The sequence below is a fragment of the Pseudomonas sp. FP818 genome (assembly GCF_030687335.1).
GTDB lineage: Bacteria > Pseudomonadota > Gammaproteobacteria > Pseudomonadales > Pseudomonadaceae > Aquipseudomonas > Aquipseudomonas shahriarae.
The window spans coordinates 4,897,988-5,124,216 of sequence record NZ_CP117427.1 but is presented as its reverse complement, the minus strand read 5'-3'; the positions used below and the strand labels follow the sequence as shown (position 1 = coordinate 5,124,216).

At 60.8% G+C, this 226,229-nt stretch carries 208 protein-coding genes, 5 tRNA genes and 7 pseudogenes (2 of these 220 running past the window's edge); 124 read left to right on the top strand and 96 right to left on the bottom strand.

What is annotated here, in order from left to right; genetic code table 11:
• The 3 genes from ybeY to miaB form a co-directional block, all read right to left on the bottom strand.
• Positions 1-215: the 5' end (the start) of an rRNA maturation RNase YbeY gene (gene ybeY, locus PSH80_RS23305; RefSeq protein ID WP_057960691.1), read on the bottom strand. It extends 244 nt beyond the left edge of the window; the window shows 215 of its 459 coding nt (coding positions 1-215); the start codon lies at positions 213-215; the stop codon falls past the left edge of the window.
• A complete protein-coding gene (locus tag PSH80_RS23300) occupies positions 208-1,212 on the bottom strand; it encodes a PhoH family protein (RefSeq protein ID WP_305418460.1) in 1,005 nt (334 codons plus the stop codon). The genes ybeY and PSH80_RS23300 overlap by 8 nt, the downstream gene beginning before the upstream one ends.
• A 225-nt stretch (positions 1,213-1,437) precedes the next feature.
• Positions 1,438-2,766 carry a tRNA (N6-isopentenyl adenosine(37)-C2)-methylthiotransferase MiaB gene (gene miaB, locus PSH80_RS23295; RefSeq protein WP_057439015.1) on the bottom strand — a complete coding sequence of 443 codons (1,329 nt, stop codon included), beginning with the start codon at positions 2,764-2,766 and terminating at the stop codon, positions 1,438-1,440.
• Positions 2,767-2,898: 132 nt separating this feature from the next.
• Between miaB and PSH80_RS23290 the strand changes: the two genes are divergently transcribed.
• The 8 genes from PSH80_RS23290 (at position 2,899) to PSH80_RS23255 (ending at position 9,733) form a co-directional block, all read left to right on the top strand.
• The gene (locus tag PSH80_RS23290; RefSeq protein WP_003236992.1) at positions 2,899-3,225 is read left to right on the top strand and encodes a DUF1820 family protein; all 327 of its coding nucleotides are present in this window, start codon (positions 2,899-2,901) and stop codon (positions 3,223-3,225) included.
• A 108-nt stretch (positions 3,226-3,333) separates the two neighbouring features.
• Positions 3,334-4,194 carry a MurR/RpiR family transcriptional regulator gene (locus PSH80_RS23285; protein WP_120734194.1) on the top strand — a complete coding sequence of 287 codons (861 nt, stop codon included), beginning with the start codon at positions 3,334-3,336 and terminating at the stop codon, positions 4,192-4,194.
• 93 nt (positions 4,195-4,287) lie between these two features.
• Positions 4,288-4,860, top strand: coding sequence for a hypothetical protein (locus PSH80_RS23280; protein WP_370693708.1), 573 nt, complete (start codon positions 4,288-4,290; stop codon positions 4,858-4,860).
• 25 nt (positions 4,861-4,885) lie between these two features.
• Entirely contained in the window at positions 4,886-6,346 is a 1,461-nt protein-coding gene (locus tag PSH80_RS23275) for an FAD-dependent oxidoreductase (RefSeq protein WP_305418454.1), read from the top strand.
• A 36-nt stretch (positions 6,347-6,382) separates the two neighbouring features.
• Positions 6,383-7,153 (top strand): transporter substrate-binding domain-containing protein, encoded by a 771-nt coding sequence (locus PSH80_RS23270; protein ID WP_057960688.1) that lies wholly within the window; start codon positions 6,383-6,385, stop codon positions 7,151-7,153.
• A 31-nt stretch (positions 7,154-7,184) separates the two neighbouring features.
• Entirely contained in the window at positions 7,185-7,904 is a 720-nt protein-coding gene (locus PSH80_RS23265; RefSeq protein ID WP_169989727.1) for an ABC transporter permease, read from the top strand.
• A complete protein-coding gene (locus tag PSH80_RS23260; RefSeq protein ID WP_057960686.1) occupies positions 7,901-8,611 on the top strand; it encodes an ABC transporter permease in 711 nt (236 codons plus the stop codon). The genes PSH80_RS23265 and PSH80_RS23260 overlap by 4 nt, the downstream gene beginning before the upstream one ends.
• A 9-nt stretch (positions 8,612-8,620) precedes the next feature.
• Positions 8,621-9,733 (top strand): succinylglutamate desuccinylase/aspartoacylase family protein, encoded by a 1,113-nt coding sequence (locus tag PSH80_RS23255; RefSeq protein ID WP_198817854.1) that lies wholly within the window; start codon positions 8,621-8,623, stop codon positions 9,731-9,733.
• A 4-nt stretch (positions 9,734-9,737) separates the two neighbouring features.
• Here the strand turns inward: PSH80_RS23255 and PSH80_RS23250 are convergent, their stop codons facing one another.
• The 4 genes from PSH80_RS23250 to PSH80_RS23235 all read right to left on the bottom strand — a co-directional run bounded on the left by PSH80_RS23250 (position 9,738) and on the right by PSH80_RS23235 (position 13,258).
• On the bottom strand, positions 9,738-10,292 hold the full coding sequence (locus tag PSH80_RS23250) for a tetratricopeptide repeat protein (RefSeq protein ID WP_198799916.1): 555 nt from the start codon (positions 10,290-10,292) through the stop codon (positions 9,738-9,740).
• A 225-nt stretch (positions 10,293-10,517) separates the two neighbouring features.
• Positions 10,518-11,801: a glutamate-1-semialdehyde 2,1-aminomutase gene (hemL, locus tag PSH80_RS23245; protein WP_120734191.1), complete on the bottom strand. Its 1,284-nt coding sequence runs from the start codon at positions 11,799-11,801 to the stop codon at positions 10,518-10,520.
• 17 nt (positions 11,802-11,818) lie between these two features.
• On the bottom strand, positions 11,819-12,442 hold the full coding sequence (gene thiE / locus PSH80_RS23240) for a thiamine phosphate synthase (protein WP_128592775.1): 624 nt from the start codon (positions 12,440-12,442) through the stop codon (positions 11,819-11,821).
• 18 nt (positions 12,443-12,460) lie between these two features.
• Complete coding sequence (locus PSH80_RS23235; protein ID WP_120734190.1) at positions 12,461-13,258, bottom strand: hydroxymethylpyrimidine/phosphomethylpyrimidine kinase; 798 nt, start codon at positions 13,256-13,258, stop codon at positions 12,461-12,463.
• A 287-nt stretch (positions 13,259-13,545) separates the two neighbouring features.
• Between PSH80_RS23235 and PSH80_RS23230 the strand changes: the two genes are divergently transcribed.
• The 4 genes from PSH80_RS23230 (at position 13,546) to PSH80_RS23215 (ending at position 20,031) form a co-directional block, all read left to right on the top strand.
• Positions 13,546-15,915: a 7TM diverse intracellular signaling domain-containing protein gene (locus PSH80_RS23230; RefSeq protein ID WP_305418446.1), complete on the top strand. Its 2,370-nt coding sequence runs from the start codon at positions 13,546-13,548 to the stop codon at positions 15,913-15,915.
• Between the two features lie 88 nt (positions 15,916-16,003).
• Entirely contained in the window at positions 16,004-17,653 is a 1,650-nt protein-coding gene (locus PSH80_RS23225) for an acyl-CoA dehydrogenase family protein (protein ID WP_120734188.1), read from the top strand.
• Positions 17,654-17,861: 208 nt separating this feature from the next.
• Positions 17,862-19,325 carry an AMP nucleosidase gene (gene amn / locus PSH80_RS23220; RefSeq protein WP_057960680.1) on the top strand — a complete coding sequence of 488 codons (1,464 nt, stop codon included), beginning with the start codon at positions 17,862-17,864 and terminating at the stop codon, positions 19,323-19,325.
• A gap of 70 nt (positions 19,326-19,395) precedes the next feature.
• The gene (locus PSH80_RS23215; RefSeq protein ID WP_057960679.1) at positions 19,396-20,031 is read left to right on the top strand and encodes a pseudouridine synthase; all 636 of its coding nucleotides are present in this window, start codon (positions 19,396-19,398) and stop codon (positions 20,029-20,031) included.
• Here PSH80_RS23215 and PSH80_RS23210 read toward each other — a convergent pair.
• Together PSH80_RS23210 and PSH80_RS23205 are read right to left on the bottom strand one after the other, a co-directional pair.
• Positions 20,026-20,235, bottom strand: a complete 210-nt coding sequence (locus tag PSH80_RS23210) for a DUF2788 domain-containing protein (protein WP_057439039.1) — start codon at positions 20,233-20,235, stop codon at positions 20,026-20,028. The genes PSH80_RS23215 and PSH80_RS23210 overlap by 6 nt on opposite strands.
• A 209-nt stretch (positions 20,236-20,444) precedes the next feature.
• Complete coding sequence (locus tag PSH80_RS23205; protein WP_003176264.1) at positions 20,445-20,924, bottom strand: Lrp/AsnC family transcriptional regulator; 480 nt, start codon at positions 20,922-20,924, stop codon at positions 20,445-20,447.
• A 417-nt stretch (positions 20,925-21,341) separates the two neighbouring features.
• Between PSH80_RS23205 and PSH80_RS23200 the strand changes: the two genes are divergently transcribed.
• On the top strand, positions 21,342-22,325 hold the full coding sequence (locus PSH80_RS23200; RefSeq protein WP_057960678.1) for a DUF6515 family protein: 984 nt from the start codon (positions 21,342-21,344) through the stop codon (positions 22,323-22,325).
• Here the strand turns inward: PSH80_RS23200 and PSH80_RS23195 are convergent.
• Positions 22,322-23,215 (bottom strand): cation diffusion facilitator family transporter, encoded by an 894-nt coding sequence (locus tag PSH80_RS23195; RefSeq protein WP_057439024.1) that lies wholly within the window; start codon positions 23,213-23,215, stop codon positions 22,322-22,324. The two genes, PSH80_RS23200 and PSH80_RS23195, sit on opposite strands and share 4 nt — an antisense overlap.
• 15 nt (positions 23,216-23,230) lie before the next feature.
• Positions 23,231-23,650: a hypothetical protein gene (locus tag PSH80_RS23190; protein ID WP_057439025.1), complete on the bottom strand. Its 420-nt coding sequence runs from the start codon at positions 23,648-23,650 to the stop codon at positions 23,231-23,233.
• Between the two features lie 160 nt (positions 23,651-23,810).
• Here PSH80_RS23190 and hrpB point away from each other — a divergent pair, with 160 nt between their 5' ends.
• Positions 23,811-26,318 carry an ATP-dependent helicase HrpB gene (gene hrpB / locus PSH80_RS23185; protein WP_305418440.1) on the top strand — a complete coding sequence of 836 codons (2,508 nt, stop codon included), beginning with the start codon at positions 23,811-23,813 and terminating at the stop codon, positions 26,316-26,318.
• 81 nt (positions 26,319-26,399) lie between these two features.
• Here hrpB and PSH80_RS23180 read toward each other — a convergent pair whose 3' ends face one another.
• Both PSH80_RS23180 and PSH80_RS23175 read right to left on the bottom strand, forming a co-directional pair.
• Positions 26,400-27,488 carry an endonuclease/exonuclease/phosphatase family protein gene (locus tag PSH80_RS23180; RefSeq protein WP_115129061.1) on the bottom strand — a complete coding sequence of 363 codons (1,089 nt, stop codon included), beginning with the start codon at positions 27,486-27,488 and terminating at the stop codon, positions 26,400-26,402.
• A 72-nt stretch (positions 27,489-27,560) separates the two neighbouring features.
• Positions 27,561-28,223 (bottom strand): YciC family protein, encoded by a 663-nt coding sequence (locus PSH80_RS23175; RefSeq protein ID WP_057441178.1) that lies wholly within the window; start codon positions 28,221-28,223, stop codon positions 27,561-27,563.
• A gap of 169 nt (positions 28,224-28,392) precedes the next feature.
• Here PSH80_RS23175 and PSH80_RS23170 point away from each other — a divergent pair.
• From PSH80_RS23170 to PSH80_RS23160, 3 genes and pseudogenes are all read left to right on the top strand, one after another.
• Positions 28,393-29,113 (top strand): annotated as a pseudogene (locus PSH80_RS23170) (DUF2076 domain-containing protein).
• A 121-nt stretch (positions 29,114-29,234) separates the two neighbouring features.
• Positions 29,235-29,711 (top strand): NYN domain-containing protein, encoded by a 477-nt coding sequence (locus PSH80_RS23165; protein ID WP_032861784.1) that lies wholly within the window; start codon positions 29,235-29,237, stop codon positions 29,709-29,711.
• 25 nt (positions 29,712-29,736) lie between these two features.
• Positions 29,737-30,348, top strand: coding sequence for a PolC-type DNA polymerase III (locus PSH80_RS23160; protein ID WP_305418436.1), 612 nt, complete (start codon positions 29,737-29,739; stop codon positions 30,346-30,348).
• 177 nt (positions 30,349-30,525) lie between these two features.
• On the opposite strand, the gene PSH80_RS23155 is transcribed toward PSH80_RS23160, so the two are convergent.
• Entirely contained in the window at positions 30,526-30,984 is a 459-nt protein-coding gene (locus PSH80_RS23155) for an Lrp/AsnC family transcriptional regulator (RefSeq protein WP_216311940.1), read from the bottom strand.
• A 160-nt stretch (positions 30,985-31,144) separates the two neighbouring features.
• Here PSH80_RS23155 and yedA point away from each other — a divergent pair, with 160 nt between their 5' ends.
• Together yedA and PSH80_RS23145 are read left to right on the top strand one after the other, a co-directional pair.
• Complete coding sequence (gene yedA / locus PSH80_RS23150) at positions 31,145-32,041, top strand: drug/metabolite exporter YedA (protein ID WP_057958360.1); 897 nt, start codon at positions 31,145-31,147, stop codon at positions 32,039-32,041.
• A 48-nt stretch (positions 32,042-32,089) separates the two neighbouring features.
• Complete coding sequence (locus PSH80_RS23145; protein ID WP_115129057.1) at positions 32,090-33,421, top strand: DEAD/DEAH box helicase; 1,332 nt, start codon at positions 32,090-32,092, stop codon at positions 33,419-33,421.
• Positions 33,422-33,539: 118 nt separating this feature from the next.
• On the opposite strand, the gene PSH80_RS23140 is transcribed toward PSH80_RS23145, so the two are convergent.
• Positions 33,540-34,775, bottom strand: coding sequence for a TIGR03862 family flavoprotein (locus PSH80_RS23140; RefSeq protein ID WP_216311939.1), 1,236 nt, complete (start codon positions 34,773-34,775; stop codon positions 33,540-33,542).
• Positions 34,776-34,947: 172 nt separating this feature from the next.
• Positions 34,948-35,868 carry a histone deacetylase gene (locus tag PSH80_RS23135; RefSeq protein ID WP_198817583.1) on the bottom strand — a complete coding sequence of 307 codons (921 nt, stop codon included), beginning with the start codon at positions 35,866-35,868 and terminating at the stop codon, positions 34,948-34,950.
• 75 nt (positions 35,869-35,943) lie between these two features.
• Between PSH80_RS23135 and PSH80_RS23130 the strand changes: the two genes are divergently transcribed.
• From PSH80_RS23130 to PSH80_RS23120, 3 genes are all read left to right on the top strand, one after another.
• Positions 35,944-36,513, top strand: coding sequence for a GNAT family N-acetyltransferase (locus PSH80_RS23130; protein WP_057958363.1), 570 nt, complete (start codon positions 35,944-35,946; stop codon positions 36,511-36,513).
• Positions 36,514-36,584: 71 nt separating this feature from the next.
• Complete coding sequence (tesB, locus tag PSH80_RS23125) at positions 36,585-37,454, top strand: acyl-CoA thioesterase II (RefSeq protein ID WP_057441166.1); 870 nt, start codon at positions 36,585-36,587, stop codon at positions 37,452-37,454.
• On the top strand, positions 37,451-38,038 hold the full coding sequence (locus tag PSH80_RS23120; protein WP_057958364.1) for an HAD family hydrolase: 588 nt from the start codon (positions 37,451-37,453) through the stop codon (positions 38,036-38,038). The genes tesB and PSH80_RS23120 overlap by 4 nt, the downstream gene beginning before the upstream one ends.
• Positions 38,039-38,090: 52 nt before the next feature.
• On the opposite strand, the gene PSH80_RS23115 is transcribed toward PSH80_RS23120, so the two are convergent.
• The 3 genes from PSH80_RS23115 to PSH80_RS23105 are packed head-to-tail and all read right to left on the bottom strand — an operon-like array spanning position 38,091 to position 40,425.
• On the bottom strand, positions 38,091-39,068 hold the full coding sequence (locus PSH80_RS23115; RefSeq protein WP_057958365.1) for an alpha/beta hydrolase: 978 nt from the start codon (positions 39,066-39,068) through the stop codon (positions 38,091-38,093).
• Positions 39,069-39,959 (bottom strand): neutral zinc metallopeptidase, encoded by an 891-nt coding sequence (locus PSH80_RS23110; protein WP_057441162.1) that lies wholly within the window; start codon positions 39,957-39,959, stop codon positions 39,069-39,071.
• A gap of 52 nt (positions 39,960-40,011) precedes the next feature.
• Entirely contained in the window at positions 40,012-40,425 is a 414-nt protein-coding gene (locus PSH80_RS23105; RefSeq protein WP_057958367.1) for a hypothetical protein, read from the bottom strand.
• Positions 40,426-40,620: 195 nt separating this feature from the next.
• Between PSH80_RS23105 and PSH80_RS23100 the strand changes: the two genes are divergently transcribed.
• The gene (locus PSH80_RS23100; RefSeq protein WP_057441158.1) at positions 40,621-41,499 is read left to right on the top strand and encodes a DMT family transporter; all 879 of its coding nucleotides are present in this window, start codon (positions 40,621-40,623) and stop codon (positions 41,497-41,499) included.
• Position 41,500: 1 nt separating this feature from the next.
• Here PSH80_RS23100 and PSH80_RS23095 read toward each other — a convergent pair whose 3' ends face one another.
• Entirely contained in the window at positions 41,501-42,835 is a 1,335-nt protein-coding gene (locus PSH80_RS23095; RefSeq protein WP_057441156.1) for an MFS transporter, read from the bottom strand.
• 255 nt (positions 42,836-43,090) lie between these two features.
• Here PSH80_RS23095 and quiC point away from each other — a divergent pair, with 255 nt between their 5' ends.
• The gene (quiC, locus tag PSH80_RS23090; protein ID WP_216311938.1) at positions 43,091-44,986 is read left to right on the top strand and encodes a 3-dehydroshikimate dehydratase QuiC; all 1,896 of its coding nucleotides are present in this window, start codon (positions 43,091-43,093) and stop codon (positions 44,984-44,986) included.
• Between the two features lie 71 nt (positions 44,987-45,057).
• Positions 45,058-45,723, top strand: coding sequence for a TetR/AcrR family transcriptional regulator (locus tag PSH80_RS23085; RefSeq protein WP_057958369.1), 666 nt, complete (start codon positions 45,058-45,060; stop codon positions 45,721-45,723).
• Between the two features lie 55 nt (positions 45,724-45,778).
• On the opposite strand, the gene PSH80_RS23080 is transcribed toward PSH80_RS23085, so the two are convergent.
• Entirely contained in the window at positions 45,779-46,633 is an 855-nt protein-coding gene (locus PSH80_RS23080) for a shikimate dehydrogenase (protein ID WP_169959801.1), read from the bottom strand.
• Positions 46,630-47,067: a type II 3-dehydroquinate dehydratase gene (aroQ, locus tag PSH80_RS23075; protein WP_032861827.1), complete on the bottom strand. Its 438-nt coding sequence runs from the start codon at positions 47,065-47,067 to the stop codon at positions 46,630-46,632. Before aroQ ends, PSH80_RS23080 begins: the two co-directional genes overlap by 4 nt.
• A 279-nt stretch (positions 47,068-47,346) precedes the next feature.
• Between aroQ and PSH80_RS23070 the strand changes: the two genes are divergently transcribed.
• The 3 genes from PSH80_RS23070 to PSH80_RS23060 all read left to right on the top strand — a co-directional run bounded on the left by PSH80_RS23070 (position 47,347) and on the right by PSH80_RS23060 (position 48,454).
• A complete protein-coding gene (locus PSH80_RS23070) occupies positions 47,347-47,502 on the top strand; it encodes a hypothetical protein (protein ID WP_164844804.1) in 156 nt (51 codons plus the stop codon).
• Positions 47,503-47,591: 89 nt separating this feature from the next.
• Positions 47,592-48,020, top strand: a complete 429-nt coding sequence (locus PSH80_RS23065) for a hypothetical protein (RefSeq protein ID WP_057958371.1) — start codon at positions 47,592-47,594, stop codon at positions 48,018-48,020.
• Positions 48,017-48,454 (top strand): DUF2442 domain-containing protein, encoded by a 438-nt coding sequence (locus tag PSH80_RS23060; RefSeq protein WP_057958372.1) that lies wholly within the window; start codon positions 48,017-48,019, stop codon positions 48,452-48,454. The genes PSH80_RS23065 and PSH80_RS23060 overlap by 4 nt, the downstream gene beginning before the upstream one ends.
• 79 nt (positions 48,455-48,533) lie before the next feature.
• Here PSH80_RS23060 and trmA read toward each other — a convergent pair whose 3' ends face one another.
• Both trmA and PSH80_RS23050 read right to left on the bottom strand, forming a co-directional pair.
• The gene (gene trmA, locus PSH80_RS23055; RefSeq protein WP_128592783.1) at positions 48,534-49,613 is read right to left on the bottom strand and encodes a tRNA (uridine(54)-C5)-methyltransferase TrmA; all 1,080 of its coding nucleotides are present in this window, start codon (positions 49,611-49,613) and stop codon (positions 48,534-48,536) included.
• Positions 49,610-50,905, bottom strand: coding sequence for an NCS2 family permease (locus PSH80_RS23050; RefSeq protein WP_305418420.1), 1,296 nt, complete (start codon positions 50,903-50,905; stop codon positions 49,610-49,612). Before PSH80_RS23050 ends, trmA begins: the two co-directional genes overlap by 4 nt.
• A 211-nt stretch (positions 50,906-51,116) precedes the next feature.
• Here PSH80_RS23050 and PSH80_RS23045 point away from each other — a divergent pair, with 211 nt between their 5' ends.
• Entirely contained in the window at positions 51,117-51,563 is a 447-nt protein-coding gene (locus PSH80_RS23045) for a DUF4879 domain-containing protein (protein ID WP_169990511.1), read from the top strand.
• Between the two features lie 14 nt (positions 51,564-51,577).
• Here the strand turns inward: PSH80_RS23045 and PSH80_RS23040 are convergent, their stop codons facing one another.
• A complete protein-coding gene (locus PSH80_RS23040) occupies positions 51,578-52,810 on the bottom strand; it encodes an MFS transporter (RefSeq protein WP_057958374.1) in 1,233 nt (410 codons plus the stop codon).
• A gap of 343 nt (positions 52,811-53,153) precedes the next feature.
• Here PSH80_RS23040 and PSH80_RS23035 point away from each other — a divergent pair, with 343 nt between their 5' ends.
• From PSH80_RS23035 to PSH80_RS23025, 3 genes are read left to right on the top strand one after another with little or no spacing between them, the layout of a single operon-like run.
• Positions 53,154-54,593: a cytochrome ubiquinol oxidase subunit I gene (locus tag PSH80_RS23035; protein WP_305418418.1), complete on the top strand. Its 1,440-nt coding sequence runs from the start codon at positions 53,154-53,156 to the stop codon at positions 54,591-54,593.
• A gap of 3 nt (positions 54,594-54,596) precedes the next feature.
• Positions 54,597-55,604, top strand: coding sequence for a cytochrome d ubiquinol oxidase subunit II (cydB, locus tag PSH80_RS23030; protein ID WP_057958376.1), 1,008 nt, complete (start codon positions 54,597-54,599; stop codon positions 55,602-55,604).
• Between the two features lie 12 nt (positions 55,605-55,616).
• Positions 55,617-55,784: a DUF2474 domain-containing protein gene (locus PSH80_RS23025; protein ID WP_081044180.1), complete on the top strand. Its 168-nt coding sequence runs from the start codon at positions 55,617-55,619 to the stop codon at positions 55,782-55,784.
• 49 nt (positions 55,785-55,833) lie between these two features.
• On the opposite strand, the gene PSH80_RS23020 is transcribed toward PSH80_RS23025, so the two are convergent.
• Both PSH80_RS23020 and PSH80_RS23015 read right to left on the bottom strand, forming a co-directional pair.
• The gene (locus PSH80_RS23020; RefSeq protein WP_057958377.1) at positions 55,834-56,958 is read right to left on the bottom strand and encodes a class I SAM-dependent methyltransferase; all 1,125 of its coding nucleotides are present in this window, start codon (positions 56,956-56,958) and stop codon (positions 55,834-55,836) included.
• 176 nt (positions 56,959-57,134) lie between these two features.
• Positions 57,135-57,845, bottom strand: a complete 711-nt coding sequence (locus tag PSH80_RS23015; protein WP_128592784.1) for a LuxR family transcriptional regulator — start codon at positions 57,843-57,845, stop codon at positions 57,135-57,137.
• A 460-nt stretch (positions 57,846-58,305) separates the two neighbouring features.
• On the opposite strand from PSH80_RS23015, the gene PSH80_RS23010 reads away from it, so the two are divergent.
• Positions 58,306-59,082, top strand: coding sequence for a ferredoxin--NADP reductase (locus PSH80_RS23010; protein ID WP_057441142.1), 777 nt, complete (start codon positions 58,306-58,308; stop codon positions 59,080-59,082).
• 56 nt (positions 59,083-59,138) lie between these two features.
• Here the strand turns inward: PSH80_RS23010 and mscL are convergent, their stop codons facing one another.
• The gene (mscL, locus tag PSH80_RS23005) at positions 59,139-59,555 is read right to left on the bottom strand and encodes a large-conductance mechanosensitive channel protein MscL (RefSeq protein ID WP_057441140.1); all 417 of its coding nucleotides are present in this window, start codon (positions 59,553-59,555) and stop codon (positions 59,139-59,141) included.
• A gap of 287 nt (positions 59,556-59,842) precedes the next feature.
• On the opposite strand from mscL, the gene PSH80_RS23000 reads away from it, so the two are divergent.
• From PSH80_RS23000 to radA, 3 genes are all read left to right on the top strand, one after another.
• A complete protein-coding gene (locus PSH80_RS23000) occupies positions 59,843-61,384 on the top strand; it encodes a catalase (RefSeq protein ID WP_120734177.1) in 1,542 nt (513 codons plus the stop codon).
• Between the two features lie 76 nt (positions 61,385-61,460).
• Positions 61,461-61,991: an ankyrin repeat domain-containing protein gene (locus PSH80_RS22995; protein ID WP_057958432.1), complete on the top strand. Its 531-nt coding sequence runs from the start codon at positions 61,461-61,463 to the stop codon at positions 61,989-61,991.
• A gap of 35 nt (positions 61,992-62,026) precedes the next feature.
• Positions 62,027-63,394: a DNA repair protein RadA gene (gene radA / locus PSH80_RS22990; RefSeq protein ID WP_057441136.1), complete on the top strand. Its 1,368-nt coding sequence runs from the start codon at positions 62,027-62,029 to the stop codon at positions 63,392-63,394.
• 126 nt (positions 63,395-63,520) lie between these two features.
• Here radA and PSH80_RS22985 read toward each other — a convergent pair whose 3' ends face one another.
• Positions 63,521-63,889 carry a PilZ domain-containing protein gene (locus PSH80_RS22985; RefSeq protein WP_057958379.1) on the bottom strand — a complete coding sequence of 123 codons (369 nt, stop codon included), beginning with the start codon at positions 63,887-63,889 and terminating at the stop codon, positions 63,521-63,523.
• 173 nt (positions 63,890-64,062) lie between these two features.
• On the opposite strand from PSH80_RS22985, the gene PSH80_RS22980 reads away from it, so the two are divergent.
• The 3 genes from PSH80_RS22980 (at position 64,063) to yjiA (ending at position 67,480) form a co-directional block, all read left to right on the top strand.
• Positions 64,063-66,129 (top strand): carbon starvation CstA family protein, encoded by a 2,067-nt coding sequence (locus PSH80_RS22980; protein ID WP_057958380.1) that lies wholly within the window; start codon positions 64,063-64,065, stop codon positions 66,127-66,129.
• A 15-nt stretch (positions 66,130-66,144) separates the two neighbouring features.
• Positions 66,145-66,342 carry a YbdD/YjiX family protein gene (locus PSH80_RS22975; RefSeq protein ID WP_057441132.1) on the top strand — a complete coding sequence of 66 codons (198 nt, stop codon included), beginning with the start codon at positions 66,145-66,147 and terminating at the stop codon, positions 66,340-66,342.
• A 178-nt stretch (positions 66,343-66,520) separates the two neighbouring features.
• Positions 66,521-67,480 carry a GTPase gene (yjiA, locus tag PSH80_RS22970; RefSeq protein WP_169990509.1) on the top strand — a complete coding sequence of 320 codons (960 nt, stop codon included), beginning with the start codon at positions 66,521-66,523 and terminating at the stop codon, positions 67,478-67,480.
• A gap of 70 nt (positions 67,481-67,550) precedes the next feature.
• On the opposite strand, the gene glyA is transcribed toward yjiA, so the two are convergent.
• The 3 genes from glyA to PSH80_RS22955 all read right to left on the bottom strand — a co-directional run bounded on the left by glyA (position 67,551) and on the right by PSH80_RS22955 (position 73,595).
• Complete coding sequence (glyA, locus tag PSH80_RS22965; RefSeq protein ID WP_057441128.1) at positions 67,551-68,804, bottom strand: serine hydroxymethyltransferase; 1,254 nt, start codon at positions 68,802-68,804, stop codon at positions 67,551-67,553.
• A gap of 212 nt (positions 68,805-69,016) precedes the next feature.
• Entirely contained in the window at positions 69,017-72,868 is a 3,852-nt protein-coding gene (locus PSH80_RS22960) for a bifunctional diguanylate cyclase/phosphodiesterase (protein WP_057958381.1), read from the bottom strand.
• 115 nt (positions 72,869-72,983) lie between these two features.
• Positions 72,984-73,595 (bottom strand): LysE family translocator, encoded by a 612-nt coding sequence (locus tag PSH80_RS22955; RefSeq protein ID WP_057958382.1) that lies wholly within the window; start codon positions 73,593-73,595, stop codon positions 72,984-72,986.
• Between the two features lie 253 nt (positions 73,596-73,848).
• Between PSH80_RS22955 and ettA the strand changes: the two genes are divergently transcribed.
• Both ettA and gdhA read left to right on the top strand, forming a co-directional pair.
• Complete coding sequence (ettA, locus tag PSH80_RS22950) at positions 73,849-75,513, top strand: energy-dependent translational throttle protein EttA (RefSeq protein WP_029292090.1); 1,665 nt, start codon at positions 73,849-73,851, stop codon at positions 75,511-75,513.
• Between the two features lie 268 nt (positions 75,514-75,781).
• Complete coding sequence (gene gdhA / locus PSH80_RS22945) at positions 75,782-77,119, top strand: NADP-specific glutamate dehydrogenase (protein WP_057441126.1); 1,338 nt, start codon at positions 75,782-75,784, stop codon at positions 77,117-77,119.
• 69 nt (positions 77,120-77,188) lie between these two features.
• Here the strand turns inward: gdhA and PSH80_RS22940 are convergent, their stop codons facing one another.
• The 5 genes and pseudogenes from PSH80_RS22940 to PSH80_RS22920 all read right to left on the bottom strand — a co-directional run.
• Positions 77,189-77,545: a hypothetical protein gene (locus tag PSH80_RS22940; protein ID WP_057441124.1), complete on the bottom strand. Its 357-nt coding sequence runs from the start codon at positions 77,543-77,545 to the stop codon at positions 77,189-77,191.
• Between the two features lie 265 nt (positions 77,546-77,810).
• A complete protein-coding gene (locus tag PSH80_RS22935) occupies positions 77,811-78,896 on the bottom strand; it encodes a type I restriction endonuclease (RefSeq protein ID WP_057958383.1) in 1,086 nt (361 codons plus the stop codon).
• 290 nt (positions 78,897-79,186) lie between these two features.
• On the bottom strand, positions 79,187-79,489 hold the full coding sequence (locus PSH80_RS22930; protein WP_305418407.1) for a chorismate mutase: 303 nt from the start codon (positions 79,487-79,489) through the stop codon (positions 79,187-79,189).
• A 159-nt stretch (positions 79,490-79,648) separates the two neighbouring features.
• Positions 79,649-81,502: a DUF4105 domain-containing protein gene (locus tag PSH80_RS22925; RefSeq protein ID WP_305418405.1), complete on the bottom strand. Its 1,854-nt coding sequence runs from the start codon at positions 81,500-81,502 to the stop codon at positions 79,649-79,651.
• Between the two features lie 107 nt (positions 81,503-81,609).
• Positions 81,610-82,086, bottom strand: a pseudogene (locus tag PSH80_RS22920) (DUF3015 domain-containing protein); the annotation flags it as partial.
• Positions 82,087-82,351: 265 nt separating this feature from the next.
• Between PSH80_RS22920 and PSH80_RS22915 the strand changes: the two are divergent.
• Positions 82,352-84,790, top strand: coding sequence for a Lon protease family protein (locus tag PSH80_RS22915; RefSeq protein ID WP_115129040.1), 2,439 nt, complete (start codon positions 82,352-82,354; stop codon positions 84,788-84,790).
• 215 nt (positions 84,791-85,005) lie between these two features.
• The gene (locus PSH80_RS22910) at positions 85,006-85,326 is read left to right on the top strand and encodes a hypothetical protein (RefSeq protein WP_057958387.1); all 321 of its coding nucleotides are present in this window, start codon (positions 85,006-85,008) and stop codon (positions 85,324-85,326) included.
• 8 nt (positions 85,327-85,334) lie between these two features.
• On the opposite strand, the gene PSH80_RS22905 is transcribed toward PSH80_RS22910, so the two are convergent.
• Entirely contained in the window at positions 85,335-87,155 is a 1,821-nt protein-coding gene (locus tag PSH80_RS22905) for a hypothetical protein (protein WP_305418401.1), read from the bottom strand.
• A 164-nt stretch (positions 87,156-87,319) separates the two neighbouring features.
• Here PSH80_RS22905 and PSH80_RS22900 point away from each other — a divergent pair, with 164 nt between their 5' ends.
• Together PSH80_RS22900 and PSH80_RS22895 are read left to right on the top strand one after the other, a co-directional pair.
• Positions 87,320-87,808, top strand: a complete 489-nt coding sequence (locus PSH80_RS22900) for a TIGR00645 family protein (protein WP_057441112.1) — start codon at positions 87,320-87,322, stop codon at positions 87,806-87,808.
• A 147-nt stretch (positions 87,809-87,955) separates the two neighbouring features.
• On the top strand, positions 87,956-88,573 hold the full coding sequence (locus tag PSH80_RS22895; RefSeq protein ID WP_038443496.1) for an FKBP-type peptidyl-prolyl cis-trans isomerase: 618 nt from the start codon (positions 87,956-87,958) through the stop codon (positions 88,571-88,573).
• A gap of 105 nt (positions 88,574-88,678) precedes the next feature.
• Here the strand turns inward: PSH80_RS22895 and PSH80_RS22890 are convergent, their stop codons facing one another.
• From PSH80_RS22890 to PSH80_RS22880, 3 genes are all read right to left on the bottom strand, one after another.
• Positions 88,679-88,936, bottom strand: coding sequence for a hypothetical protein (locus PSH80_RS22890; protein ID WP_038443494.1), 258 nt, complete (start codon positions 88,934-88,936; stop codon positions 88,679-88,681).
• 195 nt (positions 88,937-89,131) lie between these two features.
• Positions 89,132-89,473, bottom strand: coding sequence for a zinc ribbon domain-containing protein YjdM (locus PSH80_RS22885; RefSeq protein ID WP_115129038.1), 342 nt, complete (start codon positions 89,471-89,473; stop codon positions 89,132-89,134).
• Between the two features lie 173 nt (positions 89,474-89,646).
• Positions 89,647-90,615: a polyprenyl synthetase family protein gene (locus PSH80_RS22880; protein ID WP_032861875.1), complete on the bottom strand. Its 969-nt coding sequence runs from the start codon at positions 90,613-90,615 to the stop codon at positions 89,647-89,649.
• Positions 90,616-90,854: 239 nt separating this feature from the next.
• Here PSH80_RS22880 and rplU point away from each other — a divergent pair, with 239 nt between their 5' ends.
• The 5 genes and pseudogenes from rplU to PSH80_RS22855 all read left to right on the top strand — a co-directional run bounded on the left by rplU (position 90,855) and on the right by PSH80_RS22855 (position 94,602).
• On the top strand, positions 90,855-91,169 hold the full coding sequence (gene rplU, locus PSH80_RS22875; protein WP_003176051.1) for a 50S ribosomal protein L21: 315 nt from the start codon (positions 90,855-90,857) through the stop codon (positions 91,167-91,169).
• A 34-nt stretch (positions 91,170-91,203) separates the two neighbouring features.
• Positions 91,204-91,461, top strand: a complete 258-nt coding sequence (gene rpmA, locus PSH80_RS22870; protein ID WP_029292052.1) for a 50S ribosomal protein L27 — start codon at positions 91,204-91,206, stop codon at positions 91,459-91,461.
• Between the two features lie 194 nt (positions 91,462-91,655).
• Positions 91,656-92,879, top strand: a complete 1,224-nt coding sequence (gene cgtA, locus PSH80_RS22865) for an Obg family GTPase CgtA (RefSeq protein ID WP_057441108.1) — start codon at positions 91,656-91,658, stop codon at positions 92,877-92,879.
• A gap of 123 nt (positions 92,880-93,002) precedes the next feature.
• A pseudogene (gene proB / locus PSH80_RS22860) lies at positions 93,003-94,123 on the top strand (glutamate 5-kinase).
• Between the two features lie 47 nt (positions 94,124-94,170).
• A complete protein-coding gene (locus tag PSH80_RS22855; protein WP_305418395.1) occupies positions 94,171-94,602 on the top strand; it encodes a CreA family protein in 432 nt (143 codons plus the stop codon).
• A gap of 190 nt (positions 94,603-94,792) precedes the next feature.
• Here the strand turns inward: PSH80_RS22855 and rpsT are convergent, their stop codons facing one another.
• Positions 94,793-95,071, bottom strand: coding sequence for a 30S ribosomal protein S20 (rpsT, locus tag PSH80_RS22850; RefSeq protein WP_003215870.1), 279 nt, complete (start codon positions 95,069-95,071; stop codon positions 94,793-94,795).
• Between the two features lie 253 nt (positions 95,072-95,324).
• On the opposite strand from rpsT, the gene murJ reads away from it, so the two are divergent.
• The 6 genes from murJ (at position 95,325) to ispH (ending at position 102,781) form a co-directional block, all read left to right on the top strand.
• The gene (murJ, locus tag PSH80_RS22845) at positions 95,325-96,863 is read left to right on the top strand and encodes a murein biosynthesis integral membrane protein MurJ (protein WP_115129037.1); all 1,539 of its coding nucleotides are present in this window, start codon (positions 95,325-95,327) and stop codon (positions 96,861-96,863) included.
• 118 nt (positions 96,864-96,981) lie between these two features.
• A complete protein-coding gene (ribF, locus tag PSH80_RS22840) occupies positions 96,982-97,920 on the top strand; it encodes a bifunctional riboflavin kinase/FAD synthetase (RefSeq protein WP_169989537.1) in 939 nt (312 codons plus the stop codon).
• Between the two features lie 13 nt (positions 97,921-97,933).
• Positions 97,934-100,765 (top strand): isoleucine--tRNA ligase, encoded by a 2,832-nt coding sequence (gene ileS / locus PSH80_RS22835; protein WP_057441098.1) that lies wholly within the window; start codon positions 97,934-97,936, stop codon positions 100,763-100,765.
• The gene (gene lspA / locus PSH80_RS22830) at positions 100,758-101,267 is read left to right on the top strand and encodes a signal peptidase II (RefSeq protein ID WP_057958393.1); all 510 of its coding nucleotides are present in this window, start codon (positions 100,758-100,760) and stop codon (positions 101,265-101,267) included. Before ileS ends, lspA begins: the two co-directional genes overlap by 8 nt.
• Before the next feature lie 7 nt (positions 101,268-101,274).
• Positions 101,275-101,712 carry an FKBP-type peptidyl-prolyl cis-trans isomerase gene (fkpB, locus tag PSH80_RS22825; RefSeq protein WP_169959852.1) on the top strand — a complete coding sequence of 146 codons (438 nt, stop codon included), beginning with the start codon at positions 101,275-101,277 and terminating at the stop codon, positions 101,710-101,712.
• Between the two features lie 121 nt (positions 101,713-101,833).
• The gene (ispH, locus tag PSH80_RS22820) at positions 101,834-102,781 is read left to right on the top strand and encodes a 4-hydroxy-3-methylbut-2-enyl diphosphate reductase (protein WP_057441092.1); all 948 of its coding nucleotides are present in this window, start codon (positions 101,834-101,836) and stop codon (positions 102,779-102,781) included.
• Here ispH and PSH80_RS22815 read toward each other — a convergent pair.
• Positions 102,735-103,313, bottom strand: coding sequence for a GspH/FimT family pseudopilin (locus tag PSH80_RS22815; protein WP_057444403.1), 579 nt, complete (start codon positions 103,311-103,313; stop codon positions 102,735-102,737). The genes ispH and PSH80_RS22815 overlap by 47 nt on opposite strands.
• Positions 103,314-103,506: 193 nt before the next feature.
• Here PSH80_RS22815 and pilV point away from each other — a divergent pair, with 193 nt between their 5' ends.
• The 5 genes from pilV to thiO are packed head-to-tail and all read left to right on the top strand — an operon-like array spanning position 103,507 to position 106,799.
• Entirely contained in the window at positions 103,507-103,992 is a 486-nt protein-coding gene (gene pilV, locus PSH80_RS22810) for a type IV pilus modification protein PilV (protein ID WP_350338785.1), read from the top strand.
• Complete coding sequence (locus PSH80_RS22805; protein WP_169989535.1) at positions 103,989-104,696, top strand: PilW family protein; 708 nt, start codon at positions 103,989-103,991, stop codon at positions 104,694-104,696. The genes pilV and PSH80_RS22805 overlap by 4 nt, the downstream gene beginning before the upstream one ends.
• Positions 104,697-104,730: 34 nt before the next feature.
• Entirely contained in the window at positions 104,731-105,228 is a 498-nt protein-coding gene (locus tag PSH80_RS22800) for a PilX N-terminal domain-containing pilus assembly protein (RefSeq protein ID WP_057958396.1), read from the top strand.
• A 12-nt stretch (positions 105,229-105,240) separates the two neighbouring features.
• Complete coding sequence (locus tag PSH80_RS22795; RefSeq protein WP_057958397.1) at positions 105,241-105,639, top strand: type IV pilin protein; 399 nt, start codon at positions 105,241-105,243, stop codon at positions 105,637-105,639.
• Between the two features lie 59 nt (positions 105,640-105,698).
• Positions 105,699-106,799 (top strand): glycine oxidase ThiO, encoded by a 1,101-nt coding sequence (thiO, locus tag PSH80_RS22790; protein WP_057958398.1) that lies wholly within the window; start codon positions 105,699-105,701, stop codon positions 106,797-106,799.
• A 27-nt stretch (positions 106,800-106,826) separates the two neighbouring features.
• Here thiO and PSH80_RS22785 read toward each other — a convergent pair whose 3' ends face one another.
• Complete coding sequence (locus PSH80_RS22785; protein ID WP_057958399.1) at positions 106,827-107,060, bottom strand: PP0621 family protein; 234 nt, start codon at positions 107,058-107,060, stop codon at positions 106,827-106,829.
• Positions 107,061-107,187: 127 nt separating this feature from the next.
• Entirely contained in the window at positions 107,188-108,213 is a 1,026-nt protein-coding gene (locus PSH80_RS22780; protein WP_057441077.1) for an outer membrane protein assembly factor BamD, read from the bottom strand.
• Positions 108,214-108,362: 149 nt separating this feature from the next.
• Here PSH80_RS22780 and rluD point away from each other — a divergent pair, with 149 nt between their 5' ends.
• The 7 genes from rluD (at position 108,363) to PSH80_RS22745 (ending at position 113,482) form a co-directional block, all read left to right on the top strand.
• On the top strand, positions 108,363-109,325 hold the full coding sequence (gene rluD / locus PSH80_RS22775; RefSeq protein WP_029292014.1) for a 23S rRNA pseudouridine(1911/1915/1917) synthase RluD: 963 nt from the start codon (positions 108,363-108,365) through the stop codon (positions 109,323-109,325).
• Complete coding sequence (gene pgeF, locus PSH80_RS22770; protein WP_057958400.1) at positions 109,322-110,047, top strand: peptidoglycan editing factor PgeF; 726 nt, start codon at positions 109,322-109,324, stop codon at positions 110,045-110,047. The genes rluD and pgeF overlap by 4 nt, the downstream gene beginning before the upstream one ends.
• Before the next feature lie 154 nt (positions 110,048-110,201).
• Positions 110,202-112,766 (top strand): ATP-dependent chaperone ClpB, encoded by a 2,565-nt coding sequence (gene clpB / locus PSH80_RS22765; protein ID WP_057441075.1) that lies wholly within the window; start codon positions 110,202-110,204, stop codon positions 112,764-112,766.
• Between the two features lie 300 nt (positions 112,767-113,066).
• A tRNA-Asn gene (locus PSH80_RS22760) sits at positions 113,067-113,142 on the top strand.
• Between the two features lie 9 nt (positions 113,143-113,151).
• A tRNA-Pro gene (locus tag PSH80_RS22755) sits at positions 113,152-113,228 on the top strand.
• A 5-nt stretch (positions 113,229-113,233) separates the two neighbouring features.
• Positions 113,234-113,309 (top strand) — tRNA-Lys (locus tag PSH80_RS22750).
• A 96-nt stretch (positions 113,310-113,405) separates the two neighbouring features.
• A tRNA-Pro gene (locus tag PSH80_RS22745) sits at positions 113,406-113,482 on the top strand.
• A 241-nt stretch (positions 113,483-113,723) separates the two neighbouring features.
• Here PSH80_RS22745 and PSH80_RS22740 read toward each other — a convergent pair.
• Genes PSH80_RS22740 through PSH80_RS22730 form a run of 3 tightly spaced genes read right to left on the bottom strand, consistent with a single transcriptional unit; the run spans position 113,724 to position 115,925 of the window.
• The gene (locus PSH80_RS22740; protein ID WP_057441073.1) at positions 113,724-115,022 is read right to left on the bottom strand and encodes an NAD(P)/FAD-dependent oxidoreductase; all 1,299 of its coding nucleotides are present in this window, start codon (positions 115,020-115,022) and stop codon (positions 113,724-113,726) included.
• Positions 115,023-115,082: 60 nt separating this feature from the next.
• Positions 115,083-115,256: a DUF3094 family protein gene (locus PSH80_RS22735; protein ID WP_057441071.1), complete on the bottom strand. Its 174-nt coding sequence runs from the start codon at positions 115,254-115,256 to the stop codon at positions 115,083-115,085.
• 39 nt (positions 115,257-115,295) lie between these two features.
• On the bottom strand, positions 115,296-115,925 hold the full coding sequence (locus PSH80_RS22730) for a DUF1780 domain-containing protein (protein WP_057441069.1): 630 nt from the start codon (positions 115,923-115,925) through the stop codon (positions 115,296-115,298).
• Positions 115,926-116,027: 102 nt separating this feature from the next.
• Between PSH80_RS22730 and PSH80_RS22725 the strand changes: the two genes are divergently transcribed.
• The 3 genes from PSH80_RS22725 to PSH80_RS22715 all read left to right on the top strand — a co-directional run bounded on the left by PSH80_RS22725 (position 116,028) and on the right by PSH80_RS22715 (position 117,460).
• Complete coding sequence (locus tag PSH80_RS22725; protein WP_057441067.1) at positions 116,028-116,495, top strand: hypothetical protein; 468 nt, start codon at positions 116,028-116,030, stop codon at positions 116,493-116,495.
• Entirely contained in the window at positions 116,492-117,181 is a 690-nt protein-coding gene (locus PSH80_RS22720; RefSeq protein WP_057958401.1) for an energy-coupling factor ABC transporter permease, read from the top strand. The genes PSH80_RS22725 and PSH80_RS22720 overlap by 4 nt, the downstream gene beginning before the upstream one ends.
• 63 nt (positions 117,182-117,244) lie before the next feature.
• The gene (locus PSH80_RS22715) at positions 117,245-117,460 is read left to right on the top strand and encodes a hypothetical protein (protein ID WP_057441062.1); all 216 of its coding nucleotides are present in this window, start codon (positions 117,245-117,247) and stop codon (positions 117,458-117,460) included.
• Here the strand turns inward: PSH80_RS22715 and yacG are convergent.
• The 4 genes from yacG to PSH80_RS22695 are packed head-to-tail and all read right to left on the bottom strand — an operon-like array spanning position 117,457 to position 120,378.
• The gene (gene yacG / locus PSH80_RS22710; protein WP_032861907.1) at positions 117,457-117,660 is read right to left on the bottom strand and encodes a DNA gyrase inhibitor YacG; all 204 of its coding nucleotides are present in this window, start codon (positions 117,658-117,660) and stop codon (positions 117,457-117,459) included. The two genes, PSH80_RS22715 and yacG, sit on opposite strands and share 4 nt — an antisense overlap.
• Positions 117,657-118,280 (bottom strand): dephospho-CoA kinase, encoded by a 624-nt coding sequence (gene coaE / locus PSH80_RS22705; RefSeq protein WP_057958402.1) that lies wholly within the window; start codon positions 118,278-118,280, stop codon positions 117,657-117,659. The genes yacG and coaE overlap by 4 nt, the downstream gene beginning before the upstream one ends.
• Positions 118,277-119,149, bottom strand: coding sequence for an A24 family peptidase (locus tag PSH80_RS22700; RefSeq protein WP_120734166.1), 873 nt, complete (start codon positions 119,147-119,149; stop codon positions 118,277-118,279). Before PSH80_RS22700 ends, coaE begins: the two co-directional genes overlap by 4 nt.
• 2 nt (positions 119,150-119,151) lie before the next feature.
• A complete protein-coding gene (locus PSH80_RS22695; protein WP_305418381.1) occupies positions 119,152-120,378 on the bottom strand; it encodes a type II secretion system F family protein in 1,227 nt (408 codons plus the stop codon).
• A 202-nt stretch (positions 120,379-120,580) separates the two neighbouring features.
• On the opposite strand from PSH80_RS22695, the gene PSH80_RS22690 reads away from it, so the two are divergent.
• The 4 genes from PSH80_RS22690 (at position 120,581) to PSH80_RS22675 (ending at position 123,031) form a co-directional block, all read left to right on the top strand.
• Entirely contained in the window at positions 120,581-120,991 is a 411-nt protein-coding gene (locus PSH80_RS22690; protein WP_057958404.1) for a pilin, read from the top strand.
• A gap of 78 nt (positions 120,992-121,069) precedes the next feature.
• On the top strand, positions 121,070-122,476 hold the full coding sequence (locus PSH80_RS22685) for an O-antigen ligase (RefSeq protein ID WP_170044038.1): 1,407 nt from the start codon (positions 121,070-121,072) through the stop codon (positions 122,474-122,476).
• A gap of 39 nt (positions 122,477-122,515) precedes the next feature.
• Positions 122,516-122,588 (top strand) — tRNA-Thr (locus PSH80_RS22680).
• A 137-nt stretch (positions 122,589-122,725) separates the two neighbouring features.
• Positions 122,726-123,031 (top strand): DUF6388 family protein, encoded by a 306-nt coding sequence (locus tag PSH80_RS22675; protein ID WP_057444407.1) that lies wholly within the window; start codon positions 122,726-122,728, stop codon positions 123,029-123,031.
• A 66-nt stretch (positions 123,032-123,097) separates the two neighbouring features.
• On the opposite strand, the gene nadC is transcribed toward PSH80_RS22675, so the two are convergent.
• Positions 123,098-123,946: a carboxylating nicotinate-nucleotide diphosphorylase gene (nadC, locus tag PSH80_RS22670; protein WP_057958406.1), complete on the bottom strand. Its 849-nt coding sequence runs from the start codon at positions 123,944-123,946 to the stop codon at positions 123,098-123,100.
• Positions 123,947-124,214: 268 nt separating this feature from the next.
• Here nadC and PSH80_RS22665 point away from each other — a divergent pair, with 268 nt between their 5' ends.
• The 6 genes and pseudogenes from PSH80_RS22665 to PSH80_RS22645 all read left to right on the top strand — a co-directional run bounded on the left by PSH80_RS22665 (position 124,215) and on the right by PSH80_RS22645 (position 130,701).
• Complete coding sequence (locus tag PSH80_RS22665; RefSeq protein WP_305418375.1) at positions 124,215-126,374, top strand: DUF1631 domain-containing protein; 2,160 nt, start codon at positions 124,215-124,217, stop codon at positions 126,372-126,374.
• A gap of 62 nt (positions 126,375-126,436) precedes the next feature.
• Complete coding sequence (gene ampD / locus PSH80_RS22660) at positions 126,437-127,000, top strand: 1,6-anhydro-N-acetylmuramyl-L-alanine amidase AmpD (protein ID WP_057441053.1); 564 nt, start codon at positions 126,437-126,439, stop codon at positions 126,998-127,000.
• On the top strand, positions 126,997-127,833 hold the full coding sequence (gene ampE / locus PSH80_RS22655) for a regulatory signaling modulator protein AmpE (RefSeq protein ID WP_057441051.1): 837 nt from the start codon (positions 126,997-126,999) through the stop codon (positions 127,831-127,833). Before ampD ends, ampE begins: the two co-directional genes overlap by 4 nt.
• A 302-nt stretch (positions 127,834-128,135) precedes the next feature.
• Positions 128,136-129,227: pseudogene (locus tag PSH80_RS27495) on the top strand (methyl-accepting chemotaxis protein); the annotation flags it as partial.
• Positions 129,204-130,133, top strand: a complete 930-nt coding sequence (locus tag PSH80_RS27490) for a methyl-accepting chemotaxis protein (protein ID WP_370693753.1) — start codon at positions 129,204-129,206, stop codon at positions 130,131-130,133. The pseudogene PSH80_RS27495 and the gene PSH80_RS27490, both read left to right, overlap by 24 nt.
• Before the next feature lie 127 nt (positions 130,134-130,260).
• Positions 130,261-130,701, top strand: a complete 441-nt coding sequence (locus PSH80_RS22645; RefSeq protein WP_057958408.1) for a hypothetical protein — start codon at positions 130,261-130,263, stop codon at positions 130,699-130,701.
• Here PSH80_RS22645 and PSH80_RS22640 read toward each other — a convergent pair.
• Positions 130,621-131,424, bottom strand: a complete 804-nt coding sequence (locus PSH80_RS22640; RefSeq protein WP_057958409.1) for a TatD family hydrolase — start codon at positions 131,422-131,424, stop codon at positions 130,621-130,623. The genes PSH80_RS22645 and PSH80_RS22640 overlap by 81 nt on opposite strands.
• 2 nt (positions 131,425-131,426) lie before the next feature.
• Positions 131,427-132,422 carry a catabolite repressor/activator gene (gene cra, locus PSH80_RS22635; protein WP_120734161.1) on the bottom strand — a complete coding sequence of 332 codons (996 nt, stop codon included), beginning with the start codon at positions 132,420-132,422 and terminating at the stop codon, positions 131,427-131,429.
• Between the two features lie 283 nt (positions 132,423-132,705).
• On the opposite strand from cra, the gene ptsP reads away from it, so the two are divergent.
• The 4 genes from ptsP to PSH80_RS22615 all read left to right on the top strand — a co-directional run bounded on the left by ptsP (position 132,706) and on the right by PSH80_RS22615 (position 139,832).
• Positions 132,706-135,564 carry a phosphoenolpyruvate--protein phosphotransferase gene (gene ptsP, locus PSH80_RS22630; RefSeq protein ID WP_169959779.1) on the top strand — a complete coding sequence of 953 codons (2,859 nt, stop codon included), beginning with the start codon at positions 132,706-132,708 and terminating at the stop codon, positions 135,562-135,564.
• Positions 135,565-136,506, top strand: a complete 942-nt coding sequence (gene pfkB / locus PSH80_RS22625; protein ID WP_057958412.1) for a 1-phosphofructokinase — start codon at positions 135,565-135,567, stop codon at positions 136,504-136,506. It abuts the gene before it with no gap.
• Between the two features lie 11 nt (positions 136,507-136,517).
• Positions 136,518-138,212 (top strand): PTS fructose-like transporter subunit IIB, encoded by a 1,695-nt coding sequence (locus PSH80_RS22620; protein WP_057958413.1) that lies wholly within the window; start codon positions 136,518-136,520, stop codon positions 138,210-138,212.
• 78 nt (positions 138,213-138,290) lie between these two features.
• Positions 138,291-139,832, top strand: a complete 1,542-nt coding sequence (locus tag PSH80_RS22615) for an alkaline phosphatase (protein WP_115129017.1) — start codon at positions 138,291-138,293, stop codon at positions 139,830-139,832.
• A gap of 206 nt (positions 139,833-140,038) precedes the next feature.
• On the opposite strand, the pseudogene PSH80_RS22610 reads toward PSH80_RS22615, so the two are convergent.
• A pseudogene (locus tag PSH80_RS22610) lies at positions 140,039-142,562 on the bottom strand (PepSY domain-containing protein).
• A gap of 136 nt (positions 142,563-142,698) precedes the next feature.
• Positions 142,699-144,995, bottom strand: a pseudogene (locus PSH80_RS22605) (TonB-dependent receptor).
• A 216-nt stretch (positions 144,996-145,211) separates the two neighbouring features.
• Here PSH80_RS22605 and PSH80_RS22600 point away from each other — a divergent pair.
• Together PSH80_RS22600 and PSH80_RS22595 are read left to right on the top strand one after the other, a co-directional pair.
• Complete coding sequence (locus PSH80_RS22600) at positions 145,212-145,892, top strand: Fe2+-dependent dioxygenase (protein ID WP_057441033.1); 681 nt, start codon at positions 145,212-145,214, stop codon at positions 145,890-145,892.
• A 2-nt stretch (positions 145,893-145,894) separates the two neighbouring features.
• A pseudogene (locus tag PSH80_RS22595) lies at positions 145,895-146,677 on the top strand (tetratricopeptide repeat protein).
• On the opposite strand, the gene PSH80_RS22590 reads toward PSH80_RS22595, so the two are convergent.
• The 5 genes from PSH80_RS22590 to PSH80_RS22570 all read right to left on the bottom strand — a co-directional run bounded on the left by PSH80_RS22590 (position 146,668) and on the right by PSH80_RS22570 (position 151,786).
• On the bottom strand, positions 146,668-147,831 hold the full coding sequence (locus PSH80_RS22590; protein ID WP_032861941.1) for a type III PLP-dependent enzyme: 1,164 nt from the start codon (positions 147,829-147,831) through the stop codon (positions 146,668-146,670). The pseudogene PSH80_RS22595 and the gene PSH80_RS22590 sit on opposite strands and share 10 nt — an antisense overlap.
• Before the next feature lie 467 nt (positions 147,832-148,298).
• Positions 148,299-149,456 (bottom strand): betaine/proline/choline family ABC transporter ATP-binding protein, encoded by a 1,158-nt coding sequence (locus PSH80_RS22585; RefSeq protein WP_104910916.1) that lies wholly within the window; start codon positions 149,454-149,456, stop codon positions 148,299-148,301.
• A complete protein-coding gene (locus PSH80_RS22580; RefSeq protein WP_027604864.1) occupies positions 149,453-150,106 on the bottom strand; it encodes an ABC transporter permease in 654 nt (217 codons plus the stop codon). Before PSH80_RS22580 ends, PSH80_RS22585 begins: the two co-directional genes overlap by 4 nt.
• Before the next feature lie 13 nt (positions 150,107-150,119).
• A complete protein-coding gene (locus tag PSH80_RS22575) occupies positions 150,120-151,013 on the bottom strand; it encodes a glycine betaine ABC transporter substrate-binding protein (protein WP_305418365.1) in 894 nt (297 codons plus the stop codon).
• A gap of 20 nt (positions 151,014-151,033) precedes the next feature.
• Complete coding sequence (locus PSH80_RS22570; protein WP_233092015.1) at positions 151,034-151,786, bottom strand: ABC transporter permease; 753 nt, start codon at positions 151,784-151,786, stop codon at positions 151,034-151,036.
• A gap of 296 nt (positions 151,787-152,082) precedes the next feature.
• Between PSH80_RS22570 and PSH80_RS22565 the strand changes: the two genes are divergently transcribed.
• On the top strand, positions 152,083-153,666 hold the full coding sequence (locus PSH80_RS22565; protein WP_120734153.1) for a peptide chain release factor 3: 1,584 nt from the start codon (positions 152,083-152,085) through the stop codon (positions 153,664-153,666).
• 58 nt (positions 153,667-153,724) lie between these two features.
• Here the strand turns inward: PSH80_RS22565 and PSH80_RS22560 are convergent, their stop codons facing one another.
• The 12 genes from PSH80_RS22560 to PSH80_RS22505 form a co-directional block, all read right to left on the bottom strand.
• Positions 153,725-154,066 (bottom strand): hypothetical protein, encoded by a 342-nt coding sequence (locus tag PSH80_RS22560; protein WP_057958422.1) that lies wholly within the window; start codon positions 154,064-154,066, stop codon positions 153,725-153,727.
• Between the two features lie 288 nt (positions 154,067-154,354).
• A complete protein-coding gene (locus PSH80_RS22555) occupies positions 154,355-156,613 on the bottom strand; it encodes a TonB-dependent siderophore receptor (RefSeq protein ID WP_057438048.1) in 2,259 nt (752 codons plus the stop codon).
• Between the two features lie 322 nt (positions 156,614-156,935).
• Positions 156,936-157,907 (bottom strand): peptide ABC transporter ATP-binding protein, encoded by a 972-nt coding sequence (locus PSH80_RS22550; RefSeq protein ID WP_057958423.1) that lies wholly within the window; start codon positions 157,905-157,907, stop codon positions 156,936-156,938.
• Positions 157,907-158,875, bottom strand: coding sequence for an ABC transporter ATP-binding protein (locus PSH80_RS22545; protein ID WP_057438051.1), 969 nt, complete (start codon positions 158,873-158,875; stop codon positions 157,907-157,909). The genes PSH80_RS22550 and PSH80_RS22545 overlap by 1 nt, the downstream gene beginning before the upstream one ends.
• A 10-nt stretch (positions 158,876-158,885) precedes the next feature.
• Positions 158,886-159,797, bottom strand: a complete 912-nt coding sequence (locus PSH80_RS22540) for an ABC transporter permease subunit (protein WP_029291943.1) — start codon at positions 159,795-159,797, stop codon at positions 158,886-158,888.
• 10 nt (positions 159,798-159,807) lie between these two features.
• Positions 159,808-160,818 (bottom strand): ABC transporter permease subunit, encoded by a 1,011-nt coding sequence (locus tag PSH80_RS22535; RefSeq protein ID WP_057958424.1) that lies wholly within the window; start codon positions 160,816-160,818, stop codon positions 159,808-159,810.
• A 73-nt stretch (positions 160,819-160,891) separates the two neighbouring features.
• Positions 160,892-162,487, bottom strand: a complete 1,596-nt coding sequence (locus tag PSH80_RS22530; protein ID WP_057958425.1) for an ABC transporter substrate-binding protein — start codon at positions 162,485-162,487, stop codon at positions 160,892-160,894.
• An 81-nt stretch (positions 162,488-162,568) separates the two neighbouring features.
• A complete protein-coding gene (locus tag PSH80_RS22525) occupies positions 162,569-163,969 on the bottom strand; it encodes an OprD family outer membrane porin (protein WP_057958426.1) in 1,401 nt (466 codons plus the stop codon).
• A 160-nt stretch (positions 163,970-164,129) separates the two neighbouring features.
• On the bottom strand, positions 164,130-165,683 hold the full coding sequence (locus tag PSH80_RS22520) for an ABC transporter substrate-binding protein (RefSeq protein WP_370693752.1): 1,554 nt from the start codon (positions 165,681-165,683) through the stop codon (positions 164,130-164,132).
• A gap of 365 nt (positions 165,684-166,048) precedes the next feature.
• Positions 166,049-167,674 (bottom strand): ABC transporter substrate-binding protein, encoded by a 1,626-nt coding sequence (locus PSH80_RS22515; protein ID WP_057438055.1) that lies wholly within the window; start codon positions 167,672-167,674, stop codon positions 166,049-166,051.
• Positions 167,675-167,934: 260 nt separating this feature from the next.
• Positions 167,935-169,536, bottom strand: a complete 1,602-nt coding sequence (locus PSH80_RS22510) for an ABC transporter substrate-binding protein (protein WP_273866061.1) — start codon at positions 169,534-169,536, stop codon at positions 167,935-167,937.
• Positions 169,537-169,622: 86 nt separating this feature from the next.
• Positions 169,623-170,339 (bottom strand): SIMPL domain-containing protein, encoded by a 717-nt coding sequence (locus tag PSH80_RS22505; protein WP_186625292.1) that lies wholly within the window; start codon positions 170,337-170,339, stop codon positions 169,623-169,625.
• A gap of 207 nt (positions 170,340-170,546) precedes the next feature.
• Here PSH80_RS22505 and PSH80_RS22500 point away from each other — a divergent pair, with 207 nt between their 5' ends.
• Positions 170,547-171,809 (top strand): ATP-binding protein, encoded by a 1,263-nt coding sequence (locus PSH80_RS22500; protein WP_057958430.1) that lies wholly within the window; start codon positions 170,547-170,549, stop codon positions 171,807-171,809.
• Positions 171,802-172,362: a response regulator transcription factor gene (locus PSH80_RS22495; protein WP_057958431.1), complete on the top strand. Its 561-nt coding sequence runs from the start codon at positions 171,802-171,804 to the stop codon at positions 172,360-172,362. The genes PSH80_RS22500 and PSH80_RS22495 overlap by 8 nt, the downstream gene beginning before the upstream one ends.
• Before the next feature lie 198 nt (positions 172,363-172,560).
• Here PSH80_RS22495 and PSH80_RS22490 read toward each other — a convergent pair whose 3' ends face one another.
• Positions 172,561-172,998 (bottom strand): YhcB family protein, encoded by a 438-nt coding sequence (locus tag PSH80_RS22490; protein WP_120734150.1) that lies wholly within the window; start codon positions 172,996-172,998, stop codon positions 172,561-172,563.
• Positions 172,999-173,145: 147 nt separating this feature from the next.
• Here PSH80_RS22490 and PSH80_RS22485 point away from each other — a divergent pair, with 147 nt between their 5' ends.
• The 3 genes from PSH80_RS22485 (at position 173,146) to zapE (ending at position 176,329) form a co-directional block, all read left to right on the top strand.
• On the top strand, positions 173,146-173,775 hold the full coding sequence (locus PSH80_RS22485; protein WP_057438061.1) for an alpha/beta hydrolase: 630 nt from the start codon (positions 173,146-173,148) through the stop codon (positions 173,773-173,775).
• A 24-nt stretch (positions 173,776-173,799) separates the two neighbouring features.
• The gene (locus PSH80_RS22480; RefSeq protein WP_057438063.1) at positions 173,800-175,155 is read left to right on the top strand and encodes a tryptophan--tRNA ligase; all 1,356 of its coding nucleotides are present in this window, start codon (positions 173,800-173,802) and stop codon (positions 175,153-175,155) included.
• Positions 175,156-175,234: 79 nt separating this feature from the next.
• The gene (gene zapE, locus PSH80_RS22475; RefSeq protein ID WP_057438065.1) at positions 175,235-176,329 is read left to right on the top strand and encodes a cell division protein ZapE; all 1,095 of its coding nucleotides are present in this window, start codon (positions 175,235-175,237) and stop codon (positions 176,327-176,329) included.
• A gap of 129 nt (positions 176,330-176,458) precedes the next feature.
• Here zapE and PSH80_RS22470 read toward each other — a convergent pair whose 3' ends face one another.
• Positions 176,459-177,379 (bottom strand): GlxA family transcriptional regulator, encoded by a 921-nt coding sequence (locus PSH80_RS22470; protein WP_169866093.1) that lies wholly within the window; start codon positions 177,377-177,379, stop codon positions 176,459-176,461.
• Positions 177,380-177,599: 220 nt separating this feature from the next.
• Between PSH80_RS22470 and PSH80_RS22465 the strand changes: the two genes are divergently transcribed.
• A complete protein-coding gene (locus PSH80_RS22465; RefSeq protein ID WP_057958436.1) occupies positions 177,600-178,736 on the top strand; it encodes an acyl-CoA dehydrogenase family protein in 1,137 nt (378 codons plus the stop codon).
• A gap of 102 nt (positions 178,737-178,838) precedes the next feature.
• On the opposite strand, the gene PSH80_RS22460 is transcribed toward PSH80_RS22465, so the two are convergent.
• The gene (locus tag PSH80_RS22460) at positions 178,839-179,879 is read right to left on the bottom strand and encodes an NADP(H)-dependent aldo-keto reductase (RefSeq protein WP_305418350.1); all 1,041 of its coding nucleotides are present in this window, start codon (positions 179,877-179,879) and stop codon (positions 178,839-178,841) included.
• Between the two features lie 248 nt (positions 179,880-180,127).
• On the opposite strand from PSH80_RS22460, the gene rplM reads away from it, so the two are divergent.
• From rplM to PSH80_RS22420, 8 genes are all read left to right on the top strand, one after another.
• The gene (gene rplM / locus PSH80_RS22455) at positions 180,128-180,556 is read left to right on the top strand and encodes a 50S ribosomal protein L13 (RefSeq protein ID WP_029291908.1); all 429 of its coding nucleotides are present in this window, start codon (positions 180,128-180,130) and stop codon (positions 180,554-180,556) included.
• Between the two features lie 14 nt (positions 180,557-180,570).
• Entirely contained in the window at positions 180,571-180,963 is a 393-nt protein-coding gene (gene rpsI, locus PSH80_RS22450; protein WP_003171743.1) for a 30S ribosomal protein S9, read from the top strand.
• A 267-nt stretch (positions 180,964-181,230) separates the two neighbouring features.
• Positions 181,231-181,824 carry a ubiquinol-cytochrome c reductase iron-sulfur subunit gene (gene petA, locus PSH80_RS22445; protein WP_032860120.1) on the top strand — a complete coding sequence of 198 codons (594 nt, stop codon included), beginning with the start codon at positions 181,231-181,233 and terminating at the stop codon, positions 181,822-181,824.
• Positions 181,824-183,035 carry a cytochrome bc complex cytochrome b subunit gene (locus PSH80_RS22440; RefSeq protein WP_003188526.1) on the top strand — a complete coding sequence of 404 codons (1,212 nt, stop codon included), beginning with the start codon at positions 181,824-181,826 and terminating at the stop codon, positions 183,033-183,035. Before petA ends, PSH80_RS22440 begins: the two co-directional genes overlap by 1 nt.
• Positions 183,035-183,814 (top strand): cytochrome c1, encoded by a 780-nt coding sequence (locus PSH80_RS22435; RefSeq protein ID WP_120734147.1) that lies wholly within the window; start codon positions 183,035-183,037, stop codon positions 183,812-183,814. The genes PSH80_RS22440 and PSH80_RS22435 overlap by 1 nt, the downstream gene beginning before the upstream one ends.
• Positions 183,815-183,964: 150 nt before the next feature.
• The gene (locus tag PSH80_RS22430) at positions 183,965-184,582 is read left to right on the top strand and encodes a glutathione S-transferase N-terminal domain-containing protein (RefSeq protein ID WP_027604841.1); all 618 of its coding nucleotides are present in this window, start codon (positions 183,965-183,967) and stop codon (positions 184,580-184,582) included.
• Between the two features lie 17 nt (positions 184,583-184,599).
• Entirely contained in the window at positions 184,600-185,013 is a 414-nt protein-coding gene (locus PSH80_RS22425) for a ClpXP protease specificity-enhancing factor (RefSeq protein ID WP_057438071.1), read from the top strand.
• 158 nt (positions 185,014-185,171) lie between these two features.
• Positions 185,172-185,921 (top strand): FadR/GntR family transcriptional regulator, encoded by a 750-nt coding sequence (locus PSH80_RS22420; protein WP_057958438.1) that lies wholly within the window; start codon positions 185,172-185,174, stop codon positions 185,919-185,921.
• A gap of 23 nt (positions 185,922-185,944) precedes the next feature.
• On the opposite strand, the gene PSH80_RS22415 is transcribed toward PSH80_RS22420, so the two are convergent.
• Together PSH80_RS22415 and PSH80_RS22410 are read right to left on the bottom strand one after the other, a co-directional pair.
• Positions 185,945-186,139, bottom strand: coding sequence for a hypothetical protein (locus PSH80_RS22415; protein ID WP_198799643.1), 195 nt, complete (start codon positions 186,137-186,139; stop codon positions 185,945-185,947).
• A 188-nt stretch (positions 186,140-186,327) separates the two neighbouring features.
• Positions 186,328-187,485: a hypothetical protein gene (locus tag PSH80_RS22410; protein ID WP_057958439.1), complete on the bottom strand. Its 1,158-nt coding sequence runs from the start codon at positions 187,483-187,485 to the stop codon at positions 186,328-186,330.
• A 227-nt stretch (positions 187,486-187,712) separates the two neighbouring features.
• On the opposite strand from PSH80_RS22410, the gene kdgD reads away from it, so the two are divergent.
• From kdgD to PSH80_RS22385, 5 genes are all read left to right on the top strand, one after another.
• Positions 187,713-188,624 carry a 5-dehydro-4-deoxyglucarate dehydratase gene (kdgD, locus tag PSH80_RS22405; protein WP_057438078.1) on the top strand — a complete coding sequence of 304 codons (912 nt, stop codon included), beginning with the start codon at positions 187,713-187,715 and terminating at the stop codon, positions 188,622-188,624.
• A gap of 54 nt (positions 188,625-188,678) precedes the next feature.
• Positions 188,679-190,124 (top strand): aldehyde dehydrogenase family protein, encoded by a 1,446-nt coding sequence (locus tag PSH80_RS22400; RefSeq protein ID WP_057958440.1) that lies wholly within the window; start codon positions 188,679-188,681, stop codon positions 190,122-190,124.
• Between the two features lie 103 nt (positions 190,125-190,227).
• Complete coding sequence (locus PSH80_RS22395; RefSeq protein ID WP_029291889.1) at positions 190,228-191,592, top strand: MFS transporter; 1,365 nt, start codon at positions 190,228-190,230, stop codon at positions 191,590-191,592.
• A gap of 12 nt (positions 191,593-191,604) precedes the next feature.
• Positions 191,605-193,158 carry a galactarate dehydratase gene (gene garD, locus PSH80_RS22390; protein WP_169989520.1) on the top strand — a complete coding sequence of 518 codons (1,554 nt, stop codon included), beginning with the start codon at positions 191,605-191,607 and terminating at the stop codon, positions 193,156-193,158.
• Between the two features lie 111 nt (positions 193,159-193,269).
• The gene (locus PSH80_RS22385) at positions 193,270-194,211 is read left to right on the top strand and encodes an AEC family transporter (protein WP_057438376.1); all 942 of its coding nucleotides are present in this window, start codon (positions 193,270-193,272) and stop codon (positions 194,209-194,211) included.
• Positions 194,212-194,280: 69 nt separating this feature from the next.
• Here the strand turns inward: PSH80_RS22385 and PSH80_RS22380 are convergent, their stop codons facing one another.
• From PSH80_RS22380 to gatC, 6 genes are all read right to left on the bottom strand, one after another.
• The gene (locus PSH80_RS22380) at positions 194,281-194,664 is read right to left on the bottom strand and encodes a carboxymuconolactone decarboxylase family protein (RefSeq protein WP_057958446.1); all 384 of its coding nucleotides are present in this window, start codon (positions 194,662-194,664) and stop codon (positions 194,281-194,283) included.
• Complete coding sequence (locus PSH80_RS22375; protein WP_233093235.1) at positions 194,661-195,671, bottom strand: calcium/sodium antiporter; 1,011 nt, start codon at positions 195,669-195,671, stop codon at positions 194,661-194,663. Before PSH80_RS22375 ends, PSH80_RS22380 begins: the two co-directional genes overlap by 4 nt.
• Before the next feature lie 98 nt (positions 195,672-195,769).
• On the bottom strand, positions 195,770-196,141 hold the full coding sequence (locus PSH80_RS22370) for a septal ring lytic transglycosylase RlpA family protein (RefSeq protein ID WP_120734144.1): 372 nt from the start codon (positions 196,139-196,141) through the stop codon (positions 195,770-195,772).
• 120 nt (positions 196,142-196,261) lie between these two features.
• Positions 196,262-197,707 carry an Asp-tRNA(Asn)/Glu-tRNA(Gln) amidotransferase subunit GatB gene (gatB, locus tag PSH80_RS22365; protein ID WP_057438093.1) on the bottom strand — a complete coding sequence of 482 codons (1,446 nt, stop codon included), beginning with the start codon at positions 197,705-197,707 and terminating at the stop codon, positions 196,262-196,264.
• Positions 197,708-197,717: 10 nt separating this feature from the next.
• Positions 197,718-199,169, bottom strand: coding sequence for an Asp-tRNA(Asn)/Glu-tRNA(Gln) amidotransferase subunit GatA (gatA, locus tag PSH80_RS22360; protein ID WP_057958449.1), 1,452 nt, complete (start codon positions 199,167-199,169; stop codon positions 197,718-197,720).
• A 16-nt stretch (positions 199,170-199,185) separates the two neighbouring features.
• On the bottom strand, positions 199,186-199,473 hold the full coding sequence (gene gatC, locus PSH80_RS22355; protein ID WP_057958450.1) for an Asp-tRNA(Asn)/Glu-tRNA(Gln) amidotransferase subunit GatC: 288 nt from the start codon (positions 199,471-199,473) through the stop codon (positions 199,186-199,188).
• 210 nt (positions 199,474-199,683) lie between these two features.
• Between gatC and mreB the strand changes: the two genes are divergently transcribed.
• The 8 genes from mreB to tldD all read left to right on the top strand — a co-directional run bounded on the left by mreB (position 199,684) and on the right by tldD (position 210,815).
• Positions 199,684-200,721 (top strand): rod shape-determining protein MreB, encoded by a 1,038-nt coding sequence (gene mreB, locus PSH80_RS22350; RefSeq protein ID WP_002555108.1) that lies wholly within the window; start codon positions 199,684-199,686, stop codon positions 200,719-200,721.
• 186 nt (positions 200,722-200,907) lie between these two features.
• On the top strand, positions 200,908-201,906 hold the full coding sequence (gene mreC / locus PSH80_RS22345; RefSeq protein WP_370693751.1) for a rod shape-determining protein MreC: 999 nt from the start codon (positions 200,908-200,910) through the stop codon (positions 201,904-201,906).
• A complete protein-coding gene (gene mreD, locus PSH80_RS22340) occupies positions 201,906-202,394 on the top strand; it encodes a rod shape-determining protein MreD (RefSeq protein WP_057438103.1) in 489 nt (162 codons plus the stop codon). The genes mreC and mreD overlap by 1 nt, the downstream gene beginning before the upstream one ends.
• A 50-nt stretch (positions 202,395-202,444) precedes the next feature.
• Complete coding sequence (locus PSH80_RS22335) at positions 202,445-203,041, top strand: nucleoside triphosphate pyrophosphatase (RefSeq protein ID WP_115128996.1); 597 nt, start codon at positions 202,445-202,447, stop codon at positions 203,039-203,041.
• Positions 203,042-203,110: 69 nt separating this feature from the next.
• Positions 203,111-204,568, top strand: a complete 1,458-nt coding sequence (rng, locus tag PSH80_RS22330; RefSeq protein ID WP_115128995.1) for a ribonuclease G — start codon at positions 203,111-203,113, stop codon at positions 204,566-204,568.
• Between the two features lie 75 nt (positions 204,569-204,643).
• Positions 204,644-208,459, top strand: coding sequence for a YhdP family protein (locus PSH80_RS22325; protein ID WP_305418339.1), 3,816 nt, complete (start codon positions 204,644-204,646; stop codon positions 208,457-208,459).
• Between the two features lie 48 nt (positions 208,460-208,507).
• On the top strand, positions 208,508-209,356 hold the full coding sequence (locus PSH80_RS22320; protein WP_057958455.1) for a carbon-nitrogen hydrolase family protein: 849 nt from the start codon (positions 208,508-208,510) through the stop codon (positions 209,354-209,356).
• A gap of 16 nt (positions 209,357-209,372) precedes the next feature.
• A complete protein-coding gene (tldD, locus tag PSH80_RS22315; protein WP_057958456.1) occupies positions 209,373-210,815 on the top strand; it encodes a metalloprotease TldD in 1,443 nt (480 codons plus the stop codon).
• Positions 210,816-210,860: 45 nt separating this feature from the next.
• Here the strand turns inward: tldD and yjgA are convergent, their stop codons facing one another.
• Complete coding sequence (gene yjgA / locus PSH80_RS22310; RefSeq protein WP_029291815.1) at positions 210,861-211,382, bottom strand: ribosome biogenesis factor YjgA; 522 nt, start codon at positions 211,380-211,382, stop codon at positions 210,861-210,863.
• A 108-nt stretch (positions 211,383-211,490) separates the two neighbouring features.
• Between yjgA and pmbA the strand changes: the two genes are divergently transcribed.
• The 6 genes from pmbA (at position 211,491) to PSH80_RS22280 (ending at position 216,762) form a co-directional block, all read left to right on the top strand.
• Positions 211,491-212,837 carry a metalloprotease PmbA gene (gene pmbA, locus PSH80_RS22305; RefSeq protein WP_057958457.1) on the top strand — a complete coding sequence of 449 codons (1,347 nt, stop codon included), beginning with the start codon at positions 211,491-211,493 and terminating at the stop codon, positions 212,835-212,837.
• Positions 212,838-212,988: 151 nt separating this feature from the next.
• A complete protein-coding gene (locus tag PSH80_RS22300; protein ID WP_057438105.1) occupies positions 212,989-213,384 on the top strand; it encodes a hypothetical protein in 396 nt (131 codons plus the stop codon).
• Positions 213,377-214,753, top strand: coding sequence for a lyase family protein (locus tag PSH80_RS22295; protein WP_120734140.1), 1,377 nt, complete (start codon positions 213,377-213,379; stop codon positions 214,751-214,753). Before PSH80_RS22300 ends, PSH80_RS22295 begins: the two co-directional genes overlap by 8 nt.
• 27 nt (positions 214,754-214,780) lie before the next feature.
• Complete coding sequence (locus PSH80_RS22290; RefSeq protein ID WP_057958459.1) at positions 214,781-215,224, top strand: hypothetical protein; 444 nt, start codon at positions 214,781-214,783, stop codon at positions 215,222-215,224.
• A gap of 1 nt (position 215,225) precedes the next feature.
• A complete protein-coding gene (locus PSH80_RS22285; protein ID WP_057958460.1) occupies positions 215,226-215,837 on the top strand; it encodes a superoxide dismutase in 612 nt (203 codons plus the stop codon).
• A gap of 31 nt (positions 215,838-215,868) precedes the next feature.
• Entirely contained in the window at positions 215,869-216,762 is an 894-nt protein-coding gene (locus tag PSH80_RS22280; protein ID WP_200659094.1) for a ZIP family metal transporter, read from the top strand.
• Positions 216,763-216,963: 201 nt separating this feature from the next.
• Here the strand turns inward: PSH80_RS22280 and PSH80_RS22275 are convergent, their stop codons facing one another.
• The 10 genes from PSH80_RS22275 to PSH80_RS22230 all read right to left on the bottom strand — a co-directional run bounded on the left by PSH80_RS22275 (position 216,964) and on the right by PSH80_RS22230 (position 223,975).
• On the bottom strand, positions 216,964-217,257 hold the full coding sequence (locus tag PSH80_RS22275; RefSeq protein WP_305420646.1) for an HPr family phosphocarrier protein: 294 nt from the start codon (positions 217,255-217,257) through the stop codon (positions 216,964-216,966).
• A complete protein-coding gene (rapZ, locus tag PSH80_RS22270; protein WP_057958462.1) occupies positions 217,254-218,111 on the bottom strand; it encodes an RNase adapter RapZ in 858 nt (285 codons plus the stop codon). The genes PSH80_RS22275 and rapZ overlap by 4 nt, the downstream gene beginning before the upstream one ends.
• 2 nt (positions 218,112-218,113) lie before the next feature.
• Positions 218,114-218,578 (bottom strand): PTS IIA-like nitrogen regulatory protein PtsN, encoded by a 465-nt coding sequence (gene ptsN / locus PSH80_RS22265; protein ID WP_057958463.1) that lies wholly within the window; start codon positions 218,576-218,578, stop codon positions 218,114-218,116.
• A gap of 12 nt (positions 218,579-218,590) precedes the next feature.
• Positions 218,591-218,896, bottom strand: coding sequence for a ribosome hibernation-promoting factor, HPF/YfiA family (hpf, locus tag PSH80_RS22260; RefSeq protein WP_032860085.1), 306 nt, complete (start codon positions 218,894-218,896; stop codon positions 218,591-218,593).
• Between the two features lie 75 nt (positions 218,897-218,971).
• On the bottom strand, positions 218,972-220,465 hold the full coding sequence (locus PSH80_RS22255) for an RNA polymerase factor sigma-54 (protein ID WP_057445159.1): 1,494 nt from the start codon (positions 220,463-220,465) through the stop codon (positions 218,972-218,974).
• A 184-nt stretch (positions 220,466-220,649) separates the two neighbouring features.
• Positions 220,650-221,375 (bottom strand): LPS export ABC transporter ATP-binding protein, encoded by a 726-nt coding sequence (gene lptB / locus PSH80_RS22250; RefSeq protein ID WP_029291791.1) that lies wholly within the window; start codon positions 221,373-221,375, stop codon positions 220,650-220,652.
• Complete coding sequence (lptA, locus tag PSH80_RS22245; protein ID WP_057438111.1) at positions 221,375-221,908, bottom strand: lipopolysaccharide transport periplasmic protein LptA; 534 nt, start codon at positions 221,906-221,908, stop codon at positions 221,375-221,377. Before lptA ends, lptB begins: the two co-directional genes overlap by 1 nt.
• Positions 221,895-222,467, bottom strand: coding sequence for an LPS export ABC transporter periplasmic protein LptC (gene lptC, locus PSH80_RS22240; RefSeq protein WP_057438113.1), 573 nt, complete (start codon positions 222,465-222,467; stop codon positions 221,895-221,897). The genes lptA and lptC overlap by 14 nt, the downstream gene beginning before the upstream one ends.
• A gap of 8 nt (positions 222,468-222,475) precedes the next feature.
• On the bottom strand, positions 222,476-223,000 hold the full coding sequence (locus PSH80_RS22235) for an HAD family hydrolase (RefSeq protein WP_029291786.1): 525 nt from the start codon (positions 222,998-223,000) through the stop codon (positions 222,476-222,478).
• Positions 223,001-223,975 (bottom strand): KpsF/GutQ family sugar-phosphate isomerase, encoded by a 975-nt coding sequence (locus PSH80_RS22230; protein WP_115128986.1) that lies wholly within the window; start codon positions 223,973-223,975, stop codon positions 223,001-223,003.
• Between the two features lie 287 nt (positions 223,976-224,262).
• On the opposite strand from PSH80_RS22230, the gene PSH80_RS22225 reads away from it, so the two are divergent.
• The 3 genes in view from PSH80_RS22225 to mlaD are tightly spaced (each overlapping or abutting the next) and all read left to right on the top strand, a layout consistent with a single transcriptional unit that may run on beyond the window.
• Entirely contained in the window at positions 224,263-225,072 is an 810-nt protein-coding gene (locus PSH80_RS22225) for an ATP-binding cassette domain-containing protein (RefSeq protein WP_038443322.1), read from the top strand.
• The gene (gene mlaE, locus PSH80_RS22220; protein ID WP_029291779.1) at positions 225,072-225,869 is read left to right on the top strand and encodes a lipid asymmetry maintenance ABC transporter permease subunit MlaE; all 798 of its coding nucleotides are present in this window, start codon (positions 225,072-225,074) and stop codon (positions 225,867-225,869) included. The genes PSH80_RS22225 and mlaE overlap by 1 nt, the downstream gene beginning before the upstream one ends.
• Positions 225,869-226,229, top strand: the 5' portion of a protein-coding gene (mlaD, locus tag PSH80_RS22215) for an outer membrane lipid asymmetry maintenance protein MlaD (RefSeq protein ID WP_057438115.1). 107 nt of this gene lie beyond the right edge of the window; the window shows 361 of its 468 coding nt (coding positions 1-361); it begins with the start codon at positions 225,869-225,871; its stop codon lies beyond the right edge, outside the window. Before mlaE ends, mlaD begins: the two co-directional genes overlap by 1 nt.

Here is a 226,229-nt window from a genome sequence, read left to right as displayed (position 1 = left end):
TCCGGCACATCGGCGGGGAACGACAGCACATTGGTCGCGTAGTCTTTCTGGCGCCAGGTGTGATTCAGCTCGCGGCCTTCAGGTTCGTCCACCAGACGGATGGTCAGTTCCGAGTCGGCGCTGCGCTGGCGCAGGGCCAGTGTGCACCATTGGCGGAACTGTTCTTCGCTGGGGGCTGGCGCTTCAGTGGCCAGTTGCAGATCAAGCTCAAGCATCGCGGCGGTTGTCCTTCGACAGCCCGTCGTCGCGGTGTTCGAAGCGCTCGTAGGCCTCGACAATGCGCTGTACCAGCGGGTGACGCACCACATCCTTGGGCATGAAGTGGGTAAAGCTGATCCCCGGCACGTCCTTGAGCACCTCGATCACCTGGCCCAGGCCCGACTTGGTGCCCTTGGGCAGGTCGACCTGGGTGATATCGCCGGTGATCACGGCGGTGGAGCCGAAACCGATACGGGTCAGGAACATCTTCATCTGCTCGACCGTGGTGTTCTGGCTTTCGTCGAGGATGATGAAGCTGTTGTTCAACGTGCGACCGCGCATATAGGCCAGCGGGGCGATCTCGATCACCTGGCGCTCGATCAGCTTGGCCACGTATTCGAAGCCGAGCATTTCATACAGTGCGTCGTACAGCGGGCGCAGGTACGGGTCGATCTTCTGGGCCAGGTCGCCGGGCAGAAAGCCCAGTTTCTCACCGGCTTCCACCGCCGGGCGCACCAACAGGATGCGTCGCACGTGTTCGCGTTCCAGGGCGTCTACCGCACAGGCCACGGCCAGGTAGGTCTTGCCGGTACCGGCCGGGCCGATGCCGAAGTTGATGTCGTTGCCGAGGATTTCTTTGACATAGCGCTGCTGATTCAAGCCGCGCGGGCGAATCATGCCTTTTTTGGTACGCAGCGCCACGCTGGCTTCGGCCACCGGGTTGTTGGCCAGGTCTTCCACGGCGGATTCCTGCAGGTACAGGTGCACGGTTTCCGGCGACAGCTCGCTACCCTTGGTTTCGCGGTAGAGGCGACGCAGCAGGTTTTCTGCAGACGTGGTGTGCTGGGGTTCGCCAATCAGCTCGAATTGATTGCCGCGGTTGCGGATCTCGATGCTCAGGCGTTGTTCGATCAGGCGCAGGTGCTCGTCGAACTGTCCGCACAGATTGGCGAAACGACGAGCCTCAAACGGCTCGAGGAGGAAACGATGGGGTTCTGCTATGGGTGCGTTCAAGGTTGCTTTTAGCCGCCCTTTGGCTGTTTAGGTGAAATAGAGGATAACGCCAGCCGCCGGTGTGCGAAAGCACTTAAGTTATCGGAATGCTGCGCGGTTCCCATGTGGGGGCGGGCTTGCTCGCGAAGGCGGTGTGTCAGTCAATGCATCTGTCACTGATCCACTGCCTTCGCGAGCAAGCCCGCTCCCACATTTTGATCTCCACCAGTCAGGAGTATTGATGGGTTACTGGATCAGTGAGCCGCGCAGCGAGTGCGGTTGCGCCGCGTCGATGTGCACGTCGGCGAACTGGCCGATCAGCGTCGGGTTGTCGCAACGGAAATTGACGATCCGATTGTTCTCGGTACGTCCCTGCAACTCGCCCGGGTCTTTCTTCGAGTAATCGGTGACCAGGATGCGCTGGGTCGAGCCGACCATTTGTCGGCTGATCTCGAAACCTTGCTGGTTGAGGCGATGCTGCAAGGCGTTGAGGCGCTCCTTTTTCAGCTCCTCCGGGGTCTCGTCGACCAGGTCGGCAGCCGGAGTGCCGGGGCGCTGGCTGTAGACGAAGGAGTAGGAGAAGTCGAAACCGACGTCTTCAATCAGCTTCATGGTCTGCTGGAAGTCCTTCTCGGTCTCGCCAGGGAAACCAACGATAAAGTCCGAACTGATGCAGATGCCCGGCACGGCGGCGCGCAGTTTGCGCAGCTTGGACTTGTACTCCAGGGCCGTGTGGTTGCGCTTCATCGCCGAGAGGATGCGGTCCGAGCCCGATTGCACCGGCAAATGCAGGTGCTTGACCAGCTCCGGCACTTCGGCGTGGGCCTGGATCAGGCTGTCGGAGAACTCCAGCGGGTGCGAGGTGGTGTAGCGAATCCGCTCGATACCGTCTACCGCCGCGACCACGCGAATCAGCTCGGCCAGGTCCGCCAGGCGCCCATCGTGGGTCTGGCCGCGATAGCCGTTGACGTTCTGCCCCAGCAGGGTCACTTCACGCACGCCGTTTTCGGCCAGGTGGATGATTTCCGCCAGCACATCGTCGAACGGTCGGCTGACTTCTTCGCCCCGGGTATAAGGCACCACGCAGAAGGTGCAGTACTTGCTGCAACCTTCCATCACTGACACATAGGCGCTCGGGCCGTCGATGCGTGGCTCGGGCAGGTGGTCGAACTTTTCGATTTCCGGGAACGAGACGTCCACCTGCGGCAACTTGGTGATACGCGCAGCGTCGATCATTTCCGGCAGGCGGTGCAGGGTCTGCGGGCCGAAGACCACGTCGACATAGGGTGCGCGGTCGCGAATGGCCGCGCCTTCCTGGCTGGCCACGCAACCACCGACGGCGATCACCATGTCCGGGTTGGCCAGTTTCAGTTCACGCCAGCGGCCCAGCTGCGAGTAGACCCGATCCTGGGCCCGTTCGCGGATCGAGCAGGTATTGAGCAGGATCACGTCGGCATCTTCGGCGCGAGCCGTGACTTCCAGGGCCTGATGTTCACCCAGCAGATCGACCATGCGCGAGCTGTCGTACTCGTTCATCTGGCAACCGTGGGTTTCGATGTAAAGCTTCTTGGCCATGGGAATCGTCAACTGGTGGTAAAGAACCGCGCATTATAGGGGGCATGCCCATTGGTTCCTAGCACTGTGCATCGGGTGCCATGCTATAGTTCGCGCCCTCATTTATATCCGCCGATGTGCTGCCCGCCCCCCATGACCAAACGTGAAGCTCCAATCTACAAGGTGATTTTCCTTAACCAGGGCCAGGTGTTCGAAATGTACGCAAAACAGATCTATCAAAGTGATCTGTGGGGCTTCCTGGAAGTGGAAGAGTTCGTCTTTGGCGAGCGCACGCAGCTGGTCGTCGATCCGGGCGAGGAAAAGCTCAAGGCCCAGTTCGAAGGCGTGGTGCGCAGTTTTGTGCCGATGCATTCGATTGTGCGCATCGACGAAGTCGAGCGCCTGGGCACGCCCAAGATCAGCGAGGCGCGGGGTGTGAGCAATGTCATGCCGTTTCCGATGCCGATGCCGGAAAAGTAGAACGCTGGGCTCCAGACCCTGATTTGTAGGATTGTTCTGATAGTTATCTGTCACGTATTGACTGAGTGATAGAAAAATATCAGTTTGTGCTCATGCGCAGAGGACGCCATGAACACACCTATAAAAACACGCCTCCAACAGCAGCTGTCATCCAGATCGCCTTCCTATCGCGCGCTGGCGGCTTATATTTTGTCGAACTTGAGGGATCTGCCCTTCGAGAACTCGGCGATGGTGGCGCAGAAGCTTGCCATCAGTGAGTCCACCGTTGGCCGCTTCTGTCGCGCCGTGGGCTACAAGCATTTCAAAGACCTCAAGAACGAACTCAAGGATGACTTGGGCGATAGCCCCTGGTTGATCGGCGACCGGCTGCGCGCTTTCCAGCAGGAGGGTTCTGATAGCCAGCGTTCGTTGGCCCGCAGCCTGGAGTTGGAAATCGCGGCCCTGGTGCGGGTTTATGAATACACCCGTACCGTTCCCTGGCAGGCAGTGACCAGCAGGCTTGCGCAAACACCGCAGATTTTTGTCGCCGGTTTCGGGACTGAGCGCGGTACCGCCTGTTCCATGGCTCATATGCTGCAGTATCTGCGCCGTGGCGTGCATCTGCTGGATGGCGCCTCCGGTCATTTCGGCGAGGTATTGCTCGCTTCCCCGGCCGGTTCGATGCTGATTGTCTATGAAGCGCGACGTTATTCGCGCCAATCACTGCTGTTATGTCGCGAGGCTCGCAGCCGCAATATTCCCGTCACGCTGATTACCGATAACTTTTGCGAGTGGGCCGAGCAAAATGCCGACGAGGTATTCCGGGTGTCCACGGAGCTTGAGCTGCTATGGGACTCGACGTCGACCATGTTGTCCCTGACCCATTTGTTGATTAACGATATGTCGAAAAAGCTCGGTCCAGAGATGGAAGAGTATTTGCGTTCAATCGCACAGTTGCATCAAACATTTGTAGGTTATGTACAAAGTTGAACCTGCGTTGCAATTCGACTGTTAACGCACGACTGATTTTTATATAGCTCTTTGAGCCTTTATCAACGGACTTATTCGTTCGGGAGTAGCCCTGTGCGCGATCCTCGGTATGACATTCTTTTTGAATCAGTTCAAATAGGACCGGTTCGCACCCGTAACCGCTTTTATCAAGTGCCTCATTGCAACGGTATGGGGCATGTGCACCCCTCCGCCATGGCGAGTATGCGTGGCATCAAGGCCCAGGGAGGATGGGGCGTAGTTTGTACGGAGGAGTGCGAGATCAGCCCATACAGCGAGTTTTCTCCTTATATAGAAGCACGGTTGTGGGACGAGCGAGATATACCGGCGCTGGCGCGCATGTGTGAGGCGGTCCACCAGCACGGTTCACTGGCAGGCGTTGAACTGGCGTTCAATGGCTACTCCGCGCCGAATCGCTACAGCCGCGAAGTGCCGTGGGCCCCCTCTGACACTCCAGTGCGAGGGTATGACCCGGTCCAGGCGCGGGCCATGAGTCTTGCGGATATCAGGCAACTGCGTCAGATGCATCGGGCGGCCGCCTTGCGGGCGCGCTCGGCGGGTTTCGATATCGTCTATGTGTACGCCGGCCACGATCTGGGCTTGCCGTTTCATTTTCTGACCACCGCGCAACAACCGTCGTACCGATGAGTACGGAGGGGTGTTGGAGAATCGCGTGCGCTTGTTGCGCGAGTTGATTGAAGACACTCGGGACGCGGTGGGCGACCGGTGTGCGGTCGCTGTGCGGTTGGCGGTGGATGAGCAGATCGCCGCTGGCCTGTCCCACGAAGGGGAGGGGGCCGAAATCTTCACCATGCTGGCTGACTTGCCAGACCTGTGGGATATCAATGTGGCCGACTGGTCGAACGACAGCATGACCTCGCGTTTTGCCAGCGAAGGTTATCAAGAGACCTTTTTATCCGGGCTGAAGGCGTTGACCAGCAAACCGCTGGTGGGTGTGGGGCGTTTTACCTCGCCGGATACCATGGTTTCCCTGGTCAGACGTGGCGTGCTGGACCTGATCGGTGCTGCCCGCCCGTCGATTGCCGACCCGTTCCTGCCCAAGAAGATTGAAGAAGGGCGGATGGATGAGATCCGCGAATGCATTGGCTGCAATGTCTGCGTCAGTGGCGACCACACCAGTACGCCCTTGCGATGCACGCAGAACCCGACCATGGGCGAAGAATGGCGGCGGGGCTGGCACCCCGAGTCGGTGAGCCCTGCACGCAGCTCAAGCCGCGCCCTGGTGGTCGGTGCAGGGCCCGCCGGGCTTGAATGTGCGCGTGTGCTGGGCGCGCGCGGCATGGAGGTCGCCTTGGTGGAGAGCTCGCGGACCCTGGGCGGGCGTGTGGCGCTTGAGTCAAAATTGCCCGGGTTGTCGAGTTGGTCGCGGGTGATCGACTATCGGCTGGATGCCCTGAGCCGCATGGACAGGGTGCAGATCTATCGGCAAAGCCCCCTGGAGGCTCAAGACGTACTGGACTTCGCCGCCGCGCACGTTTTTATTGCGACCGGCGCTCGCTGGCGTCGTGATGGCCTGGGCAGGGCGCTGCGTCAGGCCTTGCCCGGACTGGAAAGCCTGCCGATCCTGACCCCGGATGATGTGATGGGCGGTGCGCTTGCCCCTTCGCCAGTGCTGTTGTTCGACGACGATCATTACTACATGGGCAGCGTGCTGGCCGAGCGGTTGGTGGCCCAGGGCGTGGAGGTTGTCTTCGTCACCCCGGCAGCGGATGTTGCGGCCTGGACCCATAACACCCTTGAACAACATCGCATCCAGCGTCGCCTGCTAGAACTGGATGTCACCATCATCGCTTCCCACTCGCTGATGACGGTGACGTCTGATGGTGTGATTGCCAGCTGTGTCTATACCGGTCGGCCTCGTGTGATTGCTGTGGCCTCGCTGTTACTGGTGACGTCCCGCGAGCCCGAGCAGGCTTTGTTCCGGGCGCTCGACCGGCCTGACGAAGAGTTGCGAGAAGCCGGTATCCAGACTCTGCTCCCGATAGGTGACTGCCTGGCGCCGGGGACCATAGCGGCGGCGGTGTATGGCGGTCATCGCCAGGCGCGAGAATTTGACGCCCCTGCCGGCTCATTATTCATGCGTCGAGAAATTACATGTCTGGAGGTTATGTAGCGTTCTGTTGTTCTACAAATAACGAGGAATAAAACAATGAAAAAAATAGTCCTGATGTTATCGCTGTCTATTATTTTTTTATTCAATGGTTCGGTACTTGCCAAAAACTACGAAGTTATTCGCTTTGGCGTTGACCCCAACTACGCGCCCTTTGCCTATAAAGACAACACCGGTCAACTGGTCGGTTTTGAAGTTGATATCGGCAACGCTATCTGTGCACACCTGGATGTCCGTTGCCAGTGGGTCGAGATTGACTACGACGCTATGATCCCAAGCCTCAAGGCCGGGAAGATCGACGCCATACTGGCCTCGATGAGCATTACTGCCGCACGCCTGAAGGTGATTGATTTCACTTCCGAAGTGTTCTCCAGCCCGACTGCCATGGTGTACAGGCAAGGTACCCGCCTGGAGGCGCCCAGCGGTCAATCTGTCGGCTATTTGCAAGGCTCCATCCAGGAGGTCTATGCCAAGCAAGTGCTGGCCAAGGCGGGCATGAAGGTGGTGGCCTATCCCGACCAGGAGCAAGTCTATGCCGATCTGATAACGGGGCGTTTGCAGGCTTCGCTACAAGACGCACAGCAAGCCCGCAGCGGATTTTTACGCTCGCCCCGTGGTGCCGGTTTTGTCCTTGGTCCTGTGATTGAAAGCGAATTGATGCCAGCAAAAAGTGCCATCGGTCTCGCCAAGGGCAACGCCGCCTTGAAAGGCATGCTGGACCAGGGGTTGGCGGCGCTGCACACGGATGGCACCTATGCCCGCCTGCAAGACCAGTACTTCGACGGCATGGACATGTTCAGCGGCAATTGACCGCTCTTTATCAAGTAAGGAGCGGGCACTTATGTTTGAACCATTATTGCCGGTCGCCGCGCACTTCATGACGAGCCTGCTGGGCTATGGCCCCCTGTTGCTGCAAGGCATCTGGCTCACACTCAAGCTGGCGTTGTTATCCCTGCTGCTGGGGCTGGTCTTTGGCTTGATCGGGGCGTGCGCGAAACTGTCCAGAGTGTGGGGCTGGCGCTTCTCGGCCCAGCTTTACACCACGCTTATCCGAGGGGTGCCGGATTTACTGCTGATGCTGCTGATTTTCTATGGTCTACAAACCGGGCTGAGTCGCCTGACAAACGCCTTGGAATGGGCCTACATAGAAATCGACCCGTTTAGCGCGGGGGTTATTACCCTGGGGTTTGTCTATGGGGCTTACTTTACCGAGACGTTCCGTGGGGCCTTGCTGGCGGTGCCCGGTGGGCAAGCGAATGCTGCCAAGGCATTGGGCCTGACTCCCTGGCAGGGCTTTGTGTATGTGGTGTTCCCGCAGATGATGCGGTTCGCTTTGCCAGGCCTTGGGAATAACTGGATGGTCTTGCTCAAGGCCACGGCGCTGGTATCGATCATTGGCTTGGCCGATCTGGTGAAGGTGGCGCAAATGGCGGGCAAGGGCAGTCAGCAGCTCTTGGGTTTTCTGCTGTTTGCGGCGCTGATCTATCTCTTGCTGAGCAGTGTGTCCAACGCGCTGTTGCGTTGGCTTGAGCGCCGTTACAGCAGCGAGAGCCGGCTATGATCGAGCTGATCCAGGAGTACTGGCGACCCTTTCTCTACTCCGACGGCGAACAGCTCACTGGGCTGGCGATGACCTTGTGGTTGACCAGCCTGTCGCTATGCCTGGGATTCATCGCGGCGCTGCCCTTGTCCATTGCCCGGGTTGCATGCCGGCGGCGGCTGCGCTGGCCGGTGCAATGCTTCACGTACCTGTTTCGTGGTTCGCCGCTCTATATCCAGTTATTGATCTGTTACACCGGCATTTACAGTATTGCTGCAGTACGCGAACAGCCATTACTGGATGCTTTTTTTCGCGACGCGCTCAATTGCACCGTACTGGCCTTTGCCCTCAATACCTGTGCCTACACCACCGAAATATTCGCCGGGGCCATTCGCGCCATGCCCCGTGGCGAAGTCGAGGCCGCTCGAGCCCTGGGGTTTGACGGCTGGAAGCTCTACGTTTACCTGGTCATGCCCGCCGTGGTGCGTCGTTCATTGCCCTACTACAGCAATGAAGTGATTTTCATGCTGCATTCTACGACGCTGGCCTTTACGGCCACGGTTGCGGACCTTCTGAAAGTGGCGCGGGATGCGAGTTCCACGACGTTCCTTACGTTTGAGTCCTTTGCCATTGCCGCGCTCCTTTACCTGTTGACCACGTTTGCCCTGGTGGGGCTGTTCCGCCTGGCGGAGCGGCGCTGGTTGAGCTTTTTGGGACCCGGCCGATAGGAGGTCGATATGCAAATAGAACGACATGAACTGTTGGCGGCGGTGCCGGGCATGTCCCGGCAGATTTACAGCTTTCATTACGGACCGCCGGCGTCCTGCGGAAAAATCTATATCCAATCTTCCCTGCACGCCGATGAGTTGCCGGGCATGTTGGTGCTCTGGCATCTCAAGCAACGGCTGGCCGCCCTTGAGGCATCGGGCGCGCTGCGTCGACACATTGTGTTGGTACCCGTCGCCAACCCGTTGGGTTTGGAGCAGGTGTTGATGGACGTGCCCCAGGGGCGCTTCGATAACGAAAGCCGGGAGAACTTCAATCGGTTTTTCCTCGACCTCAGTCAGCAGGTGGGCGATGAAGTGGGCGCGAAACTGACCGATGACCCTGTCCGTAACCTGCATCTGATCCGCGCAAGCCTGAAAGCCGTCCTGGCCCGTCAGGTCCCCACGACGCAACTGCAATCCCTGCGCCTGACCTTGCAAACCCTCGCCTGTGACGCGGATATGGTGCTGGACCTGCATTGCGACTTCGAAGCGGTGCAGCACCTGTACCTGGCGCCGGACTTCTGGCCACAAGTCGAGCCTCTGGCGCGCTACCTGGGTGCCGAAGCCTGTTTCATGGCGCACGAGGCGGGGGGGCAATCGTTCGACGAGTGTTTCACACTGTTCTGGAGGCAGATGCAGGCGCGCTTTGCCGGACGTATTCAGCCGCCGGGCTTCGCGGTAACCGTGGAGTTGCGCGGTGTGGCCGATGTGGATCACGGGCTGGCGCGCCGGGACAGCCAGGCGCTGATTGATTACCTGACCTATATAGGGGCCATTGAGGGCTTGGTACCGCAACTGCCCCCTCTGCTTAACCCACCCACACCACTGGCGGGGGTGGAGCCGATAGTGAGTCTGGCGCCTGGGCTGATCGTGTTTTGCGCCAGGGTTGGCGACGCCCTACAGGAGGGGCAGCGGGTCGCCGAGATCATTGATCCGATCACCGACCGCTCGACACCGGTGGTCTGTGCTCATGGGGGGATGTTGTATGTGCGCTCGTTACGGCGGATGGCGACGGCGGGTATGACGATTGCCCATGTCGCGGGTGTCAGGGCCTATCGACAGGGCGACCTGTTATCGCCTTGACAGGTCAGGGCAGCGGCGAAAAGGGCGAACGCCCATCCGCACTCTGCAATTCCTGCAGGTAATTGCGGAAAATCTGCCCCAGCACCTGGGTCGCCACTTCCAGCTCATCGCGCTGCATGTGCTCGGCCACTTCGTCTGCGGTGTCGAGGGCATCTTCGGCGCCGTTGACCGCCGCCATCTTCAGCACGATATACGCCTGCACGTTGTTGGCCGGCACGCCTTCGCCATGGAAGAACATGCTGCCCAGCTTGAATTGCGCCTGGGCATGACCCTGCAGCGAGGCTTTTTCGAAGAAGCTCAAGGCTTTGTTCAGGTCGCGGGCAGGGTTTTTGTCGTCGTAGAAGAATTCGCCCAACTCGTATTGCGCCTGCGCATCCCCGCCATCGGCCAGGGTTTGGCAGGCGCTCAGCGCCTCGGCCTGGCTGTCGGACTGAGTATCGAGGGTGCAACGACCCATCGCTGGGATCAACAACGAGTTGCCGCCCGCTTGTGCATGTGCAAGCAGCGGTTGAAGGAGCAACAGGCAGCCCAGAACCAGGGTGCGGCCGGTGCGTTTCATGGGAATCGACTTACCTCTGACGGGGCGCGTGGAGCCACGTGGGGATCCAATAAGCGCGCATTATGAAATAAGCAGGCCTCTGCTTACAAAGTCTTTACTCGTTTTTCTGCTGCGTGGGCAAGTTATCTGCCGGATTGCAGGTGTTTTCTCGAAAAAACGAGGAAATTTCTGTAAGCAAGGTAACAAATCTGACGCCGCCAGGGGCGACGTCAGGTTATGGCTGTCTTACTTCAGTGCGGCGAAGGCGCGCTCGGCAGCATCCAGGGTCAGTTTCAGCTCGGCGTCGCCATGGGCGATGGAGGTGAAGCCGGCTTCAAAGGCACTTGGTGCCAGGTACACGCCACCTTCGAGCATCAGGTGGAAGAAACGCTTGAACAGGTTGGCATCGCTGCCCATCACATCGTCAAAGGTCACGATGTCGTCGGCACCGCTGAAATACAGGCCGAACATGCCACCGGCCTGGGTCGTGACGAACGGGATACCCGCTGCATCGGCGCGTTGTTGCAGGCCGTCCAGCAAACGCGTGGTGTAGTCGCTCAGCTCGGCATGGAAGCCAGGGCGGCTGATCAGGCGCAGGGTGGTCAGGCCGGCGGCCATGGCCAGCGGGTTACCGGACAGGGTGCCGGCCTGGTAGACCGGGCCCAGCGGCGCGATGTGCTGCATGATCTCGCGCTTGCCGCCGAAGCAGCCTACCGGCATGCCGCCGCCGATGATTTTGCCGAAGGTGCTCAGGTCCGGCGTTACGCCGTAGTGAGCCTGGGCGCCGCCGAGGGCAACGCGAAAGCCGGTCATCACTTCGTCGAAGATCAATACCACACCGTGTTTATCGCACTGCTCACGCAAGCCTTCGAGGAACCCCGGGGCCGGCGGTACACAGTTCATGTTGCCCGCCACCGGCTCGACGATGATGCACGCCACCTCCTGACCGACTTCGCTGAGCATTTGCTCGACGGCGCCGATGTCGTTGAACGGCAAGGTCAGAGTGTGCTTGGCAAACGCAGCTGGCACGCCAGCCGAACTCGGAACGCCCTGGGTCAGCAGGCCGGAGCCGGCCTTGACCAGCAGGCTGTCGGAGTGGCCGTGGTAGCAGCCTTCGAACTTGATGATGCTGTCACGGCCGGTGAACCCACGGGCCAGGCGAATCGCGCTCATGGTCGCTTCGGTGCCGGAGCTGACCATGCGCACCATCTCCATCGACGGCACGATCGAGCACACCAGGTCGGCCATTTCGGTTTCCATGGCGGTGGGCGCGCCGTAGGACAGGCCGTGCTCCAACTGCTTGCGCACTGCGTCCAGCACGTCGGGGTGGCTGTGGCCGAGGATCATCGGGCCCCAGGAACCCACGTAGTCCACATAGCGCTTGTCATCTTCGTCGGTGACGTAGGCGCCTTCGGCGTGCTTGAAGAACAACGGCGTGCCGCCGACGCTCTTGAACGCACGCACGGGGGAGTTCACACCGCCGGGGATGTGTTTCTGGGCATTGGCAAACAACGTTTCGGAACGAGACATGGGCAGGCTCTCTGAATTCAGGATTTGAGGAGTTCGTTGAAGGCGCGGGCGCGGCGCGTCACGTTCTGGGGGCTGTCGGCACCGAACAGGCCGTGGACCACTGCCAGCAGGTCGGCACCGTGCTCCACCAGGGGCGCGGCGTTTTCCAGGGTGATGCCGCCGATCACGCAGATCGGCACCTGCAGGCGCGCGCGGGCCTGGGCCAGCATTTCAACGGTGGCTGCGGGTGCACCGGGTTTGGTCGTGGAGTTGAAGAAGCGGCCAAAGGCAACATAGCTGGCACCTTCGCGCGCAGCCTGTTCGGCCAGTTCGATCTGGCTGTGGCAGGTGGAGCCGATAATGGCATTGCGCCCGAGTAACGCCCGGGCCGGTGTCAGCGGGCCGTCGGTCTGCCCCAGGTGAACGCCGACGCCCAGGCGCGCGGCCAGTTCGGCATCGTCATTGATGATCAGATGGGTCTTGTAGCGCGAGCACAGTTCACGCAGAGCCTCGGCTTCGCGCAGGCGACGGGCCTCGTCGCTGCTCTTGTCGCGGTATTGCAGCAAGGTCACGCCGCCTTCCAGCGCGGCCTCGACGTAGGACAGGAACTTACCGGCCAATAGTTGGCTGTCGGTAATGGCGTACAGGCCACGTAGTTTCATCGAGCAGGCCCCTTGATATTACGAACAGAAATCCAATGGCAGGCGACGCGGCACAAATTGCCCCTGGCCCAGTTGTTCGGCGTCCCGCAGGGTGCGCCAGGTGTAATTGAGTGCCGACTCCACGGCGCTGGCCAGGCTTTGACCCTGGGCCAGGCGGCCGGCCAGGGCGCTGGCCAGAGTGCAACCGGAGCCGTGATAGCTGCCGGGCAGGCGCTGGCAGGTAAACGTGTGGCGTGTGCCGTCGCGGCTGTAGAGGCGATTGTGCACCTCATGCTCGTCGCCATGGCCGCCGGTGATCAACAGGTGCTTGATAAACGGCAGCAGTTTCTCGGCGCATTCATCCGCCGTGCCGTTGGGCAGTTCGGCGAGGATGCGCGCCTCAGGCAGGTTGGGCGTGGCAATCAGCGACAAGGGCAACAGCCGCTCGCGCATCGCATAGCCGACCTCGTCCTTGCCCAGGCTACCGCCGCCGCCGGCGCGCAGCACCGGGTCGCAGACCACCGGCAGGTGCGGGTGCTGCTGGAGCAGTTCGACCACGGTATCGACCATCACCGTGGACCCGAGCATGCCCAGCTTGACCGCCGCGACTTCGGAGTCACCGAGCACGGCGTTGGCCTGGGCCAATACCCACTCGCGGTCGAGCACGCGGAAATCGCTGACATTCACGGTGTTCTGCACGGTCAGCGCGGTCACGGCCGGGGCCGCATGACAGCCTTGGGCGAGCAGGGCTTCGATATCTGCCTGCAAGCCGGCGCCACCACTGGGATCATGGCCGGAGAGACAGAGGACAACGGGGCGAGAGCTGTAGATATTCATGGTGCGCGAGCTTACCACCAAACGCTTTTTGCGTGGCTGTCGGGCAGTGCTGGTATTTGACGCCGAAATACACTGGTAAATGGCTATAAGCCATCATCCATTTCTAGCAATTAGTGCGCTGAAAGGCCCGGGCTAGAGCCTTTCAAAAAATTATTTCAATGGTGTCTTTTGGCCTTTACCGGCTATGCTAGAGTGGATCCAAACAACTTAAATGTATCGCCGGTGTACGTCATCTCAAAAGGAATGGGGGGCTTTTGACATAACCGGACAGGTCACGCTGGGGCTCTATGCGCTATTTGCTGATGTTTCTCTTGTGCGGGCTGCCGATGTTGGCCGGCGCCGTCGAGTTCAATGAAACCACCCGAAGTCTTCCCCTGGGCCGGGTCATGCAAGTACTCGAAGATCCAAGCGGCAATCTCACCATCGCCGAGGCCCGTTCAGCGGCACTCGCCAGTCGCTACACCCCGCACGATAAAGACACCCTGAATGCCGGCTACTCGCGCTCCGCGTTCTGGCTCAAGATCGACCTGCATTACCTGCCCAAGGATCCCGACGCCCTGCGCACCTGGCTGCTGGAACTGGCCTATCCGCCCCTCGATCATCTTGAGTTGTACCTGCCCGAGGGTGACGGCGACTATCGCCTGGCCGGGCGTACCGGGGATGCATTGCCCTTTGCCAGCCGTGAGATTCGCCAGAACAATTACCTGTTCACCGTCGACTTCAGCGCGGGCGAGCAGAAAACCCTGTATCTGCGCCTGCAAAGCGAGGGTTCGATCCAGGCGCCGCTGACCCTGTGGTCGAGCACCGCGTACCTGGAAGATCAGCCGCTGCGCCTGTATGTGCTGGGCCTGATCTACGGTGTGCTGCTGGGTATGCTGGTGTACAACCTGTTTATCTACCTCAGCGTGCGAGACACCAGCTACCTCTATTACATCCTCTATATCGCCTCGTTCGGCATGTACCAGCTCTCGGTGAATGGCGCGGCCGTGGAGTATTTCTGGCCCGATAACCCCTGGTGGGCGAATGCGGCGACGCCGTTCCTGATCGGCGCCTCCGCGTTGTTCGGCAGCCTGTTTGCCCGCAGCTTCCTGCACACTGCCCTCTACAGCCGCTGGCTGGACCGGGTGCTGCTGGTGCTGGTGGGGACGGGGGCGGTGGTGATGGTGTTGTCGCTGATGACCAGCTACGCCCTGGCCCTGCGCCTGGCGACCGCGCTGGCCCTGGTTTTCACCGTGACCATCTTTGTCGCCGGGATCAAGGCCTGGTGCTGTGGCCAGCGTGTGGCGCGGTATTTCATCATCGCCTGGTCGGCGTTCCTGATCGGCGGGGTGATCAACACGCTGATGGTGCTGGGCTACCTGCCCAATGTGTTTCTCACCATGTACTCCAGCCAGATCGGCTCGGCCATTGAAGTCGCCCTGTTGTCCCTGGCCCTGGCCGACCGGATCAACGCGATGCGCGAACAGCAGGCGCAAATCCTGTTTGATGCCAGCCAGAAACTGGAAGTGCTCAACCAGCAACTGGCCCACAGCAACCAGTTGAAAGACGAATTCCTCGCGACCCTGACCCATGAACTGCGCACCCCGATGAACGGGGTGATTGGGTCGTTGGAACTGATGCAGACCGAGCCTCTGGCCGGCGACCTGGCGCAGTACCAGCAAACCGCCGCCGGCTCTGCGCGGGACATGATGCGCATGGTCAATGGCATCCTCACCCTCACCGAGTTGCAAGCCGGTCGCCTCACTGTGCAACCGCAGGTATTCAGCCTGCGCGGGGTACTCGATACCTTGCGTCAGCAGTTCCTGGGCAATGCCCAGAGCAAGGGGTTGGCGTTCTCCATCGACGTGGCGAGTGAGTTGCCGGATCGCCTGGACGGCGATGCAGGCAAACTGATGCAGTGCCTGGAATGCCTGCTGGATAACGCCTTCAAGTTCACCCACGACGGTGCGGTGCGCGTGCGCGTAGTGGGCCTGCCCCAGGCGGATGGCCATTTGCATCTGACGTTTATCGTTAGCGACTCCGGGATTGGCTTTGCGCAACTGGATGAGGCGACCCTGTATCAGCGCTTCTTCCAGGTGGACGGCTCGACCACCCGCGAATATGGCGGCCTGGGCATTGGCCTGGCGATCTGCCGGCAGTTGATCGAGTTGCTCGGCGGGCGCCTGACCCATCATTCCGAACCGCGTAAGGGCAGCCGATTCCAGCTGGAGGTGGCCGTTATCGCGGTGCCGCCGGAGCCGGCCCGGGCCGTGGACCTGCACCGCGCGCCACAAGACTGCACGGTATTGCTGGTGGAGGACAACTGCGTCACCCAGTTGGTCTTGCGTGGCATGTTGCTCAAGCTCGGTTACCGGGTGAAAGTCGCGGACAGTGGCCCCACGGCCCTGGCGATGCTGCAGGAGGGGGCGTTTGATGCGGTGTTGCTGGATGTGCCCGAAGATGGCTTCTCCCTGTGCTGCCAGATCCGGGCCTTGCCAGGGTGCGGCGAGCTGCCGGTGATCGCCCTGAGCGACGCCCTGCAAGGCAGCGCCCGCCAGCATTGTCACGGCGTCGGCCCGACCGAGCAGTTGCTCAAGCCGGTGCGTTTCGAGCTGTTGCAAGCCGTGTTGCAGCGCCGCCTGCTGTGCCCGCTAGAGGGTGAAAGCGCCGGCAGTTAGGCGCTTATGCCACTTTTTTAAGCGCAGTGACGATGCTTAACTGAATTCAAGGCCTCAATCAACGCGGCCTTTTATCAGGAGGCCCGTCATGAATCTGCACCAGTTCGCCGAAACCCACGACGTTACCAACCAGCCACCGTCACTCGATGGCGCCAATTTGTATCGCCTCGACCTGCCCTTGCAGGAGTGGTCGCTGCGCTTTGGGGCAGGCTGGGCCGAGGCCCGCATCGACGCCTATGGCGCCTTGGCGGGTGGGCCGCTGATGGCGGCGGGGTTCCTGGCGAATCAGAACAAGCCGGTGTTCAACAGCCATGATCGCTATGGTCACCGCATTGATCTGGTGGAATTTCATCCGGCCTATCACGAACTGATGCGCACCGCCGTCGAGCATGGCCTGCCGTCGCTGCCCTGGGCCCATCCCCAGGCGGGCGCCCATGTCGCCCGCGCGGCCATGACCTACCTGCATAGCCAGGCCGAAGCCGGCACGGGGTGCCCGCTGACCATGACCTTCGCCTGCGTGCCGGCCCTGCGCCTGCAGCCGGATCTGGCTGACACCTGGCTGCCGAAAATCCTCAACACTGAATACGACCCGCGCAATGTCGGCATCGCCCATAAAGCCGGCGCAACCATCGGCATGGCCATGACCGAGAAACAGGGCGGCACCGATGTCCGGGCCAATACCACCCGCGCCTACCCCGTGGGCGCCGGCGGCCCAGGTCAACCCTATGAGCTGGTGGGCCATAAGTGGTTCTGTTCGGCGCCGATGTGCGACGCCTTCCTGACCCTGGCCCAGACTGACAAGGGGTTGACCTGTTTCCTACTGCCCCGGCAGCGTCCGGATGACACGCGCAACCAGTTCTATATCCAGCGCCTGAAAAACAAACTCGGCAACTGCTCCAACGCCTCCAGCGAAGTCGAATTCCGCGGCGCCCTGGCGTGGATGGTCGGCGAAGAAGGCCGTGGCGTACCGACCATTATCGAGATGGTGGCCATGACCCGTTTCGACTGCATGGTTGGCTCCAGTTCCTTGATGCGCCAGGCGCTGACCCAGGCCAGCCATCATTGCGCCCATCGTTTGGTCGGTGGCCGCGTGCTCAGTGAACAGCCGTTGATGCAGAACGTGCTGGCGGACCTGGCCCTGGAAAGTGAAGCGGCCCTGGCCTTGAGCCTGCGTATGGGCCGGGCGCTGGACCATCTGGCCGATGAGCAGGAAGCCAAGTTCGCGCGGCTGGTGACGGCGGTGGGCAAGTATTGGATCTGCAAGCGTGCGCCGGCGATGATCAACGAAGCCGCCGAATGCATGGGCGGCGCCGGCTATGTCGAGGACAGCATCCTGCCGCGCCTGTACCGTGAGGCGCCGGTCAATTCGACGTGGGAAGGTTCCGGCAACGTGCAATGCCTGGACGTGCTGCGGGCCTTGTCGAAAGAGCCCGGTGTGCTGGAGACATTGTTTGTCGAACTGGGCGATGGGCATGGCGATAAACGCCTGGCCCGACATATCGAGCAATTGAAGTCGGCGTTTATGGACACCCAGGATATCCAGTACCGGGCGCGGCAGTTGACCGAGGATATTGCCGTGGCCCTGCAGGCCAAATTGCTGCTGGAGGCGGGCAATGCCAGTGTCAGCGATGGGTTTATAGCCAGCCGCTTGGGCGAGTCGTCGGGGCGGGTATATGGCACCTTGCCACGAGGCGTGGATGTGCAGGCCATCGTCACCCGCTCAACTCCGTCTCTCTGAATAAAACCGGTAAAAAATCTGGGAGCTGGCTTGCCTGCGATGGCAGCGGGTCAGCCACCTCTATATTGGCTGACCCGCTGCCATCGCAGGCAAGCCAGCTCCTACAGCGGTTGCATTGATCTTCAGTGGGCATTCCAATTCAGAGTTTGCGTCTGGCAGCGATGCAGGCAAGATGACCTCCTGCATGTAAGAAAACAGGAAGCCTACCGTGACCGAAGCTTTTGTTGTCGTTCAAACCGCCGAAGAGGCCGTGGACCGGCTGGCGGCTCTGCATGAGCGTGCTACCGGCGCGCTCAACCAGGCCCTCAAGCAATACCTCAAGGATCGCGTCGAGCCCGACGCCGCACAGCGTGCTCTGTTTCGCTATCCGGAACTGCGCCTGACCTACCACTGCCACGGCGAAGTCCCACAGACCACCCGCGCGTATGCCAAGGTGCAGTTGCCGGGCACTTACAGCGTCACCGTCACCCATCCGTCAGCGTTTCGCAAATACCTGCTGGAACAACTGGTGCCGCTGATGCACGACTTCACCGTGACGGTGGAAGTGGGCGTCAGCCAGCAGAACATCCCTTATCCGTACGTGGTCGAGCAGGGCGATGAACTGGCCGGCTCCGGTGTAACGGCCGCGACCCTGGCACGGGTGTTCCCCAGCACCGACCTGTCTGCCGCCACCGATGGCATCGCCGATGGCCTGTATGACTGGGAAAACACCGACCCACTGCCCCTGGCACTGTTCGATGCGGCCCGCGTGGACTTTTCCCTGCGTCGCCTGGTGCACTACACCGGCAGCGACTGGCGCCATGTGCAGCCATGGATTCTGCTGACCAACTACCACCGCTATGTCGACCAGTTCATCGTCCATGGCTTGGAACAGTTGCGCAGCGACCCACGCTTTATCCGCATGGTGTTGCCGGGCAATGTGATCATCGAAAAAGGCATGGACCATGGTGAAGCGTCTGCCATCGCCGCAGGCGTGGTCTGGCACCGTTATCAGATGCCGGCCTACCACTTGCAGGCCAGTGACGGCCACGGCGTGACCCTGGTCAACATCGGTGTCGGCCCGTCCAACGCCAAGAACATCACCGACCACCTGGCGGTGTTGCGTCCCCATTGCTGGCTGATGATTGGCCACTGTGGTGGCCTGCGCCAATCCCAGACCATCGGTGACTATGTGCTGGCCCACGCTTATATGCGGCGCGACGGCATTCTCGACCGCGTGGTGCCGCCGAACATTCCGATCCCGGCCCTGGCCGAAGTGCAGATGGCATTGCAACAAGCGGCGGCTAACGTCACGGGCGAGAAGGGCGAGCAACTGAAAAAGCGCCTGCGCACCGGTACCGTGTTGACCTACGACGATCGCAACTGGGAACTGCGCTGGGCCCAGGAGCGGCCGCTGATCAACCTGTCCCGCGCCGTGGCCGTGGATATGGAGAGCGGCACCATCGCCGCGCAAGGCTACCGTTTGCGGGTGCCTTACGGCACATTGCTGTGCGTGTCGGATAAGCCGTTGCACAGTGAAATCAAGTTGCCAGGTTCGGCCAACGCGTTCTATGAACGGGCTGTGAGCCAGCACTTGAAGATCGGTATCGAGGCAGTGGACTTGTTGCGCACCGAGCTCAACTCGTTGCACTCGCGCAAGCTGCGCAGCTTTGACGAGCCGCCGTTCCGCTAAATAGCGGGGTGGTTATTTAACGGTCAGGCCACTAGCATGGTCGGTCCTGACCGTTAGATGTTCCATTGCCATGTCCCGTCCTGCCCGCCCTGACTCGCGCCGCCCTGGCGTGAAACCTCCCCATGCCGCTGCTCGCCGTGTCGCCAAGGCGCCGCCGGCCGAGCCGAAGCTGATCCTGTTCAATAAACCTTTTGATGTGCTGACCCAGTTCAGTGACGAAGGCGGTCGCGCCACGCTCAAGGATTTTATTGACATCCCGGGCATCTACCCGGCTGGGCGCCTGGACCGGGACAGTGAAGGCCTGCTGCTGCTGACCAACGATGGCCAGTTACAGGCGCGGATTGCCGACCCCAAGCACAAACTGGCGAAAACCTATTGGGTGCAGGTAGAGGGCGAGCCCACCGAGGAGCATCTGCAACGTCTGCGCGCCGGTGTGGAGTTGAACGATGGCATGACCTTGCCGGCTGAAGCCCGGCGACTGGACGAGCCGGTACTCTGGCCCCGCAACCCGCCGGTACGTTTTCGTAAAAACATCCCGACCTATTGGCTGGAGCTGGTGATTCGCGAGGGGCGCAACCGTCAGGTACGGCGCATGACCGCCGCCGTAGGCTTGCCGACCTTGCGTCTGGTGCGGGTGAAAATCGGCGACTGGTCGATTGAAGGCCTGGGCCAAGGCCAGTACCGCGAAGTGCCGGCGCGCTTATAAAGCCCCGGACTCAATCAGGCCGATCACCACGCTCTTGATGATAAACGCGGCCACGCCCAGGCCCAGCACGAAGAACAGAATCAGCGAGCCAAAGCGCCCGGCCTTGGATTTCTTCGCCAGGTCCCAGACGATAAAGCCCATGAAAATGATCAGGATGGTGACCAGGCCGGTCATCATCCACTCTTCAAACAGCACGGGGTCAATCGAATTCATTGGGCAGTTTCCGACAAAGGCAGGCGCGGAGTATAAGGCAAGGGGGCAGGTTCAAAGTTGACCTGCGTCGGTGCGTCGCACCCTGATGTCATTGCCTGAACATGGGCAAAAAGTGGCAGCTGGCTTGCCTGCGATAGCGGTGTGCCTGCAAGACCGCTATCGCGGGCAAGCCCGCTCCCACATGGGATGGGGGTGGCGTCTTAGGTACGCAGGTGAGTCAACGGCAACTCCGTGCTGTTGAGCACCTGGTTCAGCACAAAGCTGGAGCGCACGCTGGTCACGCCCTCAATCCGGGTCAGGTGCCCCAGCAGCAGTTTTTGATAGTGGTCCATATCCGGCACCACCACCTTCAGCTGATAGTCGGCATCCATCCCGGTGACCAGGCTGCATTCCAACACTTGCGGCAAGGTGCGGATCGCCGCTTCAAAGTTCTCGAAACGTTCGGGCGTGTGTCGGTCCATGCCGATCAACACGTAGGCCGTGAGGCTCAGGCCCAGCATCTTGCGGTCGAGCAGGGCGACCTGGCGTGAGATGTAGCCGTCGTCCTCCAATTGCTTGACCCGGCGTGAGCAGGGTGACGGTGACAGGCCGATCCGCTCGGCCAGCTCCTGGTTGGAGATCCTCGCGTCGCGCTGTAATTCCGCCAAAATACTCAGGTCGTATCGGTCAAGTTTGCTCATGGGGCTGGCCTTTGTCGTAACTATTGCTGCGAATTATCTATCCAGGGTTAAAAATTGCGCAAGCACTGTTTATTGACGCAATCTTCGCAATCATCTGTCGGGCCCTCACGCCTATGATTACCAACAGAATCACTGCCCGGACATAGAGTCCACAGCAGCCCGCCCAATCAGGCCGGCTGCGGCCCGCCAACCCCACCGGGTTGTGCCGGCCCCCGGGCTGCACACTGTCCACAAGACGGCGTGAGGTGAGCCAACGTCATAAGCGTTGAGCCAGGACGAAGTTCTCAAGGGGCGACCGACGGGTCGCCCCTTTTCTTTTGCCGGCGAAAATTGTGCTGGTGACTGATAACCTGTCGCAGAACCGGGCCCGGCTTTTCCAGTCTCATGCACAGGCCCTAATCCGCAGTGAGGAATAGCATGAAGCGCATCTGGCGTTTGGCAGGTGTAGGTGTGTTGATGGTCACCTTGGGCACGCAGGTGATGGCCGACGAACGAGACAACGCACCCCGCCAGGGGCAAGGCCCGCAGGGCGGTGGTGGACCGCATGAGCGGGGGCCGGAACACAGCCAGCCGCGCCCGCAAAACCAACCGGTAGAGCGCGCCGGCCAGAACGGCCAGTGGCAGGCTCGCCCTCAAGGTAATGAAGCGCCGCGCCCGGCACCGCAGGCGGGGAGCAATCTGCCGATCCAGGGCCGGCCCGATTCCGTGGGCCAGACCCAGGAGCCGCGCCAGGGCAACTACCGTGACATTCCCCGGCGCAATGATGGCAACCCGCATTGGCAAACCGGTGGCCCTGGCTCGCGGCCTGGCTACAACGGCCACCCCAATGATAACCGCTGGCCAGGCCGCCCCGACGGCCATGGCAACGGCTGGGGCCCCGGCCCGCAGTATCGGCCCGGCTACACGGTGGACCGCTTCCCCGACCGCAATTACCGTGTGCCCTATCGCGGCCAGGATTACTTTTTCTCGGGCGGCTATTGGTACCGGCCCCAGGGCCCGCGCTACGTCGTAGTCACGCCACCCTATGGGATCCGCGTGCATTACCTGCCGGACTATGCGCGGGAAGTGTGGGTCGGCAGTGCGCTGTTTTTCCTCGCCGCTGGCGCCTATTACAGCTACGAGACCAGCACCCAGCAGTACGTGGTGGTGCAACCGCCGGTGGCCATGCCGCCGCAGCCGACGCCCCAGGGCAACGGGTATGACGTGGTGGCCTATCCCGCCAATGGCCAATCTCCCGCCCAGGTGCAGCAGGACGGTTACGATTGCTATCGCTGGGCGGTGCAGCAAAGCGGCTTCGACCCCCAGACCGTCACCTACGCGCCTGCGCCGGCGGTGGTGCAAACCTACCGCCAGGCCCAGGGCAACTGCCTGAGCAGTCGCGGGTACCAGGTGACCTACTAGGCCTTGCTGCCCGTGACCACTTCCTGCGGGTCGGCGTGCACCAGCACCTCGGCCCGTGGGTAGGCCTGATGGATGGCATCGGCGGCCTGGTCGCTGATGCCATGGGCTACCGACAAGCTCAACTCCCCCGGCAACTCCAGATGCAACTGCACAAACCAGTGGTTGCCGGAAATCCGCGTGCGCAAATCATGGGCACCCAGTACGCCGGGCACGCTACAGGCCAGTTCCAGCATGTGCTGGCTGACGTCTGCCGGCAGTTCTTCGTCCATCAGCACGGCAAAGCTTTCCCGGGCGATCTGGATCGCGCTCCACAAGATGTACAGGGCGATCGCCAGGCCAAACCAGGCATCGACCTGATGCCAGCCGAAGGCCGCCAGCACCAGCGCCAATAGAATGCTGCCATTGAGCAGCAAGTCGGAACGGTAGTGCAGCGAGTCGGCGCGCACCGCGTTCGAGCCGGTTTCGCGGATCACCCGGTGTTGCACGGCCAGCAGCGCCACGGTCAGCACCAGCGACATCACAATCACTGCAATACTCAGCCAGGGCGCGCCCACGGGTTCCGGGTGCTGCAGGCGTTGGTACGCCTGGAAGGCGATCAATACCGCGCTGCCGGCGATAAACAGCGCCTGGGCCATGCCCGCCAGGGATTCCGCCTTGCCATGTCCGTAGCGGTGATCATCATCCGCCGGGCGCAGCGCGTAGTGCACCGCCAGCAGGTTGAGCAGTGACGTCACGCCGTCGAGCAGCGAATCGGTCAGCCCGGCCAACATGCTCACCGAACCACTGAACCACCAGGCGATGGCTTTGCCGATAATCAGAATACTGGCCACGCCGACCGAGGCGCGGGTGGCCAGGCGCAATAGCCGGGCGTGTTCGGTGCTGGTGTTCATGGGGCAATCAGGTCCTTACGCAGCAGGTTGCAGGCCGAGGGACGCGAGTTGTTGCACGCTGCCCTTGAACTGGATCAGGCGCGGGTCGTCCAGCGGCAGGTTGCGGCCGGTTTCGTGCTCGATGATGGTTTGCAGCTTGGTGTTATCCACCTTGCCGTCGGCGCCGATGGCTTCTTGCAGTTTTTCGGGGGCCACTTGTGCGGTTTTGCCGGGCTCGAAGTAAATTGCGCCGGTGGCGAAGTCCACGCCAAAGGCGATCAGGCCGGGGATCACATAAAACAGCAGGCCGACCGCGTCGAGCACGGCAATTGCCGGGTCGATCTTGCCGTCGATCTGGCCACGGCGATCAGGATAGAAAATCGAACCGCAGGCCGTCAGCTGGCTCAACAGGGTGACGGCCAGAACACCGCCGATGACACGGGAAGCAATACGCATGAGACTCTCCTGAACACTTGTAGGGTGTGACTATAAAGCAGATCTACCAGGTGCCACCCCTCTAATGTGGGAGCCCTTCCAAAGGGACATGGCCGCGCCTGAGAGAGCACCGATATCCAGCCGTTCGCCGTTATACTCGCCGCTCTGCTTTGGAGCCAGTATGAATTCGTTGCCAATCGATGATGTTTTACCCGCCTTGCGTGAAGCCTTGGCGACGCGCCATGAAGCCGTGCTCGAAGCACCGCCCGGCGCCGGTAAGACCACGCGGGTGCCGTTGGCGCTGTTGCACGAAACCTGGCTGGCCGGGCAAACCATCCTGATGCTTGAGCCCCGCCGGCTCGCCGCCCGCGCCGCAGCCGAACGCCTGGCCAGTGAGCTGGGGGAAAAGGTCGGGGAAACCGTCGGCTACCGGATCCGCCTGGACAGCAAGGTCGGCCCCAACACCCGTATTGAAGTGGTCACCGAAGGCATCCTCACCCGGCGCCTGCAGGATGACCCGGCACTGGATGGCGTGGGTCTGCTGATCTTCGACGAATTCCACGAGCGTAGCCTCGACGCCGACCTGGCGCTGGCCCTGAGCCTCAATGGCCGCGAGCTGTTTCGCGATGAACAACCGCTGAAAATCCTGCTGATGTCCGCCACCCTTGAAGGTGAACGCCTGTCGGGGCTGCTCGACGACGCGCCGATCCTGCGCAGTGAAGGGCGCATGTACCCGGTGCAGATGCGCTGGGGGCGGCCGTTCCAGCCAGGGGAATTTATCGAGCCGCGGTTGGTGCAGACCATTCTTGAAGCCCTGCACGACGAAACCGGCAGCGTGCTGGTGTTCCTGCCGGGGCAGGCGGAGATTCGCCGGGTCCATCAACAGTTGGCGGATGCCCTCGGTGAGCGCGGCGATGTGCTGCTGTGCCCGCTGCATGGCGAGCTTGACCTGGCAGCGCAGCGAGCGGCCATCGACCCGGCGCCGGCGGGCAAGCGCAAGGTGGTACTGGCCACTAACATCGCCGAGACCAGCCTGACCATCAATGGCGTGCGGGTGGTGATCGACGCCGGGCTGGCGCGGGTTCCGCGTTTCGACCCCGGCAGCGGCATGAGCCGTCTCGACACCCAGCGCATCTCCCGCGCCAGCGCCACCCAGCGTGCCGGCCGGGCCGGGCGGCTGGAGCCGGGCGTGTGCTATCGGTTGTGGTCCGAGGACCAGCATGAAGGGCTGGCGGCCTATGGCAGCGCGGAAATTCTCTCGGCAGACCTGGCCGGCCTGGCCCTGCAACTGGCGCGCTGGGGCGTGACGCCAGCACAATTGGTGTGGCTCGATGTGCCACCCACTGCCGCTTATGCCCAGGCCCAGGACTTGCTCGAACGCCTGGGGGCGCTCAAGGACGCGACCTTGACCCCCCACGGACAGAAAATGGCCAGCCTGCCGGCGCACCCGCGTATCGCCCATTTGTTGTTGCGCGGCCAGGACCTGGGGCTGGCGAACATGGCGTGTGATGTCGCCGCGCTGCTGGGCGAGCGCGACATCTTGCGCGGTGCCGGTGCGGATGTGCACAGTCGCCTGGCCTTGTTGTCCGGCGAGGAACGCGCCCGTGGCACTCAAGGCGGCGTACAGCGGGCCCGGCAATTGGCCCGGCAATATCGCGGCTATCTAAGAGGCAAGGCCGAACAGCCGGTGGCTGATCCCGATCACCCGCGCTGGCTGGGGGCGCTGCTGGCGCTGGCCTACCCGGACCGGGTGGCCCAACAACGCCGTGCGGGCGGTGCCGAATATCGTCTGGCCAATGGGCGCGCCGCGCTGTTTGCCGAAGCCGACAGCCTGATGAAGCAGCCGTGGCTGGTCATCGCCGACCTGGGCAGCCGCCAGGGCCAGCGTGAAGAGCGGATTTACCTGGCTGCAGACTTCGACCCGACGCTGTTCGACTCGGTATTGGCCGAACAGGTGCGCTGTTTCGACCAGCTGGATTGGGACGAACGCGAAGGCGTGTTGCGTGCCGAACGCCAGCGCAAGGTCGGTGAACTGGTACTCAGCCGCGAGCCGCTGACCGGCCTGGACGAGTCCGCCCGCAGCCAGGCGCTGGTCAACCTGCTGCGGCGCAAAGGCCTGGAACTGCTGCCCTGGACCCCGGAGCTGCGCCAGTGGCAGGCCCGTGTCATGCTGCTGCGCCAACTGGACTCCGGCAAGCCCGGCGAATGGCCCGACGTCAGCGACAGCGCGTTGCTCGCCAGCCTGGAACATTGGCTGATGCCGTACCTGGGCAAGGTCTCGCGCTTGAGCCATTTCGCCAACCTGGATCTTTCCAGCTTCCTGCATAACCTGCTGCCCTGGCCGCTGCCCCAGCGCCTGGATGAACTGGCGCCCCATCATTTGAAGGTGCCTTCGGGCTCATCGGTGCGCCTGGACTATAGCGAGCATCCGCCGATTCTCGCGGTGCGCCTGCAGGAACTGTTTGGCCTGGCCGATACCCCGCGCATCGCCGGTGGACGGCAGGTGGTGAAGTTGCACTTGTTATCGCCAGCGCGGCGTCCGGTGCAGGTGACCCAGGATCTGGCGAACTTCTGGCGCAGTACTTACGCCGAGGTGAAGAAGGATCTGAAGGGGCGGTATCCCAAGCATTACTGGCCCGATGACCCGTTGGTGGCAGAAGCGACCGCGCGGATCAAGCCGCGCAAGTAATCATGCTTAATATCTGAATGTGGGAGCTGGCTTGCCAGCTCCTACACCAACCCTATTCCACATCGGGTTGTGTCCTGTGGGCTATTGCGCGGCGGGCAGCAGGAACCGTGCAATCACCGGCAAATGATTGGAAATACGCAATGTATCGTCCTGCCGCACCCGCGCTTCAACCTTCTTCAGCCTCGGGCTATAGAACAGATAATCCACCGTACGGTCCGGCCCATCGAGGCCCGGGTCATTGGGGAAGTGGGTCAGCCACTGGGCGCGGTCGATCCCGCTGGATTGACTGTTGCTGGGGACCATCGGGTATTTATCCCACAACAGATGCAGCTCACTGTCCGGCGAATACTGCCCGCGTCTGTCGGCGTCCAGGCGCAGGAACTGCCCCAGGGGCAACAGATTGAAATCCCCGCCAATCAGCCACGGCGTGCCCCGGCTTTCGAATTTATCCAGCAGCTTGATGGTCGCCTCGACCTGCTCGCGCACCGCGCTGTGGCCGGGTGCGGCGTTGTCCAGGCGGGTGTTGAGCACCGCCAGTTGGCCGCCGTCGCTCAACGGCAGGTAACTGAGCAGCAGCGCGGGCTTGGGTTGGAACTGACGGCTGATCAGGTTGGCCGGGGCCACCGGCAGTTGCAGGCGTTCGGCATGTTCGATCTGGTAGCGGCTGAGGGTCACCAGCTTGCGGCCGACACTGCCGAAGATATGCCGGTCGGGCACAAAGTCGGCTTTCCAGTCGAAGGCCTCGACGCTGCACGGGTAGAGGTCCACCAGCCGCTCCTGAAGCAGCGCCAGTTGGTCCTGGTAGTGGGATGGCTTGGCGCCTTCGTCCAGTTCCTGCAGCAACAGCACGTCCGGTTGTTCGTCACGGATCACCCGCGCCACTTCGTCCAGGCTGGAGGCCATGTCTTCAGGGGTGGGGCGCTCGTCCGGGCCACTGCCGTCGGGGGTGTCGTACCAGAACACATAGTTCTTGCCCGCCAGGTATTGCACGTTCCAGGTCATCACCTTGAGTGCCTGGCCGGGCAGCAGCGTCGGCGCACGCGGGGCCACGCAGCTGACGGGTAGGGTCTGTTTGTCGGCGGGGCGCCAGGTCAGGCTGTAGATCAGGGCCGTCAGCAAGCCTGCGAGGATCAGCAGGCCTACCAGGGTTTTACGCAGTAAACGGGTCATCGGCTCGCCTTATGGCGCTGCGGGACAGGCCCCGAGCATACCCGACCGGTGGCCGGGAGCCCAGGGAGCACGTTAGCGAGCGTCGGCATCACCGGCGATCAGCATGAACAGGCGGAACAGCACTACGCTGGTAAACAGCTGCAAGAAGCTATGGGCACTGTCGATCAGCACCGCCAGCAGCGGGTTCTGCGGGTCGGGCCAGGCTGCGACGCTGGCACCCTTGAGCAGCCACAGTGGGGTCATCACGCACAACAGGCAGACCAGGATGCGCAGAAAATGCCCACGGGTCAGACGGAAACTTTCCTTCATCGCCGCCAGCGCGGGCATCCCGCGCAGCACCAGCAAGTACTCGGCGAAGGCCAGGGTGACCATCAGCCACAGCCCCGGCAGGAAATACAACGACAGCCCCAGCAGGATCAGCAGGGTGCTCATGGCCGTCAGCAACGCGTAGCGTGGCCACAAGGTCAGCGCCATGGCCAGCACGGCGGCGGTGCGCGGCGACTCGCCACGGCTGCGGGCGTCGAGAAACAGGATCAGGGCGGCGGTGTACAGCGGATACACCAGCAAACCCACGATCATGCTGTAGCCGGTAAACGCCTCCGGGCCCAGGGTGCGATCGAGCACTTGTTGCAGCACGGCCTCGAGGATCACCAAGGGCAGGCACAACTGCACGATGGCGCCCAGGTTGCGCTGGAAAAAGTAGAAAGAGTCGCGCAGAACGGTCAACGGATTCATCAAAGTCATCACAGGCGGAAAAAGCAGCGGACACTTTAACCGATCACCGACAAACGTAAACCTTGGGTAAAGATCATTGAAACGCCGCAGGCCAGCCCCATTACTGGTGGCGTACCTTGCCCATTGCGGGCGGGACGCAGATTTTTACCGGCAATCTAACGAGGTCGCCATGAACAGCGAAGAGCAAACCCTGATCGACGGACTGTTTTCACGGTTGCAGCAAGCCGAAACGGACTCAGCCCCCCGCGACGCCCAGGCAGAAGCGCGGATCAAGGAGCACATCACTCGCCAACCGGCCGCCGGGTATTTCATGACCCAGGCGATTCTGGTGCAGGAAGCCGCGATCAAAAGCCTGGATGCGCAGAACAAGCAGCAGGCGCAACAGATCCAGCAATTGCAGGATGAACTGCAACGGGCCAAGACAACGCAGCCGGCCACCAGCGGTGGTGGGTTCCTGTCGAGCATCTTTGGCGGCAGCTCCCGCGAGCCGCAGCCTGCGCCGAGCGCGCCGGCCTCTGGCGCGGGTGGTTGGCGCGAGCCGACTCGGCCCGGCTTCAGCGCGCCGACGCCGCAACAGAGCTTTGGCACCCCACAACAGAACTATCAGCAACCCCAGCAGGCGGCGCCCGCAGGTGGTGGTTTTCTTGGTGGCGCCCTGAAAACCGCCGCCGGGGTGGCCGGGGGTGTGATGCTGGCCCAAGGTATCAGCAGCCTGTTCAGCCACAACCAGCAGCCGCAGGTGGTGGAAGAGATCGTTCGCGAAGAGCCGGCGTGCCAGTGACAACGGCGGCTGGGGCAATGACGAGCAGCGTTTCGCTGACAATGACAGCGCCGACAGCGGTTATGCCGACGATTCTTCCTTCTTTGGCGACGACGACTCCTTCGTCTGACACCCACTGAACCGGGGCGCGCTGTCGCCCCGGTCTGATTTTTCTCGGAAACCTCCTCTTGGCTGGCATACTGGCGACCCTTTGCGGGCCATCACGTCCGCCAGTGCGATGAGGATATACGGTGAAAAAAATTGCAGTGTTCGCCGATGTGCAGAACCTCTATTACACCGTGCGCCAGGCCTATGGTTGCCACTTCAACTACGCCGCCCTGTGGGCCGATATCAGCCAGCGCGGGCAGATCGTCGAGGCGTACGCCTATGCCATCGACCGTGGCGACAGCAAGCAGCAGCAATTTCAGCAGATCCTGCGCAACCTGGGCTTTACCGTGAAGCTCAAGCCGTACATCCAGCGCAGCGATGGCTCGGCCAAGGGCGACTGGGACGTGGGCATCACCATCGACATCATGGACGCCGCCGCCCATGTCGACGAAGTGGTGCTGGCCTCGGGTGATGGCGATTTCGATATGTTGCTCGACCGCATCATCCATAAACATGGCGTCGAAGCCGTGGCCTACGGCGTGCCGGGGCTGACGGCCAATTCGTTGATCCGCGCGGCCAGTCGCTACGTGCCTATCGAAGGCGCGTTGTTGCTCAAATAGATTTTCAGATGGGGTTGGAACAGGTTTGGAACGTATAGCGGTCATCGACTTTGAAACCACCGGCATCTCGCCGAGCAGCAGTTGCCGGGCCACGGAAATCGCCGTGGTCATCCTGGAGCAGGGCCAGATCGTGGACCGCTACCAGAGCCTGATGAACGCCGGTGTGCGCGTGCCGGGGTTTATCGAGCAGCTGACCGGCATCAGCAATGCCATGCTGCGCAGCGCGCCGCCGGCCGAGCGGGTGATGAACGAGGTCAATGAATTTGTTGGCACCACGCCGCTACTGGCGCACAACGCCGCGTTCGACCAGAAGTTCTGGGACTTCGAACTGGGCCTGGTCCGCCGCACCCGCCTGCAAAAATTCGCCTGCTCGCTGCTCCTGGCCCGCCGGCTGATGCCCACGGCGCCCAACCACAAACTCGGCACCCTGACGTCCTATGCGCAATTGCCCCACACCGGCAAGGCTCACCGGGCGATGGCGGATGCTGAAATGGCGGCCAACCTCACCGGCCACCTGGCCCAGGAACTGCGCCGCACCCACGGCTTGCGCGAGTTGACCCATGATCTGCTGTGCAGCCTGCAAAAAGTGCCGGCAGCGAAGATCAATGACCATCTGAAGAAACATCGCGGGTTCTGATCCCGATTCTCAGAACGATAAAGAGCAAAATGTGGGCGTCGGGTGTGGGTAGGCCAGTTGGTGTATTCGTGGCTGATACACCGCTATCGCAGGCAAGCCAGCTCCCACATGGGATCGCATCCAGTCCGGGCAATCGGGTCAACTGTGGGAGCCGGGCTTGCCCGCGATAGCGCTCGCTCAGGCGCCGCCATTCTTTCCCTCCAAATACCCCAACGGCAACCGCCGCTCTACGGCGCTCGACAAGATGATCGAGGTTTTGCTGAACCCGAATTTCGCCACCCTGTTGATCAGGCTTTCCAGTTCCGGCATCGAACCCACCGCCGCCTGCATGATCACGCAGGGGTCGCCGGTGACCCGATGGCATTCGGTCAGTTCGGGGATTTCTGCCAGCGCGTCGTAGACTTTCTGGCTGCCGTTTTTGGTCAAGCGCAGTTCAATCGTGCACTGGATCGGCAGGCCGATCTTGGACAGGTCGACCTTGGCCTGGTAACCGGTGATCACTCCGCTGGCCTCCAGCTTGGCCACGCGTTCAGCCACGGCGGGGGGGGAGAGGTTTACGGTGCGGGCCAGTTGCGCGTAAGTGGCGCGACCATCCTTGAGCAGGGCGCTGAGGAGCATGCGATCGTATTTGTCCATGAATAAGGCTCTGGCAATGGCGGGCTTTCGAATACAAGGCTTATAGCCCTGATAACCATGATTTGAAAAGTGTATGGGCGCTTTAAACAGGTTTTGTAACTTATGTTTACTGGTGTGGATTTCTAAAATAACGATCCCTTGTCCTGCTGCAGAGCTGCCCATGCCTGGCCCACGTCGTTTTCCCTTACCGTTGATCGCAGCTTTTTTTGCGCTGTATGTGATTTGGGGGTCTACCTACCTGGTGATCCGTATTGGCGTGGAGTACTGGCCGCCGCTGATGTTGGCGGGGATTCGCTTCTGTACTGCGGGGGCGCTGATGTATGGCTACCTGCGCTGGCGCGGGGTGCCGGCACCGACCTGGGCGCAGTGGAAAGCCGCGGGCATGATCGGCATCTTGCTGCTGACCTTCGGTAATGGCGCAGTGAGTGTGGCTGAACACAGCGGCGTGACTTCCGGTGTCGCTGCGCTGGCCGTGGCGACGGTGCCGTTGTTTACCTTGCTCTGTGGATATTTCTGGGGCGCGCGTAATACCCGTCTGGAGTGGGCCGGGGTGATTCTGGGGATGATCGGCATTGCCATGCTCAACATGGGGTCCAACCTGCAATCGAGCCCGTTGGGCGCGGGGCTGCTGTTGTTTGCCGCCGCTTCCTGGGCTTTTGGTTCGGTATGGAGCCGGCACTTGCCGTTGCCCCAGGGCGCCATGGCCAGCGCCGCCGAAATGCTGATCGCCGGGGTGGTGCTGTTGATCGGCAGTGCACTCAAGGGCGAGCACCTGCAAGCGATGCCCCCGGTGGAAGGCTGGCTGGCCCTGGCTTACCTGACCGTCTTTGGCTCGATCATCGCCTTCAACGCTTATATGTACCTGCTCAAGCACGTGCGTCCGGCAGCGGCCACTAGCTATGCCTACGTCAACCCGGCGGTGGCGGTGTTGCTGGGCATCGTGTTTGTCGGCGAGACCATTGGCCTGGAAGAAGCCCTGGCGATGTTGGTGATTATCAGCGCCGTGCTGTTGATCAGCCTGCCCCAGTGGCGCAAGCCGAAGCCGGAAATAAGGTAAACTGCCGCGCATTACGCCCTTGCGCTGAATTTTTCCTACGGTAAACACATGACTTTCGCCACACTTGGCCTGATCGAACCCTTGCTGCGCGCCCTTGAGGCGCTTGGCTACCAGACCCCAACGCCGGTGCAGGCGCAAGCCATTCCGGCGGTGCTGGCCGGTCGCGACCTGATGGCTGCGGCCCAGACCGGCACCGGCAAGACCGCCGGCTTCGCCGTGCCGCTCCTGCAACTGTTGACCATGGAAGGGCCAAAAGTCACCGCCAACTCGGTGCGTGCGCTGATCCTGTGCCCGACCCGCGAGCTGGCCGAGCAGGTTCACGCCAGCGTCGCCCAGTACGCCGAGCACCTGCCGTTGACCACCTACGCGGTGTATGGCGGCGTCAGCATCAACCCGCAAATGATGAAGCTGCGCAAGGGGGTCGACGTGCTGGTGGCCACCCCTGGTCGCCTGATCGACCTGTTCCGCCAGAACGCGCTGAAACTCAATCAGCTGCAAACCCTGGTGCTGGATGAAGCCGACCGCATGCTCGACCTGGGTTTTTCCGAAGAGCTGGCGAACATTTACCGCATGCTGCCGAAAAAGCGTCAGACCCTGCTGTTTTCTGCGACCTTCTCCGATGACATCCGCCTGCTGGCCGGGCAGATGCTTATTGACCCGCTGAGCATCGAAGTCAGCCCGCGCAACGTCGCTGCCAACACCGTCAAGCAATGGGTGGTGCCGGTGGACAAGAAGCGCAAGGCGGAGCTGTTTGTGCATCTGATGCGCAAGGGCAAGTGGAAGCAGGTGCTGGTGTTCGCCAAGACCCGCAACGGTGTGGATGCATTGGTAGACAAGCTACAAGGCCTGGGGATCAATGCCGACGGCATCCACGGCGACAAGCCACAAGCCACGCGCCAGCGGGCACTGGACCGTTTCAAGGCCAGCGAGGTGCAGATCCTGGTGGCCACTGATGTGGCGGCCCGTGGCCTGGATATCGAAGATTTGCCGATGGTGGTCAACTTTGACCTGCCCATCGTTGCCGAGGACTACATCCACCGTATCGGCCGTACCGGCCGGGCCGGCAATACCGGCGAGGCGATTTCCCTGGTGTGTGCCGACGAAGTGAACATGCTCTCGGCCATCGAAATGCTGACCCGCCAGACCCTGACCCGCAAAATGGAACAGGACTTCGAACCGGAGCACCGCGTACCCGACACCGATGCCAGCGGGCAGGTGGTGAAGAAGCCGAAAAAACCGAAGAAGCCTAAGACGTCTGGTGGTGGCGGTAAGCGCAACCTGGGCAAGTGGGTGGAAAGCGGGGAAGTGGCGGCGGAACCGTCGATCAAGCCGGTGCGCAAAGTGCCTGTGTTTAATACCGGGCCGCGTAAGAAGAAGTAACTTCTTTGGCGTCTGTCAGGGCCTCATCGTAGGCAAGCAGCTCCCACATTTGAATGTGTTCACAGATCAAAATGTGGGAGCTGGCTTGCCTGCGAAGGCGGACCTGAGCTGCCCGCAACTATCGGCGCTGGAGCCACTCCAGCATGCCACGCCCCGCCATCCGCCCACTGGCAAAACACCCCGTCAGTAAATACCCACCTGTCGGTGCCTCCCAGTCCAGCATCTCCCCGGCACAAAATACCCCCGGTAGCTGCGAGAGCATCAAGCGCTCATCCAGCGCTTCAAACGGTACGCCGCCGGCGGTACTGATGGCTTCATCCATCGGCCGGGTTTTTACCAGCGTCAGTGGCAGTGCCTTGATATCCACAGCCAACTGCGCCGGATCATTGAAGTGACCTGTGGGCGCCAACTCGCGTAACAGCGCAGCCTTTACCCCATCCAGGCCCAACTGGCTGTGCAAATGCTTGCTCATCGAGCGTGAGCCACGGGGCTTGGCCAATGCGGCCTGCACCTTGTCCAGCGGCTTGCCCGGCAGCAGGTCGATGTGCACGGTGGCTGAACCGTCGCGGTGGATCGCTTCGCGAATCGGCGCCGACAGCGCGTAGATCAGACTGCCTTCGATACCGGTCGCGGTGATCACGCATTCGCCCAGGCGGGGTTTGTCATCCGCCAACCCTATGGCGACGTTTTTCAGCGGCGCGCCGGCGAATTTGCTCACCATTAATTCGCTCCAGGCTGACACCTCGAAGCCGCAGTTGCTGGGCTGCAGCGGGGTGCAGGGCACGCCTTGGTCTTCCAGCAACTTGAGCCAGGCGCCGTCCGAGCCCAGGCGCGACCAACTGCCACCACCGAGGGCCAGCAGTACGGCATCGCTGTGGACAGTCTTGTCGCCCTCCGGGCTGTGGATAATTAAGCCGCCGTCGGTATTCCAGCCCTGCCAGCGATGCCGGGTGTGGATAACTACCCCCTGGTCGCGCAGGCGCTTGAGCCAGGCGCGCAGCAGGGGGGCGGCTTTCATGTCGGTAGGAAACACACGGCCGGAGCTGCCGACAAAGGTTTCGATGCCCAAGCCATGAATCCATTCGCATAACGCCTCGGCACCAAACTGGCGCAGCAAGGGGGCAATGTCCGACGCGCGTTCGGCGTAGCGTGAAAGAAATGCCGGGTAGGCTTCGGAGTGGGTGATATTCATGCCGCCCACGCCCGCCAGCAGGAACTTGCGCCCCACCGATGGCATGCCGTCATACAGGTCCACCCGGACCCCGGCCTGGCTCAGGACTTCGGCAGCCATCAGCCCGGCGGGGCCGCCGCCGATGATCGTGACGTGAAAAGGCTGGGCTGGGATCTGAGGCATGGGGGTGACTGCGGTTCGGCGAAGTAGGGCGAGCATTCTACCCGAGGACCGCGAAACTGCCTGATCAAAAAACGTACACCTTCCTACATGCTATGTGGTGCCTGCCTTACAGGCGGTTACGCTCAAGTTATCCACAGGCCGTTCCACAGGCATTGTGGGTAACGCCCAGGTTTCAATGACAACCTGATGACGTCCACACCCGCTGCGCACTGTGGTGCAGGATGCCGTGGCGCCGGGCCAGGGCGTGGCGGTCCTTGCTGTAGCCGCCACCGATCACGCCCACCACCGGGATATCGCGGCCCAGGCAATGGCGCATCACGCTTTCGTCACGGGCGGTGACGCCTGCGTCTGTCAGCTTGAGGTAGCCGAGGGCGTCGTCCTTATGCACATCGACGCCCGCGTCATACAGCACCAGGTCGGGCTGATACAGCGGCAGCAGGTAGTTGAGGGCATCGTCCACCACCGTGAGGTAGTCGGCGTCGCCCATGCCCATGGGCAGCGGGATATCCCAGTCGCTGGCGGCCTTGCGCGCCGGGAAGTTCTTTTCGCAGTGCAGAGACACGGTAATGGCGTCCGGTGTGTCATGGAGGATACGCGCGGTGCCATCGCCTTGGTGCACGTCACAGTCGAAGATCAGCACCCGGTTGACTCGCCCACTGGCCAGTAGGAAATGGCTGATCACCGCCAGGTCATTGAAGATGCAAAAGCCCGCCGGGTAATCGTAATGGGCGTGGTGGGTGCCCCCCGCCAGGTGGCAGGCCAGGCCATGTTCCAGGGCCTGCTCGGCCGCCAGCAACGAGCCACCGACCGCGCGCACGGTGCGTCGGGCCAGGGCTTCGCTCCAGGGCAGGCCCAGGCGCCGCTGGTCTTCGCGGGACAACTCACCGCTCATATAACGTTCGATATAGCCAGGGTCATGGGCCAGGGCGAGCACTTGGGCCGGGCACAATTCGGGGCGCAGCAGTTGGCTGTCCTGGGTCAGGCCGCTGTCGACCAGGTGATCGCGCAGCAGCCGGAATTTATCCATGGGGAAGCGATGATCCGCCGGGAACTCGGGGCTGTAGTCGTCGTGGTAGATCAATGGCAAAGGCATGGCAATTTCTGACAGGAACCAACGACGGATCTTAACAGCGCTGTACACTCACGCACATGGCAAGGGAGGGGAACGATGGAGCCGATACTGCAGTTGGAAAGCGCGCGCCTGGTGTTGCGCCAATGGCGCGACAGCGATTTGCCGGAGTTTGCCCGGATGTGCGCCGACCCGCAGGTGATGCGCTATTTCCCGGCACCCCTGGACCGCCTGGAAAGCGCGGCATTGATCGGGCGAATACGTGGGCATTTTGCCGAGTATGGGTTTGGTGCGTGGGCCCTGGAGCGTAAGGACAGCGGCGAATTTATCGGCCTGACGGGGTTGATGAATGTCGGCTTTGACGCCGACTTCACCCCGGCGGTGGAGATTGGCTGGCGCCTTGCCCGCGAGCACTGGGGCCTGGGTTTTGCCAGTGAAGCGGCCTGGACTGCATTGCGTTGTGGTTTTGACCGTTTGCAGTTGGAAGAAATAGTGGCCTTCACCACCGAGGCCAACCTGCCGTCGCAGAAAGTCATGCAGGCCATCGGTATGCATTACGATCCGGCGGCAGATTTTCAGCATCCCAGGCTCGCGGCGGACGATCCGCTGCGCCATCATGTGTTGTACCGCATCACCCGCGCCCAATGGTTGGATACGCTGCACGGATAGGCAGGCCGCCCGATGTTATTACCCGCCGCAGCCAAGACTGCGCGGTTTTGCTTTGTGTGAGGAGAGTTTGAATGAGCCAAGTGTTGGAAGATCTGGTCGACTTGCTGACCCTGGAACCGATTGAAGAAAACCTCTTCCGCGGCCGCAGCCAGGACTTGGGTTTTCGCCAACTGTTCGGCGGCCAGGTTTTGGGCCAGTCGCTGTCGGCAGCCAGCCAGACCGTCGAAGAAGCGCGGCATGTGCATTCGTTGCACGGCTATTTCCTGCGCCCAGGCGACGCTGGGCTGCCAGTGGTCTATCAAGTGGACCGGGTGCGCGATGGTGGCAGCTTCAGCACGCGCCGGGTGACGGCGATCCAGAAGGGCAACCCGATCTTCACCTGCAGCGCCTCGTTCCAGTACGACGAAGAAGGCTTCGAGCACCAGACCACCATGCCGGTGGTGGTGGGCCCGGAGAACCTGCCGTCGGAGCTGGAACTGACCCGGCAGCGTGCGCACCTGATCCCCGAGACCATGCGCGAAAAACTGCTGTGCCCCAAGCCGATTGAAGTGCGCCCAGTGACCGAAAAAGATCCGTACAACCCGCAGCCGTCCGACCCGGTCAAGTATGTGTGGTTTCGCGCCGATGGCGCCCTGGCCGATTTGCCGGCGCTGCATAAATACCTGCTGGCCTACGCCTCGGACTTCGGCCTGCTGACCACCTCGTTGCTGCCCCATGGCAAGACCGTGTGGCAGAAGGACATGCAAGTGGCCAGTCTTGACCATGCGCTGTGGTTCCACGCTGACCTGCGGGCCGATGACTGGTTGCTGTACGCCATGGACAGCCCATGGGCCGGCAATTCCCGCGGGTTCTCCCGTGGCAGCGTGTATAACCGCGCGGGCCAACTGGTGGCCTCGGTGACCCAGGAAGGCCTGATTCGCCATCGCAAGGATTGGGCATGAGCCTCACGGACGTAAAACACTGGGTGTTCGACATGGACGGCACCCTCACGGTGGCCGTGCATGATTTTGCGGCGATCCGCGTGGCCCTGGATATTCCGCCTGCCGATGACATTCTCACCCACCTGGCTGCGTTGCCAGCAGCGGAGGCGGCGGCCAAGCATGCCTGGTTGCTGGAGCATGAGCGCGAACTGGCGCTGGGCTCGGTAGCGGCCACGGGCGCGGTGGAGTTGGTGCGCGACCTGGCAGCACGGGGCTGTCGCCTGGGGATCCTGACGCGCAACGCCCAGGAGCTGGCGCACATCACCTTGAAAGCCATCGGCCTGGCGGACTGTTTTGCCGTGGAAGATGTGCTGGGCCGCGACGACGCCCCGCCCAAGCCTGATCCCGGTGGCCTGTTGAAACTGGCCCAGGCCTGGGATGTGGCGCCGGCCGAGATGGTCATGGTGGGCGACTATCGCTTCGACCTGGATTGCGGCCGGGCGGCGGGGACGCGGACGGTGCTGGTCAACCTGCCCGAAAACCCATGGCCGGAACTGGCAGATTGGCATGCGCAAGACTGCGCAGCACTGCGCCAGATGATCTAGCCCAGGCACCACGCATCACCGGTAGGAGCTGGCTTGGGTTTTCCCTGGGGGATTAGTGGAACAAGGCCTTCTGCCCCAGCGGCGAGGTAAACATCTTGTCGCCGTCATGCCCAACCCCAGGCACTTCAATCAACCTCTGGCTCAACTGCGGATGCCGCTGCTTGAGGTAGTCAAAGTAGTTATGCCCGCGAATCAGCCGATACGCGCCCTGGCTCTCGGCCGCGCAGCTCTTGTCCAGGGCCGGGTGGTTGGGGTCGGTGTCCTGCTGGCCCAGCAGGTAGGTGATATCCCGCGCGGCGTAGGCTTTTTCCAGTTGCTGGGGGCTTTGGCCGTTGGCGTAGGCCGGCAGTTTTTGCATGCCGTACTTCCAGTCATTGAACTGCGGGCAACTGCCCGGCGCTAACTGCACTGGGCGCTGCGGGCTGAAGTAGGCGTAGGACGATGGGTTGGCGATCACATAGCGCAGGCTGATGCCGGCGGCTTGCAGGGCCGGGTGATCATGGCCGGTCAGGGCAAAGCGCTGTACCACCTGGCCGCCACCGGAATGCCCGGCGACCACTATTTCCTTGAGGGCCGGGAACAGTTGGCGGTTGCCCAGGTGCTTGATGATCTGGTCCAGGGCGCCGTAGGAACTGATCTGGCCATGACCGATTGACGAATCGCCCGCCATCCATCCATTGCCGTGCCAGCGCAGTACGCTGTCGCCCAGGTGATGGCGCTGGATATCGGCATCGTTGAGAAACTGCGGTGCGATCACCAGGGTGTTGGCGCCTTGCCCCGCGTGGGCGGCGGCATCTTCGGCGCTTTTGAGGTAAGTCTGGGCGTTGCGCAGGCGCCCATGCACGATGATCAGCGCCCGAGTGATCTGCGGCAGTGGCTGGCGCCAGTCCTGGCTAAGGCCCAGGCTCAGGTCGCCGGCTTGCAGGGAGAAACGCTCGGGGCTGACAACCTTGACCGCCTGCCCGGCGGCGAAGGGGGTGGTGGCGCAACCGATCATCAACCCCAGCAGCCATCCGGCTCGTTTACTCATTTACAGACTCTTGGCCGAAAAGGTATCGCATTGGCTGATCTGGCCCTGGGCAAACCCGGTCTTGAACCAGCGAACCCGCTGTTGCGACGTGCCGTGGGTGAACGAGTCGGGAACCACACGGCCCTGGCCCTGTTGCTGCAAGCGGTCGTCGCCGATGGCGTTGGCGGCGTTCAGCGCTTCTTCGATATCGCCCGGTTCCAGCCAGTTCAGGCGCTTTTGCGCGCGGTTGGCCCAGACCCCGGCGAAACAGTCGGCTTGCAGTTCCTGGCGGACCAGCAGGCCACCATCGCCCTGCATCTGCCGGCCTTGCTGGCGTGCGACCTGGATTTTCGAGGAAATGCCCAGCAGGGTTTGCACGTGGTGGCCGACTTCGTGGGCGATCACATAGGCCTGGGCAAAGTCGCCGGCCGCCTGGAAGCGCTGGGACATTTCGCGGAAGAAATCCAGGTCCAGGTAGACCTGCTGGTCGGCCGGGCAATAGAACGGGCCGCTGGCGGAGGTCGCGCCACCGCAGGCAGAATTCACCCGGCCACGGAACAGGATCAGCTTGGGGTTCTTGTAAGTCAGGCCGTTTTCCTGGAACACCTGGCCAAAGGTGTCTTCGGTGTCGCCCAGCACGGCGCGTACGAAATCTGCCTGCTCATCATTGGCGGGCGGCGCCTGGCGTGTTTGCGGGCTGACCGAAGGGGCCTGTTCAGTCATCTGGCCGCTCAGTTGCCCGAGGATCTGCATCGGGTCCTGGCCGGTGAGCAGGCCGATGCCGACGATCAGCACAATGGCGGTCAGGCTCAGGCCCTTGCCACCCCCAAAACGCATGCCGCCGCCACCGCCGCCGCCGTCATTGCGCGCGTCGACCACGTTGTCGCTGCGTCGACCCTTTTTCCATAGCATGGGGCAATCCTCTTGATGATCGTGTTGTTAGCGCCGTGATTGAGTATGGCCGTTATTCGCGGCAATACCCTTCGCCCGTATTGACCACCAGGCAATCTTTTTTATCAGCCAGCCATTTCAAACCGGTGGCGGCGCCGTCGCCGGCACGCAGTATTTGCGGGCCGTCCGGGCGGTTGAAGGTGATGCCGTCTTCGCTGGCCTGGCCCTTGAAGGTGCCGGAGGCGTCGGCATCGAGGCCGTACTGCATGCTCAGCAAGTAATGCCCGCGGCCGATGCTGTCGTCCTTGCTGACGGTCAGGTGCAGGCCTTCGACGCCGACCCACTTGCCGACCCATTTGTCGGTGGGCAGGGTCTCCGGGACCAGGGTCGCTTGTACGGAAGGCGGCGCCGGCTTGGGCGGCTCGGGTGTTTTATCGCAGGCACTGAGCAGGGCGAGGGTCGAGAGAATAAACAGTGTTTTTTTCATAATGGATTGGCCTTGATTAAAAAAAGCGCAATGGCTGGCTGGCGTGCAGCGTTGGACTGGGTTTAGGCGATTTAGTGCGCTGATCGCCCGCTGTTTGGTTATGCTCTTGAGACCGATGCACCACCCGCTCTAGATTAGCGCGTTGAGTGCCACTGCTTGCGGCGGTCATTTCAGCCTGTCACGCACGAGAATTCAATGACCCTCAGCACTCCTCTTTCCGGCGTCAACCATCCCTTCAAGGGCATCGTGCTGATTGTGCTGGCGACGTTTCTGTTTTCCAGCCATGACGCGTTGTCCAAATACCTCGCCGGCTTTTACCCCATCGTGATGGTGGTATGGGCCCGGTACATGGTGCATACGTTGCTGATGGCGGGGATTTTCCTGCCGCAATCGGGCTTGCGTGTACTGCGCAGCAAGCGCCCGTTGTTGCAGGTGGCCAGGGCGTTGTGCCTGCTGGGCACCAGCCTGTTTTTTACCGCTGCCCTGCATTACATCCCGCTGGCCGAAGCCACCGCAGTGAACTTCCTCGCGCCGATCCTGGTGACGGCCCTGTCGGTGCCGCTGCTGGGCGAGCATGTGACGCGGGGCCAGTGGCTGGCGGTGATCTGCGGGTTTGTCGGGGTGATCATCATTGTGCACCCGGGCGGTGAGCTGTTCACCCCGGCGGTGTTGTTGCCATTGGTCTCGGCGTTGTTCTTCTGTTTCTACCAACTGCTGACCCGCATCCTCAGCCAGTACGACAGCCCGACCACCAGCAACTTCTTCGCCGGCCTGTGCAACACCCTGGTGATGAGCGCGCTGGTGCCGTTCTTCTGGCAGGTACCGACCCTGGGCCATGGCCTGTTGATGCTGGCACTGGGCACCTGTGGGATGACCGCGCACTTGATGCTGACCCAGGCCTTCCGCTTCGCTGCACCGGCGTTACTGGCACCGTTCGGCTATTGCCAGATCGTGTTTGCGGGGCTGTTGGGCTGGCTGGTGTTCAATCACACCCCGGACCTGACCACGGTGGTCGGGATCGGGGTGATCTGCCTGAGTGGCTTGGCCGCTGCCTGGCAGCAGCGGCGGCGTTGAGTCACACCGCGACGGTGGGGATCTTGCGCGGCGCCATGAAGTACATCCAGGTCAGGGCGATGAAGTACATCGCCGGGATCAGGGTGAACAGCACGGTGTAGTTGTTATTGGTCACGGTCAGGATATGGCCGACGATCTGCGTCATAAACATCCCGCCGATAGCCGCGCACATCCCGCCAAAGCCAAATACCGTGCTCATCATGTGCTTGGGGGTGTAGTCCATCACCAGGCTCCAGATATTGGCGGTCCAGGCCTGGTGCGCGCCGATGGCCAGGGAGATGGCAAACACTGCGACCCACAGCTGGCTGGAGCCGGCGGCCATGATCACGCCGACGATGCAGCAGGCAAACAGCAGCATCGACAGCAGGCGCGCCTTGATCGGCTGCATGCCGCGTCCGATCAGGAACGAGGACAGAATCCCGCCGCCCACACTGCCGAAGTCTGCCGTCAGGTAAATGATGATCAGCGGGATACCCATCTGGGTCACGTTGATCCCCAGGCTGTATTGCTGGTTGAGGAACGGCGGCAGCCAGTAGAGGTAGAACCAGAACACCGGGGCGGTCAGGGCGTAGGCAATGGCGAAGGCCCAGGTGCCACGCATGCGCAGGATACGGCTGAAGGGCACGCGGGGTTGTTCGGGCTCGACTTCCTGTTGCACGTAGTCCAGTTCCGACTGTTTTACGCTCGGATGGTCTTCGGGGTTGTAGTACTTCAGGCCCCAGAACACCAGCCAGATCCCACCCAGGGCAGCCATGCATAAAAATGCAGCCTGCCAGCCCCACACATGCAGCACCAGTGGCAACAGCATTGGCGTGAGCATGGCGCCGACGTTGGTGCCGGCGTTGAAGATCCCGGTAGCCACCGCGCGCTCGCCGGCGGGGAACCACAGGCGGGTAGTCTTGACGCAGGCGGGGTAGTTGGCCGCTTCGGTGAGGCCGAGGATAAAGCGGCAGACCATAAAGCCCACCGCCGAAGTCGCCAGGCCGTGGGCGCCGGTGGCGATGCTCCACAGCAGCACCGCGCAGAAGAACACACGCTTGACGCCGACGCGGTCGATCAGCCGGCCTTGCAGCACAAAACCAATGGCATAACCGACCTGGAACCAGAAGTTGATGTTGGCGTAGTCCATCGCCGTCCAGCTCATCTCTTTGGCCAGGATCGGTTGCATCACGCCCAGAGCGGCGCGGTCGATGTAGTTCAAGGTGGTGGCAAAAAACACCAGGGCCAACATGCCCCAGCGGGTTTTGCCGACGGCGAGGGCGCCGCGAATCTTGTCGCCAATGGCCGCTTGCGGGTTGCCGGGGCGCGGGGCCACGGCGGAATTTTGCGAAGGCATGAGAGGTACCCGTTTTTTGAAATTTTTATGGTGTGTTCTGGGTCTTGATCACAGGTTTGCGCCTTAAAAAAAGCGGCCCTGGATGCGCATTCGATGGTGCGCAGTGGCTAAAAAATCGTCAATTCGCCAATCGCCATTGTGTTCGATAATCGCCCGAAAAACTAACTGATTGGTACATTTTGAATTGCTGCTTTATCGCGCGCGGCCAATAATTTGCCGCAAACAAGACCACCCATCATTGCCGGGAGTCACCCCATGCAACGTTCCATCGCCACTGTTTCCCTGAGCGGCACCCTGCCGGAAAAGCTCGAAGCCATTGCTGCGGCCGGGTTCGATGGGGTGGAAATCTTCGAGAACGACTTGCTGTATTACGACGGCAGCCCGCGTGAAGTGCGGCAGATGTGTGCCGATCTGGGCATTGCCATCACGTTGTTCCAGCCGTTTCGTGATTTTGAAGGATGTCGCCGCGACCGCCTGGCGCGCAACCTGGAACGGGCCGAACGCAAATTCGACCTGATGCAGGAACTGGGCACCGACCTGGTGCTGGTGTGCAGCAATGCTTCTGCCGATTCCACGGGCGAATATTCGATCCTGCGCGATGACCTCAGCCTGTTGGCCGAACACGCCGGGCGCCGTGGCTTGCGCATTGGCTATGAAGCCCTGGCCTGGGGGCGGCACGTCAACACCTGGCAACAGGTCTGGCAACTGGTGCACGAGATTGACCACCCCAGCCTCGGGGTGTTGCTGGATAGTTTTCATACCTTGTCGCTCAAGGGTGATCCGACGGCTATCGCCCAGATCCCTGGCGACAAGATCTTCTTTGTGCAAATGGCCGACGCGCCGCTGCTGGCCATGGACGTGCTGGAGTGGAGCCGGCACTTTCGCTGCTTCCCCGGCCAGGGCGAGTTCGACCTGCCGGGTTTTCTCGCGCCGATCATCCAGAGTGGCTACACCGGGCCGCTGTCCCTGGAGATTTTCAACGATGGCTTTCGCGCCGCGCCCACCCGGGCCAACGCGGCGGATGGTTTGCGCTCGTTGCTGTACCTGGAAGAGAAGACCCGCCAACGCCTGCAGCAACAGGCCACGCCGCTGGATATCCTGTTTGAGACCCCGGCTGCCAGCGAGTACGACGGCATCGAATTCCTCGAGTTTGCGGTGGATGAAAACCTCGGCGCCCGCCTGACCCAATGGCTGCAACGCCTGGGCTTCGTCAAGGCCGGGCAGCACCGTTCCAAGAGCGTGAGCCTGCTGCGCCAGGGCGATATCAACCTGATCCTCAACTGCGAGCCGTACTCCTTTGCCCACAACTTTTTCGAGGCCCATGGCCCGTCGTTGTGCGCCACGGCGATTCGCGTCAAGGACAGTGCCAAGGCCCTGGAACGGGCGGTGGCCTACAAGGGCCAACCCTATCGCGGGCTGGTCGGGCCCAATGAGCTGGAGCTGGCGGCGGTACGCGCGCCGGATGGCAGCCTGATCTACCTGGTGGACCAGCACGCCGGCGGGATCTACCACACTGATTTCAACCTGCAGGCCGCCAGCACCGGCGGCGGCGGGCTGCTGCGCATCGACCATATGGCCATGGCCCTGCCGGCCGACAGCCTCGACAGTTGGGTGCTGTTCTACAAGAGCCTGCTGGATTTCGAGGCCGACGATGAGGTGGTGTTGCCGGACCCCTACGGCCTGGTCAAGAGCCGGGCGCTGCGCAGCCGTTGCAGTTCGATCCGCTTGCCGCTGAATATTTCCGAGAACCGCAACACGGCGATTTCCCACGCGTTATCCAGCTACCGTGGCTCCGGCGTGCATCACATTGCCTTTGATTGCGCGGATATTTTCGCCGAGGTCAGCCGGGCCAAGGAGGCGGGCGTGCCGCTGCTGGATATCCCACTCAATTACTACGATGACCTGGCGGCGCGTTTTGATTTCGACGATCAGTTCCTCAGCGAGCTGGCGTACTACAACGTGTTGTACGACCGTGATGCCCAGGGCGGTGAGCTGTTTCACGTGTACACCGAACCCTTTGAAGGGCGGTTTTTCTTCGAGATTATCCAGCGCAAGAACGGTTACGCCGGCTATGGCGCCGCGAATGTGGCGGTACGCCTGGCGGCGATGGCCAAGTCGCGCAGTGGGGCAGTGCGCCAGGCCAGGCTGTAGGGCGTTGCCGCTTCCTTCGTACGGCATGGCAGCCCATAATCACGGCCTGCATAAATGGCCGTGAGCGCACCATGACCCCGACCTCCGAACTGCCCGACGCCCCCCTGGCGCCGCGCAAGAGCCGCAAGAACAACCCGGAAAAGACCCGCGAGAACATTCTGCAAGAAGCCATTGTCGAGTTCGTGCAGCAGGGGCTTTCGGGGGCGCGGGTGGACGCCATCGCTGAGCGCATCCACACCTCCAAGCGCATGATCTATTACTACTTCGGCAGTAAGGAACAGCTGTACGTCGAGGTCCTGGAAAAGCTCTACGGGGATATCCGCAACACCGAAACCCGGATGAACCTCACTGAACTGGAACCCCGTGAAGCAATCCGGCGCCTGGTGGAATTCACCTTCGACCACCACGACCAGAATGTGGATTTTGTGCGGATTGTCAGCATCGAGAACATTCACAACGCCGAGTATGTGAAGCAGTCGGACGCGATCAAGGCGATGAACAGCAATATCCTTGAAGCACTGGGCGCGACCTTGCGCCGAGGCGCGGAGCTGGGGGTGTTCCGCGCTGGGCTGGAGCCGCTGGATGTGCATTTGCTGATCAACTCGTTCAGCTTTTACCGGGTATCCAACCGGCATACCTTCAGTGAGATTTTTCAGATCGAATTGTCGGATGAAGCAATCAAGCAGCGGCATCGGGCGATGATCTGCGAGTCGGTGCTGCGTTACCTGCAAGCCTGATTTCCCCACCGAACTCAATGTGGGGCGAGTCAGCTCCCACATTAGGATCCGGTTTCTACAGTGAAGTATTCATGCTCTGGAAATGAGCGAGCATCCTTTGTGCATCTGCTTTCTCACCACTGAACAACTCGAACGCCTTCACCGCCTGGAACACCGCCATATTCCCCCCATCCAGGGTGCGGCAACCCAGCGCCCGGGCGTTGCGTAGCAGCTCGGTTTCCAGCGGGAAATAGACGATCTCCGCGACCCACAAATCCGCGCGCAACAATGCTGCTGGCACGGGCATCCCCGGTAGCTTGGCCATGCCCATGGGCGTGGTGTTGACCAGGCCGTCAGCCGCCGCCATCGCGTGACCCAGGTCGCTGCCGGCACACGCTCGGTCAGGGCCAAAGTGTTGGTTGAGGTTGGCGGCCAGGCTTTGGGCGCGGTCGTGATCCATATCGAAAATACTCAACTGGCCGACACCTTCGGCCAACAGCGCGTGGGCCACCGCCGCGCCTGCGCCACCGGCGCCCATCTGCACCACGCGTTGGCGCGCAGCGTCATGCAGGCCACGGCGAAACCCTTCGGCAAAACCCAGGCAGTCGGTGTTGTGACCGATGCGCTTGCCATCGCGCCAGACCACGGTGTTGACCGCGCCGATGCCCCGGGCTTCGGGCGACAGCTCATCGAGCAACGGCAGGATCGCTTGCTTGCATGGGTAGGTGATGTTCAATCCGGTGAAGTTCATCTGTTCGGCGGCCTTGAGCAGATCGGGCAGGGCGCTGCTGTCCAGTTGCAGCGGGTCCAGGTCGATCAGGCGATACAAGTAGCGCAGACCCTGGGCATCGCCTTCCTGCTCATGCAGGGCCGGCGTGCGGGACGCCTGGATGCCGGCGCCGATCAGCCCGGCAAGAATACGCGGTTTCATTTGAGCTCCCGGCTGAAATGCTCGAGGGCCAGGTGATAACCGTGGCTGCCAAACCCGGCGAGCACGGCCTTGGCAATGGGCGAGACGAAAGAGTGATGACGGAACGGTTCGCGGGCATGCACGTTGGACAAATGCACTTCGATCACCGGCAGTTCACTGGCCACCAGGGCGTCGCGAATGGCCACCGAGGTATGGGTCCAGGCCGCCGGGTTGATCACAATGCCCGCACAACGAGCGCGGGCGCCATGGATCCAGTCCAGCAACTCGCCTTCGTGGTTGGTCTGGCGAAATTCCAGTTTCAGCCCGAACTGTTCGGCGCTACGCCCGCATAGGGCGGCGACGTCAGCCAGGGTCTCGTGGCCATAGGTGGCCGGTTCGCGGGTGCCGAGCAGGTTCAGGTTGGGGCCGTTGAGGACCAGCACAATAGGCGGCATGGGGGTGTCTCCACTGTTGTTTTTATGGATGGAGACAAAATGTACTGAATGGTTAATTTGGTCAATTGGCCAAGCGCGGTGCTGCAGATAACCGTTCGATTATCGAACGGTGAATGCAGCCTGTCGGGACTGTCCAAGAGTTGATGTCAATTGGAAACCATTCTCGACAAAACTTAAGATGCCCGCCTGTTTGCTTTACTTCCCCCGGGATCCGCAGCACCGCGCTCAAGGGCCAGGTCACTGACCGGTCGCCCCCATGGCGGCAACTCGGCAGAGCGGGTGTTTCCCAGCCCGTATCTCAAGGCTGAAGAGTCGCGGGATTGGGAGATGGGCGTCAATGTGTTCAAGGAGGGGCTGTTTTTCAACGACGACCGCCTGGGCATCTGCGGTTACAACCCGGCATTTGAAGCGGTGCCAGTCGTTACTAGTCTGTGAGGCAGCTCTGGCAATTTGAAGAGGCCGGCTGTCGGCTGGGGCTGGATAAAGCATTGGTCGGCGACAAATAACCTAACGGATGGGTTACGATGAAAGTAGGCACTTACAAGGGATATGTGATTGCAGTGTTGCTCAGGGATGAGCATTGCCCGCCGCACGTACATGTCATGGGCAAGGACTGGGATGCGCGTTTTCGCTTCAGTTTCCTGGATGGGGACGTGGCGTTGTGGGATGTGTATCCCGAGCGGCGGCGACCAGCCACTAGCGTTCTGGAAGGCATTCGCCAGACCTTGATGCAGCCGCATTATCTGGCGCGGGCACAAAGGATCTGGTGGGAGAAGCTGCAAACAGTCTGCCTGGAGAACCATTCCTGGGATTGGGAGGCCGACGAGGTCGTGCCGGGGTTGGTCATCCGGCGAGGTGTCTACGTGATCGCCAGGGCCCGGCACGATGTGGCGGGGCGGCGAACCATCTTGAACCTGGTGAGGGCGCCAGGATCCGTGGAGATTGAGTTATGAAAACGGTAAAAGCCAAAGTCCGGCCTGATGCACCGATCACTGACGCCGATGTTGATAAGGCCGTGGCCCGTGGGCGCAAGCTCAAGCGGGTGTACGCCAATGCCAGCTCCGTGCACTACCAGGACGACTGCATTTCCATCGGCTTCGGCGACGGCAGCCGCATCCTGTTGCCGGTGGCCGGTCTCTCTGAATTCGAAGGTTTTTCTGCGCAGGACTTCCAGGCGCTGGAGGTCGGTTTTGGCGGCAAGGCACTGTGCTGTGAAGCTCGTGATCTGCATGTTTCCATCACTGGCCTGGTCGCTACGAGTCAGCCCCTGATGGACCTGGCGGCGAGCATGGTGGCATCGCGCAACGGCCGTAAAACCAGCGCCGCCAAGTCCGCAGCCGCCCGTGCTAATGGCAAGAAGGGCGGGCGGCCACGCAAGGAGGAGTGATGCACAGCCGGGGGAGTGGGCTTATGTGGGAGCGGGCAAGCCCACTCCCACATTTTTCTAGGTGTGCCGGGGCCGAGGGTTAGCGCCGGGTCAGCAGCACGCCTGATTCCATATGGTGGGTCCACGGGAACTGGTCAAACATTGCACACTGGGTAATGCGGTGCGTGTCGTGCAGTTGCGCGATGTTCGCCGCCAGCGTCTCCGGGTTGCAGGAGATGTACAGGATGTTCTCGAAGCGCCGGGTCAATTCGCAGGTGTCCGGGTCCATGCCTGCGCGGGGCGGGTCGACGAAGACGCTGCCGAACGCGTAGCTCTTGAGGTCGATACCGTGCAAGCGTCGGAACGGCCGTACTTCGTTCAGGGCTTGGGTCAGTTCTTCAGCGGACAGGCGCACCAGGGTGACGTTATCCACCGCGTTTTCATCGAGGTTGCTCAGGGCGGCGTTGACCGAGGTCTTGCTGATCTCGGTGGCCAGCACTTTGCGCACGCGGGTGGCCAGGGGCAGGGTGAAGTTGCCGTTGCCGCAATACAGCTCCAGCAGGTCATCGCTGCGATCGCCGAGGGCCCCATAGGCCCAGTTGAGCATCTTCTGGTTCACCGTGCCGTTGGGCTGGGTGAAGGCACCTTCGGGCTGACGATAGCTGAAGGTGCGACCGCCGACATCGAGTTTCTCGACCACGTAGTCGTGGCCGATCACATCGCGCTTGCCCTTGGAGCGGCCGATGATGCTGACGTTCAGATCGGCAGCCAGTTTGTTGGCCGCCGTGTGCCAATGCTCGTCCAGCGGGCGGTGATAGCACAGCGTGATCATCGCGTCGCCGGCCAGGGTGGTGAGGAACTCCACCTGGAACAGTTTGTGGCTCAGGGCAGCGCTGGCTTGCCAGGCGGCCTTGAGTTGCGGCATCAACTGGTTGATGCGCAGGCTGGCGATGGGGAATTCTTCGATCAGGATCGGCGTGCGCTTGTCATCCTGGGAGAACATCGCGTAATGGCGCTGACCCCCTTCGCGCCACAGGCGAAACTCGGCGCGCAGGCGGAAGTTCTGCAGGGGCGAATCGAACACCTGCGGCTCGGGCGCGTCGAACGGCGCGAGCAGGTCACGCAAGCGCGTGACCTTTTCTTGCAGTTGCAGGGCGTAACTTGCTGCGTCAAAAGTCATGCGGGGAACCAGCCTAGCTTGATCACGAACAGAATCGACAGGATCACCAGCGCTGGGTTGAGTTCACGGTAGCGGCCCGTAAGCAGCTTGATACCGGTCCAGGCGATGAAGCCGAAGGCGATGCCGTTGGCGATGGAGTAAGTGAAGGGCATCGCCAGGGCGGTGATTACCACGGGCGCTGCAACGGTGATGTCGTCCCAGTCGATTTCCGCCAGGCCCGAGGTCATCAGCACCGCGACAAACAGCAGCGCGGGGGCGGTGGCAAACGCCGGGACGCTGGCCGCCAGCGGCGAGAAGAACAGTGCCAGCAGGAACAGGATTGCCACGACGATGGCGGTCAGCCCGGTGCGGCCACCGGCACTCACGCCAGCAGCCGACTCGATGTAGCTGGTGGTGGTCGAGGTACCCAGCAGCGAGCCGGCCATGGCTGCGGTACTGTCGGCGATCAGGGCGCGGCCCATTTTCGGCATGTGACCGTCCTTGCCCATCAGGCCGGCGCGCTTGGCAACGCCGATCAGGGTGCCGGAGTTGTCGAACAGGTCCACGAACAGGAAGGCGAAGATCACGCTGATCAAGCCCACGTCCAGGGCGCCGGCGATATCCAGTTGCAGGAAGGTCGGGGCCAGGGAAGGTGGCATTGATACCACGCCGCCAAAGGGGGTGACGCCCAGCGCGATGGCGGCGATGGTCACCGCGAGGATGCCGATCAGTACTGCACCGCGCACTTTTAGCGCTTCCAGGGCCACGATCAGGAAGAAACCCAGGGTGGCGAGGATCGGTGCCGGCTTCGCCAGGTCGCCCATGCCCAGCATGGTCGCTGGGTTGCTGACCACGATCCCGGCGTTATGCAGGGCGATCAGCGCCAGGAACAGGCCGATACCGGCAGCAATCGCCGAACGCAGGGGCAGGGGGATGGCATTGATGATCCATTCGCGGATGCGGAAGATCGACAGCAGGAAAAACAGCACGGCAGAGATAAATACCGCACCCAGCGCCACCTGCCAGGTATGGCCCAGGTGCAGGACCACGGTGTAGGTAAAGAAGGCGTTCAGGCCCATGCCCGGTGCCAGGGCAATCGGGTAGTTGGCGATCAGACCCATGATCGTCGAGCCGATGGCCGCTGCCAGGCAGGTGGCGAAAAACAGCGCGCCCTTGTCCATGCCGGTCTCGCCGAGAATGCTCGGGTTGACGAACAGGATGTAGGCCATGGCCAGGAATGTCGTGATACCGGCCAGAATCTCGGTACGCACGTTAGTGTTGTGTGCCTTGAGTTGAAACAGCTTTTCCAGCATGCCTGCTCCCTGTGGCGCATTCGGCGCCGTGATTTGTTGACCTCAAAGTCAAAGCACAAACTGCGCCAAGCGCCGCGTGTTTTCTACAGAGGATCGGAAAAAGCGGCGCATCATACCAGCAGGTCGACGACCTGTGGCGCCCGGCCTCGGTTTTGTTGAGTGTGGCCTTGAGGCATACTCCGTCGACGTTCAGTCCAGGGTCATCCAGAGCATGAAAAAAGCCATCGCGTGGAGTCTAGCTCCGTTCGCCTGTCTCGGCCTGTGGCTGGCGGTGGCACCGGCGTGGGGCGCGCCTGCACCGGCCTTGAGCGAAGTGCGGGTGTTCCAGGTGCAGTCCCAGGGCTGCAGCGAGTCCATCGCCGAGGGCGCCGACCGTACCCGGCAGTGCCAGCACCGTGGGGCGACGCGGGTCTCGGTGATGGAAGTGGGGCTGGGCAACAATTCCATCGCGACCTTTGATGGGGCGCGGCTTGCGGGACAAAAGACGGCGATTTGCCAGGTCGGCTCCGTCAGCCAGGCCTGCAATGGCGCTGGTACATTGATGGGCTACATCTATGTATTTGACGTGGATATCCGCGCCGCAGGCTGGTTCGAGTACAGCAACACGTCGATCAACGCGCCCCGCAATACCCTGGTGACTCAGTTACGCATCCAGTGATGGCTCCTGCAGGTTCAGGGCGCTTCGGCCGGCATATGCATGCGGTCCCGATTGGCCAGGGTCGGGAACAGCTTGATCCACACCCCGGTCACCACCAGCGTCCCGACCCCGCCCAGCACCACGGCGGGTACCGTGCCCAGCCAGTGGGCCGTGACGCCGGACTCAAATTCGCCCAACTGATTGGACGCGCCAATAAACAGCCCATTGACCGCGCTGACCCGCCCGCGCATTTCATCGGGGGTTTCCAGCTGTACGAATGAGGCACGGATCACCATGCTGATCATGTCCGCCGCCCCCAGCACCACCAGCACCGCCAGGGAGAACCAGAACGAGGTGGACAGGCCAAAGGCAATGGTCGCCACGCCAAACACGCCGACCGCGGTAAACATCACCCGGCCCACACGCCGGTCCACGGCAAACCGTGCCAGCCACAATGACATCAACAGCGCGCCGACTGCCGGAGCCGAGCGCAGCAGCCCCAGGCCCCAGGGGCCGGTCAACAGGATGTCCTTGGCAAACACCGGCAGCAACGCCGTGGCGCCGCCCAACAACACGGCAAACAGGTCCAGGGAAATTGCCCCGAGGATGTCCGGCCGGCTGCGGATAAAACGAATCCCGGCGAGCAGCGAGTCGAGGGTGGCCTTGCCCTTGTTCAGCGGGGTCTGCCGCGCGGGGAGGTTGAGGGTCAGCATGCAGGCAATCAGGTACAGCAGCACCGTCGGGCCATACACCCAGGCGCTGCCGAAGGCATAAAGCAGGCCGCCCAGGGCCGGCGCGACGATGGTTGCCGATTGCTGGGCCGACTGCGCCGCCGCCACTGCCCGAGGGAACAGGGCGCTGGGCACGATGCTCGGCAGCAGGGCCTGGGTTGTGGGCATTTCGAAGGAGCGGGCAGAGCCCAGCAGGAAGGCGAGGATAAAAATCATCTCGCGGGTGACATTGTCCGTCAGGCTGCCAATCACCAGCGCCAGAGCAATCAATGCTTGCAACGTCTGGCAAATGGCAGCGACTTTACGCCGTTCATAACGGTCCGCCACATGCCCGGTGTGCAGCATAAACAGCACCCGCGGCACAAATTCCACCAGGCCCACCAGCCCCAGGTCCAGCACATTGCCAGTCAGTTGGTAGAGGTTCCAGCCGATGGCCACGGTGAGCATCTGGAAGCCGCTGGCGGTAAAAATCCGCGCCAGCCAGAACGCGATGAAAGGGCGGTGATGACGTAACAGCAGCGGGGTTTCACTGGGCATCGGCAAGGACTGGACTGAACCTGGGAAGCGCCGAGATTAGCATCAAGCTGTAACAAATAGTTGCTGGAAAAGAAATATCCTTAGCAAGACATCTATTTCGCTGAGTCAACCTGTCACGCGGCAAAAGACCACACAGTCCAACCTGGAAAATGGGACTACTCTTTCATCGATGCTTGATCCAGATCAATGCTGATTGCAGCGCTGGTGTGGCGGCCAACAGGCCAGAATCCCTACGTGGTTGGTAAAAAAAGAACGAATTGCAATTCGCCACACTCCATATCCGTGGGGGCAGTGGGTGCAGGCCCCCAGCCAGCAGCCGGTATTACCTGACAGAGGAAGACTTATGTTCGGTTTGGAGGCGCTAGATCTCGCCCGAATTCAATTCGCATTCACCATCTCGTTCCATATCCTGTTCCCGGCCATCACCATTGGCCTGGCCAGTTACCTTGCGGTGCTGGAAGGTCTGTGGCTCAAGACCCACAACGATACCTACCGTGACCTCTACCATTTCTGGTCGAAGATCTTTGCCGTCAACTTCGGCATGGGGGTGGTCTCGGGCCTGGTCATGGCCTATCAGTTCGGTACCAACTGGAGTCGTTTCTCGGACTTCGCCGGCTCCGTCACGGGGCCCTTGCTGACCTATGAAGTACTCACCGCGTTCTTCCTCGAAGCCGGCTTTCTTGGGGTGATGCTGTTCGGCTGGAACAAGGTCGGGCGCAAGCTGCACTTCTTTGCCACGGTGATGGTGGCCGTCGGTACGTTGATCTCGACCTTCTGGATCCTCGCCTCCAACAGTTGGATGCAGACCCCCCAAGGTTTTGAAATCGTCAATGGTCAGGTGATTCCAACCGACTGGATGGCGGTGATTTTCAACCCTTCGTTCCCCTATCGCCTGGCCCACATGGCCACGGCAGCGTTTGTCGCCACCGCGTTCTTCGTCGGCTCCTCGGCGGCCTGGCACCTGCTGCGGGGCAAGGACAACCCGGCGATCCGCACCATGTTGTCGATGGCGATGTGGATGGCCTTGATCGTTGCGCCGATCCAGGCGGTGATCGGTGACTTCCACGGCCTCAACACCCTCAAGCACCAGCCGGCGAAAATTGCGGCGATTGAAGGCCACTGGGAAAACGTCGGTAACGAGCCGACCCCGCTGATCCTGTTCGGCTGGCCGGACATGAAGGAAGAGCGCACCAAGTACAAAGTGGAAATCCCCTACCTGGGCAGCCTGATCCTTACCCACTCCCTGGACAAGCAAGTGCCGGCCCTCAAGGAGTTCCCGCCTGAGGATCGCGCCAACTCGACCATCGTGTTCTGGTCGTTCCGCATCATGGTCGGCCTGGGCCTGTTGATGATCTTCACCGGCCTGTTCAGCCTCTGGCTGCGCAAGGGCGACAGGCTGTACACCAACAAACCGTTCCTGTACCTGGCGCTGTGGATGGGCCCGTCGGGGTTGATTGCGATCCTGGCCGGCTGGTTCACCACCGAAATCGGGCGCCAGCCCTGGGTGGTCTACGGCTTGATGCGCACGGCGGACGCGTCCTCCAACCACAGTGTGATGCAGATGAGGATCACCCTGGTGCTGTTTGTGGTGGTGTACTTCGCCCTGTTTGGCGCCGGCCTGGGCTACATGATGCGCCTGGTGCGCAAAGGCCCGGTCACCCACGAAAGTACCGAACCGGCCCACGGCGGCCCCGGGCAGAAACGCACCCCGGCGCGTCCATTGTCGGCGGCCGATGACAGCGGCGACGCCGATCACGGCGACACTCTGAACAAGGGGAATTGAGTCATGGGTATTGATCTTCCGCTGATCTGGGCCGTGATCATCATCTTCGGCATCATGATGTACGTGGTCATGGACGGTTTTGACCTGGGGATCGGCATTCTCTTCCCGTTTATCCCGGGCAAGACCGACCGTGACGTAATGATGAACACCGTCGCCCCGGTGTGGGACGGCAACGAGACCTGGCTGGTGCTGGGGGGCGCGGCGTTGTTCGGCGCGTTCCCGCTGGCCTACTCGGTGGTGCTCTCGGCGCTGTACCTGCCGCTGATCCTGATGCTGATCGGCCTGATCTTCCGTGGTGTGGCTTTTGAGTTCCGTTTCAAGGCCAAGGATGACAAACGCCACCTGTGGGACAAGGCGTTTATCGGCGGCTCGCTGGCGGCGACTTTCTTTCAGGGCGTGGCGCTGGGGGCATTCATTGAAGGCATCCCGGTGGTTGACCGCCAGTTCGCCGGCGGCTCACTGGACTGGCTCTCGCCGTTTGCCCTGTTCTGCGGCGTGGCCCTGATCGTGGCGTATGCGCTGCTGGGCTGCACCTGGCTGATCATGAAGACCGAAGGCAAGTTGCAGGAGCAGATGCACAACCTGGCGCGGCCCCTGGCGTTCGTGGTGTTGGCGGTAATTGGCATTGTCAGCATCTGGACGCCCCTGGCCCACCCGGATATCGCCTCGCGCTGGTTCACCCTGCCGAACCTGTTCTGGTTCCTGCCGGTGCCGATCCTGGTGTTGGTGACCATGTATGCGCTGGTGCGTGCCGTGGCCCGCAATGCCCATTACGCGCCGTTCCTGTTGACGCTGGTGTTGATCTTCCTGGGCTACAGCGGCCTGGGCATCAGCCTGTGGCCGAACATCATCCCGCCGTCGGTCTCGATCTGGGAGGCTGCCGCGCCGCCACAGAGCCAGGGCTTTATGCTGGTGGGCACGCTGTTCATCATCCCGTTCATCCTGGGTTACACCTTCTGGAGCTACTACGTGTTCCGCGGCAAGGTGACCCATGAAGACGGCTATCACTAGGAGGCTTGGACCATGACCGGTAAACCTTCACTGGACGAGATCGAACAGGCCGAGAAAAAGCCGCTGTGGCAGCGCCTGGGCTGGCTGGCGATGATCTGGACCGGCAGCGTCCTGGCCCTGTTCGTGGTGGCCAGCCTGATGCGCATGTTCATGAACGCCGCGGGCCTGAGCACCCACTGACATCCCGCACCTTTATGACCCTCCTCACGGAGGGTTTTTTTGCCTGGGTTTACTTGCGTGCCTTGAGGATCACGAACTTGGGCGTCGCCGCTACCTGCTCCACACCACGGAACAGCCGCGCCAGCTTGCTGTGATAACCCAGGTGACGGTTGCCGACGATATACAAGGCGCCGCCCACCACCAGTGCCTCGCGGGCCTGCTGGAACATGCGCCAGGCGAGGAAGTCCCCCACCACCTGTTGCTGGTGGAACGGTGGGTTGCACAGCACCACGTCCAACGATTGCGGCTCCTGGTCCGCCAGGCCGTCGCCGGGGCGAATCGTCACTGGCCGCTCACCCAGCGCCGCGCGCCAGTTCTCGGCGGCCGATTGCACAGCCATATAGGATTCGTCCACCAAGGTGTACTGCGCCTCGGGGTTTTGCAGGGCACTGGCGATGGCCAGGACCCCATTGCCGCAACCCAGGTCCGCCACGCGGGCGCTGCCCAGGTTGGATGGCAGGTGCGGCAGAAAGGCACGGGTGCCGATGTCCAGGCCTTCACGGCAGAACACATTGGCGTGGTTGAGCAGCTCGATGGCCGGCGCGTCCAGGCGATAACGCGTGGGGTAGGGCGAGACCACCCGGGGCCGATCAGCCAGGGTGGCAATCAGCAACCGGGCCTTTTTCACTGCCAGCGACGCGTGCATCGGCCCGATGTAGCGCTCCAGCAGTTCACCGGCGGCGCGGGGCAGATGCTTGACCATGGCGCCTGCGATCACTTCGGCGCCGGGCGCCAGTTGGCCTTGCAGGCGGATCAGTTGTTCTTCCAGCAGCGCCAGGGTTTTCGGCACTCGGATCAGCACGCGGTCGAAGGGCCCGCTCGGCACCTGGCTGGCAGGCACGAACGACACGGCATCGAAGGTCTTGTGGTTGCGTACCAGGTTTTTTTGCAACGCTTGGGTGCCTAGAAACGAATCGCCACTGGTGGTGACACGCATCTGCCCTTCAAGGCTGGCCGCCAGCGCGCCAAAGCTGTCATTGAGCACCAGCACGCGGGTGCTGCTGGCCGGTTGCTGCTCCGCCAGATAGGCGAGCAGATACTCGTCAGCCGCATCGAAGGCTTGCAGCGGTTCGTTTGGCTGCTCGGGCTGGCGGATCAGGTCGAGTTGGGCGAAGGGGCTATCGAGCAGGGGCATGGCGGGGGAAACTCTGGATAATCGACGGGTGTTCCAGGCTAGGCGAGGAACCTTCTGAGTGGACTGCGACGCGGGCTTTGACGAGCGGCGTCATCACTCAGAACTGGCCGTAAATGTTACGTTTTTTTCTCCGGGATTACATTCGGTGTTTTCAAGAGGATTTGAGCCGGTTGCGCTTAAAAAAGACCGTTTCTCACGGCGCTGATCACGGCGGCGATTTTATTGCTGACCCCCAGCTTTCTCATCGCACTGCTGATGTGAAAACCGACGGTACGTTCCGATAGGCAGAGAATTGTGGCGATATCAGCCGCAGTTTTGCCCAGTGCCGACCATTGCAGGATCTCTGTCTCGCGGCTGGTGAGTTTGGCGGGGCACTGGAAGGTCGGCCCCTGGCTGTAGGTTTGCGCCGCCACCGTATGCAAGGCATGGCATATCCACAGAACCTGGCCCGCTTTTTCATAGAGCTCATGGGCCTGCACCGGCCCCTTGCGTCGTCCCAGGTTGATCATACTGAAGAAGCCCCGGAAGTCGTGCACCGACTGGGCCCAGCCGAAATTCAGGCCTTGGGCATGTACGTGAGCCCACATGTCAGGTACTGCGGAAAAGGTTTTCTCTTCCCATACAAGCGGTAGCACATCGCGCTTACAGTGAATAACCAAAGGGTCCATTTCAAAGTAGTTTTCTGTTTTGTAGATTTTGTTCCATTCATCCGGATAGTTGTTGAGATGGATGCTTCTGTTAGGGCGGTAGAGAGCATTGGAACCCATTATAAAACCGCAGTATTCGAAGCCTAGCTCATAGGTAATGTTCAGAGCGGCTTCAAACATCGTTGTTACCTCATCTTCACCTTCAAGTTTGGGTAACCGTGTGTTTCGCCAGTTGACCATCGGTAACACTCCCTGAGTTTTACGCTGATTGTTTGCGACGCACGTCCTCATAGCGCCAACGAATCGAGTGTAGGACAGCATGCAATGCTGGGGTGGGAATTTTCGCACTTAGCAGGGCGTTTTTTATTGGTAATAATCTTCCTCGCACCTTGTGAGACGTGGCGGGCGGTGGCCGTGATTCAGATTTAATATCTTGTTTTTCATTGATTTGCCGAGAAGTCTGGCAGCGTGCCACCGATGATTGTTAGTGGGAAGTAGCGCCTGTGGGGAGAAGGTAATAGCTAAATGTTTTTAGTTGGAATCATATTGCTATCGCTCTGTTTTTTTCATATTCAAGTGTAGGGCGTTCGGCTTTTCTGCTCGGATAAATCCCCTGGATGGGGATGTCACTACAAACCAGCGGTGTTTCCAGGCTCCGCTTTGGGCCACACTAGGGGTCACCTGTAGACCGGAGCCCCCCATGACGGCCAGTGCGGAAAAATTCACACGCCAGACCTTGCTTGATGTGCAGTCATTGACCCCCAGCCTGTTTACCCTGCGGACCACCCGCGACGCGGGTTTTCGCTTTGTCGCCGGGCAGTTTGTGCGCCTGGGTGTGACCAAGCCCGATGGAAGCCTGGTGTGGCGCGCCTATTCGGTGGTGTCGTCGCCCTTCGACGAGTTCCTCGAGTTTTTCTCGATTGTGGTGCCGGGCGGTGAGTTCACCAGTGAGTTGAGCCGCCTGCGGGTGGGTGATGAGCTGCTGGTGGAGCGACAGGCCACGGGTTTCTTGACCCTGAACCGCTTTGTCGATGGCCGCGACTTGTGGCTGCTGGGCACGGGCACCGGGATTGCGCCGTTTCTGTCGATCCTGCAGGACTTTGAAGTCTGGGAAAAATTCGAGCGCATCATCCTGGTCTATAGCGCCAGGGAAGCCAGGGAGCTGGCTTACCAGACCCTTATCAAGGAACTGGCTGAGCGTGAGTACCTGAGCGAACACGCCCATAAGCTCACCTACCTGCCCATCGTCACCCGGGAGCAGCACCCAGGGGCATTGAATGGGCGTATCACCACCCTGATCGAAAATGGCGAATTGGAACGCGCGGCAGGCGTGGCGCTGACACCGGAACATTCGCGGGTGATGATTTGCGGCAACCCGCAGATGATTGATGACACCCGGCAATTGCTCAAGCAACGCGATATGCAGTTAAGCCTGACGCGTCGGCCAGGGCAGGTGGCGGTAGAAAACTACTGGTAAAAAAAGGCGCCCGGTGAGAGGCGCCTTTTTAGTGGCTGACAGGTATTGCGGATCGGCTACAGCGGCTTGTTGTTCTGGGCCTTGAGCAGATCGCGGATCTCCCCCAGCAATTCCTCTTCCTTGGTGGGCACCGGTGGCAGGCTTGGCGCAGCCGCTTCTTCACGCTTGAGGCGGTTGATGGCCTTGACGCCCATGAAGATCGCGAACGCGACGATCACGAAGTCGATGATGCTCTGGATGAATTTGCCGTAGGCCAGGACCACCGCCGGAATATCGCCCTGGGCCGCCTTGAGCGTTACTGCCAGATCACCGAAGTCCACACCGCCGATCAGCAGACCGATAGGCGGCATCACCACGTCGCCTACAAAGGACGAAACAATTTTGCCGAAGGCGGCGCCGATGATAATACCGACCGCCATGTCGACCACATTACCTTTGACCGCGAAGGCCTTGAACTCACTGATCACGCCCATAGGTTATTCCTTGTTACAGTTGAGAGGAGAGGAACTCAGTGTAAATCAGTCTGCAAGAGCTTGCTCGACACAACGGTTAACACTGTTCGTTGTAATCGACACATTAAAACGCAAATAGTTTGCAAAGTGCCATCAGTCGCGCGCGAAATACCCGTTATTTCAGGGCCTTACCACACTATTTTTTTAATCGTGATGGTGTGGGTTTTCTATTTATCTTCTGGCGTCAGCATCACTAGCCTCTGGCAAGCACCCGTAAAAGTGCATTAAAAAAACCAGAGGATTGCATGATGAAAAACCTTATTAGTCGCAGGTCTATTGCTGCGCGCAATGTGCTTTTGATTGCCAGTACCAGCCTGTTGTCGTTAGCCGTCAGTGCCGCCAACCTGACCCGAGATAATGGTGCAGCGGTGGGCGATAACCAGAACTCGCAGACCGCCGGCGCAAACGGCCCGGTCTTGCTGCAGGATGTGCAACTGATCCAGAAGCTGCAGCGTTTTGATCGTGAGCGTATCCCCGAGCGCGTGGTGCATGCCCGTGGCACCGGCGCCCACGGCACCTTCACCGTCACCGACAACCTCAGCGACCTGACCAAGGCCAAAGTGTTTGCCGCCGGTGAGGCCACGCCGGTGTTTGTGCGTTTCTCTGCCGTCGTCCACGGCAACCACTCCCCGGAAACCCTGCGCGACCCGCGCGGCTTCGCCACCAAGTTCTATACCGCCGAAGGTAACTGGGACCTGGTCGGCAACAACTTCCCGACGTTCTTTATCCGCGATGCCATCAAGTTCCCGGACATGGTGCATGCCTTCAAGCCCGACCCGCGCACTAACCTGGATGACGACTCCCGTCGTTTCGACTTCTTCTCCCATGTTCCAGAGTCCACCCGCACACTCACCGAGTTGTACTCGGACTCCGGTACACCGGCCAGTTACCGGGAGATGGACGGCAATGGCGTACATGCCTACAAGTTGATCAATGCCAAGGGTGAAGTGCACTACGTCAAGTTTCACTGGAAGAGCTTGCAAGGCATCAAGAACCTGGACCCCAAGGAGGTCGTGCAAGTGCAAGGGCGTGATTACAGCCATATGACCAACGACTTGGTTACTCACATCAACAAGGGCGACTTCCCCAAGTGGGACTTGTATGTGCAAGTGCTCAAGCCTGAAGAACTGGCCAAGTTTGATTTCGATCCCCTGGATGCCACTAAGATCTGGCCCGATGTTCCCGAGCGCAAAGTCGGGCAAATGGTGCTGAACCGCAATCCGGCCAATGTCTTCCAGGAAACCGAGCAAGTGGCCATGGCCCCGGCCAACCTGGTACCAGGTATCGAACCGTCGGAGGACCGCTTGTTACAAGGTCGGGTGTTCTCCTATGCCGATACGCAAATGTACCGTCTGGGCGCCAATGCCCTGCAACTGCCGATCAACGCTCCACGGGTCACCGTCAATAACGGCAACCAGGATGGTGCGATGAACTTTGGCAAGACCAGCACGGGCGTGAACTACCAGCCAAGCCGCCTGATGCCTCGGGAAGAGCCGCAAAGTGCGCGTTACAGCCAGATGCCCCTGGCCGGCAGCACCCAGCAGGCGAAAATCCAGCGCGAGCAGAACTTCAAGCAGGCGGGCGACTTGTATCGGTCCTACAGCAAGAAAGAGCGCCAGGACTTGATCGAAAACTTCGGTGGCTCCCTGGCAACCACGGATGACGTCAGCAAGCACATCATCCTGTCGTTCCTCTACAAGGCCGACCCGGAGTACGGCACGGGCGTGGCCAAAGTGGCCAAGGGCGATCTGGCGCGGGTCAAGGCACTGGCTGAAAAGCTGACCGACTAATCCACCCACCTGTAGGAGCGAGCTTGTCGCCGCCAGTTCAAGCTCGCTCCTACGGGACCTGCAGAGGATGTTGATGATGCGTAGCTTTATAGGGGCGCTACTGGCCTGCTGGTCCTTGAGTGTGTTCGCCGACCCGCTGGCCCTCAAGGCGCAGTTACAGGATTACTACTTCGACGCTGCCCGACGTGGCGACGTGGAAATGCTCAAGACTTTTATCGAATCCGGCTATTCCCTGAATACCGTCGATGACAAGGGCTACACCGCGCTGATCCTCAGCGCCTATCACGGGCACGAACCGGCCGTGGAGCAACTGCTGGCAGCCGGTGCCGATGCCTGTGTGCAGGATAAACGCGGCAATACGGCGCTGATGGGCGCGATCTTCAAGGGCGAGTTGAGCATTGCCCGGCGTTTGCTGGGCACCGCCTGCAACCCCGACCAACGCAACGGCGCCGGACAGACGGCGGCCATGTACGCCGGGCTGTTCAAGCGTATCGAACTGCTCGATGCACTCAAGGCCCAGGGCGCCGACCTGAATGCCGAAGACCCGCTGGGCAACAGCGCTACACGATTGGCCAACGGTGAAATCCGTACCGCAGCGCCACGCTGAGCTATCATCGCGGTTTTTCGGTTGGAGGTTCTCAGATGGCAAAGGCCAAGCGCATGTACGGCTGCACAGAGTGCGGCGCGACCTTTCCCAAATGGGCGGGCCAGTGTGGCGAGTGTGGGGCGTGGAATACCCTCACGGAAACTATGATTGAAAGCGGTGGCGCCGCAGCTCCCAGCGGGCGCTCCGGCTGGACCGGGCAACAAGCCCAGATCAAGACCCTGGCGGAAGTCAGCGTCGAGGAAATCCCGCGCTTTTCCACGGCGTCCGGCGAGCTCGACCGGGTACTCGGTGGCGGCCTGGTGGACGGCTCGGTGGTGCTGATCGGTGGCGATCCAGGCATCGGCAAGTCGACCATCCTCTTGCAGACCCTATGCAGCATCGCCAGCCGCATGCCAGCCCTGTACGTCACCGGCGAAGAATCCCAGCAACAGGTGGCCATGCGCGCCCGCCGCCTGGGCTTGCCCCAGGACCAATTGCGGGTCATGACCGAGACCTGTATCGAAAGCATTATCGCCACCGCCCGCGTGGAAAAGCCCAAGGTGATGGTGATCGACTCGATCCAGACGATCTTCACCGAACAACTGCAATCGGCACCGGGAGGGGTGTCCCAGGTGCGGGAAAGTGCGGCGTTGCTGGTGCGCTACGCGAAACAGAGCGGCACGGCGATTTTCCTGGTGGGCCATGTCACCAAGGAAGGCGCACTGGCCGGCCCGCGCGTGCTGGAGCATATGGTGGATACGGTGCTGTATTTCGAGGGCGAGTCCGATGGGCGCCTGCGCCTGTTGCGGGCGGTGAAGAACCGTTTCGGCGCGGTCAACGAGCTGGGGGTGTTCGCCATGACGGACCGGGGGCTGAAAGAAGTCTCCAACCCTTCGGCGATCTTTCTGACTCGCGCCCAGGAAGAAGTACCGGGCAGCGTGGTGATGGCAACGTGGGAAGGTACCCGGCCAATGCTGGTGGAAGTCCAGGCTTTGGTGGACGACAGCCATCTGGCCAACCCGCGCCGCGTGACCCTGGGTCTGGATCAGAACCGCCTGGCGATGTTGCTGGCGGTATTGCATCGCCATGGCGGGATTCCGACCCATGACCAGGACGTGTTCCTCAACGTGGTCGGCGGCGTCAAGGTGCTGGAAACCGCGTCTGACCTGGCCTTGATGGCGGCGGTCATGTCGAGCCTGCGCAATCGGCCGTTGCCCCATGACCTGTTGGTATTTGGTGAAGTGGGCCTGTCGGGCGAGGTACGCCCGGTGCCCAGCGGCCAGGAGCGCCTCAAGGAAGCCGCCAAGCATGGTTTCAAGCGTGCCATCGTGCCCAAGGGCAACGCGCCGAAGGAGGCGCCGCCTGGGTTGCAGGTGATTGCGGTGACGCGGCTCGAACAGGCACTGGATGCCTTGTTCGAATAACCCGAAATACCACAGAACCCTGTAGGAGATGGCTTGCTTGCAATGGTGTCGAATCAGTCGCTGCGTCCCTGACTGACACGCCGCCATCGCAGGCAAGCCAGCTCCTACATTGATGTGTGCACATCGTCAGATGTTCAGTAACTCGCCCAGCTCCCGATGCAGCTCCTCCTCATCCCCCAGGTTCAGCTCGATCAGCCTGCGCAAATGGCTGATCGAGTCCAGGTCGATATATTCGCAGACGAACCCCAGTTGCCCCTTGTCGTCATGGCTCAGCCGCACTTGCATGCTCACGTCCGTGTCGGCGTCCAGGTGAATGTCCACATCAAAGGGCTCGTCACCCTTGCCCAGCCATGGCGCGGGCTTTTGCACCAGCAACCCTTTGAGCGATAAATCCACCAGTTGCACCGGCCATTGCTGGCCGTTTTGCTTAAGTTCGGTCTTGGCATTGAAGGCAATCCGCCGAAAACGGCGTCGATCTGACGGCTGGTCGCTCATGGTGAAACCCTCTGTTGGTCCAGGGATTGTAGCCTTGCGCCATTATCGGGCGTTTATTTCTGTTTTTTTCGCCCCGGCAAGGCTCTAGACCAACGTAGGGGGCTGGTCTTTAGGGCACAGCGCGCTAAACTCGGCCTGGCTGTCTTTCTGTCCACCCTGGCTGGAATATAAAAATGAAAAATAATAATAGCCTGCTCCGCCATCTACCCTGGCTGTTGCTGGCAATCGTAGGAGCGTGCGCCCTGGGCGTAGTGGCTTTGCGGCGCGGCGAGGCAATCAACGCCTTGTGGATTGTAGTCGCGGCAGTCGCCATTTATCTGGTGGCTTATCGTTACTACAGCCTGTTCATCGCAAATAACGTGATGCAACTCGATCCACGGCGGGCCACCCCCGCAGTGATCAACAACGACGGTCTGGACTATGTGCCGACCAACAAACATATTCTCTTCGGTCACCACTTTGCCGCCATTGCCGGCGCGGGGCCTCTGGTCGGCCCGGTACTGGCTGCACAGATGGGCTACCTGCCCGGTACCCTGTGGCTGATTGCCGGCGTGGTGCTGGCGGGTGCGGTGCAGGACTTCATGATCCTGTTCCTGTCCACCCGTCGCAACGGCCGCTCCCTGGGGGACATGGTCCGCGAAGAAATGGGCCGCATTCCCGGGACCATCGCGCTGTTTGGCTGCTTCCTGATCATGATCATCATCCTCGCGGTGCTGTCGCTGATCGTGGTCAAGGCCCTGGCCGAAAGCCCGTGGGGCATCTTCACGGTGATGGCGACCATCCCGATCGCGATGTTCATGGGCGTGTACATGCGCTACATCCGTCCGGGCCGCATCGGCGAAATTTCGATCATTGGCGTGCTGTTGCTGTTGGGTTCGATCTGGCTCGGCGGGCAGATTGCCGCTGATCCGGTATGGGCCAAGGCCTTCACCTTCACCGGGATCCAGATCACCTGGATGCTGGTTGGCTACGGATTCGTGGCCGCGGTACTGCCGGTGTGGCTGATCCTGGCCCCGCGCGACTACCTGTCTACCTTCCTGAAAATCGGCACCATTATCGCCCTGGCGATTGGCATCCTGGTCACCATGCCTGACCTGAAAATGCCGGCGCTGACCCAGTTTATCGACGGCACTGGCCCGGTGTGGAAGGGCGGCCTGTTCCCGTTCCTGTTCATCACCATCGCCTGTGGTGCGGTATCGGGTTTCCACGCGCTGATTTCCTCGGGCACCACGCCCAAGCTGTTGGCCAATGAAGCCCACTCGCGCTACATCGGTTATGGCGGCATGTTGATGGAGTCGTTCGTCGCCATCATGGCCATGGTTGCCGCTTCGGTGATCGAGCCAGGCGTGTACTTCGCCATGAACAGCCCTGCGGCGATTGTCGGCAGTGATGTGGTGACTGTTGCGCAAACCGTCAGCAGCTGGGGCTTTGCGATTACCCCGGAAGCGCTGCAAGCGGTGGCCAATGACATCGGTGAAACCACCATCCTGGCCCGTGCCGGCGGTGCGCCGACCCTGGCGGTCGGTATCGCGCAAATCCTGCACAGTGTGCTGCCGGGTGAAAACACCATGGCGTTCTGGTACCACTTTGCAATCCTGTTCGAAGCGCTGTTCATCCTGACCGCTGTGGACGCCGGTACCCGTGCCGGGCGCTTCATGCTCCAGGATCTGCTCGGTTCCTTCGTGCCGGCGCTCAAGCGTACCGAGTCCTGGACGGCCAACCTGATCGCCACTGCAGGCTGTGTGGCGATGTGGGGCTACTTGCTGTACCAGGGCGTGATCGACCCGCTGGGTGGTATCAACACCTTGTGGCCGCTGTTCGGCATCTCCAACCAGATGCTGGCCGGTATCGCGCTGATGCTCGCCACCGTTGTGCTGATCAAAATGAAGCGCCAGCGCTACATCTGGGTGACCCTGCTGCCGGCTGTCTGGCTGCTGATCTGCACCACCACCGCAGGCTTCATCAAGCTGTTCGACGCCAACCCGGCGATCGGCTTCCTGTCGCTGGCCAAGAAGTACAGCGATGCGCTGGCCAATGGGCAGATCCTGGCCCCGGCCAAGAGTATCGACCAGATGCAGCACGTGATCTGGAACGCCTACACCAACGCGACGTTGACGGTGTTGTTCCTGTTCGTGGTCTTCAGCATCCTGTTCTATGCCATCAAGGTCGGCGTTGCCGCCTGGGGCACCAAGGAACGTACGGATAAAGAAGCACCATTCCAAGCCATGCCGGACGCGTGATAGAGGGTTGCAGACATGTTCAATGACATCGGTCGCCTCGGTAAATACCTCGGTCAGGCTGCACGCCTGATGGTCGGCATGCCCGACTACGACACCTACGTCGAGCATATGCAAACCAAGCACCCGGACAAGCCGTTGATGGACTACAAGGCGTTCTTCCGGGAGCGCCAGGAAGCCCGTTACGGCGGCAAGGGCGGGCCCAAGTGCTGTTGATCCAATAGGGTTGGGCCTATGTGATCCCCTGTGGGAGCGGGCTTGTGTGGGAGCGGGCTTGCTCGCGATAGCATCACCTCGGTATACCAGATAGACCGAGTTGCCTGCATCGCGAGCAAGCCCGCTCCCACACAAGCCCGCTCCCACATTTGTTTTGTGTTTCCTCAAGGAGAATATTTTGTCCTCTCCCATCCCCGTCACCGTCCTCAGCGGCTTCCTCGGCGCTGGCAAGACCACCTTGTTGCGCCATCTGCTCAAGGCCGAGCACGGCTTGAAAATCGCCGTGATCGAAAACGAATTCAGTGACGCCGGCATCGACACCCAGCTATTGGGCGATGAGCCGGTCCAGGTCATGACCCTGTCCAACGGTTGCGTGTGCTGCACCATCCACACCGACCTGACCAAAGCCCTGTACCTGCTGCTCGAACGCCTGGACAGCGGCGAGATCGCCTTCGACCGCCTGGTGATCGAGTGCACCGGTCTGGCTGACCCGGCGCCGGTGGCCCAGACCTTTTTTATCGACGAGGAATTGCGCGAGCGCTATCTCCTCGACGGCATCATCACCCTGGTGGACGCGGCCCACGCCGAGCACCACCTGACCCAGACCATCGCCCAGGCCCAGATCGGCTTTGCCGACCGCCTGCTGATAAGCAAGCGCGACCTGGTGGACGACGCCAGCTTCGAGGCGCTCAGTCAACGCCTGACCCGCATCAACCGTCGTGCGCCGATTCGTGTGGTGGAACATGGCAAGATCGACCTGGCTGAGCTGCTGGACGTGCGCGGCTTTAACCTCAACGCCGGCATGACCCTGCGCCCGGTCAGCCAGGCGCCGTCCATCGACCGTATCTCCAGCCTGGTGCTGCGCACCGACCAGCCGCTGGATATCGACCGGCTCAGTGAGTTCATGAACGAACTGTTGGAAGAACACGGCAAACAACTGCTGCGTTACAAGGGCGTGCTGAACATCGCCGGGGAAGATCGGCGCATGGTGTTCCAGGGCGTGCTCAAGCTCTACGGGTTCGATTGGGACACCGAATGGGCCGAGGGTGAGGCGCGGGAGAGTGTGATTGTGTTTATTGCCGATGAGTTGCCGGAAGACAAGATCCGCGAAGGCTTCCAGCGGGTCTACCAACCCTGACTTGAAACGCGGTCAACAGGCATAAAAAAGCCCGGCTCAAGAGCCGGGCTTCTTATTCAAGCAACTGCAATCAAGCGCCGTATACCGGCAGCTTCTTGCAGATGGCCTTGACCTTCTCACGTACCGCGTCAATCACGGCTTCGTTGGAAAGGTCAGCCAGGATGTCGCAGATCCAGCCAGCCAGTTCCTTGCACTCTGCTTCCTTGAAGCCACGAGTGGTCACGGCCGGGGTGCCGAAGCGCAGGCCCGAGGTGACGAACGGCGAACGTGGGTCGTTCGGTACCGAGTTCTTGTTCACGGTGATGAAGGCTTTGCCCAGGGCAGCGTCAGCATCTTTACCGGAGATATCCTGCTTGATCAGCGACAGCAGGAACAGGTGGTTTTCAGTACCGCCGGACACCACGTCAAAACCGCGCTCGATGAACACAGTGGCCATGGCCTGGGCGTTTTTCACCACTTGTTGCTGGTAAGTCTTGAACTCAGGCTGCAAGGCTTCCTTGAAGCAGATCGCTTTAGCGGCGATCACGTGCTCCAGCGGGCCACCTTGGGCGCCTGGGAATACGGCGGAGTTCAGCTTTTTCTCGATATCGGCGTTGGCGCGCGCCAGGATCAGGCCGCCACGTGGACCGCGCAGGGTCTTGTGGGTCGTGGTGGTCACGACGTCAGCGTAAGGCACTGGGTTCGGGTAGACGCCAGCGGCGACCAGACCGGCCACGTGGGCCATGTCGACGAACAGGTAGGCGCCCACTTTGTCAGCGATTTCACGGAAGCGTGGGAAGTCGAGGATCTGCGAGTAGGCAGAGAAACCGGCCACGATCATTTTTGGCTTGTGCTCGACGGCCAGGCGCTCGACTTCGTCGTAGTCGATCAGACCGTTGCCGTCGATGCCGTACTGGACAGCGTTGTACAGCTTGCCGGAGGAGGAAACGCTGGCGCCGTGGGTCAGGTGACCGCCGTGGGCCAGGCTCATGCCCAGGATGGTGTCGCCGCCTTGCAGCAGGGCCAGGTACACGGCCGCGTTGGCTTGGGAGCCGGCGTGTGGCTGGACGTTGGCGTAATCGGCGCCGAACAGTTCCTTGGCGCGGTCGATAGCCAGTTGCTCGACGATATCGACGAATTCGCAACCGCCGTAGTAACGCTTGCCCGGATAACCTTCGGCGTACTTGTTGGTCAGAACCGAACCTTGAGCCTCCATCACGGCAGGGCTGGTGTAGTTTTCCGAAGCGATCAGCTCAATGTGCTCTTCCTGGCGCTGAGCTTCTTGCTCCATGGCGGCAAAGAGATCGGCGTCGTACTTGGCAATAGTCAAATCACGGCTGAACATGGCGGTCCTCAAGGATCGGGGGCAGAAAAGAGGGGCATTCTAACCCAATGGGTTTTAGATGGCATATGAAAGGACATCATGTCGCGGACAAGTGGCGTTCATCCAGAGATGGATGGCGTATTTGATGGCCCCTTCGCGAGCAAGCCCGCTCCCACATTCAACTGTGGGAGCGGGATTGCCCGCGATGAGGCCATCAGCCCCACCGCAAAACCTCAGTCAAACATGAAAAGGGCGTCGTTACTGAACTGCGCCTCAAACCGATTGGCCGGCATCGGCCGCCCGAACAGGTAGCCCTGCACCTCGTCGCAGCCATGCTCGCGCAGGAAGTCCAGTTGCTCATGGGTTTCCACGCCTTCGGCGATCACCGCCAGGTTCAGGCTGTGGGCCATGGCGATGATTGCCCGGGCGATCTGCGCATCCTGTTCGCCGGACGGCAGGCCGTCGACGAAAGTGCGGTCGATCTTCAGCACGTCGATGGGGAATTGCTTGAGGTAATTGAGCGATGAGTAGCCGGTGCCGAAGTCGTCCACAGCGATGCTCAGGCCGAGGTTTTTCAGGCTGGCAAGGATCTGCAGGGCCTCGTTGACCTCGCGCATCAGGATGCTTTCGGTCAATTCCAGCTCCAGGCACGCCGGCGGCAGGCCGGTTTCCTTGAGGATGGTGGCGATCCGCGTGCCCAACTGCCCGTCGGAGAATTGCCGCGCCGAAATATTCACCGAGACCTTGGGCACTCGCACCTTGTTCTGGTGCCAGGTCTTGAGTTGGCGGCACGCCTCGTCGATCACCCAGTCGCCCACGTCCACCACCAGGCCCAGCTCTTCCAGGACCGGGATGAAATCCCCCGGTGGCACCAGGCCACGGCGTGGGTGACGCCAGCGCAGCAGGGCTTCGGCGCCAGTCAAACGTTTGCCATCGCCACTGAACTGCGGCTGGTAATAGAGCACGAATTCGTTCTGGTCCAGGGCATGGCGCAGGTCGCTTTCCAGTTCCAGGCGCTCCAGGGCGCTGGCGTTCATGTCGGCCTGGTAGAACTGGAAGTTGTTCTTGCCGCGTTCCTTGGCGTGGTACATCGCCGTGTCGGCGTTTTTCATCAACTGGCTCAGTTCGTTGCCGTCCTGAGGGCTCAGGGCGATACCGATACTGGCGGTGACAAAAAACTCGCGGCCTTCCAGCACAAACGGCTTCACCAGGCTGGCGAGAATCTGTTCGGCCACATGAATCGCCCGGTTCAGTGCCATTTCGCGGCTGACCCGGGGTTGCAGGAGCAAAGTGAACTCGTCACCGCCCATGCGCGCCACCGTGTCGTCCTCGGCCACACAACCGAGCAGGCGGGTCGCCATTTCCTTGAGCATGCGATCGCCGGCGGCGTGGCCCAGGGAGTCGTTGATCGGTTTGAAGCGGTCGAGGTCGAGGAACATCAGCACCACCCACGACTTTTGTCGTTCGGCCGACTGCAACGCGGTGTGCAGGCGGTCCTGGAACAGCGTGCGGTTGGGCAGGTGGGTCAGGGCGTCGTAGTAGGCCAGGCGGTGGATGCGTTGTTCGCTGGCCTTGCGCTCGCTGATGTCGCTGAAGAAGCACACATAGCTGGCCAGGTCGCCCTCGTCATCGAGCACAGCGGTAATGCCGACCCAGGCCGGGTAGTGCTCGCCGCTGCGGCGCTTGAGCCACACTTCGCCTTCCCAGGTGCTGTGCTGGTGCAGTTGCTTGAGCACATAGCGCAGGTGGGCTTCCTGCTGTTCGTCGACGGTGAGCATGTTCGGCAGTTGGTCGAGCACATCGGCCACGGCATAACCGCTGACCCGGCTGAAGGCTTCGTTGGCCTGCACGATATAGCCGGCCGGGTCGGTGATCAGGATCGCCGAGGTGGAGTGCTCGAATACCGTGGCCGCCATGCGCAGGTCTTTCTCGGCGCGGCGTTGCTGGCTGATATCGCGGCCCACGCCGAGGATGCCTTCGAACGCGCCGTGCTCGTCCCACACCAGTACCAGGCGCAGTTCGATCGGCACCTTGCGCCCGTCGGCCCGCAGGCAATCGAACAGGAACAGCTGGGTCTGCACATCGTCGCGCAACAGGGCCAGGGCTTCGGGCTGGTCGAGGGCGCGGCTGACCCGCTCCACCAGGGTGTAGATGCCGGTCAGTTGCTGCGGGTTGGCGATGGTCGATTGCCAGCCGTTCTTGAAGATCCAGTCGACTTCATAGCCCAGCACCGCATTTACCGACGGGCTGACGTAGTTGAGGGCCAGCTTGCTGTCGGTGGAAAAAATCACGTCGCTGATGCTTTCGGCCAGCATGCGGTAGCGCTGCTCGCTGTCGCGCAGGGATTCGCTGGCCTCGATCTGGTCGGTAATGTCCTTGGCCACCCCGATAATCCGCGTGACCTGGTCGGTCTTGTCCCGTGCCAGGGCCTGTTCGCGGATCTCGAAGCGCCGCCATTGGTTGTTGCGGTGGCGAAAGCGCAACTGGCATTGCAACTGCGCCAGGTACCCGGCGGCGCGTTGTTGCTGGCGCAGGTCGTGATAGCTCTCGGCGTCTTCGGGGTGCAGCAGGATCTCCCAGAAGTACTCGCCCATTTGCTGCAGTTCGTGTTTGTTGTAGCCCAGGGTGTGGCCCAGGTGGTGGTTGCTGAAAATCATGCGCTGGCTGATTACATCCTGCACATACAGGTGGTCCGGCACGGTGCGCACCACGTCCGACCAGAACGCTTCGCGCTCCACCAGCGACAGTTCCACCAGTTTGCGGCTGGTGATATCACTGATACTGAGGATCACCGCCTTATAGTCGTGCTGTTCTTCCGGCAGGCGCATGACCAGCCACAGGTACTGGTCGTTGCCCTCGATGTCGCTGAGTTGAATCTCCAGCTCCAGCTGTTTGTGCTGGGTCAGCACCGCTTCAAGCACTGCGTAGCCGATGGCGCTGGTGTTCAGCGGGCAACCGTCGATCAAGCGTTCCCAGGCCTGTTCGCAGGACGCCACGTTCAGCAGGCGCACGGCGACCTGGTTGACCTCGGTGATGCGCAGTTCCTTGAGCAGTTGCTGGCGTTGCTCGGGGCTGTTGTGCAGCCACTCCTGCAATTGCTCGCGGGTGTGCAACTGGGCTTTGTCGAAGAAACCGCGCAGGCCCGACAGGTCGAGCACGCACAAGGCCACACCGGTGCCGTCGAAAATATCCTGATAGCGGCGCCGGCCTTCATTGACCTGGCGCTGGCGCCGCCGCATGTTCAGCAGCACCAGCACCGGGATCAGCGAAAAGGCCAGGCCCAGCAGGCATTTGCCGATAAACGCCGGCAGCAGTTGCTCCAGCACAGCGGCGCGATCAAACAGCCCGCGCAGTTGCCAGTCGCTTTTGCTCAAAGGGGTGACCAGTACGGTTTTATTCAGCTCTTCGGGGGTCAGCCCGGCCGACCACTGGCTGGGCATGCCGCTGTCACGGCTGACAACCCGGTGGTTCACCTGGTTTTCAATTGCCCACATCGGGCGTGAGCCCTGGCCGTCCTGGCGCGTCAGGTTGGCCAGGTAATTGGGAGCCAGGCGCAACACCCAGTACATCTTGGCGCCGCCGCTGGGCTGGTGCAGCAGCAGGTAGATGATGGAGCCGTCGCCGTTATTGCTCAAATAATAGGACTGCGCATGGCTGCGCTTGACCAGTTCTTCGAGCCAGGCACTGTCCTGGCTGTTATCGGCGGAGTCACTGAGGATCGCGCCGCTGGGGGCGAGCAGGGCAACGCTGCGCAGTTCCGGCAACGAGCGTTGCAAGCTGCGCATCAGGGCCTGGTGTTGTTCTTCATTGCGTGGCGGTTCGACGATCGGCAGCAGGTTGAGGGCGATTTGCGCGCTCAGGGCCATGTTCAGGCTGATCTGTTCGGCCAGGTCGGCGCTGTAGTTGATGGTGTATTGCTGTTGGTCCTTCTGGTTCTGCTGCAATTGATCCAGCAGTTGCCAGAACAATAGTGCGAGCAGCAACAGGACCAGCGTCGCCAATGCGCCCTTGAGGGGGCCGTGCAGGGGGGCGCCCGGCGCAATATGGGCTGCGCGCAACGGGCTCGGCTTTGTTACGTTGGTCAAGCTGTGATCCTGCGGTTTGGCTGGATTGGCGCGCGACGTGCACTATAAGCCGGACGCCCGAAGGGCGGCTAGCATGCCTTGAGTTGTGGCAAAGTGCCAGCCCCGCCTGGCAGGACTACAGCGCCGGGCCAGTACTGATCAAGCCATCCGCCAGTTTGAATAGAATGGCCAGTGCAAAGCAACTAATAACCACAGAAGCGGTGCGGTTTATGTTCTGCGGCGTCAGCCAGGCATGCCCGCTGCGTTTGATGCGTGCGCCGAACAGCACCCAGGCGCAGCCCACTGGGATCACCACTGCGGTGAATTGCATGACGAACTGCCCATATAAGGCCAGATCGGCAAAGGTCTGCACCGGCACGATGAACGAAACCACCAGCAAACCCTTAGGGTTGATCAGCGTCAGTAAAAAGAAGTGCCACCTCGACACCCGCGCTCCGGGCAGCAGGGACAGGTCGACGGCGGGCTCGCGCCACAGGCCGTACGAGGTCTTGACCAGGTAACAAATAGAGACGAACTGCATCACCTTCAGGCACCAGGGCGCATTGACGCCAATATGGCTGAGGGCGTAGCCCCAAAAAGAGATCTGCAGCAGGTAGGCCAGGCACTCCAGCAGGCTCAGGGTCCAGGCCCGCCTGAAACCCGAGAGCACGCCCGAGCGCAATAGCAGGGTATTGGTCGGCCCCGGCATCAAGAGCAATAGCCCAAGTGCAGACATGACGTTAAGCATCGAAGCTGTCTCCCGGGCCAGTCAGGGGGTAAGGCGTGGTCCAGAATGCAGGTGGCATGTGTCTTCTTCATCAGGGGGATGTTGCCGGGTATTGTGTTCCATCTGGCCCACAGCAGGAAAAAGCGCGGCTCAAAAGCGCCTGTCAATCTGCCCGCCGTCGCTGACTTAGGTTAACCTTGATCATTCGATGTGCTACGTACAGCGCCATGACGCTACGCAGGCCCTGTTCTCATCTTTTTACGAGGTCCACATTTTGGCTCAATACGTTTTCACCATGCATCGGTTGGGCAAAGTTGTTCCACCGAAGCGGGAAATCCTGAAAAACATTTCGCTGTCCTTCTTCCCGGGCGCCAAGATCGGCGTACTCGGCCTTAACGGTTCGGGTAAGTCCACGCTGCTGAAAATCATGGCCGGCGTCGACACCGAGTTTGAAGGCGAAGCCCGCCCAATGCCCGAACTGAACATCGGTTACCTGCCGCAAGAGCCGATCCTGGACCCGTCCAAGACCGTGCGTGAAGTGGTCGAGGAAGCCGTCAGCGTGATCAAGGACGCCCAGGCCCGCCTGGACGAAGTCTACGCGGCCTACGCCGAGCCGGATGCCGACTTCGACAAACTGGCCGCCGAACAGGCCAAGCTCGAAGCCATCCTGCAGGCTGGCGACGGTCACAACCTGGAGCGCCAGCTGGAAGTCGCCGCCGATGCGTTGCGCCTGCCGGCCTGGGACGCCAAGGTCGAGCACCTGTCCGGTGGTGAAAAGCGCCGCGTGGCCCTGTGCCGCCTGCTGCTGTCGGCCCCCGACATGCTGCTGCTCGACGAACCGACCAACCACCTGGACGCTGACTCCGTGGCCTGGCTGGAACACTTCCTCCATGACTTCCCGGGCACCGTGGTCGCGATCACGCACGACCGGTACTTCCTGGACAACGTCGCGGGCTGGATCCTGGAACTCGACCGTGGCGCCGGTATCCCTTACGAGGGTAACTACTCTGGCTGGCTGGAAGCCAAGTCCGACCGTCTGGCGGCCGAATCCAAGCAGCAGTCGGCCCATGAAAAGGCCATGAAGGACGAACTGGAGTGGGTGCGCAAAGGCGCCAAGGCTCGTCAGTCGAAATCCAAGGCCCGTCTGCAACGCTTCGAGGAAATGCAGTCCCAGGAGTTCCAGAAGCGCAGCGAGACCAACGAAATCTACATCCCGGCCGGTCCGCGCCTGGGTGACAAGGTCATCGAATTCAAGAACGTCTGCAAAGGCTATGGCGATCGCGTGCTGATCGACAACCTGTCGTTCTCCATGCCTAAAGGCGCCATCGTCGGCGTGATCGGGGGTAACGGTGCGGGTAAATCCACGCTGTTCCGCATGCTGATGGGCAAGGAACAACCGGATTCGGGCACCATCGAAGTCGGCGAAACCGTGCAGTTGGCCTGCGTGGACCAGAGCCGTGAAGACCTCGACGGCAGCAAGACGGTGTTCCAGCAGATTTCCGACGGTTCCGACCAGATCCGTATCGGCAACTATGAAATCCCGTCGCGCACCTACGTTGGCCGTTTCAACTTCAAGGGGGGCGACCAGCAGAAGTTCGTCAAGGACCTGTCCGGTGGTGAACGCGGGCGCTTGCACCTGGCCCTGACCCTGAAGGAGGGCGGCAACGTCCTGCTGCTCGACGAACCGTCCAACGACCTCGACGTTGAAACCCTGCGTTCCCTGGAGGAAGCCCTGCTGGACTTCCCGGGCGCCGCGATTGTGATCTCTCACGATCGGTGGTTCCTGGACCGCGTGGCAACGCACATCCTGGCGTACGAAGACGACTCGCAAGCGGTGTTCTTCGAAGGTAACTACACCGAGTACGAAGCCGATCGCAAGAAGCGCCTGGGCGAAGCGGCTGCCCAGCCGCATCGTGTACGGCACAAAAAACTGGCCTGATTCGGGTTGGTTTGAACAAAACGGAGCCTTCGGGCTCCGTTTTTTTTGGCGCAATTGAGGTGGCCTGAGGTGCCTGCATTAGCGGTTTAACTATTGGTGCATAGCTCGCGTTGAAATCCCTGTTAAGGGGCAGAAAATCAGGGTTATTTATATCTATTGCACCATTTAAATTCACAAAAGCGACATTTTGCCCTGTCACGGTGCGACATGAATTGATAAAGTCCTGGGCAAATCGCCATTAATGACAATAAATCTGCCGAGACTTTTCATGATTGAATCCGTCGAATCCTTCCTTGCCCGCCTCAAAAAACGCGACCCGGACCAGCCGGAATTCCACCAGGCTGTGGAAGAAGTCCTACGCAGCCTGTGGCCGTTTCTTGAGGCCAATCCCCACTACCTGACTTCGGGCATCCTGGAGCGCATCTGCGAGCCGGAACGCGCGATTACCTTCCGGGTCTCGTGGGTTGATGACCAGGGCAAGGTCCAGGTCAATCGCGGCTTCCGTATCCAGATGAACAGCGCCATCGGCCCTTACAAAGGCGGCCTGCGCTTCCACCCCTCGGTCAACCTGGGGGTGCTGAAATTCCTCGCCTTCGAGCAGACCTTCAAGAACTCCCTGACCTCGCTGCCCATGGGCGGCGGCAAGGGCGGCTCGGACTTTGACCCCAAGGGCAAGAGCGACGCCGAAGTCATGCGGTTCTGCCAGTCGTTCATGAGTGAGCTGTACCGTCATATCGGTGCAGACGTGGACGTCCCGGCCGGTGATATCGGCGTGGGCGCTCGGGAAATCGGTTTTCTGTTTGGCCAGTACAAGCGGCTGAGCAACCAATTCACCTCGGTATTCACCGGCAAGGGCATGAGCTACGGCGGCAGCCTGATCCGCCCGGAAGCCACCGGCTTTGGTTGCGTGTACTTCGCCGAAGAGATGCTCAAGCGCCAGGGCCAGCGGGTTGAAGGCAAGCGCGTGGCAGTCTCTGGCTCCGGCAACGTGGCGCAATACGCGGCACGCAAAGTCATGGACCTGGGCGGCAAGGTGATCTCCCTGTCCGACTCCGAAGGCACCCTGTACTGCGAGACTGGTTTGACCGAGGAACAATGGTCGGCGCTGCTCGAGCTGAAAAACGTGCAGCGCGGGCGCATCAGCGAGTTGGCCTCGCGTTTTGGCCTGGAATTCCGCGCCGGCAAGACCCCATGGGAACTGGCATGCGACATCGCCCTGCCCTGTGCGACCCAGAACGAGCTGGACGCCGAAGCCGCCAGCGCTCTGCTGCGCAACGGCTGCATCTGCGTGGCCGAAGGCGCCAATATGCCGACGACCCTGGAGGCTGTGGATATCTTTATCGACGCCGGTATCCTGTTTGCGCCGGGCAAGGCATCGAATGCCGGTGGCGTGGCAGTGAGTGGCCTGGAAATGTCCCAAAATGCCATGCGCCTGCTGTGGACCGCCGGTGAAGTGGACAGCAAGCTGCATAACATCATGCAGTCGATCCACCATGCCTGTGTGCACTACGGCGAAGAAAACGGCCGGATCAACTACGTGAAAGGCGCGAACATCGCCGGTTTTGTGAAAGTGGCGGATGCAATGCTGGCGCAGGGCATCGTCTAGGCTGCGACCTGAGCGCCACCGAGAATCAATTGTGGGGGCTTGCAGCTCCCACATTCGCTCTGGGTGGTGTCACTGGCTGCGATACGCCCGTGCGGCGTCGCGGTCCTTCTCCTGCTGCCAGGCGCGCTCGCGCTCGTCCCAGTGGCGTTCCCTATACTCATCGCGGTCTTCGCTCTCACGCATGGCCTTGCACTGGCGAAAGCCATCTTCCCAACCTTCGGCGTAGGCGCGGTCTTTCAAATAGCGCGGGACGTCCTTGCGAAACGTCCCGGTGATCACCCCGGCCGCCTGGCGCCCACTGCTACAGCCATCGTCAAACCCGTCGGCGAAGGGCGGTGGATAACCCTTGGCCAGCAACTCATCGCGGGTGGACTGGCAGCCTGAAAGCGCCATCACCACCCCCAGCATTACGGCGAACCGCCACATCTCATACTCCCAGGCCGTTAAGCGGCTGATAAGGGAAGTCTAGAAGGGGATTCGTCGGGGAGATGTGAAAAGCGGGTGAGTAATGTGTTTGGGCGGCTTACTCCCTGTGGCGAGCGGGCTTGCCCCGCGTTGGGCAGCGAAGCTGCCCCCAAACCAGGCGCCACGGAGTGTCAGGTGAACCGTATGCTTCTGTGCTGGGGCTGCTGCGCAGCCCAACGCGGGGCAAGCCCGCTCGCCACAGGGGGGGGCTCAGGTCATCTTATCGTTAGTCGTAGTACCCTACCGTTTTCTTCAGATGGTCTGAGTATTCGTAAATCTCATCAATGGATGAAATTGCGTGTCGGGTTTCGTTCTTTTCCTCATCAAAAATACCGATGTACTTCTGGCTGCGGTTAAAGTGAAGTCGGCAAATGGGCTTGCGATTATTATCGTCGAGCAAAATCCCGAAGTAGCTTTGTGTATCTCGTTGAACGATCCGCTTGGCATCGACCACCGAGCGCACGACAGCTCTTACGATGTGATATCCCTCTAGTTCTTCAAGTGTCGTTAGAACTTTTTCCTCTGACTCGTCACGTTCAGTCGTGACTGTATTGGCACTGGCAGAGACGGGTAGAGAGGTGATGGTCGGCTGGATAGCGCCACTCATGGCTGATTTGAGTCGATCATTGATTTGGTCGTTGAGAAACTGGCTCAAGGCTTTGCGGGTCAGCTCATAGAACTGCTCACGGATTTTTTGTGTAATGACGCCTTCGTACACCCGAGATGCGAAAACTTTGACGAAGTCATCCTCGGGTTTAGTGAGCTGTGATGCGATGACTTTTTTGATTTGACTGACGTATTTCAGCTCACCAGCTGCATTGATGATTGAGTCGACGTCAAAGGCAGATTTCGTCAGTTTGGTCAGTTCTGGAACCGAGTATTCATCAATATCCAGAAGGTCTAGTTCAAGAAACGGCTTTTCATCCATTTTGTTAGGCGCATCCAGATCCGTAAAAAACTTATAGACCTGACCGTTGGTGAGAATCGAGATTCTTGCACTCGTAACGTGGAAGTAGCGAAACAACTGCGATGCATGGTTGAGGTTCAGTGGCTCACCGATTTTTTTGCACTCTATGAGAATTTGAACCTCGCCGTCCTTCATGATTGCGTAATCAATTTTTTCCCCCTTTTTTGTTCCGATATCGCAGACAAATTCGGGAGTCACTTCCTGGGGGTCGAACACGTCGTAACCCAATACCGTGTTGATAAATGGCATTACAAACGCATTTTTTGTGGCTTCTTCTGTTTGAATGGCTGGACCTTGCAAGCGAATTTTTGCTGCCAGACTGGTGAGCTTTTCGAAAAATTCCATATAAGCCTCTTACCTATTCAGATCCGTGTATAGACATGGTGGCAATTTGATTGCTGTCCGATACTAGACACAAAACTCGATAAAGAGAATTGAGCAAGAGCAACTTTGTGGTAACTAAGGAAAAGCTAAAATTCCCCTAGAATTTTTCTCTCAGTTATCAATGAGTTGGGGAAGGACGAAAAGTATGATTGTGTTTGCAGCGAGAACCGTTCGCGGGAGGGAGGAGTTTGTTCGACAATTAGCCCGAAAGACATGGGGGAGGTTGTGGCGAGCGGGCTCGCCACAGGGGCTTATGTCGTGGGTTGCGCGAGAGCGGCGTGTTCGGCCAGTTCCTGCTGGATGAATGCGCCAATCATCGCGCGGTACACCTGCTCCGTGACGTCGGGGTTGGCGCCCAGGGTCTGCGCTAAATCGCGAACCCTGCTGATGACCTGTTCGACGCGCTGAGGGGCCTTGACCCCATCGCTGTCTTTTTTGAAACCGGCGGCCTGGGACACGAAGCTGCCGCGTTCGGCCAGCAGGGCGACGATCTGTCGATCAAGACGGTCGATGTTTTCCCGGACTTGTTCAAGGGTGGTGCAGGTAACGGCCATGTCGTAAAAACTCCTTAAGGTGCGGGATAAACGCGGGCCCAATGTGGGAGCGGGCTTGCCCGCGATGGCGGTGGATCAGTCATATCCACAGCGACTGACACACCCCTATCGCGGGCAAGCCCGCTCCCACATTGGATCTTCAATAGGCGTTGGGGCCGGTCAGTAGTGATACCACTTCACTTCAAGCATCACTTCGTTCACCGGCGTTGCCAAGTGGCTGAACTCCCGTTGTGCACTCAGGCGCACACCCAGGTTGCGTGATACTTCCCACTGCTGATTCAGGCTGATACTACGCCTTACCTCGCCATTGGTGAAAAAGTCGCCCTTGGCCTCCAGGCTCAGGTTGCCCAGTGGGTTTTTCCACAGCAGGCCGGTATTAAAGCCGGCCGCAGGGGAGATGAATTCGCTGAAGTCGTTGTTATGTTCCACACGTACGGTGCCGAGGGCGAAGCCGAGCATGTCGTCGTGCAGTTGCCAGGTGCCGCCGGCGCCGCCGTTGACATGGCTGACCAGGGTTTCGTCGTCATGTTTGCCCGGTACCCGTTCCAGGCCGCCGGTGACCTGCCAGGACAACGGCTGCAGCAGCTCATTGCGCGGAGTCAGGGAGCGGATGGTCGCCAGGTCCAATTGCTGCAATTGCCAGTTGTTGCCTTCGTACTGGCGCAGTTTCATTTGCAGGATCTCGATCTGCGCGCCCAGGGGGAAGCCTTCGGCGTTGTCGTTGAGGTCGTGGTAGGCCATGCGCAGGCCGTACTCAGCAAAGGCCTTGTCGCCACGGGTGCCGATACCGGCCTGCCAGGTACGTGACTCATGGCCGTTCTCCGGCAGGCCGGGGCGCTCGATCTGCAGGTCGGGCGCCGGGTTCTGGTTGATCGCCCGCAACAACTCGAAGCTGCGCTGGGAGCGTTCGCTGTCGCGCTCCAGGCCGTTGGCGCGGTAGCGGCCCAGGCGGTAGGCGGCGTCGATGATCAGGGCCTGGCGGTCTTTGCCGAGGGCTTTGAATGTCGGGTCTTGCAGCTGCTTCTGGTCATCGCTGATCTTTAGCACCCATTGCTGCTCGTCACTGTCCAGGGGCTTGGCGCGCTCCAGCAATTCGCGTTCGCGGGACGGACGGTAGTCGATTTTTTCCACCAGGCCCGCGTCCTTCACCGCTTTCACGGTGTCGGTGGGGATGGCGGTCAGCGGGAACTGTTCGGTCAGGCGCAGGCCGGGGCGGGCCACTTGCAGCAATTCCAGCAGGCGGTACGAACAGTTTTCATCGAAGAAGAAGTAGTCGAACTGGATCTGCTTGAGTTCCCACACATGCTCGACCATGCGCTCGGTCTCGACCTGGGTCAGGTTCAGGCGGTATTCCCACAGGTCGCGGTTCTCCAGGCTACGGTATTCCGAGAGTTTTTCCTGGTAGGGCACCAGGGCGAACAGGCCGGGATAACCACCCATCAGGCCTTTCCAGGCGTAGAGGATGCTGTTGTCCGAACCTTCAATGTAGGCGCCGAAGTTGATCGCGTAGCTGAGTAACGCGGTCTTGTTGCTTTGCACGTCAGCCTGGTCGATACGCAGCAAGGTATGGCCGAACATCGACGACGGGCTGTTGAGGTAGGCCGCGGGGAAGATCATCACCGCGCTGTGGGGCGCGACATCCTTGAACCATTGCTTGAATTCGACGCAGTCCACGGCGGGCAGGTCGGTCAGGTGCAACTGGTCCTTGAGCCAGCGGGTGCGGGCCGGATACACGCATTGAGCATGTTTTTCGCCGAGGCTGGCCGGTGCGTAGAGCGCGTCAACGGTGGCCTTGAGTTCGGCGTCCGGGTGGTGCGCGCCCTCTTTGGCGAGGAAGAATTTCGCGTCGCTGACATGGCTGCGCCAGCCTTTGAGCTTGCCGGCTTCGTAGTGCCCCAGCGAGAGCCAGAACGGATCATTGGCCAGGTGCTGCAAACGTTGATCATCAAGGTGCGGCGCCGCATATAGCGGGGCGCAGGCGAAGAGTGCCAGGCTGGCAAGGCGTTTGAGCATAGGGGCAACTTAAGTCGGAATAAATAAAGACCCAAGAAAGGGGCAGGTCCAAAAAATAAAACCCGCGCCGGGTAAGGGCGCGGGCAGGTCGAGCTTAAGCCTGGGTGGGCGTATTTCGCCAGGCGGGCGTCGCCTTTGAGGATTGCCAGGGTGTTGGAATGCACGTCTTCTGCGGTCACGTCAGCCTTGCTGAAGATCTGCTGGAAGTGCTCGTGAGTCACAGCGGCGAAGTGATCACGATCTTCTGGAGCAACGCCCAGGACCACGGCATAGGTGGTCAGAGCTTCGCCATTGCCTTTGGCCATGTCTTCGGACAGCTCGTTCATCATGCCATTCATGGCAATCCACGATTTGCCGCCGTAAGTCAGCGCGCTGTTGGTGCTGCAACCGTTGGTGCCCGAGGTCATGCCGAAGGTGGCGTTACCGGAGGTGCCGTTGGTGGTGGAAGCGAGGAAGTGAGCCGGCGTGCCGCGCTGGCCTTCGAACAACATGTTGCCCCAACCACAGTTCGGGCCACCTGGCGCTTCGGCCATTGCATTGAGGGAGACAACGGTGAAGAGAGTACCGAGAAGGATCCGTTTCATAGCTTTGTTCTCTTAGTGTGCAAACCAATGGACAAGGGTTCAGGCGCCGCAAAGCACCCTAGGGGCCAGTTATTAGTCCAACCCGCGCAGTTTGGAGTTTAGGCATGTTCCAAGGGTTCCGTGGTTTTTTGTAAAACAATCAATGCAGACTGGTTTTTTTGCAGGCGGCATCCCGTGTCTATGCTTTACCTCAGTCGTGCCTTGCCAGCCGGCTACGCACGGCGCCAGAATGCCGCCATTGCCCCGCCTGATGTAAGGAAGCCCGATGCCTGATCCTGTTGCTGCCAGCTTGCGTCTAGCGCCCGAAGCGCTGACCCGTCCTTTCTCCGCTGAACAGTTCAGCTTCTCGACCACCAATGATTTGGAGCCCTTTCGCGGTGTGCTTGGCCAGGAACGCGCGGTTGAAGCCTTGCAGTTCGGTGTGGCCATGCCGCGCCCCGGTTACAACGTATTTGTCATGGGCGAGCCCGGTACCGGCCGTTTCTCGTTCGTCAAACGCTACCTCAAGGCCGAAGGCAAGCGCCTGCAGACCCCGGCAGACTGGGTCTACGTCAATAACTTCGACGAGCCTCGCGAGCCCCGCGCCCTGGAGTTGCCTGCGGGCGGTGCGGCGCCCTTTATCGCCGATATCAGTGGCCTGATCGACAACCTTGTCGCCACCTTTCCGGCAGTGTTCGAGCACCCAACGTATCAACAGCGCAAAAGTGCCATCGACCGTGCCTTCAACCAGCGCTACGACCGTGCCCTGGATGTGATCGAGCGCCTGGCCCTGGAAAAGGACGTGGCGCTGTACCGTGACAGCACCAACATCGCGTTTACCCCGATGCTTGATGGCAAGGCCCTGGACGAGGCCGAGTTCTCGCAGTTGCCGGAAGCCGACCGCGAGCGTTTCCACACGGATATTTCCGCGTTGGAAGAGCGCCTCAACGAAGAACTCGCCAGCTTGCCGCAGTGGAAGCGCGAGTCCAACAACCAGATGCGCCATTTCAACGAAGAGACCATCACCCTGGCCTTGCAGCCGTTGCTGGCGCCGTTGTCGGAAAAGTACGCCGAGAACGCCGGGGTGTGCGGCTACCTGCAAGCCATGCAGGTCTATCTGCTCAAGACCGTGGTCGAACTGCTGGTGGATGACGCGAAAACCGACGCCCAGGCGCGCAAGTTGCTCGAAGAGCAGTACTGCCCGAGCCTGGTGGTAGGCCATCCGCTCAATGGTGGGGCGCCGGTGGTGTTCGAACCGCACCCGACCTACGACAACCTGTTTGGCCGTATCGAATACAGCACTGACCAGGGCGCGCTTTACACCACCTATCGCCAGCTGCGCCCGGGGGCGTTGCACCGCGCCAACGGTGGGTTCCTGATCCTCGAAGCCGAGAAAATGCTCAGCGAGCCATTTGTCTGGGATGCGCTCAAGCGAGCCCTGCAATCGCGCAAGCTGAAGATGGAGTCGCCCCTGGGCGAGTTGGGCCGCCTGGCCACTGTGACCCTCAACCCGCAAGTGATCCCGTTGCAGGTCAAGGTCATCATCATCGGCGCCCGTTCGCTGTACTACACCCTGCAAGACCTGGATCCGGACTTCCAGGAGATGTTCCGGGTGCTGGTGGATTTCGATGAAGATATCCCGATGGTCGATGAGAGCCTGGAGCAATTCGCCCAGTTGCTCAAAACCCGCACCTCGGAAGAAGGCATGGCGCCGCTGACCTCGGATGCCGTGGCGCGGCTGGCGACCTACAGCGCTCGTCTGGCGGAGCACCAGGCGCGCTTGTCGGCGCGGATCGGCGACCTGTTCCAACTGGTCAGCGAGGCGGACTTCATCCGTCATCTGGCGGGCGACGAACGCACCGACGCCGGGCATATCGAGCGTGCACTGAAAGCCAAGGCCACGCGCACCGGGCGGGTCTCGGCGCGGATTCTCGACGACATGCTCGCCGGGGTAATCCTCATCGACACGGCGGGTGCCGCAGTGGGCAAATGCAACGGGCTGACCGTGCTGGAGGTCGGTGATTCGGCGTTCGGTGTGCCTGCGCGGATTTCCGCCACGGTGTACCCCGGCGGCAGCGGCATCGTCGATATCGAGCGCGAGGTCAACCTCGGCCAGCCGATCCACTCCAAGGGCGTGATGATCCTCACCGGTTACCTGGGCAGCCGTTATGCCCAGGAATTCCCCCTGGCGATCTCCGCAAGTATCGCCCTGGAGCAATCCTACGGTTATGTCGATGGCGACAGCGCCTCGTTGGGCGAGGCCTGCACGTTGATTTCGGCACTGTCGAAGACGCCGCTCAAGCAGTGCTTTGCCATCACCGGCTCGATCAACCAGTTCGGCGAAGTGCAGGCGGTGGGTGGGGTCAACGAGAAGATCGAAGGTTTCTTCCGCCTGTGCGAGGCCCGTGGTTTGACCGGGGAGCAGGGTGCGATCATTCCCCAGGCCAACGTCGCGACGTTGATGCTCGACGAGAAGGTCTTGCAGGCGGTAAGGCAAGGGCAGTTCCACGTGTATGCCGTGCGCCAGGCCGACGAAGCCTTGAGCCTGTTGGTGGGCGAGCCAGCCGGTGAGCCGGATGCCGAAGGGCAATTCCCCGAGGGCAGCGTCAATGCCCGCGTGGTTGAGCGTCTGCGGGCCATTGCCGAGATGATCAGCGAAGAAGACCTCAAGGAGGCGGAAAAGGAGCTGGCGCAGCAGGCGTTGGCCGCAGCCAAGCCAAGCTGAGGTTTCCACTGTAGGTGCGCGAGCTCGCTCGCCCCTACAGACAGCGTGTCATGATTTTGACTGGGTTTTTCGGGACCAACCGCCGTTGGTCCCTACGGCCTTGGTTTGTACCGGTTTTCTTCTATTCTCAGCTCTAGGGATAGCTACAGGGGTCATGGGATAGAGACAGCCTTGTGTCTGGAGGCTGAACACCGGATCTACCGAGGGTCGCCGCCATGCCGCGCAGCCTTTGCCTCACTCGCCAGTGCCTGGGCCTGGTCACCCGAATTGAATGTTCCATTCGCCCTCTTGCGGGGGATACCGGGATGTGGACATTGTTATTTGCCGCCGGAATGACCGGCGAGCAGCCCTCGACCATCAAGTCCCAGGGGCCCTTCCCTGGGCCGTTCGTCGCAGAAAATATGCTGGAATCCATCGTGCAAAGCCTGACCCTGCACGGCTATGAACTGGCCGACGATCCGCAGATATGGTGCCTGCACCTGCAGGCACACCTGCGCCAGCTCAATGGCGGGCGGGTTCATGCGGTTCACCTCTAGCCCACGGCTTATTTGGTCTCGGGCTTGTCCAGCTTGACCTCAAAGCCGTATTGCAGCGTGTTCAGCGCAGTGCGCTGGTAGGTTTCAAGCACGGTCGGCTGGCCATAAAAGTAATGCACGTCAAACAGTGCGGTGCCGTATTCCTCGGCGCGGTGGCTGACGCCTAGGATTTCCTTCAGGTAGTTGCCGCTGGCGTCCTTGGCAAAGAACCGCCAGCTGTCGGAAGGGAACAGCGCCTGGTCGACGATCAGGGCGTTATCTTTCAGCAACAGGCCCTTGGGCAAGTGCGTGGTGTCGAGGGTGTTTTTTTCGATCGTGGCCAGGAACAGCGGGATGGATCCCACCGCATAGGCCGGGGTTTCCGGGAATAAATTGAGATCGTAGGTGATGGCGCCGCGCCATGGGTCGACTTCAAAGGCTTCGGTGGGCAACTCGATGGGTTCCCCGCGGTTGCCTTCATCATCTGCGGTAAAGAACGTCAGCGGGGCGTCGCTGCTGGTGCGTGTCGAGCCGACCAGGTCGTCATTGAAGGTGAAAGGGTGGTCGAAGGTGATGTGGGCGGCGCTGGCGTCCTCTACTGACTGGCTGATGGTGATGCTGCTTTTGAGCTGGTCTTCGGAGAGCGTGGCACTTTTGAGCCAGTCCGCAGCTTGGTCGTCATACACGGTGACCGGCATGGGCAGGCCCTGGACGGTCTTTTCCAGGCTGTTCTTGTCGAAGCGCCGTACAGGCAGCTCCAGATCCTTATGGGTGACTGTCGCGTCGGAGAAATCCAGCACGTTGACCTGCAGCGTATCGATCACCCCGTTGAAGTAGACCTTGGCGTAGTGGCTGGCCTGCTTTTGTTCAAAGGCTTTTTGCGCGTCTTCCAACTGTTTCTCAAAGGCCTCGGACCAGGTGTTCTGCTTGCGCATCTGTGCCAGTTGCTGCTCGTAGAAGGCGACCTGGGCGGCACTTTCGTTGATCGAGCCGGAGCGAGAAAGAAACTGCCCCGTGGTGTCCCGGGCCTGGACCAGCAGCGGGTTGGGTGATTCATCCGCCACTTGTGGCGCCAGGGGGTTGGTGTTGCTCAGCTCGATCTCTGCGTAGTTGTTTTCCAGGGCCAGCAGGGTCAGCGTGATGTTTTCCTGAGTGCGTTTCTGGCCCACGTCCTGGCGGGTCAGGTCGAAGGCCAGGACTTTACTCGGGGCAATCACCTCGACCTGGCCTTTGAGCATGACGGGCTGCGGCTGGCTCTTGTTGTCCGTCTCGATACCTTCGATGAACGGATAGGTCACGGTCAGGTCGTCCGGGTTGGTCAGGTTGGAGCTGCTGGGGCTCAACTGAATGCCGGGGTCGGTTTCCGACCATTCCGGCTGGAACGGGATGACCTTGTTGTTGCTCAGGGTCACCGACTGCCATTCCAGGCCATGGGGGAAGGGGAATTGGTCCGGCATATTGAAACTGAACGGGAACACCGGTTGCAGATCGGTCAGGTAGTCCGAGTGCGAGTTCTTGCGCAGGACAAACAGCCCATTGATGTAGGTATCTACCAGGGCTTGCGGGGTAGGGTAGTGGGCAAGCACGGCCAGTGCGTTTTCCCCGTACTCGGTCTCGACAGGCTTGGTGTCGAGCTTGATGCGCGCCCGCTCCAGTAGCAGCAGCGAGCCGCCCAGTTCGCCTACGGCCTCTTTGAGGCGGGGATCCTGGATGGTATCCAGGGACTGTTCGAACTGGGCGGTTTTTTCTTCGAGAGTGGCTTGCTTGTGCTCGTCGCTGGGGGAGCAGCCGCTGGCCGCCAGCAATGCCACACACAGGCCAAGACTGGCCAAGGGAGATCGCACATCCATTATTTGAGATTCCTGTCCGGCAGCATCGAGCCACGTTGATGGGGCCGACACTAGCAGAAAAATTGTCTTACAGAAGCGCTACAGGTCAGTTTCCGGGTGGTTATGGCGCGATGTGCGCGGCTGATATACTCGCCGCCATTTCTAGCCAAGCTGTGTGAGATTCCATGGAACGCTTTATCGAAAATGCAATGTACGCCTCCCGCTGGCTGCTGGCGCCGATCTATTTCGGCTTGTCCCTCGGACTGCTGGCGTTGGCGCTGAAATTCTTCCAGGAAGTGATCCATCTGCTGCCCAATGTCTTTGCGATGGCCGAGTCGGAGCTGATCCTGGTGCTGCTGTCGTTGATCGACATGGCCCTAGTGGGTGGCTTGCTGGTGATGGTGATGATCTCCGGCTACGAGAACTTCGTCTCGCAACTGGATATCGACGACAACAAGGAAAAGCTCAACTGGCTGGGCACCATGGACTCTTCGTCGCTGAAGATGAAAGTGGCGGCCTCCATCGTGGCGATTTCCTCGATCCACCTGCTGCGTATCTTCATGGATGCCAAGAATGTCGATCCACAGCACCTGATGTGGTACGTGATTATTCACATGACCTTCGTGATCTCGGCGTTTGCCATGGGCTACCTGGATAAACTCACCAAGCATTGATCCGCGCCGGGCGCCTGTTTGCCTGGGATTTTGGGCTGATCAAGCGTAGGGCGAGTGTGCTAGTCTGCTCGCCCTTTTAGTTTGGATGACACGCAAGAAACTGCGCTTTTGCAGGATCTTGGGGTTGTCCTACAGCGGAGCCTTTCCATGTCCGAAGTCAATCTGTCCACCGACGAAACCCGCGTCAGCTACGGCATTGGCCGTCAGTTGGGTGACCAACTGCGCGACAACCCGCCACCGGGCGTCAGCCTGGACGCGATCCTGGCCGGCCTGACCGACGCGTTCGGCGGCAAGCCAAGCCGTGTTGACCAGGAACAAATGGCTGCCAGCTTCAAAGTGATCCGCGACATCATGCAAGCCGAAGCAGCCGCCAAGGCTGAAGCGGCCGCGGGTGCTGGCCTGGCTTTCCTGGCTGAAAACGCCAAGCGTGACGGCATCACCACCCTGGCTTCCGGCCTGCAATTTGAAGTGCTGACCGCTGGCGACGGCGCCAAGCCGACCCGTGAAGACCAGGTGCGTACCCACTACCATGGCACCCTGATCGACGGCACTGTGTTCGACAGTTCCTACGAGCGTGGTCAGCCGGCAGAATTCCCGGTCGGCGGCGTGATCGCTGGCTGGACCGAAGCCCTGCAACTGATGAATGCCGGCAGCAAATGGCGCCTGTACGTGCCGAGCGAACTGGCTTACGGCGCACAAGGCGTTGGCAGCATCCCGCCGCACAGCGTTCTGGTATTTGACGTCGAGCTGCTCGACGTTCTGTAAGACCCGCTGCAGGTTACGCCTGGCTCTCTATAGGGCCGGGCTTGTGTGGTGGCTGGCTTGCCTGCATCGCGAGCAAGCCAGTTCCCACATAAAGCGGGTGGTGGCTCATGGGTGAAACTTGCCATTGAGCTCCGTCACCGGGCGCAACGCTCGGGCATAGCAGAACAGAAACAGATTCCTCACCACCTCCTTCAGCACTCCAGGCTCACTGGAACTCAGGCCGTTGACGTCCAGGTCGCCCTGGTCCTGCAGTTCATTCAGCGCTTCTTCTTCCAGCACCGCACACACTTCGCCGGTTTCCCGATGAAGGATCCGCAGGTAAGGGTGCGGACGGTCCAGCCAGGCATCAATCAAATAAGTCATGGGTCGCATCTCCTTGAAGGATTTCAATGAGAATAATTCTTATTCGTAGAATAGCAAGTGCCTATTGGCAATTTCCTGGTTTTTCGGAGTGGACATTGTGCAAGGTCAACAGGGCTGGCCTTTTGCTACTGGGGAGGTCATGGGGGGAGGGTGAAACGCCATCCCGCATCAGGCGCGGGATGGGGGGCAGGCCGGTCAGACCTTGCGGACGAACTCGGACTTGAGCTTCATCGGGCCGATACCGTCGATCTTGCAGTCGATATCGTGGTCGCCATCGCACAGGCGGATGTTCTTGACCTTGGTGCCGACCTTGACCACCAGCGAGGTGCCCTTGACCTTGAGGTCCTTGATCACGGTGATGGTGTCGCCGTCTTGCAGGACGTTACCAACAGAGTCTTTTTTTACGGTTTCATCGCTGGTTGTTTCGGCTTCACCGCCGGCGGACCACTCATGGGCGCATTCCGGGCAGATCAGCTGGGCGCCGTCTTCGTAGGTGTATTCGGAATTGCATTTTGGGCAGGGTGGCAACGTGCTCACTAAAGCTCCTTGAAAGTCAGGATGGCTAAAAGTCGCACATTATATAGGGTTTTGTCGGGGGGAGGGGCGATGCGGTCTAAATGTGGAAGCTGGCTTGCCTGCGATGCAGACACCTCGGTCTATCAGCTGTAGCGAGGTGATGCTATCGCAGGCAAGCCAGCTCCCACAGAGCGTTAGTGAGTACGGGCTACCGCAAACTCACTCAGCTCCACCAGGGCATCCCGGTATTCGCTGGCTGGAAGGGCTTCCAGGCATTTGATGGCGCGGGCCACGTAGTCACGGGCCAGTTGTGCGGTGTAGTCGAGCGAGCCCGAGGCTTCCACGGCGGCGCGGATGCTTTCCAGGTCTTCGATGCCGCCTTTCTGGATCGCCTTGCGCACCAGTGCCGCTTGTTCCGGGGTGCCTTCGCGCATGGTGTAGATCAGCGGCAGGGTCGGCTTGCCTTCGGCCAGGTCGTCACCGACGTTCTTGCCCAGGGTTTCGGCGTCGCCGCGATAATCGAGCAGGTCATCCACCAACTGGAAGGCCACGCCCAGGTGATCGCCAAAGGTGCGCAGGGCTTCGGCCTGTTCGGCGGTCGCCTCGCACAGGGCGGCGGCGCTGTGGGTCGAGGCTTCGAAGAGCATCGCGGTCTTGCCGCGAATCACTTCCATGTAGGTTTCTTCGGTGGTGCTGGCGTCGCGTACCTTGGACAGTTGCAGCACTTCGCCTTCGGCGATGATGCGCGTGGCCTGGGACAGGATCTTCATCACCGGCATCGAGCCCAGCTCGACCATCATTTCGAACGAGCGCGAATACAGGAAGTCACCCACCAGCACGCTGGGCGCGTTGCCCCACATGGCATTGGCGGTCTCGCGACCCCGGCGCATGCCAGACATGTCGACCACGTCGTCGTGCAGCAGGGTGGCGGTGTGCAGGAACTCGATAGTGGCGGCCAGCAGGCGCAGGTCATCGCCTTCGCGGCCCAGGGCCTTGCCACACAGCAGCACTAATAAAGGACGCAGGCGTTTACCGCCGGCCGAAGTAATGTAGTCGCCAATTTTGGAGACCAGCGGCACTTTAGAAGTCAGCTGCTTCTTGATGATGCCGTCGACGGCGCTAAAATCGTCCGCCACCGCGCGGTAGAAAGCTTGGGGTTGCATCAGCGACAGTCGCTCCAGAAGGGTTGCGCGGCATGCTAGGACCCGCGCCCCTGGGTGTCAAGGCGCGATAGACGGCTACTTGCAAGCCTTCCACAGCTTGCGTACAATCGCGCACCCTGAACTTCCTGGGCAGCACCTGCCTTACGCAATTGCATTCGGGACGTCCATCCCATGCAGCCATGCCAGCCAATACCTCTTCTTATAAAGCGCTGGGTGAGCAGGATTATCGGAGAAATACCATGTCGTACGCAGTAATTGTTACTGGTGGCAAGCAATACAAGGTCGCCCCAGGTGAATACCTGAAGATCGAAAAACTGGAAATCGCTACCGGCGAATCCGTTACTTTTGATCGCGTTCTGTTGGTCGCCAATGGCGATGACGTGAACATCGGCGCTCCAGTTGTTGCTGGCGCTACCGTTGTGGCTGAAGTGATCTCCCAAGGTCGTCACGATAAAGTCCGCATCATCAAGTTCCGTCGTCGTAAGCACCACATGAAGCGTATGGGCCACCGCCAGTGGTACACCGAGATCAAAATCACCGGTATTCAGGCTTAATTTCAGCCTAATTCCTCACTAGGAGAATTGACTCATGGCACACAAAAAAGCTGGTGGTAGTACCCGTAACGGTCGCGACTCAGAAGCCAAACGCCTTGGCGTTAAGATGTATGGCGGCCAGAAAATCATTCCGGGCAACATCATCGTGCGTCAGCGCGGCACCCAATTCCACGCCGGTTACGGTGTAGGCATGGGTAAAGATCACACCCTCTTCGCGAAAATCGAAGGCGTGATCAAGTTTGAAGTAAAAGGCGCGTTCAACCGCCGTTACGTGAGCGTTGTCTCGGCTTAATTGCGAGCTCGCTGGAAAAGCCCTGTCTTGCGACGGGGCTTTTTCGTTTGTGGGGTGAGTCTCTTGCAAAGCTGTTTGTGGTGGGCGAAGGCAGCGGGATTTGCGGACGCTGATTGAGGTTGCTGCGCTCATTTTTGCAAGAGTCTTATGTCTTGGTTTCTTAAGCTCGTCCGTGCGGCGAGAGGCGTTTTGTTATGAAGTTCGTTGATGAAGTTTCGATCCGAGTAAAAGCTGGCGACGGCGGCAATGGTTGCATGAGTTTCCGTCGCGAAAAGTTCATCGAAAACGGTGGCCCGAACGGCGGCGACGGTGGTGATGGCGGTTCCATCTACATGATGGCCGACGAAAACCTCAATACCCTGGTGGACTACCGTTACACCCGGCACTTCGATGCCGAGCGCGGCTCCAACGGCGGCAGCACTGACTGCACCGGTAAAAAGGGTGAGGATCTGGTGCTGCGTGTGCCGGTCGGCACCACGATCATCGACTCTGCCACCCAGGAAGTGATTGGCGACCTGACCAAGGCCGGCCAGAAACTGATGGTTGTGCAGGGTGGTTGGCACGGTCTGGGTAACACCCGATTCAAGTCCAGTACCAACCGTGCGCCGCGCCAGACCACGCCGGGCAAGCCGGGCGAGCAGCGTGACCTGAAGCTGGAAATGAAAGTGCTGGCGGATGTGGGCCTGCTGGGTCTGCCAAACGCGGGCAAAAGTACCTTCATTCGCTCGGTGTCGGCCGCTAAGCCGAAAGTTGCGGATTACCCGTTCACCACTCTGGTGCCAAACCTGGGTGTGGTCAGCGTCGATCGCTGGAAGAGCTTCGTGATCGCGGATATTCCGGGCCTGATCGAAGGTGCTTCCGATGGCGCGGGTCTGGGGATTCGCTTCCTCAAGCACTTGTCCCGTACCCGTCTGTTGCTGCACCTCGTCGACATGGCGCCGCTGGATGAAACCAGTGCGCCGGACGCGGCTGAAGTGATCGTCAACGAATTGACCAAGTTCAGTCCGTCCCTGGCTGAGCGTGATCGTTGGCTGGTGCTGAACAAGTGCGACCAGATCCTCGAGGAAGAGCACGAAGAGCGGGTCAAGGAAATCGTTGACCGCCTGCAGTGGGAAGGTCCGGTCTACGTGATCTCCGCCATTGCCAAAGAAGGCACTGAGCGTTTGACTCGCGACATCATGCGCTACCTGGAAGATCGTGCTGATCGCCTGGCTGCCGACCCAGCCTACAAGGCTGAATTGGCTGACCTCGATCAGCGTATCGAAGACGAGGCGCGTGCCCAGTTGCAGGCGCTGGATGATCAGCGTGCCCTGCGTCGCAGTGGCGTCAAGTCGGTCCATGACATCGGTGACGATGATTGGGACGAGGAAGATGTGGATGATGAAGATGGTCCAGAAATCATTTACGTGCGTGACTGATCTGTTGCGATAAACTTAAGCGCCGCTCAATCGAGCGGCGTTTTAGTATCTGGAAATCGGTAGTCACGAATAACGTTATGGGCGGCGCTGGGTCGCGTGGCCCTCAATCTAAGGTTGAAGATGATGCGGAGCAAAGTGACGGGTGCGCAACGCTGGGTCGTAAAGATCGGGAGTGCGCTGCTGACGGCGGATGGCAAGGGGCTGGATCGCGCAGCCATGAGCGTCTGGGTTGAACAGATGGTGGCCTTGCATGAGGCAGGTGTCGAGTTGGTGCTGGTGTCGTCCGGGGCGGTTGCTGCCGGGATGAGCCGCCTTGGCTGGACCGCGCGACCCAGCGCGATGCATGAGTTGCAGGCCGCTGCTGCGATTGGTCAGATGGGGTTGGTGCAGGCCTGGGAATCCAGTTTTGCCGAGCACGGCCGCCATACCGCGCAGATTCTGCTGACCCATGACGATCTGTCCGACCGCAAGCGCTACCTCAATGCCCGTAGCACCTTGCGTGCCCTGGTCGAGCTCAAGGTGATCCCGGTGATCAACGAGAACGACACCGTGGTGACCGACGAAATCCGCTTTGGCGATAACGACACCCTGGCGGCCCTGGTGGCCAACCTGGTGGAGGCTGACCTGCTGGTGATCCTCACGGATCGCGATGGCATGTTTGACGCCGATCCGCGCAACAATCCTGACGCTCAGCTGATTTACGAAGCGCGGGCCGATGATCCGGCGCTCGATGCGGTGGCGGGCAGTGTCGGTGGTGCATTGGGGCGTGGTGGCATGCAGACCAAGCTACGCGCGGCGCGCCTGGCGGCCCGTTCGGGTGCCCATACCATCATCGTCGGCGGGCGCCTGGAGCGCGTGCTGGATCGCCTCAAGGCAGGCGAGCGCATCGGCACATTGCTGTGTCGCCCGAGCGTGGCATGCTGGCGGCGCGTAAGCAGTGGCTGGCTGGCCATCTGCAGACCCGTGGCACCCTGGTGCTGGATGCGGGTGCGGTGTCGGCGCTGTCCCAGGGCAACAAGAGCTTGTTGCCGGTAGGCGTCAAGCTGGTCCAGGGTAGCTTCCGGCGCGGTGAAATGGTGGTGTGTGTCGCGCCGGACGGTCGTGAGATTGCCCGTGGGCTGGCCAACTACAGTGCCCTTGAGGCGCAGAAAATCATTGGGCAGTCGTCTGAGTCGATTGTCGGTCTGTTGGGTTACATGGCTGAGCCGGAACTGGTTCACCGCGATAACCTGATTCTGGTCTAAAGGGAAAATTGCGATGCGCGTAATGAAGGGGTTGCTTGGGGCTGCTGATGGCGATGCCGCTGCTGGCTTCGGCCGAAGAGATTGGCCAGGTGTCGACCGTGTTCAAGTTTGTCGGCCCCAATGATCGGATCGTGGTCGAGGCTTTTGATGATCCCAAGGTAGAGGGCGTGACTTGCTACCTGTCTCGCGCCAAGACGGGTGGGGTGAAGGGTGGTCTGGGCTTGGCCGAGGATCGTGCCGAGGCATCCATTGCCTGTCGTCAGGTGGGGCCGATTCGCTTCAAGGGCGAGCTCAAGGATGGTGATGAGGTGTTCAAGGAGCGCACCTCGCTGGTGTTCAAGACCATGCAGGTGGTGCGTTTCCTCGACAAGAAGCGCAATACCCTGGTGTACCTGGTCTACAGCGACCGTCTGATCGAAGGCAGCCCGCAGAATGCGGTGACGGCGATTCCAATCCTGCCGTGGCCTGGCGCGCAATAAGCCTGGCAGCTCCGCTCTGCTTTATGTGGGGGCTGGCTTGCCTGCGATAGCGGTTTAACAGTCGACATCAATGTTGAGTGTTATGTATCCGTCGCGGGCAAGCCAGCTCCCACATTTGTTTTGGGGGAGGGCATAAATCGTAGGCAGTAAAAAACCGACCCTGGGGTCGGTTTTTTAACAAGCTTATCGCTTAGGCTGCAGCAGCAAGGTTCAGAGCCTTGATGTGGCCATTCAGACGACCTTTATGGCGAGCAGCTTTGTTCTTGTGGATGATGCCTTTATCGGCCATACGGTCGATAACTGGCACGGCCAGAACGTAAGCAGCTTGAGCTTTTTCAGCGTCTTTTGCGTCAATGGCCTTAACTACATTCTTGATGTAGGTACGAACCATGGAACGCAGGCTGGCGTTGTGGCTGCGACGCTTCTCAGCCTGTTTTGCACGTTTTTTGGCGGAAGGTGTGTTGGCCACCGTCGAGCTCCTCGAAAGACTTTTTAGGAAATAGCAAACAAAATAGGCCGCGAATCATGCCGATGAGTTGAAGTCTTGTCAAGGGCGGCTGATGCGAACTGCTGAGTGGTCGATCTGAAGAGGCGGGTGATTTATTTCCGGCGCTTGACCTGTAAACTCGCGAGCTTTGGCTCTGTGCTGTTGCAGGCGCGCAGTATCGCATAAGTAGGCGCTTTGTTCGCCTGCTCTTTATCTATAGGCAAAAACTCTTTCAATGAATCTGCTCAAGTCGTTGGCCGCCGTCAGCTCGATCACCATGATTTCCCGGGTTCTGGGGTTTGTGCGTGACACCCTCATCGCACGTATTTTTGGCGCGAGCATGGCCACGGATGCCTTCTTTATCGCGTTCAAACTGCCCAACCTGCTGCGGCGGATCTTCGCCGAGGGCGCGTTTTCCCAGGCGTTCGTGCCGATCCTGGCGGAATACAAGACCCAGCAGGGCGAGGAGGCCACCCGCACCTTTATCGCCTATGTCTCGGGCCTGCTGACCCTGGTGCTGATGCTGGTGACCGTCGCCGGGATGCTCGCTGCGCCCTGGATTATCTGGGCCACGGCGCCCGGGTTTGCCAACACTCCGGAAAAATTCGCCCTGACCAGTGATCTGTTGCGGGTGACCTTTCCTTATATATTGCTGATTTCCCTGTCTTCCCTGGCGGGCGCGATCCTCAATACCTGGAACCGGTTCTCGGTGCCGGCGTTTGTGCCGACCCTGCTTAACGTCAGCATGATCATCTTTGCCCTGTTCCTCACGCCGTACTTCGATCCGCCGGTGATGGCGCTCGGCTGGGCGGTGCTGGCCGGTGGCCTGGCGCAACTGTTGTATCAACTGCCGCACCTGAAAAAGATTGGCATGCTTGTGCTGCCGCGCCTGAACCTCAAGGATACGGGTGTGTGGCGGGTGATGAAAAACATGCTGCCGGCGATTCTCGGGGTATCGGTCAGCCAGATTTCCCTGATTATCAACACCGCATTCGCTTCGTTGCTGGTCTCCGGTTCCGTGTCGTGGATGTATTACGCCGATCGCCTGATGGAGTTGCCCTCCGGTGTGCTGGGCGTGGCGCTGGGTACCATTTTGCTGCCGACCCTGGCTCGCACCTATGCCAGCAAGGACCGCCACGAATACTCGCGTATTCTCGATTGGGGCCTGCGCCTGTGCTTTGTGCTGGTGCTGCCATGCTCCCTGGCCCTGGGGATCCTGGCCGAGCCGCTGACCGTTTCGCTGTTCCAGTACGGCCAGTTCAGCGCGTTCGACGCCTTGATGACCCAGCGTGCATTGGTCGCCTATTCGGTGGGGTTGCTGGGGATTATCGTGATCAAGGTCCTCGCGCCGGGCTTTTACGCCCAGCAAAACATCCGGACCCCGGTGAAAATTGCGATTTTCACCCTGGTGGTCACCCAGCTGTTCAACCTGATCTTCATCGGGCCGCTGGCTCACGCGGGCCTGGCCCTGGCGATCAGTGCCGGGGCGTGCATCAATGCCGGCCTGTTGTTCTATCAATTGCGCAAACAAAAAATGTACCAGCCGCAGCCAGGCTGGGGCATGTTCGCCCTCAAATTGCTGGTAGCGGTGGCGGTGATGTCAGCGGTATTGCTGGGGTTGATGCACTGGATGCCTGCGTGGGGCGAGGGGCAGATGCTTGAGCGATTCCTGCGCCTTGGCCTGCTGGTGGTGGCCGGGGTGATCGCCTACTTTGGCATGTTGCTGCTGCTGGGCTTCCGCCTGCGGGATTTCAATCGCAAGGCGCTGAATTGATCGCAATCAACAATAAGCCGGCTGTTTTTTCGATTCGAATCATTTGGCCTGTGCTGTTGCCTGTCGTCCGGGGCCGGGTGTGGTTATAATCGACCACTTTATGAGCAAGAAGCGCGTTATGCAGCTGGTTCGAGGTCTCCACAACCTGCGCCCCGAGCATCGGGGCTGCGTCGCCACTATTGGCAACTTTGACGGTGTTCACCGTGGCCACCAGGCGATCCTGGCGCGGCTGCGCGAGCGCGCAGTCGAGTTGGGCGTGCCCAGCTGCGTGGTGATTTTCGAGCCGCAGCCCCGTGAGTTCTTCACTCCCGAGACGGCTCCAGCCCGTTTGGCCCGCTTGCGGGACAAGCTGCAACTGCTGGCCGAAGAGGGCGTGGACCGGGTTCTGTGCCTGGCCTTCAACCAGCGTTTGCGCAGTCTCAGCGCCACCGAGTTCGTCGACCGTATCCTCGTCGATGGCTTGGGCGTGCAGCATCTGGAGGTCGGCGACGACTTCCGCTTCGGTTGCGACCGGGTAGGGGATTTCGATTTCCTGCAGCAGGCCGGCGTGACCCAGGGGTTTACTGTCGAAGCCGCGCAAACCGTCGAACTGGACGGCCTGCGCGTGAGTAGCACCCAGGTGCGAAATGCCTTGGCCGCTGCCGACTTCGCCTTGGCCGAGCGTTTGCTCGGTCGCCCGTTCCGGATTGCCGGGCGGGTCCTGCACGGCCAGAAGCTGGCGCGCCAACTGGGCACGCCAACCGCCAACGTGCAACTCAAGCGCCGTCGCGTGCCACTGACCGGGGTGTACCTGGTGAGTGTCGATATTGACGGTAAACCCTGGCCCGGAGTCGCCAATATAGGCGTCAGGCCAACGGTTGCAGGTGATGGCAAGGCCCACCTGGAAGTTCACCTTTTGGATTTTGCCGGGGATTTGTATGACCGGCGTTTGACGGTGGTTTTCCACCAAAAGCTGCGTGAAGAGCAGCGATTCGCCTCCCTGGAGGCGCTGAAAACGGCGATCAATGCGGATGTCGCCGCCGCCCGTGCACTAGCCGCACCTAGCGCCCATCGCTAATGAAGAGCCTTAAATGACCGACTATAAAGCCACGCTAAACCTTCCGGACACCGCCTTCCCAATGAAGGCCGGCCTGCCACAGCGCGAACCGCAGATCCTGCAGCGCTGGGACAGTATTGGCCTGTACGGAAAGTTGCGCGAGATTGGCAAGGATCGTCCGAAATTCGTCCTGCACGACGGCCCTCCTTATGCCAACGGCACGATTCACATCGGTCATGCGCTGAACAAGATTCTCAAGGACATGATCATCCGCTCGAAAACCCTTTCGGGCTTCGACGCGCCTTATGTCCCGGGTTGGGACTGCCATGGCCTGCCGATTGAACACAAAGTCGAAGTGACCCACGGCAAGAACCTGGGCGCCGACAAGACCCGCGAGCTGTGCCGCGCCTACGCCACCGAGCAGATCGAAGGGCAGAAGTCCGAATTCATCCGCCTGGGTGTGCTGGGTGACTGGGACAACCCGTACAAGACCATGAACTTCAAGAACGAGGCCGGGGAAATCCGTGCCTTGGCCGAGATCGTCAAGGGCGGCTTCGTGTTCAAGGGCCTCAAGCCCGTGAACTGGTGCTTTGACTGCGGCTCGGCCCTGGCCGAAGCGGAAGTCGAGTACGAAGACAAGAAGTCCTCGACCATCGACGTCGCGTTCCCGATCGCCGACGACGCCAAGCTGGCCGAGGCCTTTGGCCTGGCAAGCCTGGCCAAGCCCGCCGCCATCGTGATCTGGACCACCACCCCGTGGACCATCCCGGCCAACCAGGCGCTGAACGTGCACCCGGAATTCACCTACGCCCTGGTGGACGTCGGTGACCGCCTGCTGGTGCTGGCCGAGGAAATGGTCGAGGCCTGCCTGACTCGCTACGAGTTGCAAGGCTCGGTGATCGCCACGACCACGGGCTCCGCGCTGGAGCTGATCAACTTCCGTCACCCGTTCTACGACCGTCTGTCGCCGGTGTACCTGGCTGACTACGTCGAACTGGGCTCGGGTACTGGGGTGGTTCACTCCGCGCCGGCCTACGGTGTGGACGACTTCGTGACCTGCAAAGCCTATGGCATGGTCAACGATGACATCCTCAACCCGGTGCAGAGCAATGGCGTATACGTGCCGTCGCTGGAGTTCTTCGGTGGCCAGTTCATCTTCAAGGCCAACCAGCCGATCATCGACAAACTGTCGGAAGTCGGTGCGCTGCTGCACACCGAAACCATCAAGCACAGTTACATGCACTGCTGGCGCCACAAGACCCCGCTGATCTACCGCGCCACCGCGCAGTGGTTCATCGGCATGGACAAAGAGCCTGTCGCCGGCGAAACCCTGCGCAAGCGTGCGATCAAAGCCATCGAAGACACCAAGTTCGTACCGGCCTGGGGCCAGGCACGCCTGCACTCGATGATTGCCAACCGTCCCGACTGGTGCATCTCCCGCCAGCGTAACTGGGGCGTGCCGATCCCGTTCTTCCTGAACAAGGAAAGCGGCGAACTGCACCCACGCACCGTCGAACTGATGGAAGTGGTGGCCCAGCGTGTGGAGCAGGAAGGTATCGAAGCCTGGTTCAAGCTGGACGCTGCCGAGCTGCTTGGTGACGAAGCGCCGCTGTACGACAAGATCAGCGACACCCTCGACGTGTGGTTCGACTCGGGTACCACCCACTGGCACGTGCTGCGCGGCTCGCACCTGATGGGTCACGAGACCGGCCCGCGCGCCGACCTGTATCTGGAAGGCTCGGACCAACACCGTGGCTGGTTCCACTCGTCCCTGCTGACCGGTTGCGCCATCGACGATCACGCCCCGTACCGCGAGCTGCTGACCCACGGGTTCACCGTCGACGAGAACGGTCGCAAGATGTCCAAGTCCCTGGGCAACGTGATTGCGCCGCAGAAGGTCAACGACACCCTGGGCGCCGACATCATGCGTCTGTGGGTGGCTTCCACCGACTATTCCGGTGAAATGGCCGTTTCGGAGCAGATCCTGCAACGCAGCGCCGATGCCTACCGCCGTATCCGCAATACCGCACGCTTCATGTTGTCGAACCTGACCGGCTTCAACCCGGCCACCGACATCCTGCCGGCCGAGGAAATGCTCGCCCTGGACCGTTGGGCTGTGGACCGTACCCTGTTGCTGCAACGTGAGTTGCAGGAGCACTACGGCGAATACCGCTTCTGGAACGTCTACTCGAAGATCCACAACTTCTGCGTGCAGGAGCTGGGTGGTTTCTACCTCGACATCATCAAGGACCGCCAGTACACCACCGGCGCCAACAGCAAGGCCCGCCGCTCGGCGCAGACCGCGCTGTACCACATCTCCGAAGCGCTGGTGCGCTGGATCGCGCCGATCCTGGCCTTCACTGCCGACGAGCTGTGGGAATACCTGCCGGGCGAGCGTAACGAGTCCGTAATGCTCAACACCTGGTACGAAGGCCTGACCGAATTGCCGGCCGACTTCGAACTGGGCCGCGAGTATTGGGAAGGTGTGATGGCCGTCAAGGTTGCGGTGAACAAGGAACTGGAAGTCCAGCGTGCGGCCAAGGCCGTCGGTGGCAACCTGCAGGCTGAAGTCACCCTGTTTGCCGAGGAAGGCCTGACCGCCGACCTGGGCAAATTGAGCAACGAACTGCGCTTCGTGCTGATTACCTCCACGGCTAGCCTGGCACCCTTCGCCCAGGCCCCGGCTGATGCGGTCGCGACCGAAGTCCCGGGCCTCAAGCTCAAGGTCGTCAAGTCCGCCTTCGCCAAGTGCGCCCGTTGCTGGCACTGCCGTGAAGACGTTGGCGTGAACCCGGAGCATCCGGAAATCTGCGGTCGTTGCGTCGACAACATCAGCGGTGCCGGTGAGGTTCGCCACTATGCCTAAATCCAGCCGTTTCGGACGTCTGGGTTGGCTCGTACTGAGCTTGCTGGTCCTGGTCATCGACCAGGTCAGCAAGGCTCACTTCGAGGGCACCCTGGAAATGTTCCAGCAGATCGTGGTGATTCCTGACTACTTCAGCTGGACCCTGGCCTATAACACCGGTGCCGCTTTCAGCTTCCTCGCTGACGGTGGTGGCTGGCAGCGTTGGCTGTTCGCCCTGATCGCTGTGGTGGTCAGTGCGGTGCTGGTGGTCTGGCTCAAGCGCCTTGGCCGCAATGACACCTGGCTGGCTATCGCCTTGGCACTGGTGCTGGGCGGTGCGCTGGGCAATCTGTACGACCGCATCGCCTTGGGCCATGTGATCGACTTCATTCTGGTGCATTGGCAGAACCGCCATTACTTCCCGGCGTTCAACTTTGCCGACAGCGCCATCTGCGTTGGCGCAATCATGCTGGCGCTGGATATGTTCAAGGGCAACAAGCCCGGAGAAGCCGTAAATGACTGAACAAGTATTGGCCGAACAACGCATTGGCCAGAACACGGAAGTCACCTTGCATTTCGCACTGCGCCTGGAGAATGGCGACACGGTCGACAGCACGTTCGATAAAGCCCCGGCGACCTTCAAGGTCGGCGATGGCAACCTGCTGCCGGGTTTTGAGACGGCACTGTTCGGCTTCAAGGCCGGTGACAAGCGCAACCTGCAGATCCCGCCGGAAAACGCCTTTGGCCAGCCCAACCCGCAGAACGTACAAATCATCCCGCGTTCGCAGTTCCAGGACATGGAGCTGTCGGAAGGCTTGCTGGTGATCTTCAACGATGCGGCGAATACCGAACTGCCCGGTGTGGTCAAAACCTTCGATGACACTCAGGTGACCATCGACTTCAATCACCCGTTGGCCGGCAAGACCTTGACCTTTGATGTTGAAATCATCGACGTTAAAGCGCTCTAACTGACGAAACCGGTTCCTGTAGGCGCTGGCTTGCCGGCGATAGCAACCCCTCGGCGTACCAGTTGCACCGAGGCGTTGCTATCGCAGGCAGACCAGCTCCCACAAAGACACGAGGCCCAGCATGCAAATCAAACTCGCCAACCCCCGTGGCTTCTGCGCCGGGGTGGACCGGGCGATCGAAATCGTCAATCGCGCCCTGGAAGTCTTCGGCCCGCCGATCTACGTGCGCCATGAAGTGGTCCATAACAAGTTCGTGGTAGAAGACCTGCGCGCCCGTGGCGCCATTTTTGTCGAAGAACTGGATCAAGTGCCGGACGACGTCATCGTTATCTTCAGCGCCCATGGCGTTTCCCAGGCAGTGCGCACCGAAGCCGCAGGCCGTGGCCTGAAAGTCTTCGATGCGACCTGTCCGCTGGTGACCAAGGTGCATATCGAAGTGGCGCGCTATAGCCGCGACGGCCGTGAGTGCATTCTGATCGGCCACGCCGGTCACCCCGAAGTCGAAGGCACCATGGGTCAGTACGACGCCCGCAATGGCGGCGCGATCTACCTGGTGGAAGACGAAAAAGACGTCGCCGAGTTGCAAGTGCATAACCCTGAGAAGTTGGCATTCGTGACCCAGACCACCTTGTCGATGGATGACACCAGCCGGGTCATCGACGCCCTGCGTACCCGTTTCCCTGCCATCGGTGGGCCGCGCAAGGACGACATCTGCTATGCCACGCAAAACCGCCAGGACGCCGTCAAGCAACTGGCCGACGAGTGTGACGTGGTGCTGGTCGTCGGTAGCCCTAACAGCTCCAACTCCAATCGGCTGCGTGAACTGGCCGAACGCATGGCTACCCCGGCGTACCTGATTGACGGTGCCGAAGACCTGCAGCGCAGTTGGTTCGACGGTGTCGAGCGCATTGGCATCACTGCGGGCGCCTCGGCGCCGGAAGTCCTGGTACGTGGCGTGATCCAGCAGTTGCAGGCGTGGGGCGCGACAGGTGCCGACGAGTTGTCAGGGCGCGAAGAGAACATCACTTTCTCCATGCCCAAGGAGCTGCGGGTTCGTTCGCTGCTCTGAGCCCCAGATCATCGTAGCCCCGGCACAAGGCCTGCTCGGCCTTGTCGCTGCGCAGGCTGATGCGGCCGGTGGGCGCCAGCACCACTTGATGCAGGCTCAGCGGCTGGTCCGTTGAGCACACATGCACGGTGCCGGCGCGAAACCCACCCGCAGACAGCAGGGGTTCGCCCAAACCGCTGAAGCGAATCTGCGTGCGCACCGGGGTATTGCCCACAATGGGGATCCGCCCATTGTCCTGGCGTTCCAGCAGTACGGGGTTGTCGTCGTCCAGATGACCGCGGCCATTCATGTCCACCACCACCCTCCAGCCCCGACTCCAGTCATCATCCAGCGCGTGGATGATCACCGTTCGATTGCGCGCAATGGCCTGGGTGCGGGCGTAGCGCAAGCCTGACGCCAGTGTCTGCGCGGCGCTCAGTCGCGTTTGTGAGTCCAGCAGGCTCTTGAAGCCGGGTACCGCCAATTGCGCCAGGATGCCGCTGACGATCAAGCCGAGCAGCAATTCGATCAATGTGAAACCGCGTTGTTTCATACCTAGTCCCTCCGTGGACCGTGTGCCTGAACTAGTTATAGCGGCACTGCGTGGGGGGGCAGTGATGGCCTTCCTGTCCAAAGTATTTCCCTTTATTCCGAGGGGCAGCGCGACGACAACAGCGGCGCTAGTCTTGGGCAACGCACGGCTATCTCGGCCGTCTGGATGACCCTCGACAAGGATGACGATGGCTATGCGAGCTTGCCTGGTAACGTCTTGTACACCCCCGACCGACACACAACAGATCGGTATGAGCCTGATCGAAGTGCTGGTTTCGCTGTTGATTCTCGGCGTTGGCCTGTTGGGGGCCGGGCTGATCCAGCTGAATGCGCTCAAGTACACCGACAGTTCCAGGATGATCAGCCAGGCGAGCTTCGTTGCCTACGACATGCTTGACCGGATTCGCGCCAATGCCGCCGCCGACTATTCCTGGGGAGGCGAGGATATCTCGCTCGCCAACACCTTGGCCGCGAGTGTCCGGGACCTGGACTTGCACGACTTCGAGGCCAATATCCGCCACTTGGCCGGCGATACCGCCAAAGGTTCGATTGCGATCAGCCAGCGCGAAGTCACCATCAGCATCAGTTGGGACGACTCACGCGCAGCCCATGCCGGCGGCGCCCGGGAAACATTCACCCTGACCAGTCGCGTCGCGGTCGATCCGAGGCCTGCGCGATGAGGCGCTCCAGTACGGGTTTTGGCCTGGTCGAGGCATTGCTGGCGGCGACCCTGGGGTTGGTGGTGGTCCTGGCGGCCGTCCAGGTAACGCTGGCCGCCCGAAGCACCGCAGCCAGCCAGCATGCCTCGGCGTTGTTGCAGGATGATGGGCGATTTGTCCTGGGCAAGATGATTCAGGAGATTCGCCTGGCGGGGATGTTCGGTTGCCTGTCCCTTCCCGCGATTGTTCAGGCGCCGGCTGACTTTTCCACGCCGATCAGTGTGGCGGTCAGCGGTGCCTCAACCAACCTGACCCTGGTCACTGGCGATGTCGGCGGTCAGGGCAGTCGGCCCGACTGGACCGTGCTCAGTAATTGTGTCGACAGCGCCCAGGCCTACTCGGGGGTACCGCCCAAGCCTGGTCCTGGGCAGATTGCTTTCCCGGTTCGCAAACTGACCTACACCTTTGAGTCAGGGCAGTTGAAGCTCAGCACACCGACAGCGCCGGCCAGGGCGGTGCTGGTGGATAACGTGGGGGCGTTTGAGTTGAGTTTCGGGGTGGCCAGCCGGCCAGGGTCCAGTGTCGTGAGCCGCTATGACAGCCATCCCGGCGACGAGTCGCTGATCCGCAGTGTGCGGGTGATGTTGACGCTGCGCGATCCGCTTGGTCGCGTGCGGGACCAGGTCTACAGCGTCGTCGCTGCCGTGCGTAATCGTCTTGAATAGCGAGTGCCGGGTACCGGCCCCTGGGCAGCGCGGCATGGTGCTGTTGATCAGCCTGATATTGCTGCTGTTGTTGACGGTTATCGGCCTGGCTTCGATGCAGGGCGCGACGTCGCAGGAACAGCTCGCCGGCAGCCTCAGGCATCGCAACCAATCGTTCCAGGCGGCCGAAAGCGGGCTCAGGCGCGGTGAGTCGGCTGTACAGGCGCGCGGGTTCGGTTTGCCGGCCTGCCAGTCGCTGGTGACCTGTGCCCCGCCGAACGAGGCGTATGCCATCAGCCAGCCAGGCGTCGACCCAGTCTCGGCTATCACCTGGGTCGGCATGAAAGCGGGTGTGTACGGTATTCAGAACCTCGGCCCCGCTAGCGGGTTGGCACATTTGCCGCCCGACACCCCAGCGACGTTGTATCGGGTTACGGCAGTGGGGATCAGTGGCCAATCGCGCACCGTTCTGGAAAGCGTCTATGCGCGGGTAGCCGCGGATGCTGATGCCAGTGAGCGATTCCGGCGAATTCTATGGCGACAACTCCAGTAGGTAATCATGACGATGAGCGGCAATTGCAAGGGGTTCACTTTGATCGAGTTATTGATCGCGCTGGCGATCATTGCCACCTTGGCGGCGGTGATTTATCCGGGGTACGCCGCCCACGTGAAAAAGGCTTACCGCACAGAAATCGTCGGGCTGCTCACGGAGCAAGCCCAGCATCTGGAGCGCTATTACGTGAGAAATGGCACTTTTATTGATGCCAGCGGCGTCAGCACCGGCAATGATCGCTATAGAATCACGGTGATGCTGAACCCCCAGGATTTCACCCTGACCGCGACGCCTTTTGCTGATGCGATGCGGGGTGATCCTTGTGGTGAGTTCAGTTTGACCAGCACTGGCGCGCGGGCCAATCCCGGCGCCGCACCCGGCACCACGCGTCAGGAGTGCTGGGGGCGATGACGCTGGTGGGCGACGGTGTGCCTGGAGCACTCCTTTCTTTTTATGAGCTGGATCGAACAATGACCAAGCAACAGCAAGTCGTGGTTGTGGGTGGTGGTGTTATCGGGCTGTTGACGGCGTTCAACCTGGCAACCCAGGGGCTGACGGTGGTGGTGCTTGACCGTTCGTCGGTTGGGCAGGAGTCTTCCTGGGCCGGTGGCGGGATTGTTTCGCCGTTATATCCCTGGCGCTACAGCCCGGCCGTCACGGCGCTGGCCCATTGGTCCCAGGATTTTTACCCGCAATTGGCCCAGCGCCTGTTTGCGGCCACCGGCGTGGATCCCGAGGTTCATACCACGGGCCTGTATTGGCTGGACCTCGATGACGAGGCCGACGCCCTGGCCTGGGCTGCGCGGGAAGGCCGGCCCTTGAGCAAGGTGGATGTGTCGTCCGCCCGTGACGCGGTGCCGGTATTGGGCGCGGGGTTCGCCGAGGCTATCTATATGGCAAACGTGGCCAATGTACGCAATCCACGCTTGATCAAGTCCCTGAAGGCGGCGTTGCTGGCATTGCCGGGTGTGACCCTGCATGAGCAGTGCGCGGTACAGGGCTTTATCCAGGAGGGCGGCAGCATTGTCGGGGTCAATACTGCGCAGGGCGAGGTGCGAGGCGACCAGGTAGTGCTCGCTGCCGGTGCCTGGAGTGGTGAGCTGCTCGCCAGCCTGGGGCTGACGCTGCCGGTGGAGCCGGTCAAGGGCCAGATGATTTTGTACAAGTGTGCTTCGGACTTTCTGTCCTGCATGGTCCTGGCGAAGGGGCGCTATGCGATTCCCCGCCGGGACGGACATATCCTGATTGGCAGCACGCTGGAGCATGAAGGTTTCGACAAGACACCGACCGAATCGGCTCTGGACAGCCTCAGAGCCTCGGCTGTGGAACTGATTCCGGCCCTGGCGGATGCCGAGGTGGTGGGGCATTGGGCCGGTTTGCGGCCTGGTTCGCCGGAGGGCATTCCCTATATCGGCAAGGTGCCAGGGTTAGAAGGGCTGTGGCTCAACTGCGGGCATTACCGCAATGGCCTGGTATTGGCGCCTGCGTCTTGCCAGTTGTTTGCTGACTTGCTGCTGGGGCATGAGCCGGTGATCGACCCGGCCCCTTACGCGCCCACTGGTCGGATATAAACCGGGGCGCCTACCGTTCCAGAGGACTCAGCGCTCGATAGACTTCGGACCCTGCTCCAGATGCGCCTGGGTGCAATACCACTCCTGGCGCTGGCTGAGTGCCCGGTCCTGCGGCAGATGCACGCCACAGTGTGCACAGCGAACCATCGGCGCGGCGCCTTGTTCGCCGGGCTGTTGCTGCGTCGAAGCGGGGCGCTTGAACTTGCGCCAGAACCATACCGCAGCAGCAATCAGGGCAATCCAGAACAGTAAACGAACCATGGCAGGCAGCTTCTCAACAGGGAATCCGGCAGTTTAGCCAAGGATGTTAGCGGCGCACAGGGTAATAAAGTCGCGCCATGAAAAAAGGAGCCCCGAGGGGCTCCTTCTTGCGCTGCCAAGACGGGTTTCAGTCAAAGACACCGAACGTCATGTAGCTGAACCACGAGCGATCCTGGTTATTGCCCAGGGCTTCTGGTGCTTCTTCCTCGATCACGTCGCCGTTCTCGTCATGGGGCTTGAGCTCCGACGGAATGGCGTCCTTGGCATCCTGGTACTGCTTGAGGATGTCCTGGTTGGCGCGGGTTTCGCCCGGCGGCAGCGGTGGACGGGACTCGATCATGCCCAGGGTGTACTTGCTCAACCACGAGCGGTTGTCCGCTTCGGCAACCTGCGGCACAAACTGGCCGTCTTGCAGGCTAGGGTGGTCCGGGTAGTTGAGTTTCAGGGTCTCCAGGCTGGTAGCGGCCAGGGTATCGAGGTGCAGGCGCTGGTAAGCCTCGGTCATCACTGCCAGGCCGTCACCCACGGAAGGGGTTTCCTGGAAGTTCTCCACCACATAGCGACCACGGTTGGCGGCGGCGACATAGGCCTGGCGCGTCAAGTAGTAGTGGGCTACGTGGATTTCGTAGGAAGCCAGCAGGTTGCGCAGGTAGATCATGCGCTGCTTGGCGTCCGGCGCGTAGCGGCTGTTGGGGAAGCGGCTGGTCAGCTGGGCGAACTCGTTATAGGAGTCGCGCGCGGCACCTGGGTCACGCTTGGTCATGTCCAGCGGCAGGAAGCGCGCCAGCAGGCCAACGTCCTGGTCAAACGAGGTCAGGCCCTTGAGGTAGTAGGCGTAGTCCACGTTCGGATGCTGCGGGTGCAGGCGGATAAAACGCTCGGCAGCGGACTTGGCAGCTTCCGGCTCGGCGTTCTTGTAGTTCGCATAGATCAGTTCGAGCTGGGCCTGGTCGGCATAGCGGCCAAACGGATAACGCGACTCCAGGGCCTTGAGTTTGGCCGTGGCGCTTGTGTAGCTATTGTTGTCCAGGTCGGCCTGAGCCTGCTGGTACAGCTCGACTTCACTGAGGTTTTCGTCGACGACGTCCTTTGTTGACGAGCAAGCAGCAGTCATGGCGAGGATGGCGATCAGCAGCAGGTGTTTCACTTGCATGGCGGCTTGCGTCCCTATGACGGCCGCTGTCTTGGGCGGGGCCGTCCTGTTATGATGAGCGCCCCGATGAAAGCCTCGGGGCAAAAGACGCCGTATTTAACCACAAGCGCGCAGCCGAAACCAAAGGCTGTGCCACGCCTAGTCTGAGCATGTCCGATAAAATTGAACTTCGCGCAGAGGTGCCGTCCGAATTGGGCGGCCAACGCCTCGATCAAGTCGCCGCACAACTATTCGCTGAGCACTCGCGCTCGCGCCTTTCCGCCTGGATCAAAGACGGCCGCCTGACTGTGGATGGAGCGGTTATCCGCCCGCGAGACATAGTGCATGGCGGTTCGGTTCTTGAGCTGACTGCCGAGCAGGAAGCCCAGGGAGAATGGATCGCCCAGGACATCGAGCTGGATATCGTCTATGAAGACGACGACATCCTGGTGATCAACAAACCCGCAGGCCTGGTGGTTCACCCGGCGGCCGGGCACGCTGATGGCACCTTGCTCAATGCCTTGTTGCACCATGTGCCGGACATCATCAATGTCCCGCGCTGCGGCATCGTCCACCGCCTGGACAAGGACACCACTGGTCTGATGGTCGTGGCCAAGACCATTCAGGCGCAGACGCAGTTGGTCACACAATTGCAGAGCCGCAGTGTCAGCCGCATCTATGAGTGCATCGTGATTGGTGTGGTCGTGGCCGGTGGCAAGATCAACGCGCCTATCGGTCGTCACGGCCAGCAGCGCCAGCGCATGGCGGTGATGGAGGGCGGCAAGCAGGCCGTCAGCCACTACCGCGTGCTGGAGCGTTTCCGTTCCCACACCCATGTGCGGGTCAAGCTGGAAACCGGCCGTACCCACCAGATCCGGGTACATATGGCGCATATCAACTTCCCGTTGGTCGGCGATCCGGCCTACGGTGGTCGCTTCCGTATTCCGCCGGCCGCCAGTGTGACCATGGTCGAGTCGCTGAAGTCGTTCCCGCGCCAGGCGCTGCATGCACGCTTCCTGGAGCTGGATCATCCGACGAGCGGTGAGCGGATGAGCTGGGAATCGCCTCTGCCCGACGATTTTGTCTGGTTGCTGTCGTTGCTCAAGCAGGACCGCGAGGCCTTTGTCGGATGAATGACTGGCTGATTCCTGACTGGCCTGCGCCGGCCGGGGTCAAAGCCTGCGTCACCACCCGTGCGGGCGGCGTCAGTCTGGCGCCGTTCGACAGCCTCAACTTAGGCGATCATGTCGAGGACAGCCCTGAAGCTGTGCTTGAAAATCGCCGTCGTCTCACCGCCGCATTTGCTATCCAGCCCGCCTGGTTGCGCCAGGTGCATGGTGTGGTCGTGGTCGAGGCCGATCCGGAACGGATTGCCGAGGCCGACGGCAGTTGGACCGGTACGCCCGGCATCGCCTGCACGGCGATGACCGCCGATTGCCTGCCGGCCTTGTTTTGCAATAAGTCCGGAACTCGTGTTGCTGCCGCCCATGCCGGTTGGCGTGGCCTGGCGGCGGGTGTGCTGGAAGCGGCCGCCGACAGCCTGGATGCTGCGCCTGCCGACGTACTGGTGTGGTTGGGCCCGGCGATTGGCCCAAAGGCCTTTGAAGTCGGCCCGGAAGTGCGTGAAGCCTTTATGCAGCAACACCCGCAAACCGCGCAGGCTTTCGTTCCCAGCCACAACCCTGGCAAGTTCCTGGCTGATATCTACCAGCTGGCGCGCCTGCGCCTGGCTGCGCGTGGTATCACCGCTGTCTACGGTGGCGGTTTGTGCACCGTGACTGACCCGCGCTTCTTTTCTTACCGGCGCAGCCCGCGTACCGGTCGATTTGCCTCCCTGATCTGGCTCGAACGCTAGACTCTCCTGATCCATATCAAGCATTGCCGGCTTGAATGTTCCAGAATCCCCCCCATCTATAGGGGTATCTGGCAGGTTTCTTCATTCAGGATGCGTTTCTCGCGAGCAAGCTCGCTCGCACATAGCTCCGGCCTGCTCAAAAGGAAGGTGACTAATGCGTATTGATCGTTTAACCAGCAAATTACAATTGGCGTTATCGGATTCCCAATCCCTGGCCGTTGGCCTCGACCATCCGGCCATCGAGCCCGCGCACTTGATGCAGGCACTCCTCGAACAGCAGGGTGGTTCTATCAAGCCCCTGTTGATGCAGGTGGGCTTCGATGTCAACAGCCTGCGCAAGGAGTTGAGCAAAGAGCTCGACCAACTGCCGAAAATCCAGAATCCGACGGGTGACGTGAATATGTCCCAGGATCTGGCGCGCCTGCTTAACCAGGCCGATCGCCTAGCCCAGCAGAAAGGCGACCAGTTCATCTCCAGCGAACTGGTGCTGCTCGCCGCCATGGATGAAAACAGCAAGCTCGGCAAGTTGTTGCTGGGCCAGGGCGTGAGCAAAAAGGCCCTGGAAAATGCCATCAACAACCTGCGCGGCGGCGACGCGGTGAATGACCCCAATCATGAGGAGTCGCGCCAGGCCCTGGACAAATACACCGTCGACCTGACCAAGCGCGCCGAAGACGGCAAGCTGGACCCGGTAATCGGGCGTGACGACGAGATTCGTCGCACCATCCAGGTCCTGCAGCGCCGCACCAAGAACAACCCGGTGCTGATCGGTGAGCCTGGGGTGGGTAAAACCGCCATCGCCGAGGGCCTGGCCCAGCGCATCATTAATGGTGAAGTGCCGGACGGCCTCAAGGGCAAGCGTTTGCTGTCCCTGGACATGGGGGCCTTGATTGCCGGTGCCAAGTTCCGTGGTGAGTTTGAGGAGCGTCTGAAATCCCTGCTTAACGAGCTGTCGAAGCAGGAAGGGCAGATCATTCTGTTTATCGACGAACTGCACACCATGGTCGGCGCCGGTAAAGGTGAAGGCTCGATGGACGCAGGCAACATGCTAAAGCCTGCACTGGCTCGGGGTGAGTTGCATTGCGTGGGGGCTACCACGCTCAACGAGTACCGCCAGTACATTGAAAAGGACGCGGCCCTTGAACGTCGTTTCCAGAAAGTCCTGGTGGAAGAACCGAGCGAAGAAGACACCATCGCGATCCTGCGTGGCCTGAAAGAGCGTTATGAGGTCCACCACCGCGTGGCAATCACTGATGGCGCGATCATTGCGGCGGCCAAATTGAGCCATCGCTATATCACTGATCGTCAGTTGCCGGACAAGGCCATCGACTTGATCGACGAAGCGGCCAGCCGGATTCGCATGGAGATCGACTCCAAGCCTGAAGTACTGGATCGCCTGGAGCGTCGCCTGATTCAACTGAAAGTCGAATCCCAGGCGCTGAAAAAAGAAGACGATGACGCGGCGAAGAAACGCCTGGAAAAACTCCAGGAGGAAATCGGCCGTCTGGAGCGTGAGTATTCGGACCTGGAAGAAATCTGGACCTCGGAAAAAGCCGAAGTACAGGGTTCCGCACAGATCCAGCAGAAGATCGAGCAGTCGCGCCAGGAACTGGAAGCTGCCCGCCGTAAAGGCGACCTGAACCGCATGGCCGAGTTGCAGTACGGGGTGATCCCGGACCTGGAACGCAGCCTGCAAATGGTCGACCAGCATGGCCACAGCGAAAACCAGTTGCTGCGCAGCAAGGTGACCGAGGAAGAAATTGCCGAGGTTGTGTCCAAGTGGACCGGCATTCCTGTGTCGAAAATGCTGGAAGGCGAGCGTGACAAACTGTTGCGTATGGAAAGCCTGTTGCACCAACGCGTGATTGGCCAGGAAGAGGCCGTGGTGGCAGTGTCCAACGCGGTGCGGCGTTCCCGCGCCGGCTTGTCCGACCCGAACCGTCCGAGCGGCTCGTTCATGTTCCTCGGCCCGACCGGTGTGGGTAAGACCGAGCTGTGCAAAGCCCTGGCCGAGTTCCTCTTTGATACAGAAGAGGCGATGGTGCGCATTGATATGTCCGAGTTCATGGAGAAACATTCCGTGGCTCGTTTGATCGGGGCGCCACCAGGCTATGTGGGCTACGAGGAAGGCGGCTACCTGACCGAAGCGGTACGGCGCAAGCCTTACTCGGTAATCCTCCTGGATGAGGTCGAGAAGGCCCACCCGGATGTGTTCAACGTGTTGCTGCAGGTGTTGGAAGATGGCCGGCTGACGGACAGTCACGGACGTACCGTGGACTTCCGTAATACGGTGATCGTGATGACCTCCAACCTGGGCTCGGTACAGATCCAGGAGATGGTCGGTGATCGTGAAGGCCAGCGTGCTGCGGTAATGGATGCGCTGACCAGTCACTTCCGCCCGGAATTTATCAATCGGGTCGATGAGGTCGTGATCTTCGAGCCTTTGGCGCGGGATCAGATCGCCGGTATCACCGAGATCCAACTGGGCCGCCTGCGCAGCCGTCTGGCGGAGCGCGAGCTGATGCTGGAACTGAGCAGCGAGGCCTTGGACAAGTTGATCGCCGTCGGCTACGACCCGGTGTATGGCGCGCGGCCGTTGAAGCGTGCGATCCAGCGCTGGATCGAGAACCCGCTGGCCCAACTGATCCTGTCGGGCAGCTTTATCCCGGGGACCAGCGTCAAGGCCACCGTGGAAAACGACGAAATCGTCTTCCACTAAGCCCGAATTGGGTGGTTATGAGCAGAGGCCCCGCATTGCGGGGCCTTTTTTTTCGATAGGGCGTTGAACTGTAAGGCAAAGGCTTGTAAAGTGCGCCCCGCAGCAACGTCAGCCCACGGGTTTCTTCTCCCCAAGGAGAAATCAGAAAGAAGCGCAAATCATTGTCTTAAAAGCAATTTAAAGGGTTGACAGGGGTTTTTAAGATTGTAGAATAGCGCGCCTCAGAGACACGAACGTAGCGATACGAACAAGTCGAAGAGAAGGTAGCAAGCAGCACCGTAGTACTTTGAAATATGTAGTTCCGTGATAGCTCAGTCGGTAGAGCAAATGACTGTTAATCATTGGGTCCCAGGTTCGAGTCCTGGTCACGGAGCCAATTTCAAACCGGGGTATAGCGCAGTCCGGTAGCGCGCCTGCTTTGGGAGCAGGATGTCAGGAGTTCGAATCCCCTTACCCCGACCATATTTGGGTCGTTAGCTCAGTTGGTAGAGCAGTTGGCTTTTAACCAATTGGTCGTAGGTTCGAATCCCACACGACCCACCATTTTTGAGACCAGTTAACGCTGGAATCGAATCTTAAGATCAGAGGCCAAAAGCCCTGATCGAAGAAGGCGACTTGAAAAGGTCGCCTTTTTTTTACCGGGGTATAGCGCAGTCCGGTAGCGCGCCTGCTTTGGGAGCAGGATGTCAGGAGTTCGAATCCCCTTACCCCGACCATATTAAAAATCCTCGTATCGAAAGATACGGGGATTTTTTTTGCCTGCGCAAAACCTGAAGGTGCATGGTGATCAAAGGTGGGAGCTGTCTCGCCCTGCGAGGCTGCGATGGCGGCGTCACTGCCATGTCGCCTGGCACACCGCTATCGCAGCCTCGCAGGGCGAGACAGCTCCCACAGGGGAGGGCAGGGCGCGCATGCTTATAAAATCGCCTCGCTTGCGCCCCGTCCGGAACCGTATTGTCAGTGAAGTTTGAGCCGCGGCTCGGTGCCCCGTCCGATTTTGCTGCCCAGCATCAACATCATCGTGCGGAAGAACCCGTACAACGCCATCTGGTGCATGCGGTACAGCGACACATAGAACATCCGCGCCAGCCAGCCTTCGAGCATCACACTGCCGGTCAGGTTGCCCATCAAGTTACCCACAGCCGAAAAACGCGACAGCGAGATCAGGGAGCCGTAATCGGTGTACTTGTAGCTGGGCAGCGCCTTGCCGTCGATGCGCAACTTCAGCGATTTAGCCAGCAGCGACGCCTGTTGGTGCGCTGCTTGCGCCCGTGGCGGAACGTTGCGGTCGGTGCCCGGTTGCGGGCAGGCCGCGCAGTCACCGAAGGCGAAGATATTCTCGTCACGGGTAGTCTGCAGGGTTGGCAGCACCTGCAGCTGGTTGATGCGATTGGTCTCCAGGCCGTCGATGTCCTTGAGGAAACCTGGCGCGCGAATCCCCGCCGCCCAGACCTTGAGGCTGGCAGGGATCACCTGGCCACTGCTGGTAATCAGGCTGTCGGCGGTGACTTCACTCACAGCCGAGTTAGTCATCACCGTCACCCCGAGCTTTTCCAGGGTTTTATGCACAGGCCCGCTGATTCGCTCTGGCAGGGCCGGCAATACCCGGGGCCCGGCTTCGATCAGGGTGATGTACATGTTTTCCGGCTTGATCCGGTCCAGGCCATAGGCCGCCAGTTCGTGGGCCGCATTGTGCAGCTCGGCGGCCAGTTCGACGCCGGTGGCGCCAGCGCCAACGATTGCCACGCTGATCTGTTCCACCACATCGGTTTGCCCGGCATGGGCGCGCAGGTAGTGGTTGAGCAATTGCTGGTGGAAACGTTCGGCCTGCTTGCGGGTATCGAGGAACAGGCAGTGCTGCGCCGCGCCTTCGGTACCGAAGTCATTGGTGGTGCTGCCGACGGCAATCACCAGGGTGTCGTAACCCAGCACGCGCGCAGGCACCAGTTCCCGGCCTTCTTCATCGAGGGTCGCGGCCAGCTGGATTTTCTTCTGTTCACGATCGAGCCCGCTCATGCGCCCCAGCTGGAACTCGAAGTGGTTCCATTTTGCCTGGGCAACATAATTGAGTTCGTCTTCAGAGGAGTTCAGCGAGCCGGCGGCCACCTCGTGCAGCAGGGGCTTCCAGATATGGGTCAGGTTGGTATCCACCAGCGTGACACTGGCGGTACCGCGCTTGCCCAGAGTCTTACCCAGGCGGGTAGCCAACTCCAGGCCGCCGGCGCCGCCGCCGACGATAATAATACGATGGGTCATGGGGGTATCTCGCAAGGCTAAAAGAAATCGGTGCAGTTACCCGAGCGAGCGCCAGGCAGCTCATAGCGTCAGGTAACTCAAAAGGCGGCTCAGGACGCCCAGGCCAATCACCACAACCAGTACCACCCCAAGGAGCAGCCACGGCCGGAAAGGCTTGCGCTCAACCTGGTGCTGGGACAGTTGCAGGTACTCTTCGACATGTTGTTGGTCGTCAGGGTTCAGGCGGCTGGTCATAAAGGCCTCGTCAGGGAGACGTTGCAAAAGGGCATCACGTTACAGGCTGATACCCACATCGAACACTATGCTGCGCCCCAGGTTGTTGCGCAAGAAATCCGGTGCGTCGGGATGGGCGAACAGCACCCGCGCAAAGGTCGGGCCGACCAACGACAGCGAGCGCCAGCCCTGGCGCAGGTATTCGGTGGGCGGCGGGAAATGGCTGTTGAGGTCCAGCACTTCGCGCTTGAGGCTGGCGAAGGCGATGATATCCAGCTCTCCCAGGTCCATGCCGCGTTCTTTGTAGTTATGGGCTTTCTTGCGCAGGGTCGGGGCCAGGCGCAGCAGGAATTCATGAGCGGGAATGCGCCTGGGCTTGGCCTCGCGCCGCACCAGTTGGCTCAGGGAAAAAGCGCTGCGCCGACGCACCAGTTCGTCGCGCCACTCGTCATTCAGGCGCCGGCCTTCATCGAGGACAAAAAACACTTCGAAGCTGGCATCGCGAAACAGTACGTCCGGCGGCTCCTGACCGGCGGCATGAAACTCTTCGGCGCGGTACGGCACATTCAGGCCTTGCAGCAGGCGCTGGCAGACCCAACGCTCACGCTCCCATTTGCGGGCATTGGACAGGAACGCGTTGGCTTGTTCGGCCGCTATGGTGAGCAGGCGCAAATAATCTGAGTCATCCATGCTTGCAGCTTAGCGTTCAAATGATGACTGCAGGAAGTCCCGTGTGAAAAGGCTCGGTGTAGACTGGCGGTTCTGTCGACGGTTTTGCACAAGGAGTTCGCGGTGAAGTTTTTGCTTACGGTGTTGCTCAGCCTTTTGCCCCTGTGGGCTCAGGCGGTTGAACTCGGGGAGCGGCTGGCGCCGTGGACCCTGCTCGATCAATTCGACCAGGCCTATACCCTGGATAACCAGGCGCAGGTCTTGCTGGTGGCGCGCAGCATGGATGCCGCCAAGTTGGTGGATGCGGCCTTGCAGGGCCAGCCCAAGGGGTATCTGGAGGCGCGCCATGTGGTGTTTGTCGCCGATATCCAGCGTATGCCGAGGCTGATCGCCAAGCTCTTTGCCGTCCCGGCGATGCAAGCCTACAACTACCGGGTGATGCTTGACCGTGATGCGCGGATCGCTCCGCGTTATCCGGCGCCTGTGGATAAAGTGCTGTGGTTGCAACTCGAAGACGGCAAGCTGGTTGCGCGCCATGAATACGCGACTGCCGCCGAGCTGCGCCAGGCCCTGGAGCAGGTGCAGCCGTGATCAGTGCCGCCGTGCTGGCGCCGCAAACCCTGTGGCTGGGCTGGCTGCTGTATGCGCCGGTAATTGTCTGGGCGATCCTGCGCTCGTCCTGGGTCGAACTGTTTGCCGACCGGCGCCGCCAGCACCTGTTGTTTGGCACGGTGTTGGCGCTGTTCATGCTGTGGCTGGTGCGTCGGGACTTCGATACCGGGGTGTCCTACCACTTTATCGGCATGACCGCCGTGACCCTGCTGCTCGACTGGCCCTTGGCGATTGTCGGTGGGCTGGCGGCACAGTTGGGCCTGGTGCTGCTCGGGCGCCAGGACTTGGCGGCGGTCGGGGTCAATGGCGCGCTGCTGGTCCTGCTACCGGTGTTGGTGACAGAGACGTGCGCGCTGCTGGTGGAACGGGCGCAGCCGCGCAATCCTTTTGTGTATATCTTTTGTTCGGGTTTTTTTGCCGCTGCTCTGTCGGCGTTGTTGTGCCTATTGGCGGGCCTGGGCCTGCTGTGGCTGGACGGCCGCTTCGCCATGCCGGAGTGGATCGAGGATTTTATCGGTTACCTGTGGCTGATCATCTTTCCCGAAGCCTTTATCAACGGCACCGTGATCAGTGCGCTGGTGGTGTTTTGCCCGGAGTGGCTTGAGACGTTCAACCGCACGCGCTACCTCTCGGCGCCCTGGAAAGACGACAATTCGCGCCCTTGATCCAAATCAAGGGTGCCATGCAAAAGTGGTCGCATGCTCTGCGAAACTTCCAGGAGCACGATCATGAGTGTGTACGAGTGGGCACGGCAGGAGTTGCGCAGAAGCCAGGACGCAGCGCAGGAAATCGGTTTTGACCCGGGTCTGAGCCTGCGCGCCTTGCTCAGCGCGGTGGTGCAGCAGAGCAAAGGCGTGCGCAGTGCCGAAGACCTGGCCGACGAGTTGCAATTTCTCGCGGAAAACCTCGACGACCAGCAGGATTACGGTTTTATGCGGCCTTAGTGGGCGCGCGGTGGCAGGTCTTCGGAGAACAATTCGTCTTCGGCGTCCGGGCTGACCGGAATCTTGTGTTCTTCCGCAGCCCAGGCGCCCAGGTCGATCAGTTTGCAGCGATCCGAGCAGAATGGCCGGTTGAGGTTGGTCGCTTTCCATTCCACGGGGGCGCCGCAGGTTGGGCATTCGACGGTCAAGGGTTGGCTCATGTTCGGCCTCCACGCAAAGTAAGGTAAAAGTGGTGCAGTCGCTCGACCTCGGCCTTTAGCCAGGCCAGGTCCTGATCATTGACCAGTACATCGTCGGCTTGGCGCAAACGGTCTTCCCGTGAGGCCTGGGCCTTGAGAATCGCCTGCACCTGTTCTTCGCTGATGCCGTCGCGCAGCAGGGTACGCTGAATCTGCGTTGCTTGCGGCACATCGATCACCAGGATGCGCTGGGTCATGGTGTGCTGGCCCGACTCGATCAACAACGGCGACACCAGGATCGCATAGGGTGAGCGGGCGCGGGCCAGATGGCTACGGATCTCGTCGGCAATCAACGGATGCAGCAGGGCCTCAAGCCACAGGCGTTCTTGCGGCGCCTCGAAAATGCGCTTGCGCAAGGCCGCGCGATCCAGTTGGCCATCGGGCAGCAGGATCTCGCCGCCGAAGTGCTCGGCAATCTTCGCCAGCGCCGGGCGGCCGGGTTCCACCACCCAGCGCGAGGCATGGTCGGCGTCGATAAGGTCCACGCCAAGGTCGATAAAGTGCTGGGCCGCAGCGCTTTTACCGCTGCCGATGCCGCCCGTCAGGCCAAGAATCCAGGGTGTTGCGACAGAAGTGGTCATCTGAAACCGACAGACTGCAAATAGAAGTCGGTTATTTGACCACCCCAGAGCAATGCAATCCAGCCGGCAATCGCCAGATAGGGACCAAAAGGCAAGGGCACTGACGTCTGCGCGTTGCGTATGCGCAAGACAATCACCCCTGCGATCGCCCCCACCAGCGATGCCAGCAACAGCGTCAGCGGCAGGATCTGCCAACCGCCCCAGGCACCGAGCAGGGCCAGCAGCTTGAAGTCGCCATAGCCCATGCCGTCCTTGCCGGTGCACAACTTGAACAGCCAGAACACCGACCACAGGCTCAGGTAACCGGCAACCGCGCCCAGCAGGGCATCGGGCAGGGTCGTGTACAACTCGAAATAATTGAGGATCAACCCCAGCCACAGCAGTGGCAGCACCAGCACATCCGGCAGCAGTTGGTGATCGGCGTCGATCAGGCTCATGGCTAGCAAGCCCCAGCTCAAGAACAGCACGCCAGCGGCTGGCCAGCCGAAGCCGTAATGCCAGGCAATAAATGCCGAAAGCAGCCCGCACGCCAGTTCGGTCAGCGGGTAGCGTGGGCTGATGGAACCGTGGCACTGCGCGCAGCGCCCCCGCAGCAGCAAGTAGCTGAGCACCGGGATGTTTTGCCACGGGCGAATCGGCTGTGAGCAGTGCGGGCAGCAGGAGTTGGGGTGCAACAGGTTATAGGTCGGGCCGCCGGGTTCCGGGGGCAGGCCGAGTATTTCATGGGCCTGGGCGCGCCAGTCGCGCTCGAGCATTTTTGGCAGGCGCCAGACCAGCACGTTGAGGAAGCTGCCGACGATCAGCCCCAGCACCAGTGAAGCCCAGACGAACAGCCAGGGATGGAGGGTCAGGAGGAGGTCCAGGGTCATGTTCAAAACGCCGTGCCGAGCTGGAAGATCGGCAGGTACATGGCGATCACCAGCGCCCCGACAATGCTGCCGAGCACCACCATGATCAGCGGTTCCATCAGGCTGGTCAGGTTGTCCACCAGGTTGTCGACGTCCGTTTCATAATGGTCGGCGACCTTCTCCAGCATGCTGTCCAGTGCGCCCGATTCTTCGCCGATGGCTGTCATCTGGATCGCCATGCCAGGGAACAGGCCGCTGGCGGTCATGGTTCGATTCAATTGCATTCCTATTGCTACGTCCTGGCGCATACGCGTGACTGCTTGTTTGAAGTGTTCGTTGCCGGCGGCTCCCGCCACTGAATCCAACGCCTGTGCCAGCGGTACGCCGGCGGCAAAGGTGGTGGCGAGGGTGCGAGCGTAGCGGGCGACAGCGGTTTTTTTCAGCAGTGTGCCTGCCAATGGCACTTTCAACAAACCGGCGTCCAGCCACAGGCGAAAACCACTGTGTCGACGATAGCTGCGACGTATGCCCCAAGTAGTCGCCGCCACGGCCAGCAACAGCATCCACCACGCGCTTTGCATGAATTCGGACAGCACAATAACCAGCAGGGTAAAGCGCGGCAGCGGCGTGTCGATGCCGGCGAACAGGCTTTCGAACTGGGGCACGACGTGGATCAGCAAGATACTGCTGACCAGGGTGGCCACGAGCAGGACCACCAGTGGATAGGTCATGGCTTTCTTGATCCGGGCCTTGAGGCGTTGGCTTTTTTCCAGGTGGGTGGCGACCCGCTCCAGCAGGGTTTCCAGGGTGCCGGCCTGTTCGCCGGCCGCGATCAGGCTGCAATACAGGGCGTTGAAGCACTGCGGTTGTTTCAATAGCGCGCCGGTCAGGCTGTTGCCGGCGGCAATCTCCTGCTTCAATCCCTGGACCATTGTGCGCATGGCCCGGTTTTCAAAGCCTTCGCCGATCATGTCGAAGGCTTGCAGCAGGGGGATTCCCGCCTTCAGCAGGGTCGCCAGTTGGCGGGTGAACAGCGCAACATCGGCTGGGGTGATGGGGTTGCGCAGGCCAGACAGGAGGCTGGAGCGCATCTGGACCCGAACCGGATTGATCCCTTGTCGGCGCAATTGGGCCTTGATCACGGCCGGGCTATGCCCTCGGGTTTCGCCGGACACCTTGCGGCCATTGCGCAGGGTGCCTTCCCAGGCGTAGGTGGCGGTGGGGGCCGGGTTTACGGTGACATCATTCATGGGGTGCTACGGCTCATCGACAGGTGACGATTTACAGCTTAGTCAGGGCTGTGTGTCCGTCAGGCGATTGGGCAAGGGAAAAATGTCAGATTGTGCGTCTTGTGAGGGCCTGGCCCGGCGCGGATGAGTACACTGGCGCGGTTGTTGAGGGCAGGGCGCAGGAGGTGCCTTGCGATGGGTTTTATTCTGGAGAGTGAATGTGATGCGTCAGAACGGCTTTACTTTGATCGAGTTGTTGATCGTCGTGGCGATCATCGGCATCTTGGCCACGATTGGCCTGCCCATGTATACCAAGCACCAGGCCAAGGCCAAGTTCACTGCGGGGTTGGCGGAAGTCTCGGCGTTGAAGGCGGGCTTCGAAGACACCTTCAACCAGGGCACGGCACCCACGCTGACGCTGATCGGCGGCACCAGCCCGACCGCCAATTGCGTGATCAGCGTGGCGGGCGATGTGGCTGCGGGGACGGGTTCGATTGCCTGTGAGATCCTCGATGCGCCTGCGCCTGTCCAGGGCAAGCTCATTACCCTGGCGCGCAGTGCCAGTGACGGTTGGAAGTGCACCACCAACGCTGACGAGCAGTACGTTGCAAAGGGTTGCACGGCTGGCAACTGAGCCCGGGCCACCTAAATCAGTGATGGGGGCCTGGCGTGACGGGCTCCCAGGCACTTCACAGGGAAGTAAGGGGTGCCCATGACGTTATCCGTGCAACAGCGAGGAAGCGTGTTTTTGGTGATGGCGCTGAGCCTTTTGCTGCTGGGCATCACCCTGTCCTTCAGTGGTCATGACTGGCAGCGTGTGCTGCAGGTCGGCGTGGCTGTGTGTGCGTTGCTCTATGGCCTGGCGACTCCCGCCGGGCGCCTGGTCGACAGACCCACCGCTATCGGCCTGGGGCTGGTGTTCGGCCTGGGCCTGATCTCTTCGTTGTTGGCCCACCAGCCTCTCTGGGCGTTGACCGAGTGGGCGCTGATGATCACCTGCGGGGTGATTGCCGCAGCTTTTGCCCGCTTGCGACGCAATGGCGATCAAACCCTGGATCAGGTGCTGATCCTGTTTGTGTTGCTGCTGTGCCTGATCAAGAGCCTGCAATATGGGTACGCGGGCGTCCTGGCGTTTACCAGTGGCGAACCGACACTGGACACCGACCTGCTGCTTTCCGGGTTCTCCAACAAGCGTTTCTACGGCCAGTTCCAGACGTTTACCTTGCCCTTGCTGGCGTTGCCGCTGCTGCTCACGGGCACCTCGCGGTTGGCGCGTGGGCTGGTGTTCGCCCTGTTGTGTGCATGGTGGTTGATTGCAATCAGTGGCGGCACCCGTGGCACCTGGCTGGGCTTCGGCGTTGCGGCACTGGTCCTGGCTTTTCTGGGGGCGGCGGGGCGTCGCTGGTTGACCTGGCAGTTGGCTGCGCTGTGTGGCGGGCTGGTTTTATACGGGTTGTTGTTCACGGTATTGGCGCCTTACCTGGGGCTGGAAATTGCCAGTCTTTCCAAGGACCGCCTTACCACCAGCCTTTCGGGTCGTGAAGTGATCTGGTGGCAAGCCTGGGACATGATCCGCGAACGGCCGTGGCTCGGTTTCGGGCCGATGCACTTTGCCGATATCCCCAACCCGATTGCCGCCCATCCGCACCAGGCAATCCTGCAGTGGGCCAGTGAGTGGGGCGTGCCCTCGGCCCTGTGCGTCGCGTTGCTGGCGCTGCGCGGCGGCTGGGCCACACTGAGGGTCATTCATCGGCAAGGGCCGTCAGGTGCACCGCAAGACCTGCTGCGCCTGTGTCTATTCGCCGCGCTGCTGGGCGCGACGGTGCAGGCGATGGTCGACGGGATTATCGTGATGCCCTATTCGCAACTGTGGTTGGCGCTAGTGGTGGGTTGGTTGATGGCATTGCATCCGTGGCGCACGCCGGTTGTCGAGCCGATGCCGCTGTTGCGCGGGGCCTGGCAGGTGTCGGCTGTGCTGTCGGTGGCGTTGCTGGTATTTGTCGTGTACCGCGACCTGCCAGGCGCCACCGAGCGCAGCCAGCACTATATCGACATTGCCAAAAGCCATTTGCAGCCGCGCTTCTGGGTCCAGGGAGTCATTGCGCCGCACATTCGGTAAGTTGCCGGGCGCCCATTGCAGTGCTAGCTTTAGCCCACAGCCCGTGTAGCTCAGTTGGTAGAGCAGCGCACTCGTAACGCGAAGGTCGCAGGTTCGATTCCTGTCTCGGGCAAAAAGGCACCACAGTTTTCAGATGATCCCAGAATGGTTCTGAAGGCCAGACGAACCGGTATTCGTGCCCGTTCTTTTGTATCTGCGCAACCTTGATGACCCAGATGCATCCCCATTCCTTCGATCTAAGAGAACGACATGACCACGACAGAAATGACCCAGGAAGTGCGGCACGCAGAAGCCCTCAAGAAATACCTCGAGGAGTCGGCGCAGCTTAAGGAAGAGATCAAGGACCTGAGCGCTGATGATCAGCGCGACCAGATCCAGTGGGCATTCGAGGACGAGGCCGAGAGCCAGGGCTTCCAGCCTTGGGAACTGACCCTCAAGTACACCTGCACAGCGGAAGAATTCGAAGCTGCGCGCCTGGCCCTGCACAAAGAGGCGGCCGAGGTGCTGGGTGTCGAGTGGGAAGAGTATTGCGAGATGAACAATCTGGTGGTTTAGAAGCCACGGCAGGTTTCAAGCTGCAAGTGTCGCCACGCGCCCTTGCAGCTTGAAGTTTGCAGCGACTCAGATACTGAGCCGCATCGACAGATCCACCGCCTTCACATCCTTGGTCATCGCGCCGATAGAGATGTAGTCCACGCCGGTCTCGGCAATGGGCAGCAAAGTGCTTTCGTTGATCCCGCCACTGGCTTCCAGCTTGGCCTTGCCGCCGTTCAGGCGCACGGCTTCGCGCATGTCGTCCAGGCTCAACTCATCCAGCATGATGATGTCGGCACCTGCCGCCAGGGCCTCGCGTAACTCTTCCAGGCTTTCCACTTCGACTTCCACCGGCTTGCCCGGGGCGATCTTGTGGGCGGCAGTAATGGCCTGTGCAATCCCCCCGCAGGCGGCGATATGGTTTTCCTTGATCAGGAACGCGTCATACAGACCGATGCGGTGATTGTGGCAACCGCCGCAGGTCACCGCGTACTTTTGCGCCAGGCGCAGCCCCGGCAGGGTCTTGCGGGTGTCCAGCAGCTTGACCTGGGTGGTGGCGACAAAGTCTGCCAGGTACTGCGCGCGGGTGGCCACGCCTGACAACAGTTGCAGGAAATTCAGTGCACTGCGTTCGCCGGTCAGCAATGAGCGGGCAGGCCCTTCGAGGTGGAACAGCGCCTGGTTGGGGCTGACGCGTTCACCGTCGCGTACCTGCCAATGCACGGCAACCCGTGGGTCCAACTGGCGGAACACGGCATCGACCCAGGCGGTGCCACTGATAACCGCAGCATCACGGGTGATGATCGTGGCCTTGGCCAGGCGTTCGGCCGGGATCAGTTGCGCGGTGATATCGCCGCTGCCGATATCTTCCAGCAGTGCGCGGCGCACGTTGGCTTCGATTTCGGCGGTGAGGTCGGCGAGGCGTAGATTCGGCATAGCGGGCTCCACATACAAAGTGCCTCGATTATAGGGGCATGGCAGCGCCGAACCCAAGGTATGCCGGCATAACCTGGCTGATTACAAAGCCCGTACAGAGTTTGCTGGCGCTACAGGGTCTATTTGCAAGATAATCTCGCGCCTTGCAATTGGCGTCATAGCTTTGACGTCTCGGTGATCTACAAATAATCGTGGTAGCCACCGGTATTCCATCGGTGGTTGTGGCGATCGTTCACAAAACCGAACCCCGTCGCTCCAGGAGGCCAGCATGCACAATGACGCAAAGGTGGTGCCGATCAACAGGATCGCCGCACAAGCGATGCCGTCGCCGCTCGCCCGCCTGCCTGTGATTGTGCTGCAGGTGCGTGACAAGGCCACGCAGCAACTCGACCGGGGGCTGCAGGAGTTGTTCGATAACGCCGACGACACTCTGTTCGAGATGGCCGACAAAGCCCGCAGCAGCGCCGACCACAATATTTTTTTTGAAGCCATGCGCGACCTGCGCCTCAAGCGCAAGAACTTCGAGCGCATGTTCATGGAACAGCTCTTCGACGCATTTGCCAACCTGGGGCAGGCCGGGCAAGGCGAGTTGCTGTTGCCGACGGTCTCCTACGAAGCAGCGCCCGGCGCGTGCGCCGATGACCTGGAAAAAGCCGTGGCCCTGGAGGCCATGCTCGACAAGGTCATGCACCGTGACGGCCTGGCCCTGGGGCAACTGACCGCCCGCCTCGGTGCGCTGCTGGGCAAGCACCTCGACGATCGGGAAAACCCCCTGGGCCCGGCGATGCTCTGCGAGTACTTCCTGCGGGCCGGGCGCAGCCTGGGGGTGGAGATCCGGGTCAAGCTGATCATTTTGAAACTGTTTGAAAAATACGTGCTCAGCGATGCCGACCTGCTGTACGGCGAGGCCAATCAGTTACTGGTGGCCACGGGTGTGCTGCCCGAGCTCAAGGCCGTACCCTCACGACGTCCCGGCGAACGTGCCAGCCGGGTCCGCCCGCCGGCGGAGGTAGCTCCGACTGCCGACGCCCAGGCCGATGAGGGTGAGCAACAAGTGTTCGCGGCCCTGCAGGAACTGTTGCTGACAGTGCGCGGCAGCGTCGCCCCGACCTTGGAGGCCAGCGCCCAGGCCCAGCCTATTTCCACCCGCGACCTGCTGCGTCTGCTCTCCCACTTACAGCAATATGTGCCAGACCCTGCGGTCGAGGACGATTTTGACCTGCGCCGCCAGTTGGAAGAACTGCTGACCCGGGTCAGCGTCAAGAGTGGCAAGTCGCGGGTGGTGGAGGATGCCGACGAGGACGTGATCAACCTGATCGCCATGTTGTTCGAGTTCATTCTCGACGACCGTACCTTGCCCGACTCCCTCAAGGCGTTGATTGCGCGCCTGCAGATTCCCATGTTGAAAGTGGCCGTGCTGGACAAGAGTTTTTTCAGCCGTGGCAGCCACCCGGCGCGGCGCCTGCTCAATGAAATCGGCACGGCCGCCTTGGGCTGGGGCAAGCGTGATGACTATCAGCGTGACAGTCTTTATGTGCGCATCGAGCAGGTGGTGCAGCGCCTGTTGAACGACTTTGTCGATGACCCGGCGATTTTCTCCGTCCTTCTGCAGGAGTTCACCGCGTTTACCCAGGACGAGCGCCGCCGCAGTGAGTTGCTCGAACAGCGTACCCGCGACGCCGAAGAAGGGCGCGCCCGCACCGAACAGGCGCGGCAGCGGGTCGCCGATGCGGTGAGTCAACGGTTGCGGGGCAAGGTCTTGCCGCACTTTGTGGTGCAGTTCCTGCAACAGGCCTGGAGCCAGGTGTTGTTGCTCGAATGCCTCAAGCACGAGCAACCCTCGCCGCAGTGGCAGGCGCGGCTGCGGGTCATGGACGAATTGATCTGGAGTGTCGGCTTGAGTGAAGACACCGAAGCCGGCCGCCGCCTGCTGGAACAATTGCCCGCGTTGCTCAAGGCCCTGCGTGAGGGGCTGAGCGAGGCGGCGTTTGATTCCTTTGTGACCCATGAGTTTTTTATTCAGTTGCAGGCCCTGCATACCCAGGCGTTCCAGGGGGCGGCGCTTCCCAATGTGACGCTGATCGAAGTGCGCGAAAACTCAGGCGCTGCGCCGCCGGTGGAGGCGGTCAGGCTGGCAGAGGACGATCCCGATCTGCTCAAGGTCCGGCAATTGCGCATCGGCAGTTGGGTCGAGTTCCGTGAAGATGAGGAAAACACCCTGCGCTGCAAGCTGACGGCGATCATTGCCCCGGCCAACAGCTATATATTTGTCAATCGCACTGGCCTCAAGGTCCTGGAAAAAACCTGCACGGAGCTGGCCCTGGAGTTCAAGCGTGGCGGGGTCCGCACCCTGGATGATGCACTGCTGTTCGACCGCGCGCTGGCGTCGGTGATTGGCAGCTTGCGCCAACTCAATCGCGCCAAGTGATCGCAACCACCCTGCGTATCACGGCATACTGAGCGCTCCCAAGTCGTGCGCAAGGAACCTGTATGCAGTTGGACCCCACCAGCGGTTGGTGCCAGGGCATTGCCCATTGCCCGTCGCCCAACTTCAATGAACGCCCAGGCGGCGAGATTTCCCTGTTGGTGGTGCACAACATCAGTTTGCCGCCGGCCCAGTTCGCCACGGGCAAAGTGCAGGCGTTTTTCCAGAATCGTCTGGATGTCACGGAACATCCCTACTTTGCAGGCATCGCTGACCTACGGGTATCCGCGCATTTTCTGATTGAGCGTGATGGTACGGTGACGCAATTTGTCTCCTGCCGGGACCGTGCCTGGCATGCTGGCGTCTCCTGTTTCGAGGGGCGCGAGACCTGCAATGACTTTTCCCTGGGGATCGAGCTTGAAGGGACCGACGACCAACCCTTTACCGACGCCCAGTACCATTCCCTGATCGAACTGAGTCGCCAATTGCTGGCCGCCTACCCGGGCATCACGCACCAGCGCATTTGCGGTCATAGTGACATCGCCCCAGGACGCAAGACCGATCCTGGACCGGCTTTTGATTGGGCGCGTTTTCGCGGCGCCTTGCAGGATGGAGGACATGCACAATGAGTTTCCTGGTGTTGGTGCTGGCAGTGTGGATCGAGAAGTTCTCGGCCTTGCGTCAGCGGGTACAGCGTGATGGCCGTTGGCTGCGCCAACTGGCTCGGCTTGAGTCGAGCGCGCGGCTGGGCAAACAACCCTGGCTGATCCTGGCGCTGCTGGTGTTGCTGCCGGTGGCATTGCTGGGGCTGTTACTGCTGGTCCTGGAGCCGCTGGCCTATGGTTTGCTGGCGCTGCCGGTGCACCTGTTGGTGGTGATCTACAGCCTGGGCCGCGGCGATTTGCTGGGCCAGTTGGGGCCGTTTCGCGATGCCTGGCGCCGGGGTGACTTGCAAGCCGCTGAACACGTTGCCGAACGTGACCTGGGCATTGGCGCCGACAGCGGCGAGCAACTGCTGGAGCGGGTCCAGGGCCATTTGCTGTGGCAGGCCTATCAGAGTTTTTTTGCGGTGATTTTCTGGTACTTCCTCCTCGGCCCGGTGGTGGCCCTGGCCTACCGCCTGTTGGCCCTGGCCAGTGAACACGGGCAGAACCCGCTGGTGGTCGAGCGCGCCGGACAATTGCGCCATGCGTTCGACTGGTTGCCGGTGCGGTTGCTGGCGGCGAGCTTTGCCTTGGTCGGCAATTTTGTCGCGGTCAGCCGGGTAATGCTGCATGAACTGTTGAACTGGGATATCAGTGCGGCGCAGTTGGTGGAAAAGGTTGGCCTGGTGGCCGGCGAAATTCCTGCGCCGGTGGTCGGTGCCGAAGGGATCAACAGCCTGGATCGGTTGTGGGAACTGCTGCTGCGCGCGGCCGTGTTGTGGTACGCCGGGTTTGCGATCTGGACCGTCCTGCCCTGAAAAACACCTCTTGTGGGAGCGGGCTTGTGTGGGAGCGGGCTTGCCCGCGATGCGGTGTAGCAGTCAAAAAATCTGGTACTGACACACCGCTCCCACAAAGAGCCCGTAGTGGCTTCAAAAATCGGTCGGCCGCCAGGCCCCGCCGATCGCGTTAACCTTAAGTTACAAAACTTCCCGCCGATTTAAGCTTTACAGACAGCGCGCCCAATAGTGGCTTTCTGCCGCTGCCCTGCGCCTTCAATAAAAATAAAAGAAAAGGGAGTTCATCTGTGAAGAGCTTGCTCTATCCCGCCATCGCGCTGATGAATCGCCTGAGCTTCGGCATGAAGTTCAGCCTGATCAGTGTGTTGTTTTTCCTGCCCATGCTGGTGACCAACTATTACCTGGTCCGCGATTCCTGGCGTGAGTTCCAGGGCACGCAGGTTGAGTTGCAGAGCCTGGACCTGTTGGGCAGCAGCCTGATCCTGCGGCGCGACCTGGAAACCCTGAACAATCAGGTGCAGATCAACGCCACCCTTGGGCAGGCGGGCAAGGCGGGGGATATCGAAAGTCAAATCAGCGCTTTGGAGCAGCGCGTACTGGAACGTCTGCAAGGTTTCCAGGCGATGACGACCGATCCCGAGCAGGTCGCGGTGTTCGAGGGCAAGCGCGATGAGATGATTGCGGCCTTCAAGGCCCAGCAAAGCGAGTCTTCACTGCTGAGCAAAAGTGCCTTGATCGGCAAGTTGCTGAACAAGGCGCAGATGTTCAGCCAGATCATTGCCAGCCAGTCGGGGTTGAGTCGTGATGTCCAGGGCGACGTGCGCCAACTCAGCGAACTGATTACCAGCGTCACTCCGCAAGTCACCCAGACCCTGGGCGAAGGCCGGGCCATGGGCGCATATTCCCTGGGCCAGGGTTTTCTCAACTCATCGTCCAGCACGCGTTTTGACGAACTGCTGCAGCAACTGGAAAAACTCCAGGCGGAATACGGTTTGAAAGTGCAGGACGCCCTGGGCTCCAGCAAGGCCGCCCATGGTTCACTGGATGCCTTGGCCCAAGCCAGCCAGGCCAGCCTCAAGCAGGGCAGCGAGCTGTTTGAAGAGCAGGTGGTGATGGCCGAAACCCTGGAGGCGCCGTGGCAGACCTTCTATGACGAAGTGACGGCCTTGATGGCCAAGACCTATCAACTGGACGACGCGACCCTGTCCTTCCTCGACCAGCAACTGCAGCAGCGCCTGGCCCAGAACCGTACGCACATGGTGCTGCTGGTCACAGCGCTGGCGGCGGTGTTCTTGTTGATTTTCTATCTGTACGGCGGCTTCTACGCCTCGACCCGCACCACCCTGCGCCACCTGGGGGCAATGATGGATAAGGTCGCTGCCGGGGACATGACTGTCAGCTTCAAGTCCCAGAGTCGCGATGAGCTGGGTGAATTGGGCGAAGTGTTCAATGGCACCGTGGCGAAAATCCACGACCTGATCGAGCGGGTAGGGCAGACCGTCCAGGAGGTCGAGCATCAGGCCGGGCAGGTGGAGTCGGTGTCGGCGCGCAGCAATCAGGCGGTGTCGGGCCAGCGCAGCCAGATCGAGCAGGTGGCGACGGCCATGAACCAGATGTCGGCGACTGCACATGAAGTGGCGCGCAGTGCCGCGGCGGCTGTCAGCAGTGCCCATAGCGTCAACGATGAAACCCTTAACGGGCGTGGCCTGGTGCAATCCCAGCAGGGCAGCATCGCGCTACTGGCATCGGAGATCGACCAGTCAGTGCTGGTGATCAACCAACTGGCCATCGACAGTCAATCCATCAGCAGCGTGCTGGAAGTGATCAAGAGCATCGCCGAACAAACCAACCTGCTGGCCCTGAACGCGGCCATCGAGGCGGCGCGGGCGGGGGAGCAGGGGCGTGGGTTTGCCGTGGTGGCCGATGAGGTGCGCACCCTGGCCCGGCGCACCCAGCACTCCACCGAAGAAATCGAGCAGATGATCGCCAAGTTGCACCAAGGCGTCGGCGCGGCCGTGAAGGCCATGGGCAGCAGCCATAAAATGGCCAGCGGCACGGTCGGGCAGTCGGAACAGGTCCAGTTGGCCCTGGAAAATATCCTCGGTGCGGTGGGCATGATCGTCGATCAGAACCAGCAAATCGCGGCGGCGGTGGAGCAGCAGACGGCGGTGGCCCACGACATCGACCAGAATATCGTCGAGATCAATCGGGCTGGCGAGCACGCGGCCCAGGGCGCGCACCAGACCGAAGAGGCCAGCCGGCAATTGTCCTTGCAGGTGATTGAGTTGAAAAAGCTGATCGGTGCCTTCCGCGTGTAAGACTTGGTTGTAGGCTTTATCCCTTTGCTATGTGGTGCATGTCCTGTTTTCCCGCGTGAGCTTTTTTTGCGCTGGGATTGGGTGAGAATTTGTTTCACCCCATCCAGCGCTTCCGGGAGGCAGGGCCATGACCGCGACAACTCCAGGCGTGAAAGGGCATTGCGCCCATTGCGATATCACCTTTGTGCTCAAGCCCTGGCAGCTCAATGCCATTGCACTCAACGAGCCCTTTGATTGCCCGTATTGCCACAAAGTCCTGCTGCTCAATTGCCCCAGGCAACTGCGTCAGTTGAAGTCCCTGGACAACCTGGCCCTGCTGCGCCCGAGCATGCTGGTGCTGACCTGCGTGGCCTTGTTGGTGGCCCTGGTGGTCGAGTGGGTCGGCTTGATCAGCAAGATCGGGCAATTGAATGTGTCGCTGGTGGCGATCCTGATTCACTTCCTGACCCTGCGCCACGCCCGCCACCGGCACCGCATGACCCTGACGCTAGAGGCGGTCAACCCCGTCATCGACGGGCCAGTGGAACACTTCGCAGGCGTTGCGGGTGCTCGCTTTGGCCAGCGCTGAAGGGCTGATGCCCATCAGTTCGGCCAGGGCGCTGCAGATGGCCGGCAGGTGTTGCGGGCTATTGCGTTGGCCGGGGTACATGGCGGGCGCCATGTCCGGCGAGTCGGTTTCCAACACCACTGATTCCAGCGGCAGTTGGGCGATGACCTTGTGCATGCGCAGGGCCTGAGGCCAGGTTGGCGCGCCGCCCAGGCCCAGCTTGAACCCCAGCTTGATGTATTCGCGGGCTTCTTCGCGGCTGCCGGCGAAGGCATGGATGATCCCGCCCCGGGGCAGGCGAATGCGCTTGAGGGTGGCGATAACGGCCGCATGGCTGCGCCGCACATGCAGCAGCGCCGGCAACTGGAAGTCCACGGCCAACTGCAACTGGGCTTCAAACAGGGATTGCTGGCGTTCGCGGTCCAGGTGCGCCAGGAAGTAGTCCAGGCCGATTTCACCCACGGCGCAGAGTTGGCGATGGCCCTTGAGGCGGGTCAGCCAGTCGCCCAACTCGATCAGGTCTGCGGGGCGATGCTCATCCAGGTATACCGGGTGCAGGCCGAAGGCCCCGTGCAGGTCCGGGTCCTGTTGTGCCAGGTCCCATAGCCGTTGCCAATTGCGCTGGTACACCCCTAGCACCACCATGCGCCGCACGCCGAGCTGGCGACTGTGCCTGAGCACCTCGTCGCGATCAGCGTCGAAGTCCTCGAAGTCGAGGTGGGTGTGGCTGTCGACCAGCTCCATGTCTATATCTCGTGAATCCGCTGCTTGAAGGTCCGGCCAATGGCATGCACACCCGGCTGGTAGTGCTGTTCTTCAATTGCCGCGAGTGCCAGGCGCAGGGCCGTCTCGGCGATCAGCGCGTGCTGCTGGGCCATGGCGTTGACCGGCAGCGGCAGGAAGTCCAGCAACTGGGTGTCACCAAAAGTGCCCAGGCGCAGCGGCCGGGATTTGAGCGGGAAGTCATGCAGCGCGTCAAACACCCCTTGCAGCAGGACGTAGGAAGTCGTCACCAATGCATCGGGTAAATGCCCCAGGCGTTGCAGGAGTTCTTCCATCAACTGGCGACCGCAGTCGCGGCTGAAGGCTTCGCCGTGCTCGACCAGCACATCACCTTTGAAGTCTTCAAGCGCTTGCTGGAAACCCGCCGCGCGCTCCTGGCTGATGCTCAGCTCGGGGCGGGCACCGATCAGGACGATCTGCCGGGGCAGGGGTTGCAGCAGGCTGCTGGTCAATTGCTGGCAGGCCTGGCGGTCATCGCTGACCACCGAGCAGAACTGCTCGGCGTCCATCACCCGGTCGATGGCAATCACCGGCAGGCCCTTGGCTTGCAGCTCGCGATAGCTGTCATCGCTGGCGGGCAGGCAACTGGCGACGAACAGTGCATCGCAACGCCGCGCGCGGAACAGTTGCAGCAACTGGCGCTCGCTGTCGGCATCGTCATCGGAACTGGCGATCAGCAACTGATAGCCACGGGCCCGTGCGCCTTGTTCCAACAGCTTGGCGATCCGTGCATAACTGGGGTTTTCCAGGTCCGGCAGGATAAAACCCAAGGTACGCGTGTGCCGGCTGCGCAAGCCGGCGGCCTGGGGGTTGGGGGTAAAGCCGTGCTCCTCGACCACCGCCCGCACCCGTTCCACGGTGGCGGTGCTGATCCGTTGCTGTGCGGCCTTGCCATTGATGACGTAGCTGGCGGTGGTCACGGACACACCGGCTAAGCGTGCAATATCACTGAGTTTCAAACCGGGATTTCCTTGTTTTTTAGAGCTTGCCCCGACATTTTGTCCAATCGTAACCGATTCCTGCACGCGACCATTGTCGCAACTCAAGCGCCGAGCGGTGCTTCAAGGATGCAGAATTACCCAGTAATCTGCCATAAAATCTAGATTAAACGTTTCAGCAGGCGTATTTTTACGATGATCGCTGCTGAGCGCCTACTGCCAATTGACCACTCAGTCAGTTATTTTTGCACGGTTTAATCAAAACAATACCTAGTGCGCACCCCGCACTAACTAGGAGAAAGGCATGCTTGAGCTCACCGTAGAGCAGATATCCATGGGCCAGGTGGCTGTGGATAAGTCTGCTGCCTTGCAACTGCTCGCCGAAAAACTGGTGGCCGATGGCCTGGTCGCCGAGGGTTACCTGAGCGGCCTGCAAGCCCGTGAAGCGCAAGGCTCGACCTTCCTTGGCCAAGGTATTGCGATCCCCCACGGCACTCCCGAAACCCGCGACCAGGTATTCGCCACCGGCGTGCGCCTGCTGCAATTTCCCCAAGGCGTGGATTGGGGCGATGGCCAGATCGTCTACCTGGCGATTGGCATCGCGGCCAAATCCGATGAACACCTGCGCCTGCTGCAACTGCTGACCCGCGCCCTCGGTGAAACCGACCTGGGCCAGGCGCTGTGCCGCGCCACCTCGGCCGACGCCTTGCTCAAACTGCTGCAGGGTGCGCCCCAGGAACTGGCGCTGGATGCACAGATGATCGGCCTGGGCGTGTCCGCCGACGATTTTGAAGAACTGGTGTGGCGCGGCGCGCGCCTGTTGCGCCAGGCCGATTGCGTGAGCAATGGCTTTGCTGCCGTGTTGCAGCAAGTCGATGCATTACCCCTGGGTGATGGCCTGTGGTGGCTGCACAGTGAACAAACGGTCAAGCGCCCGGGCCTGGCCTTTGTCACCCCGGACAAACCCATGCGCTACCTCGGCCAGCCATTGAGCGGCCTGTTCTGCCTGGCCAGCCTCGGTGAGGCCCACCAGGCCCTGCTTGAGCGCCTGTGCGCCTTGCTGATTGAAGGGCGCGGCCAGGAACTGGGGCGCGCCACCAGCAGCCGGGCGGTCCTCGAAGTACTGGGTGGCGAACTGCCCGCCGACTGGCCCAGCGCACGCATTGCCCTGGCCAATGCCCACGGCCTGCATGCGCGGCCGGCCAAGGCCCTGGCGCAACTGGCGAAGGGCTTCGACGGCGAGATCCGCGTGCGGATCGTCGACGGGCAGGGCGGCGCGGTGTCGGTCAAGAGCTTGAGCAAGCTGCTCAGCCTCGGCGCCCGCCGTGGCCAGGTGCTGGAGTTTGTCGCCGAGCCGGCGATTGCCGACGATGCGCTGCCGGCGTTGCTGGCGGCTGTGCAAGCGGGGCTCGGTGAAGACGTCGAGCCGCTGCCGGCCGTCAGCGCACGGGTTGAAGTCATCGAGGCCGAACCACCGCTCAGTGCGCCACTCTCCGGCAGCCTGATTCAGGCAATCCCTGCGGCACCGGGGATCGCCATCGGTCCGGCCCATATCCAAGTGTTGCAGCCTTTCGATTATCCACTGCGGGGCGAGTCGGCCAGCGCCGAGCGCGAGCGCCTATCCGCTGCGCTGCGTGATGTGCGCCACGATATCCAGGGCTTGATCGAGCGCAGCACGTCCAAGGCGATCCGCGAGATTTTCATCACCCACCAGGAAATGCTCGACGACCCGGAACTGACCGACGAAGTCGACACCCGCCTCAAGCAAGGCGAAAGCGCCGAAGCGGCGTGGATGAGCGTGATCGAAGCGGCCGCCAAACAGCAGGAGTCCTTGCAGGACGCGCTGCTCGCCGAACGCGCCGCCGACCTTCGGGATATCGGCCGGCGGGTGCTGGCGCAACTGTGTGGCATCGACACCCCGCAGGAGCCCGACGAACCTTACATTCTGGTGATGGATGAGGTCGGCCCGTCGGATGTGGCGCGCCTCGACCCGACGCGCGTGGCGGGGATCCTCACCGCACGCGGTGGTGCCACCGCCCACAGTGCCATCGTCGCCCGCGCCCTGGGGATTCCCGCATTGGTTGGCGCGGGGCCGGCGGTCTTGCTGCTGGCCTCGGGCACGCCACTGTTGCTCGACGGCCAGCGCGGGCGCCTGCATGTGGATGCCGATGCCGGCACCTTGCAGCGCGCCACGCAGGAGCGCGACACCCGCGAACAACGCCTGCAGGCCGCTGCCGCCCAGCGCCATGAGCCGGCCATGACCCGTGATGGGCATGCCGTGGAAGTGTTTGCCAATATCGGCGAAAGCGCAGGAGTGGCCGCGGCGGTCGAGCAGGGCGCCGAAGGCATTGGCCTGCTGCGTACCGAACTGATTTTCATGGCCCATTCCCAGGCCCCCGACGAAGCCACCCAGGAAGCCGAATACCGCCGGGTGCTCGACGGCCTGGCTGGGCGACCGCTGGTGGTGCGCACCCTGGATGTGGGCGGTGATAAACCCCTGCCTTACTGGCCGATTGCCAAAGAAGAAAACCCGTTCCTGGGTGTGCGCGGCATCCGCCTGACCCTGCAACGCCCGCAGATCATGGAAACCCAACTGCGTGCGCTGTTGCGTTCGGCGGACGGTCGCCCGCTGCGCATCATGTTTCCCATGGTCGGCAGCGTCGATGAGTGGCGCCAGGCCCGGGACATGACCGAGCGCCTGCGCGAGCAGATCCCGGTAGCGGACCTGCAACTGGGGATCATGATCGAAGTGCCTTCGGCGGCCTTGCTGGCGCCAGTACTGGCCAAGGAAGTGGACTTTTTCAGCATTGGCACCAATGACCTGACCCAGTACACCCTGGCCATCGACCGTGGGCATCCCACCCTGTCGGCCCAGGCTGACGGGCTGCACCCGGCGGTGCTGCAACTGATCGACATCACCGTGCGCGCCGCCCATGCCCATGGCAAATGGGTCGGGGTGTGCGGTGAGCTGGCGGCCGACCCGCTGGCCGTGCCGGTGCTGGTCGGCCTTGGCGTCGACGAGTTGAGCGTGTCGGCCCGCAGCATTCCCGAGGTCAAGGCCCGTGTCCGTGAATTCACCCTGAGCGAGGCCCAGACTCTCGCACAAAACGCCTTGGCCGTGGGCTCTCCCGCGCAAGTGCGCGCCCTTGTGGAGGCTGTGTAAATGGCAAGGATTCTAAGCCTGACGCTGAACCCGGCGTTGGACCTGACCGTACAACTGGCGCGCCTGGAGCCAGGGGCGGTCAATCGTAGCCAGGCCATGCTGACCCATGCGGCGGGCAAGGGCGTGAATGTCGCCCAGGTGTTGGCGGACCTTGGCCATCAAGTGACGGTTGGCGGATTCCTGGGGGCAGACAATCCCCAGGCGTTCGACGCGTTGATTGCCCGTCGGGGTTTTGTCGATGCGTTTATTCGTGTGCCGGGGGAAACCCGCAGCAATATTAAAATCGCTGAGCACGACGGCCGGGTGACCGATATCAACGCCCCGGGGCCACAGGTCAGCGCGCAGGCGCAAGAGGCGATGCTTGAGCAGTTGACGCGGATTGCCCCCGGCCATGATGTGGTGGTGGTCGCTGGCAGTCTGCCCCGTGGGGTCAGCCCGCAGTGGCTGTACGCCTTGTTGCAGCACCTGAAAACCCTGGGTCTCAAAGTCGCCCTGGACACCAGCGGCGAGGCTTTGCGTGCCGGGTTGCAGGCCGCTCCCTGGTTGATCAAGCCCAACACCGAAGAACTGGCCGATGCGCTGGATTGCCCAGCCGACACGCCTGCTCAACAGGCCCAGGCGGCCAAGCGCCTGCATGCGCAAGGTGTGGAGCATGTGGTGGTGTCCCAGGGTGCCGAGGGGGTCAATTGGTTCACTGCAAACGGCGCGTTCCATGCCACGCCGCCCCGCGTCACCGTCGCCAGTACGGTGGGCGCGGGTGACTCGTTGCTGGCCGGCATGCTCCACGGTCTACTGGTACAGGACAGCGCACATACGACCCTGGCGCGGGCCACGGCCATCGCCGCCATGGCCGTCACACAGATCGGTTTCGGCATCAGCGATGACGCGCACCTGGCGCGCCTCGAAAGCGGCGTGCAAGTACGCCCGCTGACAGAACAATAAGAGGGTTTGTCATGAAGTTAGCCATTGTTACCGCCTGCCCCAACGGCATGGTCACCAGTGTGCTGTGCGCCCGCTTGCTGGACGCCGCCGCACAACGCCAGGGCTGGAGCACCAGCGTGGAAGTGGTGGACGTGAACCACCCCGAGCGCGCCCTTTCCCAGGCCACCCTCGACGCGGCCGAATGGGTGTTGCTGGTCGCCAGTACGCCCGTGGACATGCAGCGCTTTGTCGGCAAGCGCGTGTACCAGAGCACTCCGGCCCAGGCGTTACAGGACGTTGAAGCGGTGCTGCAACGGGGCGCGCAAGAGGCCCAGTTGTACGTTGCCAGCACCACAGTGCCGACGGTAAAAAACGTGCCGCGCATTGTCGCCATCACCGCCTGCCCCACCGGCGTGGCCCACACCTTTATGGCCGCCGAAGCGTTGCAGCAGGCCGCCAAGGCCAAGGGTTACGACCTGCAGGTAGAAACCCAGGGCTCGGTAGGCGCACGTACGCCCCTGAGCGAGCAAGCCATTCGCGACGCCGACGTGGTGCTGCTGGCCGCCGATATCGAAGTGGCCACCGAGCGCTTTGCCGGCAAGAAAATCTACCGCTGTGGCACTGGCATTGCGCTCAAGCAGTCCGCCGCGATCCTCGATAAAGCCCTGGCCGAAGGCCAGCAGGAAAGCGCCGCCAGCGGTACGACGGCCAAACCAGAGAAAACCGGGGTCTACAAACACCTGCTGACCGGCGTGTCATTCATGTTGCCGATGGTCGTGGCCGGGGGCTTGTTGATTGCCCTGTCCTTCGTCTTCGGTATTCACGCCTACGAAGAGCCCGGCACCCTGGCGGCGGCCCTCAAAGCGGTCGGCGACCATGCCTTCACCCTGATGGTGCCGCTGCTCGCCGGCTACATCGCCTATTCGATTGCCGACCGTCCGGGCCTCGCGCCGGGGATGATCGGCGGCCTGTTGGCCAGCACCCTGGGCGCAGGTTTTATCGGCGGGATCTTTGCCGGGTTCCTCGCCGGCTACAGCGTCAAGCTGATTACCCGCGCGGTGCCATTGCCGCAGAGCCTGGAGTCGCTCAAGCCGATCCTGATCATCCCGTTGCTGGCGAGCCTGATCACCGGCCTGGCGATGATCTACCTGATCGGCCCGCCGGTGGCGCAGATGCTAGTGGGCCTGACGGACTTCCTCAGCACCATGGGCACCACCAATGCGGTGCTGCTGGGCATCCTGCTGGGCGGGATGATGTGCGCCGACCTTGGCGGGCCGATCAACAAGGCGGCCTACGCGTTCTCCGTCGGCCTGCTGGCCTCCCAGAGCGGCGCACCGATGGCCGCCACCATGGCCGCGGGCATGGTGCCGCCGATTGGCATGGCAATCGCCACGTTCCTGGCCCGGCGCAAGTTCGCCCAGACCGAGCGCGAGGCCGGCAAGGCCGCGTTGATCCTGGGCATGTGCTTTATCTCCGAAGGCGCCATCCCGTTTGCCGCCAAGGACCCGCTACGGGTGATCCCGGCCAGCATCGCCGGCGGCGCATTGACCGGTGCCTTGTCGATGTACTTCGGCTGCAAGCTGATGGCACCCCACGGCGGGCTGTTTGTGATGCTGATCCCGAACACCATCAACCATGCGCTGTTGTACCTGTTGGCGATCGTCGCTGGCAGCGTGCTCACCGGCTTGGTGTATGCCGTGATCAAGCGCCCCGAGGCCGTCGCCTGAATGTAGGTGTCGGCGCCTGTCATCTGTGCTTCATCCGCCCATGCTTTAGTTTTCCTTTTGCTGTGCAGAGGGAAAGCCATGAGCCACTTCAACCCCGGCCGTCGCCGGGTGATTCAGGGTGTCGGCGCCGGCCTGCTGTTGCCGGGGCTGGCACCGGCGGTGATCGCGTCGGTCAAGGACCGGCCGCAGTTGACCGATGGCGTGCAGTCCGGCGACTTGCTGGGCGACCGCGCCATGATCTGGAGCCGCTGCGACCGCCCTGCACGGATGGTGGTCGAGTGGGATACCCGCAGCCTGTTCAGCAACCCGCGCCGATTCATCTCGCCTTTGGCCGACAGCCGCAGCGACTTCACCGCCCGCGTCGAGTTGACCGGGCTGCCCGCCGACCAGGCGATTTTCTACCGTGTGCAATTTGAGGACGCGCAGACCGGCGTGGCCAGCGAGCCCTGGTTCGGCCACTTGCGCAGCGTGCCGCAACAGCGCCGCGATATCCGCTTTGTGTGGAGCGGCGACACCGTCGGCCAGGGCTTCGGCATCAACCCGGACATCGGCGGCATGCGCATCTACGAAGCCATGCGTCTGCGCCTGCCGGATTTTTTTATCCACAGCGGCGACACCATCTACGCCGACGGCCCGGTGCCGGCGCAACTGACCACCGAAAGCGGGCGTATCTGGCGCAACCTCACCACCGAGGCCAAGAGCAAAGTCGCCGAAACCCTGGATGAATACCGTGGTAACTATCGCTACAACCTGATGGACGAAAACGTGCGCCGCTTCAATGCCCAGGTGCCGCAGATCTGGCAATGGGACGATCACGAAGTGGTCAACAACTGGTCGCCTGGCAAGCAACTGGACGAGCGTTACCAGACCAAGGACATCACCACCCTGGTGGGCCGCGCACGCCAGGCCTGGCTGGAATACGCGCCGATGCGCTTGCAGGGCGCCGACCAGGGCGGGCGCATCTACCGCAAGCTCAGCTACGGGCCGTTGCTCGATGTGTTTGTACTCGACATGCGCAGCTATCGTGAGGCCAACGATGACAACCTGGGCGCTGCCAAACCGTTTCTGGGGCGGGCGCAATTGGACTGGCTCAAGGGCGGACTCAAGGCATCGAAGGCGCAGTGGAAGGTGATTGCCGCCGACATGCCTATCGGCCTCGGCGTGCCCGACGGCGAAGTCAGCCCCGGTGTGCCGCGCTGGGAAGCGGTGGCCAACGGCGACCCTGGCGCGGCCCAGGGCCGTGAGCTGGAAATTGCCGAGTTACTCGGTTTTCTGCGCGCGCAACAGGTGCACAATCATGTGTGGTTGACCGCCGATGTGCACTACTGCGCGGCGCACCACTACCACCCGGACCGGGCGGCGTTCCAGGATTTCGAGCCGTTCTGGGAGTTTGTCGCGGGGCCCTTGAATGCAGGGAGCTTCGGGCCCAATCCGCTGGATAAAACCTTTGGCCCGCAGGTGGTGTTTGAAAAAGCCCCACCGGCGCAAAACACGTCGCCGTTTGCCGGGTTCCAGTTTTTTGGCGAGGTGCAGATTGATGGGCAAACGGCGGAGCTGACGGTCACGTTGCGCGACCTGGATGGCGTGTCGGTATTCGAACAAAAACTCCAACCCACCTGACCTGAAATGCGCCCAAACCTGTGGGAGCGGGCTTGCCCGCGATTGCGATAGATCAGCCAGCCAATCGGTTACTGACAGACCGCCATCGCGGGCAAGCCCGCTCCCACATTTGGATGTGTGCGTGTCCAGAGATCGTAGACATCCCGCCGTTTGTGGGCTCCCAGTCTTCTTGATTTGGAGTGCTCCCACATTTTGATGGCTGTAGGTCAGTAGACATCCCGGCGGTAGCGGCCCTGTTCGATAAGGCGTTGCACCGCCTCGCTTCCCAGAACATCCACCAACACCTGATCCACCCCGGCCGCCATGCCCTGCAAACTCCCGCAGACATAAATCGCTGCGCCCTCGGCCAGCCATTTACGCAGTACATCGGCGGATTCGCGCAGGCGGTCCTGGACGTAGATTTTCTCGTCTTGATCCCGCGAAAACGCCAGGTCCAGCAACGCCAGGTCGCCACTGGCCAACCAGCCTTGCAGCTCGTTCTGGCAGTGGTAGTCATGGGCGATGTTGCGTTCGCCGAACAGCAACCAGTTGCGCTGCTGGCCATCGGCGATGCGCGCCTTGAGCAGGCTGCGCAAGCCGGCCAGGCCAGTGCCGTTGCCCAGCAGAATCATTGGCACAGGCTCCGTTGGCAGATGGAAGCCGCTGTTGCGCCGCAACCGCAGGCTGATCGCGGCACCCAGCGGCGCGTGCTCGGTCAGCCAGCCCGACCCCAGGCCCAGGCTGCCGTCAGGGTGGCGTTCCTGGCGCACGATCAGCTCCAGCACGCCGTCGCTGGCAATCGAGGCGATGGAGTATTCGCGCATGCCCACTGGCACCAGTGCCTCCACCAGGGCCTGGGCGTGCAGGCCGACCAGATGGGAGCGGTTGTCCGGCAATTGGCGGCTGGCCAGCACCTGTTCCAGGGGCCGCGCCAGGCCATCGACAAGCACTTCGTCCGTGCCGGCGATGCCCAGGCCATCGAGGAAATGCTCGACGGCCCACGGGCAATGGCGTGGCAGAATTTCCACCAGGTCGCCGGCCAGCCAGTCGCGCGGGGCGGGCGGGTTGAGGCCCAGCAGGTAGACACCCGTGCCGCTGCTGTCTGGGTTGAGCAGGGTACGCCGGCTCAGGGTCCAGCTTTCATAGTGGGCGCTGGCCCAGGCGGCCGGTGCATGGCCGGTGATCTGCCCCAGTTGGTGTTGCCAGTGCAGCAGGGCCTCCTGGTCGCCGCTGTCGACTTCGACCGGGGCGAACAACGCGTTGCCGCCCTGGTGGGTCAGCCAGAAGTGCAGGCGCCGGGCAAAGCCGCAGAAGTGCTGGTATTGGCGATCGCCCAGGGCCAGCACCGAGTAGTTCAGGCCCTGGAGAGAAAGGTCGCGCCCCAGCACGCTGCGTTCGAAGCCGCGCGCGCTGTCCGGTGCTTCGCCATCGCCGAAGGTACTGACCACAAACAGTGCGTGTTCCGACTGGCGCAAGTCCTCTTCGCTGACGCTGCCCAAGGGCTGGACCTTCACCGGCAACCCGGCGGCCTGCAACTGGCCGGCGGTCTGCCAGGCCAGTTGCTCGGCAAACCCGCTCTGGCTGGCGAAACCGATCAGCCAGGCCGGTGCATCGCTGTGGTTCTCGCCCAGGCCTTTACGGGCATCGCGCACCTGGCGCTTTTTGCGGCGGCGGTCCAGGTACAGCAACCAGCCGGTAATAAAGAACAGCGGCATGCACAGTGCAGTGACGGTAAGAATGATCCGCCCCACCAGGCCGAAATAACTGCCCACATGCAGGGCATAGATGCTGGTCAGCAACTGCGCCTTGAGGCTTTTGTCGCCATAGCGCTCGACGCTTTTGACGACGCCTGTGGCCGGGTCGAGGTTGATCTGGTTCAGCGCGCGGTCATGGGGCGAGCTCTGCAACAGGTAGTAGACCGTGGCCGGTTGCCCGGCGACAGGTGGCATACGGATGTTGTAGGCGCTCAAGCCCGGGCCGGCAGTGCTGTAGATGCTGCTCCAGATCGCCTCGTAATTGGCGATGGGCGCCGGGCCCGCAGGCGCCGGGCCGCGATTGCGCACCCGCTCGTTCTGTGGTGCATCGGACAGCAGCCGGGTCAGGCCTTTGTTGTACCACTCGTAGGACCAGGACAGCCCGGTAAGCGCGGCCAACAGATAGAACAGCAGGCACCAGGTGCCGAACACCGAGTGCAGGTCCCAGTTGAAGCTGCGGCCTTTCTTGCGCCAGTCCAGGGTCAGCCAGGCACGCCAGCTCGCCACCTGGCGCGGCCAGCGCAGGTACAGGCCGGAAAGGCAGAAGAAAATCAGAATCAGCGTACAGGCGCCGGTGATTTGCCGGCCGGTGTCACCCATGGGCGAGGAAGCGGTGCAGCTGCAGCATCAGGCCGAAAAAGTCCTGGCCGACGGCGTCGCCCAGGTAGTCGCCGGTGTACGGGTCGAAGTAGCGCATCTGCCCCCGGCGCTCGCCCGGTGGCGGGGTGAAGAACACCCGGGCAGCGTTGCCGCTTTCGCTTTCAACCCACAGCATGGCCACGGCCTTGCCTTCGGTGGCTTCGAGCTTGCGCACCAGTTCAGCGGGCGGCAGCACCCCGGCGGGTTGTTTTTGCACGGTCAGTACCGTGGGGTTGAGCGCCCGCAGGATTTCATCCTGGAACGAGTACGCGGCCCCGGTAATCCCCATCAATGCCAACACCAGCCCGGCGGTAATGCCGAAAAACCAGTGCAACTGGAACAGGGTTTTCTTCAACACGTCGGACGGCCTCGCTGAGCTGGATATGATTTTTACGGCGCGCATTATGCCGTGGGTGGTCGAGAAACTTTCTTTTTTACAGACGAAAGCCCCGGGCAGCCAATGCGCGGGGCTTTTGCATGAAACGTCTAGCGCCTTAGAAGTGGAAGCTGGTGGTCAACAGCGCGGTACGACCGGCTGCCTGGTTGGCGAAGTGCGCGCCATAGGCCTTGTCGTAGTAGGTCTTGTCGGTCAGGTTTTGCACGTTCAATTGCAGGTCGACGTTTTTGGTCAGCTTGTAACTGGCCATGGCGTCGTAGCGGGTGTAGGACGGCACGTAGACGGTGTTGGCCGGGTCGCCGTAGACGTCGTCCACATAGAACGCGCCGCCACCGACGGTCAGTTTCGAGGTGATGTCATAGGTGGTCCACAGGCTGAAGGAGTGCTTCGGCGTGTTGGGCATTTCGTTGCCTTTGTTGGAGCCCGCAGTCACCACGCCTTGGCGGTTGCCGTTTTTGCCTGGGTCCACCAGCTCGCTTTTCAGGTAGCTGTAGCCGGCGAATACCTGCCACTGCTCGGTGAGCTTGCCGCTGGCGGAAAGCTCCAGGCCATCGACCCGGGATTCGCCGGCATTTTCATAGGTGTTGGAGTTCACCAGGATGCGCGCGTTTTTCTTCTCGGTGCGGAACAGGGCAGCGGTCAGGGACAGGCGGTCGTGGAACAGATCCCACTTGGTGCCCAGCTCGTAGTTGACGGTTTCTTCCGGCTTCATGTCGCTGGTGTTGATGCCGGTTGGGATGGCGTTGGAGTCGACACCTTCACCCACCAGGCCGCCAGCGGGCGAGGCCGAAGTGGCATAGGAGGTGTAGATGCTGCCGTTTTCCATCGGCTTCCAGACCAGGCCGGCCTGCCAGTTGAAGAACTGGCTGTCGTCTTTGAGCTTGGTACGGCCGGTGGCTGCGTTGGTGTTGGCGACGGTGTCGAAGGTGTCATAACGCAGGCCAACGTTCAGCAGCCACTGTGGATCGAGCTCGATGGTGTCGAACACGTACGCGGCGCGGCTGGTGGCCTTGGTGTTGGTGCCCATGTAGTTGCGGGCGACGCTGCCGGTCCAGGCGTCGTCCGGGTTCGGGTTGCCCAGCGAGGTGCATTGGCCGCCGCTGTTGCCGACCTTGCCAGGTGTGCAGCCGCCGGTAGGGTTGCCGTTAGGGCTGACGGTGTAACCGCTGACACGGGTTTCTTCCCCGGTAAATTCCAGGCCGGTAGAGTAGCTGTGCTTGAAGCCCAGGGCCTGGAAGCTGCCAAACAGATCGGTCTGGTTGGTGGTGGTCGTGGTGGTCGACACACGGCTATTGGCCCGGCGCCAGACGGTGCCGAACTGGTTGACGTTGAGTTTGCTGTCGTCCGGCTGAGTGAGGACGTAATCCTGACCCGTACTGCCATGACGCAGGGTGTTCTTGATCGTCATGTTGTCGTTCAGGTCGTGCTCGATGGAGAACGTACTGATATCGGGCGCGGGTCTTGCGGAAGTCGCGATCCTTGAGGCCGTAGAAGTTGCTGCTGTCGCCGCCGTCGGTAGGCTTGTCGTGACCATGGGCGGTGGCTGCGGCGGAGCTATAGCCATAAGGAATACCCGAATCCGGCAGGTCGTTGCTTTCCATATGGTAGTAGCTGAGGTTGACGCGGGTCGGGGTGCCCAGGCCAAAGGTCAGCGACGGTGCCACGCCCCAACGGTCGTAGTTGACTGCGTCGCGGCCGGCCACGTTCCTGCTCGTGGCTCATCAGGTTCAGGCGGAACGCGGCGCTGTCGAGGAACTGGCGGTTGACGTCGAGGGCATAGCGACGGGTCTGGTCGGAGCCGTAGGTAAAACCGCCGTTGAGGAAGTCCCGTGCTTGTGGGGTTTTGCTCACCAGGTTGAGGCTGCCACCGGCCGAGCCACGGCCACCGAACGAGGAGTTGGGGCCCTTGCTGACTTCGATGGACTCGATATCGAAAATTTCCCGGCTCTGGCCGCCGGTGTCACGCACGCCGTCCAGGTAGGTGTCGCCCTGGGCATCGAAGCCGCGGATGAACGGGCGGTCGCCCTGGGGGTTGCCGCCTTCGCCAGCACCAAAGGTAATGCCCGGCACGGTGCGCAGAGCGTCCTGCAGCGAGGTGGCGGCAGTGTCCTTGAGTACCTGCGCCGGTACCACGGTGACGGAGCGCGGGGTGTCGACCAGCGGCGCGGTGTATTTCTGCGAAGAGGCGTTTTCGGTCTGGTAGGAGGTCGCGTCCTGTTCCTGGCCGGTGATGCTGGTGGCTCCCAGGGAAATGCTGTTGCGCTCGCCTTTTTGTTCGGTCTCTTCGGCCGCTTGCGCCATGTGGGCGACGGAGCTGGCGCTGATGGCCACGCCAATGGCCGAGGCCAGCAAGCGCGGTGAACTGTTTGGTGTTTTTGTAATGTGGCGCGACATGAAATTCCCTACCCCAAGGATGTTAGGGCGCGAAATATATTGTAAACAATTATGCATAGCAATTGAGAGGCATTGCTATTTGCATCCTGTTTACAAAATTTACACTTCGGGAGTTACGGTTTTTGCGGGCTCATACGTCTGCCCGTCGGATCAGGGTTTTACAGCGCCAATAGTAATCAATACCATTGGCGCCCCTCTGATCTCAGGTAACGCCCCATGCTGCTGCATATTCCCGGCCTGTTCTCCCGCGACGAGGTATTGCGCATCCGCGAAGCCCTGGAGCAGGCGGACTGGGCTGACGGCAAGATCACCGCCGGTCATCAGTCGGCCAAGGCCAAGCACAATCTGCAATTGCCGGAGGGCCATCCACTGGCCAAGGAAATCGGCGCGGCGATGCTCGAGCGCCTGTGGCAAAACCCGCAGTTCATGTCGGCGGCGCTGCCGCATAAAGTCTTCCCGCCCCTGCTCAATTGCTACACCGCCGGCGGCAGCTTCGACTTCCATATTGATAACGCCGTACGCCAGCCCAAGGGCAGCCACGAGCGGGTACGCACTGACCTGTCCTCTACGCTGTTTTTCAGCGACCCGGATGAATACGACGGCGGCGAACTGGAGATCCAGGACACCTTCGGCCTGCAGCGGGTCAAGTTGCCGGCCGGCGACATGGTGTTGTACCCAGGCTCCAGCCTGCACAAAGTCAACGCCGTGACCCGGGGCGCGCGCTATGCCGCGTTTTTCTGGACCCAAAGCCTGGTGCGCGAAGACAGCCAGCGTACGTTGCTGTTCGAAATGGACGGTGCGATCCAGCAACTGAGCCGTGACGTACCGGACCACCCGGCGCTGATCCAGCTCACCGGCACCTATCACAACCTGTTGCGTCGCTGGGTCGAGGTCTGAGCATGGCTTTTCACTTGCGCCGCGAAGAACGCCTCGACGGCGAACAACTGCGGGCCATGCTCGATGAATCACCGGCCCGCGCGGCCCAGGCGATCCTGATGGCGGCGAAGGAGGGCGTGCTCGATGCCCAGGCGCTGCTGGGGCAAATCCTCCTGGAAGGGCGCGGGATCGAGCGCGATGAAGCGCTGGCCCTGCGCTGGTTCCGGATCGCCGCCCAGGGCGGCCACTTGATGGCGCGCAATATGGTGGGGCGCTGCCTGGAGCATGGTTGGGGTTGCGCCGCCAATGAGCGGGCGGCTGCCGGGGAGTACCGCCAGGCGGCAGAAGCCGGGTTGGATTGGGGGCTGTACAACTACGCCAACCTGCTGGCCACCGGGCGCGGGGTGACGCAAGACCAGCAGCAGGCACTGGCCTGTTATCGCCAGGCTGCCGAACGGGGGCATGCCAAGTCGATGAACCTGTTGGGGCGTTACCTGTAAGAAGGGCAGTTCTGTGCGCAAGACGTGCCCGCAGCGCTTGAGTGGTATCGCCGCTCGGCGCAAGGTGGGGATTTTCGCGGGCAGTTCAGTTATGCGGCCATGCTGGCTGAGCATGGGCAGATCGAAGCGGCGCTTGAGTGGTTGCACAAGGCACTGGAGGGCGGGAATCTGAAGTTCTTGCGGGTGGCCCATAAAGCGCTGGCAGCGGCCAATGATCCGCAGATTCGCGCCATGGCCGATGCCTACCAACAACGCGCAGAGGAATTGCAGGAGCCGGCAAGCCGGCTCCTACGGGATCAGACGTAGAAGGATTTCAGCGGCGGGAAACCGTTGAATTCAACTGCGCTATAGCTGGTGGTGTACGCACCCGTCGACAGCCAGTACAGGCGGTCACCAATGGCCAGGTTCAGAGGCAGGCCGTACTTGTAGTTTTCGTACATGATATCGGCGCTGTCGCAGGTAGGACCGGCGATCACCACTTCTTCCATCTCGCCCTTTTTCTCGGTCCAGATCGGGAACTTGATGGCTTCGTCCATGGTTTCGATCAGGCCGGAGAACTTGCCCACATCCGTGTACACCCAACGCTCGACGGCGGTGCGGGATTTACGGGCGACCAACACCACTTCACTGACCAGGATCCCGGCGTTGGCGATCAACGAACGGCCTGGTTCCAGGATGATTTCCGGCAGCTCGTCACCGAAGTCTTCCTTGAGGAAGCGGATGATTTCCTCGGCGTAGGTTTCCAGGCTGTTGGTGCGGGTGATGTAGTTGGCCGGGAAGCCACCGCCCATGTTGATCAGCTTGAGGTGGATGCCGTCTTCTTCTTTCAAACGCTCGAAGATCACCTTGACCTTGGCAATGGCGGCGTCCCACACGCTGATATCACGCTGCTGCGAACCCACGTGGAACGAGATGCCGTAAGGCACCAGGCCCAAATCGCGGGCGAGGATCAGCAGGTCCATGGCCATGTCGGTCTGGCAGCCGAATTTGCGCGACAGAGGCCAGTCAGCCGTGGTCGAGCCTTCGGTGAGGATGCGCACATAGACTTTCGAGCCCGGCGCGGCCTTGGCGATGTTGCGCAGGTCGGCTTCGGAGTCGGTGGAGAACAGGCGCACGCCCTTCTCGTAGAAGTAGCGGATGTCCTTGGATTTCTTGATGGTGTTGCCGTAGCTGATACGGTCGGCGCTGACGCCGCGGTCCATGACCTTGTCCAGCTCGTAGATCGAGGCGATGTCGAAGCTCGAACCCTTGTCTTTCAACAGGTCGATGATCTCGACAGCCGGGTTGGCCTTGACGGCGTAGTACACCTTGGCGAATTCGAAACCGGCGCGCAGGTCATCGTAGGCCTGGCTGATCATCGCGGTGTCGATCACCACGAACGGGGTTTCTTGCTTGTCGGCGAACGCCTTCATTTTGTCAAAAGTGGCGCGCGCGAAATAATCTTCGACGTTGATCGACATGCTGGGAACTCCTAAGGGCAAACTGAAATTAACAATGGGTGCAAATGAACGTCCTCCGTATCCCCACTTTGGTTCGCCTACTTCCCAAGGCATGTCGCCGAAAGCAAAAAGGCCACGGGATAAGCTTCCCTTGGCCTTGCTGTCTCGTCGTCAGTACTTGAGCCGGATGGATCGTTTCCAGCATGGACGTTCGGCGCGAACTTTAGGGCGTGAGGGGCTTGAGATCAACTAAAAATGTCGCGTTTTTGCACGCGTTCGTCGCGTGACCCAGTTCAGCTACTTATGTAACCGACCGGTGTGACGGATTGATGTTCCCCAATGAGGAGGAATCAGGCTATTTCCTGACACCCAGCAGAACTAAATGCGGGAGCGGGCTTGCTCGCGAAGGCGGTGGGTCAGCACCCATTCAGAGACTGACACACCGCTTTCGCGAGCAAGCCCGCTCCCACAATTTTGACCGAGTGGTGTCAGGCCAGTGCAGTCTCGGCAGGCGACACAATACTGGTCTTGCCCCCACGGGACTTACCAGAGCTCAGGTACTCGGCAATCGACTCCTGGGTCACCTCACCCAAAAACACCCGCTCGGCATCCATCACCGGCAGCCACGAGCGGTTGAACTCGTACATGCGCGACAACAGGATGCGCAAGTGCTCGTCAAACGCCGCCGTGGCGTTGAACTCGCGCAGGTATTGGGCGCAGGTACCCGTCTGACGATGCAGGTCGCGACGTCGTACATAACCCAGCGCCTTGTTCTCGGCGCAGGTGACCACCACATAGCGGCGGTCATGCTCGTCCATCAGCTCCAGGGCATCGGCCACCGGGGTTTCCGGGCTGACCGACGGGGCGTTGTCCGCCGCGTCTTCGGCCTTGACCAGCAGCAGGCGCTTGAGGGTGCTGTCCTGGCCGACAAAGTTGCTGACAAACTCGTCGGCGGGATGGGCCAGCAGAGTGTCCGGGTGGTCGATCTGCAACAACTTGCCGGCGCGGAAGATGGCGATTTTGTCGCCCAGCTTGATCGCCTCGTCGATGTCATGGCTGACCATGATCACCGTCTTGTTCAGCGCGCGTTGCATCTCGAAGAACTCGTTCTGGATCATCTCGCGGTTGATTGGGTCGACCGCGCCGAACGGCTCATCCATCAGCAGCAACGGCGCGTCGGCCGCCAGGGCGCGGATCACGCCGATGCGCTGTTGCTGGCCACCGGACAGCTCGCGCGGGTAGCGGTGCAGATACTGCTTGGGTTCGAGCTTGATCATGCTCATCAACTCGCGGGCGCGGTCGTGGCATTTCTGCTTGTCCCAGCCCAGCAGCTTGGGCACGACCACGATGTTTTCCTCGATGGTCATGTTGGGAAACAGGCCGATCTGCTGGATCACGTAGCCGATATTGCGGCGCAGGGTCACTTCATCGAGGTCGGTGGTGTCTTCGCCGTTGATCAGGATCTTGCCCGAGGAGGGCTTGATCAGGCGGTTGATCATCTTCAGCGTGGTGCTCTTGCCGCAGCCCGAGGGACCGAGGAACACGCAAATCTCGCCTTCATTGACAGTCAGGCTCACGTCGTTAACGGCGGTGACAGTCTTGCCGTTGCTTTGGAAGGTCTTGGACAGGTTTTGAAGTTCGATCATTTGAGCAATCCTTTTGGAGTCAGCGAGCGTTGCAGCCATTGCAGAAGCAGGTCGGCGAAGATGGCCAGGAGACTGACCAGCACGGCGCCAACGATCAGCATCGACATGTCGCTGCGGCTGATGGAAGCCAGAATAAGTACACCCAGGCCACCGGCGCCGATGGTGGCGGCAATGGTCATTACACCGATGTTCATCACCACGGCGGTGCGCACCCCGGCGAGGATCACCGGCACTGCAATCGGCAGCTCGACCATGCGCAGGCGCTGGCCGAAGGTCATGCCGATGCCTTTGGCGGCTTCGCGGATGCCCGGCTCGACGCCGGTCAGGGCCAGGTAGGTGTTACGCATGATCGGCAGCAGGGAGTAGAGGAATACGGCGGTGATCGCCGGCATCGGCCCCAGGCCCTGGCCAAATTTGGAGTAGAACGGCAGCAGCAGGCCGAACAGGGCAATCGATGGCACCGTCAGCAGCACCGTGGCACTGGCTTGCAACGGGCCGGCCAGGGTCGGGAAGCGGGTCATCAGCACGCCCAGGGGCACGCCTACGACGATCGCGAGGATCACGGCGATCCCGACCAGGGTGATGTGCTGCCAGGTCAGGTGCAGGACTTGGGCCCAATCAAGATGGGAAAAGGCGTTCAGAAATTCCATGTCTTCTCCTCTTTTAGTTGAGTGGGTGCTGGCGCAGGAAATCAGCGGCTACAGCCGATGGGCTTTCATGGTCGACGTCGACCCGCGCGTTCAGCTGGCGCATGGTTTCATCGTCGAACAGCGCTGCCAGTGGCTTGAGGTCGGCGGCCAATTGCGGGTGGGCATCCAGATAAACCTGACGCACCACGGGGGCTGCGGTGTAATCCGGGAAGTAGTGCAGGTCATCTTCCAGCAGCTTCAATTTGAAGGCATTGAGGCGACCGTCGGTGGTGTACACCAGGCCGGCAAATACCTGGCCATTGCGCAAGGCGGTGTAGACCAGACCGGCGTCCATCTGCCGGGTGTTCTTGCGGGTGAGGTTCATGCCGTACAGCTTGACCATGCCGGCCATGCCGTCGGAACGGTTGGCGAACTCGGTGTCCAGGGCCACCAGGCGGTTTTCATGGGTTGTCTCGGCCAGCGCCTGGGTCAGGTCGCTGATGGTGTTGATCTGCGGATACTCCTTGGCCACGTTTTCCGGCAGGGACAGGGCGTAGGTATTGCTGAATTTCGACGGCGACAGCCAGACCAGGCCTTTTTTTGCGTCGAGTTCTTTAACCCGTGCGTAGGACTGTTCGCTGTCGAGCTTCTCGTCCACATGGTTGTAGGCCACCAGGGACACGCCGGTGTACTCCCAGATCAGGTCCAGTTGCCCGCTTTCCTGGGCACTGCGCGCCAGGTTGCTGCCCAGGCCGCCGGTCACGCGGGTGTCGTACCCCTTGGTGCGCAGGTACTGGGAGGTGATTTCGGCGAGCAGGGTCTGTTCGGTGAAGACCCGGGCGCCGATGCGGATCAGCGGTTTTTCAGCAGCTTGCGCAATGCCTGCAAACAGCAGGACGCAGCTCAGTATCAAAGTCAGTTTTTTCATGTGAATTCCTTTGCCAAGCCTTAAGACGGACGCAACCCGCGTTCCAGCCAGAGGCGGCTGGCCATGGTCACCAGACCGTCAAGCAGCAATGCCAGCAGCGCGGTGCACGCGGCGCCGAGCAGCAATTGCGGCTGGTTGTTCAGGGCGATGCCGGGGAAGATCAGGCTGCCCAGGCTATTGGCGCCAATCAGGAACGCCAGCGGTGCGGTGCCGACGTTGATTGCCAGGGCCACACGTACGCCACCGATAATGATCGGCACGGCGTTGGGCAATTCGACGCGAAACAGCACCTGGCGTGGGGTCATGCCGATGCCGACGGCGGCTTCCTTCAAGGAACCCTGCACGTTTTTCAGGCCTTCGTAGGTATTGCGCACGATGGGCAGCAAGGAGGCGAGGAACAGGGCGAAGATGGCCGGGCCACTGCCGATGCCGAGGACGCCGAGGGCGATGGCCAGTACGGCCAGGGGAGGGACGGTGTTGCCGATGTTGAAGATCTGCATGAAGCGTTCTGCGCGCCCGACCATATTCGGTCGGCTGAGCAGGATACCGGCGGGGATCCCTACGATCAGGGCAGCCAGCATGGAGACAAGTACAAGAATCAGGTGAGCTTGCAGGTAAAACAACAAATCGTCGCGGTACAGTTCGATCGTGTTGATGCCGATCCAGTGGACCAGCAGGGCCAGGAGAGCGACGACAACCGCTCCTCCTATCAGCCCTTTGCCATAGCGAATAGCCACAGGCGGACTCCTTTTTTCTTTTGTCGGCGAACACATTTCCGAGCGGCAATGCCATTCCTGGCTGTCGGCGAATATGTTCGCGAAAAGCAGCTCGCCGATACCGGCAACGCGGTATGCGACCAAGCCATGAGCGCAGCCTCGTCAGGCTAACTTGCTGATTTTTCAGCCCCTGTTCCGAGTGCGGTAGCAGGGGAGTGGACGTCTCTACCTTTTAAAAGGTTCCATACTTGGCAGCATTTAGCCACCCCCCAATCGGGTGAACGGTGGTCCGGCTCCCTGGGTTTGCGCTATACTCGCCGCCCTTTTTTGACTCACCTGCCAGGCGATTTCCCATGACCCACCAGGCCGCCGAAGTCGCGAAACGCCGCACTTTCGCCATTATTTCCCACCCCGATGCCGGTAAAACCACCATCACCGAAAAGCTCCTGCTGATGGGCAAGGCGATCGCAGTGGCCGGCACGGTGAAATCCCGCAAATCCGATCGCCATGCCACCTCTGACTGGATGGAGATGGAGAAACAACGGGGTATTTCCATTACCACGTCGGTCATGCAGTTCCCCTATCGCGACCACATGGTCAACCTGCTCGACACCCCGGGCCATGAAGACTTCTCCGAAGATACCTACCGCACCCTGACCGCGGTGGACTCGGCCTTGATGGTCCTCGACGGCGGTAAGGGCGTCGAGCCACGCACCATCGCGCTGATGGACGTGTGCCGCCTGCGCGATACGCCGATCGTCAGCTTTATCAACAAACTCGACCGTGACATCCGCGACCCGATCGAACTGCTGGATGAAATCGAAGCCGTCCTGAAGATCAAGGCCGCGCCGATCACCTGGCCGATTGGTTGCTACCGCGACTTCAAGGGCGTGTACCACCTGGCCGACGACTACATCATTGTCTACACCGCCGGCCACGGTCACGAACGCACCGATGTGAAGATCATCGAGAAACTCGACTCCGATGAGGCCCGCGCCCACCTGGGTGACGAGTACGAGCGCTTCGTCGACCAACTGGAACTGGTGCAGGGCGCCTGCCACGCGTTCAACCAGCAGGAATTCCTCGACGGGCAACTGACCCCGGTGTTCTTCGGTACCGCCCTGGGCAACTTCGGCGTCGACCACGTACTGGATGCGGTGGTCAATTGGGCACCGAAACCACTGGCGCGGGTTGCCAACGAGCGTACCGTGGAGCCGGTTGAAGAGAAATTCAGCGGCTTCGTGTTCAAGATCCAGGCGAACATGGACCCCAAGCACCGCGACCGTATCGCCTTTATGCGTATCTGCTCCGGCAAGTACGAAAAAGGCATGAAGATGCGCCACGTACGCACCGGCAAGGACGTACGCATCGGCGACGCCCTGACGTTCTTCTCCTCGGAGCGTGAGCAACTGGAAGAAGCGTTTGCCGGCGACATCATCGGTTTGCACAACCACGGCACCATCCAGATCGGCGACACCTTCACCGAAGGCGAAGCCTTGAGCTTCACCGGTATCCCGCACTTCGCCCCGGAACTGTTCCGCCGCGTACGCCTGCGCGACCCGCTGAAATCCAAGCAACTGCGCCAAGGTCTGCAGCAATTGGCGGAAGAGGGCGCCACCCAGGTGTTCTTCCCCGAGCGCAGCAACGACATCATCCTCGGCGCCGTGGGTGTGCTGCAGTTCGATGTGGTGGCCAGCCGCTTGAAAGAGGAATACAAGGTCGAATGCTCCTACGAGCCGATCACCGTGTACTCGGCACGCTGGATTGATTGCAGTGACAAGAAGAAGTTGGAGGAGTTCTCCAACAAGGCCGTGGAAAACCTCGCCATCGACGGCGGTGGCCACCTGACCTACCTGGCGCCTACCCGGGTGAACCTGGCGTTGATGGAAGAGCGCTGGCCTGATGTGAAATTCCGTGCGACCCGCGAACACCACTAAGGGTTAGCGGTATAAAAAAAGGCGGAGCTGTGATGGCTTCGCCTTTTTTTGCGGTAGATTACCGGGTGTTGGGGCCAACTTTAAGTTGTTTAAGGGACAGTTCAGCACCGGCCATTAGCGTTTCAACTTGTGCGGCTATTGCATCTTTGACAATGGCTTCGCCCACATCAGTGATTTCCTGGTCCTTTATGTAGTTCAGGCTCAAAAACAATAAGTGCATGGCAACATCCATCGAACTTTGAAATGCCAGCAATGTATTGTTTTTCCCCAGTTCATCGACCACCCTTCCCCAACGCAGGTCGGATTCAACCTGCAAGGCCTTGAACTCCATCAGCGACACGTCGCCGTCCTCGTAGATATCAGACAGCAGCTTTTTCAGAGATTTTGAAATTTCTCTCATGACAGTTCTCGCAAAGAATATAGGAAGTTGTAGCTGGCGGACTTTATTCTTCTGAGATTGCGTTGCGCAATTGCGGAAACATGGTAGTTACAAGTTGCGGAAAGTTTGCTTTGTTGGTGGGCGATAGTGCTGTTTTTAATGTCGGACTTGTCGTTGGTTTGCTCGCGAATAAACGGTAATTGCTAACGCTTAATTAAAGGTAACACCCACTGGTGGCGAGGGGATTTGTCCCCTCGCCAAAGTGTCCAGATACAGCTGACTATTCAAAGACCTTCAATAGCATGGCCCTTAGAACGAAGCCGTCACCGACGCAAAGTAAGCCCGACCCGGTTCGTTATACGTCTGGGCACCGGCATCGTCAGCATTGCCTTTGCGATACAGGCGCTTGTCCAGCAGGTTCTCGATGCCCACGCGCACACTCAGGTTCTTGGTGAACTCGTAGCCGCTGCTCAACCCCATCAAACCGTACGGGTCCACATCCTGTTGGGCGCTGCGATCATAGCGGTTGGCGCTGCGGGAGTTGAGGGTCGGCGCCTCCTGCTTGCCGTAGTAGGTGCCGCTGACCTGGAACGACAGCTTGTCGGTGGCCTGCCAGTCCAGGGTGGTGTTGACCGTGTACTTGGGAATGACGCTCAGCGGTTCGCCGGTGTCCTTGTCCTTGGAGTCGATCATGTAGGTCAGGTTGGTGTTCCAGTCCAGGTCGTCGCGCAGGGTCATGAACAGGTTGCCCTCGACCCCCTGCACCAGTGCCGCCCCGCTGTTTTCCCACTCCAGCACGCGGCGCCCGCCGTCCAGGCGGTAGGCGGCGGTGTTGCTGGCGTTGATTTTGTTCTTGTAGTCATTACGGAAGTAGGTCGCGCTGGTGCGCCAGGTGCCTTTGTCATAGGCCAGGCCGATTTCCTTGTTGACGCTGATTTCCGGTTTCAGGTCCGGGTTACCCACCAGGTAGCAGCCGCCGGAGTTGGCTTCGCTGGCGTTGCAACCGTTGCCACGGCTGTACAGCAAGTAGTTGGGGTTGGACTGGTACAGGTTGGGCGTCTTGTAGGCGCGGGCAATACCGCCCTTGAGGCTCAGCTCATCGGTCAGTTGGTGCGAGGCGTTGAGGCTCGGGCTCCAGTTGCCGCCGTACTCTTCATGATCGTCGTAGCGCAGGCCGGGGGTGATGATGGTCTTGCTGCCGACTTCGATGTTGTCCTCGGCGAACAGCGCATAGCTGGAGGCCGTGGTCTTGGTGCTGCTGCGGCTCATCCCCGGAATGCTCGGTACGCCACCTGTGCCAGGGTCGTAGCTTTGTGGGCGCAGCGACCCCGGATCGTTCATCGACTCGTAGAGGTATTCGCTGCCCAGGGTCAGCACCTGCTCGGTGCCGAAACTCAGGGGCAGGTTGACCTCGGCCGTGGCCCGGGTGTTGCGCAGCCGCGATTCGAAACGGCCAGCGGTGGCGGAGGGCGCGCCCTCGCCGGAACCCGCCAGGCCTTCGTTGAGGCGTGCGTTGCGGGTCAGGTCGTGGCTCAGCGATGCCATGGTCGAGCCCCAGTCGAACTCGCCACGGTGGGTGGCGGAGAAACTGCTGCGCTGGATCACGCTGGTTTCCTTGCCGACCAGGCTGTTCACGAATACACCGCCGCCGTTGAGCATGGTGTCGCCGGCGAAGATATTGCCCTGACGGCTGTAGCTGGCTTCCAGGTCCAGGGTCTGCTCGGGGGTGAATTGCCAACTGAGCAAACCGTTGACGTCCTTGTTGCGCACACCCTCGCGGCCGGCGACCAGCGAGTCTGCGCTAGCCTGCTCGGCCTGGTTGATGGTGGAGTCATCGGCATCGGTCTTGTTCAGGCCGCCATACACCCGGAACGCCAAGGTGTCGCTCAACGGGCCGCTGAGGTTGAAGTTGGTGCGTTTGCTCATGCCTTCGGCATCGTCTTCGGGCAGCGACACGTAGGTGGTCAGCGAGCCGTGCAACTGGTCGGTGGGGCGCTTGGTGATGATGTTGATCACCCCGCCCATGGCCCCGGAGCCGTAGCGAGCAGCCGCCGGGCCACGCAGGATTTCAATGCGTTCGACTTCTTCGGCCGGCACCCAGTTGGTTTCGCCACGGGTGTCACGGTCGCCGCTCCAGCCGTAGCGCACGGCGTTGCGCGAGGTCGAGGGCTTGCCATCGATCAGGATCAGGGTGTTTTCCGGGCCCATGCCGCGCAGGTCGATCTGGCGGTTGTTGCCTCGGCTGCCGCTGGAGCTGTTGCCACTGAGGTTGACGCCCGGTTCACGGCGGATGATGTCCGACAGGTCGTTGGTCGGCGGGCGTTTCTTGATGTCTTCGGCGGTGATGATCGACACGCCGGGGGCTTGTTTGAGTTCTTCGGCAGCGGTGCCCAGGATTCGTGTTTCGCTCAACTCCAGGGCTTGGGAGGTGCCGTCGACGGGCAGGTCGGTAGCGGCTACCGGCACTTTGCCGTGTTCTCTTTCCAAGGTATCCGCCAGCAGTGCGGGAGACGAGAGGGCGGCGATAAACGCCAGGGAGAAATGGCTGAGCCTGAATCGAGGTGACATGTCCGCAGAATCCTTTAGGGAAGGTGGCAACTGAGCGAGATGCACCAGAACTGCCTTCCAGCAGGATTCGGCGCCCTCTGTGCGCCGGAATGCTAGTCATTATCAAATACAAGTAAATGTCATTTACAACTTTTACACTTTGCTAAAAACAAAAAAGCCCCTCCCGCCAGACTGATGCGCAATCTGGCGGGAGAGGCTGTACAACGCTGTATCGCCCTGTGGGAGAGGGCTTGTGTGGGATAGGGCTTCGCACTGTCAGTTAAACCGCGCTGATGCTATCGCGGGCAAGCCCGCTCCCACACAAGCCCACCCCTACAGGGGGTTAGGCCACGAACTGCTCCGCGTGATGGCAAGCCACTTGGCGGTTGTCCAGTTCGCGCAGCAGCGGCTCTTCACTGCTGCAGCGCTCGGTGGCATACGGGCAGCGCTTATGGAACGCGCAGCCGGAGGGCGGGTTAAGCGGGTTGGGCAGCTCGCCGACGATCTTGATCTTCGGCTTGTTCGGGTCCGGGTGAATGGTCGGGGTGGCCGACAGCAGCGCCTGGGTGTAAGGGTGCAGCGGGCGCTCGTAGATGTCGTTCTTCGCGCCCATTTCCACCGGGCGACCGAGGTACATCACCATCACGTGGTCGGCAACGTGTTGCACCACCGCCAGGTTGTGGGAAATGAACACGTAGGCCGTGTTGTACTGCTGCTGCAGGTCCATAAACAGGTTGAGCACCTGGGCCTGGATCGACACGTCGAGGGCCGAGGTCGGTTCATCCGCCACCAGCACCTTGGGTTGCAGCATCATGGCGCGGGCCAGGGCAATGCGCTGGCGCTGGCCACCGGAGAACATGTGCGGGTAACGCTGATAATGCTCAGGGCGCAGGCCCACTTGCTTCATCATCGCCTGCACTTTTTCGCGGCGTTCGGCGGCGGACAGGTTGGTGTTGATCAACAGCGGCTCGCCCAGTTGATCACCGACTTTCTGCCGCGGATTCAACGAGGCATAGGGGCTCTGGAACACCATCTGCACGTCTTTGCGCAGTTGTTTGCGCTGGGCCTTGTCGGCGCCGGCGACTTCCTGGCCGGCGATTTTCAACGAGCCGGACGACGGCTCTTCAATCAGCGTCAGCGCCCGGGCCAGGGTGGATTTGCCACACCCCGACTCACCCACGACGGCGAGGGTCTTGCCGGCTTCCAGCTCGAACGACACGCCATTGAGGGCGCGCACGGTGGCGTGGCCCTTGAACAGGCCACGGGACACTTCGTAGTGACGGGTCAGGTCGCGGGCGGTAAGAACGACGGCCATTACGCCACCTCCTGGTTCAAGGGGTAGAAGCAGCGCACAAGGCTGTGGGCTTGCGGGTCCAGGGTCGGACGGGTCTGGCGGCAGCTGTCCTGCACATACGGGCAGCGTGGCGACAACAGGCAGCCTTGCGGGCGGTCATACCGACCGGGGACGATGCCCGGCAAGGTCGACAGACGGGCGGCGCCCATGCTGTGTTCCGGGATCGCCGCCAGCAACGCTTCGCTGTACGGGTGCGCCGGCACGTCGAACAAACCGGGCACCTGGCCGACTTCCACCGCTTGGCCGGCGTACATCACGCACACGCGCTGGGCAGTTTCCGCGACGACTGCGAGGTCGTGGGTGATCAGCACCAGGCCCATGTTCTGTTCTTTTTGCAGAGCCAGCAGCAGCTCCATGATCTGCGCCTGGATGGTCACGTCCAGGGCGGTGGTGGGTTCGTCGGCGATCAGCAGTTTTGGTTCGCCGGCAATCGCCATGGCAATTGCCACACGCTGGCTCATGCCGCCGGACAGTTGGTGCGGGTAGGCATCCATGCGGCTGGAGGCGCCAGGGATCTCGACCTTTTCCAGCAGTTCAATGGCACGCTTGCGCGCTTGCTTGCCGGACATTTTCAGGTGCAGGCGCAGCACTTCTTCAATCTGGAAACCCACGGTGTAGCTGGGGTTCAGCGCGGTCATCGGGTCCTGGAACACCATCGCCAGGTCTTTGCCGACGATCTGCCGGCGCTGGCGGTTGCTCAGCTTGAGCATGTCCTTGCCGTCGAAGGTCAGCGAGTCGGCGGTGACGATGCCGGGATGCTCGATCAGGCCCATCAGCGCCATCATGGTCACGGATTTACCCGAACCCGACTCGCCAACGATGGCCAACACTTCGCCTTTGTCCACGGACAGGTCGAGGCCATCGACCACCGGCACAGCGGTTTTGTCGCCGAAGCGCACATTGAGATTCTTGATTTCTAGCAGTGACATGGGAATCTCCTCACGCGGCATTCTTGAGTTTCGGGTCCAGCGCATCGCGCAGGCCGTCGCCCATCAGGTTGATTGCCAGCACGCTGAGCAAAATGGTCAAACCAGGCAGGCTCACGACCCACCAGGCACGTTCGATGTAGTCACGGGCCGAAGCCAGCATGGTGCCCCACTCAGGTGTCGGCGGTTGCACGCCAAGGCCGAGGAAGCCCAGGGCGGCGGCATCGAGAATCGCCGAGGAAAAGCTCAAGGTGGCCTGCACGATCAACGGCGCCATGCAGTTGGGCAGCACGGTCACGAACATCAGGCGCGGCAGGCCGGCACCGGCCAGGCGTGCGGCGGTCACGTAGTCACGGTTGAGCTCGCCCATCACCGCCGCGCGGGTCAGGCGCACGTAGGACGGCAGCGACACAATGGCAATCGCGATCACGGTGTTGATCAGGCCAGGGCCGAGGATGGCGACAATCGCCACGGCCAGCAGCAGCGATGGCAGGGCGAGCATGATATCCATCAAACGCATGATGGTCGGGCCGAGCAAGCGCGGGAAGAACCCGGCGAACAGGCCCAGCAGGATCCCCGGGATCAGCGACATCACCACCGACGACAAACCGATCAGCAACGATAGGCGTGAGCCCTGGATCAGGCGCGACAGCAGGTCGCGGCCCAGTTCATCGGTGCCCAGCAAAAACTGGATCTGCCCGCCTTCCAGCCACGACGGCGGAGTCAGCAGGAAGTCGCGGTATTGCTCGCTCGGGTTATGGGGCGCCACCCAGGGGGCGAAGATCGCGCAGAACACGATCAGCAACATAAACAGCAGGCCGGCAACCGCGCCCTTGTTCTTGGAGAAGGCTTGCCAGAATTCTTTGTACGGCGACGGGTACAGCAGGCTTTGATCGACTGCTGACACTTGAGTTGGTGTGGTCATGGTCATGATCTCAGCGCTGGTGACGGATGCGTGGGTTGGCGAAGCCGTAGAGGATATCCACCACGAAGTTCACCAGGATTACCAGACAGGCGATCAGCAGGATGCCGTTTTGCACCACCGGGTAGTCCCGCGCGCCAATGGCTTCGATCAGCCATTTGCCGATGCCGGGCCAGGAGAAGATGGTTTCGGTCAAAACCGCACCGGCCAGCAGTGTGCCGACTTGCAGGCCCACTACTGTCAGCACCGGGATCAGCGCGTTACGCAGGCCGTGCACGAACACCACGCGCGCCGGCGACAGGCCCTTGGCCTTGGCGGTACGGATGTAGTCTTCGCGCAGCACTTCAAGCATCGAGGAACGGGTCATCCGCGCAATCACTGCCAGCGGGATGGTGCCCAGTACGATGGCCGGCAGGATCAGGTGGTGCAGGGCATCCCAGAATGCGTCCGGCTCGTCGGCCAGCAGGGTGTCGATCAGCATGAAACCGGTGCGCGGCTCGATGTCGTAGAGCAGGTCGATACGCCCGGAAACCGGGGTCCAGCCCAGGCTCACCGAGAAGAACATGATCAGGATCAGGCCCCACCAGAAGATCGGCATCGAATATCCCGCCAGGGAGATGCCCATCACCCCATGGTCGAACAGGGATCCTCGCTTGAGTGCCGCGATCACCCCGGCCAATAGCCCGAGGATGCCGGCGAACAACAGGGCGGCCATGGACAGTTCCAGGGTCGCGGGGAACAGGGCGGTGAACTCGCTCCAGACGCTGGTGCGGGTGCGCAGGGATTCGCCGAGGTCGCCCTGGGCGAGCTTGCCGACGTAGTCCAGGTATTGCGCATACAAGGGTTTGTTCAAGCCAAGGCGTTCCATTGCCTGGGCGTGCATCTCGGGGTCAACCCGCCTTTCGCCCATCATGACTTCTACGGGGTCGCCAGGGATCATGCGAATCAACGCAAAAGTCAGCAACGTGATGCCGAAGAACGTGGGGATCAATAACCCCAATCGGCGGGCAATAAAACTAAACATCGTGTTGTCTACCTCAATCAGCCGGTTAGGCAGGTCCGGCTCCGTCAACGTCGACGGAACCGGGCGTCTCTTATTACTTCACCTGGGTGGTGGCGAAGTTATTGTTGGTCAGGGGGCTTTGGGTATAACCCTCGACGTTCTTGCGCATGGCGGTGAACATTTTCGGGTAGGCCATGGGGATCCATGGTTGGTCCTTGTCGAAAACGGCCAGCGCTTGTTCATAGAGTGCGGCGCGTTCGGCGGGTTCAGCCACGGCGCGGGCCTTGTCGATCAAGCCCTGAAACTCTTGGTTACACCAGCGGGCGTAGTTTTCGCCGTTTTTAGCGGCATCGCAACTCAGGTTGGGGGTGAGGAAGTTGTCTGGGTCGCCGTTGTCTCCGGCCCAGCCGGCCGAGACCATGTCGTGTTCGCCGGCTTTGGCGCGCTTGAGCATTTCGCCCCACTCCATGACCCTGATATTGACCTTCAGGCCAATCTTCGCCAGATCCGCCTGCATGCGCTGGGCGCCGAGCATCGGGTTGGGGTTGGTCGGGCCGCCGCCGTTGCGGGTGAACAGGGTGAATTCGGTGCCTTCCGGCACGCCGGCTTCCTTGAGCAGGGCACGGGCCTTGTCCAGGTCGCGGGGCGGGTTTTTCAGCTGGTCGTTGAAGCCCAGCAGGGTCGGCGGGTACGGGCCGGTGGCGTCGATGGCATTGCCTTTGCCGTACAGGGATTCGTTATAGCCCTGTTTGTCGAACGCGATGTTGATCGCGTGGCGCACCCGCGCGTCGCTCATGTACTTGTGGGTGGTGTTCATGGCGGTGTAGGCGGTGGTCATCGCCGCCAGTTCCGCGACCTTCAGGTTGGGATCGGCCTTGATACTCGGCAGGTCGTCAGGCTTTGGATACAGCGCGATCTGGCACTCATTGGCCTTGAGCTTTTGCAGGCGCACGTTGTTATCCACCGCGATGGCCAGGATCAGCGGGTCGGCGGGCGGCTTGCCACGGAAGTATTCCGGGTTGGCCTTGAAGCGCACCTGGGCATCTTTCTGGTAGCGGGTAAAAATAAACGGGCCGGTGCCGATCGGCTTGCTGTTGAGCTCGCCGGTCTTGTTGGCGGCCAGCAGTTTGTCGGCGTATTCGGCGGAGTGGATGGCGGTGAAGGGCATCGCGACATCGGCCAGGAACGGGGCTTCGGGGCGGGTCAGGGTGAAGACCACGGTGTGGTCATCGGTCTTCTCGACGCTTTTGAGCAGTTCCTTGAAACCCATGCTTTCGAAATAGGGGAAACCGGTGGTGGACTTGTTGTGCCACGGATGTTTCGGGTCCAGTTGACGCTGGAAGCTCCAGAGCACGTCGTCGGCATTCAGGTTGCGCGTGGGCTTGAAGTAGTCGGTGGTGTGGAACTTGACGTCATCACGCAGGTGGAAGGTATAGGTCAGACCGTCTTCACTGATGTCCCACGATTTGGCGAGTGCAGGCACGATTTCAGTAGTGCCGGGCTTGAAGTCCACCAGGCGGTTGAACATGGTTTCGGCCGCAGCATCGGCGGTGACGGCCGTGGTGTACAGGACCGGGTCGAAGCCTTCCGGACTGGCTTCGGTGCAGACCACCAGCGGCTTGGCCGAAATGCCCAGGGCCACACTCAGCAGTGCAGCGGTCATGGCGGCTTGTAACGGGAGCATTTTCATTGAAGAGCCCTCTGCAAACGATTCAACCACACAAATGTAGACGGCAGGCTCGTCCTGAGCCTGCCGTTTACCTGGCGCTAATTAAAGGATGTTGAATGGGATGGTGGTGACCAGACGGAATTCCTTGACGCTGCCGTCAGATTGGAACTCGCTGCCACGGTGTTCGACGTAGGTCGCACGGATAGCAGTGGCCTTGAGCGGGCCGCTCTGGATCGCATAACCGGCGCCTACACCGTATTCCTGGTGTTTCTCGCCGTCTTGCTTCTGGATACCGTCGTAGCCCTTGCCGACTACCCCACGGTTGCCGGTGTAGTGGGTACCGTCAATGCCCCAGCCGCGAGCCGAGTAGATGTTGAACTTCAGGCCCGGCACGCCGTATTCGGCCATGTTAATGCCGTAGGCGACCTGGAAGGATTTCTCGTTCGGGCCGTTGAAGTCCGAAGTCAAGGAGTTGGCCAGGTAGATGCCGTTGGTTTCGTGCAGGTAGTCGAAGTACTCGTTACCGTTCACCGCCTGGTAGGAGAAGGTCAGGCTGTGGGCTTGGTGCGCCAGGCCCAGGGACAGGGAGAAGGTATCGTTGTCGATATCCCCCATCAGCTTTTTGCCTTCGTCGACGGTCTTGTAGTAGTTGAAGCCAGTGGTCAGGGCCAGTTGCTGGCTGTCACCCAGTTCGTGGGTTGCACCGAAGTAGTACTGGTTCCAGAAGTCCTTCACGTTGGCACCGAAGAAGCTGGTCTTCAGGCTTTTGAACGGCTGATAGTTGGCGCCCAGGGTGTAGACCTTGTCGGTCTCCACGCTGGCATCGGATGTGTATTCGGTACGGAACTTCGACAGGCTCTGCTCGGTACGTGGCGAAACACGATCAAACACACCGCCCTGGAACGACAGGTTGTTGAATTCTTCGCTGTTGAAACTCACACCCTCGAAGCTCGAAGGTAGGGCACGGTTGCCGATAGTGTCGACGATAGGGCTGCTGAAGTTCTGGCGACCGGCAGTCAGGGTGGTGTTGGAAACACGGAACTGGACGTTGGCCAGGCCCAGTTTGCTCCACTGGTCTACGGCATTGCCGTCAGAGTCAGCCAAGGTGCGGTTAGAGCCGCCCTTGATATCGCGTTTGCTGCGGTCCAGAACCAGAGCGTTGTACACCGCTACTTCGGTCTTGACACCAACAGTGCCCTGGGTGAAACCCGAGCTTGCGTTGAGGATGGTGCCCTGAACCCAGTTGGTACGGTTGCGGTCGGTCTTTACGACACCGTGCTCTTTGTATTTGAAGCTGCCCCCCCGGTAGAGGCTTTCGTGGGAGTACCAGTTGCGCGTACTGCCGCCGAGGCTGAAGTCTTCGATAAAGCCCTTGGCTTCGCTTTGGGCGCTGGCGCCGGCCAGTGTGGTCGGCACGAATTCCTGGCTTGCAGGTTCGGCGTAAGCGGTCGCGGTGATGCTGCTGATGGCCATGGCCAGTAGCACTTTGCTGCTTAGTTTCATGGGTGGAGCTCCTTTGGTTCTCTTTTTTTTATGCCGGCCTTTTTAGATGAGCCGGATTGGGTGTGTAACTCTTCAAGCACTTGCAAACGTTTGCTGTAGGACATTTCGCGAATTACAGCTGCACGTTTGCGGCAGAGCCCACTTCGCTCTGCGCATCCGGTTATTTTCTTATGGGGGTGATACTGACGCCCGAGAACACGTTGCGGCCGAAGGGGCTGACTTTGAAACCTTCGACCTTGGTGCTTAACGGTTGGTTGACCGTCGAGTGGGCGACAGGCGTGATCGGCACCTGTGTTTTAAGCAGTTGCTGCGCCTGTTTGTACAGAACAGTCCGTTGTTCACGGTCGGTGACGACCTTGGCTTGCTTGATCAGCTTGTCGTACGCCGGGTCACACCACATCGAGTAGTTGTTCCCGCCGATGGCGTCGCAGCTGTAGAGGGTGCCCAGCCAGTTGTCCGGGTCACCGTTGTCGCCGGTCCAACCAATCAGGCTGACATCGTGCTCGCCGTTTTTGGTGCGCTTGATGTACTCGCCCCACTCATAGCTGACGATCTTGACCTTGAGGCCAATCTTGGCCCAGTCGCTTTGCAGCATCTCGGCCATCAGCTTGGCGTTGGGGTTGTACGGGCGCTGGACGGGCATGGCCCACAGGGTGATCTCGGTGCCTTCCTTGACGCCGGCCGCCTTGAGCAATTCCTTGGCTTTTTCCGGGTTGTAGGCGGCGTCCTTGATGCTGTCGTCATAGGACCACTGGGTCGGCGGCATGGCGTTGACCGCCAGTTGCCCCGCGCCCTGGTACACGGCATTGAGGATGCTCTGCTTATTCACCGCCATGTCCAGGGCCTGGCGCACTTCGAGCTGGTCGAAGGGTTTGTGCCGCACGTTATAGGCGATGTAGCCGAGGTTGAAGCCGGGTTTGGTCAGCAGTTGCAGGTTCGGGTCGGCCTTGAGCGCGTCGACATCGGCGGGGCGTGGATGCAGGGTGACCTGGCATTCATTGGCCTTGAGCTTCTGCACGCGTACCGAGGCGTCGGTGTTGATGGCGAAAATCAGTTGGTCGAGCTTGACCTTGCTCGGGTCCCAGTAGTTTTTATTGCCGGCGAAACGGATCTGCGAATCCTTCTGGTAACGCTGGAACACGAACGGCCCGGTGCCGATCGGCTTCTGGTTGATATCGCTGGGTTTGCCGGCCTTGAGCAGTTGCTCGGCGTACTCGGCCGAGAGGATCGCGGCGAAGCTCATGGCGATGTTCTGGATAAACGCGGCATCGACCGTGTTCAGGGTCATCACCACGGTATGCGGGTCGGTTTTCTCGACCTTGGCGATGTTCTTGTTCAGGCTCATCCCGTTGAAGTACGGAAACTCGGTGGGGTAGGCCTTGCGAAACGGGTGGTTGGCGTCAAGCATGCGGTTGAAGGTGAACAGCACGTCATCGGCGTTGAAATCCCGTGTCGGCTTGAATTCCTTGTTGCTGTGGAACTTCACCCCTTCGCGCAAGTGGAAGGTGTAGGTCAGGCCGTCTGGCGAGATATCCCACTTGGTAGCCAGCCCTGGTACGACGCCGGTTTCACCCTTTTCGAACTCAACCAGGCGGTTGTAGATCGGCTCGGCCGCATCGTTGTCGGTGGCGGTGGTGTACTGCGCAGTATCGAACCCGGCCGGGCTGCCTTCGGAGCAGAACACCAGGCTTTTCTTTTCGGCAGCCTGGCCCATCGAAGCGACGGCCAACAGGCTGGTACCCAATATCGCGGATAGAACGGTGGTATGGCGCATGACGGTCCCCAATCCATGTTTATCGTTTTCGTCAGTGAACAATCAGCACGCCTTACCTGGCATGGAGAAAGCACTGCTCCCATCCACAGCAAATGCCGTATCGGAACTGCGCGTTTGCCTACCTCGACGTTAGGGAACGAGGGCAGGGCGGTAAATGCGCAGAACCGGACAGACCTTGTAGGTATCGGACGTAACCTGCGCAGTTAGCTGCTGTAGGACGGCAGCCCATGCGGGGGTAGTTCGATTCCTAGGATCTGGGCGGATGCAATAACGGCGACGTTATGAAACGTCGCCGCTAGAGATCACTACTTGCTGACGCTTACCCCGTAGAAGGAATTCAAGCCAAATGGGCTGATCTTGAAGTCCTGCACGTTGTTGCGCATGGGTTGATACACCGTCGAGTGTGCGATAGGTGTCATGGGCACTGCATCTTTGAGGACGTGTTGCGCCTGCTTGTACAGTTCGGTGCGCTTGGCGACGTCCGATGTGGCCTTGGCTTCTTTCACGATGCCGTCGAATTTCTTGTCACACCATTTGGAGAAGTTGTTGCCGGCCAGGGAGTCGCAGCCAAACAGCACGTTCAGCCAGTTGTCCGGGTCACCATTGTCACCGCTCCAGCCGATGATCATGGCCTGGTTCTCGCCGCCCTTGGAACGCTTGATGTACTCGCCCCACTCGTAGCTGACGATGTTGACCTTCAAGCCGATCTGCTTCCAGTCGTTCTGCAGCATCTCGGCCATCAGCTTGGCGTTGGGGTTGTACGGACGCTGGACCGGCATGGCCCACAAGGTGATCTCGGTGCCTTCCTTGACGCCGGCCTCCTTGAGCAGTTCCTTGGCCTTGGCCACATCGTGCGGGACGTCCTTGATGGTGTCGTCATAGGACCATTGGGTCGGCGGCATGGCGTTGACCGCCAGTTGGCCTGCGCCCTGGTACACCGAGTCGATGATCTGCTGCTTGTTGACCGACATGTCCAGCGCCTGGCGTACGCGCAGGTCGGCCAGGGGGTTGGCGGCCGTCTGGCCCTTGAGCACTGGCATGACGTTGTAGGCGATATAACCCAGGTTGAAACCGGCCTGGTGCGGCAGTTTCAGGGTTTTGTCCTCGCCCAGGGCCTTGAGGTCGGCCGGACGCGGGAAGAGGGTGACCTGGCATTCATTCTTCTTGAGTTTCTGCACACGCACCGACGGGTCGGTGGTGATGGCGAAGATCAGGTTGTCGATCTTCACGTCTTCAGGCTTCCAGTAATCCTTGTTGCCGGTGAAGCGGATGTTGGAGTCTTTCTGGTAGCTCTTGAACACGAACGGACCAGTGCCGACCGGCTTCTGGTTGATGTCCTGGGGCTTGCCGTCCTTCAACAGTTGGGCGGCGTATTCGGCCGACTGTACCGAGGCGAAGCTCATGGCCAGGTTCTGGATAAACGCGGCGTCCACGGTGCCAAGGGTGAACTTGACGGTGTGGTCGTCGATTTTCTCGATGTTCTTGATGTTGGTGTCCATCCCCATGTCCGTGAAGTACGGGAACTCGGTGGGGTAGGCCTTACGGAACGGATCGTCTTTATTGATCATCCGGTTGAAGGTGAAGAGCACGTCGTCGGCGTTGAATTCACGAGTCGGCTTGAAATACGGCGTGGTGTGGAACTTGACCCCTTCGCGCAGGTGGAAGGTGTAGGTCAGGCCGTCTTCGGATACATCCCACTTGGTGGCCAGGCCAGGAATCACGGCGGTGCCGCCGCGCTCGAACTGGCTGAGCCGGTTGAACATGGTTTCGGCCGAAGCATCGAAGTCTGTTCCGGTAGTGTACTGGCCTGGGTCGAAACCGGCCGGGCTCCCTTCGGAGCAGAACACCAGATTAGTCGCCGCCTGGGCGAAAGGTGCAGCGGCCATTAAACCGGCGCTGACTAAAAACGGAATGACTGCGTGTTTAAGCATGTTGGCCTCATGATTTGTTGTCATTTTTGGAATTGAGGGCGACCTCGTGAGTCGGCCTGCGGATACTTATGCAGGCCCCATACCCAAAATGCAAGACGTTGAGAGGCAACAAGCGGCAAAGAGTGGTACGAACGTACAGGAATGTCGCATTCATATAATTTTCGACACGAAACTGTACTTTTGAGGGCTTTTTTCGGTGCGTGGAGTGCACCGAATAAGTCCAACCGAGGTGTCTGGCGCACCCGGTTGGGGCATAGTTGTTACTTATTCAGACTTACGCCGTAGAACGGTGTCAGGCCAAACGGGCTGATCTTGAAGTCCTGGACCTCCTTGCGCAGTGGCTGGAAAACCGTCGAGTTCGCAATAGGCGTTATAGGTACTTGATCCTTAAGTATTTTTTGCGCCTGTTGATACCACTTTATGCGTTCGTCACGGTCACTGCTGAGCTTGGCCTTCTGCACCAGTTGGTCGTACTGCGGGTTACACCATTTTGCATAGTTGCTGCCCTTGACAGCGGCACAACTGTAGAGCACGCCCAGCCAGTTATCCGGGTCGCCGTTGTCGCCGGTCCAGCCGTAGATCATCACATCGTGCTCGCCGTTTTTTGCGCGCTTGATGTATTCGCCCCACTCATAGCTGACGATATTGGCGGTGATCCCGACTTTGGCCCAATCCTGCTGGATCATCTGCGCCGACATTCGCGCGTTGGGATTGGAGGCGCGCTGCACGGTCATCGCCCACAGATTGATGGTGGTACCTGGTGCAACCCCTGCTTCTTTTAGTAGCGCCCGGGCCTTGGCAGGGTCGTGCGGTGCGTCCTTGATGCTGGGGTCATAAGACCACTGGGCCGGCGGCAGTGCGTTCTGCGCCAATTGCCCGGCACTTTGGTACACCGCCTGGATAATCGCCGGCTTATCGATGGCCATGTCCAGGGCCTGGCGCACCTTGAGCTGGTCCAGCGGCGGATGGGTCACGTTATAGGCCAGAAAGCCCAGGTTGAAGCCCGCCTGCTGCTGCACGCGCAGGTTTGGATCCTGCTTCATCACCTCGATATCCGAGGGGCGCGGATAGCCGCTGACCTGGCATTCGCCGGCCTTGAGCTTTTGTAGGCGCGACGCGGCGTCCGGGGTGATCGCAAACACCAGGCTGTCGAGTTTCACATCCTCAGGCTTCCAATAGTTTTTATTGGCGACGTAGCGAATCTGCGAGTCCTTCTGGTAGCGCTTGAACACAAACGGCCCGGTGCCGATCGGTTTCTGGTTGATATCGGCGGCCTTGCCGTCTTTAAGCAACTGCGCCGCGTACTCGGCCGATTGCACGGACGCAAAGCTCATGGCCAGGTTCTGCACGAAAGCGGCATCGACGTTATTGAGGTTGAAGCGCACGCTGTGCTCGTCGAGCTTTTCCACACTTTTGATCGTGGTATTCAGGCCCATATCGGTGAAGTACGGCGACTCGGACGGGTAGGCCTGACGGAATGGATGGTTGGCGTCCAGCAGGCGCTGGAAAGTGAACAGCACATCGTCGGCATTGAAGTCGCGGGTCGGGGTGAAGTACTCGGTGCTGTGGAACTTGACCCCGTCGCGCAGGTGAAAGGTGTAGGCCAGGCCGTCCTTGGACACCTCCCAACGGGTCGCCAGGCCCGGCTCGACTTCGGTCCCGCCGCGCTTGAACTGGGTCAGGCGGTTGAACACGGTTTCGGCCGAGGCATCAAAATCGGTGCCGCTGGTGTACTGGCTCGGATCGAACCCGGCGGGGCTGGCTTCGGAGCAGTAGACCAGGGTGCTTGCCGCCTGGGCCGTGGGCATGCACGCCAGCAGGCTGGCAACGAGGAGGAGCGGCTTGAAGACAGTTCTATCCATGGTGACCCCTGAAATGGCAGGTAAACAACGGCCAAAAAAAACGGCGGTCACCGAGGTTACCGCCGTTGTGGGTCATCAGGTAAGGCTTATGGCATCTGTACTTCAATCACCCCGTCGGCACTCATGCTGACCTGGCTGGTGCCGGCCTCTACCTCAGGTGTCGGCGCCGAATCCATCGCTGCCGCCTTCATCATCATCCCGCCATTTCGCGCGTACGGCATTGGGTAGCCGTTGGTGTTGAAGTTCAGGTTGACGATCTTGTAGCCCTTGCCGCCGAGTGCATCGGTGGCCAGTTGGGCGCGGGCCTTGAACGCGGCGACCGCATCCTTGAGCAACGCGTCTTCGCTGGACTTGCGCGTGGCGTCGGCGATGGCGAAGTCCATATTGTCCATTTTCAGGGTGTTGAGCAGCTCGCCGGTGAGCTTGGACAGCGCGGGGAAGTCCGCGCTTTCCAGACGCAGTTCGGCGCGCTCGCGCCAGCCGGTGATCTTCTGGTTCTTGTTGTCGTAGATCGGATAGCTGTTGCGGCTGCCCTGGCGCAGGGTCACGGCTTTTACTTCGCGAGCTTCGCCCAGCGCCTTGTTCATGATGGTTGTGACTTCGGCGGCGAGCTGGGCCGGGTCAGTATTTTGCGACTCGGTGTAGAGGGTGACGATCATCTTGTCACGGGCCACTTCCTGGCTGACTTCGGCCCGCAGGGAAATCTGGTTGTAGTGCAGTTGGTCGGCGGCCAGCGCGGGCAGGCTGGCAATGCTGCCAACGCTGAGGGCAATAAGGGCGGCACTGCGAGTGAAACGTGACATGGAAGCTCCTTGAGAGTGATCGTGTTCGGTAAGACTGTAGACGGGGGATTCGGGTTCGGCGGGTTACAAAATCTCTACATCTGGCGACGATGCCGACGAACGGTCATAAAGCCATGACCTGCGTCAAAGGGCCACAGACTCGCAGACTGTATCGTCGCTTCGTTTATACTTGCTGCGATCCGCCTGGAGCGCTCATCAGGAGAGCTCATGCTCGCCCCCGTAAAACTGACTTCCGCCACTCGCCAGAACCTCTGGCGCCTGACGTTTATCCGCACCCTGGTGCTGGCCGCCCAGGCCGGTTCCGTGGGGCTCGCCTATTGGTTTGAACTGCTGCCGCTGCCTTGGCTGCAACTGTGGGTGACCCTGGCCTTTTCCACGGTGCTGTGTGTGTTCACGGCCATCCGTCTGCGCACCACCTGGCCGGTGACGGAGCTGGAGTACGCGCTGCAACTGGCCTGCGACCTGTTTATCCACAGCGTGTTGCTGTATTTCTCCGGTGGCTCCACCAACCCCTTCGTTTCCTATTACCTGGTACCGCTGACCATCGCTGCCGTGACCTTGCCGTGGCGCTATTCGGTGATCCTGTCGGGGATTGCCCTGGCGCTTTACACCTTGTTGCTGGCGCAGTTCTATCCCCTGGAAACCTTCCCGATTGCCCGGGAAAACCTGCAGATCTACGGCATGTGGCTGAGCTTCGCGCTGTCGGCGGCGGTGATCACCTTTTTTGCCGCGCGCATGGCCGAAGAGCTGCGGCGCCAGGAAGAACTGCGCGCAATCCGCCGTGAAGAGGGCCTGCGTGACCAGCAACTGCTGGCCGTGGCGACCCAGGCCGCCGGTGCGGCCCATGAACTGGGCACGCCGCTGGCAACCATGAGCGTGCTGATCAAGGAAATGCGCCAGGACCATCACGACCCGGCCTTGCAAGACGACCTCGGCGTGTTGCAGGAACAGGTCAAGCAGTGCAAGCAGACCTTGCAGCAACTGGTGCGCGCCGCTGAAGCCAACCGGCGCCTGGCGGTGGATATGCAAGACGTCACCCAGTGGCTGGACGAAGCCCTGAACCGCTGGCACTTGATGCGTCCCGAAGCCAGTTACCGTTTCCACCTGCTGGGGCAGGGCGCAGTGCCGCGTATGGCGCCACCGCCGGACCTGACCCAGGCGTTGCTGAACCTGTTGAACAATGCAGCCGACGCCTGCCCGGAAGGGTTGGAAGTGCAGTTGGACTGGGATTGGGAAAACCTCACCATCAGTATTCGCGACCACGGCGCTGGCGTGCCGCTGGCGATTGCCGAGCAGATCGGCAAGCCATTCTTTACCACCAAGGGCAAAGGCTTCGGCCTGGGCCTGTTCTTGAGCAAGGCCAGCGTGACCCGCGCTGGCGGCTCGGTGAAACTTTACCCCCATGAGGAAGGCGGCACGCTCACCGAGCTGCGCCTGCCCCGTGCTGCACGAGGAGACATCGATGAGTGACGAGATCCAAGTCGAAGGCGAAGAACTGCCGCACCTGTTGCTGGTAGATGACGATGCTACCTTTACCCGCGTAATGGCGCGAGCCATGAGCCGTCGCGGGTTTCGCGTCAGCACTGCAGGTTCCGCCGAAGAAGGCCTGGCCATCGCCCAGGCCGACCTGCCGGACTACGCGGCACTGGACCTGAAAATGGACGGTGACTCGGGCCTTGTGCTGCTGCCCAAGCTGCTGGAGCTGGACCCGGAAATGCGCGTGCTGATCCTCACCGGGTATTCGAGCATTGCCACCGCTGTCGAGGCGATCAAGCGCGGTGCCTGCAACTACCTGTGCAAGCCGGCGGACGCCGATGATGTGCTGGCCGCCTTGCTCTCCGAGCATGCCGACCTCGACACCCTGGTGCCGGAAAACCCGATGTCGGTGGACCGCCTGCAGTGGGAGCACATCCAGCGCGTGTTGACCGAGCACGAAGGCAATATCTCAGCCACGGCCCGTGCCCTGGGCATGCACCGCCGGACCTTGCAGCGCAAGCTGCAGAAGCGCCCGGTACGGCGCTGAACTACGGTGAGTGGGCTTGTGTGGGAGCGGGCTTGCTCGCGAAGGCGCAGTGTCAGTCAAGTCTTTAACAACTGACACTCCACCTTCGCGAGCGAGCCCGCTCCCACATTGGATCTCCATTGTTCTGCCGATCCAGTTCCAACAAAAAGCCCGGCTGATCATGGATCAGCCGGGCTTTTTGTATGGCTTGAAAACGACTTACTTTTTCAAGCCGTAATGCTCATCCAGCATGCCGGGGGCGTTCGGCGCCTTTGGCGCGTAGTCCCGCGGCGGCTCCTGGTTTTCCCGTGGCGGGGTCAGGCGCTCCCGTGGGGCTTGCGTGGCATCGGAATGCAGCGCGGCCAGCAGACGCTGACGGGTAATATCGTCCAGGGCCAGGCGGTTGGCGCCATCGGCGAGGTGATCCTGTACTTCCTGGTAGCTCTGGGTGAGCTTCTTGACCAGGGTCGCGGTGCTGTTGAAGTGGGTAACAACCTCGTTCTGATAACTGTCAAAACGTTCCTGGATGTCATCCAACTGACGCTGCGTGCGGTTAGGCGCGGCATTCGGCAGGAGGCGAGCAACCAGGAATCCAATGGCGACACCGGCAACCAGGGCAAGAGTCGGCAACAACCAAACTAAGAGCGAGTGTTCCACGAGTCCTTCCTCTATAAACGGCTTTGCTTTACGTTAACGGCTCGGACCTGCGCTGTATACCGCGATTAAGCTCGCAATGATGCCATGCACAGACTTTTAGCTAGACGAGTCGACCCCTTGAGAGGTCACGGAGTTCATTCCTTGCTCATGCGTGAAACCCCTGTTTTGATTGATGGCCCGGTAGGCCAATTGGAAGCCTTGTACCTCGATCACCCCGAGCCACGTGGCCTGGCGCTGATCTGCCACCCTAACCCGGTGCAGGGTGGGACCATGCTCAATAAAGTCGTCTCGACCCTGCAACGTACCGCCCGCGATGCCGGTTTGATTACTTTGCGTTTCAATTACCGTGGCGTCGGTGCCAGCGCTGGTAGCCATGATATGGCCACAGGTGAAGTGGACGATGCCGAAGCCGCCGTAAGCTGGCTGCGTGAAAAACACCCGGACCTGCCCATCACCTTGCTGGGTTTCTCGTTCGGTGGATTTGTTGCCGCCAGTCTCGGCGGGCGCCTGGAAGCCAAGGGCGAAAAACTCGCGCACCTGTTTATGGTGGCTGCGGCCGTCATGCGTTTGCGTGACGAGGACCCGCTTCCACAGGGCTGCCCGCTGACCGTGATCCAGCCGGAAACCGACGAAGTGGTCGACCCGCAGCAGGTCTACGACTGGTCTGCCGCCCTCAAACGCCCCCATGAGCTGCTGAAAGTGGCAGAATGCGGGCACTTTTTTCATGGCAAGCTCACCGATCTCAAGGATCTGGTGCTGCCGCGCCTTTCGAATTGATAGCAGTCTGATAAGCGATTACCCATGACGACTCGTACCCGTATCCTCACCGGCATCACCACCACCGGCACCCCGCACCTGGGCAACTACGCCGGTGCCATCCGCCCGGCGATCCTCGCCAGCCAGGATGCCAATGCCGATTCGTTCTACTTCCTGGCCGACTACCACGCCCTGATCAAGTGCGATGACCCGCAGCGCATCCAGCGCTCGCGTATGGAAATCGCCGCGACCTGGCTGGCCGGTGGCCTGGATGTGAACCGGGTGACCTTCTACCGTCAGTCCGATATCCCGGAAATTCCCGAGCTGACCTGGCTGCTGACTTGCGTCGCGGCCAAGGGCCTGCTCAACCGTGCCCACGCCTACAAGGCCTCGGTGGACAAGAACCTGGAAAACGGCGAAGACCCGGATGCCGGGATCAGCATGGGCCTGTACAGCTATCCGGTGCTGATGGCGGCGGACATCCTGATGTTCAATGCCCATAAGGTCCCGGTCGGCCGCGACCAGATCCAGCACGTGGAAATGGCCCGTGATATCGGCCAGCGTTTCAACCACCTGTTCGGCAAGGGCAAAGAGTTCTTCACCATGCCCGAGGCAGTGATTGAAGAAGGTGTCGCCACCTTGCCGGGCCTGGATGGGCGCAAGATGTCGAAGAGCTACGACAACACCATTCCGTTGTTCACCACCGCCAAGGACATGAAGGACGCGATCTCGCGAATCGTCACCGACTCCCGCGCGCCGGGTGAGGCCAAGGATCCGGATAACTCGCACCTGTTCACCTTGTACCAGGCGTTCGCCACCCCTGAACAGGAACAGCAACTGCGCAGCGAACTGCTCGACGGCCTGGGCTGGGGCGAGGCGAAAAACCGCCTGTTCCAACTGCTGGACGGCCAGTTGGGCGAAGCCCGCGAGCGCTACCATCAATTGATGGCGCGCCCTTCGGACATGGAAGACCTGCTGCTGGTCGGCGCCAAGAAGGCCCGTGCCGTCGCCGGTCCATTCCTGCAGGAGCTGCGGGAAGCCGTGGGCCTGCGCTCGTTCGTCAACCAGGCCAGCGAGGCTGCCAGCACCAAGAAGAAGGCAGTCAAGGCCGCGCGGTTTGTCAGCTTCCGTGAAGACGACGGCAGCTTCCGCTTCCGCCTGCTGGCGGCTGACGGCGAGCAGCTGTTGTTGTCGCGCAACTTTGCCGATGGCAAGGCGGCCGGCGCTGTCACCAAGCAGTTGCAGTCCGGCCAGGCGCTGGATGTGCGCAGTGAGGCCCTGGGCTTTACGGTGTGGCTCGACGGCGCGTGTATCGCCGACAGCCCGGCCTTCGCCGATAGCGCTGCGCGGGATGCCGCCATCGAAGCCGTGCGCGTAGCATTGACGCCAATCGAAGACTGACCCGACCAAGGGTTGATTGCCATTATCCGGGGCCGTCGTTACAGTGACGGCCCGTTTTTGTTGCCTTGCTAACGAAATTATGACGCCCCTAGAACGATATCAAGCTGATCTGAAGCGCCCCGACTTCTTCCATGATGCTGCCCAGGAAACGGCGGTGCGTCACTTGCAGCGCCTGTACGAAGACCTGGTCGCCTCTTCCCAGAGCAAGCCGGGGATGCTCAGCAAGCTGTTTGGCAAGAAAGACCAGACGCCGGTCAAAGGCTTGTACTTCTGGGGCGGTGTGGGTCGCGGCAAGACTTACCTGGTCGACACCTTCTTCGAAGCGCTGCCGTTCAAGGAGAAGTCGCGCACTCACTTCCACCGCTTCATGAAGCGCGTGCACGAAGAGATGAAGACCCTGCACGGCGAGAAAAACCCGCTGACCATCATCGCCAAGCGTTTCTCCCAGGAAGCGCGGGTTATCTGTTTCGATGAGTTCTTCGTGTCCGATATCACCGATGCGATGATTCTCGGCACCCTGATGGAAGAGTTGTTCAAGAACGGCGTGACCCTGGTCGCCACCTCGAACATCGTGCCTGACGGCCTGTACAAGGACGGCCTGCAGCGTGCGCGTTTCCTGCCGGCCATCGCCCTGATCAAGCAGCACACCGATATCGTCAACGTCGACAGCGGCGTCGATTACCGCCTGCGACACCTCGAGCAAGCCGAGTTGTTCCACTTCCCCCTCGACGAAGCGGCCCACGAAAGCCTGCGCAAGAGCTTCCGTGCGTTGACGCCGGAATGCACCCAGGCGGTGGAAAACGATAAGTTGATGATCGAGAATCGCCAGATCATTGCCCTGCGCACCTGTGACGACGTGGCCTGGTTCGACTTCCGCGAGCTGTGCGATGGACCCCGCAGCCAGAACGACTACATCGAACTGGGCAAGATCTTCCATGCCGTGATCTTGAGCGGTGTCGAGCAAATGAGCGTCACTACCGACGACATCGCCCGGCGCTTTATCAACATGGTCGATGAATTCTACGACCGTAACGTCAAGCTGATCATCTCGGCTGAAGTCGAACTCAAGGACCTCTACACCGGCGGTCGCTTGAACTTCGAATTCCAACGGACCCTGAGCCGCTTGCTGGAAATGCAGTCCCACGAGTTCCTGGCGCGGGCGCACAAGCCTTAGGCAAACACCGAACCAAAATGTGGGAGCGGGCTTGCTCGCGAATGCGGTGTATCAGTCGACTTATTCGTTAACTGACACACCGCATTCGCGAGCAAGCCCGCTCCCACATTTGATTGTGTCCGGCTTTAGTTAGGCGGCCTGCTGGAACTGCTGGCGATACTGGTTCGGCGACAGTTCCGTGTGCTGCCTGAACAGCCGCGCAAAAAAGCTCGCATCGTCGTAGCCCACCTCATAGCTGATGGTCTTGATGCTCTTGCGGCTGCCCGACAGCAACCCCTTGGCCGTCTCGATGCGCAGGCGTTGCAGGTAGTGCAGCGGCTTGTCGCCGGTAGCGGTCTGGAAGCGCCGCATAAAGTTGCGGATGCTCATGCCGTGTTCTCGGGCCACGTCTTCAAAGCGGAACTTGTCGGCGAAGTGCTCTTCGAGCCAATGCTGGATCTGCAGGATGATCACATCCTGGTGCAGCTTCTGCCCACCAAAACCGATGCGTCCCGGCGCGTAGCTGCGCTGCACTTCGTAAAGGATGTCGCGGGCCACGGCCTGGGCGATGTTGGCGCCGCAGAAGCGCTCGATCAGATAAATGTAGAGATCGCAGGCTGACGTGGTGCCCCCGGCGCAGTACAGGTTGTCGGCGTCGGTCAGGTGCTTGTCCTGATTGAGCTGGACCTTGGGGAAGCGTTCGCTGAAGGCGTTGAAGAAGCGCCAGTAGGTGGTCGCCTCCTTGCCATCGAGCAGGCCGGCTTCGGCGAGCCAGAACACCCCGGTGGCCTCACCGCATAACACCGCCCCGCGCGCATGTTGCTCGCGCAGCCAGGGCAGGATCTGTGGGTAGCGTTTGCTCAGGGCGTCGAAGTCATCCCAGAAGGCCGGCAGCACAATGATATCGGCGTTTTCCAGGCCGCCGTCGACCGGCATGATCACATCGCTGAAGCTGCACACCGATTGCCCGTCGGGGCTTACCAGGCGGGTTTCAAAGGCTGGCGTGAGGCCCAGGCCCTGCTGTTTGCCGTAACGCAGGCTGGCGAGGTGGAAGAAATCCTTGGCTTGCATGAGGGTGGAAGCAAACACCCGGTCAATGGCCAAAATGCTGACGCGCCGCAAGGGCGTGGAGACGAGGTTAGACATAATTTCGATTATTCTTATAGGGGAAAGTGGTCAACTAACGGCTGGATCGTCTTATTTTTTGTCGCATGTGTCCAGTGTCCTGTGACGTCCGTGCAGCTTAGGCTCTGTGATCTTGTTTTTGTCCGACAATCGACGCAGGTGACTCATGATTCCCAGAACCTTGTTCAGCTCCGAGCACGAACTCTTCCGCCAGAGCGTGCGCACCTTCCTCGAAAAAGACGCGGTGCCGTACCATGCGCAATGGGAAAAGCAGGGCCATATTGATCGCGCCCTGTGGAGCAAGGCGGGGGAGGCGGGGATGCTGTGCTCGCACCTGCCGGAGGAATATGGCGGCCTGGGCGCCGACTTTCTCTACAGCACCGTGGTGATCGAAGAGATCGGCCGCCTGGGGCTGACCGGGATTGGCTTCTCCCTGCATTCGGACATTGTTGCGCCGTATATCCTGCATTACGGCAGCGAGGCGCTGAAGCACAAGTACCTGCCCAAGCTCGTTTCCGGGGAGATGGTCACGGCCATTGCCATGACCGAGCCGGGCGCCGGGTCTGATCTGCAAGGGGTCAAGACCACCGCCGTGCTGGACGGCGATGAGTATGTAATCAACGGCTCCAAGACTTTTATTACCAATGGCTTCCTGGCGGACCTGGTGATTGTGGTGGCCAAGACCGATCCCAAGGCCGGCGCCAAGGGCACCAGTCTGTTTCTGGTCGAGGCCAATACGCCGGGCTTCGACAAGGGCAAGCGCCTGGAAAAGGTCGGGATGAAGGCTCAGGACACCTCCGAGCTGTTCTTCCAGGACGTGCGGGTGCCCAAGGAGAACCTGCTGGGCCAGGCGGGGATGGGCTTTGCCTACCTGATGCAGGAGCTGCCCCAGGAGCGCCTGACCGTGGCGATCGGCGCCCTGGCGTCGGCCGAGGCGGCGCTGCAATGGACCCTGGACTACACCCGCGAGCGCAAGGCGTTCGGCAAGGCGATTGCCGACTTCCAGAACACCCGCTTCAAGCTGGCGGAGATCGCCACCGAGGTGCAGATTGGTCGGGTGTTTGTCGACAAGTGCCTGGAACAGCACCTGCAAGGCAAGCTGGATGTGCCGACGGCGGCGATGGCCAAATACTGGACCACTGACCTGCAATGCAAGGTGCTCGATGAGTGTGTGCAGTTGCACGGCGGCTACGGTTACATGTGGGAATACCCGATAGCCCGGGCCTGGGCGGATGCGCGGGTACAGCGCATTTATGCGGGGACCAATGAGATCATGAAGGAGATCATTGCGCGGGCGCTTTGAATCTCTGGTGCTGTTGAGGGCCGCCATCGCAGGCAAGCCAGCGCCCACATTACCGATCAAATGTGGGCGCTGGCTTGCCTGCGATGGCGGCCTGAAGGTCAATCAAGGCGCAGGATTCGGGTGATCCTTCTGAATCGCCTCGATCCCGTCCAACACCTCTTTCGACAGTTTCAGATCAGCACTGGCGATATTGCTGTCCAACTGCGCAAGCGTCGTCGCGCCAATGATATTGCTGGTCACAAACGGCTGCTGCGTGACAAACGCCAGGGCCATCTGCGCCGGGTCCAGGCCGTGCTCGCGGGCCAGGGCTACATAGCGGCTGCACGCGGCTTCCGATTGCGGGTTGAAGTAGCGGCTAAAGCGGCTGTAGAGGCTCAAGCGACCCTTGGCCGGCCGTGCGCCGCCTTCGTACTTGCCGCTGAGCATGCCGAATGCCAGTGGCGAATATGCCAGCAAGCCACATTGCTCACGGATGGCGACTTCTGCCAGGCCCACTTCAAAGCTGCGGTTGAGCAGGTTGTAGGGGTTCTGAATCGATACCGCGCGGGTCCAGCCACGGGCCTCGGCCAGGGCCAGGAACTTCATGGTGCCCCACGGCGTTTCATTGGACAGGCCGATATGGCGGATCTTGCCGGCCCTGACCTGCTCGTTGAGGGCTTCGAGGGTTTCTTCCAGCGGTGTGAGGTCGGGCTCTTCCTGATGCTTGTAGCTCAGTTGGCCGAAGAAGTTGGTGCTGCGTTCCGGCCAGTGCAGTTGGTACAGGTCGATCCAGTCGGTCTGCAGGCGCTTGAGGCTGGCGTCCAGGGCGTCGACGATGTGCTTGCGGTTGTGCTTGAGCTGGCCGTCGCGGATGTAGTCGATGGTGTTGCCGGGGCCGGCGATCTTGCTGGCGAGGATCCAGTCGGCGCGGTCACCCCGACTCTTGAAGTAGTTGCCGATGTAGCGTTCGGTGGTGGCGTAGGTGTCAGCCTTGGGGGGGACCGGGTACATTTCTGCGGTATCGAGGAAGTTGATCCCCGCACCTTTGGCTCTTTCAATCTGGGCGAAGGCCTCTGCCTCGGTGTTTTGCTCGCCCCAGGTCATGGTCCCGAGGCAGATCGCGCTCACGTTCAGATCGGTCCGGCCCAGCTGTCGATAATCCATCGGGTGCTCCTTCGGGGAAAACAATCATAAAAGCAGGTTGAATTTTTTTTCGCAATCTGCATAATTGCCCACCTCTTTCTGCAGTGGAAGTGATGCGCCGCCTGCCGAAGAATCTTGCCGTTGAACGGACGCGCTGACCCGAGCCCCCGATAGCGTCTGTATCCGGCTGCCTTTGACTTGTCAAAGTACGCACTATTCAGTAAGATCCGCCGTCTAATTTACAGGGCGGCCCCTGAGGCTATTAAAGAATGACAACTTTTACTGCAAAACCGGAAACAGTTCAGCGCGACTGGTTTGTCGTCGACGCCGCTGGTCAGACCCTGGGTCGTCTGGCCACTGAAGTCGCCAGCCGTCTGCGTGGCAAGCACAAGCCTGAGTACACCCCTCACGTTGATACCGGTGACTACATCGTAATCATCAACGCTGAGCAGGTTCGTGTAACCGGCAACAAAGCAAGCGACAAAATGTACTACCGTCACTCCGGTTTCCCAGGCGGTATCAAGTCTTCGAACTTCGAAGGCCTGATTGCCAAGAAGCCTGAAGCCCCGATCGAGATCGCGGTTAAAGGTATGCTGCCGAAGGGCCCACTGGGTCGCGACATGTATCGCAAGCTGAAAGTCTATGCGGGCGCTGCTCACCCTCATGCTGCTCAGCAGCCCCAAGAACTGAAGTTTTAACGGAATAGTTCATTATGTCGGCGACTCAAAATTACGGCACTGGCCGTCGCAAAACCGCAACCGCACGCGTTTTCCTGCGTCCGGGCACTGGTAACATCTCGATCAACAACCGCACTCTGGACAACTTCTTCGGCCGCGAAACTGCCCGCATGGTAGTTCGTCAGCCGCTGGAACTGACCGAGACCGTTGAAAAGTTCGACATCTACGTCACCGTTATCGGTGGCGGTGTAAGTGGTCAAGCTGGCGCAATCCGCCACGGTATCACTCGCGCTCTGATGCAGTACGACGAAACCCTGCGCGGCGCTCTGCGCAAAGCTGGCTTCGTGACTCGTGATGCCCGTGAAGTTGAACGTAAGAAAGTCGGTCTGCGTAAAGCGCGTAAGCGTCCGCAGTACTCGAAGCGTTAATTCGCTTTACGTTCCACAAAAACGCCCAGCCTCCTCGCGGAGCTGGGCGTTTTTTATTGCCCGCTTTTTATGCAGGTTTTTTCTGTGTGACAACTTGCCACATCCGTAGACCCCCTATACTACAAGGCTTGGGGCTTAGGCTCCGGGTAATTACCTTGTCAGAGGTGGGGCTTTTCATTACCATTCGGCAAAATTTTTATAAGTTCAGATTTAATACTTAGTAGACGCCTGATTTAACAGGCCAAAAAGCTGATGGGAGAGGACTGAATGAGCAATGACGGCGTGAATGCAGGCCGGCGTCGCTTCTTGGTAGCAGCCACATCCGTTGTGGGTGCTGCAGGAGCGGTGGGGGCTGCGGTCCCGTTCGTGGGGTCATGGTTTCCCAGTGCCAAGGCGAAAGCCGCAGGTGCACCGGTGAAGGTGAATGTCAGCAAGATCGAGCCAGGCCAGCAGATGATTGCTGAGTGGCGCGGCCAGCCAGTATTCATCGTTCGTCGTACCGAGGAAATCCTGGGGAATCTGAAGAAAATCGAGGGCCAGTTGTCTGACCCCGAATCCAAGAATTCCGAACAACCCGCCTACGCCCAAAACGAAGCGCGTTCGATCAAGCCAGAGATTCTGCTGCTGGTCGGTCTTTGCACGCACCTGGGCTGCTCGCCGACCTTCCGCCCGGAAGTCGCGCCTGTGGATCTGGGCAAGGACTGGGTTGGCGGCTATTTCTGCCCTTGCCACGGTTCCCACTACGACCTGGCCGGTCGCGTCTACAAATCCCAGCCTGCTCCGTTGAACCTGCCGGTTCCGCCGCACAACTACGAATCTGACGACGTTATTGTCATTGGTGTCGATAAGGAGAGCGCGTAATGAGCAAGTTCATGGATTGGGTGGATGCGCGCTTCCCCGCCACCAAAATGTGGGAAGACCATCTCAGCAAGTATTACGCGCCGAAGAACTTCAACTTCTTCTATTTCTTTGGCTCCCTGGCATTGCTGGTACTGGTCAATCAGATCGTGACCGGTGTCTGGCTGACCATGAGCTACACCCCGTCGGCGGAAGAAGCATTTGCCTCCGTCGAATACATCATGCGCGACGTCGAGTACGGCTCGATCCTGCGTCTGTTGCACTCCACTGGCGCTTCGGCGTTCTTCATCGTGGTCTATCTGCACATGTTCCGTGGCTTGCTCTACGGCTCGTACCAGAAGCCGCGTGAGCTGGTGTGGGTGTTTGGCATGCTGATCTACCTGGCACTGATGGCAGAGGCCTTCATGGGCTACCTGCTGCCTTGGGGCCAGATGTCCTACTGGGGTGCCCAGGTGATCATCTCGCTGTTTGGCGCGATCCCGGTCATCGGCAACGACCTGACCCAGTGGATCCGTGGTGACTACCTGATTTCGGGCATCACCCTGAACCGCTTCTTTGCCTTGCATGTGGTGGCCTTGCCGATCGTGATTCTCGGTCTGGTGGTGCTGCACATCCTGGCGCTGCACGAAGTGGGTTCGAACAACCCGGACGGCGTGGACATCAAGAAGCACAAGGACGAGAACGGCATTCCGCTGGACGGCATTCCTTTCCACCCTTACTACACCGTGAAAGATATCGTCGGCGTGGTGGTGTTCCTGTTCGTCTTCTGCTCGATTGTGTTCTTCTTCCCGGAAATGGGCGGCTATTTCCTCGAAAAGCCTAACTTCGAACAGGCGAACGCATTCAAGACCCCGGAACACATTGCCCCGGTCTGGTACTTCACGCCGTTCTACGCCATTTTGCGGGCGATCCCCGACAAGCTCATGGGCGTTATCGCCATGGGTGCGGCCATTGCGGTGCTGTTCGTGTTGCCTTGGCTCGACCGTAGCCCGGTCAAGTCCATGCGCTACAAGGGCTGGCTGAGCAAAATCTGGCTGTGGGTGTTCTGCATCTCGTTCGTGATCCTGGGCGTGCTGGGCGTACTGGCGCCGACCCCTGAGCGGACGTTGCTGTCGCAGGTCTGCACCTTCCTGTACTTCGCCTACTTCATTCTGATGCCGTTCTACACCCGGCTCGAGAAGACAAAACCGGTTCCGGAAAGGGTGACTGGCTGATGAAAAAATTATTCGCTGCATTGATTCTTGCTGCCCTGCCGACACTGTCCTTCGCGGCCGGGTCTGGCGTGGCACTGGAAAAAGTCGACATTGACGTTTCTGACAAGGCTGCCATGCAAGACGGCGCCCGTACGTTCGCCAACTACTGCATGGGCTGCCACAGCGCCAAGTTCCAGCGTTACGAGCGCGTGGCCGATGACCTGGGCATCCCTCATGAGCTGATGCTCAAGAACCTGGTGTTCACCGGTGCCAAGATTGGCGACCACATGAACATCGGCATGCAACCGGCCGACGCCAAGGCCTGGTTCGGGGCTGCACCGCCCGACCTGACCCTGGTAGCACGCGTACGTGGTACCGACTGGCTGTATGGCTACCTGAAATCGTTCTACGAAGACCCTACGCGCCCATGGGGCGTGAACAACAAGGTCTTCCCGAACGTGGGTATGCCTAACGTGCTGGTCGGCCTGCAAGGCCGTCAGGTGGTCGGATGCAAGCAGGTTCAAGTCGTGGAAAACGGCAAGAAGCAATATGACCCGCTGACCGGCACGCCGTTGACCCACGAAGCCTGTGACCAACTGACCATCGTGCCCAAGAGCGGCGCGCTGAACGAGGAGCAGTTCGACGAGAAGGTCAAGAACCTGGTGACCTTCCTGGCTTACTCCGCCAACCCGGTCAAACTGGAGCATCAACGCATCGGTACCTATGTGTTGCTGTACCTGGCTTTCTTCTTCGTATTCGCTTATTTGCTCAAGCGTGAATACTGGAAGGATGTGCATTGATCCAACCTTAGGCAATTGCTGTTAATCTTGCGCGCCCAGCGACGTCTCTGAACGGGTAACGCTCTGGTTGATCCAGGTGTTACAGGAGATGCTTTCTGGGCGCGCTCGTTTTTGAGCTTTCGATAATTTCAACAAGCGAGGAGGACCGCCATGGGCGTGACCAACCGGTTGGCCTGTTACTCCGACCCCGCCGACCACTATTCCCACCGAGTACGCATCGTGCTCGCAGAGAAGGGTGTCAGCGCCGAGATCATCAGTGTGGAGGTGGGACGTCACCCGCCGAAACTGATCGAAGTGAACCCTTACGGCAGCTTGCCCACCCTGGTCGATCGTGACCTGGCGTTGTGGGAGTCAACCGTGGTGATGGAATATCTGGATGAGCGTTACCCCCATCCACCTTTGCTGCCGGTGTATCCGGTGGCGCGTGCCAACAGCCGCCTGCTGATCCATCGGATCCAGCGTGACTGGTGTGGGCTGGTGGATCTGATTCTGGATACACGCAGCAAAGAAGCGGCCCGTGTGCAGGCGCGTAAGGAATTGCGCGAGAGCCTGACCGGCGTTTCTCCATTGTTCGCCGACAAACCTTTTTTCCTCAGTGAGGAACAAAGCCTGGTGGATTGCTGCCTATTACCCATACTCTGGCGTTTGCCGATTCTGGGCATTGAACTGCCGCGGCCTGCCAAGCCGCTGCTTGATTACATGGAGCGCCAGTTTGCGCGTGAGGCTTTCCAGGCAAGTCTGTCTGGCGTCGAACGTGATATGCGCTAAGGCTTAAGGAGCCGTTGATGAACTCCAGTCGACCTTACCTGGTCCGCGCGCTCTACGAGTGGATTGTGGACAACGATTGCACCCCGCATATGCTGGTCAATTCCGAGTTTCCTGCGGTGCAGGTGCCACAAGGTTTTGCCAGTGACGGACAGATTGTCCTGAACGTTTCACCCAGTGCCGTGCGTCAACTGCACATGGACAATGAAGCGGTCAGCTTTGAAGGGCGTTTTGGTGGGGTACCCCATACGCTCTATGTGCCCATCGGCGCGATCCTGGGCATTTATGCCCGGGAGAATGGCCAGGGCATGGTGTTTGATCTGGAGTCGTCCCTTGAAGACGACGAAGCGATTGAAATTGAAGATGATCTGCCGCCACCTGATTCCGAGCCACCGCGCCCTAGCGGCCGGCCGAGCTTGAAAGTGGTGAAGTGATAAAACATGCGCCTTCGGGCATGTGTTGAAAATGCCCCGGCTTAGGCTGGGGCATTTTTTTGCGCGCGATAAACCTTGGGCAAATCATGCAGGGCGGTGATCGTACAACTCGCTTGGGCTATGATGCCCTTTTGAATCATCGAGATAGTTGCCTGCCCATGGAAAACCTCAGCACAGCCCCGCGTCTTCCCCGCAAGCGCCGTAGCCTTGCCCAGGAACTGGTCACGGTGTTGTCCGAACAGATCCGCGATGGCCAGCTCAAGCGTGGCGACAAACTGCCCACCGAGTCAGCCATCATGGAAGCCCATGGGGTCAGCCGCACGGTGGTGCGCGAAGCGATCTCGCGGCTGCAGGCAGCCGGGCAGGTGGAAACCCGGCATGGCATCGGCACCTTTGTGCTGGATACGCCGAGCCCCAGCGGGTTCCGCATTGATCCGGCGACCGTGGTCACGCTGCGTGATGTACTGGCGATCCTCGAATTGCGCATCAGCCTGGAAGTGGAGTCTGCTGGTCTCGCGGCCCAGCGTCGCAGTGACGAGCAGTTGGCAGCGATGCGCGCGGCCCTAGATGCCCTGAATGAAAGTGCAGCGCACGCCAGTGATGCGGTAGCGTCGGACTTCCAGTTCCACTTGCAGATTGCCCTGTCCACCGGCAACCGTTACTTCACCGATATCATGACCCACCTGGGCACCAGCATTATTCCGCGGACCCGCCTGAATTCTGCGCGCCTGGCCCATGACGACCAGCAGCACTACATGAGCCGCCTGAGCCGTGAGCACGAAGAGATTTATGAGGCGATTGCCCGCCAGGATTCGGATGCGGCGCGGGCGGCGATGAGATTGCATTTGACCAATAGTCGAGAGCGGCTGCGCCAGGCTCATGAAGAAGCGCAGGCGCAGCGGGGGTAATTCGGTGATTGCTAGGGAGGCATTTACGCCAGGAAAAAGTCGATTTGCTTAACTTCGCCATTTTTGATTTGGAAGTTTTTGCCTATGATCAATTCAGGCGGACCACCATCAAGTTGAACGGTATCACCGATATTGGGTAGGTCCACAGCATCGATATTCTGCGTCGCTGCTTTGAATTTATTGGATTTGGATGTAAACGTGCATTTTCTAGTAGCCATGGCATGCCTCACTATTTCTCGATTACTGAAGGGCCTCCAGGGTGACTGCACCTCTTGCGGCTGAGGTTGCCCGGTGGTGGCGTTCAATCTAGGGGCGACGGGTACATCGCTGATACTGTCAGAATTCACAGTGACGACGAACGGTCCCTGTATACGAGTCATCCGTACACAGGGGCGCTGTGGCTACATCAAGGCAGCGGGTTATTTGGCTTGTAGTCCTTAAGCAACAGATACGTACTCCACCCCCACCAATCATTGGTCCACTGCTTGTCATTCAAGTTGTTGACGTCCTTGCGCCGCAACACCTTGTCGCCCTCGGCCTTGAACAGCGGCGAAAAGTTATTCGCTGGATTGTTCGCCGCGTTCAAGTCCGGCACATGCAGTGGTGCCTTGAATGTGGCCGGGGAGGGCGCGATACCGCTGATGTACGCGTCGAAGATCTCATCGGCCGAAGCCTGTACCGCACGCTTGACCTGGGTGCGGTTGGCGGCGTCATTGCTATCGAAATAGCGTTTGTCGCCATAGGCATGCCACTCATCGCCCAGGGCATTGCGCACATTGAGCCCGAACTTGCTGTCTTCATCGTGCATAAAGCGGCTGATCAACGACCCCAGTTCACCCGGTGTCACCACGGCCGCCAGTTGTTTGCGTGGGACGCGCAGGTGCCCTGCGGAAAACAGGTCGGTCAAGAAGTGATCAGCAAAGCTGTTCATGGCGTAAGCCAGTTCCAATTGCTGGCCGCTGCCGCTTTGGTGAGCCACCACCGCTTGTTGCAGGGCGGCAGAATGCCCGGCCAGGTAGGCAGACAGCGCCCACTCGCCGAAATGGTCGGCATTATCGGCCGCCAGCTTCAAGTAGCGCCCCAGGGGAACCATGGCTGAAACCACGCTGCCGCCGCCGGTGATACGGTTCCACTCTTCAGACAACGTATCTCCTAGTGCGTCGTAGGCCTCATGGGGTTGCTTGCCATCCTGAATGGCCTGCTTCACTGCGTTGATCTCTTTTTGCATGACCGCGAGGATTTTGCCCGCTTCCTCCCGTGACGCCGGCAAAGTCGCCAGCGAGTTAAACGCGGCGGTGAAGCGCTGCACACGCTCGGTGGGTGACGCACCGTCACTGATGGGCTGGCCGGGAATTCCGTAGAAGTCACCGCCCAGGGAGATGATCTGACCATAGGTCAGGGCCAGGCCGTTGGGTAGGTGAAGCTTGACTTGCGCGCCCGGAATAGAGGGCGCGCCCTGCACGAAGCGCAGCTGGGTGTCATCGCCAATGGCGGTGTGCTCGCCGCCTTCAAAGCGCAGGGAGGGGAGGGTTTTGCGGGTAATGACCGATTCAAGTTCTGACATGTTAGCTCCTTGCTATGTCGTAGGAATCTTCCTTAATAACTGTATGCATATACAGTCATTGCGAGAATAGAGGAATAATTCCCTACGTCAAGGCGCTCGCTACTAATGACCTCGAAATACCGGCAAGCCGACAAAAGAAGGTTGACGAACATTTTTATAGTTGTACGATGACGTACGACATCAATAATAACGTTCCAGTCTTCGTCTTTGCCCAGGGTGTTCAAATAATGAATCCACAAGAACTGAAGTCCATCCTCTCCCACGGTCTGCTGTCTTTCCCGGTCACCGATTTCAATGCCCAGGGTGAGTTCCACCCGGCGGGCTATATCAAGCGCCTGGAGTGGCTGGCCCCGTATGGCGCCTCTGCGTTGTTTGCGGCGGGCGGCACCGGTGAGTTTTTCTCCCTGGCAGCCAGTGAATACGCCCAAGTGGTGAAAACCGCCGTTGATACCTGCGCCACCAGCGTGCCGATCCTCGCCGGTGTCGGCGGCTCCACCCGCCAGGCCATCGAGTACGCCCAGGAAGCCGAGCGCCTGGGAGCCAAGGGCCTGCTGCTGTTGCCGCACTACCTGACCGAAGCCAGCCAGGACGGCGTCGCCGCCCATGTCGAGGCAGTGTGCAAGTCGGTAAAAATCGGTGTGGTGGTCTACAACCGCAACGTCTGCCGCCTGACCGCGCCGCTGCTGGAGCGCCTGGCCGAACGTTGCCCGAACCTGATCGGCTACAAGGATGGCCTGGGTGATATCGAGCTGATGGTGTCGATCCGCCGTCGTCTCGGTGATCGTTTCAGCTACCTGGGCGGCTTGCCGACTGCAGAGGTTTACGCCGCTGCCTACAAGGCCCTGGGCGTGCCGGTGTACTCCTCGGCAGTCTTCAACTTTATTCCCAAGACCGCGATGGACTTCTACCATGCGATTGCCCGGGAAGATCACGCCACCGTCAACAAGATCATCGACGACTTCTTCCTGCCTTACCTGGACCTGCGTAACCGCAAGGCCGGCTATGCCGTGAGCATCGTCAAGGCGGGCGCAAAAATCGCCGGCTATGACGCAGGCCCGGTACGTACCCCGCTGACCGATCTGCTGCCAGAAGAATACGAAGCCCTGGCCGCGCTGATCGACAAGCAAGGTGCGCAGTAACCCATTAATAAAGCCGCTGAGTGATCAGCGGCTTTTTGCGTAAGGAGAAGAGGCGTGTCCCAAGCCAAGCGTTTTGACAACTACATCGGCGGCCAATGGGTGGCCGGTGCGGACTACTCAAGCAATATCAACCCGTCGGATCTGTCGGATGTCATCGGCGATTTCGCCACGGCCGACCTGGCCCAGGTCAACGCCGCCATCGACGCAGCCCGCGCAGCGTTCCCGGCGTGGTCGACCTCCGGCATCCAGGCCCGGCATGACGCCCTGGATAAAGTCGGCAGCGAGATCCTCGCCCGCCGTGAAGAACTCGGTACGCTGCTGGCCCGCGAAGAGGGCAAGACCCTTCCGGAAGCCATCGGCGAAGTGACCCGTGCCGGTAATATCTTCAAGTTTTTTGCCGGCGAGTGCCTGCGCCTGTCCGGTGATTACCTGCCGTCGGTGCGCCCTGGGGTCAATGTCGAAGTCACCCGCGAAGCCTTGGGCGTGGTGGGCCTGATCACCCCGTGGAACTTCCCGATTGCCATCCCCGCCTGGAAAATCGCCCCGGCCCTGGCCTACGGCAACTGCGTGGTGCTCAAGCCGGCAGACCTGGTGCCCGGCTGTGCCTGGGCCCTGGCCGAAATCATCTCCCGCGCCGGCTTCCCCAGTGGCGTGTTCAACCTGGTGATGGGCAGCGGCCGCGTCGTCGGCGATGCGCTGGTCAACAGCCCGCAGGTCGATGGCATCAGCTTTACCGGCTCCGTGGGCGTGGGCCGACAGATCGCAGTCAGTTGCGTGTCGCGCCAGGCCAAGGTGCAGTTGGAAATGGGCGGCAAAAACCCGCAGATCATTCTCGACGATGCCGACCTCAAGCAGGCCGTCGAGTTGTCGGTGCAGAGCGCGTTCTACTCCACTGGCCAGCGTTGCACGGCGTCCAGCCGCTTTATCGTCACGGCGGGGATCCACGACCGGTTCGTCGCGGCCATGGCCGAGCGCATGCAGTCGATCAAGGTCGGCCATGCCCTGCACGCCGGCACCGATATCGGACCGGTGGTGTCCCAGGCCCAACTGGACCAGGACCTGAAATACATCGACATCGGCCAGGGCGAGGGTGCGCGGCTGGTCAGCGGTGGTGGTTTGGTGACGTGTGACACCGAAGGTTACTTCCTGGCGCCGACTCTGTTCGCCGACAGCCAGGCCGCCATGCGCATCAGCCGTGAAGAAATCTTCGGCCCGGTGGCCAATGTCGTGCGCGTGGCGGACTACGAAGCGGCACTGGCCATGGCCAACGACACCGAGTTCGGTTTGTCGGCAGGCATTGCCACCACCTCGCTCAAGTATGCCAACCACTTCAAGCGCCACTCCCAGGCCGGGATGGTGATGGTCAACCTGCCGACGGCGGGTGTGGATTATCACGTTCCCTTTGGTGGGCGTAAGGGCTCATCCTACGGTTCGCGTGAGCAAGGTCGCTATGCGCAAGAGTTCTACACCGTGGTGAAAACCAGCTACATCGGCTCGTAAACGCAATACGTGTGGGAGCCGGCAATCCAGCTCCCACAAAAAAGCAGTGCGCAGCACCAAAACCATTACCCGCAAAAAAAATAATTAGTGGGAGTACATCTACATGCAAGCGACCAAGCCGACGCACGTCCGTTATTTGATCTTGCTCATGCTGTTCCTGGTGACCACGATCAACTACGCCGACCGCGCCACCATCGCCATCGCAGGTTCCAGCCTGCAAAAAGACCTCGGCATCGACGCGGTCACCCTCGGTTATATCTTCTCTGCGTTCGGTTGGGCCTATGTGGCCGGGCAAATCCCCGGCGGCTGGCTGCTCGACCGTTTCGGCTCGAAAAAAGTCTATGCCCTGAGCATCTTCACCTGGTCGCTGTTCACCGTGCTGCAAGGCTATGTCGGTGAGTTCGGGGTCTCCACCGCCGTGGTGGCGCTGTTTATGCTGCGATTCTTGGTGGGCCTGGCAGAGGCGCCATCCTTCCCCGGTAACGCACGGATTGTCGCGGCCTGGTTCCCCACTGCCGAACGCGGTACGGCTTCGGCGATCTTCAACTCGGCGCAGTACTTCGCCACCGTGTTGTTTGCACCGCTGATGGGCTGGATCGTCTACAGCTTCGGCTGGCAGCACGTGTTTATCGTGATGGGCGTGATCGGCATCGTGTTCTCGCTGATCTGGCTGAAAGTAATCTACAGCCCGCGCCAGCACCCGCTGATCAACGAAGCCGAGTTCAACCACATCGCTGCCAACGGGGCGATGGTCGATATGGATCAGGACAAGGCCAAGGGTAAGAAAACCGACGGGCCGAAGTGGGATTACATCCGCCAGTTGCTGACCAACCGCATGATGCTCGGGGTCTACCTGGGCCAGTACTGCATCAACGGTATTACCTACTTCTTTCTCACCTGGTTCCCCGTGTACCTGGTGCAGGACCGTGGCATGACCATCCTCAAGGCCGGTTTTATCGCCTCGTTGCCGGCGATCTGCGGTTTTATCGGCGGCGTGCTGGGCGGGGTGATTTCCGATTACCTGTTGCGCAAGGGCCACTCCCTGACCTTCGCTCGCAAGGCGCCGATCATTGCCGGTTTGTTGGTCTCCAGTAGCATCATTGCCTGCAACTACGTGGATGTGGAATGGATGGTGGTCGGCTTTATGGCCCTGGCCTTCTTCGGCAAAGGCGTTGGCGCACTGGGTTGGGCGGTGGTGTCTGACACCTCGCCGAAACAAATCGCCGGCCTCAGCGGCGGCTTGTTCAACACCTTCGGCAACCTGGCTTCCATCACCACGCCCATCGTGATTGGCTACATCATCAGCACTACCGGTTCGTTCAAGTGGGCCCTGGTGTTCGTCGGCGCCAATGCGCTGGTGGCGGTATTCAGCTACCTGGTGATCGTCGGCCCGATCAAGCGCGTGGTGCTCAACGAGCCACCGAGCAAAGGCCCCGAGTTGACTAACCTTTCCCAAGCGCAATCCTGAAGGGGCCGTGTGATGCAGTTGATTGAACATGCCGACTCGCCGCGCTCCATTCGTCTGCACGAGCGCGACAACGTAGTAATCGTGGTCAATGACCAGGGCGTGCCGGCGGGCACCGAGTTCCCGGACGGCCTGGTGACCGTGGAGTTCATCCCCCAGAGCCACAAGGTGACCCTGGAAGATATCCCGCAAGGTGGTCAGATCATTCGCTATGGCCAAACCATCGGTTACGCCTTGCAGCCGATACCGCGCGGCAGTTGGGTCCAGGAAGATCAACTGCGCATGCCTACCGCACCGCCGCTGGACAGCCTGCCGCTGTCCACCGAGGTCCCCGAGGCCCAGGCGCCATTGGAAGGCTTTACTTTCGAAGGCTATCGCAATGCCGACGGCACCGTCGGTACGCGCAATATCCTTGGCATCACCACCACTGTGCAGTGCGTGACCGGCGTGCTGGACCATGCGGTCAAGCGCATCAAGGACGAGTTGCTGCCCAAGTACCCGAATGTCGATGACGTAGTGGCACTGACCCACAGCTACGGCTGTGGCGTGGCCATTACCGCCACCGACGCCTATATCCCGATCCGCACTGTGCGCAACCTGGCGCGCAACCCGAACCTGGGGGGCGAAGCGCTGGTGATCAGCCTGGGCTGCGAGAAATTGCAGGCCGGGCAAGTGATGCACGACAACGACAGCTCGGTTGACCTCAGCGAGCCGTGGCTGTACCGCCTGCAGGACGCCAGCCACGGCTTCAGTGAAATGATCGAGCAGATCATGGCGCTGGCCGAAGTCCGCCTGAAGAAACTCGACCTGCGCCGGCGGGAGACCGTACCGGCCTCGGAGCTGATCCTCGGCATGCAATGCGGCGGCAGCGACGCGTTTTCCGGGATCACCGCCAACCCGGCGCTGGGTTACGCCTCGGACTTATTGCTGCGGGCCGGGGCGACGGTGATGTTTTCCGAAGTCACTGAAGTGCGCGATGCCATTTACCTGCTGACCTCCCGTGCCGAGAGCCAAGACGTTGCCCGGGAACTGGTACGGGAAATGGACTGGTACGACCGCTACTTGGCCAAGGGCGAGGCCGACCGCAGCGCCAACACCACGCCGGGCAACAAGAAGGGCGGGTTGTCGAACATTGTCGAAAAATCCCTGGGCTCCATCGTCAAATCCGGCAGCAGCGCGATCAATGGTGTACTGGGGCCGGGCGAGCGCTTCAAGGGCAAAGGCCTGATCTTTTGCGCGACACCGGCCAGCGATTTTGTCTGCGGCACCTTGCAACTGGCGGCGGGGATGAACCTGCACGTCTTCACCACCGGTCGCGGCACGCCTTACGGGCTGGCGATGGCGCCGGTGGTGAAGGTCTCGACCCGCACGGAACTGGCCCAGCGCTGGCCAGACCTGATCGATATCGACGCCGGACGCATCGCCACCGGCCGTGCGACCATCGAGGAGCTGGGCTGGGAGTTGTTCCACTTCTACCTGGATGTAGCCAGTGGCAAGAAGCAGACCTGGGCCGAGCGGCATAAATTGCACAATGACATTACGTTGTTCAATCCGGCGCCGATCACCTGAGACCGTGTCGCATCATCGCGGGCTTGCTCGCGATGGCGACCTGCCGGGCGCAATGGTGCTGGATGTTTTATGATTAGCCACCTACTGACCCTCACCAAGGTTCTCCCTGGCATGCTGGCTATCTTCCTGCAAACCCTGACCATCACCGCGCCGGTGTTTGCCATGCTGTTCCTGGGCGTCCTGCTCAAGCGCATCAACTGGATCAACGACGACTTTATCCACACTGCGTCGGCCTTGGTGTTTAACGTCACCATGCCGGCGTTGCTGTTTCTGGGGATTCTGCACGCCGACCTGCATTCGGCGCTCAAGCCAGAACTGCTGATTTATTTCTCGGTTGCGACGTTGGTCGGCTTCGCCCTGGCCTGGGGGTGGGCGATTTTCCGTTGCCCGCGTGAGGACCGGGGTATTTATGCCCAAGGTGCATTTCGTGGTAACAACGGGGTGATCGGCCTGGCACTGGCGGCCAGTATGTACGGCGACTACGGGATTTCCCTTGGCGCGATCCTCGCCGCCCTGGTGATCCTGTTCTACAACACCCTGTCGACCATCGTGCTGGCGGTCTACAGTCCGGTGATCAAGTCCGATCCGTGGAGCATCTGCAAAAGCGTGTTGGCCAATCCATTGATTATCAGCGTGATTGCGGCCACACCCTTCGCGTATTTCCAGATTGGCTTGCCCGGCTGGCTGGAAAAGTCCGGGCAATACCTGGCAGATACCACATTGCCATTGGCGTTGATCTGTATCGGCGGCACGTTGTCCATGGCGGCCCTGCGGAAAAGCGGCAGCATTGCTCTGAGCGCCAGCCTGATGAAGATGATCTGGCTGCCCCTGGTGGCGACTGCCGGCGCGTGGCTGTACGGGTTCCGCGGGCCGGAACTGGGGATCCTGTTTTTGTATTTCGGCGCGCCGACGGCCGCCGCCAGTTTTGTCATGGCTCGCGCGGCCCAGGGCAACCACGAGTTGGCGGCAGCGATCATTGTGATCACCACCTTGATGGCGGCGGTGACCACTAATATCGGGATCTTCGTGTTGCAGGCGGGTGGCTGGATCTGAAATGTTCTGGTGAAGGTGAGCACAATCAAAATTGTGGGAGCGGGCTTGCCCGCGATAGCGATCTAACAGTCACTGCGGGCCTGACTGATACGCCTCAATCACTTCCTGCGCCGCCCGAAACGCATCAATCGCCGCCGGCACGCCGGCATACACCGCGCAATGCAGCAGCGCCTCGCGAATTTCTTCAACAGTACAGCCATTATTCAGTGCGCCGCGCACATGGCCCTTGAGTTCCTGCGGGCACTTCAAGGCGGTCAATGCCGCGAGTGTAATCAGGCTGCGGGTCTTCAGTGGCAGGCCTTCACGGTTCCACACCCCGCCCCAGGCATGTTCGTTGACGAAGTCCTGCAGTGGCTGGGTGAATTCGGTGGCATTGCCCAGCGCGCGGTCGACAAACACATCACCCATGACCTGGCGACGCATTTGCTCGCCGGATTTCGGTTGATCGGTCATTGCGATTCCCTCTTGTGGTGTTGGCGGCGCCAGGCTCGCAGCGAGGTGAACAACAGGAAAGCCACCAGCGCTGGCAGGACGTAGTACAGCATCAGTTGTTCGAGTTTATTGGCCAGCGGCATGCCGGTGGTGAACGACAGCACATGCAGCCCATACGCCAGATACAACCCCAGCAGCAGCAAGCCTTCGGCGCGGGTAATGCGGTAGCCGGTGTAAAACACCGGCAAGCACAACACCACGACGCCGAGCATTACCGGCAGGTCGAAATCCAGGGCATTGGGCGATACCGACAAGGGCGACGGCGCCACCAGCGCGGTAAAGCCCAGTACCCCCAACAGGTTGAACAGGTTGCTGCCGATCACGTTGCCCACCGCAATCTCCCGCTCGCCGCGTACGGCGGCGATCAGGGATGTGGCGAGGCACGGCAGGGAGGTACTGACGGCAACAATGGTCAGGCCGATCACCCGCTCGGACAGGCCCAGGTCGCCGGCCACTTCCACAGCCGCCCCCAGCACCAGATGCCCGGCGAACACCAGCAGCACGAGCCCACCGATCATCCACAGCAAACTGCTCAGCCACGGCGCCTGCACCACGGTGTCGCGGGTCCGTGGGCGGCGCGAATGGCGGGTCTGGTACAGCAACAGGGCTAGGTAGGCGAGTAGGGCGACCAGCAAGGTCAGGCCGTCAAGCGGGGTCAGGGCTTCATCGCTGGCGAGAATAAACAGCAGCAGACTGGCGCCGATCATCACCGGGATATCCAGGCGCACCAGTTGGCGCGACACGCGCAAGGGAATGATCAGCGCCGACAGGCCCAGGGTGACGAGGATATTGAAGATGCTGCTGCCGATCACACTGCCCACGGCAATATCGGTATTGCCGGCCAGGGTGGCCTGCAGGCTGACGGCGATTTGCGGCGCGCTGCTGCCAAAGGCCACGATGCTCAAGCCAATGATCAGCGGCCTGACCTTGAGGCTGGCGGCCAGGCGCACGGCGGCGCGTACCAGCATTTCGGCGCCGGCAATCAGCAGCAGCAGGCCGCTGATCAGTTCAATCAGGCTGATGGGCGAGAGGGCGCTTAATCCGAAAATGGTCAGGGCTCCGACAGTCAGTTGCTCAGGGCTTGTACGCGCACGCGCGCGATTCCGCTGCGCAGCATACCCAACTGCTCGGCGGCCTGGCGTGAAAGATCAATCAGTCGGCCACGAATGTGTGGGCCGCGATCATTGATGCGTACCACCACGGATCTATCGTTGGACAGGTTGGTGACCTGCACCCGCGTGCCGAATGGCAGGCGTCGGTGGGCAGCGGTCATTGCGTGTTGGTTGAAGGGTTCACCGCTGGCGGTTTTCTTGCCGTGGTGCTTGGCGCCGTAGTAGGACGCGGTGCCGGTTTCGTCGTAACCGTTGGGGTCGATCAGGCCACTGGCGCAGCCGGTGAGCAGGGAGAACAGGGCGCAGAGGCCGAGTAGACGCTTCATTATCAAAATATCCCCATTACAAATGTGGGAGCGGCGGTGCGACGCTTCGAGTCGTCGCACCGCCGCTCCCACATGGGGTCCGAGTCGCAAGTAAAATCCCGCTCGGACCATTCATTGCTGTCAGCCTTCGAGCTTGCTCTTGAGCAATTCGTTCACCTGTTGCGGGTTGGCCTTGCCTTTGGAGGCTTTCATCGCCTGGCCCACAAAGAAGCCGAACATCTTGCCGCGCTTGGCTTCATCCGCCGCACGGTATTGCTCGACCTGCTCGGCGTTGGCCGCCAGCATTTCATCCAGCACGGCCGAGATGGCGCCGCTGTCGGTGACTTGCTTGAGGCCGCGCTTCTCGATGATCTCGTCGGCGTTGCCTTCACCGCTGGCCATGGCCTCGAATACGGTCTTGGCGATTTTGCCGGAGATGGTGTTGTCCTTGATGCGCAGCAACATGCCGCCCAGTTGTTCGGCCGAGACCGGGGCTTCGTCGATTTCCAGGCCCTGTTTGTTCAACAGGCTGCCCAGTTCGACCATGACCCAGTTGGCGGCCAGCTTGGCGTCACCGGCAATGCTCACGACTTTTTCGAAGTAGTCGGCTTGCTCGCGGCTCGAAGCCAGCACGCTGGCGTCATACACCGACAGACCGAACTGCGCCTGGAAACGCTCGCGTTTTTGCGGTGGCAATTCCGGCAGGGTGGCGCGCACGTCATTGAGGAACGAATCCTCGAGCACCACTGGCAACAGGTCCGGATCGGGGAAGTAACGGTAGTCGTTGGCTTCCTCTTTGCTGCGCATGGCACGGGTTTCGTCTTTGTTCGGGTCGTACAGGCGGGTCTGCTGGATCACTTTGCCGCCGTCTTCGATCAGCTCGATCTGGCGACGGACTTCGGTGTTGATCGCCTTCTCGATGAAACGGAACGAGTTGACGTTCTTGATCTCGCAGCGGGTGCCGTACTCGACCTGGCCTTTTGGCCGCACCGACACGTTGCAGTCGCAACGCAGGGAGCCTTCGGCCATGTTGCCGTCGCAGATGCCCAGGTAGCGCACCAGCGCGTGGATGGTCTTGACGTAGGCCACGGCTTCCTTGGCACTGCGCATGTCCGGCTCGGACACGATCTCCAGCAGCGGCGTGCCGGCGCGGTTCAGGTCGATGCCGGTGGCGCCATTGAATTCTTCATGCAGGCTCTTGCCGGCATCTTCTTCCAGGTGCGCACGGGTCACGCCGACGCGTTTGATCGTGCCGTCTTCCAGAGGGATATCCAGGTAGCCCTTGCCGACGATCGGCAATTCCATCTGGCTGATCTGGTAGCCCTTGGGCAGGTCCGGGTAGAAGTAGTTCTTGCGCGCAAACACGTTGTGCTGGCCGATCTCGGCGTCAATCGCCAGGCCGAACATCACCGCCATGCGCACGGCTTCCTGGTTCAGTACTGGCAGTACGCCAGGCATGCCCAGGTCTACCAGGCTGGCCTGGGTGTTGGGCTCGGAGCCGAACGTGGTGGCGCTACCGGAGAAAATCTTCGATTGGGTGGCGAGCTGGGTATGAATCTCCAGCCCGATCACAACTTCCCATTGCATAGTGTTCTCCTCAGAAGCCGGTTGGGGTGCGAGTGTGCCAGTCAGTGTGCAACTGGTACTGGTGCGCCACATTGAGCAAGCGGCTTTCCTGGAAATACGGGGCGAGTAGTTGCACGCCCACTGGCAAACCGTCGACAAAGCCTGCAGGCATGGACAAGCCCGGCAGGCCGGCGAGGTTGGCGGTGATGGTGTACAGGTCTTCCAGGTATTCGGCGATCGGGTCGCCGGTCTTGGCGCCGATCTTCCAGGCCGGGTTTGGCGTGGTTGGGCCGAGGATCACGTCGACTTCATTAAAGGCTGCCATGAAGTCGTTCTTGATCAGGCGACGGATCTTTTGCGCCTTGAGGTAGTACGCGTCGTAGTAACCGGCCGACAGGGCGTAGGCACCGACCATGATCCGGCGTTGTACTTCCACGCCGAAACCTTCGCCACGGGAGCGCTTGTACAGGTCGGTGAGGTCTTTCGGGTCTTCACAGCGGTAGCCGAAACGCACGCCGTCGAAGCGCGACAGGTTCGACGAGGCCTCTGCCGGGGCGATCACGTAGTACGCCGGAATTGCGTGCTGGTTGTTCGGCAGGCTGATTTCCTTGATCACCGCGCCGAGCTTTTCCAGCTCCTTGACGCTGTTGTGCACCAGCTCGGCGATACGCGGGTCGAGGCCGGCGCTGAAATACTCTTTCGGCACGCCGATGCGCAGGCCTTGGATCGAGGTATTGAGGCTGGCGCTGTAGTCCGGCACCGGCTCATCAATACTGGTGGAGTCCTTCGCATCGAACCCGGCCATGCCTTGTAACAATATTGCGCAGTCTTCGGCAGTGCGAGCCAAAGGGCCGCCCTGGTCGAGGCTGGACGCGTAGGCAATCATGCCCCAGCGGGAAACACGACCGTAGGTCGGTTTCAGGCCGGTGAGGTTGGTGAACGCGGCAGGCTGGCGGATCGAGCCGCCGGTATCGGTGGCAGTGGCGGCCGGAAGCAGGCGGGCGGCCACGGCTGCAGCCGAACCACCGGACGAACCGCCGGGCACGTGCTCCAGGTTCCACGGGTTTTTCACCGCGCCGTAGTAGCTCGATTCGTTGGCCGAGCCCATGGCGAATTCGTCCATGTTGGTCTTGCCCAGGGTCACGGCCCCGGCTTCGGCCAGCTTGGCGACCACGGTCGCATCGTAGGGCGCCTTGAAGTTGTCGAGCATCTTCGAGCCGCAGCTGGTGCGGATGCCCTGGGTGCAGAACAGGTCCTTGTGACCGATTGGCGCACCCAGCAGCGCGCCGCCTTCACCGTTGGCGCGACGGGCGTCAGCGGCCTTGGCCTGGCTAAGGGCCAGATCTTCGGTGAGGCTGATGAAGCTGTTGACCTTCGGATCCAGCGCGGCGATACGCGCCAGCAGGGCCTTGGTCAGCTCTTCGGAAGAAAACTTTTTGTCGGCGAGACCGCGGGCGATCTCGGCCAGAGTCAATTGATGCATTGCAGGCTCTTTCCCTTTAGTCGATGACTTTCGGAACCAGGTACAGGCCGTTTTCGACCGCTGGTGCGATGGACTGGTAGGCCTCGCGATTATTGCGTTCGGTCACGACGTCTGCGCGCAGGCGCTGGCTGGCTTCCAGTGGGTGGGCCAGGGGGTCGATGCCATCGGTATTCACCGCTTGCATCTGGTCGACCAGCCCGAGAATGCTGTTCAGGGCTGCGGTGGTCTGTGGAAGATCGGCTTCATTGAGGCCCAGGCAGGCCAAATGAGCGATTTTTTCCACGTCGGAGCGTTCAAGCGCCATGGGATTCTCCAGTGGAAAACAGAACGGAAGCTATCCGTGTGTTAGATTGTCGGAACACTACCGCATTTCTACGGTCATAAGGCCGCGATTGTGGGGTTAGGTGCACAGAAAGTCGGCCAATTTAGCACATTGGCGCCTTGCCCAAAATCCCTGTCGTTGTTAGAGTTTGCCGCACTTTTTTACCCACGCGTTGCCTAGGGTCCCTTTCCCATGTTCAAGAAACTGCGTGGCATGTTTTCCAGCGATCTTTCCATCGACCTGGGCACTGCCAACACCCTTATTTACGTGCGCGAGCGCGGTATCGTCCTGAATGAGCCATCGGTTGTGGCCATTCGGACCCATGGTAATCAGAAAAGTGTCGTTGCCGTGGGCACCGAGGCCAAGCGCATGCTCGGCCGTACACCTGGCAACATTGCCGCCATTCGTCCGATGAAAGACGGCGTGATCGCCGACTTCAGTGTCTGCGAGAAGATGCTGCAGTACTTCATCAACAAGGTTCATGAAAACAGTTTCCTGCAGCCCAGCCCTCGTGTGCTGATCTGCGTACCGTGCAAATCCACCCAGGTGGAGCGTCGTGCCATCCGTGAATCGGCCCTTGGTGCCGGTGCCCGCGAAGTGTTCCTGATCGAAGAGCCAATGGCCGCTGCCATCGGTGCCGGCCTGCCGGTTGAAGAAGCGCGCGGTTCGATGGTGGTGGATATCGGTGGCGGTACCACTGAAATCGCCCTGATCTCCCTCAATGGCGTGGTGTATGCCGAATCCGTACGGGTTGGCGGCGACCGCTTCGACGAAGCGATCATCACGTATGTGCGTCGTAACTACGGCAGCCTGATCGGCGAATCCACCGCCGAGCGCATCAAGCAGGAAATCGGTACCGCCTACCCGGGTGGCGAAGTGCGCGAAGTCGATGTTCGCGGTCGCAACCTGGCTGAGGGCGTGCCACGTGCCTTTACCCTGAACTCCAATGAAGTGCTGGAAGCTCTGCAAGAGTCCCTGGCCACCATCGTTCAGGCGGTCAAGAGCGCGCTGGAGCAGTCGCCGCCGGAACTGGCTTCCGATATCGCCGAGCGTGGCCTGGTGCTGACCGGTGGTGGCGCCTTGCTGCGTGACCTCGACAAGCTGCTGGCCCAGGAAACCGGCCTGCCGGTGATCGTCGCCGAAGACCCGCTGACCTGCGTTGCCCGTGGCGGTGGTCGTGCACTGGAAATGATGGATAAACACACCATGGACCTGCTCTCCAGCGAATAAGATCGTTGGTTGCACCATGTTTCATCAACAGGCAGCACTTTGCAGTGCTGCCTGTTGGCGTTTATCTTCTTCAATCTGCATCCAGGCCGGTTTGATGCCGTATGAATAAAGAGAATATCTGCCCGGGAGTAGCGGCCTATTAAACCGCTCTTCACTAAAGGCCCCTCATTGGGCGTGCGCTTGTTGGTGCTGGTCGTGCTATCGGTCGCGCTGATGGTGGTCGATGCCCGCTTCACACTGCTCAAGCCAGTGCGTAGCCAGATGTCGCTGGTATTGATGCAGTCCTACTGGATCACCGACCTGCCGCAACGGCTATGGCAAGGTGTGGCCAGCCAGTTTGGCAGCCGCACAGAACTGGTGGCCGAGAACGAAAAGCTCAAGACCGAAAACCTGCTGCTGCAGGGGCGCATGCAAAAGCTTGCGGCCCTGACCGAGCAGAACGTCCGGCTGCGCGAGTTGCTCAATTCTTCCGCGTTGGTCAACGAAAAGGTCGAAGTGGCCGAGTTGATCGGCATGGACCCCAACCCCTTCACCCATCGCATCATCATCAACAAGGGCGAGCGCGATGGCGTGGTCCTTGGCCAGCCGGTGCTCGATGCCCGTGGCCTGATGGGCCAGGTGGTGGAGTTGATGCCCTATACCTCCCGCGTGCTGCTGCTCACCGACACCACCCACAGCATTCCGGTGCAGGTCAATCGCAATGGCCTGCGGGCGATTGCCAGCGGTACCGGCAACCCGGAACGCCTGGAATTGCGGCATGTGGCCGACACCGCTGACATCAAGGAAGGCGACCTGCTGGTCAGCTCCGGCCTCGGCCAGCGATTCCCGGCGGGCTATCCGGTGGCGACGGTCAAGGAAGTGATCCACGATTCCGGCCAGCCATTCGCGATTGTCCGTGCCGTGCCGACAGCCGCGCTGAACCGTAGCCGCTACCTGTTGCTGGTGTTCAGTGACACGCGCACGCCGGAAGAGCGCGCCAACGAGGCTGCCCAGGCCCAGGAAGCGCAGGACCGGCAGGACGGCACCGCAACCGTACCCAAGCCTGCGACACCGGCAGCGCCAGTGGCGACACCGGCTGCACCCGCCGCGCCCGCTTCGGCAACACCTGCCCGGCCGGTCAGGCCTGCGGCGTCCACGCCTGCTGCTGCACCTGCGCCGGCAACCACTCGACAGGGGGCGCAATAATGGCCGGTACACATTCACGCAATGGCTGGATGGTCTGGTTGACCTTCGCCATCGGTATGTTGCTCAGCGTTTCGCCGATGCCGCAATTCATGGAAATCCTGCGCCCGCTGTGGCTGGCCTTGCTGCTGGCCTTCTGGGCCCTGGCCTTGCCGCACAAGGTCGGCATGGTCACCGCGATGTGCCTGGGGCTGGCTGAAGACGTGATGTATGGCACCTTGCTCGGCCAGAACGCCTTGATTCTCACGCTGATCACCTTCCTGGTGCTGTCGCTGCAGCAACGCCTGCGCATGTTTCCGATGTGGCAGCAATGCCTGGTGATCCTGGTGATCTTCGGTCTGGCCCAGTTGGTGCAACTGTGGCTTAGCGCCTTGACCGGTAACCGCCAGCCGACCCTCGCGCTGGTCTTGCCGGCGCTGGTCAGCGCGCTGTTGTGGCCATGGGTCAGCTTCGGTCTGCGTGGTTTGTGTCGCCGCTATAAAATCAATTGAGTGGGGCGCGAAGCTCTGCCTGGTTATCGAACCCGCAGGGAGAGTTTGCAATGCAATCGCTTTATCTGGCCTCCGGCTCTCCTCGGCGGCGTGAACTGCTGACCCAGATTGGCGTGCCGTTCACCGTGGTCAACGCCGCTATTGATGAAACACCCCTGGGCGACGAGTCGCCTGCGTCCTACGTCGAGCGCCTGGCCCGTGGCAAAGCCGCTGCAGGCCTGGCGACATTAGCCGATACCGCAAATGCCTGCGTGCTAGGGGCCGATACTGCCGTCATCCTGGATGGCCGGATCCTCGGCAAGCCCGTGGACCAGGCCGATGCCCTGGCCATGCTGCTGGCCCTTTCTGATCGTGAGCACGAAGTCCTCACCGCCATTGCGCTGCTTGATGGCCAGCGTTGCGAAACGCGCCTGGTCAGCAGTCGCGTGCGCTTTCGCCAGGTTTCCACACAAGAAGCAACGACTTACTGGCACAGCGGTGAACCCCAGGACAAGGCGGGCGGCTATGCTATCCAAGGGTTGGCGGCGGTATTTGTCGCCGGGCTCAATGGCAGCTACTCGGCAGTCGTTGGCCTGCCGGTCTGCGAAACAGCAGAACTGCTGGGCCATTTCGGCATACCCTGTTGGCAACACCTTTCCGTGCGCTGAACGCTCTACTCCAGCGCCACCTTTAAGCGATCGGCCACTATTGTGAAAACGCCTGAACGAGACCCAGCCATGAGTGAAGAGATTCTGATCAATATCACGCCGATGGAATCGCGCGTGGCGGTGGTAGAAAACGGTGTTTTGCAGGAAGTGCACGTCGAGCGCACCCAGAAGCGCGGGATCGTTGGCAATATCTATAAAGGTAAGGTTGTGCGGGTGTTGCCGGGCATGCAGGCAGCCTTTGTCGATATCGGCCTGGACCGTGCCGCATTTATCCATGCCTCGGAAATCTCCCTGCGCGAAGGCCCTGCGGTCGAGAGCATCAGCGCCCTGGTGCACGAAGGGCAGAGCCTGGTGGTGCAAGTCACCAAAGACCCGATTGGTTCCAAGGGCGCGCGCCTGACCACGCAATTGTCAATTCCTTCGCGTTACCTGGTGTACATGCCGCGCACCGCCCACGTCGGTATTTCCCTGAAAATCGAAGACGAAGGTGAGCGTGAGCGCCTGAAAAAGGTGGTCAGCGATTGCGTGGCGGCCGAAGGTATCAAAGAGGCGGGCGGCTTTATCCTGCGCACCGCCGCCGAAGGTGCCGGTGCCGATGAAATCCTCATGGACATCCGCTACCTGCGGCGCCTGTGGGACCAGATCGCAGCCCAGATCAAGACCGTCGGCGCGCCGAGTGTCATCTACGAAGACCTGGGCCTGGCCCTGCGAACCCTGCGTGATCTGGTCAGCCCGAAGATCGAGAAAATTCGCATCGACTCGCGGGAAACCTTCCAGCGCACCACGCAATTTGTCGCCGAACTGATGCCGGAAATCGCCGATCGCCTGGAACACTACCCCGGCGAACGGCCGATTTTCGACCTGTATGGCGTCGAGGACGAAATCCAGAAGGCCCTGGAACGCAAGGTGCCGCTCAAGTCCGGTGGCTACCTGGTGGTCGACCCGGCCGAAGCCATGAGCACCATTGACGTCAACACCGGCGCCTTCGTCGGCCATCGCAACCTTGAAGAAACCATCTTCAAGACCAACCTCGAAGCCGCCACCGCCATTGCCCGTCAACTGCGCCTGCGCAACCTGGGCGGGATCATCATCATCGACTTCATCGACATGGAAGATGAAGAACACCAGCGCCAGGTGTTGCGCACCCTTGAAAAGCAGCTGGAGCGCGATCACGCCAAGACCAACATCATCGGGATCACCGAGTTGGGCCTGGTACAGATGACCCGCAAGCGTACCCGTGAAAGCCTTGAGCAAGTGCTGTGCGAACCGTGCAGCAGTTGCCAGGGCCGCGGCAAGTTGAAGACCCCGGAAACGGTTTGCTACGAGATTTTCCGGGAAATTCTACGAGAGGCACGCGCTTACCAGGCCGAGGGTTATAGAGTCCTGGCCAATCAGAAGGTGGTTGATCGGTTGCTCGACGAAGAGTCGGGCAACGTTGCGGAACTGGAGGGCTTCATTGGCCGTACCATCCGTTTCCAGGTCGAAACCATGTATTCACAGGAACAATACGACGTGGTGCTGCTCTGATTCGCATCCGTCCTGTTCAACGAGACCGCCAGACCTTGATCTGCCGTCCGACTATTACCTTGAGGGTCGCCTGACATGGAGCGTCTACAACGCTTTTTTGCCGCACTGACCCGTTGGGGCCTTGGCCTGTGTGCATTGCTGTTGGTACTGGCGGCGGTCTACGTCAGCCTGGGCCGTGAATTGACGCCATTGGTGGCGGAGTACCGTGCCGAAGTCGAGGCCAAGGCGCAGGCGGCGGTCGACATGCCCCTGAGCATTGGCAGCCTGGAAGGGCGCTGGAGCGGCTTTGCCCCGGTCTTGCTGGCCCATGACGTGATGGTCGGCGAGGGCAGCAGTGCCTTGCGCCTGGACCAGGTGCAAGTGGTGCCCGATCTCTGGGCCAGCTTGCTGGCGTGGGATGTGCGCATTGCCCACTTGGAAGTCAGCGGATTGCAGCTCAGTGTCAAGGAGGACCAGGACGGCCGTTGGGCGCTGCAAGGCCTGCCTGTGCAGGACGACCAGCCCCTGGACCCGGAACGACTGCTCACGCGCATGCAAGCGGTGGCGAAGATTTCGCTGCTCGACAGCCAGGTCACTTTGCAACCGTTTGAACAAGCGCCGCTGACCTTGACCTATGTGGGCCTGAGCCTGCAAACCGGTGCCACCCGCCAACGCCTGGATGCACGCCTGACCTTGCCCGATGGGCAGCCGCTGGCCCTCAGCCTGCGCACGCGGATCCGCGCTAGCCAGTGGCGCGATGGTGAAGTCCAGGCCTACCTGAGCCTGCCCCAGAGCAATTGGGCGCAATGGATTCCGGCGAAGTTGACCCGGGACTGGAAACTCAATGAGCTGAAAGCCGGCGGCGAACTCTGGCTGACCTGGGCCGGCGGAACGCTGCAAAGCGCCGCCGCGCGGCTCAATGCGCCGCAAGTGAAGGTGCGGTATGCCCAGCGCAAACCCGTGAGCATCCACAACCTGGGCCTGACGGCCTACCTGCAACGCAGTGATCGCGGCCTTAAGGTGGTCTTCGACTCGCTGGCCATGAACCTGGGCGACACCCGTTGGGAGTCGCACCTGCAATTGCAGCAAACCCTGGCCACCGACAAGGCTCAGGAAACCTGGAACCTGCAGGCCGACCGCCTGGACCTGACGCCGATCACCCCCTTGCTCAACGCCCTGGCGCCATTGCCCGAGGGTTTTGCCAAGACCGTCGAAGCGTTGAAAGCCACGGGCGTGCTGCGCAATGTCCTGGTGGATTATCGTCCCCAGGAGACGGGCGATCAGCGCGTCAGCTTTGCCGCCAACCTCGAGCGGGTGGGCTTTGATGCGTATTTCGGCGCACCGGCGGCCCGCAATGTCTCCGGCAGCATCAGCGGCGACCTGGGCCAGGGCGAGCTGCGCATGGACAGCAAGGACTTTGCCTTGCACCTGTACCCGATTTTCGCCAAGCCCTGGCAGTACATCCAGGCCAACGCGCGCCTGACGTGGAGGCTGGATAAACAAGGCTTCACGCTGATCGCTCCGTATATCAAGGTGCTGGGGGAAGAGGGCAAGGTCGCGGCGGACTTCCTGATTCGCCTGCATTTCGATCATAGCCAGGAAGACTACATGGACCTGCGGGTCGGCATGGTCGAGGGCGATGGACGCTTTACTCCCAAATACCTACCGGCCGTGTTGAGCCCGGCCCTGGATGAATGGCTGCGTACGGCCATTCTCAAGGGCGCGGTCGATGAAGGCTTCTTCCAGTATCAAGGCTCGTTGAACCACGATGCGGTGATGGCGGCGCGCAATATCAGCCTGTTCTTCAAGGTGCATGACGCCGAGCTGGCGTTCCAGCCTGGCTGGCCCCATGTGAGCAAGGTGACCGGTGAAGTGTTTGTCGAAGAAACCGGTGTGCGCATCCTGGCCAGCAAGGGGCAATTGCTCGACACCAAGGTCAAGGATATCTACGTCAACATTCCCCATGCGCTTCCTGGCCATGACAGTCATCTGTTGCTGACGGGCGGGTTTGCCGGTGGGCTGGGTGACGGCCTGAAGATCCTGCAGGAAGCCCCCATCGGCACGGCGTCGACGTTTGCCGGCTGGAAAGGCGAGGGCGACCTGCAAGGTTCACTCGACCTGGACATCCCCCTGGCCAAAGGCACCGAGCCGAAAATCGTGGTGGACTTCAAGACTGACAAGGCGCACCTGCAACTGGCCGAGCCTACCCTGGACCTGAATCAGCTCAAGGGCGAATTCCGCTTCGACAGCACCAAGGGTCTGAGTGGCCAGAACATCAGTGCCCAGGCCTTTGACCGGCCGATCACGGCGCAGATTGCTGCTGGTGGCAAGCCGGGCAATCTCAGCACGCGGGTCACCGCCAAGGGCCAGGTGACGGTCAAGCGCCTCACCGACTGGCTGAAAGTCGGCCAGCCGCTGCCGGTGTCCGGGGATATCCCGTATCAACTGCAACTGGACCTGGACGGTGCCGACAGCCAGTTGCGGGTCAGTTCCAACCTCAAGGGCGTGGCGGTGGATTTGCCTGCTCCGTTTGGCATGTCCGCCGGTCAGGGCCGCGCCAGTGTGTTCCGCATGACCTTGCAGGGCGCAGAGCGACGCTACTGGTTTGATTACGGCGAGCTGGCGAACTTTACCTTTGCAGCCCCGGCGAACAACTTTGCCCAGGGCCGTGGCGAACTGTTCCTCGGGGATGGCGATGCCTTGCTGCCCGGTGGCAAGGGCCTGCGGATTCGCGGGGTGCTGTCGGAGCTGGATATAGATCCGTGGAAGAAACTGGTGGACCGCTACGCCGGCAATGATCCGAGTGGCAATGCCAAGCAACTGTTGAGCAGTGCCGATTTCAAGATCGGCAAGCTGACAGGCTTTGGTACTCAATTCGACCAGGTCAGCCTGCAACTGGAGCGCAAGCCCGCGGCCTGGGGGCTGCAGCTCGACAGCCAGCAAGCCAAGGGGGCTATTGGCCTGCCGGATGCCAAGGGCGCACCCATCGCCATCAATCTGCAATACGTGAAGCTACCGGCGGTTGACCCCACGGTACAGGCCGACGAGAACGCGCCTGATCCCCTGGCGAACATTGATCCCAAGGACATTCCGGCGCTGGATATTTCCATTGGCCAGTTGTTGCAGGGGCCCGACTTGATCGGTGCCTGGTCCTTGAAGGTGCGCCCGACGGCCAAGGGCATGGCCTTCAACAACCTCGACCTGGGCCTCAAGGGTATGCGGCTCAAGGGGGCCGGTGGCTGGGAAGGGGCGCCGGGCGCCAGCAGCAGTTGGTACAAGGGGCGCCTGGACGGCAAGAATATCGCCGATGTGCTTAAAGGCTGGGGCTTCGCGCCCACCGTGACCAGCCAGAGCTTCCATCTGGATGTTGATGGACGCTGGCCGGGTTCGCCTGCGTGGGTTGGGCCCAAGCGGTTTTCCGGGAGCCTGGATGCATCGTTCCGCAAGGGCCAGTTTGTCGAGGTCGAGGGCGGTGCCCAGGCGTTGCGGGTGTTTGGTCTGCTGAACTTCAACTCGATTGGCCGGCGTTTGCGCCTGGACTTCTCGGACTTGCTCGGCAAGGGCCTGAGCTACGATCGGGTCAAGGGCCTGCTGGCCGCCAGCAATGGTGTGTTTGTGACCCGTGAGCCGATTGTTCTCACCGGGCCGTCGAGCAACCTGGAGCTTAACGGCACGCTGGACCTGGTGGCTGACCGTGTCGATGCCAAGTTGCTGGTGACCCTGCCGGTGACCAACAACCTGCCGATCGCCGCGTTGATCGTGGGGGCACCGGCCATTGGCGGCGCACTGTTCCTGATCGACAAACTGATTGGCGATCGGGTCTCGCGTTTTGCCAGCGTCCAGTACAAGGTGGAAGGGCCATGGAAAGATCCAAAAATCACCTTCGACAAGCCATTTGAAAAACCGCAATAAGCCCCTGTGGAGTAGCATGGCCCCATGCTTTTTATGGAGTGTCGGCCCATGTCCTTTGCGGTAATCCAGATGGTCAGCCAGAGTGATGTTCTGGCCAACCTGGCCCAGGCCCGGCGGTTGCTGGAGCAGGCGGCGGCGGGGGGCGCGCAACTGGCAGTGCTGCCGGAAAACTTCGCCGCCATGGGCCGCCGTGACGTGGCCGCTATCGGCCACGCCGAAGCTGTGGGCGAGGGGCCGATCCTGCCGTGGTTGAAACTGGCCGCCCGTGACCTCAACTTATGGATAGTGGCCGGTACCTTGCCGTTGCCCCCGCTCGGGCAGCCCGACGCCAAGTCCAATGCGTGCTCGCTGTTGATCGACGCGCAGGGGCAGATTGTGGCGCGCTACGACAAGCTGCATCTGTTCGACGTGGACGTGGCGGATGCGCGCGGTCGTTATCGCGAATCTGACGACTATGCTTACGGTAACCAGGTAGTGGTGGCCGATACGCCGGTTGGGCGCCTGGGGCTGACGGTCTGTTATGACCTGCGCTTCCCCGAGTTGTACAGCGAATTGCGTGCGGCGGGGGCCGAATTGATTACTGCGCCTTCGGCCTTTACGGCGGTAACGGGGGCTGCGCACTGGGATGTGCTGATCCGGGCCCGGGCCATAGAAACCCAGTGCTATCTGCTGGCGGCCGCCCAGGGCGGTGTGCATCCGGGGCCACGGGAAACATTTGGCCATGGGGCAATTATCGACCCATGGGGGCGCGTACTGGCGCAACAAGATCAAGGCGAAGCGGTGTTGTTGGCCGAACGCGATAGCAGCGAACAAGCGTCGATACGGGCGCGCATGCCGGTGGCAGGCCACCGGCGCTTTTTCTCGCAGGGCGCACAGCGACCTGCTTCAGAACGATGAATTTAAGGCCGAACCTATGAGCGAGTTGTTGTCCTCAGTCAGTGAACACCTCCTGGCGCCCGGTGGCGTGACCATCGAAAGTCTGCAAACCGTACTGGGTGACCTGGCCGGGCCGGGTATTGATGCTGCAGACCTGTATTTCCAGGGGCAGATTTCCGAGTCATGGTCCCTGGAAGACGGGATCGTCAAGGACGGCAGCTTCAACCTTGACCAAGGGGTTGGCGTGCGCGCGCAGTCCGGTGAGAAGACCGGCTTTGCTTATAGCAATGCCATCACCCTCGAAGCCCTGGGCCTGGCCGCCCGCGCGGCGCGTTCGATTTCCCGCGCCGGGCAGCACGGCACCGTGCAGGCGTTCAGTACCCAGGACGTGGCCCAGTTGTACGGCCCGGATAATCCACTGGAAGTAATGACCCGTGCCGAAAAGGTCGAGTTGCTCAAGCGTGTGGATGCTGCAACCCGGGCCCTCGACCCGCGTATCCAGCAAGTGAGCGTGAGCATGGCCGGGGTCTGGGAGCGCATCCTGGTGGCGTCCACCGATGGCAGCCTGGCGGCCGATGTGCGCCCGCTGGTGCGCTTTAATGTCAGTGTGATCGTCGAGCAGAACGGGCGTCGCGAGCGCGGCGGCCACGGTGGCGGTGGGCGTACGGATTATCGCTATTTCCTCACCGACGACCGCGCCATGGGCTATGCCCGCGAGGCGTTGCGCCAGGCGCTGGTCAACCTGGAAGCCATTCCGGCGCCAGCGGGTACGCTGCCGGTGGTCCTGGGTTCGGGCTGGTCCGGGGTTTTGCTGCATGAAGCGGTGGGGCATGGCCTGGAAGGTGACTTCAACCGCAAGGGCAGCTCCGCCTACAGCGGGCGCATGGGCGAAATGGTCGCCTCCAAGCTCTGCACCATTGTCGACGACGGTACATTAGCCGGTCGCCGTGGTTCCCTGAGCGTCGACGACGAAGGTACGCCGACCGAGTGCACCACGTTGATCGAAAATGGCGTGCTCAAGGGCTATATGCAAGACAAGCTCAACGCGCGCCTGATGGGCGTGGCGCGTACCGGCAACGGCCGTCGCGAGTCCTACGCGCATTTGCCGATGCCGCGCATGACCAACACCTACATGCTCGCGGGCGAAAGCGACCCGGCAGAGATCATTGCCTCGGTGAAGCGTGGGATCTATTGCGCCAATCTTGGTGGCGGCCAGGTGGATATCACCAGCGGCAAGTTCGTGTTCTCCACCAGCGAAGCCTATCTGATCGAAGACGGCAAGATCACCGCGCCGGTCAAGGGTGCAACCCTGATTGGCAACGGCCCGGAAGCCATGAGCAAGGTGTCGATGGTCGGTAACGACCTGGCGCTGGACAGCGGTGTGGGGATGTGTGGCAAGGATGGGCAGTCGGTGCCGGTGGGTGTCGGCCAGCCAACCCTGAAAATTGATGCGATCACCGTGGGTGGTACGGGGTCGTAAGGCGTGGAGCTTCGGGTGGCGAAGACCGCCACCCGGGGAAGAGGATCAGCGCAGGCCGCGTTGAGTCTCGTCCAGCTCACGGATGTACTTGAAGATTTTACGGCTGGTGGCCGGCGCCTTGTTCTGTGCCAGTTCGTGCTGGGCCTGACGGATCAGGGAGCGCAGTTGCTGGCGGTCGGCGTCCGGATAGTCCAGGACGAACTTCTCCAATACAGCGTCGTCACCGCCGATCAGGCGGTCACGCCAACGTTCCAGGTTATGGAAACGTTCGTTGTATTGGCGGGTGGAAGCATCGAGTTGATCGAGCAAAGTCAGAATGGCGTCAGTGTCCTGGTCGCGCATCAGCTTGCCGATAAACATGATGTGCCGTTTACGCGCGATATTCGCGGTGTGCTTGGGTGCATCCGCCAAGGCCCGGCGCATTTCGTCGGTCAGTGGCAGTTTGGCAATCAAGTCCGGCTTGAGTGTTGTAAGGCGCTCGCCGAGATCAACCAGAGCATGCAGCTCGCGTTTGACCTGGGTTTTGCTTTTCTCCCCATCGAGGGAGTCGTCGTAAGAATCAACCATGGTGGCAGTCCGCAAAGAAACGCCGCCATGATAACCAGTCGGGGGCCGCTTGTCCGGCCCGGTCGCTCGATGGCCTTAACCGAAAGCAGAATTTGAGTGGAGAGAACCATGAGTGCAGCCCAAAGCGTCGGTCCACAAGCGTTACCGGCACTGCAGGAACAAGTTGAGCAGATCATCGCCGAGGCCAAGCGCCAGGGCGCCAGTGCCTGTGAAGTGGCGGTGTCGCTGGAGCAGGGCCTGTCGACTTCGGTACGCCAGCGGGAAGTGGAAACCGTTGAGTTCAACCGCGACCAGGGTTTTGGCATCACCTTGTATGTGGGGCAGCGCAAAGGCTCGGCCAGCACTTCGGCCAGCGGCCCGGAAGCGATTCGCGAGACGGTTGCCGCCGCACTGGCGATTGCCAAGCACACCTCCGAAGACGAGGCCTCGGGTTTGGCGGATGCGGCCTTGATGGCGCGGGATCTCAAGGATTTCGACCTGTTTCACGCCTGGGATATCACTCCCGAGCAGGCCATCGAAAAGGCCCTGGCCTGCGAAGCCGCGGCGTTTGATGCCGACAGCCGGATCAAGAATGCCGATGGCACCACCCTGAGCACCCACCAGGGTTGCCGGGTGTATGGCAACAGCCACGGGTTTATCGGCGGCTATGCGTCGACGCGCCATAGCTTGAGCTGCGTGATGATCGCCGAGGCCGATGGCCAGATGCAGCGTGACTACTGGTATGACGTGAGTCGCCAGGGTGAGCTGTTGGCGGACCCGGTGAGCATCGGCCAGCGCGCCGCGCAACGGGCGGCGAGCCGCCTGGGTGCGCGCCCGGTGCCGACGTGCGAAGTGCCGGTGTTGTTTTCGGCGGAACTGGCGGGTGGTCTGTTCGGCAGCTTTCTCGGGGCGATTTCCGGGGGTAATCTGTACCGCAAATCGTCGTTCCTTGAAGGCGCGCTGGGGCAGAAGCTGTTTCCTGAGTGGCTGACCCTGGACGAACGCCCGCACCTGATGCGCGCCATGGGCAGCTCGGCCTTTGATGGCGACGGCCTGGCAACCTACGCCAAGCCGTTTGTCGAGAACGGTGAGCTGGTGTCCTACGTGCTTGGCACCTACGCCGGGCGCAAGCTCGGTCTGCCGAGTACCGCCAACTCCGGTGGGGTTCACAACCTGTTCGTGACCCATGGTGACGAAGACCAGGCGGCGCTCCTGCGGCGCATGGGCCGTGGTTTGCTGGTGACCGAGCTGATGGGGCATGGCTTGAACATGGTGACGGGCGATTATTCCCGAGGCGCGGCGGGGTTCTGGGTGGAGAATGGCGAAATCCAGTTCGCGGTCCAGGAAGTGACCATCGCCGGCAATATGCGCGACATGTTCAAGCAGATCGTCGCCGTGGGTAACGATCTGGAATTGCGCAGCAATATCCGCACCGGCTCGGTGCTGATCGAACGCATGACCGTCGCCGGCAGCTAAGCCGCAACCCGTTACACAATAGCGCCACCCCCAGGGTGGCGCTTTTTTTTGCCTGGAATATCACAAGGCCGACAAAGGTATCGGTTCAATAGCTTGTTTTGATTCTCAATATCATTTAATAATAAATATCATTATCGAGTGAGCATGGGTCATGAGTTCTGTCCTGCACGAGGATCCCTACCTGGAAAGCTGGCGCTGGATGAGTCGTCAGATTCGCTGCGGGCTCAACCCTGACGAGCCGCGCCTGATCGAACACTACCTCAGCGAAGGCCGCTATCTGGCCTGTTGCACGGCCACGCACCCGTGGACCATCGCCGAAACCTCGTTCCGCCTGCTGCTCGACACTGCCACCGATATCGCCTTGCCCTGGCATTGGCGCTCCACATGCCTGGACCAGGCCTGGCGCCCGCTGCGCGACCTGGAAAACCTGTCTCACTGTGCCTGCCGCCTCAAGCGCTGGCAGACCTTTGCCTGGCAATTGGCGACTTGCGAACTGCAACCTTCGATTTCTCACTCCGACTTGGTGCAAGGATCTTCCGATGAGTAACACCCGTATCGAACGCGACAGCATGGGCGAACTACAGGTACCGGCCGACGCGTTGTATGGCGCGCAAACCCAGCGTGCGGTGGATAACTTCCCGATCAGCCGCCAGCGCATGCCGACCCAGTTCATCCGCGCCCTGATCCTGGCCAAGGCCGCCGCCGCCAAGGCCAACGTCGATCTCAAGCAGATCAGCGCAAGCCAGGGCAAAGCCATCGTCGACGCCGCCCAAGGCTTGCTGGAAGGCGACTTCATGCAGCACTTCCCAGTGGATATTTTCCAGACCGGCTCCGGCACCAGCTCCAACATGAACGCCAACGAAGTGATTGCGACCCTGGCCAGCCGCCTGCTGGGCGAGCCGGTCAACCCCAATGACCACGTCAATTGCGGGCAAAGCAGCAACGACATCATCCCGACCACCATTCATGTCAGCGCCGCGCTGGTGCTGCATGAACAGACGTTGCCGGCGTTGCTGCATCTGGTTGCGGTGATCGAGCGCAAGGCGGTGGAAGTTCATCCGTTCATCAAGACCGGGCGTACTCACCTGATGGACGCCATGCCGGTACGCATGAGCCAGGTGCTTGAAGGATGGGCACAGCAACTCAAGGCCAATATCGCGCACTTGCAGGGCTTACTGCCAAGCCTGCAGGCCCTGGCTCAGGGCGGTACGGCCGTTGGCACCGGGATCAACGCGCATCCTGAGTTTGCTGCGCGTTTCAGTCAGCAGTTGAGCAGCCTGACCCAGGTGCAGTTCACTCCGGGCAAGAACCTGTTTGCTCTGATCGGCTCCCAGGACACCGCCGTTGCCGTCTCCGGCCAACTCAAAGCGATTGCCGTGTCGCTGATGAAAATCGCCAACGACTTGCGCTGGATGAACTCCGGCCCCCTTGCCGGTCTCGGTGAAATCGAACTCGAAGGTCTGCAGCCGGGCTCGTCGATCATGCCGGGCAAGGTCAACCCGGTGATTCCAGAGGCTACGGCCATGGTCGCGGCCCAGGTGATCGGCAATGACAGCGTAATCACCATCGCCGGTCAGTCCGGCAACTTCGAACTCAACGTGATGCTGCCGATCATCGCCCAGAACCTGCTCAGCAGCCTGGAACTGTTGGCCAACTCCAGCCGTCTGCTGGCAGACAAGGCCATCGCCAGCTTCAAGGTCAACGAACCCAAGCTCAAGGAAGCGCTGTCGCGTAACCCGATCCTGGTTACCGCACTCAACCCGATCATTGGTTACCAAAAGGCCGCTGAAATCGCCAAGAAAGCCTATCAACAAGGCCGGCCGGTGATTGATGTGGCGCTTGAGCACACCGACTTGCCCCGCAGCCAACTGGAAATCCTCCTGGATCCGGAAAAGCTCACGGCGGGTGGCGTGTAATCACCGACCCTGCTTTGGAGGCTCACCATGGAGCATTGGAAACGCACGATCGAACGGGCCAATCACTGCTTTATGCAGGGCGAACTGGTGGATGCCCGCGAGCATTACCTGCAAGCCCTGGCCCTGGCCCAAGTGTTGTTCGAGCGCTGGGGTGATGCCGACGAAGCCGTAGCCGCTTGCGTCATTTCCCATCACAACCTGGCGGACCTGCACCTGCGCCTGAACCAGCCGGAAGAAAGCGCGGAATACCTCTGCGCCATTCACCAGCGCTTGCTGCAGACCATGCAGGACACCCGGCTGCCTCAGCCACTGCGCGAGGCGGCCTTGCGCCAGAGCAGCAAGACCTACGTCGAACTGTTGAATTTCATCAGCGATCACGGCGAATACCCCCGTACCCATCGCTTGCTAGGCAGCCATACGGCGTCGACGGATGCGCCGACCCGCAACAGCCCTTTTTATGGAGCACATTGATATGTCCTACACCTTGCCTGCCTTGCCTTACGCCTACGATGCCCTGGAGCCGCATATCGATGCGCAAACCATGGAAATCCACTACACCAAACACCACCAGACCTACATCAATAACCTCAATGCGGCGGTCGAAGGTACTGAGTTTGCTGGCTGGCCCATCGAGAAACTGGTCTCCAGCGTCCAGCAACTGCCGGAAAAGCTGCGCGCAGCGGTGATTAACCAGGGGGGCGGGCATGCCAACCACTCATTGTTCTGGGCAGTCATGTCGCCCAAGGGCGGCGGCAAGCCCGAAGGTGCCCTGGGCCAGGCGATTGATGAGCAGTTGGGGGGCTTTGACGCCTTCAAGGAGGCCTTTACCAAAGCTGCGCTGACCCGCTTCGGCAGTGGCTGGGCCTGGTTGAGCGTGACCCCGCAAAAGACCCTGGTAGTCGAGAGCAGTGGCAACCAGGACAGCCCGTTGATGAATGGCAATACGCCGATCCTCGGTCTGGACGTGTGGGAACACGCCTACTACCTGCTTTATCAGAACCGCCGTCCTGAATACATCAACGCCTTCTACAGTGTTATCAACTGGCCGGAAGTCGCTGAGCGCTACCAGGCGGCCCTCGCTTAATGACCTTTCATAACAAGACTTAAGGCCGACTATGGGCACTGAAACACTGGCGATCAGCAGCGTACGAATGTTTCGTTATGCGTTTGGCTCGCTGCTGCTGTTGGCGGGAATGGCATTGCTGGTGGCCCACGGGCTGGCCTGGCTGAACCTGGAGCCGCGGATCCTGCGCGCACTGCAAGGTGGCGCAATCTGCGCCCTGGGTACGGCGCTGGGGGCGGTGCCGGTGCTGGTGATCCGGCGGATGCCGTTAGCGGTCAGCGATACGTTGCTGGGCTTCGGTGCTGGCGTGATGCTCGCGGCGACCGCGTTTTCGCTGGTCGTGCCAGGGATCGCCGCCGCCGAAAACCTGGGGTTCACTCCCTGGGCGTCCAGCGGCCTGGTCAGCTTCGGCATCATGCTCGGTGCCTTCGGCCTGTTTCTGGTGGACCGCAAGGTCTCCGGTGCCAGCCCGGAGATGCTGGTCGGTACGCCCGATAAACCGGTGATCCCGCCGCGTATCTGGCTGTTTGTGTTCGCGATCATTGCCCACAATATTCCCGAAGGCATGGCGGTAGGCGTCTCGGCGGGTGGCGGTATGCCCGATGCCGACAGCCTGGCCATGGGCATTGCCTTGCAGGATGTGCCGGAAGGGCTGGTGATTGCGCTGGTGCTGGCAGGGGCGGGGATGTCGCGGGTCAAGGCATTCCTGATTGGGGCGGCATCCGGCCTGGTAGAGCCGGTGTTTGCCGTGCTCTGTGCCTGGCTGGTCAGCCTGGCCGAGATGCTGCTGCCTCTGGGTTTGGCCCTTGCGGCCGGGGCGATGTTATTGGTGGTGACTCACGAAGTAATCCCCGAGTCGCGACGCAATGGCCATGACAAACTTGCCAGCCTGGGGTTGTGCATCGGGTTTTGTCTGATGATGGCCATGGATACAGCGCTGGGCTGATGCCTAACGCAAAAAGCAATGTGGCAGCTGGCTAGTGTGGGAGCTGGCTTGCTTGCGATGCAGACACCTCGGCATAAAAAATGTGGGAGCGGGCTTGCCCGCGATAGCGGTGTATCAGTCAAGTATGTATCGACTGACTCCCAGCTATCGCGGGCAAGCCCCACTCCCACATTGATTTGTGCTGCATTCAGGAAAGAAGGGCTATTCGCCTTCATCGAAGTAGTTGTTGATCAACTTCACCAGCGCATCCAGCGCTTCCTGTTCCTGCTCACCTTCGGTCTTCAGATGAATCGTCGTGCCCTTGCCTGCGGCAAGCATCATCATGGCCATGATGCTTTTGCCATCGACCATGGACTCTGGCGTACGCCCGGCACGCACCTGGCAAGGAAACTGGCCCGCAACTCCGACGAACTTGGCCGACGCGCGGGCATGCAAGCCCAGTTTGTTGATGATTTCAATTTTCCAGAGCGGGCATCGCGAAGGTGTTCCTTTCAGCTGAGGTCGCGGTGGCGAACCTGGACATTCTTGAGGGTTTGCTGCAAGACCTGGCCCAGGCGCTCGGTCAGGTAGACGGAGCGGTGATGCCCGCCGGTACAGCCGATAGCGATGGTGACATAGGCCCGGTTGCTGGCCGCAAAGCGCGGTAGCCACTTGAGCAGGTAGCTGGAGATGTCCTGGAACATCTCCTCGACATCCGGTTGCGCCGCCAGGTAATCGGCAACCGGTTGGTCCAGCCCGGACTGGTCGCGCAGTTCCGGCTTCCAGTAAGGATTGGGCAGGCAACGCACGTCAAATACCAGGTCGGCGTCTATCGGCATGCCCCGCTTGAAGCCAAAGGACTCAACAAGGAACGCGGTGCCGGGTTCCGGCTGGTTCAGCAGGCGCAGCTTGATGGCGTCACGCAGTTGGTAAAGGTTCAGGCTGGTGGTGTTGATCTTGAGGTCGGCCAGGTCAATGATCGGCCCCAGCAGCTTGGTCTCGTCCTCGATGGCTTCGGCCAGCGAGCGGTGCGGGCTGCTCAGTGGGTGGCGGCGACGGGTTTCCGAAAAGCGCTTGAGCAGCGTTTCTTCGTCGGCATCCAGGTACAGCACGTCGCAATGGATATGCTTGGCGCGTACCTCTTCGAGCAATTCCGGGAAACGCGTGAGGTGGCTGGGCAGGTTGCGTGCGTCAATGGACACGGCCACCAGCGGTTGTGCCAGCTCGGTATGGATCAGCGCACGTTCTGCCAGCTCGGGCAGCAGGCCGGCCGGCAAGTTGTCTATGCAATAGAAACCGCTGTCCTCAAGCACATTGAGGGCCGTACTTTTACCTGAGCCGGAACGCCCGCTGACGATGATCAAACGCATGATTACTGCCCGCTTTGTTCATCCAGGACAACCTGATACAGCGCTTCATTGGTGCTGGCGCTACGCAGTTTCTTACGTACTTCGTCACGGTCAAGCATGCTGGCGATCTGCCGGAGCAGTTCCAGGTGTGCATCGGTGGCCGCTTCCGGGACCAGCAGGACGAACAGCAGGTCAACCGGGGCGCCGTCGATAGCGTCGAAATCAGTGGGGGCGTCCAGGTGCAACAGGGCGCTCACCGGTGTTTCACAGCCTTTTAGGCGGCAATGAGGAATAGCGATGCCGTTGCCAAAACCGGTCGAACCGAGTTTTTCACGGGCAATCAGAGCCTCGTATACATCTTGCATCACCAGCTCAGGCACTTCGCGGCTGATCAGGTTGGCAATCTGTTCGAGGGCTTTCTTTTTACTGCCACCCGGCGCGTTCACGAGTGAACGGCCGGGGGTCAGGATGGTTTCAAGTCGAATCATGGGTGGGGAGTGTTAGCGGCCTGTGCCTTGAAGAAGGCTCTGCTGCTTTTCCTTATGCTTTTTGATTTGGCGATCCAGCTTGTCGGTCAGGTCGTCAATGGCGGCATACATGTCTGAATGCTCTGCATTGGCGACTACTTCCCCGCCGGGTATACGCAAGGTGGCTTCGATTTTCTGCTTCAGCTTTTCGACAGACATGATGACTTGCACATTGGTGATCTTGTCGAAATGCCCCTCAATTCGTTTGAGTTTCTCGCTGATGTAGGCGCGCAGCGGTTCGGTCACTTCCAGTTGGTGTCCACTGATGTTGACTTGCATACAGCTTCTCCTTCGTTGCCAGTGCATAAAGCGGCGGGTAGGAGTACCCGCCACTGGAACGCTATGGCCCGCCCGTCACATCAATCGCTTACGCTCGCTGGAAGGCGCGATCCCAAGGGACTCGCGGTACTTGGCGACGGTTCGACGGGCGACCTGAATGCCTTGTGCCTCCAGTAAACCAGCGATCTTGCTGTCACTCAACGGCTTTTTCTGATTTTCCGCCGCAACCAGTTTTTTGATGATCGCGCGGATCGCCGTGGACGAGCATTCACCGCCTTCGGAGGTGCTGACGTGGCTGGAGAAAAAGTATTTCAGCTCATATATACCCCGTGGGGTATGCATGAATTTTTGGGTGGTGACCCGGGAAATGGTCGATTCGTGCATGCCCACTGCTTCGGCAATGTCATGCAGCACCAACGGTTTCATCGCCTCGTCGCCATATTCCAGGAAGCCGCGCTGATGCTCGACGATCTGGGTGGCCACTTTCATCAGGGTCTCGTTGCGGCTTTGCAGGCTCTTGATGAACCAGCGAGCCTCCTGCAACTGATTGCGCATGAAGGTGTTGTCGGCGCTGGTGTCGGCCCGGCGTACAAAACCTGCGTATTGCGGGTTGACCCGCAGGCGCGGCACTGATTCCTGGTTCAGCTCCACCAGCCAGCGCTCGTTGTCCTTGCGCACGATCACGTCGGGGACGACATACTCGGCTTCGCTGGACTCGATCTGCGAGCCGGGACGCGGGTTGAGGCTCTGTACCAGTTCGATGATCTGGCGCAGGTCATCTTCCTTGAGTTTCATCCGACGCATCAGCTGGCTGTAGTCGCGGCTGCCCAGCAGGTCGATATAGTCGGTGACCAGGCGTTGGGCTTCGGCCAGCCACGGTGTCTTGGCGGGCAGTTGGCGCAGTTGCAGCAACAGGCACTCGCTGAGGTTGCGCGCGCCGATGCCGGCGGGCTCGAACTGCTGGATGCGGTGCAGGACCGCCTCGATTTCGTCCAGCTCGATGTCCAGTTCCGGGTCGAAAGCCTCGAGGATTTCTTCGAGGGTCTCGTCCAGGTAGCCCTGATTGTTGATGCAGTCGATCAGGGTCACCGCGATCAAGCGATCGGTGTCGGACATCGGGGCAAGGTTCAGTTGCCACAGCAAGTGGCTCTGCAGGCTTTCGCCGACGGAGGTGCGGGTGGTGAAGTCCCACTCGTCATCGTCGTTGCTGGGCAGGCTGCTGGCGCTGGTCTGGTAGACATCTTCCCAGGCCGTATCCACCGGCAGTTCATTGGGAATGCGTTCGTTCCATTCGCCTTCTTCCAGGTTATCCACCGTGGGTGCGGTTTCCTGGTAGGAGGGTTCCTGGACGTCGGGATTGGGTTTTTGCTCTATGTTGTCGGCCAGTGGGTCGGCATTATCGAAGTCGTCGCCTTCTTCCTGGCGTTCGAGCATCGGGTTGGACTCCAGGGCCTCCTGGATTTCCTGTTGCAGGTCCAGGGTCGACAATTGGAGCAGGCGGATGGCCTGTTGCAGCTGCGGTGTCATCGTCAGCTGCTGGCCCATTCTCAGGACTAGCGATGGTTTCATGGCAGGGGCTTAACACCTTATTCGCCGGCGCAATGCGCCATCCACGACAGGGCGCGTGAGCGCCAAACATAAGCAAATTATATGCCTGATATCGGGGGCTTTGCCTAGAGCGCGGTAACAATAAAAACAATAAGGTTTTTATTGACTCCCGCGCCTGATGGCGAATGTCCTGACACCCCAGTGGTTACAGGCGGAACTCGTGCCCCAGATACACTTCCTTGACCAGTTCGTTGGCCAGGATGGTGGCGGAGTCGCCTTCGGCAATCAGTTGGCCGTCGTTGACGATATACGCGGTTTCGCAGATATCCAGGGTCTCACGCACGTTGTGGTCGGTGATCAGCACGCCGATCCCCTTGGCCTTGAGATGATGGATGATCTGCTTGATGTCGCCTACCGAAATCGGGTCGACACCGGCGAAGGGTTCGTCCAGCAGGATGAACTTCGGTGCGGTGGCCAGGGCGCGGGCGATTTCCACGCGGCGCCGCTCGCCGCCGGACAGGCTCATGCCGAGGTTGTCGCGAATATGGTTGATGTGGAACTCCTGCAGCAGGCTTTCCAGCTCCTGGCGGCGTCCGTCGCGATCCAGTTCCTTGCGGGTTTCCAGGATCGCCATGATGTTGTCGGACACTGACAGTTTGCGGAAGATCGACGCCTCCTGGGGGAGATAGCCGATACCGGCCCGCGCACGGCCGTGCATGGGCTGGTGGCTGACGTCCAGGTCGTCGATCAATACACGGCCCTGGTCCGCCTGGACCAGGCCGACGATCATGTAGAAGCAGGTGGTCTTGCCGGCACCATTGGGGCCAAGCAGGCCGACGATCTGGCCGCTGTCGATCGACAGGCTGACGTCGCGCACGACCTGACGGCTTTTATAGGCCTTGGCCAGATGCTGGGCTTTCAGGGTTGCCATTACTGGGCCTTCTTCTTCGGCTGGATAACCATGTCGATGCGCGGACGTGGCGCAGTGACCTTGGTGCCATTGGCGCGGCCGGCAGTGGCGACTTGCTTGACGGTGTCATAGACGATTTTCTCGCCTTCGGTCGAGTTGCCGTCGCTGCTGATCACTTTGGCGCGGTCAGTCAGTACGATGCGGTTCTGCGGCGCGTGGTACTGGATGGTCACGCCGTAGCCTTTGATCGGACCTGGATCGGCGGCGTTTTGCTTCTGTTCGAAGTAGGCAAGGTTGCCCACCGAAGTTACGACGTCGATGTCGCCCGCCGGGGTACGGGTCAGGGTCACGGTGTTACCGGTAATCTTCATCGAACCTTGGGTGATGATGACGTCGCCCTTGTAGGTCGCGACACCTTGCTTGTCATCCAGTTGCGCATCGTCAGCCTGAATGTGGATCGGTTGCTGGCTATCGTTCGGCAGAGCCCAGGCGCTCACGCTTCCCAGTGCTGCGCCCAGACCGAGCAAAATAGGGAGGGTTTTAACGAGCCTCATACTGTCCTCTTACGTTCGATAGCAGGTGTATCCTGCTTTCTTTCAAATACGCTTTCATTCCCTTGCCAGTCGATACACCGCCAGCGCCGTCGATTCTAACGTCTTGCTCGGTCTGCGCATATTGCTTCTGTGGGAATACGGTCATGCGACTGCTGGTAATGATGGTGTCGCGCTTCTGGGCGTCGGTGCGCGCAACGCGCACCGAGTCGATCAGTTCCACTTCGGTGCCGTCCGGGTTGACCTCGCCACGCTTGCTGGTGACGTGCCACGGGAACTCGGTGCCGCGATACAGGTTCAGGTCCGGATTGGTCAGCAATGTGACCTCGGAAGCCTTCAGGTGTTCGACCTTGTCCGACGTCATTTCGTATTGCACCTTGCCGTCAGGCAGGAACTGCACGCTGTAGGCGTTGGTGGCGTAATAGTCGATGGCGCCCTGGTCGACCTGCGCAACAGGCTGGTCGAGGAAGCGCTCCGGGCTGATATTCCAGTAGCCCACCGCGAGGAACAGCGCGGCGATGGCTCCGAATATCAGGAAGTTGCGAATCTTTTTACTCAGCATAGAGGGCTCTATAGGTAGGCGGCGTGGGCCGCTTCAAGGCTGCCCTGGGCACGCAGGATCAGTTCGCAGAACTCGCGGGCGGCGCCTTCGCCGCCGCGGGCCTGGGTAATGCCGTGGGCGTGTTCGCGAACAAACGACGCGGCATTGGCTACAGCCATGCCCAGGCCGACGCGGCGAATCACCGGCAAGTCAGGCAAATCATCGCCCAGATAGGCGACCTGCTCATAGCTTAGGTTGAGTTTGCCAAGAAGCTCGTCCAGAACCACGAGTTTATCCTCACGGCCCTGGTAGAGGTAAGGAATCCCCAGGTTTTGTGCGCGGCGCTCCACGACCGGGGTCTTGCGACCACTGATGATCGCGGTTTGTACGCCAGAGGCCATCAGCATCTTGATGCCTTGGCCGTCCAGGGTATTGAACGTCTTGAATTCGCTGCCGTCTTCGAGGAAGTACAGGCGACCGTCGGTCAGCACGCCATCCACGTCGAAAATCGCCAGTTTGATGGCCTTGCCCCGTTGCAACAGGTCGGTGTTCATTTACATCACTCCCGCGCGCAGCAAATCGTGCATGTTCAGGGCGCCAATCGGGTGATCGGCATCATCGACCACCACCAGGGCGCCGATCTTGTGGTCTTCCATAATCTTCAGGGCTTCAGCCGCGAGCATTTCGGCGCGGGCGGTCTTGCCGTGAGGGGTCATGACTTGATCAATGGTGGCGGTATGGATATCAATGGTGCGGTCCAGGGTGCGACGCAGGTCACCGTCGGTGAAGACCCCGGCCAGGCGCCCGTCGGCCTCGAGGATCACGGTCATGCCCAGGCCCTTGCGGGTCATTTCCATCAAGGCATCCTTGAGCAGGGTGCCACGTTGTACCTGTGGCAGCTCGTCACCCGCATGCATCACGTTTTCCACTTTCAGCAGCAGGCGACGGCCGAGGGCGCCACCGGGGTGGGAAAAGGCGAAGTCTTCGGCGGTAAAACCACGGGCTTCCAGCAGGGCCACGGCCAGCGCGTCGCCCATGACCAGGGCGGCGGTGGTGGAGGAGGTGGGCGCCAGGTTAAGCGGGCAGGCCTCATGGGCTACATGTACATTCAGGTTCACTTCGGCGGCCTTGGCCAGCGTCGAGTCCGGGTTGCCGGTCATGCTGATCAGCTTGATGCCCAGGCGCTTGATCAGGGGCAGCAGGGTCACGATTTCGTTGGTGGTGCCTGAGTTGGACAGGGCGAGGATCACGTCATCGCGGGTGATCATGCCCATGTCACCATGGCTGGCTTCGGCCGGGTGCACGAAAAATGCCGTGGTGCCGGTACTGGCCAGGGTGGCGGCAATCTTGTTGCCGACATGGCCTGACTTGCCCATGCCGACCACGACAACCCGGCCTTTACTGGCCAGGATCATCTCGCAGGCGCGTACGAAATCTGCGTCGATATGGGCCAGCAAGCCTTCTACGGCTTCAAGCTCGAGGCGGATGGTGCGTTGTGCGGATTGAATAAGGTCGCTGGATTGGCTCATGTCTGAAATCGTATAGCCTGACGAAAAGTCGGCGATTATAGCGGTAATGATCAATTCCCTCACGCAAGTTCGTCAGGCGTTGTTCTACTTAAGAGTGAGATCGCTCTCAAATGCGCAATTACCTGTCCTCTTTCTGAACAAGCACAGCTCCGGCCTTGGGCGCTTTATGTCAGCAGTGATATAGTTCGCCGCCAGTTCGGTCCGCGCAGCGCACATGTGTCTAACTGTCGCAAGCAGTTGTCCCAAGCATGGTGTCTGAGTGAGAAGCTGCATCCCAAGGAGTTTAGATGAGTGCCGATAACGCCTACGCGGTCGAGCTGAAGGGTCTTTCCTTCAAGCGCGGTACGCGCAGCATCTTCAATAATGTCGATATTCGCATTCCCCGCGGCAAGGTGACGGGCATCATGGGCCCTTCCGGCTGCGGCAAGACGACCCTGCTGCGCCTGATGGGCATGCAACTGCGGCCTACCGCCGGGGAAGTCTGGGTCAATGGCCAGAACCTGCCGACCCTGTCGCGCAGCGATCTGTTCGATGCGCGCAAGCACATGGGTGTGCTGTTCCAGAGCGGTGCACTGTTCACCGACCTCGACGTTTTCGAAAACGTCGCGTTCCCGTTGCGGGTGCATACCCAACTGTCGGAAGAAATGATCCGTGACATTGTGTTGTTGAAGCTGCAGGCCGTAGGGCTTCGCGGTGCCATCGACCTGATGCCGGATGAGCTTTCTGGTGGTATGAAGCGGCGCGTGGCTCTGGCGCGGGCGATTGCCCTCGACCCGCAGATCCTCATGTATGACGAGCCGTTCGTCGGCCAGGACCCTATCGCCATGGGCGTATTGGTGCGCCTGATCCGCCTGCTCAATGACGCGCTGGGTATCACCAGCATCGTGGTGTCCCATGACTTGGCCGAAACCGCGAGCATTGCCGACTACCTCTATGTCGTCGGCGATGGCCAGGTATTGGGGCAGGGCACGCCTGAAGAACTGATGAACGCCGATAACCCGCGAATTCGCCAATTCATGACCGGCGACCCTGATGGCCCGGTGCCTTTTCATTTTCCGGCAGCGGATTACCGCGCAGATCTTCTGGGGAAGCGCTGATGCGCAAGACATCTTTAATCGAGAAGGTGCGCCTTTTCGGTCGTTCCGGCATCGACATTGTCGAAGTGCTCGGGCGTTCGACGATTTTCCTGTTTCACGCCTTGCTGGGCCGCGGTGGTATCGGCGGTGGTTTTGGCTTGCTGCTCAAGCAGCTGCACTCGGTGGGCGTGATGTCCCTGGTGATCATCGTGGTTTCCGGGGTGTTCATCGGCATGGTGCTGGCGCTGCAGGGCTTCAATATCCTGTCCAGCTACGGTTCCGAGCAGGCGGTGGGGCAGATGGTTGCACTGACGCTGCTGCGTGAGCTGGGGCCGGTGGTCACCGCCTTGCTGTTTGCCGGTCGCGCCGGCTCTGCGTTGACCGCCGAGATCGGCAACATGAAGGCCACCGAGCAACTGTCCAGCCTGGAAATGATCGGCGTGGACCCGCTCAAGTACATTGTTGCCCCGCGCCTGTGGGCCGGCTTCATCTCCCTGCCACTGCTGGCAATGATTTTCAGCGTGGTCGGGATCTGGGGCGGTTCGTGGGTGGCGGTGGACTGGCTGGGGGTCTACGACGGCTCCTACTGGGCCAACATGCAAAACAGCGTGACCTTCAGCGGTGACGTGCTCAATGGCATTATCAAGAGCATCGTCTTCGCCTTCGTTGTGACTTGGATCGCCGTATTCCAGGGCTATGACTGTGAACCCACTTCAGAAGGGATCAGTCGAGCCACTACCAAGACCGTTGTGTACGCCTCGCTGGCGGTACTGGGCCTTGACTTCATTTTGACCGCCTTGATGTTTGGAGATTTCTGATGCAAAACCGCACTGTGGAAATCGGTGTAGGCCTTTTCTTGTTGGCTGGCATCCTGGCTTTGCTGTTGCTCGCCCTGCGAGTCAGCGGCTTGTCGGCCAGCTCGGGCGCCGATACCTATAAACTTTACGCCTACTTCGACAATATCGCCGGTTTGACGGTCAGATCCAAAGTGACCATGGCCGGTGTGACCATCGGCAAGGTCACAGCAATCGATCTGGACCGCGACAGCTTCACCGGCCGCGTGACCCTGCAACTGGACAAGAAGGTAGATAACCTGCCGACTGACTCCACAGCGTCCATCCTCACGGCCGGTCTGCTGGGCGAGAAGTACATCGGTATCAGCGTGGGCGGGGAAGAAG

Excerpts from the sequence above, each read along its gene's own strand:
- PSH80_RS22735 (WP_057441071.1), bottom strand. The coding sequence starts at position 115,256 with ATGACCAGCCGCCTGAACCCTGACGACCAACAACATGTCGAAGAGTAC.
- aroQ (WP_032861827.1), bottom strand. The coding sequence starts at position 47,067 with ATGCCGCCTATTGTGCTGGTCCTCAACGGCCCCAACCTGAACCTGCTC.
- PSH80_RS23095 (WP_057441156.1), bottom strand. The coding sequence starts at position 42,835 with ATGCCTTCGCAAAATTCCGCCGTGGCCCCGCGCCCCGGCAACCCGCAA.
- PSH80_RS22575 (WP_305418365.1), bottom strand. The coding sequence starts at position 151,013 with ATGAAAAAACTGACTTTGATACTGAGCTGCGTCCTGCTGTTTGCAGGC.
- pmbA (WP_057958457.1), top strand. The coding sequence starts at position 211,491 with ATGAGTGCAGCCCAAAGCGTCGGTCCACAAGCGTTACCGGCACTGCAG.
- PSH80_RS22550 (WP_057958423.1), bottom strand. The coding sequence starts at position 157,907 with ATGGCCGTCGTTCTTACCGCCCGCGACCTGACCCGTCACTACGAAGTG.
- rapZ (WP_057958462.1), bottom strand. The coding sequence starts at position 218,111 with ATGCGTTTGATCATCGTCAGCGGGCGTTCCGGCTCAGGTAAAAGTACG.
- PSH80_RS22470 (WP_169866093.1), bottom strand. The coding sequence starts at position 177,379 with ATGCAAGCCAAGGATTTCTTCCACCTCGCCAGCCTGCGTTACGGCAAA.
- PSH80_RS22590 (WP_032861941.1), bottom strand. The coding sequence starts at position 147,831 with ATGTCGATCAACGTCGAAGATTATTTCGCGCGCGCCACTTTTGACAAA.
- ribF (WP_169989537.1), top strand. The coding sequence starts at position 96,982 with ATGCAGCTGGTTCGAGGTCTCCACAACCTGCGCCCCGAGCATCGGGGC.
- PSH80_RS22975 (WP_057441132.1), top strand. The coding sequence starts at position 66,145 with ATGTTCAATGACATCGGTCGCCTCGGTAAATACCTCGGTCAGGCTGCA.
- PSH80_RS23060 (WP_057958372.1), top strand. The coding sequence starts at position 48,017 with ATGAAAACGGTAAAAGCCAAAGTCCGGCCTGATGCACCGATCACTGAC.
- mreD (WP_057438103.1), top strand. The coding sequence starts at position 201,906 with ATGGCCGGTACACATTCACGCAATGGCTGGATGGTCTGGTTGACCTTC.
- PSH80_RS22915 (WP_115129040.1), top strand. The coding sequence starts at position 82,352 with ATGCCTGATCCTGTTGCTGCCAGCTTGCGTCTAGCGCCCGAAGCGCTG.
- ptsP (WP_169959779.1), top strand. The coding sequence starts at position 132,706 with ATGCTTGAGCTCACCGTAGAGCAGATATCCATGGGCCAGGTGGCTGTG.
- PSH80_RS23290 (WP_003236992.1), top strand. The coding sequence starts at position 2,899 with ATGACCAAACGTGAAGCTCCAATCTACAAGGTGATTTTCCTTAACCAG.
- PSH80_RS22955 (WP_057958382.1), bottom strand. The coding sequence starts at position 73,595 with ATGCTTAACGTCATGTCTGCACTTGGGCTATTGCTCTTGATGCCGGGG.
- PSH80_RS23045 (WP_169990511.1), top strand. The coding sequence starts at position 51,117 with ATGAAAAAAGCCATCGCGTGGAGTCTAGCTCCGTTCGCCTGTCTCGGC.
- glyA (WP_057441128.1), bottom strand. The coding sequence starts at position 68,804 with ATGTTCAGCCGTGATTTGACTATTGCCAAGTACGACGCCGATCTCTTT.
- PSH80_RS22910 (WP_057958387.1), top strand. The coding sequence starts at position 85,006 with ATGCCGCGCAGCCTTTGCCTCACTCGCCAGTGCCTGGGCCTGGTCACC.
- PSH80_RS22415 (WP_198799643.1), bottom strand. The coding sequence starts at position 186,139 with ATGGCTACTAGAAAATGCACGTTTACATCCAAATCCAATAAATTCAAA.
- yjgA (WP_029291815.1), bottom strand. The coding sequence starts at position 211,382 with ATGGTTGATTCTTACGACGACTCCCTCGATGGGGAGAAAAGCAAAACC.
- PSH80_RS22460 (WP_305418350.1), bottom strand. The coding sequence starts at position 179,879 with ATGGATTATCGACAGCTGGGCCGGACCGATCTGAACGTGAGCGCGATC.
- PSH80_RS23080 (WP_169959801.1), bottom strand. The coding sequence starts at position 46,633 with ATGAAACCGCGTATTCTTGCCGGGCTGATCGGCGCCGGCATCCAGGCG.
- PSH80_RS22730 (WP_057441069.1), bottom strand. The coding sequence starts at position 115,925 with ATGGATGACTCAGATTATTTGCGCCTGCTCACCATAGCGGCCGAACAA.
- pfkB (WP_057958412.1), top strand. The coding sequence starts at position 135,565 with ATGGCAAGGATTCTAAGCCTGACGCTGAACCCGGCGTTGGACCTGACC.
- PSH80_RS22235 (WP_029291786.1), bottom strand. The coding sequence starts at position 223,000 with ATGAACACCGACCTGTTGCAACGGGGCAAGGCCATCAAACTGGCGATT.
- rng (WP_115128995.1), top strand. The coding sequence starts at position 203,111 with ATGAGTGAAGAGATTCTGATCAATATCACGCCGATGGAATCGCGCGTG.
- PSH80_RS23010 (WP_057441142.1), top strand. The coding sequence starts at position 58,306 with ATGACGGCCAGTGCGGAAAAATTCACACGCCAGACCTTGCTTGATGTG.
- PSH80_RS22480 (WP_057438063.1), top strand. The coding sequence starts at position 173,800 with ATGACGACTCGTACCCGTATCCTCACCGGCATCACCACCACCGGCACC.
- tesB (WP_057441166.1), top strand. The coding sequence starts at position 36,585 with ATGAGCCAAGTGTTGGAAGATCTGGTCGACTTGCTGACCCTGGAACCG.
- PSH80_RS22925 (WP_305418405.1), bottom strand. The coding sequence starts at position 81,502 with ATGCTCAAACGCCTTGCCAGCCTGGCACTCTTCGCCTGCGCCCCGCTA.
- PSH80_RS22300 (WP_057438105.1), top strand. The coding sequence starts at position 212,989 with ATGAGTTCTGTCCTGCACGAGGATCCCTACCTGGAAAGCTGGCGCTGG.
- PSH80_RS22780 (WP_057441077.1), bottom strand. The coding sequence starts at position 108,213 with ATGCAAGTGAAACACCTGCTGCTGATCGCCATCCTCGCCATGACTGCT.
- PSH80_RS23110 (WP_057441162.1), bottom strand. The coding sequence starts at position 39,959 with ATGCTATGGAAAAAGGGTCGACGCAGCGACAACGTGGTCGACGCGCGC.
- PSH80_RS22615 (WP_115129017.1), top strand. The coding sequence starts at position 138,291 with ATGAGCCACTTCAACCCCGGCCGTCGCCGGGTGATTCAGGGTGTCGGC.
- PSH80_RS22685 (WP_170044038.1), top strand. The coding sequence starts at position 121,070 with ATGACGTTATCCGTGCAACAGCGAGGAAGCGTGTTTTTGGTGATGGCG.
- PSH80_RS22935 (WP_057958383.1), bottom strand. The coding sequence starts at position 78,896 with ATGGAATTTTTCGAAAAGCTCACCAGTCTGGCAGCAAAAATTCGCTTG.
- PSH80_RS27490 (WP_370693753.1), top strand. The coding sequence starts at position 129,204 with ATGACTGTCAGCTTCAAGTCCCAGAGTCGCGATGAGCTGGGTGAATTG.
- PSH80_RS23115 (WP_057958365.1), bottom strand. The coding sequence starts at position 39,068 with ATGAGTAAACGAGCCGGATGGCTGCTGGGGTTGATGATCGGTTGCGCC.
- PSH80_RS23015 (WP_128592784.1), bottom strand. The coding sequence starts at position 57,845 with ATGGTCAACTGGCGAAACACACGGTTACCCAAACTTGAAGGTGAAGAT.
- PSH80_RS23230 (WP_305418446.1), top strand. The coding sequence starts at position 13,546 with ATGCGCTATTTGCTGATGTTTCTCTTGTGCGGGCTGCCGATGTTGGCC.
- PSH80_RS22295 (WP_120734140.1), top strand. The coding sequence starts at position 213,377 with ATGAGTAACACCCGTATCGAACGCGACAGCATGGGCGAACTACAGGTA.
- PSH80_RS22440 (WP_003188526.1), top strand. The coding sequence starts at position 181,824 with ATGAGCAAGTTCATGGATTGGGTGGATGCGCGCTTCCCCGCCACCAAA.
- mlaE (WP_029291779.1), top strand. The coding sequence starts at position 225,072 with ATGCGCAAGACATCTTTAATCGAGAAGGTGCGCCTTTTCGGTCGTTCC.
- PSH80_RS22805 (WP_169989535.1), top strand. The coding sequence starts at position 103,989 with ATGAGGCGCTCCAGTACGGGTTTTGGCCTGGTCGAGGCATTGCTGGCG.
- PSH80_RS22385 (WP_057438376.1), top strand. The coding sequence starts at position 193,270 with ATGCTGGCTATCTTCCTGCAAACCCTGACCATCACCGCGCCGGTGTTT.
- PSH80_RS22890 (WP_038443494.1), bottom strand. The coding sequence starts at position 88,936 with ATGACTTATTTGATTGATGCCTGGCTGGACCGTCCGCACCCTTACCTG.
- yacG (WP_032861907.1), bottom strand. The coding sequence starts at position 117,660 with ATGAGCCAACCCTTGACCGTCGAATGCCCAACCTGCGGCGCCCCCGTG.
- PSH80_RS22290 (WP_057958459.1), top strand. The coding sequence starts at position 214,781 with ATGGAGCATTGGAAACGCACGATCGAACGGGCCAATCACTGCTTTATG.
- PSH80_RS22540 (WP_029291943.1), bottom strand. The coding sequence starts at position 159,797 with ATGACCACACCAACTCAAGTGTCAGCAGTCGATCAAAGCCTGCTGTAC.
- PSH80_RS23130 (WP_057958363.1), top strand. The coding sequence starts at position 35,944 with ATGGAGCCGATACTGCAGTTGGAAAGCGCGCGCCTGGTGTTGCGCCAA.
- mreB (WP_002555108.1), top strand. The coding sequence starts at position 199,684 with ATGTTCAAGAAACTGCGTGGCATGTTTTCCAGCGATCTTTCCATCGAC.
- PSH80_RS22690 (WP_057958404.1), top strand. The coding sequence starts at position 120,581 with ATGCGTCAGAACGGCTTTACTTTGATCGAGTTGTTGATCGTCGTGGCG.
- PSH80_RS22695 (WP_305418381.1), bottom strand. The coding sequence starts at position 120,378 with ATGAATGATGTCACCGTAAACCCGGCCCCCACCGCCACCTACGCCTGG.
- PSH80_RS23145 (WP_115129057.1), top strand. The coding sequence starts at position 32,090 with ATGACTTTCGCCACACTTGGCCTGATCGAACCCTTGCTGCGCGCCCTT.
- PSH80_RS22640 (WP_057958409.1), bottom strand. The coding sequence starts at position 131,424 with ATGGAGCTGGTCGACAGCCACACCCACCTCGACTTCGAGGACTTCGAC.
- rplU (WP_003176051.1), top strand. The coding sequence starts at position 90,855 with ATGTCGTACGCAGTAATTGTTACTGGTGGCAAGCAATACAAGGTCGCC.
- PSH80_RS22880 (WP_032861875.1), bottom strand. The coding sequence starts at position 90,615 with ATGCAACCCCAAGCTTTCTACCGCGCGGTGGCGGACGATTTTAGCGCC.
- PSH80_RS22280 (WP_200659094.1), top strand. The coding sequence starts at position 215,869 with ATGGGCACTGAAACACTGGCGATCAGCAGCGTACGAATGTTTCGTTAT.
- PSH80_RS22230 (WP_115128986.1), bottom strand. The coding sequence starts at position 223,975 with ATGAGCCAATCCAGCGACCTTATTCAATCCGCACAACGCACCATCCGC.
- PSH80_RS23235 (WP_120734190.1), bottom strand. The coding sequence starts at position 13,258 with ATGAATATCTACAGCTCTCGCCCCGTTGTCCTCTGTCTCTCCGGCCAT.
- PSH80_RS22940 (WP_057441124.1), bottom strand. The coding sequence starts at position 77,545 with ATGTGGCGGTTCGCCGTAATGCTGGGGGTGGTGATGGCGCTTTCAGGC.
- rpsI (WP_003171743.1), top strand. The coding sequence starts at position 180,571 with ATGTCGGCGACTCAAAATTACGGCACTGGCCGTCGCAAAACCGCAACC.
- PSH80_RS22985 (WP_057958379.1), bottom strand. The coding sequence starts at position 63,889 with ATGAGCGACCAGCCGTCAGATCGACGCCGTTTTCGGCGGATTGCCTTC.
- PSH80_RS22525 (WP_057958426.1), bottom strand. The coding sequence starts at position 163,969 with ATGAAACTAAGCAGCAAAGTGCTACTGGCCATGGCCATCAGCAGCATC.
- PSH80_RS23140 (WP_216311939.1), bottom strand. The coding sequence starts at position 34,775 with ATGCCTCAGATCCCAGCCCAGCCTTTTCACGTCACGATCATCGGCGGC.
- yedA (WP_057958360.1), top strand. The coding sequence starts at position 31,145 with ATGCCTGGCCCACGTCGTTTTCCCTTACCGTTGATCGCAGCTTTTTTT.
- PSH80_RS22800 (WP_057958396.1), top strand. The coding sequence starts at position 104,731 with ATGGTGCTGTTGATCAGCCTGATATTGCTGCTGTTGTTGACGGTTATC.
- coaE (WP_057958402.1), bottom strand. The coding sequence starts at position 118,280 with ATGACCACTTCTGTCGCAACACCCTGGATTCTTGGCCTGACGGGCGGC.
- PSH80_RS22375 (WP_233093235.1), bottom strand. The coding sequence starts at position 195,671 with ATGCTGGTACGCGCCGCCGTGCGCCTGGCCGCCAGCCTCAAGGTCAGG.
- PSH80_RS22395 (WP_029291889.1), top strand. The coding sequence starts at position 190,228 with ATGCAAGCGACCAAGCCGACGCACGTCCGTTATTTGATCTTGCTCATG.
- PSH80_RS22740 (WP_057441073.1), bottom strand. The coding sequence starts at position 115,022 with ATGACCCATCGTATTATTATCGTCGGCGGCGGCGCCGGCGGCCTGGAG.
- PSH80_RS23205 (WP_003176264.1), bottom strand. The coding sequence starts at position 20,924 with ATGAGCAAACTTGACCGATACGACCTGAGTATTTTGGCGGAATTACAG.
- PSH80_RS22320 (WP_057958455.1), top strand. The coding sequence starts at position 208,508 with ATGTCCTTTGCGGTAATCCAGATGGTCAGCCAGAGTGATGTTCTGGCC.
- PSH80_RS23260 (WP_057960686.1), top strand. The coding sequence starts at position 7,901 with ATGATCGAGCTGATCCAGGAGTACTGGCGACCCTTTCTCTACTCCGAC.
- kdgD (WP_057438078.1), top strand. The coding sequence starts at position 187,713 with ATGAATCCACAAGAACTGAAGTCCATCCTCTCCCACGGTCTGCTGTCT.
- PSH80_RS23105 (WP_057958367.1), bottom strand. The coding sequence starts at position 40,425 with ATGAAAAAAACACTGTTTATTCTCTCGACCCTCGCCCTGCTCAGTGCC.
- PSH80_RS22325 (WP_305418339.1), top strand. The coding sequence starts at position 204,644 with ATGGAGCGTCTACAACGCTTTTTTGCCGCACTGACCCGTTGGGGCCTT.
- PSH80_RS22555 (WP_057438048.1), bottom strand. The coding sequence starts at position 156,613 with ATGTCACCTCGATTCAGGCTCAGCCATTTCTCCCTGGCGTTTATCGCC.
- PSH80_RS22665 (WP_305418375.1), top strand. The coding sequence starts at position 124,215 with ATGCACAATGACGCAAAGGTGGTGCCGATCAACAGGATCGCCGCACAA.
- PSH80_RS22515 (WP_057438055.1), bottom strand. The coding sequence starts at position 167,674 with ATGCTTAAACACGCAGTCATTCCGTTTTTAGTCAGCGCCGGTTTAATG.
- PSH80_RS23035 (WP_305418418.1), top strand. The coding sequence starts at position 53,154 with ATGTTCGGTTTGGAGGCGCTAGATCTCGCCCGAATTCAATTCGCATTC.
- pgeF (WP_057958400.1), top strand. The coding sequence starts at position 109,322 with ATGAATGACTGGCTGATTCCTGACTGGCCTGCGCCGGCCGGGGTCAAA.
- PSH80_RS22535 (WP_057958424.1), bottom strand. The coding sequence starts at position 160,818 with ATGTTTAGTTTTATTGCCCGCCGATTGGGGTTATTGATCCCCACGTTC.
- PSH80_RS22420 (WP_057958438.1), top strand. The coding sequence starts at position 185,172 with ATGGAAAACCTCAGCACAGCCCCGCGTCTTCCCCGCAAGCGCCGTAGC.
- PSH80_RS23255 (WP_198817854.1), top strand. The coding sequence starts at position 8,621 with ATGCAAATAGAACGACATGAACTGTTGGCGGCGGTGCCGGGCATGTCC.
- PSH80_RS22700 (WP_120734166.1), bottom strand. The coding sequence starts at position 119,149 with ATGACCCTGGACCTCCTCCTGACCCTCCATCCCTGGCTGTTCGTCTGG.
- PSH80_RS23065 (WP_057958371.1), top strand. The coding sequence starts at position 47,592 with ATGAAAGTAGGCACTTACAAGGGATATGTGATTGCAGTGTTGCTCAGG.
- PSH80_RS22255 (WP_057445159.1), bottom strand. The coding sequence starts at position 220,465 with ATGAAACCATCGCTAGTCCTGAGAATGGGCCAGCAGCTGACGATGACA.
- PSH80_RS22545 (WP_057438051.1), bottom strand. The coding sequence starts at position 158,875 with ATGTCACTGCTAGAAATCAAGAATCTCAATGTGCGCTTCGGCGACAAA.
- zapE (WP_057438065.1), top strand. The coding sequence starts at position 175,235 with ATGACGCCCCTAGAACGATATCAAGCTGATCTGAAGCGCCCCGACTTC.
- PSH80_RS23100 (WP_057441158.1), top strand. The coding sequence starts at position 40,621 with ATGACCCTCAGCACTCCTCTTTCCGGCGTCAACCATCCCTTCAAGGGC.
- PSH80_RS23250 (WP_198799916.1), bottom strand. The coding sequence starts at position 10,292 with ATGAAACGCACCGGCCGCACCCTGGTTCTGGGCTGCCTGTTGCTCCTT.
- PSH80_RS22335 (WP_115128996.1), top strand. The coding sequence starts at position 202,445 with ATGCAATCGCTTTATCTGGCCTCCGGCTCTCCTCGGCGGCGTGAACTG.
- PSH80_RS22565 (WP_120734153.1), top strand. The coding sequence starts at position 152,083 with ATGACCCACCAGGCCGCCGAAGTCGCGAAACGCCGCACTTTCGCCATT.
- lptA (WP_057438111.1), bottom strand. The coding sequence starts at position 221,908 with ATGAGGCTCGTTAAAACCCTCCCTATTTTGCTCGGTCTGGGCGCAGCA.
- PSH80_RS22560 (WP_057958422.1), bottom strand. The coding sequence starts at position 154,066 with ATGAGAGAAATTTCAAAATCTCTGAAAAAGCTGCTGTCTGATATCTAC.
- PSH80_RS22425 (WP_057438071.1), top strand. The coding sequence starts at position 184,600 with ATGAACTCCAGTCGACCTTACCTGGTCCGCGCGCTCTACGAGTGGATT.
- PSH80_RS22520 (WP_370693752.1), bottom strand. The coding sequence starts at position 165,683 with ATGGGCCAGGCTGCCGAAAAGAAAAGCCTGGTGTTCTGCTCCGAAGGC.
- lptB (WP_029291791.1), bottom strand. The coding sequence starts at position 221,375 with ATGGCAACCCTGAAAGCCCAGCATCTGGCCAAGGCCTATAAAAGCCGT.
- PSH80_RS22370 (WP_120734144.1), bottom strand. The coding sequence starts at position 196,141 with ATGAAGCGTCTACTCGGCCTCTGCGCCCTGTTCTCCCTGCTCACCGGC.
- radA (WP_057441136.1), top strand. The coding sequence starts at position 62,027 with ATGGCAAAGGCCAAGCGCATGTACGGCTGCACAGAGTGCGGCGCGACC.
- PSH80_RS22580 (WP_027604864.1), bottom strand. The coding sequence starts at position 150,106 with ATGGAATTTCTGAACGCCTTTTCCCATCTTGATTGGGCCCAAGTCCTG.
- PSH80_RS22785 (WP_057958399.1), bottom strand. The coding sequence starts at position 107,060 with ATGGTTCGTTTACTGTTCTGGATTGCCCTGATTGCTGCTGCGGTATGG.
- mscL (WP_057441140.1), bottom strand. The coding sequence starts at position 59,555 with ATGGGCGTGATCAGTGAGTTCAAGGCCTTCGCGGTCAAAGGTAATGTG.
- PSH80_RS22465 (WP_057958436.1), top strand. The coding sequence starts at position 177,600 with ATGATTCCCAGAACCTTGTTCAGCTCCGAGCACGAACTCTTCCGCCAG.
- cydB (WP_057958376.1), top strand. The coding sequence starts at position 54,597 with ATGGGTATTGATCTTCCGCTGATCTGGGCCGTGATCATCATCTTCGGC.
- PSH80_RS22285 (WP_057958460.1), top strand. The coding sequence starts at position 215,226 with ATGTCCTACACCTTGCCTGCCTTGCCTTACGCCTACGATGCCCTGGAG.
- PSH80_RS23050 (WP_305418420.1), bottom strand. The coding sequence starts at position 50,905 with ATGCTGGAAAAGCTGTTTCAACTCAAGGCACACAACACTAACGTGCGT.
- PSH80_RS23040 (WP_057958374.1), bottom strand. The coding sequence starts at position 52,810 with ATGCCCAGTGAAACCCCGCTGCTGTTACGTCATCACCGCCCTTTCATC.
- lptC (WP_057438113.1), bottom strand. The coding sequence starts at position 222,467 with ATGCTGAGTAAAAAGATTCGCAACTTCCTGATATTCGGAGCCATCGCC.
- PSH80_RS22980 (WP_057958380.1), top strand. The coding sequence starts at position 64,063 with ATGAAAAATAATAATAGCCTGCTCCGCCATCTACCCTGGCTGTTGCTG.
- PSH80_RS22600 (WP_057441033.1), top strand. The coding sequence starts at position 145,212 with ATGCTGCTGCATATTCCCGGCCTGTTCTCCCGCGACGAGGTATTGCGC.
- PSH80_RS22715 (WP_057441062.1), top strand. The coding sequence starts at position 117,245 with ATGAGTGTGTACGAGTGGGCACGGCAGGAGTTGCGCAGAAGCCAGGAC.
- PSH80_RS22570 (WP_233092015.1), bottom strand. The coding sequence starts at position 151,786 with ATGTGTTCGCCGACAAAAGAAAAAAGGAGTCCGCCTGTGGCTATTCGC.
- rluD (WP_029292014.1), top strand. The coding sequence starts at position 108,363 with ATGTCCGATAAAATTGAACTTCGCGCAGAGGTGCCGTCCGAATTGGGC.
- cgtA (WP_057441108.1), top strand. The coding sequence starts at position 91,656 with ATGAAGTTCGTTGATGAAGTTTCGATCCGAGTAAAAGCTGGCGACGGC.
- PSH80_RS22855 (WP_305418395.1), top strand. The coding sequence starts at position 94,171 with ATGGCGATGCCGCTGCTGGCTTCGGCCGAAGAGATTGGCCAGGTGTCG.
- hrpB (WP_305418440.1), top strand. The coding sequence starts at position 23,811 with ATGAATTCGTTGCCAATCGATGATGTTTTACCCGCCTTGCGTGAAGCC.
- PSH80_RS22485 (WP_057438061.1), top strand. The coding sequence starts at position 173,146 with ATGCGTGAAACCCCTGTTTTGATTGATGGCCCGGTAGGCCAATTGGAA.
- PSH80_RS23175 (WP_057441178.1), bottom strand. The coding sequence starts at position 28,223 with ATGAATCCGTTGACCGTTCTGCGCGACTCTTTCTACTTTTTCCAGCGC.
- thiE (WP_128592775.1), bottom strand. The coding sequence starts at position 12,442 with ATGAAACTACGTGGCCTGTACGCCATTACCGACAGCCAACTATTGGCC.
- miaB (WP_057439015.1), bottom strand. The coding sequence starts at position 2,766 with ATGGCCAAGAAGCTTTACATCGAAACCCACGGTTGCCAGATGAACGAG.
- clpB (WP_057441075.1), top strand. The coding sequence starts at position 110,202 with ATGCGTATTGATCGTTTAACCAGCAAATTACAATTGGCGTTATCGGAT.
- gatA (WP_057958449.1), bottom strand. The coding sequence starts at position 199,169 with ATGCATCAATTGACTCTGGCCGAGATCGCCCGCGGTCTCGCCGACAAA.
- PSH80_RS23020 (WP_057958377.1), bottom strand. The coding sequence starts at position 56,958 with ATGCCCCTGCTCGATAGCCCCTTCGCCCAACTCGACCTGATCCGCCAG.
- petA (WP_032860120.1), top strand. The coding sequence starts at position 181,231 with ATGAGCAATGACGGCGTGAATGCAGGCCGGCGTCGCTTCTTGGTAGCA.
- ileS (WP_057441098.1), top strand. The coding sequence starts at position 97,934 with ATGACCGACTATAAAGCCACGCTAAACCTTCCGGACACCGCCTTCCCA.
- PSH80_RS22510 (WP_273866061.1), bottom strand. The coding sequence starts at position 169,536 with ATGGATAGAACTGTCTTCAAGCCGCTCCTCCTCGTTGCCAGCCTGCTG.
- PSH80_RS22380 (WP_057958446.1), bottom strand. The coding sequence starts at position 194,664 with ATGACCGATCAACCGAAATCCGGCGAGCAAATGCGTCGCCAGGTCATG.
- ptsN (WP_057958463.1), bottom strand. The coding sequence starts at position 218,578 with ATGATTCGACTTGAAACCATCCTGACCCCCGGCCGTTCACTCGTGAAC.
- PSH80_RS22905 (WP_305418401.1), bottom strand. The coding sequence starts at position 87,155 with ATGGATGTGCGATCTCCCTTGGCCAGTCTTGGCCTGTGTGTGGCATTG.
- murJ (WP_115129037.1), top strand. The coding sequence starts at position 95,325 with ATGAATCTGCTCAAGTCGTTGGCCGCCGTCAGCTCGATCACCATGATT.
- PSH80_RS23265 (WP_169989727.1), top strand. The coding sequence starts at position 7,185 with ATGTTTGAACCATTATTGCCGGTCGCCGCGCACTTCATGACGAGCCTG.
- PSH80_RS22435 (WP_120734147.1), top strand. The coding sequence starts at position 183,035 with ATGAAAAAATTATTCGCTGCATTGATTCTTGCTGCCCTGCCGACACTG.
- PSH80_RS22505 (WP_186625292.1), bottom strand. The coding sequence starts at position 170,339 with ATGTCACGTTTCACTCGCAGTGCCGCCCTTATTGCCCTCAGCGTTGGC.
- PSH80_RS22410 (WP_057958439.1), bottom strand. The coding sequence starts at position 187,485 with ATGTCAGAACTTGAATCGGTCATTACCCGCAAAACCCTCCCCTCCCTG.
- rpmA (WP_029292052.1), top strand. The coding sequence starts at position 91,204 with ATGGCACACAAAAAAGCTGGTGGTAGTACCCGTAACGGTCGCGACTCA.
- PSH80_RS22815 (WP_057444403.1), bottom strand. The coding sequence starts at position 103,313 with ATGAAACAACGCGGTTTCACATTGATCGAATTGCTGCTCGGCTTGATC.
- PSH80_RS23215 (WP_057960679.1), top strand. The coding sequence starts at position 19,396 with ATGTCCCGTCCTGCCCGCCCTGACTCGCGCCGCCCTGGCGTGAAACCT.
- PSH80_RS22620 (WP_057958413.1), top strand. The coding sequence starts at position 136,518 with ATGAAGTTAGCCATTGTTACCGCCTGCCCCAACGGCATGGTCACCAGT.
- PSH80_RS22645 (WP_057958408.1), top strand. The coding sequence starts at position 130,261 with ATGACCGCGACAACTCCAGGCGTGAAAGGGCATTGCGCCCATTGCGAT.
- garD (WP_169989520.1), top strand. The coding sequence starts at position 191,605 with ATGCAGTTGATTGAACATGCCGACTCGCCGCGCTCCATTCGTCTGCAC.
- PSH80_RS23225 (WP_120734188.1), top strand. The coding sequence starts at position 16,004 with ATGAATCTGCACCAGTTCGCCGAAACCCACGACGTTACCAACCAGCCA.
- gatB (WP_057438093.1), bottom strand. The coding sequence starts at position 197,707 with ATGCAATGGGAAGTTGTGATCGGGCTGGAGATTCATACCCAGCTCGCC.
- PSH80_RS22895 (WP_038443496.1), top strand. The coding sequence starts at position 87,956 with ATGTCCGAAGTCAATCTGTCCACCGACGAAACCCGCGTCAGCTACGGC.
- trmA (WP_128592783.1), bottom strand. The coding sequence starts at position 49,613 with ATGACTTTTGACGCAGCAAGTTACGCCCTGCAACTGCAAGAAAAGGTC.
- PSH80_RS22795 (WP_057958397.1), top strand. The coding sequence starts at position 105,241 with ATGAGCGGCAATTGCAAGGGGTTCACTTTGATCGAGTTATTGATCGCG.
- PSH80_RS22430 (WP_027604841.1), top strand. The coding sequence starts at position 183,965 with ATGGGCGTGACCAACCGGTTGGCCTGTTACTCCGACCCCGCCGACCAC.
- PSH80_RS23120 (WP_057958364.1), top strand. The coding sequence starts at position 37,451 with ATGAGCCTCACGGACGTAAAACACTGGGTGTTCGACATGGACGGCACC.
- PSH80_RS23155 (WP_216311940.1), bottom strand. The coding sequence starts at position 30,984 with ATGGACAAATACGATCGCATGCTCCTCAGCGCCCTGCTCAAGGATGGT.
- PSH80_RS22225 (WP_038443322.1), top strand. The coding sequence starts at position 224,263 with ATGAGTGCCGATAACGCCTACGCGGTCGAGCTGAAGGGTCTTTCCTTC.
- gatC (WP_057958450.1), bottom strand. The coding sequence starts at position 199,473 with ATGGCGCTTGAACGCTCCGACGTGGAAAAAATCGCTCATTTGGCCTGC.
- thiO (WP_057958398.1), top strand. The coding sequence starts at position 105,699 with ATGACCAAGCAACAGCAAGTCGTGGTTGTGGGTGGTGGTGTTATCGGG.
- PSH80_RS23180 (WP_115129061.1), bottom strand. The coding sequence starts at position 27,488 with ATGACCCGTTTACTGCGTAAAACCCTGGTAGGCCTGCTGATCCTCGCA.
- PSH80_RS23025 (WP_081044180.1), top strand. The coding sequence starts at position 55,617 with ATGACCGGTAAACCTTCACTGGACGAGATCGAACAGGCCGAGAAAAAG.
- PSH80_RS22495 (WP_057958431.1), top strand. The coding sequence starts at position 171,802 with ATGAGTGACGAGATCCAAGTCGAAGGCGAAGAACTGCCGCACCTGTTG.
- ispH (WP_057441092.1), top strand. The coding sequence starts at position 101,834 with ATGCAAATCAAACTCGCCAACCCCCGTGGCTTCTGCGCCGGGGTGGAC.
- quiC (WP_216311938.1), top strand. The coding sequence starts at position 43,091 with ATGCAACGTTCCATCGCCACTGTTTCCCTGAGCGGCACCCTGCCGGAA.
- lspA (WP_057958393.1), top strand. The coding sequence starts at position 100,758 with ATGCCTAAATCCAGCCGTTTCGGACGTCTGGGTTGGCTCGTACTGAGC.
- PSH80_RS22585 (WP_104910916.1), bottom strand. The coding sequence starts at position 149,456 with ATGATCGAACTTCAAAACCTGTCCAAGACCTTCCAAAGCAACGGCAAG.
- ampE (WP_057441051.1), top strand. The coding sequence starts at position 126,997 with ATGAGTTTCCTGGTGTTGGTGCTGGCAGTGTGGATCGAGAAGTTCTCG.
- PSH80_RS22995 (WP_057958432.1), top strand. The coding sequence starts at position 61,461 with ATGCGTAGCTTTATAGGGGCGCTACTGGCCTGCTGGTCCTTGAGTGTG.
- PSH80_RS22500 (WP_057958430.1), top strand. The coding sequence starts at position 170,547 with ATGCTCGCCCCCGTAAAACTGACTTCCGCCACTCGCCAGAACCTCTGG.
- pilV (WP_350338785.1), top strand. The coding sequence starts at position 103,507 with ATGCGAGCTTGCCTGGTAACGTCTTGTACACCCCCGACCGACACACAA.
- gdhA (WP_057441126.1), top strand. The coding sequence starts at position 75,782 with ATGATTGAATCCGTCGAATCCTTCCTTGCCCGCCTCAAAAAACGCGAC.
- PSH80_RS23190 (WP_057439025.1), bottom strand. The coding sequence starts at position 23,650 with ATGCGTATTGCTTCCCGTGTCATCGGCGGTGTTCTGGCCGTCACCCTG.
- PSH80_RS22900 (WP_057441112.1), top strand. The coding sequence starts at position 87,320 with ATGGAACGCTTTATCGAAAATGCAATGTACGCCTCCCGCTGGCTGCTG.
- hemL (WP_120734191.1), bottom strand. The coding sequence starts at position 11,801 with ATGTCTCGTTCCGAAACGTTGTTTGCCAATGCCCAGAAACACATCCCC.
- PSH80_RS22530 (WP_057958425.1), bottom strand. The coding sequence starts at position 162,487 with ATGAAAATGCTCCCGTTACAAGCCGCCATGACCGCTGCACTGCTGAGT.
- PSH80_RS23285 (WP_120734194.1), top strand. The coding sequence starts at position 3,334 with ATGAACACACCTATAAAAACACGCCTCCAACAGCAGCTGTCATCCAGA.
- hpf (WP_032860085.1), bottom strand. The coding sequence starts at position 218,896 with ATGCAAGTCAACATCAGTGGACACCAACTGGAAGTGACCGAACCGCTG.
- rplM (WP_029291908.1), top strand. The coding sequence starts at position 180,128 with ATGACAACTTTTACTGCAAAACCGGAAACAGTTCAGCGCGACTGGTTT.
- PSH80_RS22675 (WP_057444407.1), top strand. The coding sequence starts at position 122,726 with ATGACCACGACAGAAATGACCCAGGAAGTGCGGCACGCAGAAGCCCTC.
- PSH80_RS23195 (WP_057439024.1), bottom strand. The coding sequence starts at position 23,215 with ATGAACACCAGCACCGAACACGCCCGGCTATTGCGCCTGGCCACCCGC.
- ampD (WP_057441053.1), top strand. The coding sequence starts at position 126,437 with ATGCAGTTGGACCCCACCAGCGGTTGGTGCCAGGGCATTGCCCATTGC.
- PSH80_RS23135 (WP_198817583.1), bottom strand. The coding sequence starts at position 35,868 with ATGCCTTTGCCATTGATCTACCACGACGACTACAGCCCCGAGTTCCCG.
- PSH80_RS23085 (WP_057958369.1), top strand. The coding sequence starts at position 45,058 with ATGACCCCGACCTCCGAACTGCCCGACGCCCCCCTGGCGCCGCGCAAG.
- PSH80_RS22930 (WP_305418407.1), bottom strand. The coding sequence starts at position 79,489 with ATGGCCGTTACCTGCACCACCCTTGAACAAGTCCGGGAAAACATCGAC.
- PSH80_RS23200 (WP_057960678.1), top strand. The coding sequence starts at position 21,342 with ATGAAGCGCATCTGGCGTTTGGCAGGTGTAGGTGTGTTGATGGTCACC.
- tldD (WP_057958456.1), top strand. The coding sequence starts at position 209,373 with ATGAGCGAGTTGTTGTCCTCAGTCAGTGAACACCTCCTGGCGCCCGGT.
- nadC (WP_057958406.1), bottom strand. The coding sequence starts at position 123,946 with ATGCCGAATCTACGCCTCGCCGACCTCACCGCCGAAATCGAAGCCAAC.
- PSH80_RS23000 (WP_120734177.1), top strand. The coding sequence starts at position 59,843 with ATGAAAAACCTTATTAGTCGCAGGTCTATTGCTGCGCGCAATGTGCTT.
- PSH80_RS23270 (WP_057960688.1), top strand. The coding sequence starts at position 6,383 with ATGAAAAAAATAGTCCTGATGTTATCGCTGTCTATTATTTTTTTATTC.